The organism is Collimonas fungivorans Ter331 (assembly GCF_000221045.1).
GTDB lineage: Bacteria > Pseudomonadota > Gammaproteobacteria > Burkholderiales > Burkholderiaceae_D > Collimonas > Collimonas fungivorans_A.
In genome coordinates, this window is record NC_015856.1 from 1,199,926 (window position 1) to 1,430,611 (window position 230,686).

Below are 230,686 nucleotides of genomic sequence, written 5' to 3' on the forward strand. Positions count from 1 at the left end.
TTGCGCATCTTGTCGAACTGGGTCGAAATGGTCTCGAACTTGCCGAGCGCATCGCGCTTCAGCTGTTCCAGCTGTTCCGCCGAGAAGCCGGCCGCGCCCGAAGTCGAGCTGGCGTCGTCTTCTTCCGCGTCTTCTTCTTCCTCTTCTTCCTCGTCGTCGCTGTCTTCGTCGGCGGCAGTAGCTGCTGCGCTGGCGGTGGCCGCTTCGTCAGTCTGGTTAGGGTCAACCAGGCCATCGACGATTTCATCGATCTTGATTTCGTCCTTGCCGATCTTGTCCGCCGCCAGCAGGATTTCTGCGATGGTGGTCGGGCAGGCGGAAATCGCCTGGATCATGTCTTTCAAGCCGTCTTCGATACGCTTGGCGATCTCGATTTCGCCTTCGCGCGTCAGCAGCTCGACCGAGCCCATTTCACGCATGTACATGCGGACCGGGTCGGTGGTGCGGCCGAAATCCGAATCGACGGTAGACAGCGCGGCTTCCGCCGCAGCTTCGGCGTCGTCGTCGCTGGCGACGGTGGCGACGTTATCCGACAGCAGCAGCGTTTCCGCGTCTGGCGCCTGTTCGTAGACGGCGATCCCCATGTCGCTGAAAGTACCGATGATGCCTTCGATGGCTTCCGGATCGATAATGTTTTCAGGCAGGTGATCGTTGATTTCGGAGAAAGTCAGGAAGCCGCGCTCCTTGCCCATCTTGATCAGGGTCTTGAGCTTCTGGCGGCGCGCTTCGAGTTCTTCTTCGCTGGCTTCGGTATCGGACGAGAAGGCGTCTTTCAGCAATGCCTTTTCCTTGGCTTTGCGATCTTTCGCCTTGGCCTTGTCGACCGCTTTCAGTTCGGCGCGTTCGACAGCATTGAGCGCCGCGACCTCGTCGTTTTCCGGCTGGAATTCTTTTGGCTTGCGGCCACGACGTCCGGGCACCTTGACCGACGGCAGGATGTAGCCGGAAGTATCAATCGCCGCCAGTGTTGCGGCATCCGTGGTTTGACTTACGCCTGATCCGATCATCACGCTGACATCGGCTTTAACTGGGGCCGGCGCTGCATTTTTGGATGATTTGACGACTTTGAGTTGTGGTTTCTTGATTGTCACAGGGGCTTTCGATTTCACAGATACTGGTTTTGCAACAGTTCTTGATGCTTTCGTGGTCGTTGCAGTTGCTTTAGAAACTACTTTCTTGCTAACGGGCTTCGCCGGCGCTTTGGATGAAGCTGCCGTCTTTTTAACGGGGGACTTCGAACTTGAGGATGAGGTGCTTACATTGGCCTTGGCCGCAGCCGGCTTTTTTACGGAAAGTGTCAGGGATTTTGCTGGTCTCTTCATTGCATTCGCCATGGAATCAAATACCAATTGGTTACACTGATTTGCGCGCTGCAGCTGCCTGTACTCTGTCCGTTTGAATGTTGATAAGCTTAAATCGCTGACAGAATCACTTGAGCGCCTGCTTTTATTGCTACCTTTACTGCATCCTTGCTGTTTTCCTCACCACGTTCTTGCCCGTCTAAATCAATCTGGTGCTACTATCAATTCAAGCCCAATTCGCAAGGCCTAATTCGGCTGAGCCTAAGGCGTTGAATCTAAAGCCTTTAATTATAGCATATGGAGGGCCTTTCCTCCAATGAGGACGGCTCTGCAACGTCGTCCGATTTGCCTGTTTTGCGCCGATTTATCTATATTTCAAGTAATTTCTTAGCGCGAATTCATTTCGGCCTCAGCCTCGCGCCGCAACTGTTCTTGTTTTTGCATCAATTCCCGATAGCGGTTGCGCGCATCGTCATTGCCAAGTCCGGTCGCCGCCAGCTGGTCGAGCTCCTCTTTCAATGTCTTCATTTTAGTCTGACGAATTGCGCCCGCCAGTTCTAATCGCGCCGCTTCCGTTTCGGATTCCGATTCTGCTGCAATTTCTGCAATCAATGATTCAAAATCCTCGCCGCCTTCCCGCAGATGCTCGGCCAATGTTGCAAAATTGGCTTGTTCGCCCATTGCATGGCTGGCAGTGATCAGGCGCGCCAGCATTTCCGCCCGGTCCGGTGCGAAATGCGCCACGGCGTCCAGCGCGGCGTCGTCCAGTTCCGAGGCGAACGCCGGGTGGGCGACCAGCAGGCGGATGATCTGCCGTTCCAGCCCGACCGGCGGCGGCCGGTTGCTGCGCGGCGGTGCGCGGCGCGCGCTGGCGATCGGCTTGGCCAGTTCAAACAAGGACTCGATCTCGTTAGGCGTCGATTGCGTCAGCTGCGCCAAGCCGCGCACGATCTGCAGCCGCAGCGACGATGGCGGCATCAGTTGCATTAAGGGCTTGGCATCGTATTGCGCCCGCGCACGTCCTTCGGAGGTGCTCAAATCGGCTTCGGCCGTGACCTCGTTCAGCAAGAATTGCGATAACGGCATGGCGTCATGGATCTGGCGCTCGAATGCCTCTGCTCCCATTTCCCGCACAAAGCTGTCCGGATCGTGTTCCTGCGGCAGGAACAGGAATTTGATGACCTTATTGTCGGTAGCGTGGGGCAGGCAGGCGTCCAGCGCGCGCCGTGCAGCTTTGCGGCCGGCGCGATCGCCGTCGAAACTGAAGACGACATGATCGGTCTGGCGCAGCAATTTGTGCACATGGGTCGGCGTGCAGGCAGTTCCCAGCGTGGCCACTGCCTGCGGGAATCCCAGTTGCGCCAATGCCACCACGTCCATATAACCTTCGGTCACCAGCACGTAACCAGCATCGCGGATCGCCTGGCGCGCTTCGAACAGCCCATACAGCTCGCTACCCTTCTGAAATAGGGGTGTTTCCGGCGAATTCAAGTACTTGGGCTCGCCGCTGTCCAGTACGCGGCCGCCAAAACCGATGACCTGGCCTTTGGTATTGCGTATCGGAAACATGATGCGGTCGCGGAAACGATCGTAGCGTTTGCGATTGTTGCCTTCCTCATCCGTGCGGTCGATCACCAGGCCGGATTCGACCAGGGCGGTGGCTTCATAGTCGGGAAATACCTGGCGCAGGCTGTCCCAGTTGTCGGGCGAATAGCCTAATCCGAATTTGGCGGCGACTTCGCCTGTCAGGCCGCGGCGTTTCAGGTAGTCGACTGCGTTTGGAGCGCTGCGCAGATGCTGGCGGTAAAAGTCGCAGGCGGCGCTCATGGCATCCGACAAGGCCATGCTCTTGGCCTGGTATTCGGCCCGTTGCGCCGGCGGGATCTTGTCGTCGTTGTCCGGCACCGTCATGCCGACGCCTTGCGCCAGGTCTTTCACCGCCTCGACAAAACCGAGGCCGGAGTATTCGATCAGGAAGCCGATCGCAGTGCCGTGCGCGCCGCAGCCAAAGCAGTGGTAAAACTGCTTGGTCGGGCTGACCGTGAAGCTGGGCGATTTTTCGTTATGGAAAGGGCATAAGCCCATCAGATTGGCGCCGCCTTTTTTCAGCTGCACGTACTTGCCCACCACGTCGACGATGTCGACGCGGTTGAGCAGGTCCTGGATAAAGGATTGTGGAATCACGTGGATTCGACGGCAGGCGGCGCTTTATTGGACAATCGGGCAATCAGGCTTTGCTCAGCGCAGCTTTCACCAGCCCTGAAACCGCCGTCATGTCGGCACGGCCGGCGAGCTTAGGTTTCAGTATGGCCATGACCTTGCCCATGTCTTGCGGGCCGCTGGCGCCGCTGGCGGCAACGGCGGCCGCCAGTTCAGCCTGGATTTCCGCATCCGTCAGACCGGCCGGCATGTAGGCGGAGAGAATAAGCAGCTCCGCTTTTTCTATGTCGGCCAGATCCTGGCGGCCGCCGGCTTCAAACTGGCTGATGGAATCTTTGCGCTGCTTGATCATCTTTTCGATGATGGCCAGCACGTGGGCATCGCCCAGTTCAATGCGTTCGTCCACTTCTTTTTGCTTGATTGCCGCGGTGATCAGGCGGATGGCGCCGAGTTTCGCAGTTTCTTTGGCGCGCATCGCCGCCTTCATGTCTTCGGTGATCTGTTCTTTCAAGCCCATGCGGTTCTCCATTCGGTGGTGTTTTTCATCTGAAATCGGAAAAACAAAAATGATGGTGCGACCGTGCGACGCTACCGGTGCGAAAAACGGCAAAACCCGCTGCGGAGCAACACCGGAGCGGGTTTGTAACGCAATTCAGTCAGCCGCACTAAGTGCGATGAAGAATTAGTGCAAATATTAGTACAGTTTTTTCGGCAATTGCTGGCTGCGAATGCGTTTGTAATGACGTTTCACAGCAGCTGCCAGCTTGCGCTTGCGCTCAGCAGTTGGCTTTTCGTAAAATTCACGTGCACGCAACTCAGTCAGCAGACCTGTTTTTTCAATAGTGCGCTTGAAGCGACGCATCGCAACTTCGAAGGGCTCATTTTCTTTAAGACGAATTGTGGTCATGTAAATTCAAACCAAGTTTGTATAGGGAAGAACGAGAGTATAGCTGGGAAAATGGATAAATGGAAGTGTTATCCCAGACTGCCGTCTAAACATTGCCGTTTATTTGCAACATTCCTGCATGTATCTAAGCTTTTGAAAGATTGCGATCCCGGAACATTGCCAGCGCGACACCGGCGATAGCGCCAATGATGAGGCCGCTCAGCAGGAGTATCGTAAGTTTTGGAAAAAACGGCCGTTCCGGTACAAAAATAGCGTCAACTATTTTTGTAGGGAAAGTATCAGTCTTGGTGCGCAAGTCTACTAACGTCGAGTGTTCGGTGGTCAGCCCCCGTATTAACTCCTCTTGCTTGGCCAACAAGTTAATGGCTACTACGCTTGGTTCAAATTTAGCGCCGGCCGATGTCATTGCCGCACTTTTGAGACTTGTCTCCAGTCGCGTTTTTTCGGCTATGGCTTGAGTCATTTGAAGGGCATTAACTTCAAGCCGGTTATCCAGATTTTTTATCATTGGCGCCAAAAGCAGCTCATGTGCATGAATCAGGGCCTGTAGTGCTGCAGTTAAGGAGGTTTTTGCCTCTTCTTGGGAAAAACCATCAACATTCACATCGACGAAATCGGTGGTTTTCCCCGGGGTCGCTTTAAGGGTCGCACGGAAAAGACGCGCGCGCCGATCACTGTTTTCATTCAAAGGAAGACCGGCGGCCTTTAATGCCTCGTCTTGCAGTTGGCGCTGCTTAAAGCGTTCAGCCGCTTGTGCCGTAGGTTCGATCAAAGTCGTTGGGCTCATTGGCAACTGACCAACCTGCAAGGTCGCTGATGCCTGCCATTTTGCCGGCAATGTCATCCAAAGGGCAGTCGCCACCAGCATGCCCACAACTATGCATACCGCCAGCATGATCCAATGGCGTTTTGCACTGTTCCAGATTGCTGAAAAATCAATTAATTCAACGTCTTCAGCCTGGGTAGAACTTGTGGTATTTGAGAAATTATTGGACATAAAAAAGTTTATTTAATTTATACGTTATTTATTTGGTGCATATTACCGCGACTGGACAATTGTTGTTCAATTTTCTTGCTAAATAGCAAATCCTGTCGCGGTTGCCGACGCCCAGGCCCATTGGAAATTGTAGCCGCCAAGCCAACCGGTGACATCAACTGCCTCACCGATAAAATACAGGCCGGTTGTCCGGTTGGACATCATGCTCTGCTGTGATAGTTCCCTGGTATCAATGCCGCCAAGCGTCACTTCGGCTTTGCGATAGCCTTCCGACCCATTTGGCTGGATCGCCCAGCGGTTGACGGCGTTGCCGAGTTCTCGCAGCACCCGGTCCGGGGTGTCTGCCAGGCGGGCGGCCGGGTCAAGCCGGTTGGCTTCGATGATGCCGTGCGCCAGCCGGGCCGGCAGCCATTGTGCGAATAGGTTGCCCAGGTTTTTCTTGATGGACGTTTTGCCGTCAAGCAGTGTCTGGGTGACATCAATATCAGGCAAAAGATTCAACTGCAGGGACGCACCGCTCTTCCAGAAGCTGGAAATCTGCAGGATTGCCGGCCCCGATAGGCCGCGGTGGGTGAACAGCAGGTCTTCCTTGAATTCGCCGCGGTTCTTCTTGTCGCCGGTTTCCACTTCCACCGGCAAGGCAATCCCGGCCAGCGGCAGGAACGGCTGCCAGGCGGCGGCGTCGAAGGTCAGCGGCACCAGGCCCGGCTGCGGTTCGATCATGCGCATGCCGAACTGGCGGGCGATGCGGTAGGCAAAGTCGGTGGCGCCGATTTTCGGGATCGACAGGCCGCCGGTGGCGATGACGACATTGCTTGCCAATATTTCCCCGGCGCTGCTGTCGATCCGGAACAGGTCGCCGCTCTTGCCTATGTCAGCTACGCTGCAAGGCATGCGCCAGCTGACGTTGCCGAGCTCGCACTCGGCTTTCAGCATGGCGATGATCTGCTCCGAGGAGTCGTCGCAAAACAGCTGTCCCTTGTGTTTTTCGTGATAAGCGATACGGTAGCGTTTCACCAGGCTGAGGAAATCCTGCGGGGTGTAGCGCGACAGGGCGCTTTTGCAGAAATGCGGATTCTGCGACAGGAAATTCTGCGGGCCGGCGTTGATATTGGTGAAGTTGCAGCGGCCGCCGCCTGAAATGCGGATTTTTTCCGCCAGCTTGGTCGCGTGATCGATCAGGACAACCTTTTTCCCGCGTTGACCAGCCACCGCGGCGCACATCATGCCCGCAGCGCCGGCGCCGATGACGGCGACATCAAATTGTTTTTGCATCGATCTTTAGTAATTGGAAATTGAAAACTATTGGAAGTACGGTGGCGGCTCCTGCCCCATCCACAGTTCCGAAGACAGCCGCATCATGTCATTGAGCGAACCGCGCTCGGTAAACGTCTGCCGCAGCCAGGCGGCATCGCTAAGGCGATCTTCGGCCAGATGCCGCAAGCGCTTGATGGTCAGTTGCTCGGCTTCGTTCTGAGTATACCGCTGTAAATCCTGCAGGTGGTCCAGCAGATGCTGGTAGATAGGCAGTTTCGACGAGGTGGCCGGGGTGCTGCCGTGCAACGCCATGGAGCCGTTCAGGCCGTAGCGGCTGGCTTCGAAGCGGTTGTACTGGTACAGCAGGTAAAAGTCGTTGGTGATGACAAACGGTCTTTCGGTCAGGATCCAGCGCGCCAGCAATTGCGCGTAGCACCCCAGGTGCGCAGCATGTTCGATCGTCAGGGGCGTGTCGCAGACGCGGATTTCCACGGTGCCGTATTCCGGCTTGGGCCGGATGTCCCAGTAAAAATCCTTCATGCTGGCGACGATTCCCATGCGCAGCAGTTCATCGTAATACGATTCGAAATCGCTCCAGCGAGTCAGCGTGGGTGCGGTTCCCGACAATGGAAACGCGCGCACCACGTTGCTGCGCGAGGATTCGAACCTGGTGTCCGCGCCTTGATAAAACGGCGAGGCGGCCGACAGTGCAATGAAATGCGGCACAAAACGCGAGAACGCGTGGGTCAGGTAGAGGGCGTCGTCGCCGTTCGGCACGCCGATATGGATATGCTGGCCGAAAACGGTGAAGGTCTTGGCCAGGTAGCCGTATTTTTCATGCAGGTGAAAGAAGCGTTCGCTAGGCGTGATCCGTTGTTCGTTCCAGTGCTGGAAAGGATGGGCGCCGCCGCCGGAGACGTCGATGTTCAGGTATTGCGCTCCGCGGTTCAGCGCGGCGCGCAAGCCTTTCAGCTCCTCGATCAGGTGATCGACCCGGGTGTGCACGTCGGAATTCAATTCGATCATGCCCTGCGTCATTTCCAGCTTGATCTGTTTTTGCAGGTCGCGCGGTTCGATCCAGGTCAGCAGGTCAACCGCATCGCTGGCCAGGTTGTAGTTGCGGCGGTTCACCAGCTGCAGTTCCAGTTCGATGCCCATCGTAAACGGGGTGGAACTGGTAAACGGCAGGATCTCCGCCGCCGCAGCGCCCGCACCGGCTTGTGCACTGTTGTCTTGGGTATTTTCGCTCATAGCATCATCCTTGTTCGCGTCCGCTCTCACCTGATTTGATCAGGGCAAACTGGGTTGCTATCGGCCCCAGCAGTTCAAGGACGATCAGGCAGCCGGCCAGCAATGGCAGGACTTCAGCGGTGGTGTTGGGGTAGAGATAGGCGGTGGTTTGCATCAATCCCAGTCCGGCCTCGGTCATGGGCAAGGTTCCCAGGGTGATCAGCGCCGCCTGTTTCCATTTCATCTTGGCAAAGTGCGCAAACGAAAAGACGCCGCAGGCCATGGCCAGAAAACGCGCCGCGATGAGTACCGCGACCGAGGCGCCGACCATCGACAGGTCGGACAAGCGGATCGAAGCGCCTATCGTGACAAACAGCATCACGATGAACAGCTCGTTGGCGACGCCGAACTCCAGTTCCATCAGATCGTACTGGTGGTCAAGATTCTTCGACATGATGGCGAAGATCAGCATGGTGAGCAGTATCGGCAGCTGCAGTGCATGCGCGGCGCCGATCGCCAGGGTGATGACGGCGATCACCAGCACAAACTGGCGGCTCGGCTGGCGGCCGAGCAGGCGCGCCAACGGGATCATCAGGCGATAGGTAAGATACGCCAGCACCAGCGAACCGCACAGCGAATACAGGGTATGTGCCAGCAGCGTGCTGAAGGGCGTGGCGCTTTCATGGGCGACGACGGGCAGCAGAGCATACGCCGCCAACAGGGCGACAAAATTGTTCAGCGCCGTCATGGCAGCCAGGCGGCGCGTCACCTGGCCTTCCGCCTGCAGTTCGCGCACCACCACCATGACCACGGCCGGCGCGGTAGCGATGGCCAGCACGCCGCCCAGCAATGCCGGCACGCGCGCAGTGCCAAACCAGATCAAGGCGCCGCTGACGAAGGTGAAACATAATACGGCGCTGAGGACAACCGTCGCCAGCAGCCATTTTTCGCGGCGCAGCCAGCCGATGTCGACGTAGCGGCCTAGCTGGTATACCACCAGCGCCATCGCCATATCGGCAAAGATATTCGCCAGCTTGAGCACGTCGCCTGACAACAGGTCGAGTCCGCCCACGCCAAGCAGGAAACCGACTATCAGATAACCGGTGATGCGTGGAAACCAGGGGTTTTTCGTTACTATATGGCCGCCCACTAGCCCGAACAGCAGCAAGCTGCCGAACAGTAACAGCGCATTCCATTGGATGGGCTGTGCTAGCGCAAAGGGCGGAAGAGTCCAATCCATGGATCCTCCAGAAAGTTAGTCTTGCAGCAAAAAACAAGCTGGACAAGATGCCGTACAGGCAGATGAATGGGTAATGCTGAAATACGTGACTTGCTGCGCACTCTCCTTGATTATATTTGTGTTGCGCTATCGGATCTGCTTAAGGTCTTGCCTAAGGATAGGGTGCAATTCCCTATGGCAATGTTTTGACGACTGCCACATAGTACATGCATCCGGCTTTTAACTTGAATCAGTCTGGTTTGTTCACTGCCGCAAAAATTAGTTCCATTAGGAAATTACGGTTGCTTATCGACAGCGGCAGGATTGTATTGCAGATGCAGGGCTCGGCAAACCGCCAGGCACTGTTCGACTTGTTCGGCTATCGGCTTTGGAACCAGCTCTTTTTGCGCCAGCGCCTGCCGTATCCAGCTTGCGGTGGTGGCGGCGTCGCGTTGCTCGGGCAGGGTAGGCGGGGTAGACATATTGTCGGCGATACTTTGTTTCTCCACCAGCGTGGTTTGCTCGCCACCGTGCAGCCAGTCGATTTTTTGCGCCTTCCTGGCGTTGGCCACCGTTTCGCCTTCCGTGCCGCGCATCAAAAACACGTCGCCGCGTTCAGCCGCGGCGGCGGTCGTGAAATAGGCCGTCAGCATGGTCAGATACTCGGGATGCGTGTATGAGCTCAGGCGCAAGGCCGGCGCCACAAACGGCTGCATGATCTTGACCAGGGTGTGGGTGGAGTTGCGCACCCCGAGAATCCGCCGCATGGCGAGCAGTCTTGCCATTTTGGGAGCAAGGGCATCGATCGGCATGAAGGCCGGCAAGCGCTGCGTGAAACATTGCTGCGCCTGTTCGATGCTGTTGCAGGCCGGCTGGCCCAGCGCCTGGAAAATTTCGGCGCTGGTGATGCGGCCCGGGTCTGTCGACACCCCGTGCAGCAATACCGGTACGCCTTCGCGCGCCAGCAGCATGGCCAGCAACGGCGTCAGGTTGGCCATGTGGCGCGCGCCGTTGTAGCTGGGGATGACAACCGGTGCGTAGGCCCAGGAACTGTTGCCGGCATTGTCGGGCAGCGGTATTTGTGTAAACGACGCTTCCGCCGCCTGCAGGAAACCGTCGATTTCTTCTACCGATTCACCCTTGATGCGCATCGCCAGCAGGATGCCCCCCATTTCCAGGTCGGAAACGCGGCCGTCCAGCATGGCGGCATATAAGTCGTGGGCATCGTTGCGTGACAGGCTGCGTGCGCCGTCCTTCCCGCGCCCGATCTCCTTGATGAAGCGGGCAGCTGGGAACGGTTCGCTAGGCGGAAAATTATTCATTTGTGGATATTATCGATCTGAGTTTGCAAGCAAGGGATGAGGTGGGCTTATCCGCAGCGATTTTACTTTACCAGCCTTAGTCCTTGGTCATCGGGTAAAATCGTCGCCAATCGACCAGCTCGTCCACCGGATTGGCTGAGCCTGTCCTTGTTTTTTCTTATCTGGGTTTATATGGCATTTGATCCTGGCCAGCTCGAAACACTGCGGCCGCAGCTGATACGGTTCGCTGCGCTGCAGTTGCGCAATGACGCCCTGGCCGAAGATGCTGTCTCGGAAACTATACTTGCGGTGCTGGAGCATCCTGACCGTTTCCAGGAACAGTCCTCGTTCAAGACCTATGTCATCGGCATCCTCAAGCACAAATTGCTGGACCAGCTGCGGCGCGGCAAGCGCGAAGTGCAGCTGAATATCGACGAAGATGCGGACCGCAGCGACGCCGACATGATCGACGCCTTGTTCACGTCGAAAGGACATGCGGTAGAAGCCGCGCCCAGCTGGGGCAATCCCGACCAGGCGCTGGAGCGCAAGGAGTTTTTCGATATCCTGCAATTATGCATCGACAAGCTGCCTGCCAAAACTGGGCGCATTTTCATGATGCGGGAATGGCTGGAACTGGATACGGAGGCGATTTGCAAGGAACTGGAAATTACCGCCGCCAATGCCTGGGTGCTGCTGTACCGGGCGCGCGCCCGGTTGCGCGAATGTTTGCAGCTAAACTGGTTCGGCACGCAGGCTTGAATCAGCGGCTTTCATACACAATGTAAGATAATTCCAGTTTTATTGTAAGTATTGCATCCGTGATGCGACTAACCATGAATACCGAAATATCCGCCCAGCCAGTTACTTTATTTTATGCCATATAAGCGCCTGATCCCACATTGCCGCGATACCCAGCAACTCCTGTCGCAGGCGCAGGACAGCAATCTGCCGCCGCTGACCCGGGCGCGGGTGCGTGTGCACCTGTGGACCTGCACGGCTTGCACCCGGTTTTCGCAGCAGCTGGCTTTCATGCGGCAGGCGATGCAGCAGCTGGGCAAGGATTAACCTCTGGCTGCAAAAAAAGGAGGGCTTTCCTTTACAATGCGCCATTCCTTACCTATTGCCCTACCCATGATTGTTCTCGGCGTTGAATCTTCCTGTGACGAAACCGGCCTCGCGCTCTACGATACCGAGCGCGGCTTGCTGGCGCACGCCCTCTATTCGCAAGTGGCGATGCATGAACAATACGGCGGCGTGGTGCCGGAGCTGGCTTCGCGCGACCATATCCGGCGCGCCATTCCTTTACTGCAACAGGTATTGGCTGAAAGCGGCATCGCGCGGCAAGACATCGACGCCATCGCCTATACCCAGGGACCGGGGCTGGCGGGAGCGCTGCTGGTAGGCGCGTCGGTTGCCTGCGGCCTCGGTCTGGCGCTGGACAAGCCGATGCTGGGTGTGCATCACCTGGAAGGACATTTGTTGTCGCCGCTGCTGGCCAGCGATCCCCCCAGCTTTCCGTTTGTCGCCTTGCTGGTGTCGGGTGGCCATACCCAGCTGATGCGGGTCGACGGCGTCGGCCAATACAGTTTGCTGGGCGAAACGCTGGACGACGCCGCCGGCGAAGCGTTCGACAAATCGGCCAAGCTGCTTGGACTCGGTTATCCCGGCGGACCGGCGATTTCGCGCCTGGCCGAATTCGGCGACCCTTCGGTATACCAGTTGCCGCGGCCCATGCTGCATTCGAAAAACCTGGATTTCAGCTTCTCTGGCCTGAAAACGGCAGTGTTGACCCTTGTCAAAAAGCATACGACCAATATCTGCGAACAAGACAAGGCCAATATCGCCCGCGCCTTCGTCGATGCGCTGGTTGAGGTGCTGCTGGCTAAATGCCTGGCTGCGCTGAAACAGACCGGCCTCAAGCGCCTGGTGATCGCCGGCGGAGTAGGCGCCAACCAGCAATTGCGTAGCGCCCTCAATGCGGCGGCGGAGAAGCGGCGCTTCAGGGTGTATTACCCGGAACTGGAGTTTTGCACCGATAATGGCGCCATGATTGCCTTTGCCGGCGCGATGCGCTTGCAAATCAATCCGCAGGCGGCGCAGCGTAGCTATGCGTTCAATGTACGGCCGCGCTGGCCGCTGAATGAAGTAGAGCTCATTTCATAAATATTCGTGAGTGCGAACGCGGCTATTTGGGAGGTAGTGCAAGGCGCGTCGCGCAGCCAAGGGTGGGTTCCCTTGGCAAGCGGCGCAACGCAGCAATACGCCCAAATAGCCCGTTCCCGAAGGGTTCTTGCCAGAAGAGGCGCTGGCCGCGTTGCACTCCTTGCCGATAGCACCGCTATCGGACGCGTCGCGCGCCTTGCCAGCGCCTCTTCTGGCAAGAACGCATCTCACGAATATTTATGAAATGAGCTCTGGGTATCTGAGCAAATTCCCGGCTAGGCGTATAATGCGCGACTGTGGTACAAAACATGTCGGCAATGATGTCAAAGTGGTAACCCGGCTTGCAGTGCCTGTTATGGCACTTCCACAATCATTTGGTTCGCATGGTGGCGCTGTGGCTTGCCTTGGCAAGCACTGGTCGTCAGCAATGGGCCGACACGAAATTCACGATTCAATTGAGAGCAAATAGTGCCTTTGTTTGAGTGCATCCTGCACCAAAGGCCGCCAACTACCATGTCCGATATTCAACCTGAGATTCAGTCCGAGATTCAGTCTGAGATGCAAGCTGATCCAGCAGTGCCAACCACACCCACCGTCCGTTTCGCAGATTTCGGGCTGTCCCCGGATATCCTGCGGGCATTGAACGATCAGGGTTATGTCCATCCCACGCCGATCCAGGCGGAAGCCATCCCGGTGGTGCTGCAGGGACGCGACGTGATGGGGGCGGCGCAAACGGGAACCGGCAAGACAGCCGGTTTTTCCTTGCCTATCATCCAGCTGCTGCTGGCGCATGCCAATACCAGCGCCTCGCCGGCGCGGCATCCGGTGCGCGCCCTGATCCTGACGCCGACGCGTGAACTGGCCGACCAGGTCGCGGAAAACGTCAAAGCCTATTGTCGGCATACCCCCCTGCGTTCGACCGTGGTGTTCGGCGGCGTCGATATCGCGCCGCAAACCGCAGCCTTGCGTTCCGGCATCGAGATCGTGATTGCGACGCCGGGCCGCCTGCTGGACCACGTGCAGCAAAAGACCCTGAACCTGTCGCAGACGCAAATCCTGGTGATGGACGAAGCCGACCGCATGCTGGACATGGGTTTCCTGCCAGACCTGCAGCGCATCATCAACCTGTTGCCGAAAGAGCGGCAGAACCTGATGTTCTCCGCCACGTTCTCGGGCGAGATCAAGAAGCTGGCGGCGACTTTCCTCAAGAACCCGGTGACGATCGAAGTGGCGCGCAGCAACGCCACCGCCGACAACGTGACGCAGACCATGTACCACGTCAATGAGCAGACCAAGGCTGAGGCGGTGTCGTACATCATCCGCGAACGCAACCTGAAGCAGGTCATCGTTTTCTCGAATACCAAGATCGGCGCATCGAAACTGGCCCGTCACCTGGAAAACGAAGGCGTCAACGCCTCGGCGATCCATGGCGACAAGACGCAAAATGAGCGCATGGCGGCGCTGGAAGCATTCAAGCGGGGCGAAATCGAAGTGCTGGTGGCAACTGACGTCGCCGCGCGCGGCCTGGATATCGCCGAACTGCCGTGCGTGATCAATTTTGATTTGCCGTACAACGCAGAAGACTATGTGCACCGTATCGGCCGCACCGGCCGCGCCGGCGCTTCCGGCGATGCGATTTCCCTATATGCCGACAAGGACGAACGCTTGCTGGTCGACATCGAAAAGATGATCAAGTACAAGTTCGTGCGCGCCGAGCTGACCGGATTTGTCGCCAAGCCCGCAAGCGCCGAACGCGAGCGTTCTTCCGGACGCGGCGCCGATGCGCGCAACGGCCGTGGCGAACGTGGCGAGGGGCGCGCCCCTGCGTCCGACCGCAGCACGCAGCATACACGCAGCGCCTACACTTCGACGCCGACTTCGCGCAAGGAAAAGGTCGATCCGTGGTTCCTCAAGCCTTACGAACCGACGCTGGCAGCCGAGGTGGACACCTCCAGCGTAGCGCCGGCAGGCGGCTCGATCAAGCCGTCGAAGGTGAAGCTGGCCGCCTTGCTGGGCGGACTGCCAAAGAACTGATCAACCGCGGCGGTTCGTTTCCAGATTCGCCCAGGCAGTGGTAGCCAGCGGCCAGAATGCCGCTACGCTGTCGACCTGTCCGATATCCAGGCCCAGGAACCATGCCGCCTTGCTGAGCGCGTGCAGCGGTTGCTTGAGGTCGATAGCTTGCGCGCCGTTCTGCTTGGACAGTTTTTCACCGTCAGCGTTGGTGATCACCGGAACATGCAGGTATTGCGGCGTCGCCAGTTTCAACTGGCGCTGCAGGTAAATCTGGCGCGCGGTCGAGTCCAGCAAGTCCGCGCCTCGCACCACGTGGGTAACACCCTGGTCGGCATCGTCGACCACCACGGCCAGCTGGTAAGCCCAGAAACCATCCGCCCGCTTCAGCACAAAATCCCCGACTTCTATCGCCAGGTGCTGCTGTACGCGGCCCAGCCAGCGATCGTCAAAAATAATCAGTTCATCGACATGCCCTGGATCCGGTACGCGCAGGCGGTAAGCGCGGGCCGGCTTGCCGACCGGCAGGCCGGTGCGGCAGGTGCCGGGATAAACCGCGGCGCCGTCGGCAGCCACGCAGATGCGGGAATCGACGATTTCGCGGCGGGTGCAGCCGCAAGGGTAGGCCAGCCGCCCGAGGCAATCGAAGGCAGCTTCATAGAGCGCGGTGCGGCGGCTTTGAAACACCACCTCGCCATCCCAGTGCATGCCGAGCAGGTCCAGGTCGGCCAGGATGGATTCTGCCGCACCCGCTGCGGTACGCGCTTCGTCCACGTCTTCCATGCGCAGCAGCCAGCGTCCACGGTTGGCCTTGGCGTCGAGATAACTGGCCATCGCCGCCACCAGCGATCCGGCATGCAGAGGTCCGGTGGGCGAGGGGGCGAAGCGGCCGATGTAGCTTGCTTGATTAGACATTGCTGATCGATTCATGATGATGCGGCGCCGGCGAGCCGAGCAGGGTGTGCTGGACCACGGGTTCGCTGAGTTGCGTGATGAACCATTTAAGGGATTTTCCCACGACTGGCGTGCGCCAGGCGATTTGCGTCTTGTCGATGGGTTTGGCCTCGATGGTTTGCTTTTCGATCAATGCGCCTGAGGCAAAATAAGGGGCGGCCAGCCAGCGCGGCAAATGGCCGCAGCCGAGGCCGCGGAGCTGGGCCTGCAGCTTGGCAGCGATGGAAGGCACGGTCAGAATGTCCTGTCCGCTCAACAAGCCTGAAGTAATGCCGGGCAAGCTGCGGCCGGTGTCGCCGACGGCCACCGCCCGGTATTGCTGTATCAGGCTGGCGGTGAGCGGTTCCGGCGCATTCGCCAGCGGGTGGCCGGGAGCGACTGCGAAAGCCCATTCAATCATGCCCAGCTGGCGGGTCTGGAAGCCGCCGCTCATGCGGATGCTGTCCGGGCCGCCGTGCGGCGCGCCGATCGCCAGGTCGGCGCGATCCGACAACAAGGCTTCCCACACGCCCGACAATGTCTCATGCGAAATGCGCAGCCGGGTGCCGGCATTTTCACGATCGAAAGCCTCGATCAGCGGCAGCAGGCTGTCGAACGGGATGATGCTGTCGAGGACGATGCGCAGTTCCACTTCCCAGCCGGTCGCCGCGCGCTTGACGCGCCGTTCCAGTTCTTGCGCCGCCAGCAGCAGGTGCCGGCCCTCGGTCAGCAGCTCCTGGCCGGCGCTGGTCAGCTTGGCGCGATGGCCGCGGCGGTCGAACAGCAGCACGTCCAGGTCCTCTTCCAGCTTGCGCACGCTGTAGGTGAGCGCCGACGGCACCCGATCCAGTTCGACCGCCGCCGCAGCAAAGCTGCCTTTGCGAGCAATCGCATCGAGAACTTGCAAAGCTTCCAGGGTCAGGTTCATTGCTGCGTGACGAGTAGATGTATGTTGTTAAAATTTCATTCAGATAATTTGAATGATATATCGGAATTTAGCATCTGTCTTCTGCCCTTTCCCAAGGCTATAGTGCCAAGTAATCCAGTGGATTCATATAGCGCATTCCTATAGTGAAATAAATTTTCGAATATATCAGGTCGCACTCCACCTCAATGCAGGCTAGCTATGATGGCTTGACTGTGGATTCTGTTTTTCGTTCGTCGCTGTTCGTCGCTTATTGTGAGCCACGACAAGGCAGCGGACCTGATTATTGCTGTCTTATTATTGCTGTTTATGCTGTCTGACATTGTGTTGCTTGTTATTTATTTTCAATCGGATTCTTACGCCAAAAGGGCATTGCCATGACTAAAGTTGCTATTGTTTATCACTCCGGCTACGGCCATACCAAAAAACAGGCAGAAGCCGTGCATGCCGGGGTGCTGCGGGCGGAGGGCGCTACGCCTGAACTGATCGCCATTGACGCCGAAGGCAATCTCGGCGACGCAGCCTGGGCATCGCTGGAAGCGGCCGACGCCATCATCTTCGGCACGCCGACATACATGGGCACCGTTTCCTGGCAGTTCAAGAAGTTTGCCGATACTTCGTCGAAGCAATGGTTTGGCCAGAAATGGAAGGACAAGGTGGCTGCCGGTTTTACCAATTCGGCGACGATGAATGGCGACAAGGGCACCACCATGAGCTATCTGATCACATTTGCGATGCAGCACAGCATGGTCTGGGTCGGCACGGGTTTGATGCCGGCGAACAGCAAGGCTGCACAGCGTAACGATGTAAACTTCGTCGGCGGCTTCTCCGGCGCCCTGGCGCAGAGCCCGTCGGATTCTTCGCCGGAAGAAGGTCCTGCGGCAGGCGATCTTGAAACCGCCAAGCAGTTTGGCAAGCGTGTTGCCGAGACCGCGCAGAAATTCAAGAAGTAAGTGTCTTGCAGGAGGGCGAACCAAGTTCGCCCCAGAAAGTAAAAAAGCCCGCTTGCAATCCAAGCGGGCTTTTTTGCTGGTCCAGGCCGTTGCGTTTAGTACGCGCCGCTGGCTTCTGTTGGCGCCGCTACGGCTTCCGGCTGGCAATGCGGGCAGGATTTGCCGGCCACGTATTGCGGCGACAGCTGCTGGCGCGGCGTTACCACGGCGCGGCAAGCGTAGCATTGCACGGTGGCGGTTTCCTGCAGTTGCGGATTGAGCGCGGTGCGATAGTCGAACACGAAACAGTCACCGTCGTAATGAGCGCCGCCGCATTCTTCGAAATACTTGAGGATTCCGCCTTCCAGCTGGTAGACGCTGTCGTAGCCGATATTCTGCATGTGGATTGCAGCCTTCTCGCAGCGGATGCCGCCGGTACAGAAAGTGACAACGGTCTTGTCGGCCAGTTCGTCCTTGTGCGCAGCGATCACCGCCGGGAATTCGCTGAATTTCTCGATGCGGTAATCAATCGTGTTTTCAAAGGTGCCGACGTCGACTTCAAATGCGTTGCGTGTATCCAGCATGACCACCGGCCGGCCGTTGTCGTCGTAACCCTGGTCCAGCCAGCGCTTTAGCGTCTGCGCCTGCACCGCCGGGGCGCGGCCCAGTTCCGGCTTGATCAAAGGGTGTTTCATCGTGATGATTTCCGCCTTCAGCTTGACCAGCATGCGGGTGAAAGGCTGTTTTTCGGAATAACTTTCCTTCACTTCCAGGTCCGCGAAGCGCTCGTCTGCGCGCAGCCAGGCCAGGAACTGGTCGATTTGCTCGCGCATGCCGGCCAGGAACAGGTTGATTCCCTCCGGAGTAAGCAAAATCGTGCCTTTTAGTTGCAATTGTTTGCAAATTGCAAGAAATTCCGGACGCTTTTGCTCTGCGTCTATGAAAGTGATGAATTTATAGGCCGCGATATTGACGTAAGGATGGCTGGACTGCATGATGTATTTCTCGGTAAGTCGTTGATTTATCAGTATTATAAACGCCGGCCGCAGGAATGCCCAATTTTGCCCTTGGAGGCAGGGCCTCAGGGTAAAATACCGGCCATGACGACACCGCAATTTATCCATCTCCGCCTCCATTCCGAGTATTCCATTGTCGACGGCCTGGTACGCATCGACGATGTCGTGAAAGCCGCTGCCGGCGACAAGCAGGCAGCACTTGGCATCTCCGACCTCGCCAACCTGTTCGGCATGGTCAAATTCTATAAGGCTGCGCGCGGCAAGGGCATCAAGCCGATCATCGGCTGCGATGTCTGGATCACCAATGACGACGACCGCGACAAGCCGTCGCGCTTGCTGCTGCTGGTCAAGAACCGCCGCGGTTATTTGCAGCTGTGTGAACTGTTGTCCCGGGCCTGGCTGGAAAACCTGCATCGCGGCCGCGCGGAAATCCGCGCCGAATGGCTGGCCGAACTGACGCAACAGAATGGCGGCAACGGGCTGATTGCCTTGTCTGGCGCCCATTTCGGCGACATCGGCATTGCCATTGACAATGGCAATACAGGATTGGCGGAGCGTTGCATCGAGCGGTGGGCGGCGATTTTCCCGGACAATTTCTATGTCGAGATCCAGCGCGCCGACCAGCCCAACATGGAAGCACATGTGCGCCAGGCGGTGGCGCTGGCTGCCAAATTCGGCGTGCCAGTGGTGGCTACCCATCCGATCCAGTTCCTGGATAAAGAAGAATTCATTGCGCATGAAGCGCGCACCTGTATCGCCGAAGGCGAAATGCTGGCCAATGCGCGCCGCGTGCGCCGTTTCAACGACCAGCAATCGTTCAAGACCCAGGCCGAAATGGCCGAGCTGTTCGCCGACATGCCGGCCGCGCTGCAAAACTCCATTGAAATCGCCAAGCGCTGCAACCTGACGCTGCAATTGGGCAAGCCGCAATTGCCGGATTTCCCGACGCCGGACGGCATGACCATTGGCGATTTCCTGATACAGCAATCGCAGGAAGGCCTGGAGCTGCGCCTGCTGCATTTGTTCCCGGATCAAGCGAAGCGCGAACAGCAGCGCCAGCGCTACCAGGACCGGCTGAAATTCGAAACCGACACCATCATCAAGATGGGTTTCCCCGGCTACTTCCTGATCGTTGCCGAGTTTATCCGCTGGGCCAAGCAGAATGGCGTTCCGGTCGGACCGGGACGGGGTTCGGGGGCCGGTTCGCTGGTCGCATATTCACTGCAGATCACTGACCTCGATCCGCTCAAATACAATCTGCTGTTCGAACGTTTCCTGAATCCTGAGCGCGTATCGATGCCCGACTTCGATATCGACTTTTGCCAGGAAGGGCGCGACCGCGTCATCCAGCACGTCAAGGATTTGTACGGCAAGGATGCGGTATCGCAGATTGCCACCTTCGGCACCATGGCGGCGAAGGGCGCGATCCGCGACGTCGGCCGGGTGCTTGATTTTGGCTACAATTTTTGCGACGGCATCTCCAAGCTGATTCCGTTCAAGCCGGGCAAGCACGTCACGATTGCCGACGCCATCCAGGAAGAGCCGATGCTGGCCGAACGCCTGGAGAACGAGGAAGAGGTCAAGCAGCTGCTCAACCTGGCGCAGCAAGTCGAAGGCATCGCGCGCAACATCGGCATGCATGCCGGCGGCGTGCTGATCGCACCCGGCAAGCTGACCGATTTCTGCCCGCTGTATACACAGGGCGGCGATGCCGGCGTGGTGTCGCAGTACGATAAAGACGACGTCGAAGCCGTCGGCCTGGTCAAGTTCGACTTTTTGGGTTTGACCACGCTGACGATCCTTGATCGCGCGGTGCGCTACATCAAGCAGCTCGATCCGGCCATGGCCGACTTCAGCCTGGAAAAACTGCCGCTCAACGACCGGCCATCGTATGAATTGCTGACCGCCGCTAAAACAGTGGCCGTGTTCCAGCTTGAAAGCCGCGGCATGCAAGGCATGCTGAAAGATGCGCGGCCCGACCGCTTCGAAGACATTATCGCGCTGGTGGCGTTGTACCGGCCGGGTCCGATGGACCTGATCCCCGATTTCTGCAAACGCAAGCACGGCGAACGCTTCGACTATCCCGACCCGCGTACTGAAGGCATCTTGTCGGAAACCTATGGCATCATGGTGTATCAGGAGCAGGTGATGCAGATGGCGCAGGTGGTCGGCGGTTACTCGCTCGGCGGCGCGGATTTGCTGCGGCGGGCGATGGGTAAGAAAAAAGCGGAAGAGATGGCGGAGCATCGCCAGATTTTCCGCGACGGCGCCGCCAAGGACGGTTTGACCGAAGCCAAGGCCGATGAGATTTTCGACTTGATGGAAAAGTTCGCGGGCTACGGCTTCAACAAGTCGCATGCCGCCGCTTACGCGTTGCTGTCTTATCACACCGCTTACCTGAAAGCACATCACCCCGCCGCGTTCATGGCAGCCAACTTGTCGCTGGCGATGGACGACACGGAAAAGATCAAGATCCTGGTGGAAGATTCGCTGGTGGTGTGCAAGCTGACCTTGCTGCCGCCGGACATCAATCTGTCGGATTACCGTTTCACGCCGGAAGGCGAGCCGGGCAAGAAGGCGACGTTCATCCGTTACGGCCTCGGTGCGGTAAAAGGTTCGGGACAGAACGCGATTGAAGCCATCATCGCCGCCCGCCAGGAAAAACCTTTCGTCGACCTGTTCGATTTCTGCCTGCGGGTGGACAAGCGCCAGATCAACCGCCGCACCATCGAGTCGCTGATACGCGCCGGTGCATTCGATTGTTTCAAGGTCGACCGCGGGATCCTGCTGGCTTCGGTGCCGCGCGCGATGGAAGCTGCTGACCAGAAACTGGCATCTGCCAACCAGGTGAGCCTGTTTGGCGGCGACGACAGCGATCTTGAAGCGCCGATCGAATACGTGCAGGCGGCGCCATGGACCGACAAGCAAAAACTGACGGAAGAAAAAAGCGCGCTTGGCTTCTATCTGTCAGGCCATCTGTTCCATGCCTATGCCGCCGAAGCGCGCCGCTTCGCGCGCACTCCGCTCGGCAGCCTGGAACCGTCGCGCGAACCGCGCGTCCTGGCGGGCATCATCTCCGGCTTGCGGGCGCAAATGACGCAGCGTGGAAAAATGATGATCGTGACGCTGGACGACGGCAGCGCGACTGTCGACGTCACTGTCTATAACGAACAGTTTGAACCGAACAAGGCGTTTTTCAAGGAAGACGAATTCCTGGTGGTGCATGGCAAGGTTTCGGAAGATCGTTTCAACGGCGGTTTGCGGGTGTCGGCGGAGAAGGTGATGGATATTGCCACTGCACGGATTCAGTACGGCCGTCAGATCGTGTTGTCCCTGTCCTCGCCGGCGCAGAAAATCGATGCGACGCAGCTGAAGGACATGCTGTCCTCGCATCGTTCCGGCAACGGTTTGCCGATGACGCTGCGCTACACCGGCGACGGCGTAGCTTGCGAAATACTGCTGGGCGATGAATGGAGAGTGTCTCCCAGTGATGGCTTGCAGTTGGCCCTCGTAGAAAAAGTCGGGAAAGAAGCGGTCGCAGTGGAGTACTAAGGCGCCGCTTGCCGCGTTTTGCCGATTGGCTCCGCATCCTCATATTACTTAACTCTACTTTCGGAGAAAAAATTCTCTCATGATAGTAAAGTGCAAAAAGAACTTAAAGCAGACTGACTTATGAGCGCATTCTCCTATACAACCATTTTCAAGCGCCTTGCGCTATTGCATCGGCCATACAAAAAGAGATTGACCCTGGGTCTGCTTGGAATGGTTGTGACTGCGGCAACCGAGCCGCTGGTGGCTTACATCTTCAAAATCCTGCTGGATAACGGTTTTGTGCAAAAACCTACCTTTCCGCTGTGGCTGGTGCCGATAGCCGTGATTGGCGCATTCGTCGCCCGCGGCGCCTCGACATTTTTGACAACCTACATGACCAACTGGGTGTCTACCCGCGTACTGACGACATTGCGGCAGCAAATGTTCAATCGCATCTTGAACGTGTCGATTGATTTCCACGCCACCCATACCGTGGGGCGCGTAATCAATTCGATCATGTTCGAGGTACAGCAAATCATAGAAATGATCAGCAAGCTGTTTACGTCGATCGTGCGTTGCGTGCTGACAGTTGCCGGTTTGTTGGGCTACATGCTGTTCATCAGCTGGAAATTGACGATTGTGGCCCTGGTGCTGATGCCGTTGATGATGCTGGTGGTGCGCACTACCGCCAAGCGCCTGAAAAAGCTGAATAAGGATTCGCTCGACGTCAACGCCCAGTTGACCCAGGTAATCGAAGAAACCGCGCGCGCCCAGCAGGTCATCAAAGTGTTTGGCGGTGAGACTTACGAGAGGCAGCGCTTCGCGGAATCGGCCGAACATATACGTCATTACAGCATGCGCATGACCAGCACCTTTGCCGCCACCGTGCCGGTCACGCAAATCATGATGGCTTGTGCGATGTCGGCAATGATCACGATGGGGCTGGTGCAGGCAAGTCACGGCCAGCTGACCGCAGGCGATTTCGTGTCATTCCTGGCGGCGATGATCGCCCTGCAAGTCCCTCTCAAACAGCTGGCCGAAGTGAACGGCCCGCTGCAGCGCGGCATGGCCGCGGCAGAAGCGGTGTTTAAGCTGATCGATAGTCCGATCGAACGCACCGGCGGCATACAGCTGGACAAACGCGCAAACGGGAAAATCGAATTTTCCAACGTCGGTTTTTCATATCCGGGCCAGGAAAAGCCAGCGTTAAAAGGCATCAACCTGAGCGTCAAGCCTGGTGAAACCATCGCCTTCGTGGGCATGTCGGGCGGCGGAAAATCGACCCTGGTGAACTTGATTCCCGGATTTTATTCGACGACTGAGGGCCGCATCCTGCTGGATGACTTGCCTATCGAGGACATATCCTTGAATAGCCTGCGGGCCCAGATAGCCATGGTCAGCCAGAATGTTGTGCTGTTCAACGATACTATCGCTGCCAATATCGCCTATGGCGACAGCGCGCCAGACCGGGTACGGATTGAAGCCGCCGCCAAGGCCGCTTATCTGGCCGAGATGATCGCTGCTTTGCCTGACGGTTACGAAACGCAGATCGGCGACAACGGTTCACGCCTGTCCGGCGGCCAGCGCCAGCGGCTGGCAATGGCGCGCGCTATCTACAAGGACGCTCCTATCCTGATCCTGGATGAAGCGACTTCGGCGCTGGACACCGAGTCGGAACGGGCAGTGCAGGCAGCGCTCGATCAGCTGATGCAGGGCCGCACCACCTTCGTGATTGCGCACAGGCTCTCGACTATCGAGCGCGCCAGCCGCATTGTGGTGCTCTCGAACGGCAGCATTGTTGAAATCGGTAGCCACGATGAATTGCTGAGCAAGCGGGGCGCATACGCAAATTTATATCATCTCCAGTTTTCCAAGGACGCGGTGAATGTAGAGATGTAATGTGTGCGGTCTCAGGCTGATTGCCTGAGACCGCCGGTCTGCTCCCGCTGAAAATATCGTCTGAGAAAAAATCACAAGAAAATCCCATGACAGCACAACTCGTTCCGGCCGAAATATTAAAGAAAACAGATAAAATCCTGTTCATCGCCCATCTTGCCCTCGGCGATTTCACTTATCTGCAAAATTGTTTCCAAGCCTTTGCGCAAGCCTACCCGCATATCAAGATCCATATATGGGTGGATGAAGTGCGCCGCACCAAGAACACCGCAGCATGGCCCTTCCTGAAGAAATATGCCTTGTATGATTGGCTGGCGGAATGTCCTTTTGTCGCCAAGATCTACCGGCAGACCTATAGTCCCGCGCTGTTTGAAGAATCAATCGTAGAGGCGCAAAAACAGCAATACCCGCTGGTGGTGTCGCTGTCGACCTTGAGGCCGCCGATGTATGCGACGCTGGCGCGCCAGATCAGTCCGCAAGGTTTTGTAGCCGGAATGAAAAAACCGGCCGGCATCCTCGCGCTGCATAAACGCCTGGCTTACCGCAAACTGGATGCCGCTTTTGATCCTGACCGCGTGGCGCAGCGGGGAGTGCATATCAGCGAGGTATATGCGGCCTGGTTCCATCGTTTGTTCGGCATGGACAGCGCAGCAACGTCACGCCAGCCTTTCGTACGCATCCCGGATCAATGGAGCCGGTATGCGCAGGAACAGCTGAAGCTGTGGGGTTTTGAGCGCGACCGCCGACAATCCGCCAATCCGGCCAAGCTGGTTTTCATCAATCCCTACGCCAAGACCCGCAAGCGTTGCTGGCCGCTGGAACGGGTGGTCGAACTGGTGGCGGCGATAAGAGCGCAAGACAGCTGGAAAGACACCCGTTTTATCGTCAACGTGGTGCCGGAAGAAATGGCGCAAGCCAGGACATTCTTCGACGGCCACGCGGTTGAGCGCTTGCAGCTGTTCAGCGCGCAGGAGAATTTTTTCCAGCTGCCGGCAATGCTGCGCGAGTGCGACCTGATCATCTCGGTTGAAACCGCGGTAATGCACTTGGCGAACGCAGTGCAAGTGCCGGTGATTGCGTTGATGCGCCAGAAAAATCCGGAGTGGGCGCCGATCGATAAGGAGAATAGCATCGTGATCACCACTGCAAACCGCCGAGACTGGGTGAAAGCGATTACGGTGGCTCAGGTGATCGCGGTTCTTAATCAGAAATAGCGGAAATAGCCAGGCTGGAGAATTTTTCCGCCAACGCTTCTTGCCGCCATCGCAAAACGATCTCGGCGACACTTTCAGGGGTGATGTTTTCCATGCAGGCGCAAGTCGCGGCCTTGCTATCCTTGCAACCGGCGCAGCTGATCGGCAGGGACAGGGCTTGCGCCCGTTTTCCCAGCGGCGCCCAGCGCCCCGGATGCATCGGGCGCGTCGGCGGAAACAAGCCGAGCGTGCGCTGGCCCAGGGCGGCAGAGATATGGAGCGGACCGGTGCCGCTTGCAATCAAGCCGTCGGCGGCGTTAATCAGCGAGCTGAGCTGGTCTAAGGTGTACTTGCCGCACAGGTTGCCTACATTCTGCAATTCCAGCAATTCCTCGGCGTGCTCGGCTAGCCACTGTCCTTCGGCGGCACTGCCGGTCAGCCACAGATGGGTATCCGGGTATTGGCTCAACTGCCGGGCAAGCGTCGCGTAGTGCTTGATGGGCCACTCGCGCCCATGGCCGTTCGATTTTGTATGAAGGATCAGATTGAAGCGATATGGCTGGAGCAGCTGGTTTATTTCAGGATTCTGCGGGACGTCGAAATCGTACAGGGCTGAAATGACAGGCAGTTCGGGGATCGTGTCAAAGCCGAACGGGCGCAGGAATTCAAAATTGAATTGCGCTTCATGATGCTCGGAATTCCCTTTCTTGAATCGTACCCGGCGGTTGCAATACAGCATCTGGTACAGCTTATGGCGCGCGTTGCCGATACGGTTGCGGATGCGGGCTTTGAACGCTATGACCGCAAGGCGTTTGTTCGGCTGCGCCAATATGATGGTATCGACGTTAGCGTGAGCGAAATACGCGGAAGGATCCAGCAGGAAACTTTCCAGTTCCACTACCTCATCTATGCTCCGGCATTGCTTGACGACCGGTGCGGCATAAGCCCGGCACAGAAAACTGATTTTCAGGGCCGGATATTGCTGCTTCAGAAAAGCGGCGATGGGTAATGTCAGGATGACGTCGCCGATATTATCGGTGCGGCATATCAAGAGATGAGAGCTGGTTATTGCCATTGTTGGATCGGTTAAGGCTATGTAAACGATGAGTTGCAGAAATTATAACCGGCCGCCTGGATGGCCGGTGAGGTTCTCACTTTTTGTTACTTTTCGCACATATTTACCTGGCGGAAAGGTATTTCATGTACCACCTGAAACTGTCCAGCACTTGGCCGCGTTTCATCAGGAAACGGGAATACATCCTCATTTCTTTATAGTTCCTTGGCGCCGGGTCAAGCGCCAGGTCGGCCCAGGGGGAGAGCGCCTGGTATTTCACGAACAAGGCCGTGGAAGCATGCAAACACCAGTCGTTCCAGGGTTTCACCGCGCCGGCGAAATGGATGAAGACTACTGCGCCGATATCGCGCATCTGGCGTTTGTCCTTTTCCAGGTCATGGATCAGGTCGTAGAGGAAATTCCATTTCCTGTCGATGTAGCGGATCTTTCCTTCCAGGACCACGTTGAGCGCATCCTGGTCGGGGAATCTGTATTCCTTGCCGTTTTCCAGGATGGCGAGAATGGTCTTCTCGGTGATTTCCTGCGTCATCCAGTTCTCGACATGCATGTACATCACACCGGAATTGAAATATTTTTGCGACGATAACTGCAAGGCCGCGCAGCGCCTGCGGGTGGTCTCATCGGCATCGGGCACGACAATCGCCGCGCTGTCGCCGAAATCCATGTCTCGCAGCTCGGCCATGCTGCCGACGCACAGGATATCCGCATCCAGGTAAAGCACCTTGTCGCACATGCCGCGTAAGGTCGATGGAATCAGCAGGCGTGTGAAGATGGTGGGCGAATAGTAGGAGAACTGCGAGATGTGCGCGAACGGTTTGAATACCTCCGGATCGATGATGTGCACGTGCGTCTTGAGCTGGTACATCTGCTCCAGCTGCTTGAAGCGCTTGCGGTTGTCTTCGGACAGCGCAAAGGCAAACACATGGAAGGTGAACGTCACGCCGGGGCTGTTGGCGATGATGGAGGCGATCGTCGCTCCCATGCTGCGGCAATAATGGTCGTCGACGCAGAAGGCGATGTGGAAAGAATCGTCGGCGGTAGCAGGAGAAGTCGGTGAAGGGTTATTCATGTAAACCTTACATAAGGATGATGTCGTACTGCTCCTGCGGATAAACCGTTTCCACCTGCAGGGAAATCGGTTTACGGATGAAGTCGCCCAGCATCGCCAGATGCTGGGATTCTTCTTCGAGGAACATGTCGACCACCACCTGCGACGCCAGGATGCGGAATTCGCGCGGGTTGAACTGCTTGGCTTCGCGCAAGACTTCGCGCAGGATTTCGTAACAGATGGTGCGCGCGGTCTTGACCTGGCCCTTGCCGTTGCAGGCGGGGCAGGGTTCGCACAAGATGTGCGCCAGCGATTCGCGGGTGCGCTTGCGGGTCATTTCCACCAGGCCCAGCGCGGAAAACTCCGATACCGATTTTTTTGTGCGGTCGCGCAGCAGGGCTTTGTGCAGTTCGGCCAGCACGGCGCTCTTGTGCTCGCCATTCTCCATGTCGATGAAATCGAGGATGATGATGCCGCCCAGGTTGCGCAGCCTGAGCTGGCGCGCGATAGCGTGTGCCGCTTCCAGGTTGGTCTTGAAAATCGTGTCGTCGAAATTGCGGCCGTTGACGAAGCTTCCAGTGTTGACGTCGATGGTGGTCATGGCTTCGGTCTGGTCGACGATCAGGTAGCCGCCGGACTTGAGCGGCACGCGCCGGCTCAGAGCTTCCTGGATTTCTTCTTCTACGCCGTACAGGTCGAACAAGGGCCGTTCGCCGGTGTAATGCGTCAGCCGCGCGGTGACGGACGGCGTATAGGTGGCGGCGAACTCCTGCAGTTTCTGGAAATTCTCGCGCGAGTCGACCTGGATGGTGGTGGTTTCGTCGTTGACGAAATCGCGCAGCACGCGCTGCGCCAGGCTCAGGTCCTGGTGCAGCAAGGTCGGCGCCGGTTTGCTTTTCGCCAGCTGGGTAATGGATGACCAGGTCTTGCGCAGATATTCGATGTCCATCTGCAGGTCGGCCTCGGAAGCATCTTCGGCCATGGTGCGGATGATGAAACCGCCTTTTTCCTCGGGCGGCAGCAGCTTTTGCACCTTGTCTTTCAGCAGTTCGCGCTCGGCTTCGTTTTCAATCCGCTGCGAAATGCCGATATGGCGGTCTTGCGGCAGGTACACCAGCATGCGGCCGGCGATCGAAATCTGGGTTGAGAGCCTAGCCCCCTTGGTGCCGATCGGATCTTTCACCACTTGCACGGTCAGCGACTGGCCGTCGAACAGCATTTTTTCAATCGGCGTCTGCTGGGCGGCCTGGCCGTCGTGGGCACGGGTTTCCCAGATGTCGGCGACGTGCAGGAAGGCCGCGCGCTCCAGTCCGATATCGATGAATGCCGATTGCATGCCGGGCAGCACCCGGACCACTTTGCCCAGATAGATATTGCCGGCCAGGCCGCGCGACAAGGTGCGCTCGATGTGCAGTTCCTGCACCGCGCCCTGGAAAATCAGGGCGACACGGGTTTCCTGGGGGGTGATGTTGACGAGGATGTCTTCGCTCATAAAATGCGGATGCCTGCCTGTTGTAATAGTTGCGCGGTTTCAAAAAGAGGCAAGCCCATGATGCCTGAATGGCTGCCGCGTATGCTTTCGATGAAAATCGCCGCCGGTCCCTGGATGCCGTAAGCGCCGGCCTTGTCGTAAGGCTCGCTGGTGTCGCAGTAGGCTTCGATCATGGCCTCGGTCAGCTCCTGGAATAAGACATCCGAAACCTGCGTGAGTTGCCAGGATTGTTCGCCATGGATGACGGCGATGCTGGTAAGGACCTGGTGGCTGCGTCCCGACAAGCGCCGCAGCATGGCGCCGGCTTCGGCTTTATCGGCCGGCTTGCCAAGAATCTGGCCGTCGATCGTGACCGTGGTGTCGGCGGCCAGGATAGGCCGCACCGGCAGGCTGCGCCAAACCATCATCTGCTGCGCGGCGCGGGCTTTTTCCATGGTCACCCGGGCGACATAGGCCTGCGGCGCTTCATGCGGCAAGACTTCCTCGCTGACGTCGGGGCCGCGCGGCGTCTGGTCGCGCAGCAAGAGCAATTCGAATGCGACGCCGATCTGCCGCAGCAGCTCCCGCCGGCGCGGGCTTTTTGAGGCAAGGTAGATTTTCTGGTAAGGATTTTTCATTGCTGGCGGCTGCGGCGGATGCGTCGTCTGATAATTCCAGCGATTATTGCAGAGTTAGCTGCGGATTGGGGGCATATCGAGGACTTATTGGGGTGCAATTATCGAGGGGAAAATTCGGGGGCAAATTCGGGAACAATCAAACCCGGTGATACGGATGATTCTGGGTAATCGACCAGGCCCGGTAGAGCTGTTCCGCCAGCAGCACCCTGACCATGCCGTGCGGCAGCGTCAGGCTGGAAATGCGCAGCAGGCTGTCGGCGCCGGCCTTGAATTCGGGATCGAGGCCGTCGGCGCCGCCGATGATGAAGGCGACATCGCGCCCGTCGCGCTGCCATTGGGTCAGCTGCTGCGATAACTGGACGCTGGTGAGGTCTTTGCCGCGCTCGTCGAGGGCGACGATGCGCACGCCTTTCGGCAGCACCGCTTCGATCCGGCTGCGTTCCAGCGCCATGGCGGTTTCCGCGGTCTTGCTGCCGGAACGTTCGACCGGCTTGATTTCCTTGAGGACGATGCGGCAGTCCGGCGGCATGCGTTTCGCATACTCGCCGAATCCGCTTTCTATCCATGCCGGCATTTTATGGCCGACCGCAGCGATGATGAGCTGCATGGGGGGAGGCTAGGGATGCAGCAGCTTATTCAGCTGCTTTTTTGGCCGGAGCACGCTTGACGGCAGGCTTCTTGGCCGGGGCCTTTTTTGGCGCTGCTGTCTTTTTCGGCGGGATCGAGCTCTTCGACGGCGCTACCTTGATGGTTTTGCCGACTGCCTTCTTGGCGCCGTCAGTCTTGACCGGTTTCTTGCGCGCAGGAGCCTTCTTCGGTGTTTCGTCTTCCGCCTTCAATGCTTGCGAAGTAGTCAGGTGGCGCGAAACCTTCTTCGGCGCTGCTTCTTCAGCTGCCGTCTGGGTGGAAAGCCGTTTGGCAGCGCCGAACTTGACTTCCTTATCGCCCCAGATTTCTTCCAGGCGGTAATAAGCGCGGATCGCCGGCTGCATGATGTGGACCACCATATCGCCCATGTCGACCAGCACCCATTCGCCGGTGTCTTCACCTTCGACGCTGAGGATGGTGCCGCCGTTTTCCTTGACCTTGTCGCGCACCGAGGCGGCCAGCGCCTTGGTCTGGCGGTTGGAGGTGCCGGAAGCAATCGCGATTCGGTCGAACAGGCCGGTCAGGTGGACCGTGTCGTAGACGCGGATGTCTTGGGCTTTGACGTCTTCGAGTGCATCGATGACGAGACTTTGTAGTTTTTTGATATCCATTTAATTCTTATAGAGATGATGTTGTTCAATATAGTCCAGTACTGCTGCCGGGACCAGCGTGTCGGGTCGTTTTGCATTGTGCAGCGCGGCACGAATTTCCGTTGCCGAAATGTCTACAGCCAGGTTTTTCGCCAGGTAAGTCAAACCGTGCGCGCTCTGGCGAATCTGTTCCGGGGTAGCAGCGCGGCGTGTGAATTCGCGCGTGACCTCGGCTGGAACCTGCGATTCGTCCATGGCAAACCCGGGCCGCGAAGCAACGCCCAGATGGGCATAGTCAAACAGGCGGTCCCAGCCTTGCCAGGTGTTCAAGTGCTGCAGCTGGTCGGCCCCCATCAGGAACACGATGGACGCCTGCGGCCCCAGTTCCGCCCGCAAGGCTTGCAGCGTATCTATCGTATACGTCGCGGTTTGCCGCCGGATTTCCTGTTGGTCGATGACCAGGGGCACGCTTTGCTGGCTGAATGCGCGCTCCACCATCGCCACCCGCTGTTCCGGCGTGGCTTCCAGTCCATGTTTCTGCCACGGGTTGCCGGCAGGAATCACCCGCAATTCGTCCGGCGCCAACAAGGTCACAAAGTACTTCGCCAGCGCGACATGGCCATTATGGACCGGATCGAAACTGCCGCCGAGCACTGCAATGCATGGCCTGGGACGAGAAATCTGGCTAGATGTCATAGGAGAGCTGCCCATCACACCCACTCGCGATGGATCAGAAAATCGGTGTACAGCCTGGCTTCAGGGCTTCCTGCCGCCGGTTGCCAGTTATAACGCCACTTGACCACGGGCGGCATCGACATCAGGATGGACTCGGTGCGCCCTCCGGATTGCAGACCGAACAAAGTGCCGCGATCATACACTAAATTGAACTCGACATAACGGCCGCGGCGATATGCCTGGAAATCGCGCTCGGTTTCGCCGTAGGGAATATCCTTGCGCCGTGCCAGGATCGGGGCATATGCCGGGATGAAGGCATTGCCGACGCTTTGCATCATGGCGAAGCTCTGTTCGAAGCCAAGCTGGTTGAAATCGTCGAAAAAAATGCCGCCGACCCCGCGCGGTTCCTTGCGGTGCTTCAGGTAGAAGTAGTCGTCGCACCATTGCTTGAAGCGCGGGTACAGTTTCGGCTCGGCGCCGTCGTCGAAAGGGGCCAGGGCATCACGGCAGCCTCGGTGGAAATGCTCGACGTCTTCCGTAAAACCGTAATACGGCGTCAGGTCGATGCCGCCGCCGAACCACCAGACCGGTTCCTGGCCTTCTGCGCTGGCGATGAAGAAGCGCACGTTCATGTGGACGGTAGGGGCAAACGGGTTGCGCGGATGCATCACCAGCGACACGCCCATCGCTTCCCACTGGCGGCCGGCCAGCTCGGGACGGTTGGCGGCCGCCGACGGCGGCAGGCTCTTGCCCATTACGTGCGAGAAACCGACGCCGCCGCGCTCCAGCACATTGCCTTCTTCGATGATGCGCGAGTTGCCGCCGCCGCCCTCGGCGCGCTGCCACTGGTCGCTGCCGAACGGCTTGCCGTCGATCTGCTCCAGCGCTGCGACGATGCGCGCCTGCAGGTCGAGCAGATAGGATTTGACGGCGCTGGCCGGATTGCCGGCTGTGATGTTTGAGCTCATCGTGGGGTGATGTAGTGGATCTTGTTTAGTCAATTGGGGCCAGGGTTGTCCGTCCTTGCCTGACGAAAACCGCTGGCCCCAACTGGATATTCCAAAAAATGCTAGCCGGCCGCCCGATCAGGCATGCTTCTTCAATGCCCGCCAGCCGATGTCGCGGCGGAACTGCGCGCCGTCGAAATGAATCGCGTCAATCACGTTGTAGGCTTGCTTCTGCGCCATCTTGACGCTGTCGCCCAGACCCACCACGCACAGCACGCGGCCGCCGGCAGTGGTCAGGCGCTCGCCGTTCAGGGTGGTGCCGGCGTGGAAGGTCACGGTGTCGACTGTCTCGGCGGGAATCCCGGTAATCAGGTCGTCCTTGCGCGGAGCGTCGGGATAACCGGCCGCGGCCATCACCACGCCGAGCGCAGTGCGGCGGTCCCACTCGAGCTCGATCGTGTCCAGCGTGCCGTTGACGGCGTGTTCCATCACTGTCAGCAGGTCGGTCTTGAGACGCGCCATGATAGGCTGGGTTTCCGGATCGCCCATGCGGCAGTTGAACTCCAGTGTCTTTGGATTGCCCTTGTCGTCGATCATCAGGCCGGCATACAGGAAGCCGCTGAACGGAATGCCGTCCTTGGCCATGCCTTGCACGGTGGGTGTGATGATTTCGCGCATGACGCGGGCGTGCAGCGCCGGCGTCACGATAGGCGCCGGCGAATAAGCACCCATGCCGCCGGTGTTCGGGCCCTGGTCGTCATCCTTGAGGCGTTTGTGGTCCTGGCTGGTGGCCAGCGGCAAGATGTTCTTGCCGTCGACCATGACGATGAAGCTGGCTTCCTCGCCGGCCAGGAATTCTTCGATCACCACGCGCGCGCCGGCGTCGCCGAGGCGATTATCGGACAGCATCATGTCGACCGCGCCGTGCGCTTCTTCGACGGTCATGGCGACTACCACGCCCTTGCCGGCAGCCAGGCCGTCGGCCTTGATGACGATAGGAGCGCCTTTCTGGTCGATGTACTGGTGGGCGGCGCCGACGTCCGAGAAGGTCTGGTATTCAGCGGTCGGGATGTGGTGCCGCTGCATGAACGACTTGGCGAAATCCTTGGAGCTTTCCAGCTGCGCCGCTTCCCGCGTCGGTCCGAAAATCTTCAGGCCGCGATTGCGGAAAATATTCACGATGCCGGCCGCCAGCGGGGTTTCCGGGCCGACCACGGTGAGCGCGACATGTTCGCGCTCGACAAAATCGGCCAGCGCGGCCGGATCGGTGATGTTGATGTTTTCCAGGCGCTGGTCGAGCGCCGTGCCGCCGTTGCCGGGCGCCACGAAGACGGTCTGGATACGCGGTGATTGGGCGATTTTCCACGCCAGGGCATGCTCACGGCCGCCAGAGCCCACTACGAGAATTTTCATAAGGTTATAACGTCCGCGTCAGTCTTCGATTACTGCGTTGCTGTAGATTTCTTGCACGTCGTCCAGGTTTTCCAGGGCGTCGAGCAGCTTTTGCATCTTGATCGCATCGTCGCCGGCGAACACGGTTTCGGTCGCCGGCTTCATGATGATTTCCGCCATCTCGGCCTTGAAGCCGGATTTTTCCAGCGCTCCCTTGAGCGCGGCAAAATCATGCGGTGCGGAAATAACTTCAATGCCGCCTTCGTCGTCGGTGATGACGTCCTCGGCGCCGGCTTCCAGCGCGGCTTCCATCAGGGCGTCCTCATTGGTGCCCGGTGCGAACAGCAGCTGGCCGCAATGCTTGAACATGAAAGCCACGGAACCTTCGGTGCCCATGTTGCCGCCGAACTTGGAAAACGCGTGACGCACTTCGGCCACGGTGCGGATTCTGTTGTCAGTCATGCAATCGACAATGATGGCGGCGCCGTTGATGCCGTAGCCTTCATAGCGCACTTCTTCATAGTTGACGCCTTCCAGGCCGCCGCTGCCGCGCTGGATGGCGCGGGTTACGTTATCCTTCGGCATATTGGCGTCGGATGCCTTGTCAACCGCCAGCCGCAGGCGCGGGTTGGCGTCGATGTCGCCGCCGCCCATGCGGGCCGCAACCGTGATTTCCTTGATCAGGCGAGTCCAGATTTTTCCGCGCTTGGCATCGGTGGCGGCCTTCTTGTGCTTAATATTGGCCCATTTGCTGTGTCCAGCCATGATGGTTCTTTCTTGCTTGAGTTAGCTATAATCAAAGCGCAATTTTACCATATTGCACTTTCTTGAAATCCATTGAAATCCACTTAAAACGTCTGCCAAACCATGTCAAATCCCCTCCTGATTGCCAAAAACGCCCAGCACGACCTGGCGCTCCTGCCTGCGCTGGTGAATCGCCATGGCTGCATCACCGGCGCCACCGGCACCGGCAAGACCGTGACCCTGCAGGTGATTGCGCAAGCGCTGTCGGACAGCGGCGTGCCGGTTTTCATGGCGGACGTCAAGGGCGACCTGTCCGGCATGGCCAAGGCCGGCGCGGCGTCGGACAAGCTCAAGCAACGGCTGCAGACACTCGGCATGGCCGAACCGAAATGGGCCGCTACGCCTGTGACTTTCTGGGATGTGTACGGCGTGCAGGGGCATCCGGTGCGGGCCACCATCTCCGACATGGGGCCGTTGCTGCTGGCGCGCATGCTCAACCTCAACGATACGCAGCAGGGCGTGTTGCAGCTGGTGTTCAAGATTGCCGACGACAATGGCTTGCTGCTGCTGGACCTGAAGGATTTGCGGGCGATGCTGCAGCATGTCGGCGATAACGCCGCCAGCTTCCAGACCGAATACGGCAATATTTCCGCCGCCAGCATCGGCGCCATCCAGCGCGGCTTGATCGGCATCGGCGAGCAGGGCGGGGAGCAATTCTTCGGCGAGCCGATGCTCAACATCGACGACCTGATCCAGACCGACGGCAACGGCAAGGGTGTGGTGAACATCCTGGCGGCCGACAAGCTGATGAACGCGCCGCGCCTGTATTCGACCTTCCTGCTGTGGATGCTGTCGGAACTGTTCGAGCGCCTGCCGGAAGTCGGCGACCTGGAGAAACCGAAGCTGGTGTTTTTCTTCGACGAAGCCCATTTACTGTTCAGCGAAGCGCCCAAGCCCTTGCTGCAAAAGATCGAGCAGGTGGTGCGCCTGATCCGCTCCAAGGGAGTCGGCGTGTTCTTCGTCACGCAAAATCCGCTGGATATCCCTGACACCGTGCTTGGCCAGCTGGGCAACCGTGTACAGCATGCGCTGCGGGCGTACACACCGCGCGACCAGAAGGCAGTGCAGGCCGCCGCCGATACCTTCCGCGCCAATCCTGAATTGAATACCGCGCAGATCATCAGTGAACTCGGCGTCGGCGAGGCGCTGGTGTCTTTCCTCGACGAGAAGGGGCGGCCGAACATCGTCGAGCGCGCCTTCATCCTGCCGCCGGCCTCGCAGATCGGGCCGGTCAGCGACGACGAACGCAAGCAGCTGATTGCAGCGTCGATCGTCGCCGGCGTCTATGAAACCGCGGTCGATCGCGAATCCGCGTATGAAAAGCTGAAAGGGCGCGTTGCCGCCGCTCCGGCTGGCAAGGACGGCGCCGATGCCGCTGCGGACGCTGCAGGCAGCGCCGGCGGCAGCTCGTGGGGCAGCGTGCTGGGCGGGCTACTCGGCGGCGGCTCAGGGCGCAAGGACAGCGTGGTGCAGGCGGTGGTCAAATCCGCTGCGCGCACCATCGGATCGCAGGTCGGGCGCGAACTGATACGCGGCGTGCTGGGATCTTTGCTGAAAAAGAAGTAAAAAAATAAGCGAGATTCGCCATCACCAACGATCGCGTTTTCAGGCAACGGCAGGAGACCGCATTTTTCCTATCCATTGCCTTAGCAACGCGATCTTCACATACCCATTACAATTCAATCACGGGCAAGCAATGAGCGGTAAGTTACAGCCTGGCAGTCGCCAGATTTTTCTTGGCGGCTTGGCAATTGCAGTTGCCGGTGCCATCCTGTTTTCTGCCAAGGCCATCGTCGCCAAGCTGATCTATCGCTATCCGGTCGATGCCGTATTGCTGATTACGTTTCGCATGCTGTTCGCCTTACCCCTGTTTGCCGCAGTGGCTTTGTGGAAGGCGCGCAGCGAAGCGCCGCTGTCGAACCAGGACCGGATGCGGATCGTGGTGCTGGGATTGATTGGGTATTACCTGTCGAGTTTTCTTGATTTCCTCGGCTTGCAGTATATTTCCGCCGGACTGGAGCGCCTGATTCTGTTCTTGACGCCCTCGTTCGTGCTGTTGATGTCGTTCCTGTTTTATCGGCGCCGGGTTACCTGGCTGGAGTGGGCGGCCCTGCTGATTTCTTACCTGGGCACGGTGCTGGTGTTCCTGCACGATGTGCGCCTGGGCGGATCGAATGTCGGCCTGGGCAGTGCGCTGGTGCTGGGAGCGGCAATCAGCTATGCGCTGTACCTGATGCTCTCCGGAGAACTGGTGAGCCGGGTCGGGGCGATGCGGCTGGTGGCGTATGCAATGTGCGTATCGTGCGCGGCATGCATCGTGCAGTTCCTGCTGTTGCGGCCGTGGCCGATCCTGTTGCAGCAGCCGGCGGCCGTGTATGGTTTGTCGGTCATCAATGCCGTGTTCTGCACTGTGCTGCCGGTATTCTTGACCATGGTCGCAGTGGCGCGCATCGGTCCTGCGACTGCGGCGCAGGCCGGCATGGTAGGGCCGGTCTCCACCCTGTTTCTGGGGGCATTGATTTTGGCGGAACCGGTGACGGCGATTCAGCTGACCGGTACCGGACTGGTGTTGGCGGGTATTTATCTGATTTCGAAAAAGAAATCATAGGGATTGAAAACAGTAATAACAATTAAAAAAGCGGCAGTTTGGCGCAATATTTGGAGGTGAAAGCAATCATGGTAAAAGCAATCAGGATGTCGCGGACCGGTGGCCCGGAAGTGATGGAATATGTCGACGTCGAAGTCGGTGACCCGGGACCGGGCGAAGTGCGGATACGGCATGTCGCCTGCGGTCTGAATTTTATCGACGTCTATTTTCGCAGCGGCCTGTATCCTCAGCCCTTGCCGGGCGGACTGGGACAGGAAGCCGCCGGCGTGATCGAAGCGGTCGGCGCCGGCGTGCAGTATGTCAAGGTGGGCGACCGGGTGTCGTACGCCACCCGTCCCAATGGCGCTTATTCCGAGGCACGCGTGATGCCTGCCGCGTTCCTGGTCAAATTGCCTGATTCCATCAGTTTCGATACCGCCGCCGCGATGACTCTGCAGGGCTTGACGGTGCAGTACCTGTTCCGCCGCACCTTTCCTTTACGCGGCGGCGAAACCATCTTGTTCCATGCCGCTGCCGGCGGCGTCGGCCTGATCGCCAGCCAGTGGGCCAGGGCGCTGGGCGTGACCATGATAGGCACAGTCAGTTCGGACGAAAAAGCGGCGCTGGCGAAAGCGGCGGGCTGCGCCCATGTGATCAATTACAAGACCGAGAATTTCGTCGAGCGGGTACGTGAAATCACCGGCGGCAAGGGCGTGCCGGTGGTCTACGATTCGATCGGCAAGGACACTTTCATCGGTTCGCTGGACAGCCTGGCGCCGCTTGGCACCATGGTCAGTTTCGGCAATGCTTCCGGCGCGGTGCCGCCGTTCAGCCTGAACGAACTGGCGTCGCGCGGCTCGCTGACCATTACCCGGCCTTCGCTGCCGAGCTATATCGCCAGCCGCGCCGACCTCGATGCCGCGGCGGCCGACCTGTTCCAGATGGTCGACAGCAAAAAGGTCACGATTGAAATCAACCAGCGTTATGCCCTGAAAGACGTGGCGCAGGCGCATATCGACCTGGAGTCGCGCAAGACCACCGGCTCCACCATCCTGATCCCCTGAGGCATGCATGAATGATCCTTTGGAACAGCGGCCGGATGTGCAGAATCCGATGAATCATCCGGAAGAGCAGCCCAGCGGCAGCGAGGGTTCACCCAAGTTCGGCCGCCTGCTGATCGTGCTGGTGCTGGCGGTCATCCTGATCGGTTTCATCACGTTTGCCAGCGAATGGTTTTATAGCTGACCCGGCATCCGATAAAAAACGGCCTGTGGTCCCTGGGGAGCACAGGCCGTTTTGCCGTTTTTCCGTAAACCTGCAGGCTTTTATTTCTGGTCTTCGACTTTCAGTTCAACCTGGTGCGGCACGCCGCTCTTTCCCGGGAAATCGGTGAATGCGCTGCGCACCAGGTAGGGCATCACGGCCGGCAAGGAATTCATCTTGCCTTCGCTGGTGACCGTGACGTCATACAGTTTCTGGCCGCCGGCGGCGCGCGTGATAGCAATGTTCAGGCGGCGCTGGAACAGCTGGAAGTTGTATTCGCGCTGGCCCACCACTTGCGGTGCGTACCAGAACGGATCGTAGAACGGGCTGTAGAAGCCTGGGCGGCCCCAGCCGTAAGGTCCGTAAGGGCCGTACCACATGGGGTCCGCCACCACCGGCTCGACCACATGGACGTCGCGCGCGGCAATGCCGTAATTGAGCGCGACCTTCAGTTGCGGCGAGCCGCCGTCGGCCTGCACAAATCCCAGGCGTTGCAGTTCGGTCCGCACCAGGTTCTCGTAATTGCGGTATTCCAGGTCGTTCTCATGTGCCGCCGTATGTTCGAACACATAGGATTTGTTCGGCAAATCGGCCGGCCATTCGTTGAAAGCGGTGACGTCGCTGCGGATGACCGTGGCACAACCGCCCAGCAGCAATGTGAATGCGGCCAAACAGAGAGTGATGATGCGTTTCATTGTGATTCCTCTTGGTGGGGGATTGCAGGCCGCTCCAGTAGCTTGCCTGTTTGGCAGTACCTGGCGCCGGCAGCTGGACTGTCACCATTCTAGCCAAGTCTTCATAGTGCTGCTCTATCGCTTGTCGCTGCCCGTCAGCGGAAGAGCAGGGTTTGCAGGCTGGCGCATCAAAATGGTGCATTTATGCTAATTTTAAACGAATTCCACCAATGGGGGCTTATTTGCAATTTGCTATCGGTAACTTGCTCATGGACTGGCAATCCGCTGCAAATTGCATGATGCTTTGCGCTTTGATTGGTAGAATCACAGTCTGCCCCAATTATTGAGACTGACCAGCCACGTTATTAAGCAGGCCGCCAAGCGATCCTTGGCAGACCGGCTTAGTTGCCGACTGTAGTTACCAACCATAGTTATCAACCGTCGTTATCAACCGTCACTCCACACCATCCTATGCGCACAGACACCTCCGCCACGCCAACTACCGTTCTTCGTAAGGATTACACCGTTCCCGCCTTCCTGGTCGACACCGTCGACATGGGCTTCGACCTTGATCCGGCAGCCACTCGTATCGCCACCCGCATCACGATGCGGCGCAATCCGGCCAGCGGCAGCAAGGAAATCGTCCTGTTCGGCGAAGAGCTGGAACTGGTGCAACTGCGCCTCAACGGCAAACAATTGAAACCTGGCCAGTACCAGCTGGAGGCCGGCAAGCTGCGCATTGCCTCGGCGCCGGCCAAGGTGGTGTTGGAAATCGAAACGCTGACCAGCCCGGAAAAAAATACTTCGCTGATGGGTTTGTACGTATCCAACGGCAATTTCTTCACCCAGTGCGAAGCGGAAGGTTTCCGCAAGATCACCTATTTCCCCGACCGTCCCGACGTGATGGCCAAATACACCGTCATGCTGCGCGCCGACAAGAAGAAATATCCGGTGCTGCTGTCGAACGGCAACCTGATCGAAGAAGGCGACCTGGCGGATGGCCGCCACTACGCCAAGTGGGAAGACCCGTTCAAGAAACCGTCCTACCTGTTCGCGCTGGTGGCCGGCAATCTGGTTTGCCAGGAACAAAAATACACGCTGAAATCCGGCCGCGAAGTCTTGCTGCAGGTATGGGTCGAAGACGGCAACCTGGACAAGACCCAGCACGCCATGGATTCGCTGATCAACAGCATCCGCTGGGATGAGGAGCGCTTCGGCCTGGAGCTCGACCTGGACCGCTTCATGATCGTCGCCGTCGGCGATTTCAACATGGGCGCGATGGAAAACAAGGGCCTGAACATATTCAACACCAAGTACGTCCTGGCCAATCCGCGCATCGCTACCGATGTCGACTACGCCAATATCGAAGCAGTGGTCGGCCACGAATATTTCCATAACTGGACCGGCAACCGCGTCACCTGCCGCGACTGGTTCCAGCTGTCGCTGAAAGAAGGGCTGACCGTATTCCGCGACCAGGAGTTTTCGGCGGACATGGTCGGCACCGACAGCGGCCGCGCCGTCAAGCGCATCGACGACGTGCGCGTCTTGCGCCAGGCCCAGTTTCCCGAAGATGCGGGTCCGATGGCGCACTCGGTGCGGCCCGACTCCTATGTTGAAATCAACAATTTCTACACCGTCACGATTTATGAAAAAGGCGCCGAAGTGGTGCGCATGTATCAGACCCTGTTCGGCCGCGACGGTTTCCGCAAAGGCATGGACCTGTACTTCGAACGGCATGACGGACAAGCGGTCGAGTGCGACGATTTCCGCGCCGCGATGGTGGACGCCAACGGCCGCGACCTGAGCCAGTTCGAGCGCTGGTATAGCCAGGCCGGCACGCCGCGGGTGCGAGTGCAGAGCAAGTACGACTCCGCCAAGAAAACCTACGAACTGACGCTGACGCAGACTTGCGCGCCGACACCGGGCCAGGCCAAGAAACTGCCGTTCCACATTCCGGTTGCAGTCGGCCTGCTCGACAGCAAGGGCAAGGACATGCCGCTGCGTTTGCAGGCGGACGGCAAAGGCAAAGCCAATACTGAGACAACCCGCGTGCTGGAGCTGACCAAAGCCGAGCAGACCTTCCGTTTCGTCGAAGTCGCCGAACAGCCGGTGCCGTCCATCCTGCGCAATTTTTCAGCGCCGGTGGTGCTGGACGTCGAATACAGCGATGCCGAGCTGGCTTTCCTGCTGGCGCATGACAGCGACCCGTTCAATCGCTGGGAAGCCGGCCAGCGCCTCGCTACGCGCAGCTTGCTGGTGCTGACCGCGGCAGTCCAGGATGCATCGCAAGCGGGCCATGTGGTGGCGCTGCAAGACGTCCTGAACAACGCCGCCTCCAACAGCGGCGCCCTGGGCGAGGCATTCGGCCTGATACTCAACGATGCAGCGCTCGACGCCGCTTTCCGCGAGCTGGCCCTGACGCTGCCGTCGGAAACACTGCTGGCCGAGCAGACCGAGGTGATCGACCCGCAGGCAATCCACACATCGCGCCAGTACCTGCGCGGCAAACTGGGGCAGGCGCTCAAGGACGATCTGCTGGCGGCCTACCACGCCAACCAGACTCCGGGTGCATACAGCCCGGATGCGGAAGCGTCCGGCAAACGCGCGTTGAAGAACGTCGCCTTGTCGTACCTGATCCAGGCCGACGACGAAGCTGCGCACGCACTGGCGCAGCAACAATACGACAACGCCAATAACATGACCGACCGCCTGGCCGCGCTGGTCGCTCTGACCAACAGCAGCGCGCCGGGCAAGGCCGCCGCCCTGGAAAAATTCTACGAGGATTTCGCGCAGGAGGCGCTGGTCATCGACAAATGGTTCGCCTTGCAAGCCACGGCCTACACTGCCGATGTCGCGGCGATCCGCGCCTTGTCGGAACATCCGGCGTTCACGCTGAAAAACCCGAATCGCGCACGCAGCCTGATTTTCAGTTTCTGCAGCGGCAATCCGGTGAACTTCCACGCGGTCGACGGCAGCGGCTACGAATTCTGGGCAGATCAGGTGATCGCCCTCAACGGCGTCAACCCGCAAGTGGCGGCACGCCTGGCGCGCAGCCTGGACCGCTGGCGCAAATATGCGCCGGCGCTGCAGGAAAAAATGCGCGCGGCCTTGCAGCGTGTCGCGGCGGCGCCTGACCTATCGAAGGACGTACTGGAAGTCATCGGCAAGGCACTCGCCAATTGATTTTTGCAATTTCACTGCCGACGGCGGGTTTGCTCCCGCCATCGACGGTGAAAGCCACAACCAAGAAAGAGCAATATGAAACGTATTAGTCTTACCCAGCATCTGATCGAACAACAACGTTTGCACAACAGCATTCCGGCCGAGCTGCGCCTGCTGATCGAAGTGGTTGGACGCGCCTGCAAAACCATCAGCCACGCGGTCGGCAAGGGTGCGCTGGGCGAAGTGCTGGGCAGCGCCGACAGCGAAAACGTGCAAGGCGAAGTGCAGAAAAAACTGGACATCATCTCCAATGAAATCCTGCTGGAAGCCAATGAATGGGGCGGCCACCTGGCGGCCATGGCTTCGGAAGAAATGGAATCGATACACCCGATTCCGAACCGCTATCCGCAAGGCGAATACATGCTGCTGTTCGATCCGCTCGACGGCTCCAGCAACATTGACGTGAATGTTTCGATCGGCACCATTTTCTCGGTGCTGAAAGCGCCGGACGGCATGAAATCGCCGACCGAACAGGATTTCATGCAGTCAGGCCGCAAGCAGGTCGCTGCCGGCTATGCCGTCTACGGCCCGCAAACCATGCTGGTGCTGACCACCGGCAACGGCGTGCACTGCTTTACGCTGGACCGTGAAATGGGTTCGTGGGTGCTGACCCAGCGCGACATGCAGATCCCGGCCGAGACCAAGGAATTTGCGATCAATGCATCCAACGCCCGCCACTGGCACCCTCCGGTCACGCGTTATGTCAACGAGATGCTGGCAGGCAGCGCCGGCCCGCGTCAAAAAGATTTCAACATGCGCTGGATCGCATCGATGGTGGCCGACGTCCACCGCATCCTGAACCGCGGCGGCATCTTCATGTACCCGGCCGATGCGCGTGAACCGGACAAGCCAGGCAAGCTGCGCCTGATGTACGAAGCCAACCCGATGGCCTTCATCGTCGAGCAGGCCGGCGGCGCCGCTACTGACGGCAAGCAGGCGATCATGGATATCCAGCCGGAGAAACTGCACCAGCGGGTGCCGGTGTTCCTCGGTTCGAAAAGCGAAGTCGAGCTGGTGACCCGTTACCATCAGGAGTAAACTGGAAGCCGCTCCGTGAAGCCCGCCCCGATGCAACGCGAGGCGCTTCACGGGACGCATGACGGCAAAGCGCCAGACCTAGTAAAATCGCACACTTGCGGCAAAATTTATCCATAAAGACAAGAGGAACAGATTGAAAACAGCACTAATCGGAGATAAAGACATCCCCGAGTTCGATCACGACATCATGACCAATCTGCTGATCACGTCGACAGAACTGAACGTCGTCAGGCAAGAACAGATATTGCTCGGCATCCGCAATGCAAAACAGGAAATTTACCGTGTCATCGGCGCCTCCAGCAGCAAGCAATTCACCAATGCGGCGGAAGAGCTGGAAGACCTGGGTTTGAGCAATGAACTGGAAGAAGCCGATCGCGCCAAGAATGGCTACGATGCGATTTTCGGTTTGAGCGAGTAATTCCGGCCTGTAAATACGGTCGATTACAATCAGCTACTGTCAGCTCGGCGAGCTGGCAGGGCTGGATGGACAACATGTCTGTCGCCGTGGTTTTGCTCTTTCTTTGCCGCCTGTCTCTCGGCATGGCGGTATCTCCACCCCGGCCAGTTTTTCCTTCAATTTCCGCCTTTTGCCGATTGCGCCGGCGCTGCGCTTTCGCTTAGGATCGCGATAAGCCACGCATACGCGCTGCATTTTTGGCTTCATTATATTTCCATATAGAAATATAATGGCCGCTGCACTCAACTAGAGGAACTGAATAATGAAAGCAATCATTGCACTTACGGTGCTAACGCTCATTATCATGGCTGTGATTGCTGTGGTTACCCGGGAGAAGCAGGCGAAGCTGCAGAAGCGTCGCGAATACATCAAGAAGAAACCGATGTCGAACAACGAGCAGATCATGTACTGGCGGCTGGTCGGTGCATTGCCGGACCACATGGTGCTGGCGCAAGTCGGGCTCAGCCGTTGCCTGGGCACCAAGGACAGCGCCGGTCTCGACAGCCTGACAGCAAAGAACCTGGATTTCGTGATTTGTGATAAAGCCAGCGATGTGGTCGCGGTGATCGAGATAGACAACAGAAATCACAACAGCAAGAGCGTCAGCAAAGACGACGAAAGAAAATACAAGGCGTTGAAAAAAGCCGGCATCGATATCATCCGGTGGCGCGCCAATTCACTGCCGAGCGAAGCAGACATCAGGGAGCGGTTTACGCTACTGGATCCTAGCAAAAAGCTGCGGATAGTCAAAAACAAGAGCCATCAAACCAGCATATTCGGTATCGGCATAGGCAGATACCGCAACACCGGCGCCGGCTGAGTTGGGCAGACAGGTTAGGGCGCTGCTGCCTTATGTCGTAATCACGCAGTTGCGGCCCTGGTCCTTGGCGCGGTAGAGGCGCTCATCCGCAGCGCGGAAAATCGTGTCGATGGTGTTGCCGTCGCGGCCGAACTGCGATACGCCGATGCTGACCGTGAGTATCACTTTGGGCATGACGATGCTGTCGAACACGGCATTTTCCGTGGCTGACCTGATGCGCTCGCCGATTGCCACCGCTACCTCCAGCGTGGCTTGCGGCAGCAAGACCATGAATTCCTCGCCGCCCATGCGCGCCACGCTGTCATAGGGGCGGATCTCTTCCAGGCACTTCTGCACAAAACCCTGCAACACCTCATCGCCAACCTGGTGGCCGTAGTGGTCGTTGATGGCCTTGAAATTATCCAGGTCGAGGGCGAGCAGGGAAAACGACAGGTTGTCGCGCCTGGACCTGGCGATTTCCGCATCCACCCGTTCGATAAAATGGCGGCGGTTGGAGGCGCCGGTCAAGGGGTCGGTCGAAGCCAGGTGCTCCAGCATCCGGTTGCTGTGCTGCAGTTCTTGCAGCGCGCTTTCGGTCCGCACCATCGCCATCGCCAGCCGGTTCACCATTTCTTCCTGGTTGTAGATGCTGGAAAATGAACGGGTGGTGTGGAACGCCTGGATGATGCCGTAGCTGAGGAAGAAAAATCCGCCGGCGAAGATGGCGTGGGCCAGCCACCACATATGGTTCCACGGCTTGCCGAGAATGAACGCCAGCGACGACAAGCCGAACAGGACGATCGAAATGCCGAAGATCGTCATCAGCGGCGAGCGGATGCGCCCGGCCAGCATGAGGATGATATTGACTGCCGAGAAGAACAGCGCGCCGCCTTCCATTGTCAGCCGCACCGCGGGACTGCCGGCAATCGCCGAATAGGCGATGAACGCCACCGCGATATCGGTCAGCAGAAACGCCGCGATCCATATCCGCCATGGACGCGGATTGATACGCTGCTCGGGGGCGTCGGGTTCCTGGTTGAAGGATAACAAGCCGATCAGCAGCAGGATCGCCATCGCCAGGCGCGATGCCGGCCCGTATAGCAGGAACAGCCAGATATTGTGGTGCGCCATGCCGGTGAAGACGCCGTGCAAGGCATAGATCAGTGTGAATCCTAAAAAACCGAGGGTCAGCCAGCGCAGCAGCGGTTCTCCCGACGACAGGTAGCAACGCCAGCTGACATAGGTGACAAAAATGCCCTCCAGAGTCGCGGCGGCAATCGCGATTTCGTGGAACAGGTGGTCTTCGAATTTGAGTCCAGGATCCTGGAAGAGATACAGGTAGGCGATCAGGAAGGCCGGCGACAGCGCAAAGCCGGCGATTAACAGGCGCGCATAGATTTTTGTCACCCGGCGGATTACCTCCGGCTGCCCGCCGATTTTTACGCTCATATCCATATGCATCCTTACCGAGATGATGGGTCCATCATTAAACGGCGGCACGTCTGTTCACAAAACACCAATCGAGAGCAGCTTGCAGAAAGCAGGGTAACAACTAACCTTATATCACGTAGGGCCTGGTGACGAAAGTGCTTGTCGGATTGATATTCACAACGCCAATCAAAGCAGCTGCCTGCCGCTGCGCCTACCTATATGATGGTGGAAATTCAAAACGGAGCGCTGCCATGGTCGAACAGTCTGATAACGGTGAATTTGCCAGCTTGCGCGAAGAAGTTCGCCAGTTCGTCGCCGAGCGCGACTGGGATCAATTTCATACCCCGAAAAACTTGTCGGCTGCGCTGTGCGTCGAAGCAGCGGAGCTGCTTGAGCATTTCCAGTGGCTGCCGACCGGCGGCGGCGACGAACTCGCCCCGGGCAAATTGCAGCAGGTGCGGCATGAAATGGCCGATGTGCTGGTCTACCTGGTCCGGCTTGCCGATAAGCTCAATGTCGATCTGCGTGCAGCCGTGTCAGAAAAAATGGTCCTCAACCGGCTTAAATATCCTGCCGATAAAGTGCGCGGGGATGCGCGCAAGTATTCGGAATACAAGGATGCCTAGTACTGCTCGGCCAGCTTGCCGTTAACCAGGCTGGTGGTGTTCAGGCATTCTCCTTCTGCCCAGGATTCTTGCAGCGTGCTGCGCAGGCTGCCGAGATGCTGGTGCTGCTCACGCAAGGTGTCCATAAGCTTCTCGATCTCCTTGAGCCGGCCATCCAGCTTGCTTAGCAGGTCGTCCTTCGACAGTTCTTCATTGCTGGCGAATACGCTGCGGATAGCGTCCAGCGAGAATCCCAGGCTTTGCGCCATCTGGATCCGGCGCAGACGTTCGATGGCGGCGTCGGCATAGTCGCGGTAGCCGTTGGCGCCGCGTTCAGGTTTGGGCAGCAGGCCGCTTTGCTCGTAATAGCGGATGGCCGAGGCCGCCATGCCGGTTTTGTCCGCCAGTTCACCAATCTTCATATCGCTTGACCTTCAAGTTGACTTCAAGCTTAGCATACAGTATTTCCTCCTTTTCCCGCGTGCCCGTCATGACTTCAACCATGTTTTCATCTTTGCAACTTCCGAACGGCAGCGTCCTGCCTAACCGCCTGGCGAAAGCCGCCATGGAAGAAAACATGGCCGACAGCGGCCAACTGCCCGGCGCCGCCATCCACCGGCTTTACCGCGCCTGGGCCGACGGCGGCGCGGGCCTGATCATTACCGGCAACGTCATGATCGACGGCCGTGCGCTGACCGGGCCAGGCGGCATCGTGCTGGAAGCGGACACGCCGCTGGAACCCTTTGCACGGTGGGCGCAGGCGGCAAAGCACAAGGGTGCGCAGGTCTGGATGCAGCTCAATCATCCGGGGCGCCAGGTGATGGCCGCCATGGGCGGCATGGCGTGGGCGCCGTCGGCGCTGGCGCTGGACATGGGCAAGCACAGCAAGCTGTTCGTGCAGCCGAAAGCCATGAGCGACGGCGAGATACAGGAAGTCATCAAGCGCTTTGCCGCCAGCGCCGCCGCCGCCGAGCGGGCAGGGTTCAGCGGAGTGGAAATCCATGCCGCGCACGGCTACCTGATCTCTCAATTCCTGTCGCCTCTGAGCAATCAGCGCCAGGACCAATGGGGCGGCAGCCTGGCAAACCGGGCGCGCTTGCTGCTCGATGTGGTGCGCGCTGTGCGGGCGGCGGCCCCGGCTGGATTTTGCGTGGCAGTAAAGCTCAATTCCGCCGATTTCCAGCGCGGCGGTTTTAGCGAGGACGACGCCCGGCAAGTCCTCCTCTGGCTTAACGACTTGCAGGTAGATCTGGTCGAGCTGTCCGGCGGCAGCTACGAAAGCCCGGCGATGCAAGGACGCACTGCGGACGGCCGTACCTTGGCGCGCGAAGCTTATTTCTTGGAGTTTGCCAAAGAACTGGCTGCCGTCGCCCACATGCCTGTGATGACCACCGGCGGCATCAGCCGCAAGGCAGTTGCTGAAAGGGTGCTGGCCAGCGGCGTGGCGGTGGCAGGCATGGCGACGGCGCTGGCGATCGCGCCCGATTTGCCGGCGCAATGGCTGGCAGGCGGCGACCAGGCTGCCAGCAGCCCGCAAGTCGACTGGAAGGACCAAGTCATGGCGGCGGTGGCGCGCATGGCCTTGGTCAAGCGCCGCTTGCGCCTGTTAGGCGCCAGTCGCTCCGCGGCGAGCAACCATTCTGCGCTATTCAGTTTGATCATCGACCAGTTCCGCACGCGCCGGCTGACGCGGCGCTACCGGCGCTGGTCGCAGGCGCGGGCCTGAACTTAAAACTGCGCGCTACAAGCTGATCCTGCCACGGCCGATTTCAATCACCTTGCCGCCGACCTGGATGGCACGGTCAGCGCTTACTTTCAGCCGCAGCAGGCAGGGGCGCTGCACAGCTTCGCCTTGCTCGATTTCATATTGCGCCGGCAGCGCATGACCGTTGGCGACCAGCCAGCCGCCAAGATTGGCGCAAGCCGATCCGGTGCCGGGATCTTCGGCCACACCGCCGCCTTGCTTGGAAAAGAAGTAGCGAGACAACACCCGGCCAGGCCGGTCCGGATCGAAGGCAAACACATATACGGTCTTGCGTTCCAGGCTGCTCTCGGGCCAGGCATCGAGATGCGCGGTGTCAGGACTGGTGCGGCGCACGGCGTCCGTGCTGCGCAACGCTACCAGCAACTGATCGGCGCCGGTGTCTATCCATACCGGTGCGGCCAGTAGATCGTTTTCATTCAAGCCGAGCAGCGCCGCCATCTCGGCCTGCGTCAAATTTGCCGGCGCCGTCTTCAGTCCGCCGTTCTGAGGCGCGGTAAGGGTCCAGACATCGCCTTCGGCAGACACCGGAACTAGACCGGCCGTGAACTCCAGCGAGAGTGTGTCGCCGGTATTGAAAAGGTCACGCACCACATGCGCGGTGCCCAAGGTAGGATGGCCGGCAAAGCGCATTTCATAACCGGGCGTGAACACCCGCACGCGAGCAGTGGCGTGCTCCGACGGCAGGATAAACGTGGTTTCCGAAAGATTGAACTGCAGCGCCAGCGCCTGCATGGTGGCGTCGTCCATGCCGCGCGCATCTTCAAATACGCACAGCTGGTTGCCGCCGAAAGTGGATTCTGCAAAAACATTGAGAAGACGGAAGGCGTAGGAGGCCATAAGAATCCTGCTGAGCTGACAAGCGTCTTATTCTAGCAGCTAGCCTGCTTTATCGATCCAGCTCATGGTGTTTCAAATATTCCATGTCTTGCAGCGGCGATGCCCCAAACAACCGGCGATACTCCCGGCCGAATTGCGACGGACTTTCATAGCCCACCTTGAACGCCAGGCGCAGGAACGCTTCCTGCAGCTCGACATCCGACTCCTTCACATAAGCGCGCCGGCGCGAGTGGGAATTTTTGGGAATCGAAAGCTTGCTCTCAATAATCTGCGCGGCTATTTCCCTGGCGTCCAGGTCAATCCTCACCCCAAGATAGGGCTGCGCAACAGATGCTTCTACCACCAGGCCTGAAATCGGCATATCTATCGCTGACAGCACATAACTGCCGCTGCCGTAGTGCGTGATCTCGGTTCCTATCAATACTTTGTTGGTCCCCTGCAGCACCAGGCACATCGACAGCCTTCGCCGCGGCGATCGCGGCTTGTGCATCCTGTTCATCCGCGAGCGTGACTTTGCCGATCGCTGCGCTGGTCGAGGGATTGACGAGTTCCAGCATTTCAGTGCCGTGGGGTTTGATGAATTTGCCGTTGATATAAATGTGCTCTACCGTTTTCATGGGATCTCCGTGGATAGGTGAAACGTTGATCCCATCTTAGGCGGGCAGGCGAGCTGCAATGCCAGCGGCCGCGAAGCGCGGACAAATGGCACTTTGACTGATCCCGGCGCGGGATCCATATCGAATGCTGTCTCCGAATTCCAACAATAGTGTTAATTCTTGCAAAGTCCTCGGTTTACCAATATTTCCTGTTGGTAATTAATGAAGCTGGCCGTTATGATTTGATAAGATTTGCCATCAGGTAAAATATAGTGTCACATATTGTTAAAATAACATTTGTCGGTAACGGTTCAATTTCGAGGAACCCCGCATGAGCAGTTTGCCTCAATCCATCCTGGCCCTTGTGCAGGGCCGCCAGCATAACCGGATATTGCGCTTGTCCTTCCCTCACGGCGACGGGCCGCGCACCACATTGGTGGCGAATCGTCTCGAAGCCGAAGAAGGCTTATCGCGCGATTTCGAATATACGGTTGAGGTGCTGGCAGATGATGCCAGCATCCCGCTCAAGGATATCCAGGGCAAGATGGTGACCGTTGAACTGGTGTGCGGCGACGGCAGCCTGCGCTATTTCAACGGCTATGTCTTTGAATTCCGTTTGGCCAAGACCGATGGCAGCGTGGCGTTTTATTCGATGATCCTGAAGCCGTGGCTGGCCTATCTCCGGCTCCGGAAAAATAATCTCCTGTTCCACGGCAAGACCTTGCGTGAGCAAACCCAAGACATCTTCAACGAGTACGGCAAGCATGCCGACTGGGATGCGCAGATCAAAGGCAACGACCTGCCGTTCACCATGGCTTGCCAGTTTGACGAATCCGATCACAACTATCTGCACCGCCGCTGGGAAGCCGCCGGCTGGCATTACTGGTATGAACATTCCGAGAACGGGCATCAGCTGGTTCTGTCGGACGATTCCACGCAAGCCGAACCGATTGCCGGCAACAGCTCGGAGATCCGCTTCCAGCGCCATGCAGGCGCGCAGGAAGAAGACGCCATCGGCGAATGGACTCCGGTGCGGCAGATCGTGCAGTCGCGGGTTGCCCTGTCGGGATTTAATTTCAAGGCGCCGATTCCGGCCAACCTTGATATCCCCACCATCAACCAGCAAGGCGACGTGCTCGATGTCGAGTCATATGAATATGCGGGTGCATACGGTTTCAAGGACCGCCAGGACGGCGACGCCATGGCCAAGCGGCAGATGGAACAGATCGAAGCCAGCGGCAAGCACGTGGCGGCGGCAGGCAACAGCCGGTTCGCTGCGCCTGGGCGTTCGTTTCTGCTGACCGGTCACTTCAATCTTGGCTCATCCGATCAGGCCGCGGGATCGGGCAAGAACGAGTTCCTGATCGTCAGCGTGGTCCATAGCGCCAGCAACAATTACCTGCAGCAGGCCGATGCGGTGGCTGCCTATGACAACCGCCTGATCTGCATACGCAAGAACATCCCCTGGCGTCCGGCGCGCGGTTTCAATAGCGTCGACACCAGGATCCAGGCGCCGCAAACGGCGACTGTAGTGGGACCGGCCGGGCAGGATGTCTATGTCGACGAATACGCCAGGGTCAGGCTGCAATTCCATTGGGACCGCATCGGCGTCAATGACGAAAAGAGTTCGGCCTGGGTGCGTGTCGCCAGTTCGTGGGCCGGCAGTGACCTCGGATCCATCTCCACGCCGCGCATCGGTTCCGAATGCATCGTCCAGTGGCTGGACGGCAATCCGGACCATCCGATCATTACCGGCGCTGTCTACAACCAGCAGAACATGCCGCCATGGCAGCTGGCCGACCAGCAGGTATTGACCGGCTTGCGCAGCCGCGAGTTCGGCACCGGCGGCAGCGGACGCAGCAATCACCTGATCCTGGACGACAGCAACGGCAAGATCCAGGCGCAGTTGAAAAGCGACCATCAGCATAGCCAGCTTTCTCTCGGCAATATCACGCGCATCGAAGACAATGCCGGCCGCAAGGATTTCCGCGGCGAGGGATGGGAGCTGCGCACCGACGGCCACGGCGTCGCCCGCTCAGCCAAAGGCATGCTGATTACTACCGAGGCCCGCGCCAACGCGGCTTCGCATATCAAGGACATGGGCGAAACGGTGCAACGTTTGTCGCAGGCTACAGATGGTCATCAGGCGCTGGCCGAATTGGCCGAGCAGAGCGGCGCCCAGGAAGCGCCGGCACAGCAAACCAATGTTGCGCTGGCGCTCAAAGGCCAGAACCAGGCAATCCAGGGCGGCGCCGCCGAAGGCCAAGACAGTTTTCCTGAGCTGGCGGCGCCGCACCTTGTATTGACCAGCCCGGCCGGGATTGAAACGACGACGGCGCAATCGATGCATATCGCCAGCACCCAGCATACCGCGATCAGCTCCGGCAAGAGCCTGTCGATCGCCAGCGGCGACAGCCTGTTTGCCAGCGTCGCCCAGACGTTCCGCCTGTTTGTCCACAAGGCCGGCATGAAAATGATCGCAGCGGCAGGCGATATCGACGTCAAGGCGCTGTCGAACAACATCAACCTGCTGGCCAAGCTGAACATCAGCGTGACTGCCGAGCGCATCACCATCACCGCCAAGGAAGAAGTCCTGATCAACGGCGGCGGCAGCTACGTCAAGCATAATGCCGGCGGCATCGAATACGGCACCAACGGCCCGCATGTGGTGCATGCCGCAAGCCGCAGCTTGCCCGGCCCGAAAAGCCTGCCGGTCAAGACCCAGCCGGACATCTGCGTCAGCTGCATGCAGGAGGCGAATCAACAGGCTTCCACGTTGACCAAGCGTCTCTGAATGGATATCGCATGAGCGCTCCGTTACACGCAATTCCTGATCCGGCAGAATCGACGCCGCTGCATGATCCGCGGCAATTCCTGGACGAAGTCGCGCAGGCGCTGAGCCACGATTTGCGCATTCTGCTGCGGCCGCTGCGCAGCGCTCAGTGCTACGCGCTGGTCAACGCCGGACAATGCGCGCCAGGCAGCATCGCCAAACTTATCGCCGACCACGAACTCGATGCCGAGCCTTTGTTCGCGCATACGGCGGAGGATGCCCATGTCGAGCAGGGACCATGGCTGTTGCGCCTGCCGTCGCAGCCTTCGGACGCTTTGCTGCTGCGCCTGGCTGCCGATGCCGGCAGTAAGCAGGCGCTCAGCGTGATCGCCAGCCCGCTGCGCAATCATGTACTGTGCGCCCACCTGCGCAGCTGGTTCAACGGGCTGCTGGAAGACAAGTCGCAAGTGCTGATGCGTTATTTCGATCCACGCATCGGCCTGGATATGGTGCAATGCTGGCCGCAGCCAGTGCGCCAGCAATTCCTCAGCGCGCTGCAGTGGTGGGCAAGCTGGGACCATTTGTTCACGCCGCGGGCGATTCGCGGTGCGGCTCAACCGCAGCCGGCAGCGTTAGACCAGCCGCTCGAAATCGGCGCCGAACTGCAGCTGGCGCTGGACCGCCTGAACCACGCCGAGCGGTTGCAGGCTCTGATCCTGAAAGAAGATACCGATCCCGGCGAGCTCGACCACATTGCCCCACCCCTGCTGCGTGTGATTGCCCATCTCCAGCTGCAGCGGGCCGAACAGCTGGATTTGAACGAATGGGGCGACCAGCGGCTGCTGATCGCTCTCGGCTTGCGGATGCACCCGCAAGCTTGCGAAGAGCCCCGGTTGAACGCTTTGCTGCGCACCAGCGCCGCTGCGAAGGAATCGATCGCTGCCGTCATCGGGCGCATGCCCACGGCATATTGGGAAGAGCAGCAGGCCGATGCACCGCGCAGCCTGGCTCTCCTCTCTGAAGAAATACTGACCCCGTTACGCCTGCGCCGCGCTGGAAACGCATCCAGCCACCCGCTAGCGTCATTGGCCTAATACTTTTATCCGGACTCTTACATGGCTGATATCTCTTCAAGTGTAGCAAATGCTTCCAGCGGCAAGAACCAAGCTCCCGGCGTTACCGAGTGCGAAAAAGATCCTCCTATCAGTGCCGTTATTCTTTATCCCAGCCTTGGCACGCCGTTGATCCTGGCGCCTGGACAGACCAAGTGCAGCATTTTCCTGGGAGCGGCTGCCGAGGCGCGTACGCATTTCACCATCGACGAGAAGACCAAGCAGGCGCATACGATCCATTGCGCAGTTGATCGCCATCTGCGGCTGTATGACATCGCGAAGAAAGACACAAAGACCGATACTACCCAGGGCACGCTATTTGGCGACGGCAAGACTTTTACCAAGGCCAAAGCCGCCATCAACGGCTGGCTGGTGGGCGACTTCGCTGCCGGGGCCTTGATCAAGAATCGCCACGGCCAGCCGTTCGCCACGATTTCAACCCAGGCCGCCGCGGTGTATAGCGGCCTGGCCCATGTCTACGAAATCGAGATCGACCTTACGCAAAGTCCGTTCAACGATATAAAAGACAATGCTTTCAAGACGTTTGCCTGGATGGTGGAAATCGATGCAGAGCATGCCCGTCATCGCGAGTATCAAGGCGTCACCCACGTGGAAGGGCAGGATATGTATATTCACGATTTCCTGCATAACGCCAAGAACGTCGCTGCCAATCATTTCGCTGCTCCCTATGAATTCAATCTCGATAACTTTCAGGCAACGGGCCTGCCGGCGCAGAGAACTGATCGGCTGATGAGCTGGCACCCGGTAATTAAGGCGAAGAAAGAGATACTCAAGATAGGGCATCTGTCGGATGTACATGTGAACGTGCGCCATAACGCGCTCGCCAGATCCCCGGCTCGGGTGATTGAAGACGACGCAGCAGAAAAAGAAATAGGCATAGTAGGTCATAAAATCTGCAATAGCTTCATGGCGCTCAAGGATTTGTTTGAGAAGTTCGGCAAGGGCGATGACCGGGCTGACGCAATCTTTCTGACTGGTGACCTGATTGACTTTAACCGTAATATTGATCCTGATAAGGTGGGCGGGACCATTGGGGAGCAATGGAAAAATTTCAACGTGTTAAGTAAGTTGCCTGATAAAAATCTATACAAACGCGGCATGGATGACATGTTGATGTATAGCCTGGTGCGACATTCCTATCGTGAACTGGTGCTGCCTGTCTTCATGACCACCGGCAATCATGAAGCATATGCCGAGCCGTACGGAATCAGCCCGCGCAAAGACGGATGGGCTTTCGATCTTGGCGTGCTGGATGGCGGCGTGCGTACGCCGTTCAAGTGGGATAGCAAGGAAGAAGCCATAGCAGCGCATCGGCGCAAGCTTGAAGAGGCAAGCAAGTGGGTTGAGGGGAAAGCGAATGAAGGAATTGCCGCCGACCACAACATGACGATTTATGAGGCCACTCTTGCCTATGGCCCCACTTATGCGCATGTGTGGACGACAAACAATTTCGACAATGGTAATTTTGACTGGTTTGGCGCCTTGTTTACGCCGCTGTCCGATTTCGTCATTAAATTCGGTTCACAGGACGGAGTGCAGCCGAAGCAGATTTTATGTGGACTGGAGTGGGGACAAGGGGAAGAATATAAAAACCTTATGGGGGCAATCGGAATTGGCCTGCCGGATGCGCAAAGCTACGGGATATTGCCACGTGCAACCGAGTCGTTTAATGAAAACCAGAAAGCGCTGTTAGATCAGGCGCGCGCGGCAAAAATGGCCGCAGGGGCAATCCCAATAGTGGTTGGGACACACTTTACAATTATCAATTACAACAAATCACCGCTGTCCAAAAATCTTAGTTTTACTCCCTATGACACTGGAACTGGAGCGATACGGGTTAACGGCGACGGGGCATTCAATGACGCCAATTTTGGCACCTGTGAGAAAAACCTGGGCTGGTATTTCAAAAGCTGCGTGTTCTCACCTGCGTCCCAGCGCGTCGACTATCATCTGTCGGGACATAGCCATCGCTCCGCTGTTTACACCGCTGTTGAAAAAAAAGGTCACGGAATTCTAATGGATACTGCTCAGATCAGTCCTTTGGGCGATCCGGGATTTCTGGATTCCAAGGCGCCACTGCTGAATGCATCTGCAAGCAATACCAATTTTATTGTCAGCAGCTGTGGCGGTCCGATCGGCGTGCAAAATCAGAATGGGGAGCTTGACGGCTGGACTCTGCGTCCCCCTAGTGGAACGCTCTTGAACGTCAGCGGCCGTACTATCAAGCAAATCAAGACTTGTGACCCGGGAAAAAACACTCAGCCTCGCTTATGTGTAGCGCTAGACTATCTGGCGGTCATGAGTCGTGTTGATAAAGAGATCAAGGTTCCCATTCTCTTCGAATTTGCCGCCATCAATTCCGGGCAGGCGCTTTTTGCAGGAGAACTCGATCTCATATTGAGTGAGCAACTGATGGGGCTGAATTGCATCGAGGCCGTTAAAATTTGGGTATTTGAAAAGCAAGGAAGAATGCCGAACGTAAAAAAAATATGGCACTCACTTACGCCAAAACTAAGCGATGCACCGACAGGATTTTTTCGTGCTAGCAAAAATAGGAAGCGGTTGAGTTTTGAGGCTAACGATTTGAATAAGCTCAATAGCGCGGTTAAGGCCAATGGCGGAGTGTCGGTGGCGCAAGCCTTTTGTGAAATCATATTGAAAAAACCGACGATCGCGAAAGGTCAGCTCGACTGGAGCGCGGATATGAATATCCGTGATCCATGGGTATTCCCGGTGGATATGAGATTCAGATTGACAGGCATGGGGCCGATGCCGGATATGGTACGGCCTCCTGGCGAGAGAGGGGAAGTGCCGGACTGGGCATTCTTGGAAAACAATTATTCGGACAGGGGCTATATTGGTGCAAAAATGGCGATCAGACCAAATAATAGTTAATCGGATATTGCCATGACTACACGCCGCCGTTTTATATACGCAGCTCTAGCAGTTGCGGTACTCCCCATTTTGACTGGATGTAAAAATATGAGCAAACAGAACATACGCACATTTGGCAAAACCTTTGATTACCTCAAGGACCCTGCGCTTCGTCAGAAAGAAACCGGCGATGCGCAGCTGACGGTGCAGAACGCAGAGTTCAGTGGAGAAAAGTTTGAAGGCATGGAGTGGCGCAATATTCGTTTTATTAATTGTGATTTTGCTGGCGCATATGAAATTGCCCCGCGCAAATTGATCGATTCCAAATTTGAAGATTGCCGTTTCGCCGGGATATTGAGTTATGGCGTGACAGAAAACGTTCAGTTTTTGCGTTGCAGCTGGAACGGGCAATCCGTAATGTATGGGGAAAAAGGTAGTAAGAACACCTTGTTTCAGGAGTGTCAGTTCGCGGGGCCGGATGAAGACCGGAATCATTGGGGTGGAGTTGGTACCGATGGCGAAGCGGAATTTGTCAAATGCAAGGCTAAATGGTTCGGTCTTAGCGGGCAGGTCAAGCTTTCTATTAGGGATTGCGAGTTCGAGGATGCGGAGATTGACACCGACAGTTTTGGCAATAGTGGGGAAAATTTTCTATCTTCCGCTGTGCTTATCGAAAATTGCAAGCTTCGAGGAAAATTTGAAATAGTAAGCAGAAAACTGCAATCCCTTACCATCAGGAATACTGTTATCAATCATCTTGATTTATCTGGTACCGCGGTAAAAGACGATGTGTTGATGGAAGGCTTGGATGCCGGGTATATCAATGCTGCGCTCAGCGCGCGCAATTTTACGATTAGAAAAAGTACGATCAAAGGCATAGACAATAAAGTATTTAGCATTGGTGCGGCTGGGACGGCGCAGTTTTTGGCCGATGATATGGTATTCGGTCGTGGTGCCGTCGAGATTGGTGCCGGCCGCGCACTAGAGGAACACGAATGGAGTATTGCGCCATCTAACGGGATCACCGCATTTCGCAATTGCAAATTGCCGATGCTGGATGCTTCCTGGCTTGAGACAATGTGCCTGCAATTCGATAAATGTGAAATACAGTTGGCCGACATTAGCAACTGTCGCATTGGCAAGCTCCAAATAATGACTAGCAGGATCAGCGAGAAAATTGATTTGACCAATACACGGGTTCAAGAACAAGATCTGGCGACAATGTTTATTGATAAAGGGCGGAAAGAAAAACTCGATGGCACAAATGTAAAGTTGCCGAAATAATTAACATACAGACGTTTGCCATTTGATGATTTCACGACGAATTTTTCTTAACCGGACCAGTGCTTTGGCTTTCAGTTTTACTTTCATGGCGGGATGTGGTCTGGTGGATAGAAAAAAAACCATTCGTCAGTCTGGGGAAATTTTTAATTATCTTAGCGATCCCGCACTTCGCCAGAAAGAAATTGGTGATGCGTTGCTGACCATACAAAACGTGGCGTTTGGCGAGGAAAAATTTGAAGGAATGGAGTGGCGCAACATCCGTTTTGTCGACTGCGATTTTGCAAGCTCATATGCCCTCAAATTGAAAGGCAGCGAAGATCTGCAATTCGACAGTTGCCGCTTTGGCGGAATTTTGGGGTTTGGCAAAATGAATCGGGTCCAGTTTTCCAAATGCGCCGGTGTCGGCAAGCTGAATCTGATAGGGGATCCGGGCAGCACGAAAGTCCGTTTCGAAGACTGTAAATTTCAGGGAGACAGTGCCGATCAGAACCATTTTGGCGCATTAGGAACAGAAGGTGAAACCGAATTCACGCGTTGCCAGTTCAAGTACATGAGTATCTATGGCGACACCAAGCTGACTATCCGGGACTGTCAATTCGAAAATGTCGACTGCCCGATAGATGTGGCGACAGGCGGTTCTGAAGTTCTTATAGAGAATTCCAAGTTGCGTGGAAACTTTGATATGCGTCCTGCCGCCTTTTTATCCCTCACCATTCGCAATACCGTCATTGATAACATCGACCTGTCCGAGGCCACAGTCAAGGGCGACGTGCTGATGGAATCCCTGGATGCAGGTTATGTCAATGCCTTGTTTGGATCAGCGGCAAGCCTGACCATACGGAACAGCCAGATCAAGGGGAACGGGCGCGACGTATTCCAGACTTCGCCTGCCAAGATTGTGCGTATCGATATCGATAATGTCACGTTTGGCAAAGCCGGCGAAGCGGTGTTTATTGGCGGAGGTTTTTCCAGCAAGAAGGAAATAGCACGCGTCAACCAGTCCTTGCGTCTTCACAATTGCAAGATCCCTGTGCTGGCATCGAATCATATAAATACCGCAAACCTGATTCTCGATAATTGCGCCATCCAGGAAGCCAGTTTCAAGGAAAGCCGCATCAGTAGGCTGGACATCAAGAATACCAAGATCCTCGAAAGGCTTGACTTCACGAATACGCAAGTCGAAACGCAAGATTTAACGACACTGGCTCCGTATAAAGGACGCGTTGATAAATTGGAAGGCTCAAATGTAAAGCTGCCGGGTTAAGGCGAACGAACGGCCGATTCTGTAATTTTTAGATCGGAAAAACACGGTGATGGAAACGAGTGAGGCCATGCAAGCTGGCTGAGTTTATTGCCGGTTCTGCTGGTGCTGTTGGTGCTGGCATTGCTTGTGTGGATCGTCAAAATCGCCAGGTCAGCGAAAAAACAAGAATCAAGCGCGCAGGATACAAAGACCGGCGCCCGCGCGTGGGATTGGATATTGCGCGGAATTGGCCTCTCGCTATTGGTTGGTGTCGGCTTTATTATATTAACCGTCATCTTGGGCCGTTCCATTAATTCGGCGGCCGTAGCTCCTTTCATTCCGCCGTTATTTACCCTTTTATTCATAGGATGGCGGCGCATGATGAGGATGGCGGCAGAGAGCGCGGATTCTGCCGCCCCAGCCTCGCGCCCGAATACATGGATCTGGTTACTGGTGGCAATCGGATTGTTTCTGTTGTTCTGGCTGGCGTAGGTGAATATCCTCTATATTTTTTATCTGACCCTGCCTGCGCTGATAATCGCCGCATGGTATTGCGCTAGGCGGCAATGGCGGAAAGAAGCTTATCTGGCAGTAGGCAGCGCCATTGCCTTCCCGTTTGTAGGCCTCGGCCTTATGGTGGCGATGAACGTGCTGTCCATGTATTTTGGTTCTTATAGACGAATCTGGAATCGTATGAGGTAGTGAAATTATTGGCGCTGCCTGCTAGGCTTAATGTAATTGGATTATTTTTTCGGGATAAATCATGGCTCTAAAAATCATCGTCGTGGGCGACTCAACCAGTCATGGCGGTCATGTGATCAGCGGTTCTCCCACGCATAACATACTGGATAAGCCGATTGCGCGGCTGGGCGACCTGGTTGAATGTCCGCTGGTCTACCCGGGCGGCAAACCGCATGGCGTCAACAAGATCATCGAAGGGCATTCGACGTTTATCCTTGATGGCATTCCTGTTGCGCTGGAAGGTCACAAGACCGAATGTGGCTGTTCGCTGATCGGTAGCATCGGCGCCACTGTGGGGTAAATCAAACCGTCCATTTCAAGAACGTTTTTGAATAAAAAATGCCACAAAATCTTCTGTTAAACAGATTTTGTGGCATCTAATATTACTTGTCAGAATGTCTCATGCTGCCGGAGGTTGCTGTCGCGATGATCGGGCATGTTGCGCTGGCTGCATAGCCATATACGGCCCTCCTCAGGCCACCGCGGTGCGCGCCATCAGGAAAGAGCGCGCGGCTTCGATTACTTCAGGCGCCTGCAGGATGCGGCGATGGCCCAGGCCGTCAAGGCGGAGCAGTTGGGCACCTTGCCAGGCATTGGCGATTTCGACCCCGAGCGATACCGGCACCACGCGGTCGTCGTTCGAATGCAGGATCAGCACCGGCTGCTTGAGATTGGCAGCCGCCTTCGGTGTGTCGATATCGGCGACATCGACGCCTTGCTCTTGCAGCAAGGCGATCATGGCCGCTACCTGGTGGCGGTCGAGGCCGGCCTGGACGCCGAAGCCGACGGCATAATCGAAACAGCGCGCCGGCGGTGCGATCAGCACCAAGCGCTCGACCTGCAGGCCGTGCCGCACTGCTTCCACAGTAAGAGCACAGCCGACCGAGTGGGCGATTGCGGCATACACCGGACCGATCAGGTCCTGGAGTTTCAGCAGCGCGGCGGCGCAGGCCGGGATTGACGAAGTCGTTCCTTCCGACTCGCCATGCGCCGGCAGGTCGACTAGCACCACGCGGTAGCCGGCTGCCAGCAGCGGTGGTGTGAACGACGCCATGTCGCTGGAGCGGCCTTCCCAGCCGTGAACCAGCAATACTATCGGGCCACGGCCGGCTTGCCAGGACACCAGCTTGCCGGTGGGGCCGTTGGTTTCCACCCGGCTCGCGCCTTGGAAACCGGCAGTGTCCGGGGCACGCTCATAAGTTCGCGGCGTGAGGAACGCCTTGGCAACGGATTCGGGGGTAGGCGCTAACTGTTCGGCGGGGGTGCTCACGATGATGGTCTCCTTTTGATATTGTGGTTTGCGGTCTGGTCCTGCTGCGTGCAACCGGCGCCGTTACGCCGATTTCACAAGGATGGGCCATATGCCTGCGTTTCCTTTTTTTGCAGCAGCACATCGAGGATCTGGCGCCCGGCAATCGAGGCCTGGCCCACTGCCAGGTGGATGAACCCGGCGTCGTTATCCAAGTTTTCCTAGGCCTGCGGCAGATATAGATGTCTTCCGCGATATTGATGCGCAGGTCCTTGGCGATGGCGTCCGAAAGCTGCTGGTTGTCGATGCCAAGGCGGTAGTCGGTATTTGACATGGGCGTAGAACATTTCGCCGGCGTAGCGCGTGCTTGTTCAGGACGGTTCTTGGGAACAGTTCGGCCTTGATGTCGGACCGGCCTGGGCCGCCAGGAAATCTTACTGCCGCCGCCGGTTTTCAACACCCTGTCAAAATTGATAGGTTTGCGTGCGACTGTGGCAACTCTGCTGCTGCAACTGCCTAGAATTCCACCATGGTGAAATCCTCTTTCTTGACGCCGCACTCGGGGCAGGTCCAGGTGTCCGGGATATCGTCCCAGCGGGTGCCGGCCGCCAGGCCTTCGCTGGGCGCGCCGTCCTTTTCCGAGTAGATCCAGCCGCACACCAGACACATCAGTGTCTTGAATTCAGTTTCTGTTTCAGTCATTGCTAGGTTCCAGGCTAGTTGGGGTCAGATGGGATGGGCCGATGAAGCGGGTGATCAGTTCCTTGACCGGTGTGGCAGACAGTATCCGGCTGTGGCCGAGGCCGGAGGTCTGCTCCAGGCGTACGTTTTTCAGGCTGCGCATCAGCCTTTGGGCTTCGCTGAGCGGCACCACCGGATCGTGCTCGTCGTGCACCACCAGCACCGGCACCTCCATGGCCGCGCCCAGCACGCTGATATCCCAGTGGCTGACGGGAACGCCGTTCTGCACCTGCAGGCGCTCGTAGATCTTGCCGATCACGGCCGGCGGCAGCTGCTGATGCTGGTTGGTCGACCAGCGCTCCAGCACGGTGGACAGGGATACCGGAGCGGCTATCAGCACCAGGCGTTTGACGGCTTCCGCGTGCCGCGCGTCGGCATGGGCGATGGCCGCTACGGAGGCAATCGAACCGAGCGAATGGCCGACGATCACCTGCACGTTGTCCAGCGACTTGATGGCGGCACCGACCGCTTTGACAAAGCGCGTCATGGTGGTCTTGTTGCCGGCCGATTCGCCATGCGCGGGCGCATCGAACGAAGCCACCTGGAAACCGAGCGCCAGCAGCGGCTTGACGAAACCGATCATGCTGCTGCTGTCCGAGCCCCAGCCGTGCACCAGCAGCACGGTAGGACCGTGGTTTTTCCAGAGATAACCGTGGCGCACGTCGTCGTTGCCGGCGATCTCGAAAGTCTGCGCGCCGAGCGGCATGCGGAACAAGGTACGGCCGCCTTTCGAACGCGAGCGGCCGAAGGCGTCCGCCGCAATCCGTCCGGCCAGGGCTGGCGCCAGCATGCCGCCCAGCTGGTAACCCGCCTTGGCCAGGCTGGCGCCGATGCCGAGGGCCGGCGCCGCCGCCGGCTGTTGCGGCTGTTGTGACAGCGGCGGCGAGGGTGAAGTGATGTCAGTCATGTCGTCAGGTCCTGCGGTTGGCCCGGTACGGGTTGTTGGAGGATCAGGTATTGGCGACGGAATTGGCGCCGCCGTTAACCTCGGCGCGCTGTTCCGCCGAATCCTTGTAATAACCGGAATCGAGATCGTAGAAATGGCAGTTCCTGATGACCCATAGCAGGTCGCCGAAGCTGAAATCCTTTTCCCTGATCATGCCCGGATAAGCCTGTTTCAGCGCGACCTGCGCTTTCTGCAGGTTATAGAATGGCACCACCGGCGCCACGTGATGGGCGGTATGGATGGAGATGTTGTGGGTCAGGAACAGCAGCCATTTCGGATAGCGGTAATCGGTGGTCACCAGCATGCGGCTGGCGTTCGGCGTCCAGTGTTCGGACGTCAGGAACGGGATATCGGCCGAGGTGTGGTGCATCAGCGTGGTGACGCTGAACCAGGTATGGGTCGCAATCCACGGCGCAAAGAACAGCAGGAAGAAACCTGTGATGCCGGTAAAGTAGATCAGCGCTGAAAAATACACGATCGAAGCCAGCACCACGAAGGCGATCGAACGCTTGACGTCAGTGCGCATATCCTTCTTGGGAAAGAATCCCGGCCGGAAGCCCGACACGATCCAGTAGTTGATGGTGCCGGCCCAGAACAGCCAGGTCCTGGTGCCCATGTAGACGAAACGCTGGCCGAACGACATGCGCTTGTACATGTCGCGCGGGATCGGCCGCCAGTCGGTATCGAGTTCAAGGTTGTTGGTGTGGAAGTGATGCAGATTGTGCACGTGCTTCCATGAATAGAACGGATACAGCAGCGGCAGCAGCGACAGGTGGCCGATGACGATGTTGAGCTTCTTGTTGCGCGAGAACGAATTGTGCCCGCAATCGTGCGCGATGCAATGCAAGCCCCAACCGCCCAGGCCGGCGATGATGTACAGGGGAATATAGAATCCCCAGTGCGGCGCATAGGCGATGCCGACGATGGCGCCGATATACAGCGCGTAGCTGATGAAAAAGCCGGCCAGGCCGCGCCAGGCCTGCGGTTCGAAATACGATTTGGGAATCGCTTCGGCCAGGCGGGCGCCTTCCAGCGTCTTGCTCTTGTCCAGGAACGCCTCGAACTCGGGCCCCGGCGATGAAGGATAACTATTTACGGACGGCATTGATTTCTCCCAGATTATGCGATGGCGTTGAGCCCGAGTTCCGTGGCCAGGTGAGCACTCAGTTCGTCGATGCTCGGGTGTTCGAACAGCAGCGCCGGCGACAGGCGCTGCTCGACCAGTTTTTCCAGGTCGCCGGAAACCCGCACCGCGACGATCGAATCGAGGCCGTACAGTTCGAACTTCTTGGCAGTGTCGATGGCGCTCGGGTCGACCTTGACTTGCTTGGCCAGGCGCTTGACCAGCCACTGGCGGATCACTTCCTCGCTTAACGGAACATTGCTTTCAACTTCCTCTCCGCCTTTGCGGAAGAAGCCGAACAGGCCGCCCGATTTGTTTTCTTGAGACATGGTTTCTCCTGGGATGAATGTGAACTAAGAAATCTTGCTGGATTTAGCGGGCGCGCATCTTGGCGACGGCTTTTTCGTCAGGCGAGCGCAGGTTCCAGACCACGCCGATCTTGCCGAAACCGGCCAGCAGCCAGCCGCTCAGGTCGGGCTCCCACCATTTGACGCCGTGGCGGTACGAGCCTGGGAACGCATGGTGGTTATTCTGCAAGCCTTCGCCGAAAGTGAGGATGGCGACAGTCCAGTTGTTGGCGCTGTTATCGTCGGTCTTGAACGGTTTGCCGCCAATCATGTGGCACACCGAACCGACGCACCAGGCAGCCTGGTTGGCCAGGAAAATCCGCGCCAGCCCGCCGAACAGAAAACCGCTGAAAGCCGCGTCCCAGCTGCCGCCGACCGCGCCGCCGATGGCAGCTGGCAGGGCCAGACCGAGCACGATCCACAGACCGTAGGTGCGGTGGTAAAAGAACAGCTTGCGGTTGGCGAGGATGTCCGGCGCAAAGAAATTCCAGCCGGAGACGTCCTTGGCCAGCATCCACGGCATGTGCGCATACCAGATGCCGCGCAGGCGGCCCAGCAGGCCCGGTCCGTGCAGGTTGGGCGAATGCGGATCGCCGTGCTGGTCGCTGTAGGTGTGGTGGCGGCGATGGGTGGTGACCCAGAACATGATCGGCCCTTGCGCCGCCATCGAACCGCAGATCAGCAGCAAGCCCTCGAAGAACGGCGAGGTGTTGAAGGTCTTGTGCGCCAGGTAGCGATGGAAACCCATCGTGATGCCGCCCATGTGGAGGAAATAGAAAACGCCGAACAGCACCAGGTCGGTGGTCGACATGCGTCCTTCCAGCGCACGCTGCAGCGCCAGCGCGAATCCCGCCAGCGGCACCAGCATGACCACCAGCGCGGTAATCTGCTTGATGGTGGCGCCGGCGCCGGTCAGCGGTGCGACGCCCGGCCTCAGTGCAGGACCGGCGGCGCTCGCCGGTTTGGGAGGTAAGACATTGGTTTGCGTAGTCATGGCGTTTCCCCGACGTTAATCGTTATTGAAAAGTTTCTGGTCCAGCGGATCGGCGCTCTGGCGTTGGCGGATATCCCAGGCCAGGCCGAGCAGTCCTAACAGCCGGATCACCCAGGCGGTGGTGTCGATCTGCCAGAAATGGAAATCGTTGTGCGCCAGCGCCGGGTTGGCGTGATGGTTGTTGTGCCAGCCGCCGCCGGCCGACACCAGCGCCAGCCAGCCGATGTTGCCGCTGGTGTCGCGCGTCTGGTTGGGCCGCTTGCCGAAGGTATGGCCGATCGAATTGACCGCCCAGGTCACCTGGTCGAGCAGGAAGATCCGGGCCAGGCCGCCCCACAGCAGCCCGCCGACTGCGCCTTCGACGCCGCTCAGTGCGGCGCCGGCTGCGGCCGGCAACGCCAGGCCGAGAAACACCCAGATCAGGTAATGCTGGTTGACGAACAGCACCAGCTTGCTGCCGAACAGGTCCGGCACATAGGTGCTCCAGTTGCTGCGCTTGACGGTAAACAGCCAGCCGACATGGCCGTGCCACAAGGCTTTGATGCGGCCGCGCAGGCCAGGCGACAGCACCCGCGGCGAATGCGGATCGCCGTCCTGGTCGGTGAAGACGTGGTGCATGCGGTGCGTCGCCGCCCAGAACAGGATGGGCCCTTGCGCCGCCATGCAGCCGAGGATGCCGATAACCGCGGTCACGACCGGCCCGGCCTTGAACGCGCGGTGCGAAAAGAAGCGGTGCAAACCGCCCTCGACGCCGAACGACGTCAGGAAGTACATGACGCCGAACAGGATCATGTCTTGCTGCTTGAAGCCGAACTGGATCGAATACCACAGCGCGGCGACGAAACCGACGGCAGGCGTCAGCACGGTCAGGTAAGCCAGCCGGCGAGCCTTGCTATCGCCATCCCTGAGCGCTTGCACTTTCTCGCCAGGCGCTGCGGCAGCGGGATTTTTGGTATCGATCACTGCTTACCCCTGTTGGAAAAGTGTGGTGCTGTCGGTTTCCGTCGTCGTTGCGGATGGCGTCGGACGGGCCTTGGCGTACGCCAGCGAGCCGGCGTTGAAGGCATCGCGACAGGCGCTGCGGCGCACCTTGCCGCTGGTTGTCAGCGGAATGGTCGACACCGGCGCCAGGTGCACGGTGTGCGGCGCCACGCCATGGCTGCGGGTAATCGCGGCGGCGATCGCGTCTTCGACGTTTTCCAGGTCTTCGCCGCTCAGCTTGGCTGAGCGCAGGATCTCGGCCACCACCACCAGCTGTTCCGTGTCGTCTCGTGTCACCGAAAAGGCTGCGACGCCGTTGGTGCGGATCGCCGGGTGGCTGGCCTGGGCTGCGGCTTCGATATCTTGCGGATAGAGGTTGCGGCCGGCGAAAATGATGACGTCCTTGATGCGGCCGGTGATATACAGTTCGTCGTCGAGCATGAAACCGAGGTCGCCGGTGCGCAAGTAGGGGCCGTCCTGCCGATCGTCGGCAATGAAGGCATGGAATGTTTCGGTGCTGGCTTCGGGCTGGTTGAGATAGGCTTGCGCCACGCTGGCGCCCTTGAACCACAGTTCGCCGACCGCGCCGGCCGGCAGCGGCTGCCGGGTGTCGGGATCAACGATGGCCATCACATGTCCGCTGGCTACCGTGCCGCAGCTGATGACCGCCGTGGCAGGCGCATCTGCGGTAGCCGGCTTGGCCTGGCCGCAGGCCAGCGCTTCATGGTCCAGCAGCAGCGTCTTGGGTGTGGCGTCGCGGTTTGCTTTGCCGGAAATGAACAGGGTGGCTTCGGCCAGGCCGTAGCACGGGACAAACGCCGCGCTGGAGAATCCGGCCGCTTTGAATTTTTCCGAAAAACGGTCAAGCGTGGCTTGACGCACCGGTTCGGCGCCGCAAAACAGCATCTTCAGCCGGCTCAGGTCGAGTTCGGCAATTTCTTCATCGGTAATGGTGTCGACGCACAGGTCGAGCGCGAAGTTGGGCGCTACCGAGGTGGTGACCTGGTGCGTCGACAAGCCTTTCAGCCAGCGTAGCGGACGCTGCACGAAATGGGCGGGCGTCATGACCACCAGCGTGAATCCGCTGTATACGGACAGCAGCAGTGCTCCCATCAGGCCCATGTCGTGGTAGGGCGGCAGCCAGGTGAAGCCGATATGTTTTTCTGCCGATCCCAGCCGGATGTCGAGCACGCGGCTGTTGCTGATCAGGTTGGCGGCGGAGAGCACCACGCCCTTGGGATTGCCGGTGGAGCCGGAGGTGTATTGCAGCAGCGCCGGGAACTGTTCACTGCTGCCCGCTTCATCGTTCTCATCAGTGGGCAGCGGTTGGGTGTCCTGCGCTTCGAAAAAATCGCTGCCGACAAACAGCCATTCAGGAACATTGCCCTCGGCGGAGAGCGAGGCATTGAGGCGGTCCACGGCTGCCTGTAGATTTCCTTCGGCGATCACCAGCTGCGCATTGCAGTCATTGCAGATGCTGGCGAAGCGCGCCACCGCGCGGCTGCCGACCGGCGGGAACGACGGCACGGCGGTCGCGCCGGCCTTGAAAATGGCGAACAGCGCGGTGACGTAGTGCAGGCCTGGTTCCAGCACCAGCAGCACGCGCGCTCCCGGTGTCAGTTGCTGTTTGAGCTGGCGCGCCAGGCCGGCGGCGCGCAAGTCGAGCTGGCGATAGGTCAATTCGGCGATGTCGTCTTCGCCGTTTTTCAGGAAGCGCAGAGCAACCTCGTCCGGCGTCGCCGCGGCGCGCCGGCGCAGGATCGCATCCATGTCGATATCCTGCGCGGCCTGTTCCGGGACCAATACTGTCGCTTCGCTCATGCTCAAGCTGGATGTCATTCGATACTCCGTTATTTGATTGCCGGGAAAACATCACGCCGCCGAGTAAAGTCCGGGGTTGCGCTTGTTTGGCTAATTTTTTATCACTATAGAAATATCAATACTTCCCAAAACACTATTTACAGACATGCGCTAAGCGACGGCGCGCCAGATTAATGCGCCGTCGCAGGCGCAGGTGCCCGGGATCGCGTGTCGACTGGTACGCACAGGATTGCGGTGGCAAAACCAAGCGCGATCTGCAGGTAACAGAGGGTGTGAAATGCGGCGAGGTTCAGCGTCGCATGGCCAGTTATGGCGACCGTGAGCGCCACCCCGAGCACCGATCCCATCTGGCGTACCGCCTGGTTGACGGCAGAGCCAACGCCGAACCGGGCAGGCGGTAAATGCGCGACGGCGGCCGCCGACAGTGAAGGCATGACCATGCCTACGCCTAGTCCGGTGAGTAGCGCCCCCGGCAGCCAGGTGTGCAGATAGTCGGGATTGATCCCGGGTACCAGTGCGAACCAAATGCTCGCCGCCGTGGATATCAGGCTTCCGGTCACCAGCAGTAACTTGTGCCCCGCACGCGCCGCGAACCGTCCGCACACGATCGCCGTGGGGACGACGAGCAACGGCCCAAGGCTGCCAGCCAGCCCCGCGCGCGTCAGCGAATACGACCAGACACCTGTGGTGAATAGGAACGTCTGGAAGAACATCATGGCGAAACCGATCGCGAAGAACAGCGATGCAAGATTGATATAGCAGTACGTCCGGTCCTGGAACAGCGAGAGATCGATGGCAGGGGCACGCACGGTGCGCGCCCAGACGACGAACGCTCCCAGCGTCGCCAGCCCGCCCGCGATTGCCAGGATCACCATCGGGGACATCCAGCCGACCGCCTCGGACTGTACCAGGCCGAAAGTGATCGCACCAACGCCGAGGATCAGCAGGACGACACCGATGACGTCGATCGGCGCGCCGCGCTCAGGATCGCGCGACTCGTCGAGAATGCGCCACCCAAGCCATAGCGTGATCGCGCCAAGCGGCAGGTTGAGAAAGAAGGCCCACGGCCAGCCGAAGCGATCGACCAGGAAAGAGCCGAGGCTCGGCCCCAGCGCACCTGCGACCCCGCTGACTGCGCCCCACAAGCCCACGGCGACCGCGCGTTTGCTGGCGGGAAATGCTGCCAGCAAGATCGACAGCGATGCCGGGAACAATAGCGCCGCGCCGGCTCCCTGTGCTACGCGCATTGCGATCAGAGTCGCGACGTCCCTAGCCAAACCGCAGCCGAGGGATCCCCCCAGGAACATGGCAAGTCCTAGCAAGAACGTGCGCTTGCGTCCGCGCAGGTCGGCGAAGCGGCCCGCCGGCACAAGCAATGCGGCAAAGACCAACGTGTACCCGGTCAGGACCCACGACAGGTGCGCCGAGCCGGCCTCGGGAAACGCCCGTTGCAAAGCGGGAAATGCCGCGTAGAGCAGGGTGACGTCGATCGAGACGAGGAAGACCGCCACACTCGCGATCCAAAAAACCGGCCACGGCGAAATCGAGCTCGACTGCGCCTGCAGCGCCGGGGCTAGGGGAACGTTCATTACTTGTACCTCATCATGCTGGAGGGGAGGTAGCGCCGTCGCCCGACTCGAAGTACGAGGCATCGAGAAACGAGAGCGTTCGCGCTTGCATGCGCGCTTGAAACAGTGCGACGACGGGCCAAGGGCGCATCGCCATTGCCATGACCTTCACATGCTGCGCATCCTCCCAGTGGATCACGTTCGCCACTTCCAGCGGCAGTCCGGCGACCGACCCCGTCCACAGGCTCAGCGTCGTGGCGCCTGCCGTCAGGCGCGGCCCGTTTGCGCGTCCTCCATAGACGACGATTGAGTGACCGCACAGTCGTTCGACGTAGGCGGCACCACGAATCGGCTTGCAGGCTACGGGACTGGTCAGGAACGCGTTGGCAGCTAGACCGAACGGCAACTTGGCGTCCAGCACTTCGTCGGTGGGGATCGGCGGCAACGCGGCATCGGTTCCAGGGGGAAGCAACCATGCGTCGGCGTCGATGAGATCCCGGCACGCGTCGTGCAGCGCCTGCCGAACCGGCGCGGGGAACGAGGCGAGGAAGATGTCGACCTGTACGCGCTGGCCGAACCGCCGTGCCACCGTCACCCCACGAATGCGGTAGTCCTGGAACTGTCCATGCCACTCGCGCCCGCCAATATCATCGCCGCTCCATGTGTGATCCGGCTCGACCTCGGAAAATATGCTCTCGACGGCAGCCGCGAGCTGTTCCACCCGGCCGTGGCCGACGACTTCTCCGAACGTCATGGGATGCCGCAAACTGACCTCGTCCTGCGCCGACGTCTCGAGCTCGCGCAACAACTCATCAACATAGAGACCAGCGTGTCTTTGGCGACTCATCGGCGTTTCTTTCTCTGTGAGGGTAGCGTTCATCTATTTATACCTCTTCAAACTGGGGCAGGGGCGTCCCGTGGCCCGTTCGTATGGAGGCGTTTGCGCCCATTCGCTCCAGTATCCGCCGCGCCGCGAACGCTGGCCGATCAAGGTGGATATCGATCATCGGTGCAGTGGGACTCCAGTTCGCCTGAAGGCTTTCGGCGACGTCTTTGTCCTCCATGACGGTTGAGAACACTTCTTTCGCTGTGAACTCCGTAAACCCGTGGTTGTCGATATCGAAATCGCGATGCATGCCCACGAAGACGTGGCTCGTGGTGTCGGTGGCGGGAGTGAAGATCGTCGTCGTATAGACGTGAAAGACCTTACCGTCGGCGTCGTCGCACGCGTGGGCTCTCGTTTCGACCCGCGTGTTGCCGACAGGCCAGTAGAGGACCTCCTGGAAGCGGTCGATGTAGTCGAGTTGCAGGATCCGGCTGTACAGCGGAGGCGTTTTCTCGCGGCGCATGTAGCGGCGCACGCGGACTTCGTCGTCGTTAATCACGATTTCAGGCGGAGTCTCGACGATGTCAAGTGAGCCTAGTGTTTTCGCGTGAACGAAGGCGGCGTGCGAGATGTCGAGGATGTTGTCGATTCCGAACACGTAGTTGCAGGCGATGGTACAGTAGCTCATCGTCCCCGCGAGCTCGGGCGCCGAACAGACCCAATGGTTCGGGATCGCGCTCTCGTCTGCCTGGTCCGGGTCGCCGGGCCACAGCCAGACGAAGCCATGCTTCTCGACGGCGGGGAACGAACGGACGCGCGCGCCCTTCGGGATCGTGCTCTGGCTGGGAATATTGACGCACTCCCCCGAACAGTCGTAGCGGAGCCCATGGTACCAGCACTGAAGTTCGTCTCCGATCAGGCGTCCCCGCGACAACGGAACTTGTCGATGGGCGCAGCGGTCCTCAAGCGCGACGACTTGGTTCGCTGAGGTGCGGTACATGACAATCTTCTCATTCAGGATGGTTCGCGCAAAAGGCTCGCTCTTGATTTCTCCAGAAAGGGCTGCCGCGTACCACGCATTTTGGATAAACATGATTTTTCCTTACTTCGCCGCGTACACGGCACTCTGGTTCCGGGATAGCCGACCCGAGGTCGGGATGATATGGGCGTTCAAGATGGTCCTCTGCTTCTACTCGCGCACGACTGCGACCATCGCTTCGCCGGCTCGCGTACCCGCCGAGTCTGCTTCGCGATCGAAGCGACCGTCGGCAATCCGTTCGAGGAAATCGTCCGCCTTAGACGGTAATTCGACGTGCGGGTAAGGGAAGCGCCCTGTCGTATAGCGCAGCGCGCCAAAAAACGACCGCTCAACCTGAGCGCCCGTCGCTTTGATCAGTCCTTGCGACGCTAGGTGCCCGTGCAATGCGGGCAGCCGGTAACACGGGACGGCCGGATACAGGTGGTGCTCGAGATGGAAGTTGCTTCCGAAGAAAAGCGCTGTGTAGATGGGTGATGTGTAGCTGCGGGCATCGTGGTATCGACCCGGCGCGGTGCCGGTGTGTTCCAGGTACGCGCGCATGGCGCTCATCACGTACAACCCGAAATACGGGACCAGCATTACCGTGAAACCAAGCCACAGCGAGCGATGCCAGATGAGCGCGTACACCGTCACGCCGCATAGGCCGAGGGCGATGTTGATGCGGGTGATCCAGCGCATTTCGCGCTCGGAGAACGGAAGCTTTGTGTTCTCCGGCCAAGGCAGGCCCAGTGCCATGCGTAAGGCATTCTTCGTGTAAACCCGGACGGTCCCGGACCGCGCGAGAAAGAAGCGTGACACGAAGTTGTTGTACTGCGAGTAAATCTGTGCATCGGGGTCGATGTCCTGGTCGGTGAAGCGGTGGTGCTTCCAGTGGGTCATGCTGAAGCCCACGATGAAGAAGAACGGCACCAGCGACGAAAAGAGTACCGCCAGCGCCGCACTGATGTACTTGTTTCGGTGCAGGTTCGTGTGCATTCCCTCGTGTCCAACAAAGGTCAAGAGGTGCATTCCATGGCCACCGATGATTCCCAGGACGAGTGCCAAACCTATCCGCACCGGCGTCGAGGCTGGAATATCGACGATGGCGAAGGCCACCATGGCCGGAACCAGGAAGAATGCGAGGGCGTGCGCTAGATAGAGTGCGGTGGCGAAGTGACTGGTTCGATGAAATTTTTCTGGAAGCTTGAGCCGCGCAAACGCGGTGTCGGCCTCCAACGATGCTTCGATGGTCATAGCCTATCTCCTCGGGTGACTTAACGTAGGTCCTGTGAATGCTGGCTGGGCATCACCAGGATTGGAAATTGCGTGGCCTCCAGGCCAATCGGCGCGGCATGCCGAGACCGATCTCTGCCGCAGCCTCGACCGGAACGTCGTCGGTCATCATTGAGAAATTGCATGCCGGATCTCGGGCGTGCAATTTCCGCCAAGCCTGCTGCGATGACTTCCGCGATTGTCCGGTACGAGTCGGCGCCGACGTTATTTGTGGTCATACCGGCTCGCTTACGCCGAGGGCGTGGTCGGCGCTGGATGCGAGCAGGTTCGATTGGTCGAACTCGGGCGCCCGGACTGGGGTGGCGTTAGCCTGCTCGGCCAGGCGCTGGCGTAACGCCATTTCGCTGCGGATCTCCTCGCCTCTCCGGGACATCTCGATCAAAGGCTGGATCACGCCCACCTCGCCACGCTCAACGGCCTCATCTGCCCACTTCTTAATGTCGCTGGGGTTGAATACGGCAAACGGCGAGCACTGGCGATTCTGGGCGGAGAGCAAGCGCGCCTGCAGCGTCGGGTCCGCCGCCAGCTTGCCGAACAGCATCCGGCTGAGCGGGTTGTTGTTGGTGAGCGCGCCGCGGCTGCGGGAGTATTCGAAGAGGTCGATTGAAGTCGCGTCTCGCTGGCGCCAATAGCGTACCAGCGCCTGGTCCCCGCCCTCGATGATCGCCCGCCCCAGTGACCGGGCGTCGCGAAGCGCGTCGGTGATCCCGAAGCCGGGGGACGGATCCATGAAGAGGCCTGCGTCGCCAACCAGGGCCCAGCCCGGCCCCGCCGCCTGGCGGAAGAAAAAGCGCAGGTTCAATGCGCCGAGCACCTTGCTCTTAGGCTCTCCAGCGGTCAGCGGCGCCGTGTAAGGGTTGCGCTGGAGCGTCTCCTGCAGCTTCTGTAGTGCTCGCCCCTTCCACTCCGGTAGCTGCGTTCTCGGGAACGCCACCCCGATGAGCAAGAGATCGCGGTTGGTTGGAAAGATGAAGACGACGTCGTCGCCGAAGCTGCAGTTCATCGCCCCCCCCAGGTGGCGCGGATCGTCGTCGAACCAGGTCGGTCTCGGCCAGTACGCCCAGTACATCGCGCGTGGGCAGTCGTACCCGTGATACTCCTCGGCGCTGACGAGTTGCGCTGTGGTCGAGTGCTGGCCATCCGCGCCGACCACGATCCGTGCCCGGATCTCTTCGCGCGTCCCGGCGTGTTCGACCACGGCTCCGGTGACCCGTTCGCCGTCGCGGAGCAGCTCGACCAGCTTGGTACGAGGACGGATCTCTGCCCCGGCGGCCCGCGCTTCGTCTGCCAGGAGCGCATCAAGATCCATACGACGCGGGCAGGAGCAGCGCCCGCCGGCCGGATACACAACGCGGCCGATCTCCTCATCGGCGCCGTACATCATGCTCGGCACCGGCGGTGCGAAGCGACGCACCTTATCGCCGAGGCCTAACTCGTCCAGCAGAGCCATGCCGTGGGGCGAAATCCAGTGGGTGGACAGCGGTTGGTCGCTCGGCAGATTGTTCGCATCGATAGCGAGGACGCTCTTGCCGGCGCGCGCCAGGTGAATCGCGAGTGTGGAGCCTGCGCAGCGGGCGCCAACGATTAGGGTATCTAACACGGAGAGATTCCTTTTATAGAATGACTAGAACTCGGATTGCGCGCGACGCGGCCTCGCCATCCCGCGCAAGCAATGTAGATGGGCGCATCGACCGCCGGCCGCAGACTGGTTGTCGGCAGCCGGGCATTTTCGTTTTCGGCATGAACGGCGTAATCAACGCACATTCTCCTTCCGTTCAGCGGAGAACCGTTGAAAGAGCACCGAGGCGTTGACTCCGCCGAACCCGAACCCGTTGGACAGCGCTATCTCAATTGGGGCGCGACGCGCCGACGGCCCTATCAGATCGAGGCCAATCGCGGAATCGTCGAGATGCTCCAGATTGAGGGTTCCGGGAAGCACCCCATCCCTGAGAGCAAGAACTGAAAACGCTGCCTCGATGGCGCCCGCCGCCCCCAGCAAATGTCCCGTCGCAGACTTGGTAGAGGAAATAGCCGGCCCCGTGCTGGTTCCGAAGATAGTCTTCAAGGCCGCAATTTCTCCCGCATCGCCAACCGGCGTCGATGTAGCATGGGCGTTGACGTAGTCGACACGCTCGGGGGCTATTCCCGCCATCGCCAGGGCCAGCCTCATCGCCCGCATGGCGCCATTCCCATCGTCGGGGCCGGCCGTCATGTGATAGGCATCTGCGGTGGTTCCATAGCCAATGATTTCGGCGATCGGGATGGCGCCGCGTGCTATGGCATGGTCCAGCGCCTCTACCACTAACATTGCCGCGCCTTCACCCATCACAAACCCGTCACGGTCGCGGTCGAATGGGCGCGAGGCGCGAACAGGCTGTTCGTTGAAGCCCGTGGACAAAGCCCGCGCCGCCGAGAATCCGCCAAGGCTGACTTTGTCGAAAGCTGCTTCGGCGCCGCCTGCCAGCACAATATCCGCTTCTCCCGCACGAATTAGGCGCATCGCATCACCGATCGCCTGTACGCTAGCCGCGCAGGCGGTCACAGGGCAACCGAGCGGCCCCCGAAACCGATGCTTAATCGATACTTGGCCGGCCGCCAGATTCGCCAGGAAGGACGGAATGGTGAAAGGCGACAGCCGCCGCACGCCAGGCGATTCACCTATCCTTACCGCATTGGCCAGTCCGAGAAAACCGCCGATGCCCGACGCAATGATGGTCGCAGTGCGCTCGCATTGATGGTCGGTTTGCGGAGCCCATCCGGCATCTGCTAGCGCCTCCTCAGCGGCGACCATTGCCATCTGGATGAAGCGGTCCATCTTTTTCAACTCTTTGCTCGGAATGGAGATTTCGGGTGCGAAACCGCCCTCGGGATCGGCTGTCCTGTCTTGCACGGTACCGCCGACCTTAACAGGAAGATCGCCGACAATTTCGTCTCCCAGCACGCGAAGTCCGGAACGTCCGTCAATTAGGCGCTGCCATACCAGTTCCGTGCCACAACCCAGTGGAGAAACAATGCCCAGCCCCGTCACAACCACACGGCGCATCATTCTATCTCCCTCTCTCGCAGCAGGGCCCGCCGAGAGGCATCGGTCAAGCTTTTCATCTTGCGACGCAGCTCTTTAGCTTCCGCTTTCCCCAGCTTCAGAAGAAATTGAACATCGTTATAGTTAAATTCCGCAGTCATTTCACCATCCATATACATCTGGGTAATCATTCGCAACTGTGACGCCGCGACCAGGAACCACATCCAGCAAGACATCCGAAAACTCTGTCGCATTAAGGTTTTTATAAAAAATTCATCATTTAAATTCACTGATCTGTGAAGCCAAAAAATCCTTAATGTGACAAAACCTAAATTCGCCGCACAAAATAGATAGGCAATTCTGTAAATTTTATGTAGCGTGTTGCCACTCTTCTGAACTGCTTTAGTTGGGTGAAAAAACGTTCAATCAAATTACGATTGCGATACTGGCGCCGGTCAAATTCTCGCTGTTCTTTCCGATTCTTTCTCTGCGGGATAATGGCCGCGGCATTTTTTATTGCAATACAAGCAAGCTATTTGCAACATCAAAAATTTGCCTTGCAAAATCGGGATGGCTATGAATTTTTTGGCAGCGCCAGCAATAAGCTGGTGAGCTCGCAGAATCGAACTATCGAGAGACACTTCCTCAAAACAACATCTTCGGGTGCCCCGCAAAAGCGTTCTGCCATACCTTCATGTCCGGCCACCAACACCATTCCGTGGGAAAATTCACTGGACAAATCGCGCCGCGGACTGTCCGTGCTATCTGCGGCACCATCTCAACAAATGACCTGCCCGACATATCGCATACTGTCCGAGCCGAAAATTTGAAAACAACAGAACCCTCTTGGAACGCTTGAATTCTCGCCTGAATTCCTATAAGTTTCCAATAATCAATTATTATCAGGTATATAATTCCAGCTAATGATGAACATGGCCGACCCAATAAAACCAAGAGTCAAATCGAGCTTGCTTAACGATCGCCTCGACTGGAATCTGCTACGGACATTCATGGTGATTGCCAAAGAGCGCAGCATCAGTCGGGCGGCAGGTAAGCTGCACCTCACACAACCCGCAGTAAGCCAGGCGCTTAAGCGACTTGAAGATCAGTTAGGAAAAGTCCTAGTCAAGCGGAGCGGATCGCACTTTGAGATTACGCAAGCGGGAATGCTCATCCAACGGCTTGCGGAGGAAATTTACGGCAATATTTCACAACTGGCAGCTGCCGATGGCGATATCGATGATCGGGACATTTCCGGTGTCGCCCGCTTGTTGGTTGTCAGCGGAATAAGTTCGACCAGCTACGATGATTTTTTGGCGAAATTTCATCGCGCCTCACCACGTATTGACCTGCAAATTCAAGTGATGAGAAGCGCCGACATTGTCAATGCTTTGCTTCAAAAGACGGCAACGGCAGGTATCAGCCCGGACTATTTGCTGCCAAAAAAAATCCAGCAACAGCTATTTATTCCACAGAAATTTTCTTTTTTTTGCGGAAGACATCATCATCTGTTCGGGCGGTCGAACCTCACTGTTGCTGACCTGCGCGACGAAAATATAGTGTCGGTGTCAGGCGACCAGATCGGTGACAATTTTTCGAAACTTACTCTATTTCGCGAGCAAAATGGATTTTCCGGCCGTGTAGTCGCTTCCTCAGCAAGTATGACCGAAATGCGTCGACTCATTTTTTCAGGATTTGGAATTGGCTGTTTGCCTGAGGAAATCGCGCGTAGCGACGTCATGCAGCAAAGACTCTTTCGACTTCCTCCGGACGACGGCGTTGTTAATGTCGATTTGCATTTATTATGGAATATCGAACGTAACTATTCTCCTGCGGAGTCGGTTTTTCTGGACAGCTTGAGGTCCTATATTCCGCAACATGCCGACAAAGCAGACGTCGGGTAAGAATAAACCTTGACCCAGATCTGGAACCAACACGAATATGTCATCAATCTGCTCAGAACGATAGCTCTCACTGTGGATCAAGTCCCATGTCTTCTGCAATTCACATCTCTCACTCTCGTCGGGCTGCAATTGCCAGTTTTGTAGGCACAACAGTTGAGTTTTACGATTTCTATATCTATGCTACAGCCGCAGCCCTTGTGTTAGGCGAAGTCTTCTTTCCAAATCTCAATCAATTTCAAGGCACGATGGCGTCGTTTGCCACGTTTGCAGTCGGCTTCATTGCTCGACCATTGAGTGGCATGGTATTCGGTCATTTTGGTGACAGGTTAGGACGCAAGAAAATGCTGGTTATTACGATGTTCCTCATGGGCATTGCAACGACTGCCATTGGCCTGCTTCCATCGTATGGACAAGTTGGCATCTGGGCTCCGGCTTTGCTGATTTTTTTTCGTATTTTGCAGGGAGTTGCGGTCGGCGGGGAATGGGGGGGGGCCGTGCTCATGGCATGTGAACACGCGCCGGCCGGGCGCAAAACATTCTTTGCGTCGCTTCCTCAAATGGGTAGTCCTGCGGGACTGATCCTGGCGCTTCTATCGTTCCGGGCAGTGGCATCAATGTTTCACGAAAATCTCATTTCTTGGGGATGGCGCATACCTTTCCTGGCGAGCTTCGTGTTATTGATCATTGGGGTGTTCATCCGCATAGGAGTAAGTGAGTCTCCGGAGTTTGAATCGGTTGTGAAGGCAGAGGGACTTGCCAAATTTCCGGTAGCTGAAGTGTTACGCACTGCATGGGTGCCAATCTTGCTTGGCGCCGGCGCGATAACCATCAGTACCGCCGGCTTCTTTTTCACCAATACCTTTATGATTTCCTACGTGACAAGCTATCTCGGCATGCAAAAGTCGACGATTCTTGATGTCCTCCTGGTGGTGACGATCATTCAATTATGCTCACAACCCATTTCGGCATTGCTTGCGGAACGTTACGGCAATGCTCGGTTCCTGATGGCCGCAGCGTTGCTGTCAATGTTGGCACCCTACCCAATGTTCTTGCTGGTCAATACGCAAGACCCGGTCGTCATGATCGTCGGCATTTCATTGGCTGTGATCCCTTTGTCTGCTGTCTATGCTGTCATTGCCGGCTTTATGATCGCAGTGTTCCCAACGCATCTGCGTTACTCGGGGATTTCGATCGCATATCAGTTCTGCTGCGCTGTGGCAGGAGGGACGACCCCTTTAATTGGTGCGCTAATCGCCGGCAACTATAAGGGGGAGTGGTTACCTCTCGCGCTGTATTTCAGCTTGCTAGCCAGCGTATCATTTGTTTGTATATGGAGCCTTGCACGTTATCAACGTCAACAACTATTCACGCTAAACGTGGCAGTAGGAAAATCGTATGGGATGAGTTAGTGCATCGCCGATTTTGAAGAAAACGCATGAGTGTTCGCTGGCGAAGTATCGTGAAAAATTTTCGCAACAGATTACTGATAGCAAGCCATTGTTACGAGGATGACGGTCTGGCATAAAATCCGACACTGTCCATACTGGTTCGTCAAAATGCGTGACAGTGTCGATAGTCTAACGCCAAGCAACCCAAGCCCATGCGCGACAGGCACGAAGGCCTCCACTGCGATGTCCTGCGAGGCAGTAGTCATCCAGTCTGCGATTCCAAGTTCTTGGTTCCGTCTTTAGTAATATGCGGGCCATCTTCCTGCCGTGCATCAGACCCAAGCTGGAGACGTACAATTGGGCCAGTTGGAATTGGGATTGTCATTTGGCTCAGGCGTTTGAAACGAGTCAGCCCGATCACAACAAGTACAGCAGCGGATGAAATCAACCCGGATAGGAGTGACAGCAATTCGACACGACCGGCAAAGAATCCTATCCATCCCGCAAAGTATAAACCGAGGGAAGTGACAAAACCGGCGCCCATGATAAATTGTGCGGCTTGCGGTAGCATTACGATGCCTCTCTGCAAGGCGATAAAAAGAACGGCAATGCTGGCGATGTACACGATATTGACTGCCACCATGGTGTCAATAATGGCCTGCCCGCGAGCGGCAACAATAGCGCCGGCAAGCGTGATGATAAGCATCAAAAGGGAATGTGGCACTTGCCGTTTTGTCGAAATGGTTGACGCAAGGGCTGCAGTCATTGCACGGATGATCGCAGCGCCGGATCCAAGCGCAGCAGACAGAAGAACCAATAACAAACCGATTGATACGCCTGTTCCGGCACGCCCTGTGAATTGCATGAGCAAAAATGGTATGACCTGCTTGGCATCAGCGAGTCCATTCAGCATGCCAGCCTGGCGTGCGGCTAACACTGCTGCTGCGGGAAGAAAACCTGTTAGGAACAGAAATCCTGCCGCAAGCAGGCAACCGAGGATCGCATCAATCGGGCGCCGTGCCGCAATAACGAATTGCTGGTAATCCGCACCTGTAATAACCAGAAAGACGATGGCGACCATCGTTACGAACAGTTCATATGGCCGGGCCAAATGGACGTCTTGCATAAAAAGCGGTACCGCTTCCACGTAAAGATGTAGGCCATCAACGTTACTCAGCGCATACAACAGCGCGAGGTTACTGGCAACCAAGCAGAGAGAAAACAATTTCGAAGCAAGACGTAAATTAAGCGAACAAGCAGCAAGAAGCAACGTGAGAGAAAGCGCATAACTCAGCCCTGCCGGCAAACCGGCCAGCTTAAGAATCGCAACGCTGCCATGTATCTGGGCTGCCAATACACCAGCCATCCAGATGAGCGACAGAAGCGCAACACTATTTTTCATTTTTGCGCCATAAGCCCGTCCGAACACATCCCATATCTGCATGCCAGAAGACCAAAGTCGTCGAGAAAATAGCGCGAGAAAAACCATGCCGGTGGCGGTCGCCATTGCGTAGATGCTGCCAGCCATGCCGAGTCTGAGCGCCAGTTCCCCTGATCCGAACAAAAAGCCGATGCCATAGCTTGCGGAAACGAGCAGTGCGGCGATATGGAGGAAGTTCAAATTGCGCGACATCATATATTTCTTCCTTATCCGTTACTCTGGATAACAGCGGCTTTTCCGTAAAAATATGCACTGCAGCGCACACTTCGCTCCATATAGTGAGGGAGTTTGATCAACATTTCATGTGTTTGATGAAGCCGGTAATAGGGAACGGCTGGCATCAGGTGGTGCGTGAGGTGGTACCCATTATTTCGAGGATGCACGATCCAACGCCACGGACTCAACGTTGAGACATCTCGTGTGAATGAGAAAATTCCTCCTGGCTCAAGGCCAAAATGGTCACACATCTCTCGGAATGTCGTTACCAGATGGAACATACTCGCTTTCGCGATCATCCAAAGGGCAAAGAAGGTTAGTGCAAATTGAATATTCATCACGATAACAGCCATCGCGAGAATCGAGAGCCACCAGAAATAAATATAGGCGGATCGCTTGAGATTCAGGTCTGGTATACCGAGATGTCCCATGACAGAGCCGCGCCAGCATCCGAACGAGAAAATATATTTTCGATAAGTCAACCACCACGACGATTGCTCTCCCGTGATTGAAGTAATGTAATCAGGATCGCGCAATGGATCGCCAAGAAAGGCGTGATGTCGTGAGTGCAATTTGCGGTAAATCGCCAGGCTATTGAAAAGCGCTGGGGCCAAGAGAAATGTTGCAATCAGATCATTTGCCTTGTCCGAATTGAACAGATTACGATGGCCAGCGTCGTGTAGGAGGTTGCCCATCGCGCGCTGTCTATTTGCTACGACAATTATCGCTACTGGTACTGCATAGCTTCCCGCGCGCCAGACAAAATAGGTCATCGCTAGAATCGTCAGCCAATCAAGTGCGATGTCCAGCAATACGCGCATTTCGTTTTTTCGCTGTAACTCACCATAGGCTAAATCGCTATCTTTCAGTGCCCTGTGCAAGTCAATTTGGTCCGCGCCAATACCACATCCGTGATTCATCATTAAATAGCTTCTCGGACTTCTGTTTCAGTTAAGGGAGTGAACTCTTGCAATAGATTTGGATTGGCCCCTTGAATCACAGGATACGTGAACACCTCTAAAATAAGAGACAGCCTTGTGACTAGTTTTAAGCCTATGCAAACATTGAACAATTCGAAGTATTGACGGAATCTGAAAGGCATCAGCGCATCCACCGCAGGAGAAACTGGTAAACGTCCAGGAAACATTCGAAGCCGGGAAATCCATCTCTCCGGTGGCCCGCCAATGTGGCGTGGATGCAAACCAGGTTTTTTGCTGGCGCAAGCAGTACCAGGAAGGTAGTCTGATTGCAGCCTTTCCCAAGCCTTGAAAGAAATCAAGGAGCTGCAGCGTATTCTGGGCAAGAAGACTAGGGAGAACGAAATTCTGCGTGAAGTGCGGTCGCTCAAAAAACTGGATTGGGCACTCGCCATTAGTGCCGCGAGACGCCGATGAAAAAGGTCTGTGACGTTCTCCGTGTAGAGCGCTCTGCGGCAGTAGTACGGCTGCACCTGTCCGGGCAAAGTAACGGCATGGCTGAATCGTTCGTGAAGCCTATGAGGCATGATTACATCGCCTTTTTGAATAAACCGGATCTGCCTACGGCGCTCAAGCATCTGGCCGCAGGATTTGAGCATTACAATGAGCGCCACCTGCACAGTGCCTTGAAAATACCGTTCTTGTATGGAGTTCAGGCACCGGACGACATCGCTAACTTAAAGGTGTCATGGTGTTCTGAGTGACAGGGGCAAATCCAAGATTCACTTATTAATCTAGAGCGAGGACAAGAGATGATACGTCGACGCTCAGCACACATCTTTAGCTATGTAGAAAGGAAAACTCAGGATCTGCCTTGCGCGCACACAACTGCCGCATGACGGAGGCAAACGCGTCAATGTGAATGTAACAAGGAATTGCAGGAAATGTGTAATGGCCTCGACCTTCGCTGGACCACACGATCCTGGCAACAAGATGGAAGTAGCCATACGGGGTTCCAAATACCCTCCAGCCCATTGATATACTTGGAAACCGCTACATCGCAAACCTATTGTTCCCTGTGCTTCCCGCCATAAGAACGCATCGATTATCAAGGCATTTCGAGGCATGATCAAATAATTGATTGTTATACGGCGTATAATTTTCCCTAATAGTGTTCTACCCCGTTTTATTGTGATTACGCCGAAATTATGCCAAAGTGGCTGCGGTACTGCATGAAATAAGGAATGTCTGGTGCCGGAGAGAGGAGTCGAACCCCCGACCTCTTCATTACGAATGAATTGCTCTACCAACTGAGCTACACCGGCACTACTTTTGCAAAACACATGCAAGAGTACAAATATATTCTAGCAGTAATCAATCACTAAATTAAAGCAATTCAATGCCCCGGCAGGGCGGCATCTGCATTACGTTCCGGGCGGCAGCGATAAATTTCGCGGTAAGCTGCCAGCCGCGGCTGCAGTGCCGCGTGGCGTTGCGCATTCGGGGTGAATGCTTCACGCAACGGCGGCTTGGCGCAGATGACGGCTTCCTTTCCAGGCTGGTCGTTGGCAGCAAGCCAGGCCAGGCGGGCAGCGCCTAGTGCGCCGCCGGTTTCGCTGCCGACATGGGTCACCATGCGCACGTTCAGCGCATCGGCGATCAGTTGCGCCCAGTACGGACTGCGCGAACCGCCGCCCACCAGAGACAATTCCGTAACTTCTGTGCCGGCTGTATGCAACGCAGCAAGGCCATCAGCCATGCCGAAGGTGACGCCTTCGATCACGGCGTAACCGAGCGCGGCGCGGCCGTGGGCGTGCGACAGGCCGTGGAATACGCCTTGCGCGTAGGGATCGTTGTGCGGGGTGCGTTCGCCCGACAGGTAGGGCAGGAACAGCGGCGCGTTTTCCAGTGCGGCCGAATCGAGCTCGGCGATTTCGTTCAGCAATGTGGCTTCGTCAACGCTCACCAGCCGGCAGAACCAGCGCAGGCAGCTGGCGGCCGACAGCATCACGCTCATCTGGTGCCAGCGGCCGGGCAGGGCGTGGCAGAAGGCGTGCACGGCCTGGGCCGGATTGGGACGGAAGCGGTCGTTGACGACGAACAGCACGCCTGAGGTGCCGAGCGAGACAAAACCGTCGCCGGGGTTCACCGCGCCTATGCCTACCGCACTGGCGGCGCCGTCGCCGCCGCCGCCGGCAACGATGACTTCTGGCGACAAGCCCCAGGCGCTAGCCACTTCAGGCAGTAGCGTGCCGGACGATTCTCCGCCTTCGACCAGGCGCGGCATGTGCGAGCGGCGCATGCCGGTGGCTGTCAGCAATTCATCCGACCAGTCGCGCTTGGCCACATCCAGCCAGAGCGTGCCGGCCGCATCGGACGGTTCGGATACCTTGTTGCCGGTCAGTTTCAGGCGCAGCCAGTCCTTCGGCAGCAGCACCATCTGCATGGCGGCAAATACATCCGGTTCGTGGTGCGCCAGCCATAGCAGCTTGGGAGCGGTAAAACCGGGCATGGCCAGGTTGCCGGCGATCTGGTGCAGTTGCGGCGCGCGTTCGGTCAGCTCGACGCATTCGCTGATGCTGCGCAAGTCGTTCCATAGAATCGCCGGGCGCAAGACGCGGTCTTGCGCGCCGAGCACTACCGCGCCATGCATCTGGCCGGACAGGCCGATGGCGCGCACGGCGCGGAACTCCGCCGGCGCTTTTGCGCGCAGCTTGGCGATGGCTTCGCCGGTAGCCTGCCACCATTGTTCCGGATCCTGTTCCGACCAGCGCGGCTGCGGACGCGATACGGTGAGTGCGCTGCCGGCGTCGGCTAGTAGCTTGCCGGCCTGGTCCATCAGGACGATCTTGACTTCCGAAGTGCCCAAATCGATGCCGAGATACATATCCCCATCCTATTGTATTTTTATCAGTGACTGTTAACACATGCGCGGCCACAGATGCTGCCAGCGCAGCATCCTGTCAGGTCTGCTGGGCAAGCCAGTTTTGTACATGCACCAGTGCTTCCCGCAGCGGCAACTCAAGCTGCGGGCTGCCAGCTAGTGTGCCCCATAAGGCGGGATCGGCGCAATAGGCGCGCACCGGGTCGGCGCTGGCGAGCATGGTCCGGGTGGCGGATTCGTCGAAGATGCCGTCCTGATAAGCATAAGGCAGCTCGTTTTTTGCCCAGCGTTGCAGGAACAGGAAGAAAAGCGCCGGCAGGACCAGGGTGGCGTGCGGCACCGCGCCACGCGCGATGCATTCCTGCAGGGTCGGCACGATGAAGCCGGGAATTTTGGAGAAACCGTCGGCGGCCACGCGCTGGTTGCTGTCTTGGATATTCGGATTGCCGAAGCGTTCCAGCACCACGTCGCGATAATTCGCCAGATCGAGCGGGCTCGGCGTCAGGCAGGGAATGACGTCCTGCGTGACATAGTCATAAGCCATTTTACGGATATCCGGCCGGGCGCAACTTTCATGGATATAGTTCAGGCCGACCAGCGTGCCGGCCCAGGCGATGCAGCTGTGGGTCGCATTGAGTATGCGGATCTTGGCTTCTTCATAAGGCAGCACTGACTGCACCATTTCGACGCCGACTTTTTCCAGGGCAGGGCGGCCAGCGGCGAACTGGTCTTCGATTACCCATTGGATGAACGACTCCGCCATCAGCGCGCAGGGATCGGCCTGGCCGGTTGCCTGCGCTACGCGCGTCCTGACTTCTTCAGTAGGACGCGGCGTGATGCGGTCGACCATCGAGTTGGGGCTGCTGGTGTGGTCGCTCACCCATTGCTGCAGAGCGGTTTCGCCGCGCAACGCCAGGAACTGCAGCAAGCCATCATGAAACCGCTCGCCGTTGTGGCGCAGGTTGTCGCAATTGAGCAGGGTGACCGGGCCGCCGTTGGCTGCGGCGCGCGCGCGCAGGATGGCGGTCAAGGCACCGTAGATGGTATTCAGTTCACCTTGCAGGTCGGCCGCCAGGTCCGGATTGCGGGTGTCCAGGCGATGGTGGTGGTCCAGGTAATAACCGGCTTCGGTGACCGTGAATGAAATGATTTTGGTGGTGCTCCGGGCGCCGAACGCCGTCAGTTCCAGCAGCGCCGCATCCCACGGCACGATGGTCTTGATCGAGCGGATCGTTTCGTAGTTGCGCACGCCGCCCGGCGTCACGGTTTCCAGCGTATAGGCGCCGCCCTGGCGCTCCAGCGCATCGAGCAGCGGCGTCATGTCGTCGCGGATGTTGGCCAGCGCCAGCGACCAGCCGGTGTTGCTGGCATCGCCGGTTTCCATCAGATGATGCAGGTATACCGCCTGGTGCGCGCGATGGAAGGAGCCTGCGCCGATGTGCAGCCAGGTATTGCCGGCGGCGTCGGTGGTGGAGGAAGTGGCTTGCATGGTGAGTCCTGAATAAATAATGGCGAACGCCGCTTTGATAAATAATGGTTATGCCGTCTGTGCCGAGGCTGGATGCGCTTGCCCTGTTGCCGAGACAGTCGCATCCAGCCGGCGCAAGGCACGGCCGCTCTGGTCGAACAGATGGCAACGCTGTGGATCGGCCGACACGCCGATTTCGCTGCCGCGCTGCATGTCCACGGTATCGGCCACGCGCAGCACCAGCGGTTCTTCGGATGCGGTGGAATCGGCGTACAGATAGGAAAAATCGCCCAGCGCTTCCAGTACCGTGAACTTTGCCTTCAGCATCGGATTATGCGGATCGAGCATCAGGTGTTCGGCGCGTACGCCGATGCTGACCGGGTCGCCGATCTGCAGGCTGCTGCCGTCTACCGCAACCGACTGGCGGCCGCCGCTGGCCAATTCGACCAGCACGCCATGGGTGGCGATGGCCGCTACCTTGCCGTCGATGAAATTCATCTTGGGAGAACCGATGAAACCGGCGACAAAACGATTCGCCGGATGATGGTAGAGCTGCTGCGGCGAGCCGACCTGCTCAACCCGGCCGGCCGACAGCACCACGATCTTGTCGGCCAGCGTCATGGCTTCGATCTGGTCGTGGGTGACGTAGATCATGGTGGTCTTGAGCTGGTCGTGCAGCCGCGAAAATTCCAGGCGCATCTTCACCCGCAAGGCCGAATCCAGGTTCGACAAAGGCTCGTCGAACAGGAATACGCTAGGCTCGCGCGTGATGGCGCGGCCGATGGCGACTCGCTGGCGCTGGCCGCCCGACAGGGCTTTCGGCTTACGATCCAGCAGATGATCGATGTGCAAAGTCTTGGCGGCGCGCTGCACCGCGGTGTCGATCTCGGCTTTCGATTTGCCGGCGATCTTGAGGCCGAACGCCATGTTGTCGTACAGCGTCATGTGCGGATACAGCGCGTAGGACTGGAACACCATGGCGATGCCGCGCTTGGCCGGCGGCACATCGTTCATGCGTGTATCGCCGATGAACAGGTCGCCGCTGCTGATGTCTTCCAGGCCGGCGATCATGCGCAGCAGCGTGGATTTTCCGCAGCCGCTGGGGCCGACGAAGACGACAAATTCGCCATCCTCGATGTCGAGGTTGATGTCGCGCATGACTTCATTGTCGTCGTAGCTCTTGATGAGGTTTCTGATAGTTACGCCTGCCATGATGGTCTCCTTCTGTTTTGTTCTTGGATCGTCGCCACGGATGGCGGCGACTCAATATAAAAATGCGTAAAAATGCGTGGCATCACGCCGTCTGTCTGCCGAGCAGCTCTGTCAGTTGCTGCATGTCGTCGAATATCCGTTCGGCGCCGGCTGCCAGCAGCCGGGCGCCGGCTTGCTTGCGGTCGTGCGCCACGCCGGTGAAGCCGATGACCCGGATGCCGGCGGCGACTGCCGAACGGACGCCGGTGATGCTGTCGTCGATCGCAATGCATTGCTGCGGCGCCACGCCAAAGCCGGCAGCGGCAGCCAGGTAGACGTCCGGCGCCGGTTTCGGACTGCCCAGTTCGTGGCCGCTATGGATGTGGCCGTCAAACAGGGGCAGCAAATCGCAGCGCCGCAGGCCGGCGTGGATGCGCTCCAGGCTGCTGTTGCTGGCGACTGCTTTCGGTAGGGCGATTGCAGCCAGTGCTTCCCTGACTCCGGGCACCGCATTGACTTCCTCGCTGCAGGCGCGGCCGACCACGAGGTTGATGGCGTCGTAGTCCGCCGCGCCCAGTCCCAATTTGAACGCGATATCGACTTCATCCAGCAGCAGGTTGGTCATCATGCCCAGCCGTTCGGCAATTGCGCTGTGCAGCGCTGCTCCGGCCTGCAGCATGGACGGTGGCAAATACGGCGTCAACTCGCGATGCAGGACAGTGAGAGCGATGCTCTCGCTGTCGAGCAAAACGCCGTCGCAGTCGCAGATAAGGTGAGTGATATGCGAGGTCATCGTTAGTCTCACTTCACCGCGCCGAAAGTAAGGCCGCGCACCAGCTGCTTTTGCGCCAGCCAGCCGAGCACCATGATCGGAGCGATCGCCAGCAGCGAGGCGGCCGACAGCTTGGCCCAGAACAGTCCTTCCGGATTCGAGTAGGACGCGATGAAGACGGTCAGCGGCGCGCCGCTGACGCTGGTCAGGTTGATGCTCCAGAACGCCTCATTCCACGACAGGATGATCAGCAGCAGGGCGGTCGAGACCAGCCCCGGCATGGAGGTCGGCAGCAGCAGGTACACCATTTCCTGCCAGGCGTTGGCGCCGTCGATGCGCGCCGCTTCCAGAATTTCCTTGGGTACGTCGTTGAAATAGGTGAACGCCATCCAGACCGCGATCGGCAGGTTGATCAGGGTGTAGATGATGGTCAGGCCGGTCACTGTATCGAGCAGGCCGGTATTCTTGGCCAGCAGGTAGATCGGGATCAGTACGCCGACCGCCGGCATCATCTTGGTCGACAACATCCACAGCAGCAGCTTCTGGGTCCGCGCGGTAGGGAAGAACGCCATCGCATACGCTGCCGGCACCGCGATCAGCAACGACAGGATGGTCGAGCCGAGCGAGACGATCAGCGAATTGCCGACGAAGTTCATGTAATTGCTGCGCGCCATCACTTCATGGAAGCTTTCCAGCGTCGGCCAGAAGATCAAGGTCGGCACGTAAGCCTGGTGCTCGGTCTTGAAGGCGGTGATGGCAACCCAGAAGATAGGGAAGAACAGAATGATGGCGCAGGCCCACGCCAGCAATCCCAGCCACAGGCGGTTTTTGTTTTTAGCGCTCATTTTTCGTTCGCTCCTTTCAGGTTCTTCGCCATCATCCGTACCAGGAAGAACGACACAATATTGGCCAGGACCACGGCGATGATGCCGCCGGCCGAGGCGATGCCGATATCGAACTGCTGCAAGCCGATCGAATACACCAGGTAAGCCAGGTTAGTGGTAGCAGTGCCGGGACCGCCGGCGGTGGTGGTGAAGATTTCGGCGAAAATCGACAGCAGGAAAATGGTTTCGATCATGATCACCACCGTGATCGCACGCTTGAGGTGGGGCAGCACCACATACCAGAACACCCGGATCGGTCCGGCGCCGTCCAGCTGCGCCGCTTCTTTCTGTTCCAGGTCGAGCGACTGCAATGCTGTCAGCAGGATCAGGAAGGCGAATGGAATCCATTGCCAGGCGACTATCATGATCACCGACAGCATCGGATATTCGGCCAGCCAGTCGATCGGCTCCAGTCCGATCAGCCGCATGACCCATGCCAGCAGGCCGTAGACCGGGTGCAGGATCATGTTTTTCCAGATCAGGGCAGCGACGGTGGGCATCACGAAGAACGGCCCGATCACCAGCAGGCGGGCGATGCCGCGACCGAAGAACGGCTGGTCGAACAGCACCGCCAGCAGCGTGCCGGAGACCACGCTGATGACCAGCACCGAGCCGATCAGCAGTAGCGTATTGAGGATCGACGGCCAGAAGGCCGGATCGTTGAACAGGAAAGCGTAATTGTCCAGCCCGACAAAACCGGTTGCTTCCGGCATCATCAGGTTGTAGCGGATGACCGAGAAGTACAGCGTCATCGCCAGCGGCACGATCATCCATAACAGCAGCAGGAATACCGAGGGCGTTTGCAGCAGCCGCACCGGCTTGAATTTGCTGGCGTTTGGCCGTACCGGCGCGGCCGCGTTGGCGACCTGGGCGGAAGGAGTCGACATGATTTACCTCTTACATTATTGCGCGCCGATTGGCGGGGGTAGGGTGGGCACATCGTGCCCACGCGTGAATGTGCTCCGCGTATTTAACTGCATTGGCTACCGCGTGAGTCGGTACTCCGTTTATCACGGTCACGCGTGGGCACGGGGTGCCCACCCTACGGATTACTTGCGCATTTACTTGATATAGCGTCCTTGGCGCATCACCCGGTCCGCCTGCGCCTGCGATGTCTGCAAGGCAGCATCGACAGTCGACTTGCCGGCCAGTGCGCCGGCAATCGCCTGACCGACTACCGTGCCCAGCGACTGGAACTCGGGGATCGTCACGAACTGGATGCCGGTGTAAGGCACTTTCTGCAAGGTGGCGTCCTTGGTGTCAGCCGATTGGATCGCGTTCAGCACGAAGTCGGAGTAGGGCGCGGCCTTCTTATATTCAGGCGAAGCGTAAGTCGACATGCGGGTGCCCGGCGGCACCAGGCCCCAGCCTTTTTCCTTGGCGACCAGCTGCACGTATTCCTTGGAAGTTGCCCAGGCTGCGAATTTCTTGGCGGCGTCCTGCGATTTCGACGATTTCGGAATCGCCAGCGACCAGATCCACAACCAATGCGAACCCTTAGGCGTGACCGCTACCGGCGACGGCGCAAACGCTACCTTGCCGACCACTTTCGATTCCTTGCTGCTGTAGATCATGCCGGCTGCTACCGTGGCGTCGATCCCCATGCCGCATTTGCCGCTGGAGAACAGCACCAGGTTTTCGTTGAAGCCGTTTGAGGTGGCGCCTTGCGGGCCGTACTTGTGCAGCAGGTCGACATAGGTAGTGACCGCGTTTTTCCACTCGGGCGAGTTGAGCTGCGGCTGCCATTTTTCATCGAACCAGCGGGCGCCGAAAGTATTGACCATGGTGCCGACCAGCGCCATGTTCTCACCCCAGCCAGCGCGGCCGCGCAGGCAGATGCCGGCGATGCCGTTCTGCTTGTCGGTCAGCTTTTCGGCGAAGCCGGCGATGTCCTGGAAGGTCGGGTGTTCAGGCATTTTCAAGCCCTTTTCCGCAAACAGGTCCTTGCGGTAGTAGGTCATCGAGCTCTCGGCGTAGAACGGCAGCGCATACAGCTTGCCGCCTTCGGTCAGGCCTTCGCGCACGGTCTTGATCAGGTCGGCCTCGTCGTAGTTGGCAGGCAAGCCTTCCATCGGCGCCAGCCAGCCTTTCTTGGCCCAGATCGGCGCTTCATATGCACCGATCGTCATCAGGTCGAACTGGCCGCTGCCGGTGGCGATGTCGGTGGTGACGCGCTGGCGCAGCACGTTTTCTTCCAGCACTACCCAGCGCAGCTTGATGTCGGGATTGGCTGTTTCGAAATTTGTGGAGAGTTTTTGCAGTTCGATCATGTCCGGATTGTTGATCGTTGCGATGTTCACGGTAACTGGTGCGGCCCAGGCGCTGCCACAGAATATAGCCAGCAGGCTGAGTGGGGCCAGGGCGGCTGAAAACGAGCTTGCGCGGATGCTGCGACGTTTCATGTTTGTCTCCATTGTAGGAATGATTAATACGCCATGCCGACTTGCGCGGCTTCGCGTTATCACTTTCTCAGGCGGCATTGATTGCGGGTCGCCTGGAAAATTCTTTAACGTTGTCTTTTGCTTGTGTCTTGCTCGTGCTTTGCTGTTTCAAATATTGAGCAAAAGACTTTTCGTTGAGCAAATAATCATGCATGATTCAAAGCGTGTCAAGATTTAGTTCTGCTGCATTGCACTATCTGGGACAATTCCTGGGTTGAATGCCAAAAACAAGGCAGTAGCGGCCCGGGCGGTGCATGTTGCGCAGACGCATGCCGGGCGCATCATGCCAAAAAAGGAAATCAGATGGCAAATGAAAAACTGGATCTCGCCGCGCGCGCGGCGTGGATGTATTACGTGGCCGGCAATACCCAGAACGAAATCGCCGACCACCTGGGAATCTCGCGCCAGATGGCGCAGCGGCTGGTGGCTTATGCGCGCGAATCGGGGCTGGTCAAGGTCAGGGTGGAACATCCGGTGTCGACTTGCCTGGAGTTGGCGGCCGCCTTGCAGCTGCGCTACGGCCTTGAGCAATGCCATGTGGTGCCGAGCATGGGGGCGGGCGACAAGGTGGTCGACGACGCCGGCGTGCAGCAGATGCTGGCGGTGGTCGGCGCCGAGGTGATGGAGCGTTATCTGCAGCAGGAGACGCCGCTGGTGGTGAACGTCGGTTCGGGGCGGACCTTGAAGGCCGTATTGGAGGCGGTCACCGAAATGGAACGGCCGCAGCACCGGATCGTGTCGATGGTGGGGGCGATTGCGGCCGACGGTTCATCGAATCGCTATGACGTCGCGCTTACCGCCGCCGACAAGATCCAGGCCCGTTTCTTTTTCCTGCCGGCGCCGCTGGTGGCCGACAATGCCGAAGACATGCGCCAGTGGTGCAGCCACCGGGTATATCGCATCGTGGCCGACCTGGCGCAGCATGCCGATGTCACCTTTGTCGGGGTCGGCACCATTGCGCCGGGCTGTCCGATGCACGAAGACGGCTTCATCACGGCAGAAGAAGTGGCGCAATTGCAGGGATACGGGGCGGTGGGAGAAATGATCGGCCACGCCATCGCCGGCGACGGCCGCCTGATCGCATCGCCGCTGGAAGACCGCGTCACCAGCCTGCCGCTGACCTCGCCGCCGACACGCCCGGTGATCGGCATGGCAGGTGGCGTCAAGAAGGCAGAAGCAATCCGCGCGGTGCTGCGCGGCGGCTGGTGGTCGGGCCTGATCACCGACGAATACTGCGCACGCTACGCACTGCGGGACGAGTAATTAATTAGGGTCAGAGTCGAATTGTTTAGGGCCAAACAATTCGACTCTGACCCTAATTAACGGCCTGCGGAGTACATGCGTCTTCGGATTGATTATTCGCGCGAACGTTCATGGAACTGCAGCGGCTGTTCGTCCGCCGCCGAGGTCGGACTGCAGCCGGTGGCGCACGTGCCGCATCCGCTATCGCATCCTCCCGCCGCGGCTTGCGGCTGCAAACGCTTGCCGATCGCGCGCAATGTTGCGGGGCGTGAGGAGGCGCTCAGGGAACTGGCCAACGCTCCCTGCCAGCGCTGGCTGGTAGCCGGCATCAGCCGCCGGCAGGCATAGACCAGGCTGGCGGCTACGGCGACGCCGATCACGATGGCCTGGATCACGAGAAACGGCGTCATGTCAGCAACCTCGTGATCTGATAGGTGAGGAAAGCCGCCAGGTAAGCCAGGCCGAACAGGTAGGCGGTGGCGACCGCAACGATCTTCCAGGAATTGGTTTCACGCCGCATCACCGCCAGCGTCGACATGCATTGCGGCGCAAACACATACCAGGCCAGCAGCGACAATGCAGTCGCCAACGACCACTGATGCGCAATCACCTGCCCGAGCTGCGACGCGATCGCGTCTTCGCTGCCGGACATGGCATACACGGTTCCCAGCGCCGATACGGCCACTTCGCGCGCCGCCATGCCGGGCACCAGCGCAATGCAGATCTGCCAGTTAAAGCCGATAGGGGCAAACACGTATTCCAGCAAATGGCCGATGCGGCCGGCCAGGCTGTAGTCGATGGCAGGCAAGGTTGCGCCCGGCGGCGGGCCGGGGAAGGTCGACAGGAACCACAGCAGAACCGTGAGCGAGAGGATGATGGTGGTGACCCGGCGCAAGAAAATCAGCGCCCGTTCCCACAGGCCGATGGCGATATTGCGGGCGCCGGGCAAACGGTAGGACGGCAGTTCCATCAGCAAGGCATGTTCGCTCTTGTCCTTGCGCACGCGCTTGATGATCCAGGAGACGGCCAGCGCGCTGACGATGCCGGCCACGTACAGCACGAACAGCACGATGCCCTGCATGTTGAACAGGCCCCACACGCCGCGGTTCGGAATGAAGGCGGCGATCAGCAAGGTGTACACGGGAAGCCGTGCCGAGCACGTCATCAGCGGCGCCACTAGGATGGTGGTCAGGCGGTCGCGCGGGTCCTGGATGCTGCGGGTGGCCATGATGCCGGGAATCGCGCAGGCGAAACTCGACAGCAGCGGGATGAAGGAACGGCCGGTGAGTCCGGCCTTGAACATCATGCGGTCGAGCAGGAAGGCGGCGCGCGGCAGGTAGCCGGATTCTTCCAGCACCAGGATAAAGAAAAACAGGATCAGGATCTGCGGCAGGAACACCAGCACCGTGCCCAGACCGCCGAAGATGCCGTCGCTGATCAGGCTGCGCAGCAGGCTCTCAGGCAGGGCCGCAGCAACCCAGGCGCCGACGGCGCCGACGCCGGCCTGGATGCCTTCCATCAGCGGCTGCGCCCAGGAAAAAACCGCCTGGAAAATGAAAAACATGATGGCCGCCAGCAGCGCCAGCCCGAACACCGGATGCAGCACCCAGCGGTCGATGGCGTCGTCGATCATCGATGTATTGCGTGGCATGGTGACGGCTGCCGCCAGCATGGCGCGCACCTGGGCATGCAAATCGTCGTCGACGCCGCCGGTTGCCGGCGCCGGTGCGCCCGCCTGGTCCAAATGCTGGATCAGTTCGCGTGCGCCGCCGCTGCGCACCGCCACGGTTTCAATCACAGGAATGCCAAGGCGGCGCTGCAGCTCTTCGCGGTCGATGGTGATGCCGCGTTTGCGGGCGGCGTCCATCATGTTCAATGCCAGCACCATGGGCCGGCCCAGCCGCTTGACTTCGAGCACGAAGCGCAGGTGCAGGCGCAGGTTGGTTGCGTCGGCGACGCAGACTACCAGGTCCGGCAGGGCTTCGCCCGGCATCTGGCCGAGGCAGACCTTGCGGGTGATCATCTCGTCCGGGCTGGTTGCTTCCAGGCTGTACGCGCCCGGCAGGTCGAGCAGCTGGAACGCGCGCCCGGAAGGTGCGGTGAAGCGGCCTTCCTTGCGTTCCACCGTGACGCCGGCGTAGTTCGCCACTTTCTGGCGGCTGCCGGTCAGCTGGTTGAACAGGGCGGTCTTGCCGCAGTTGGGGTTGCCGACCAAGGCAATGCGGAGGGAGGATGCGCTAGACATGATGCCGGGATTCAGGAGGCTGGATTAGCAGGGTTGACGTGGACTCGGTGCGCTTCGGCGCGACGCAGGGCAAAACGGGTGAAACCGATCTGTATCATCAGCGGATCGGCGCCGACCGGGCCGCGCGCCACCAGGCTCACGGCTTCGCCATGGACGAAACCAAGCTCGCGCAAGCGTTTGGCGATCGGGTCCAGCTCCAGCACGTCCTCTACATATTCAATCACTGCGGGCGTAAACGGCGTCAAATCACAAAGTCTCATACAAAAGCCATGATCAATAATGATTCTCATTATATACATTCATGGCTGCGGCTTGGCGAACAAAACAAGGGCAGACCTGCTGGTTAGGCCTCATTCTTGCTAGGTTTTTTGCTTATCTTGCCTGGATGCCACTTTATTGCCTTGCTGATTGGAAAAATAATATAGCTTGCTTGACAGTATTGCTCTCTTTGCGTTTTACTTGGCGCAATTTTCTGCACCGCAACAAATTCTCCGATGATTTTCGGTAGCGCTAACATCGGATGTGTCGAATTTTGCAATGAAATAATTTATCTAAACGAACAATCGGATTCCGCATGCGACTTCATAAAATTCTTGTCCTGTCATCCTTGCTGCTGGCAAGCGCATTCTGCCGCGCAGAGAGCGGCGTCACCGCCACTACCATCACTCTGGGCCAATCGGCTGCGTTCAGCGGTCCTGCCAAGGAACTCGGCAAAGGCATGCATGACGGCGCGCAAGCGTATTTCGACCAGGTCAACGCCAGCGGCGGCGTGTTCGGCAGGAAAATCATCCTCAAGACCCTGGACGACGGTTATGAGCCGGACCGGGCGGCGGCGAATACCCGGCAGTTCATCGAACAGGACGACGTGCTGGCCTTGTTCGGTTATGTCGGCACGCCGACTTCGAACGCCTCGATTCCAATCTTGACCAAGGCCAAGGTGCCGTTCTTCGCGCCGTTTACCGGCGCCCAGTCGCTGCGCGAACCGTTCAACCGAAACATCTTCAATATCCGCGCCAGCTATTTCGCCGAGACTGAAAAAATCGTGCAGCAGATCACCACCTTGTCGTTGAAGAAGATTGCGGTCTTTTATCAGAACGATGCCTATGGCAAGGCCGGCCTGGAAGGCGTGACGCGGGCGCTGAAGAAGCGCGGCATCGAGGTTGCCGGGCTGGGCACGGTCGAGCGCAACAGCGTGGATGTCAGCGCCGCTGTCGCCAAGATCCGCCAAAGCCAGCCGCAGACGGTGATCATGGTCTCGGCCTACAACTCCAGCGCAGCCTTCATCAAAGCCATGATTGCGGCCGGCAGCCCGCCGTCGTTCTGGAATATTTCCTTCGTCGGCAGCCAGCAGCTGGTGAATGCGCTGGGCAAGGACGCCAGCGGGGTGCAGATTGCGCAAGTGATGCCGGCCCCTTGGGATGAAGTCAACGGCATCGTCAAGGAATACCGCAAGTACTACCTGCAAGACGGCAAGAGAGAATGGGATTACGTCAGCATGGAAGGCTTCATCGCGGCCAAGGTGCTGGTGGAAGGCCTCAAGCGCGCCGGCAGCAGCCTGTCGCGCGAGAGCCTGGTCAAGGCCTTGGAAACCATCAATCACTATGACGCCGGCGGTTATTTTGTCACCTTCAGCCCGAGCAGCCACAACGGCTCGGAATTCGTCGACCTGACCATGGTCGCCAAGAGCGGCAGGTTCCTGCACTGATTTATCCAGCGTCCGCCATGACCACGTGTTTTATTTCCTGAAACGCGTGCGGGCCCCAGGGGCCGAGTGCGCGGCCCAGGCTGCTTTTTTTCATGCCGCCCCATGACGCCTGCGGAAAAATCACCTGCGGGCTGTTGACCCAGACCAGGCCTACCTCCAGCGCCGCCGACACGCGGCTGGCGCGCGCGCTATCCGACGTCAGTACGGTCGCCACCAGGCCGTACTCGCTTTGATTGGCGACTGCAATCGCTTCCTGTTCGTTGTCGAAGCTGTTGATGCACAGTACCGGACCAAAGATTTCCTCACGCCAGAGCGGGCTGTCGCAGGGCACATCGACGAAGATCGTCGGTGCCACAAAATATCCCTTGGGCATGTCTGGCGGTTGCGTGCCGCCGGTAAGCAGCTTGAGTCCGGCGGCCACTCCCTGCTGGATGTATTGCTGCACTTTCTGATGCTGCCGGCGGCTGCTCAAGGGACCCATTTGGGTTGCGGGATCCATCGGATCGCCAACCTTGATCGATTCGACGCGCTGTTTGAGGCGCGCCGTGAAATCCTGGGCAATGCTGCGTTCAACCAGCAGCCGCGAGGTGGCCGAGCACATTTGTCCGGCGTTGAAAAATATCCCGCCGCAGACAATCTCCAGCGCCAGTTCGATAACGGCGTCGGCAAACACCAGCGCCGCCGATTTTCCGCCCAGCTCCAGGCTGATCCGCTTGAGGTCGTCAGCCGCTGTTTTCATCACCGTCTGGCCGACTGCGGTGCTGCCGGTGAAGGAAACCTTGCGTACCGCCGGATGGGAAACCAGCGGCGTGCCGGCCTCGGCGTCGCTGGTGACCAGGTTGAAGACGCCAGCCGGCAATCCGGCCTGATCGATGATCGCCGCCAGCGCCAGCTCCGGCAATGGCGTTATCTCCGATGGCTTGAGCACGACCGTGCAGCCGGCCGCGAGTGCCGGCGCCACTTTCCGTGTGGTGGTCACCATCGGAAAATTTCAAGGCCCGATCAGGGCCGCGACGCCGCACGGTTCATGTCGCAGCGTTGCGCTAAAGGCGGCGCCGGGCAGGGCCACGGGCTGGTCCTGATGGTCATCAAGTTGTATCGCACGCCGGCACGGCGATGGCAGCGCCTGCAAAACCTCTGCAATATTTCCCGGTTTCAAGGATATGGATTGGACGCCCATTGTTAACCTGATGGGCTTAGGCACCTGAGGTTGCCGGTGGCTCTGCATGAAACCGGCAGGCAATAAAAATTAACCAAGAGAAATAGTTAAATCAGCTTTGTTTTCTTCAGGAAAGAGTAGGTGTGCATTTAACGTCATTGGACGGTTAAATATTGTTAATTTGTGTCAACGATAGTTAAAGATTGAGTTTTTTAGTGGTTTCATAAGCCTCTTGCTTTTACTCTTTGCTTGCGTGCTGCCGCCGGATTTAACAAACCGGTGAATGTATAGCGCAGGGTTAACCGACTGGACCTGGACAAGCGATTTCCAAAAGAAAAAAGATTTGCCAAGAGGCAATTCGATGCGCCTGCTCCATGTTCAACAATCAAAGAGTAAACAGATGCAGAAAATTGATGGCGTTCTTCGAGATGATCAGTGGGAGAAACTGGAACCTCTGCTGGTCGGGCGGCCAGGGGATTCCGGGATGTGCGGCCGCGACAATCGTCTGTTCATGGAAGCGGTGTTATGGGTTGCGCTGAAATCCGGCTCATGGAGCAATCTGTCGCCCGAATTCGGCCGCTGGAGGACCAGCTACATGCGGTTCCGGCGCTGGACCAAGGCCGACGTCTGGCGGCGCCTGGCTGAAAACCTGGTCGACGACCAGGAGCTGCAAGTCATGCTGGGAGCGATTGTCGACCTTGGCGACGAACATACCCGCCTGAATACGGAAAGATCGATCCGGCGCACCAATGTGAAAATTTATGGACGGGCCCTGGCTTCCGCCGCGGGCGCCAACGTAAAACCGGTGCGCGCCGACGAATTGTCTTCGTCGTGGGTGTGGCTGGTCACCAATGACAGCCCGACCGGCTGATCTTCAATAGAAAAACTGCCGGTTGCTGGCGCTCCCCGCGCTACGTTCTCATGCAACCGGTATCATCCGGCGCCCGCAGCCTATGCTGGAGTGTGTTGGTATTTTGCAATCTTCCCCTCCTCTAAGTTACATAGAGACACAATAGGGTTCCTGCTCTAAAGCCGCGCCTCATCGCACTACCGCCGTGCGGTATCAGGTATTATCGGCAACCATAGGGGCAGTGTTTGATAGGAAACTTTCTGAGCGATACGCCACACGGCTGCCGCTGCGCCTCCTCTATACATAACAAAGAATGGCCCTTGCTAAGGGGCTGAGACAAGTCTGGACAGTAATATGCCAAAGCCGCTGGCGGCTGGGGCATTGGTTTGGGCGATTAACATTCGATTAAAAGTACGATTTTGATGAATTTCATTCTGTATTCGGATATTGGCGAAAGCACGATCGATAAAAGCCTTGGTTTGCCAGAGTACAGCTATTACTTTGTCTTAAAAGCTTTTCGCACCGTTTTGGCCGAGCTCGGCACGGTTACATTGGTGCGGCACCCGGAAACCGAAGTCGACCCGCTGTTTGAAGAATGCCGGCAGCGCGGCGAAGAATGCGTGTTCCTTTCCTTTTCCCCGCCGAACAAGACCCAGATCGACCTCGAGTGCCCGACGGTGTCGGTGTTCGCCTGGGAGTACAGCAATATTCCCGATGAGATGTGGGACGACGATATCCGCAACGACTGGCGCGTGGTGTTTGCCCGCCATGGCCGAGCGATCACCTTGTCCAGCTATACCGCGCGGGTTGTCAAAGAGGCGATGGGCGCGGCATTTCCGGTGCTGGCGGCGCCAGCGCCGTTGTGGGAACAGTTTGCCGGCGCCCGCTCGCGGTTTGGTGCTAAATTGCCGCCCGGAGAAAGCGTGCTGCAGCTGCGCGGCACCGTGATCGACAGCCATCTGCTGGGTTTGTCGGCAGACGGCCTGATCGCCCACATCACCTTCCCCGAGGCGGAGGATGAGGAAGAGCTGCTATCACCGCCGCGCGCACCTGCGCCGGAACCGGCATCCGAACTGCCGCCGCAGTTGGCGCCCGAACCCCAAGTCCAGCCTGAGTCCGTGGCGCCAGCCAAAAACCTGCGTTACCGGCTGGCGGTCACCAAACGCCATCTGCTGACGTGGTATCGCGAAGCATTGCGCGACCTGCTGCCTTTATGGCTAGCCAGGGCAGTGGCGGTCAGCGGACGCAGCGGCAACGCCATGGCGCGCGCCATTATGGGTTATGAACGCCGCACGGCTCCGCAGCTGGAGTTGCCGGTCGAGCCGCCGCAATCCCCAGCACTGCCACCTGCACAGCCGGAACCGCCGCCGGTGCCGGTAATTGAGCCTGGCCAGGTGCTCGAGCCTGAAGCAGTGGTCAATCTGGACGGGGTGGTCTACACCTCTATCCTCAGCCCCAAGGATGGCCGCAAGAACTGGTTCGACATGGTGACTGCATTCTGCTGGACTTTTCGCGATGTCGAAGACGCGACGCTGGTGCTGAAGATGAACGAGCGCGACCTGTCGCGCTATCACAATACCTTGCTGACCTTGCTGTCGCAGCTGGCGCCGTTCAAGTGCCGGGTCCTTACCTTGCATGCCTACCTGGACGACCCGACTTACGAAGAACTGATCGGAGCCACCAGTTATTACGTCAACACCTCCTTGTGTGAAGGCTTGTGCTTGCCGCTGATGGAGTTCATGTGCTGCGGCAAACCGGTGATTGCGCCGCAGCATACGGCGATGGAAGACTATATCGACGATCGCGCTGCCTTCGTCATCAAGTCCGGCCTCGAACACAATGTCTGGCCGAACGATCCGCGCGACCTGTTCCGCACCTTGCGCTACCGTCTCGACTGGGAGTCGATCTGTACGGCATACAAAGATAGCTATCGGATAGCAAAACAGCAGCCCGAGACATACCTGGAAATGAGCAGGCACGCCATGGCGCGCCTGGAGTCCTTCAGCTCGGGCGCAGTCGTGAAAGAACAGTTGCGCAGTTTCTTTCAGCAGGCAGGGGCCGCCAGATGATTATCATTATTTATTCAGAGACCAACGCCGGCTCGATTGCTTCCAATCTCGGCTTGCCCGAATACAGTTACTACTTCGTCCTGAAGGAATTCAGGCCGGTGCTGGAACAGCTTGGCATCGTGGTGGCCGTCAGCGACCCTGCACGCGAAGTGGATGAAATCTACCGGAATGCCCTGGCGCATGGCGAGTCCTGCGTCTTCCTGTCGTTTTCGCCGCCGCACAAAACCGTGGTCGACCTGGCCTGTCCGACCATCCCGGTATTTGCCTGGGAATTCAGCACGCTGCCCAATGAAACCTGGTTTGGTGAGCCGCGGCACGACTGGCGTTATGTGTTCGACAAAGTCGGCGCTGCGATTACACACTCTGCATTTACCGCCGATACGGTGCGGCAGGCGATGACGCCGGAATTCCCGGTGGCGTCTATCCCGGCGCCGGTCTGGGACCGGTTTGCCGCGATACGTAAAAGACTGTCGATTGCCAATCATCCCGACGGTGTCGACCTGCATGTCGCCGGCACCGTGATCGACAGCCGTACCGTCGATCTTTCCCCTTACAGCGTACCGCGCCGGCGCGATCCCAAGCCGAACCTGGTGCGGCCACCGGTGCTGGCCCGGCGCGAGCCGGTCAAGGTCCATATCGATGGCGTGGTGTATACCTCGGTCTTCAATCCGTATGACGGACGCAAGAACTGGTACGACATGGTCAGCGCTTTCTGCTGGGCGTTCCGGGATGCCGAAGACGCCACGCTGGTGCTGAAACTGACTCACCACGATGTGCGCATCGGCATCGACAACCTGTTAGAGAACGTCTATAAGCTGACGCCGTTCAAGTGCCGGATCCTGCTGATCCACGGCTATCTGAGCGATGCCGATTACGAGAGCCTGGTGTCTGCGACGACTTACGTCCTGAATACCTCGCATGGCGAAGGCCAGTGCCTGCCATTGATGGAGTTCATGTCCTGCGGCAAGCCGGCTATTGCGCCGCGCAACACCGCGATGGCCGACTATATCGATAACGAAAATGCTTTTGTGCTGGACTCCAGCACCGAACCCAGCCATTGGCCGCATGACCCGCGCCAGGCATACCGCACCCTGCGTTACCGCATAGACTGGGGCACGCTGCTGGCCGCCTATCAGGACAGTTATCGCGTCGCCAAGCAGGACCCGGACAGATATTGGCAGATGGCGGAACACGCAGTACGGCGCTTGCAGCGGCATTGCTCGCACGCCGTGACCAGAGAGCGCTTGCTTGCTTTCTTTGCGAACCATCCGCGGATGAATGGCAACGGCGTTGCCAAGATGGTGGAAAAGGCCGGCGCATGAAGAAAATTCTTGCCGACCGGCTGTGCCCGGCTGACCGCTGGCAGCAAGATCATGCGCCTGGCGATCATCGCCCGCAAACTGGACGGTAGTCATCGGGAGCCGATCGCACATGAACCATCGGATTAAAGACATCGAATTATTGCGCGGGATCGCCGTGCTTTTTGTGTTGTTCGAGCATACGCGGTTCAATTTGATCGGACAGCCAAGCGAAGTTCTTGACTATGTCTATCGTCATTTTGGATTCTGGACCGGGGTCGATTTGTTTTTTGCGATTTCCGGTTTCGTTATCGCCAGGGACTTGATTCCGCGGCTCAACCGGAGCGCAAGCCGGCAGGAATTTTTTGCGGTGGCGGCTAAATTTTGGATCAGGCGCGCTTGGCGTCTGTGGCCTTCCGCATGGCTCTGGCTGGCGCTATTGTTGCTGGCGGCGGTGGCTTTCAGGAAATCGGGCATATTCGGCTCGCTGCAGGCAAACCTGGACGGCAGCCTTGCAGGGATTTTGAACTATGCAAATTTCCGCCTCGCCTTCAAGTTCGGCCGCGAAGAACTCGGTCCGGCTTTTCCGTATTGGAGCCTGTCTCTGGAAGAGCAGTTTTACCTGTTGTTGCCAGTTGTGGCTTTCATCTGTCGCCGCTGGATTTCCGGTGTATTGATTGTCCTGGTAGCGTTGCAGTTTTTTGCATCTCGCCATCAGTCGTTGTTGCTGATGAATACGCGATCCGATGCGCTGCTGCTGGGCGTGCTGCTGGCAATATGGAGCAAGCACGGCAGTTATCGCTGGCTGGAGCCGGTTTTTCTCAAACAGCACAACTGGATGCGTTCTGTTTTCCTGGTGATTTTGGCAGCCGGCCTGGCTGTAACCGGAGCGGAGCAGCATCAGGATTTTCGCTACTGGGTGGGTTTCGTCGCCTTGCTCTCGATCGTACTGGTTTGGATTGCCTCCTACGATGCAGATTACCTGATGGCTGACAATCCAGCGAAGCGCGTGCTGCTATGGATAGGCAGTCGTTCCTATGCCTTGTATCTGACACATATGCCGGCCTATCTCATGAGCCGCCAGATCTGGTACTGGATCGCCCCTATGGATACCGTTTTTGACCAAACCTACAACGCCAGGCTGGTATTGACGGCCCTGGTGCTGCTGCTGGCATTCAGCGAACTTAATTACCGTTTTATTGAAGTCCCCCTGCGTGCACGCGGCAAACGAATTGTCGACCAGATGGGCAAGCCCCAGTTCCAGTTCCAGACGTAGTTCACTTGCATCAGGAAGCATCCATCGATAACAGTGAAAGCAAAATAGTATGCGAGACATGTTCAAAAAGTTTTTTGGCGTTCGAAAAACGGAAACGGTGGTTCCTGTGACGCCGGCCCCTGCACCGGCACCAACGGTATCGGTTCCGGCGCCGGCCGCCGCGATCGATTCCTTCCATATAGGCTTGCGTGATGCCTTGGCCAGCGGATGGTACCTGCATAAAAGCAGCGAACTGTATCGCGGCTTTTTTATCAGCGCCGAAGATGTGGTGCTCGATATCGGCTGCGGCGATGGCGGTAATTCGCTGTTCTGCGCCAACCACGGCGCGCACGTGATCGTCGCCGACATCGATGCGGACAAGGTGGAATCCACCATACAGCGTCTGGCGCAAACGCCAGCGCGGCTGGTGCAAGGGTTGGTGGGCGACGCTAATCCCTTGTTGCTGGATGATGGCATAGCGACCACGGTGATCTGCATGGAAGTACTGGAGCACGTCGACGATACCGCGCAGTTTTTGAGTGAACTGGCCAGGGTTGGCAAATCGGGCGCGCAATACCTGCTGTCGGTGCCGGATCCGGTGCAAGAGACTTTGCAGAAGGGCGTGGCGCCGGCTTCGTATTTCGAGAAGCCGAACCATATCCGCATCATCCAGCGCGATGAATTTGAAAAGATGGTGACAGACGCCGGCCTGGTGATCGAAAGGCACGAATACTATGGCTTCTACTGGTCAGTCTGGTGGCTGTTTTTCTGGATATGCAAAGTCGACCTGAACAATGCCAGCCATCCCTTGCTGGATAACTGGGCAAAAACCTGGGAAGCGCTGATGGACACGCCGAATGGCGAACAGGTGAGGCAGGCATTGAACGATTTCATGCCGAAAAGCCAGGTCATCATTGCGCGCAAGCCGTGACCGAAAGCAGGGCATCGGGCGTACAGCAAAGGAGCGGTTGCATATGAAACGACTATTTGTTACCGGGCAATCAGGGTTTGTCGGCCTTGCTTTTGAACGCATGCGCGGGCATATCGCCGCTGCGCATGGCTGGGAACTGGTATCGGCCGATAATCCGTATGACTTGCTGGAGCCGGCAGCTTTGGACCTGGCAATCCGGCAGGCGCGTCCGGATGCCGTGATCCATCTTGCCGGACAAACCTTTATCCCGGAAGCTTTCCGCGATCCGGCGCATACCCTGGACGTCAATCTGAAAGGAACGCTGCACCTGCTGCAAGCGCTGCAGCGCAACGCTTTCAACGGTACTTTCCTTTACGTCAGTTCGGGCGATGTGTATGGCAAGGTAAATCCCGAGTTATTGCCGATCGGCGAGCAGCTGCCGGTGCGTCCGCAAAATCCTTATGCGGTCAGCAAAGCGGCGGCTGAACTGCTGTGCTATCAATGGAGCTGCAACCAGCCGTGGCGGATCCTGGTGGCGCGACCGTTCAACCATATCGGCCCGGGACAGCGCGAAGACTTCGTGATTTCCAGCGTTGCACGGCAGCTGGCGCGTATCCGCCAGGGGCTGCAAGAGCCGCGCATACAAGTGGGCGACGTCGACGTCAGCCGCGATTTCCTGGATGTCGAGGACGTCATTTCCGCCTACCTGGCATTGCTGGAAAATGGCTTGAACGGAGAAACCTACAACGTCTGCTCAGGCAAGGAATATCTGATCCGCGACATGATCGCCAGCATGCTCTACCTGACCGAGATCGATGCGCAAATCGAACAGGATCCAGCACGGCTGCGGCCTTCCGATTTGCGCAGGGTCAAGGGCAGCAATCAAAAAATCACGCAGGCAACGGCATGGCAGCCTGGCATTCCCATGCAGCAGACTTTGCTGAATGTCCTGTCGGACTGGGAGAGCAGGGTGGCAGCGGAGACTGCAACTCAAGGTCATCCGCGCCCGTGACAGAAAAATAAGCGGAAAAAATCAGAACAGACACATGGAGATAGAGGCAATGACAAAAACAGCATTGATTACCGGCGTGACCGGGCAAGACGGCGCCTATCTTGCCAAGCTGCTGCTTGACAAGGGCTACAAAGTATACGGCCTGCTGGCGCGGCGCAGCAGCGATACCCTGTGGCGCCTGCGCGAACTGGGCATCCTGGAAAAATTGCAGTTTGTCGAGGGCGACCTGGTCGACGCAACTTCCGTCATCCGCGCGGTGTGCCAGTCGCGGCCGGACGAAATCTATAATCTGGGGGCGCAGAGTTTTGTCGGCACTTCCTGGAACCAGCCGGTGGTGACCGGTATGGTGGATGGCCTGGGCGTCACGCACATGCTGGAAGCGATTCGTCAGTTCAGTCCCGAAGCGCGGTTCTACCAGGCATCCACCAGCGAAATGTTCGGCCTGATCCAGGCCGAACACCAGGACGAAAACACCCCGTTCTATCCACGCAGCCCGTATGGCGTGGCGAAGCTCTACGGTCATTGGATTACCGTCAATTATCGCGAGAGTTTCGGCTTGCATGCTTCCAGCGGCATCCTGTTCAACCATGAATCGCCTTTGCGCGGAATCGAGTTCGTTACGCGCAAGGTGACCGACGCAGCGGCGCGGATCAAGCTCGGCAAGCAGCAGGAACTGCGGCTGGGCAATATCGACGCCAAGCGCGACTGGGGATTTGCCGGCGACTACGTCGAAGCGATGTGGCTGATGCTGCAGCAAGAGCGGGCCGACGACTACGTGATCGCCACTGGCGTGACCACCAGCGTGCGCGAAATGTGCCGCATCGCCTTTTCTCACCTCGACCTGAATTATGAAGACTACCTGGTGATCGATCCGCAGCTGTTCCGGCCGGCCGAAGTGGATGTATTGCTCGGCAATCCGGCGAAAGCGCATGATAAGCTGGGCTGGAAGCCAAGAACCAACCTGGTGCAGCTGATGCAGCAAATGGTCGATGCGGACATGCGCCGCTTAACCTTGGCTAAAGAATAAGGGGAGATGAAGATGCGTACGCCAGAACCCGGCATTCCATTGACAGCAACCGCAGTCATCGTTCCGGTGGTGCTTTCGGGCGGCGCCGGCACGCGCTTGTGGCCGGTGTCGCGGGAAGGGCATCCGAAACCCTTCATCAAACTACCGGATGGCAAGAGCCTGCTGCAAAAGACTTACCAGCGGGTAGCCCAGCTTGGCATCCGTGGCGATATCCTGAGCGTGACAAACCGGGACTATTATTTCCAGAGCAAGGACGAATTCGTTTCTGCCGACCTGGGTACGCATTATCGCCCGCATTTCATCCTTGAGCCGTCCGGCCGCAATACCGCGCCGGCAATCGCGGTTGCGGCGCTGTCATTGCGTGCCCTGCATGGCGACAACACCATCATGGTAGTGATGCCGGCCGACCATCTGATCAAGGATGTGGAGTGTTTTACCGAAACTGTGCACCATGCGGTGGAAGTTGCCAAGCAAGGTTACCTGGTGACATTCGGGGTCCGTCCATTGACGCCGGAAACCGGTTTCGGCTACATCGAATGCGGCGCTCAAATCGATAGCGCCGGAGCGGCGCAGGTAAGCCGTTTCATAGAAAAACCGGATGCGGAACGCGCCGCCGGTTTTGTCGAAAGCGGCCGGCACCTGTGGAACGCCGGCATATTCTGTTTCTCGGTGTCGACCTTTTTAAGCGAACTGGAGAGGCATTCGCCTGAAATCATGGCGCTGGCCGCCGCATGCATCGAGGCCAGCCCGGCCGCGGCGTCCGCCGGCGTCTTGTTGCAGGAACTGGACAGCGACAGCTTCATGGCGATGCAAGACATTTCGATCGACTATGCGGTGCTGGAGCGTTCCGACCGGGTGGCGGTGATACCGGCCGGTTTCGACTGGAACGATATCGGTTCCTGGGGCGCCCTGCGGCAGCTGGTGGAACCTGACGAACAGGAAAATCGCGTACTGGGCGAAGCCGTGCTGATCGACAGCCGGAACAACTACATCTATTCCGAGCAGCGGCTGGTGGCGACAGTCGGCGTCAATAACCTGATCGTGGTGGATACGCCTGACGCGTTGCTGATCGCCCATCCGGACCATGTGCAGAACGTGAAGAAAGTCGTGCACCAGCTCAAGAGCACCGAGCACGCCACTTATAAGCTGCATCGCACCGTGTTCCGGCCATGGGGCAGTTATACCCTGCTGGAGCAAGGACCGAATTTCAAGATCAAGCGTATCGTCGTCAAGCAGGGCGCATCGCTCTCGCTGCAGATGCATCATCATCGCAGCGAACACTGGGTGGTGGTGCAGGGCATGGCCAAAGTGGTCAATGGCGAGCAGGAAATGTACGTCAACACCAACGAATCGACTTACATCCCTGCCGGCACCAAACATCGCCTGGAAAATCCGGGTTTGCTGGAGCTGGTGATGATCGAGGTGCAGAGCGGCGCCTATCTGGGCGAAGACGATATCGTGCGCTTTGACGACAAGTATGGCAGGTGCAAGTCATGTTGAAAGTGCGGTTGAAAATGCGGTTGAAAATGCAGATGCAGGCAAAAAACCAGACCATGCTGCGCTCGCTGTGGCACTACCGCGGCTTCATGCTCGGCAGCGTCAAGCGCGAATTCCAGTCGCGCTACCGCAATTCGATGCTGGGCGCGGTATGGATGGTGCTCAATCCGCTGGCGATGATCGTGGTCTATACAGTGATTTTCTCGCAGCTGATGCATGCGCGCCTGCCTAACGCCAGCAGCCAGTTTGCCTACGGGATTTATCTGTGCGCCGGTTTGCTGACCTGGGGATTCTTTACCGAAACCGTATCGCGTATGCAGAACGTGTTCCTGGAAAACGGCAACATGATCAAGAAGCTGAACTTTCCGCGCATCTGCCTGCCGATCATCACGGTGATGAATGCGGGCGTGAATTTTTCCATCATTTTCGGTTTGTTCCTGGGGTTCCTGCTCGTCTCCGGCAATTTTCCCGGCTGGGCTTTCCTTGGCGTGCTGCCGCTGCTGCTGATACAGATACTGTTTTCTATCGGCCTCGGCATTGTGCTTGGGGTGCTCAACGTTTTTTTTCGCGACGTCGGCCAGCTGTTCGGCATCGTGCTGCAGTTCTGGTTCTGGTTTACCCCGATTGTCTATACGGTCTCGACCCTGCCAGAGGGAGTGCAGGGCATGCTCAGATTTAATCCGATGACGGCGCTGATGGTTGCTTACCAGGGGATTTTCGTCAGCGGCGCGTGGCCGCTCTGGAGCGACCTGTGGGCAGTGGCGCTGCTGAGCGTGGCGCTGTGTGTTATCGGATTGCAGCTGTTTCGCCGGCATGCGGGCGAAATGGTGGATGAACTATGATGGGCAAGATTACAGTTAAGGGCCTGGGCAAGGCCTACAAGACATACAACGGGCGCTGGGCGCGCCTGGCGGAATGGGTGCTGCCTTTTTCCCGGCAGCGGCACCAGTTGCATTGGGTCTTGCAGGACATCGACTTCCAGCTGGCTGCTGGCGAGGCTGTCGGCATTGTCGGCGTCAATGGCGCCGGCAAAAGCACCCTGCTGAAAATGATCGCGGGGACTACCCAGAGCACCACCGGCAGCATCGATATCCAGGGAAGGGTGGCGGCGCTGCTGGAACTCGGCATGGGTTTTCATCCGGATTTTACCGGCAGGCAGAACGCCATCATGGCTGGCCAGCTGCAGGGCCTGAAAGCCGAAGAAATCGAAGCACTGATGCCGGCTATCGAGGCGTTCGCCGAAATCGGCGAATACATAGACCAGCCGGTGCGGACCTATTCCAGCGGGATGCAGATGCGGCTGGCGTTCAGCGTTGCCACCGCCAGCCGGCCGGATGTGCTGATTGTCGACGAAGCCCTGTCCGTCGGCGATGCCTATTTCCAGCACAAGAGTTTTGAACGGATCAGGGAGTTTCGCCGCGCCGGCACCACCTTGCTGATTGTCTCGCACGATCGCTACGCCATCCAGACCATTTGCGACCGCGCCATATTGCTCAATCGCGGGCGGCTGGAAATGCAAGGCAATCCGGTGGAGGTGATGGATTTCTACAATGCCATGATGGCTGAGCGCGACCGCAGCACTGTCAGGCAAGAGCGCCTGGCCGACGGCAAATTGCGGACCATCTCCGGAACCGGCCAGGCCAGCGTTGCCGAAGTCAGGCTGCTGGACGACGAAGGCAAGGAAGTCGACGTAGTGGAAGTCGGCGCGCAGGTAACGCTGGAAGTCAGGGTTGCAATCAACTCCGAAGTGCCGCGGCTGGTGATGGGCTACCTGATCACGGACAAGCTGGGGCACGCCGTATTCGGCATCAATACCCATCGCCTCAACAAACCGCAGACCGATCTGCGGGCGGGAGAAGACCTGGTTTATCGCTGGCGCTTTGCGATGGACCTCGGCAAGGGGAATTATGCAATTTCGATTTCCCTGTCGCGGGTCGATTCCCATCTCGACACCAATTATGAATGGCGCGACTACAGCGTCATTTTCCACGTGGTCAATACGCATCGCCCCGATTTTGTCGGCTGCGCATTCCTGGAGCCTGAAGTAGCCATAGTGCGGTCGCTTGGCAGCGCCAGCAAGGATGGCATAGCAGCATGACCAGACTCCTGATCGAATGTACTTATGTCTTCCATCATCCCGAAATGAATTCCGGGATACAGCGCGTCGTGCGCAATATCATCAATCATTTGCCGCGGGTGCAGGAAGAGGCGGTGTGCATTCCCGTCATATTCAAGGATGGGAAGATACTTGAAGTCATGCAGCTGGCGCCGAAACATACCGATGAGTGGCGCAGCCGGCTGCAGCAGAAACTGGAAAAGCTGGCGCAGAAACTGGTGCAGGTGCGTAACCGTTACTGGCTGCTCCATTCGCGCTTGCTGCGGTTTTGGCCATGGAGCGCTTCGCATAATGTCAAGCGCGTTACCTACGTGTTATGCCGCCTGGCCAGTTTTTCGTTCACCTTGCCCTTGTACCTGACCGAACGGGTCCTGGAAAAAATCGAAGTGCAGCCGCGCGCCTTTGAAATGGCGTGTCGCCCCGACGATATCCTGGTGTTGCTGGATTCCTCCTGGCACGCCGATTTTTTTCCTGCAGCGGAGAAGCTGCAGCGGCAGGGAGTATCCATCGTGTCGGTGATCTACGATCTGATCCCGTTGACCCATCCGCAGTTTTGCGACGGCCCGCTGGTGCAGGTGTTCGACCGCTGGTTCGAATGGATTGCAAATACGGCGGACGGTTTCATTGCCATATCCGGCACCATTCGTGATGAAGTCAACAGCGAGGTAAGGCGCCGGCTTGGCAGCGAACGCACCGACCGCCGCTGGTTTGATTTCTTCCATCTGGGATCGGAACTTGACCAGGTCCATACCGATAAATCGGTGCGCTCTTCCGTGGAAAAATTGTTCGGTTCCGGCCTTTCGATTTACCTGATGGTCAGCACTATCGAGCCGCGCAAGAACCACGCTTATTTGCTGGATGCCTTTGAGCAGCTGTGGCGGGACGGCAGCGATGTCGTATTGTGTTTTATTGGCCGCATGGGCTGGAAGAATGAACGCCTGATTGAACGCGTAAAAAAACACCCGCAATTGAAGCGGCGCCTGTTCATGTTCAACGACCTCTGCGACGTCGAGCTGGAATATTGTTATAGCCATGCTAAATCGCTGGTTTTTCCATCATTTGTAGAAGGTTTCGGTTTGCCGCTGGTGGAAGCCATGCAGCGCGGTTTGCCGGTGATGGCGAGCGATATCCCGGTGTTCCACGAGATCGGCGGTGAATTTGTCAGCTATTTTGACCTGGACCGGCCAGAGTCGCTGGCCCAGAAGATCCTGCAATTTGAAGACAGCGGCGTTTTCCCGGCGGCGCGGCACATGACACACTGGTCCTGGCTCAATTGGGAAGATTCGGCGCGCCAGCTGGTAGAGCGGGTCGTGCGCCAGGTACAAACGCAAAAGCATACGCAAAGTGAATTTCATGAAATTGAACATTGCCCTGAATAGCAAGATCCTGCTGGCGCCCCGTACAGGCATCGGCAACTATGTTGCCGAGCTGGCGCAGGCCCTGCAGCAAACGCCTGACATTGGCATGCAATATTTCAACGGCTTGCGCTGGCAGGACGAGTTGGTGAGCGAGCCGATGCCGGACTATTCGCGCTGGGCCGGCATGGCCAAGCGTTTGCCTGGCGCCTATGTTTTTCGTCGGATGCTTGAGCAGCGGCATTTTAACCAGGGCGCGCGTACGCTGCGTCCGGATGTGTACCACGAACCCAGCTTGTGGCCGCTCAATTTCAACGGACCGACGGTGATGACCGTGCACGATCTGACGCATGTGCATTTTCCGCAGACACAGCCTAAAGACCGCCTGAGGGAAATCGAGCGCAGGCTGCCGTCAGCCCTGGCGCGCGTCAGCCGGATCCTGGTCGATTCCGCATTCATCGGGCAGGAAATCAAGAAGCATTTCGGCGTGCCGGAGCAAAAAGTGGTGGTGGCGCCGCTTGCCAGCTCTGCCGTCTTCCAGCCCAGGGTAGAGCAGCAGCTTTCGGTTCGTCTCAACAATCTGGGTCTGGCTTATCGCGGTTTTATCCTGTCGGTCGGTACCCTGGAGCCGCGTAAAAACCTGTTGCTGACGCTCAAGGCGCATGCGCGTTTGCCCGCGCCTTTGCGCGAGCGCTTTCCTCTGCTGGTGGTGGGCATGCCAGGCTGGCAGGCGCAAGAATTGGACGGCGCCCTGGCGCAGGCGGTCAGCGTCGGCCATGTACGCCTGGCAGGTTACCTGGACCAGGCCGACCTTGCATGCGTCACGGCAGCGGCCAAGATCATGGTATTCCCGTCTTTGTATGAAGGTTTCGGTTTGCCGGTGCTGGAAGCAATGGCCAGCGGCACGCCGGTGATTGCGTCAGATTGCGCCAGCCTGCCGGAGGTGGCCGGTGCCGCCGCTGCATATGTCGATCCGCAGGACGAGGATGGGCTGACAGAGCAGATGCGCCGCTTGCTGGAAGACGACAAAGCCTGGATGGGGCAGCGCATAGCGGGCTTGGAGCGGTCTGTGCAATTTTCCTGGCGAAAGTGCGCAGCCATTACTGCCGACGTTTACCGGCAGGCGGCGAATGGTTAAGTGATGTCGGCTGTCGTTGGCGTAGACAGTCCGTATGGATAGAAGATGGCCTTTCACTTCTGGCTGCACAGGAAGATGGGGCAGATTACGAGGGGAGTAGACAATGCGGGTTCTTCATTTTTACAAGACCTATCAGTCGGAATCGTACGGCGGGATCGAGCAAACCATTTACCAGTTGTGCAAATGTTCGCCGGCCAGCGGGATCGAAAGCGAAGTGCTGACGCTGAGCGACGATCCCGATCCGGCGGAATTGATGTACGAAGGCCACAAGGTGCACAGGGTCAAGCTTGACCTGCAGATCGCTTCGACCGGCTTTTCGTTGTCCGCGCTGAAGCGTTTCTCGCAACTTGCTGCCGAAGTCGATATCGTGCACTACCATTTTCCGTGGCCGTTCATGGATCTGGCCCATTTTGTCACGCGCATGAACAAGCCTAGCGTAGTGACCTATCATTCAGACATCGTGCGCTACAAGACGCTGTTGCAGTTGTACCGGCCGCTGATGCACCGCTTCCTGAACAGCGTCGACGCCATCGTCGCCACTTCTCCGAATTACCTGCAGACCAGTTCGGTGCTGGCCGGGTACAAGGACAAGACGCAGGTCATCCCGATCGGCCTCGACAAGAGCAACTATCCGACGCCGTCGGCGGCCGTGACGGAGAAATGGCAAAAGCAGATCGGCGGGCGTTTCTTCCTGTTCGTGGGCGCCATCCGCTATTACAAAGGTTTGCACATCCTGCTCGATGCCGCGCGCGGCACCGATTATCCGATCGTGATCGTAGGCGCCGGGCCGATCGAACAGGAGCTGAAGCAGCGGGTCCAGGAGCAGGGCTTGCGCAACGTGATCTTCCTCGGCATCGTCAGCGATGAAGACAAGGTTGCGTTGCTGCAGCTGTGCTACGCCATCGTGTTCCCGTCGCACCTGCGTTCGGAAGCGTTCGGCATCTCCCTGCTGGAGGGAGCGATGTACGGCAAGCCCATGATTTCCAGCGAGATCGGCACCGGCACCAGTTATATCAACAACCATCGCGAAACCGGCCTGGTGGTTCCCCCCAGCGACCCGGATGCCTTCCGGCTGGCGATGCAGCAATTATGGGACGACCCTGAACTGGCGCGGACCATGGGTGCGCGGGCGCAAGCGCGTTATCAGAAACTGTTTACAGCCAGGGTGATGGGAGAGAGTTATGCCGGTCTCTACCGCGACGTACTGCAGATGCATGGACAGGCCGAAACGCAGGTAAGCCTGGAGGCTTGAACAGCCCGGCAAGTTGCGGTTTTTGCGAGGTGTGATACGATCATTTAATGAATAATCTATTTATATTTCGTTTTAAATAGATTGTAACTATTAAAAACAATGTATTACATTCCCGTCGGGGCGTATGTTATTTCGTATGTCGCTCAATCGCTTGTTCTGGCTGATTTCGATCTTGCTGATGCTGCTTTTCCTGGTCCTGATCGGCCGGATCGTTAGCAGCGAATGGGCCGTATACGAACGCAGCACAAAAAGCATGCCCGCCATCAGGAACCTGCAGCTGGCATTGCTGGCGGAAGAAAAGCTGGCGGCCGAGCGCGGCCCTGGCAACTCGCTATTGCTGCAAGAACCGGACGCTGCCGCCAAGGAATTTGCAGGACTGGACCAGGCGCGTTTTGCGAGCGATCGGGCGCTGGCAAGCTTGCGCCGCGCCTTGCAAATGCAGGCGGTTCCCCAACTGGCGCCGGTGATCGCGCATGTTGCGTCGACCGAGCAGGCGCTGGCGACGATGCGCAAAGAGATGGATCTGCTGCTGGCGCTGCCGGTACGGCAGCGCGACGTGGCCGCGGTCGATGCCGTGCTGCAGATGATGGCCCGTGCGGACAGCGGTTTTGCCCCGGCAATCGTTGCTCTGGCCGATGTCGCCGTCCGCTCCGACCCGCAGCTTAGCGACGGCCTGGAAGGCGCACTGCTGGCTTCCAGCCTGCGTAATATCGCTGGCCGGATTGGCGCCGTGTTTACCGCGCCGGTGATCGCTCACCGGCCTTTGACCTCCCAGGAAATCTACGCATTTTCCAGGCTGTCGGGTGAGATCAGTCAGCTGTATTCCGGGATTGAACTGCAATTGCGTCCTTACCAGGATAATCCGGTTTTGAAAGCTGCCCTGGATGCGGTGCGCGATCGTTATCTCGGCGCCGGCCTGGGTTTCCTGAACGAGCTGTTTGCAATCGGACGCAGCTCCGGAGACTATGGTCTGAGCGCCCGCGAAATGGTGGTTCGCTACGTACCGAGAATGGCCGCGATTCCGCATCTGCGCGACCTGGTCCTGGCGGAAATGCTGCAGCAGGCCAGGCGCCAGAACAGGCAGGCCGCCTTTTTCCTGGTGGCGGCAACCGTCCTGGGCGCGGTTGCTCTCGCTATTTTCGTGCTGCTCATGCAGGTGATACGGTTGCGTGTCTTGCGTCCTATCCTTGACGCCACCGATCTGTTCGTATCGCTGGCCGACGAGCGGTTCAACACGGTAATCCCGATGCCGCGCCATGACGACGAAATCGGCGTCATGATGCGCGTAATCCATGTGCTGAAGGCGCATAGCCTGGCCAAGGTCCGCCTGGAAAAACAGCGCGAAGAAATGATCGCGCAATTGCAGACTTTGTCCGATACGGATTTCCTGACCGGCCTGCTGAATCGCCGCGCTTTTTTCGCGCAAGGCGAGCAGCAATTCGGCATTGCCCAGCGCTACCGGCGGCAATTGACGCTGATCTTGATGGACGTCGACCATTTCAAGACTGTCAATGACCGTTACGGACACCAGGCCGGCGACCAGGTATTGCGCGTGGTAGCGGACCTGTGCCGGCGGCATCATCGCAAGGTCGACCTGCTGGCGCGATACGGCGGCGAGGAATTCCTCCTGATGCTGCCCGAAATCGACTTGTCCCAGGGATTTGCCGCGGCCGAGAAATTGCGCTGTGCCATCGACTCCTGCGATTGCCAGCTGGATGGCGGCGAGATAGTCAATGTCACCGCCAGTTTTGGCGTGGTGGCTTTTGAATGCGACAACGACCTTGAAAGCCTGATAGGCCGCGCCGACCAGGCCTTGTACCAAGCCAAGCACAGCGGCCGCAACATGGTGGTGGCGGCGCCACGCGGTAAATCCGACGAGACGATTATCTTTGCCTGATCCCGTTTTTCAGGCTGAAACGGAACAGCGGGCAGGAGATTTCCATCAAGAATGTTTCCCTGTTTAGTTTGCTAGAATGGCGAGCTAATCTTCGGAGACATGGATGAACAAATTCCTTTTTCTTTTTGGCCTGCTACTGGCGCCGCTCGGCCAGGCGGCGACACCGCAGCAGCAACTCAATACGCTGTTCGACAGCGACTGGCAATGGAGCATGCGCAACGCGCCCGAATTCGCTACCGCGGTCGGCGACAATCGTTATAACGACCGCCTGTCGGATGCATCGCTGGCCGCCAGCCTGGCCGGCAATACTCACCAGCAGCAGATGCTGCTGCAAGCCGAGCGCATCGACCGCAGCAAGCTGAGCGGCCAGGACCTGCTTTCGTATGACCTGTTTATCTATGAAAAACAGAAAAACATCCAGGCTGCGAAGTTTTATCCGTATAACCCGGAGCCGATCTCGCAATTGAGCGGGGTCCAGTTCGAATTTCCTCAGCTGGTAGCGCAGACGCCGTTCAGCACTGCCAAGGATTACCGCAACTACCTGGGACGCTTGCGCGCTTTGCCCAAGTATGTCGACGGCGTGATCGCGCAATTGCAGCAAGGCGTCAAATCCGGTTGGGTCGCGCCCAAAGTCACGATGAGCGTGGTTCCCGGACAACTGCAGGAATTTGTCGCCAAGCTCGACCGCAGTCCCCTGGCTGTCCCGTTCAAGGACATGCCGGCCTCGATCCCGGCGGCGCAGCGCGCAAGCCTGGCGCGTGAAGGCCAACGCTTGCTGCACCAAGGCGTGGCGCCGGCTTTCCGCAAGCTGGAGGCGTATATCAGCAACAGCTACCTGCCAGCCTGCCGCGACAGCATAGCAGCCTCCAGTTTGCCTGGCGGCGCGGCGTATTACGCCTACAAGGTGAAGGAAAACACAACCACCGGCATGACGCCGCAAGAGATCCATGACGTTGGCTTGCAGGAAGTGGCGCGGATCCAGGGAGAAATGAAGCTGGTGATGCAGCAGACCGGTTTCAAGGGAACGTTTGCGGAATTCATCACTTTCCTGAATACCGATCCGCGCTTCTATTACACCAAACCGGAAGATTTGCTGGCCGGTTACAAGGACATCATCAAGAAATCTTCGGCACAGCTGCCGCGCTTTTTTGCCGATATTCCGCGTGCTCCGGTCGATGTCAAAGCGGTGCCGGAAGTAGGCGCCGAGAACCAGGCCGGCGCTTACTACGAACCGGGAACGCCGGACGGCTCGCGGCCGGGCTATTTCGTTGCCAACCTGTCGAAGCTGGATTCGCGCCCCAAGTGGGAAATGGAAACTCTGACCTTGCATGAATCGGTCCCGGGCCACCATCTGCAAACCGCGCGCGCCCAGGAAATCAAGGGCTTGCCGGAATTCCGGCGGTTCGGCTGGTACGTCGCGTTTGGCGAAGGCTGGGCGCTGTATGCTGAAAGCCTGGGCGGTGAAATGGGCTTCTATACCGATCCCTACTCGAAATTCGGCCATCTCAACGATGAGCTGTTCCGCGCCGCCCGGCTGGTGGTGGATACCGGCATGCATGCACTGGGCTGGAGCCGGCAGCAGGCGATCGACTACATGAATGTGAACACCGCCAATCCGCCGCACGACAACCAGGTCGAAATCGATCGCTATATCGTCGATCCGGGCCAGGCGTTGGGCTATAAGATCGGCCAGCTGAAAATCAAGGCCTTGCGGGAAAAAGCGCAGCAGGAGCTGGGCAGCAAGTTCGACCTGCGGCGCTTCAACAACGCCGTCATCGACAATGGCGCCTTGCCGCTGGAGATGCTGGAAACGCAGATAGATCTGTGGATTGCGCAGCAGGCTTCGGCGGCTTGAAATCCGAGGGTTAGAGTTTTAGCTGCAGGAAATCGAGGAAGCAGCTGATGCGCCGCGCCAGCTGTGTGTTCCTGTAGTACACCGCGTGGATCTGCTGGCGATAACCGTTGTTATGGCTTGCCAGGATGTCGGTCAGGGTTCCTCGCGCGATATCTTCGCGCACCATGAACGCCGACAGGCAGGTAATGCCCAGGCCCTGCAGCGCCAGTTGGCGTATGGTTTCGCCGCCCGAAGCCAGCAGCGTCGGACTGATCGCCAGGTTTTCTTCCTGCTGCTGCCGCAGCGGCCAGGTGTTGAGCGATTCCGGCTGGGTGAAGCCGATCAGCTGGTGCTGCTCCAGTTCTTCCGCGCTGGCCGGCGTGCCGTGTTTGCGCAGGTATTCGGGGCTGGCGACGATGTGCTGCAGGCTCGATCCGAGGCGGCGCGCATGCAGCATCGAGTCTTGCAGTGCGCCGTGGCGGATGGCGATGTCGGTGCGCTGCTGCAGCAGGTCGATGTTCTGGTCGTTGCTGGTCAGCTCCAGCGTGATGTCCGGGTAGTTGCTGCGGAATTCGGCGATGTGCGGCACTATGCAATGCAGCATGAAGGGAGGCGAAGCGTCCACCCGCAAGCGTCCTGACGGTCTTTGGTGACGCACCTGGATCGCCTCTTCGGCTTCTTCCATCGCCGCGATGATCGTGCGCGCCTTTTCCAGGAAAAGATGGCCTTCTTCCGTCAGCTCCATGCGGCGCGTGGTGCGCGTCAGGAGCGAGGTGGCCAGTTTCTGTTCCAGCCGCGACAAGGCGCGGCTCAGGCCGGACGTGGTCTGTCCCAGCTGTTCGGCTGCAGCGCTGAGCGTGCCGCTGTCAACCACGGCGATAAAAATCCGCAGGTCATCGGAGTGGATATTCATCGTGTCGGTTTAATGGACGCCGCCGCCGTGGCTGCCAAGGTTGGCCGGCGCTTCGTCTTCCATGTCGGCCAGGCCTTGCAGGATGCCGCAATCCTTGGCGGCTTGCGTTTTCTGGCATTGCTTGCGCAACTGTTTGAGCTGGGTCTGCAATGCTTTCAATTCGCTGATGCGGTCGGCGACGTGCTCGATATGGTGGTCCAGCAAGCTGTTGACCTCGGCGCAATTGTCTTCCGGCAGGTCTCGAAACTGCAATAACCTGCGCACTTCGTCCAGCGTCATGTCCAGCGAACGGCAATGGCGGATGAACTGCAGGCGCTCGATATGCGCCTGTCCGTACAGGCGGTAATTGTTTTGCGAGCGCGCCGCCAGCGGCAGCAGGCCTTCGCGTTCGTAGTAGCGGATGGTTTCCACCGGGCAGCCGGCATGGCTGGCCAGCTCTCCGATTTTGAGTGAAATTGCGCTCATGGCAGCTCTTTCCGGGTTATTTCAAGATAAATCCTTGACCTTATAGTAGCTACAGGGTTTTAAATATGCAAGGAGTAATCAATTGCATCTTCAAAACCCGAATCAAGGAGCACATCATGGGCCGTTGCGAACACGACCATAACGATCACCAGCATGGTCACGAGCATAAGCACGATCACAAACATGAGCACCAGCATGCGCACGCAGATGCGGGCGCATCCGCCGCCGGCCGTGCGCCGCTGATTGCAGGGGCGGAACAGGCGGTGTTCCTGATCCAGAAGATGGATTGCCCGACCGAAGAAAAACTGATACGCGACAGATTCAGGAACATGGCCGGCATCGAAGCCATGCAGTTCAACCTGATCCAGCGCGAGCTGACGGTCCAGCATCGCCTGCCTTCGGTGGATGCCATCGTTGCCGCCTTGAAGGCGCTGGACCTGGAGCCGGTGCTCAAATCGGACACGCTGACCGGCGCCGCCGATCTGACCGCCAGCGACGGCGCTTTCAAGATATCCCGCAGGAAGTGGCTGCTGATGGCGCTTTCCGGCATGACCGCTGTTGGCGCCGAGGTAGTGGTCTGGAGCGGCGGCCAGGATAGTTCATGGCTGGTGATCGGCCTGGCCCTGGTAGCGATTCTGAGCGGCGGCCTGGATACCTTGAAAAAGGGCTGGATTGCATTGCGTAATTTTTCCCTCAACATGAATTTCCTGATGTCGCTGGCGGTGATAGGCGCGGCCATCATCGGCCAATGGCCGGAAGCGGCGGTAGTGATTTTCCTGTTCGCGCTGGCGGAAATGATCGAGGCCTTGTCGCTGGACCGCGCCCGCAATGCGATCAAAGGGCTGATGGCGATGGCGCCGGACCTGGCCACGGTGCAAGGCGCCGAGGGCGAGTGGCGCGAGGTCGCCACCGGCGAGGTGGAACTGGCGGCGCTGATCCGCGTCAAGCCGGGTGCGCGCGTGCCGCTCGATGGCCTGGTGACCGACGGCCAGACCACCATCAACCAGGCCGCGATCACCGGTGAAAGCATGCCGGTGGAAAAACAGGCCGGCGACCAGGTGTTTGCCGGCACCATCAACGAGCGCGGCTCCTTTGTCTACCGGGTGACCGCGCTGCAAGCCAATTCGACCCTGGCGCGCATCATCAAGAGCGTGCAGCAGGCGCAGGGCGAGCGCGCGCCGACCCAGCGTTTCGTTGATCAGTTTGCGCGCTATTACATTCCGGTAGTGGTGCTGGCTGCGTTGCTGGTCGCCACCTTGCCGCCGCTGCTGATGGGCGCGGAGTTCTATCCGTGGCTGTACAAGGCCCTGGTGCTGTTGGTGATCGCCTGTCCTTGCGCGCTGGTGATTTCGACGCCGGTGACGGTGGTGAGCGGGCTGGCGGCGGCGGCCAGGAGCGGCGTGCTGGTCAAGGGCGGGGTGTACCTGGAGATGGGGCGCAAGATCAAGGCGCTGGCGCTGGACAAGACCGGCACGCTGACCTTGGGCAAGCCAGGCGTCACCGATGTGCAGCTGGTGCAGCCGGCGGCTGATGACGACCTGCTGCACCAGCTGCAGCGCCAGGCCGCGAGCCTGGCCAGCCGTTCCGACCATCCGGTGTCGGGCGCGGTAGCGGTGCACTGGCAAACCTTGGCCAATGCCGGAAACCTGTTTGAAGTCGGCGCGTTTGAAGCGTTGACCGGCCGCGGCGTGCAAGGCAGTATCGACGGCCAGCAATTCTATCTTGGCAATCATCGCCTGGTGCACGAGATGGATATCTGCAATCCAGCGCTGGAAGCGCGCCTGTCGGCGCTGGAGAGCGAAGGCAAGACCACCGTGGTGCTGTGTTCGGCTACCCAACCCTTGCTTATCCTGGCAGTGGCCGATACGGTGCGCGACATTGCAGTCGAAGCAGTCGCCAGGCTGCAGGCAATCGGAGTCGAAGCTGTCATGCTGACCGGCGACAATGCGCATACCGCGCAGGCCATCGCAACCCAGGTCGGCATCAGCGACGCCCGCGGCGACCAGCTGCCGCAAGACAAGCGCGACGCCATCAACGACTTGCGCGCGCGTTACGGCTACGTCGGCATGGTGGGCGACGGCATCAACGATGCGCCGGCGCTGGCGCAAGCCGATATCGGATTTGCGATGGGGGCGGCAGGCAGCGACACGGCGCTGGAAACCGCCGACGTGGCGCTGATGGATGACGACTTGCGCAAGATCGCGGACTTCATCCGCTTGAGCAAAAAGACACACACGGTGCTGATGCAAAACATTACGTTGGCGCTAGGCATCAAAGCCATCTTTCTGGTGCTGGCGCTGACCGGCGAAGCCACCCTGTGGATGGCGGTGTTCGCCGACATGGGAGCGAGCTTGCTGGTAGTGTTTAACGGCCTGAGGTTGCTGCGGGCATTGCGCTGATCATGGATGCTCGGCGGATTCCGAGGACTTCGCCAGCCACTCTTTGCCTCTCAGCATCAGCTTCCAGTAAACCCAGGGCAGCACGGTAGTCTTCAGGAACCAGGCGCTGCGGCGGGCGACGGTCGGGTCGAGCCGGAAGGTCGGCAGCAGCTTGCCGCCATAACCGAACTCGGCCAGTATCACCTTGCCTTTTTCGACTGTGAGCGGGCAGGCGCCGTAACCGTCGTAACGCGCGTCCAGCGGTTTGCCGGCGCAGGAGGCGAGCAGGTTGCTTGCCACCACCACGGCTTGTTTGCGGATCGCCGCCACGGTCTTTGCGTTGGCGGTCGAGCACACGTCTCCCAATGCGAACACATTCCTGTATCGGACATGCCGCAGCGAAGCCGGGTCGACTTCGCACCAGCCGTCGACATTGGCCAGCGGGCTGTTGCGCACCGCATCCGGGGCAACCTGCGGCGGCACCGCGTGCAGCATGTCGAACGATTTTTGCTGGCGGCTGCTAACGCCGGCATTATCCTTGACGTCGAACCACGCCAGTTTGTTTGGGCCGTCGACCTTGACCAGATTCGATTCAAGCACCAGGCGCGCCTGGTATTTTTTGACATAGCGCATCAGCGGCGGCACAAATGCCGCGACGCCGAACAGTGCAGTGCCGGCGTTGTTGAATTCGACCTCTATCTGTTTCAGCAAGCCTTTGCGCAGCCAGTGGTCGCACGAGAGGTACATGGCTTTTTGCGGCGCGCCGGCGCATTTGATCGGCATGGCCGGCTGCGAAAACAGCGCCTTGCCCTGTTTTAATTGCGACACCAGTTGCCAGGTGTATGGCGCCAGGTCGTGGCGGTAATTCGAGGTCACGCCGTTTTTTCCCAACGTTTGTTCCAGGCCCTCTATCCTCTCCCAGGCCAGCCGCAAGCCGGGGCAGACGATCAGCTGCTGGTAGGCGATCAGGCAGCCGTTGTCGAGCCGGATGCGGTTATGGTCGGGCAAGAATTCAGACACCGCTTGCGGGATCCACTGCGCACCCGCAGGTATCAGCGACGCCATCGGCCGCACGGTTTTTCTGCTGTCGAAAATGCCGCGCCCGACCAGCGTCCAGGCCGGCTGGTAATAATGCTGGCTGCTGGGATCGACGATTGCGATCTGGGCATTGGGAGCGCGCTTGAGCAAGCTGCTCGCAACCGCGATGCCGGCGGAACCGCCGCCGACGATCACGATTTCATACTGCTTGAGCTTATCGTTGCCGGCGCCGGCTGCCTGGACCGGCGCGTCGATCAGGTTCGCCAGCCGGAAGATGTTGGTCGAGCGGTTGCCGGTGCGGCAAAAGGCCAGGACCGGGGCCGGCATGTCGGCCAGCAGCAGGCGCAGCGCCGCGCCGTGTTCTTTGCTGAGATGGGTAGCGTCGGCGGGCAGGTAGCTGAAAGCCAGGCCAAGCGCTTCGCAAGCCGCGGCCAGCTCCTTGCTGCCCACGTGGTGGCCGCCGTCTTCAGCGTCAGGGCGATTGCAGATCACCGACTTGTAGCCGGCGGCCAGGATGATGGGCAAGTCTTCCAGTCCGATTTGACTGGCGGTTGAAAAAAAGTCGTTATGCTTGAAGAGATTAAAGTTCATAGGTGCTGATTCCATCGTGATGAGCGGGTGGCACTACTTACTTGGGTTTGTGTGAACCTGCTTGAATCTGCTTGTTTCCGGCCGAAACCTGGCGAGCGGATACGGTTTGCCGGGCGGCGATGGCGGCCTGTTAAAGATGGCAAGGCGGGAAGGCGCGGATAATGATGCTTGGCCGGCGCCTGGGTGGACTGACAGAAGTCAGGGATTGACCTTGGTTTACCAATTCTGTTAACAATGTGCGGTCAGGCTCGCGGCCGCGCTCTATCTTGTTTTGCTCCAGTGAAAATATCTGTTCAATCCAGGCATTGCCGCTTGCCCGCTACTTGTTTGATTGTTAATAATATAAGATGGCTTAGGCATTTGTCAATGTTGTATATGTTTATATATAGTTACGTATTGTTAAGTTGAGGATGCAGATAGATGGCAAGTCCACAAATAGAAGTCATTTTTGACGAGAACACCGCGACATTCACTTATGTGGTTTATGCCGCGGCGGGCAGCGAGTGCGCGATTATCGATTCGGTGCTGGATTACGATCCGGTCGCCGGCCGCACCTCAACCGCCGCGGCTGACCGCGTGATCGAATTCGTGCACCGCAGGAGCTTGAAGGTGCAATGGCTGTTGGAAACCCATGCCCATGCCGACCACATTTCGGCGGCGCCTTACCTGCGCCGGCGGCTGGGCGGTGCAATCGCCATCGGCGACCAGATCCAGGTGGTGCAGGGAGTATTCAAGAAAATCTTCAACCTGCAATCGGAGTTTTTGCTGGACGGGACCCAGTTCGACCATTTGTTCGCACCGGACGAGGTTTTCCATATCGGCGACCTGCGTGCGCAAGCGCTGCATGTCCCGGGCCATACGCCGGCCGACATGGCTTACCTAGTAGGGCAGGACGTCGCGTTTGTCGGCGACACGCTGTTCATGCCGGACCTCGGCACCGCGCGCTGCGATTTTCCCGGCGGCAGCGCCAGCGCCTTGTATCGGTCGGCAGGCAGGCTGCTCAGCTTGCCGCCGTCGACCCGGCTGTTCGTATGCCACGACTATCCACCTGATGGCCGGCACCCAGCCTGCGAGTCGACAGTCGCCGAGCAGCATGCAAAAAACATCCATGTGCGCGACGGCATCAGCGAAAGCGAATTCATCGCCATGCGCAACCAGCGCGACGCCACGCTGGCCTTGCCGACCCTGATGCTGCCTTCGATCCAGCTCAACATCTGCGCCGGCGTATTGCCGGCGGCGGAAGAGAACGGCGTGAGTTACTTGAAGATTCCCTTGAACGTCGCTTTGTAAAGCTGACAGGGTTTTAGAAAGACGATCCGGGCTGCTGCAGGAATTCCAGTTCTGCAGGCGTCGACTGCCGTTGCAGGATCTGGTTGCGGTGCGGGAAACGGCCAAAGCGCGCAATGATGTCGCGATGGCGGATGGCGAACGACAGGTAGCCGGCAAAACATTCCTTCTCGCCGGCCGCAACCTGCTCTACCAGCGCTGTGCCAAGCGCCACCGCCTGTTCCTGGTCTGGCAGCAGCTCCGAATGCGTCAGCGGCAAGTGCAGGAAGAGGCGTTCGATCGGCCGCAGCGCCATATAAAAATCCGTTTGCAAGCCCTTGCGGCAGAAGGCGCGCGCCAGCGTATCGAAGGCGAACGAGCGTGGCGTATTGCGGTACATATTGCGCGGGAACTGATCGGTCAGCAGGACCAGGGCAACTACGCCCTGCGGTGTGTTTTCCCAGTCCGCCAGCTGGTTTTTCTCGGCGGCCTGCACGGTCGTTTCAAAGCGCTGCCTGATCTGTAGATCGATGTCGGGGTTTTTGCCCCACCACAGGCCGGCTTGCTGGTTGGCCGTGGTGACATCGTCGGGACTGTCGCCAAACCAGAACTCCCTGATCGCCAGGATATTTTCCATCCGAAGGTCAGCCGCCGCTGCGCCGAGGCAGCACGTAGATGAGCAGATCGCCGATGGTGACTTTTTGGCCGGCCTGGATCTTGCAGGTCTTGCGCAGTTCGATCTTGCCGTCGACCGCAACTACGCCGCTGGCCACCAGCGCCTTGCCGGCGCCGCCGCTGTCGCACACGCCGGTCAGCTTGAGCAGTTGGTTGAGTTCGACGTAGTCGCTGTTGAGGCGTAGTTCCAGTTGTTGCATAGTATTCCGATGAAAATAAATAAATGTCAGGCGCTGGCCGTGCGGCTGAGCGCCAGCTGCGCCTGGTCCAGCCAGGCATGCAGGTGGTCCAGCAAATCCTGCTGGCTGAACGAGCAGCTTTCTTCAGTGAACAGGTTGCTGGCTTCCAGCCGCCCGAGAAAATTTTCCGCGACTTCCGCAAAACGCGGCGGCAGCGCCGACAGCAGCGCGGTTTGCGCGCGCCAGGCCTGGCACAGGGTTGCCACGGTGCTGCTCTTGTCCTGCAATGCGCTCAAAGCTTCGTGCAGCTGTTGGATAGTGTCTTGGTGCTGCATGATGTCACTTTTAATGCGTCAGTCCGGCCAGCACGAACAAGCCGATAGCGGACAGGAACGCAATGGACCACGCGGCCGAACGCAGGCTGGGACGGTCAGTCAGGTACAAGATAGTGTAGACGACGCGGGCGACGATGAATAATGCCGCCAGCAGATTGAGCATGTTTTGCGGCGCATGCACTTGCTGCGCAATGATCACGCCGGCGGCGAAAAACGGGAAGGCCTCGAAATGATTGCGGTGGGCGTAATCGGCACGGCGCCGCAGTCCCGACTGTTTCTCCAGCCAGGCGCGCGGTTCAGAGTTGTCAAAGTCAGGGCGGCCACGCTTGGCGAAGACGACCGTAAACAGCGGCATCAATCCGGCAATCAGTACGCACCAGTAGGCAATCGTCATGGAATTTTCTTGGTCCGGTTATAAGGTGGCACGCTGCAGCTAAAGCGTTTTGACTTCAAACGTATTGCAGGATTTGACTTCGCCGCTGCTGACGCCTTGCTTGAACCAGCGTACCCGCTGCGCCGAAGTGCCGTGGGTGAACGAATCAGGCACCACATATCCCTGCTCCTGTTTTTGCAGGGCATCGTCGCCGATCGCGGTGGCTGCGTTCAGGGCGCCTTCGACATCGCCCTGCTCCAGAATGCTGCGCGCCTGGTTGGCGTGGAAGGCCCAGACGCCGGCCAGGCAGTCGGCTTGCAATTCCAGCCGCACCGACATGGCGTTTGCCTGTGCTTTCGACATCTGGCGTTCGGCGCTGTTGACCTTGTCCATGATGCCCATCAGGTTTTGCACATGATGTCCGACTTCATGCGCGATCACGTAAGCCTGGGCAAATTCGCCGGAGACATGGAAGCGCTGCTGCATCAATTGATAAAAGCTGAGGTCGATGTATACCTTGCGGTCGCCGGGGCAATAAAAGGGGCCAGAAGCGGTCTGGCCGGTGCCGCAGGCAGTTTGCGTGGCGCCGGAAAACAGCACCAGGGTCGGCGCCGGATAGGTCTTGCCATTGGCGCGGAAAATCTGGGTCCAGACGTCTTCAGTATCGGCCAGCACGGTGCGCACGAACTTGGTCTGGCGGTCTTCCGCTGCCGGCGCGGTGCGGTTGGGAGCTTGCTGCGATTGCGGCTGGCTGACCGGCCCGCCGCTGAGCAGGCTCAGCACAGTGCTTGGGCTGACGCCGAAGAAATACGAAGCCACCAGGGCAATCGCGATAGTGCCGAGGCCAATGGAGCGTCCGCCGCCGAAACCACCGCCGCCGCCACCGTCGCTGCGGCGGTCTTCGACGTTGTCACTTTCCCGATTGCCTTCCCATTTCATGGCTGCTTCCCCTGTTGACTTTAGTAAGCAATTCTAACGGAATGGCCACGGATATAAACGCAAAACTACTGTGAGATATTGTAAAAAATCTACTTGAAGTCCCACTTCATCTGCTCTGCAATCGGGATGTGTTTTGCCGACTCGACGCAGAGCGCAAGGTAATCGGTGAACAGCGGGGCAGGGCGGATACCTTCGGCCAGCAGGTTTTCATTGTCAAATACATAATTCAGGCCGGCGAAAGCGCCATACAGCTTGAGCGCGCGCAGCAGCAGGCGGTCATTGCATTCGGGCACGCATTCACGCATGCGCGGCAACAGTGTGGCGATGGCGTCCGGCTTGATTTGCTTGTAAGTGGCGCCTATCGGTTCGATGCCGCGCGCCGCCGCCAGCGCCAGGTCGATTTCGCGGAACGATACGCTGGAGCCGAGGCCGGCCGAGATATGGAAAACGTTATGCGTCAGCGTTTCTTTCTGGGCCAGGTCGATGATGGCCTGGGCGCACCAGTCGACCGGCACTACGTCGACTTTTTCGTCGAGGGAGGTCGTCAGCGCGCCCAGCAGTTGCCAGACCATGAAGACCCAGAAGATGCTTTGCGAAGGGGCGCAGCCCAGCACGGTATGGCCGACAATGATCGACGGCCGGACATACACCACCGGCAGGTCCGGATAAGTGTCGCGCAATTTCTTTTCGCCCATGGCCTTGGAGCGGGTATAGGCCACCAGGTGTTCGTCGCCGAGCGGCAGATCGATCTGTTCTTTCACTACGGCGTTGATGCCGGCGCCTTCGCCGCAAGCCATGGCGGTGCCGATATACATGAAGCGTTTCAGGGCCGGCCGCCGGTGCATCAGCTTGCCGAGCGCCAAGGTGCCGTCGACATTGATTGTTTCGAGCAAAGGATGGTTCGAGAAAGTCGCCAGGGCGGCTGAATGGATCACCACCGACACCTGGTCCAGGCGCGGGTCGTTGCTGACCTTGTCGAGTTCCGACAAATCGCAGCAGAGGATTTGCTCGACGCCGATTTGCGCAACGTCGGCCGCGCTCGCGCCCAGCAGTTGCAGGTTTTCGATAACTCTGGCGTGCGCCGCGGCCGGGGTTTCCGCCCTTGCCAGCAGCAGCAGGTTCTTGCCCAGGCCGCGATGAATTGCCTCCACTGCATTGGCGCCACCTAAAAAGCCGGTCGCACCGGTCATCAACATTAAATTATTCATGAAAGGCGTGTGCTCTTGTAACTTTATCTGATATGGGTTGATGGCTGCTTGCTGGCTTGGGCTGGCGACGAGGTGTCCATGACGGCGAGGAGTTATTGGTTGTTATGTTCGGCGGCCTGTTTTTTTTGGACTTTTATGGCGCGCAGGTTCACAAGCAACGTAACGCGCGATTGTATAGTAAGGTTGACAAACGGATACAAAGATTTACAAAGGCTTTCATATTGCGAATATGACAGTGCTTATTTATTGTTAAATATTTACGTTAAATAATTTTTATATAACATTTAAATTTGCTTTTCGTGAACTTTCCTTAGCCAAAAAGTGACCAAAGGTTAAAGAATTACCGGGTTGCCGGGCCGCCGAGCCATTTGTCAGGCAAAGCTTTTGCCTGCGCTGCCCGTTCCACATCAAGTCCTGCCCCTGTCTTCATGATTGCGAGCGCATCCTGCCTCGATTGTGGCCAAGACGCGTTGCACGATGAATCGCCAAATTGGGAGTCAACATGTTCTATTGGATCGCAGCGCTGCTGGTCGGCGCTATGGCATTAATGCAGTTGCGCGCGAACGCGTGGATCTGGCTGCTGGCCATTCTGCTCTGGATCGGGGGCGGTTTCCGGTTTGCCGGGATCGGCGCACTGGCGGCAATACTGCTGTTGCTGCTGCTGGTGATCCCGACCTTGATCGTCGCGGTCAAGCCGCTGCGCTACGCCTTGCTGAGCCGCCCGATACTGAAAATATTCCAGCGCATCCTGCCGCGCATGTCGCAGACCGAGCGCGACGCCATCGAAGCAGGCACCACCTGGTGGGACGCCGAGCTGTTTTCCGGCAAACCGGCCTGGGACAAGCTGCTGCAGCTGCCGGCGCCGCAGCTGACGATTGAAGAGCAGGATTTTTTCGACAACGAAGTAGAACAGCTGTGCGGCCTGATCAGCGACTGGGAAAGCACCGAGGTGTGGCAGGACCTGTCGCCGCAAGCCTGGCAGTTCGTCAAGGAAAAAGGGTTTCTCGGCATGATCATTCCCAAGCAGTATGGCGGCAAGGAATTCTCCGCCTACATGCATTCGCAGGTGATCATGAAGTTGTCTTCGCACTGTTCGGCCGCGGCGATTTCGGTGATGGTGCCGAACTCGCTAGGCCCGGCCGAGCTGTTGCTGCAATACGGCACCGAAGTGCAAAAGGATTATTTCCTGCCGCGGCTGGCCGCCGGCGAGGAGATTCCCTGTTTTGCCTTGACCAGTCCTTACGCCGGTTCCGATGCGGCGGCGATCCCGGATATCGGCGTGGTGTGCACGGGCAGCTACGACGGCCAGGAAATGCTGGGCTTCCGGATTACCTGGGACAAGCGCTATATCACGCTGGGGCCGGTGGCGACGGTGCTGGGCCTGGCGTTCCGGGTGCACGATCCGGACCATTTGCTGGCGGCCGAGGGGTCAACTGATCGACCGACCGACCTCGGCATCACCTGCGCGCTGATCCCTACCAACCATCCCGGCGTGGTGACCGGCCGCCGCCATTGGCCCTTGAATGCGGTGTTCCAGAACGGACCGACTTCCGGCAAGGATGTGTTCATTCCGCTGGACTGGGTGATCGGCGGCCGCGACATGATCGGCAAGGGCTGGCGCATGCTGATGGAATGCCTGGCTGCCGGCCGCGCGATTTCCCTGCCGTCGTCCACGGTCGGCTTTTCCAAGCTGGCGGTGCGCGGCACCAGTGCCTACGTAGCGATGCGCCACCAGTTCAAGATCCCGATCGGCAAGTTCGAAGGCATCCACGAGATGCTGGCGCGCATGGGCGGCAACCTGTACCTGATGGATGCGGTGCGGCGGCTGTCGGCGCTGGCGGTGGATGCCGGCGAAAAACCTTCGGTGATTTCCGCCATCTCGAAATACCATGTGACCGAGCGCGGCCGGGTGCTGGTCAATGCCGGCATGGATGTATTGGGCGGCAAGGGCATTTGCATGGGGCCGAATAATTTCCTGGCGCGCAGCTACCAGCAGATGCCGATCGCGATTACGGTCGAAGGCGCAAATATCCTGACGCGCTGCCTGATCATTTTCGGCCAGGGCGCGATCCGTTGCCATCCTTATGTGCTGAAGGAAATGGCGGCTGCCGGCGAGGCTGACCAGGACCAGGCCCTGGCCGATTTCGACCAGGCATTCTTCGCCCATGTCAGCTTTGTGTTCGCCAATTTTTCACGGACCTTGCTGGCCGGACTGTCCAGCGGCAGCCTGCCAGCCGCGCCGAGCGCGGCGCCGCAGGAGCTGCGGCATTTCTACCGTGCGGTCAACCGCATGTCGGCTGCCTTCGCGCTGCTGAGCGACATGTCGATGTTTGTCATCGGCGGTTCGCTGAAATTCCGCGAGCGGATTTCCGGCCGCCTGGGCGACATCCTGTCGCAGCTGTACCTGGTGTCCAGCGTCCTCAAACGCTACGAGGACGACGGCCGGCCGCAGGAAGATTTGCCCTATGTGCATTGGGCGATCCAGGATTCCCTGCACCAGGCGCAGGAAGCTTACCTGGGCGTGCTGGAGAATTTCCCGAACCGTGTGTTGGCAGTGCTGCTGCGTTTCGTCGCCTTTCCTTTCGGACGGCCTTACCAGCTGCCGTCGGATGCGCTGGACAGCACGGTAGCCCGGATCATGCAAACCGACGGCGACAGCCGCGACCGCCTGACCGCCGGCATGCACATGCCGAATGTGGAACAGTCGCCGCATGCCTTCGGCGAGCTGGCGTTCCAGCTGATCCCGCAGGTGAATACGATTGAAGCGCGGCTCAAGCCGGCGATCCAGGCCGGTACGCTGCCGCCTTTGCCGCAAAGCCTGATCGAGATGCAGTACTGGGTAGCGGCAGCAGCGGCCAGCGGTGACATCACGGAAGCCGAGCAGCAGGTCTTGCACGATTTTGCGCGCTTTGGCGATATCAGCGTGCAGGTGGATGATTTTCCGCAGGATTTCAACCTGCTGGAAGCGGCGCAAAAACGCGCGCAGTCTTGAGCGGTAACCATGGAATTTGCAACAAATAAGAAAGAAAACAATGACTACCCTAGTGCAACCGGGCCTGAAACTGCGGCCACTGGAGCGTAACGACCTGCACTTTGTGCATCAGCTCGACAATAACAGCCACATCATGCGTTATTGGTTCGAAGAGCCCTACGAAGCTTATGTCGAACTGGTGCAATTGTATGACCAGCACGTCCACGACCAAAGCGAACGGCGCTTCATCCTGGAAAGCGACAACGGCGAGATGGTGGGGCTGGTGGAGCTGGTCGAGATTACCCATATCCACCGGCGCGCGGAATTCCAGATCATCGTCGCGCCTGGCGCCCAGGGCAAGGGTTATGCCGAGCGCGCCACCCGGCTGGCGATCGAATATGCCTTCTGCGTGCTCAACTTGTACAAGCTCTATCTGTATGTCGACAAGGAAAACCACAAAGCCATCCATATTTACCAAAAATGCGGGTTCGAACTGGAAAGCGAGCTGAAAAGCGAGTTTTTCATCAATGGCGTGTATCGGGACGCCATCCGCATGTGCATGTTCCAGCCCGAATATCTGGCCAAACGCGGGCGCTGAAGGTTTTCAAGCTGCGCCCGGGTATTGAAATTTCCTTGACTTAGCAATTTCTAAGATATATCTTAGTGTCTCATTCAATGAGATAAGGAAGAAACATGTTTGGACATAGAAGAGGCTGCGACCACAGCCGTATGCACCAAGGTCATGAAAGGCAACATCGCGGCGGCGGCCTGTTTGAACGGGGCGGGCGGCGCGAAGGCGGGCGCGGCGGACGGATGTTTGAACAGGGCAGCTTGCGCCTGGTCATCCTCAAGCTGCTGCAAGAAAAGCCACGCCATGGCTACGAAGTCATCAAGGCGATCGAAGAACTGGTCGGCGGCGATTACAGCCCCAGCCCGGGCGTGATCTATCCGACTTTGACATTGCTGGAAGAACTGGGTTACACGGCGATCGAAGCGGAAACCGGCGGCAAGAAACTGTATCGCATCACAGCGGAAGGCAGCGCGTTCCTGGCTGAAAACAGCGAAGCCCTGGCCCTGGCGCTGCAACGCCTGGAAACCGCACAGCGCGCGTCCGGCAGTTCAGCGCCGGAGCTGCGGCGAGCGATCCAGAATTTTCGGATGGCATTGCATACAAGGCTGGAAAAGGGCGAACTCAGCCAGGATCAGATCCACGCCATCGTCGATGCCATCGACCTGGCAGCCGTGAAAATCGAACGTATCTGAAACAAGCCGTCATCGCCGCAACAGGCAATAGCAAGTCGTTTGAAAGAAGGAGTAGCCATGCGTGAATACCGTTACCGCATCACCCTGGAACATCTGGCGACGCCAAAACAAGGCGAGCCGACCCATGCCGCCATCAGTTTTGACACCGGCAACCACGACGACCTGTTCACGATCGTCGACAAGGTGCGCAGCAAAGGCCAGTTTGACGCTGACACTGCCGCCTCGCTGGCGCTGGGTTTGAAGCTGTTCACCGAAGTGATGCTGAAAAATCGCGGCCACCCGTTGTTCGCGGACATCAGCCAGCCCATGCGCGATTTTATCCAGAAGCTGAAAGCGCAGCCGCAGGTGACAGAAGCAGAGAATTGACAAGAGACCCGAGCGGGACGCCGCCCGGGAGATGAAGATACGCGGGGCCAGGATAATTTTCGTGCAAGAGAAAATTATCCTGGCCCCGCTTTATATGGGCAGCCCTGGCGCAACAAGCCAGCGGCAAATGGCTATTCGCGCGCCGGCGCGATCATCTCTGCATAGTCATACAGCGCGCCGAGGATTTCTTCGCCGCGCTCGTCGGCCGTTTCCGACAGCTGGTCTATCTCCTCAAACAGCATGTCGACCGTGCGCGCCTTGCCTTCGCCGTCGAACAGGCGGGCGGCGCGGTGTTCGTCCCAACGTTCCTGTTCTTCTGGTGTCAGGGTGTCGGGGAAATTGCGGGCGCGGTAGCGGAAGGCCAGTTCTTCCAGGCGCTGGTCGTCAAAACTGACGCGGGCCGCCGCCAGTTTTTGCGGCGGCATGGCGCGCAAGTCATTTAGCTTGCGCCTGTCGTTGTTGCCGACAAAACCGCCGTACAAGTCTTCATCGACATCGCTTGCCGCTTCCTCCGGACGCTGGAATACCTGGCGCCACAGGCCGCTGAGGTCAGGGGCTTGCGCTGCAATTTCCGCATGGCGCAACGCCAGCGGGATATCTATACCCCAGCGCGTGGTCATGTCGGCCGAGAGGGTTTGCAGCTTGTTGATCACCATCGGCGATTTGTTCAGGTGCACCGATTTCAAGGGCAGGCGCGTTACGCCTTCCGGCAGGTCGGCGGACTTGCTGAACAGCCGGGTGCGCACGGTATCGGCATCCAGGGAAAACAGCTCGCTGGGATCGAACGCCAGGTCCCAGGCCAGTATTTCGTTCTTGTTGGTGGGATGCACGCCGAGCGGCCACATAACGGCCAGGCAGCCCTGCTCGGCCGGGAACATGCCGGAAATATGCAGGAACGGCCGCGGCGTCGGCAAGCCGATTTCAGCGCCGGCGCGGTCTTTCTTGTGCAGCGCCAGGCAAAAATCGAACAGTTTCGGCTGGTGTTGCCGGATCAGGCGCGCCAGCGCAATGGTCGCCCGCACGTCGGACAGCGCGTCATGCGCCGCTTCGTGGCTGAGGCCGTTGGCCTTGGTCAGCAGTTCAAGGCGGAAACTGGGCCGTCCTTCGTCGTTGACCGGCCATTGGATGCCCTCCGGCCGCAAGGCATAGGCGGTGCGCACCACGTCCAGGATATCCCAGCGGCCGCACTGGTTCTGCCATTCGCGCGCATAGGGATCGATCAGGTTGCGCCAGAACAGGAAACGGGTGACCTCGTCGTCGAAGCGGATCGTGTTGTAGCCGACGCCGATTGTGCCGGCTTCGGAAAACGCTTTTTCGATCTGGGCCGCGAACTGGTATTCGGGAATACCTCGCTCCAGGCATTGCTGCGGCGTGATGCCGGTGATCAGGCAGGATTGCGGATCCGGCAGAAAGTCATTTGCTGGTTGGCAATACAACATGATCGGCTCGCCGATCTCATTCAGTTCGGCATCCGTGCGGATCGCCGCAAATTGGGCCGGGCGGTCGCGTCGCGGCTGGACGCCGAAAGTTTCGTAGTCGTGCCAGAGGAAGGTATGCGTGGACATTGGGGATCGGTTGCTTGCTTAGGTGCGTGGTTAAGTGCTGAATAAGGACAGGAAGTGCAGCAGTTTACAGTCATCCTTCCAAGCCTGTATAGCAGTTTTACAACGCTTTAGGCCAAATCGTAAGTTGGCTCCAAATAGGGCTTTTAGCCCCTTAAATTCACAAAACTGATAACAGCTATTGGCAATCGAAATTGGATAATTAATGGGGAAAGACTATTCTGATTGTGCGACGCAACAATTGGCTTGCGGTGAACGCAAAACGAAAGAGGAATACATCATGTCTACAATGACCATCAGCAACAGTCCTAGCATTTCCCGTCCAGCAGCTTCGGTACAAACTGCCGGCGTCTTGACCAGCATCGCCGCTTTTTTCAAGCGTGTCGGCACTGCCTACGAGCGTTCGGAAGCAGCACGCAAGGAAGCTTACCTGGCAGAAGCCGTCGACCTGTACGACCTGGAATACCGCATGCAACGCCTGGACCGTGAAAGCGCCCAGACTGCAGCGTGGATCAAGGGTTTCTAAGCATCGCGTCGAGTATTACGGCAGTTCAGCGCCGGCAGCAGGCTACAAGTGTGTTTGCAGCCAGAAGTAGTTTCAGTATCCAGCAGTAATTTGCTGCAGTAGTTCGTCTATATCGCTGCGTAGCAGTCGGGCATCCCGCCGGCATTGGCCGTCAGAACGGGTTGCCCTGCTGCTCACACAGTGCATGTCTTGTCACACCTATCTCAGTTATAAGTTCAGTGCTTCAGTGAGATTGCGTCAACAGCGTGAAATGCTCGACGGTCGGCGCCACGGCAAAAAACGGCCCGACCAGCGCACGCCATTCGGCAAATGCCGGCGATTCGCGAAAATCCACCGTATGGTTTTCCAGCGTTTCCCAGGAAATCGTCAGCACGTAACGTTCCGGCGACTCAATTCCCTTATGTATCTTGAAACCGGCAAATCCTTTGGCCTTGCTGATGACTTGTTCGATGCCGCGCTGGATGGCGGCGTCGAATTCCTGTTGTTTGCCTGGCTGGATGCGGATATCGGCTAATTCGAGAATCATGGTGGTTCCATCGTTGTTGGTTGGCGGAACGGGAATTGTCGCATTTTTAGCCAAATCAGGCGCCAATCAACCTTTGTGGATTCTGCACTCATTGACTATGCTGAATGTATACACAGTCACAGGAGGCCATCATGTTGGGTAGACAACGACTTTATTTCATGTTGCCGGACGTTTCCAGTGCACGCAGCACGCTCGACGAGTTGCTGCTGGCCAGGGTAGGGATTCGGAACATTCACTTCTGGGCTGCGGATGGCAAACTGCCGGCGGATATGCCTGAGGCCAATGTGCTCCATAAGACCGACCTTGCCAACGGCGCTGAGATCGGTCTGCTGGCAGGCGGCTTGATCGGTTTGTTGCTGGGCATGTGGCTGGTGTATTTTCCGCCCGAGTGGGTGCACCTGAACTGGCTGGCGCTGGTAGCGCTGACGCTGGCCGGCGCGGTGCTGGGCAGCTGGATGTCGGGCATGGCGGCGGCAGCGTTGCCCAATTCCCGCCTGAAAGCTTTCCATGCCGGGATCGACGAGGGCAAGATACTGCTGCTGGTCGACGTGCCTTTCAAACGGGTGCCGGCGATAGAGCAGTTGATTGAAAAGCGTCACCCGGAAGCGGCTTTCTCTGGCGTCGAAAAGCATCTTCCCGTCTTCCCGTAATTGCATCGGACTAGCGACAAAAAAACACCGGCTACCGCGCCGGTGTTTTTTTATGCGGCGTTTTGCGTGAATCTTTATGTAAACCGCAATACATTTCTTCCTCGCCGCGATTGTTATTTTGCGGCGGGCTTCGTACACTAGTGTCGTGTCTCGCCTCCCCTGCCGGTATCTCACTTGTCCTTGACCCGTATCGCGTCGTTGCGCCTCGTCGCCATAGCCCCGCTATGTCTCCTCGGCGCGCCTAGCGCTACGGGCCAAAGCCGGCGCGATATACCGGCAGGGGAGGNGAGACACGACACTAGCTTCCGGTAAAAAAACAAAACTACAATCAGAGAGGAAATTCATGGCGGCTTCTTATTTTCCCAAATGGCGCCTGCGCGCCAGCACTGCGGACGGGCAGGGCCAGGTCATCGCAGCCGACGAGCGTTTGCCGTGGCCGCAGACTTTCGCCATGGGGGTGCAGCACGTGGTGGCGATGTTCGGTTCGACCGTGCTGGCGCCGCTGCTCATGGGTTTCGATCCGAACCTGGCGATTTTCATGTCGGGCATCGGCACCTTGCTGTTCTTCGTGCTGGTCGGCGGTCGGGTGCCGAGCTACCTCGGCTCCAGCTTTTCGTTCATCGGCCTGGTCATCGCGGTCAGCGCTTACGGCGGCCACGGCCTTAATCCCAACCTCGGGGTGGCGCTGGGCGGCATCATTGCCTGCGGCGTGCTGTACGCGCTGATCGGCCTGCTGGTGATGGCGATCGGCACGCGCTGGATCGAAACCCTGATGCCGCCGGTAGTTACCGGCGCGGTGGTGGCAGTGATCGGCTTGAACCTGGCGCCGATTGCGATCAAGGGCGTCAGCGGCAACAACTTCGATGCCTGGATGGCGCTGGGGACGGTGTTGTGCGTAGGCGGCGTCGCCGTGTTTGCGCGCGGCATGCTGCAGCGCCTGCTGATCCTGGTCGGCCTGATGCTGGCCTATGTGATTTATGCGGTGCTGACCAATGGCGCCGGCCTTGGCAAGCCGATCGATTTCGGCATGGTTGCGCAAGCCGCCTGGTTCGGCATCCCGCATTTCTCGGCGCCGGTATTCAAGGCCGATGCGATGGCTTTGCTGGCGCCGGTTGCGATCATCCTGGTGGCGGAAAATCTTGGCCATATCAAGGCGGTAGCCGCCATGACCGGGCAGAACCTCGACAAGTACATGGGCCGCGCTTTTGTCGGCGACGGCCTGGCGACCATCGTATCGGGCAGCGTCGGCGGCACCGGCGTCACCACTTACGCCGAGAATATCGGCGTGATGGCGGTCACCAAGATTTATTCGACGCTGGTGTTTGTGGTGGCAGCTTGCCTGGCGATCATCCTTGGTTTCTCGCCGAAGTTCGGCGCCGTGATCCAGACCATTCCTGGCGCGGTGCTGGGCGGCGTATCGATCGTGGTGTTCGGCCTGATCGCGGTATCGGGCGCACGCATCTGGGTTGAAAACAAGGTCGACTTTTCCAACAACCGCAACCTGATCGTTGCCGCCGTGACGCTGGTGCTGGGCGCCGGCGACTTTACCTTGAAGCTTGGCCAGTTCTCGCTAGGCGGCATCGGCACCGCGACTTTCGGCGCGATCATCCTGCATGCTTTGCTGAGAGAGAGGAAAGCATAGCGAAGGACTGCGTCCTCATGCCATAAGAATTTTGTCATGCGCCAGCCTCCCGGTTATCGACCGGATGGCTGGCGCAGATCTGAATCAGGTCTCAGAGAATTCCAGTGCCGTGAAATTCTTGATCGTTACTGCTCCACTAGGAAATCTGGCAATGATTTCCAGCTCTCCGTGCATTGCCTCAATGTGGGCGCGCAACGAGGAAATATACATGTCGGCGCGCCATTCAAGCTTCGCAATCGCCGGCTGTTCGATATGCAGTAGTGCGGCCAGGGCCTTTTGCGACAGGCCGCGAGCGCGCCGCAGTTCATGCAAAGGCATTTCCCGGATCAGGGCCTCGAATTTCGCGTCCGAACGCGCACGCGAGGCGGGCGACATTTTTTCCGCCAGTTCGACGAATTTTCTAACCATCTGACAGTCCTTTCTTTCGTAATGCTGAATGTTTAGGAATTTTTCGGACAAAAAAACGACCCGGCACAGACGTGGACGGGTCGTTAAGTCTAAATCAACACTGCATGCAGGGAATTCTTAAAATCCCGTCTATGGGGGATTGCAGCAATACGCCCAGCTAGGTTCGTCTGGCCACTCGCGCCACGGCTTTTGCCGTTGTCGCGGGGTTGAATTCCAAACGCAGGCTCTTCATCAGGCACACCATGTACAGCACCAGCACCACCGAAAACGGCAGCGACGCCAGCACGATCGTGGTTTGAATCGCGCTGATGTTATCTGCAAACATCAGGCCGACCGTCACCGCCATGATCAGCGCCGACCAGAAAATCCGCAGCCAGTGCGGCGCATCGGCATCGCTGTCACTGCGGCTGCCGCGCACCGACAAGTTGGCCAGCATCACGGCGCCGGAGTCGGCTGGCGTCAGGAACAGCACGAAGCCGACGAAAATCGCTACGCCTGACATGGCCGTGCCAAACGGGTAGTGCGCCAGCAGCTTGTACATGGTCATGGCCGGCTGCTCCAGCGCGGTACGGCTCAGTTCGGTAGCGCCGTGGTTGATCAGCAGGTCGAGGGCGCTGTTGCCGAATACCGACAGCCATACCAGGGTGAACGCCAGCGGCAGCAGCAATACGCCGGTCACCACTTCGCGGATGGTGCGGCCGCGCGAGATGCGGGCAATGAAGAGGCCGACGAATGGCGCCCAGGAAATCCACCAGGCCCAGTAGAACAGGGTCCATTTGCCGAGCCAGTCGCTAGGCCGGTCATAGGCATACAGGTCAAAAGTCTTGCCGACGAAATTGCCGATGTAGTCGCCCAGGTTCTGGATCATGGCGTTCAGCAGGTGCAGCGTCGGCCCCATCGACAGCGCAAAAATCAGCAGGCCGGCAAACAGCACGACATTCAGGTTCGACAGGCGGCGGATGCCGACTTCGACGCCGGAGATCGCCGCCAGCGTCGCCACTATCGTCATCACGATGATCACCGCCAGCAGCGTGCTGTGGCTGTTTTGCAAGCCGAACAGGTGTTCCAGGCCGGCGCTGATCTGCAGCGACCCTATGCCGAGGTTGCTGACCAGGCCCAGCACGGTCACCACGATGCCGAAGCAATCGACGGCGTGGCCGGCGGCGCCGTGGACGCGCTCGCCGAGCAGCGGGTAGAGAGCGGTGCGCAAAGCCAGCGGCTGCTTGTGGCGATAGGCGAAGTAGCCCAGCGCGACGGCGATCAAGGCATAGATGGCCCAGCCGTGCAGGCCCCAGTGTAGGAAGGTCAGCGTCATCGCCTGGCTGGCCGCCGCCGGCGTTGCCGCCGCGCCTTGCGGCGGATACAGGTAATGCGTCAAGGGTTCCGAGGCGCCGAAGTACAGCAGGGAGATGCCGATGCCGGACGAGAACAGCATGCCGGCCCAGGCGCCGTAGCTGAAGGCGGGCTGTTCGTCGTCCGCCCCCAGTTTTATCTTGCCGTAAGGCGATACCGCCAGCCAGATGATGAAGCCGAGGTAAGCGGCCACTACCAGCATGTAGTACCAGCCGAAGCTGTTGGCCAGGGTCACCTGCGCGCTCGACAGCCAGGCGGTCGATGCCTGCGGGAAGGCGATGATGACGATGGTGAAGGCGATGATCAGCAGCGCTGACGAGAAAAAGACCGGGCGGTTGAGCCTGGTAGTGTTCGCCGGCTGGGCGGCGACGACGGCGGCAGCGGCGCTCATTTGGTCTGCCCGCAGTGCATAGCTGAATGACCTGATCGTCTCATTGTTTGTATTTGATGTTGCATTTAAATAAACCTCATTCCGATTCTATTGCCGGCTTCTGACTTGATGTTGTTTTTAAAAAGAAAACACTTATTGCTGTTGAGAGCCTAAACTTAAATTGATTGAACGTCCAATCAATTTAAATTATACTGAATTCAGGCAGCGGATGGGCAGGCCGCTTTCCGCGAATGTTTTGGGAGAGTGCGTTGAGGAAAAGAAACGAGATGCTGCCGCTGCGCCGCAAGCAGCTGATCCAGGCTACGCTGGAAGTAATAGACCGGGTTGGGCTGGCGGACGCAACCATTGCGCTGATCGCCAAACAAGCCGGTTTGTCGACCGGCATCATCAGCCATTATTTCGGCGACAAGAGCGGTTTGCTGGAAGCCACCATGCGCCAGATCCTGCGCGATTTGCGGGAGGACACCATGCGCCGCCGCGGCGAACTGGCGCAAGACAGCGCAGCGGCGCATTTGCGCGCCATCGTCGACGCCAACTTCAACGACAGCCAGGTCAGCGGCCCTGTCATGAAAACCTGGCTGGCATTCTGGTCGTCCAGCATGCACCAGGAATCGCTGCGCAGGCTGCAGCACGTGAATGACCAGCGCCTGCGCTCCAACCTGTGCTGCCAGTTCCTGCGCGAACTGCCGCTGCCACAGGCGCGCCAGGCCGCACGCGGCCTGGCCGCGATGATCGACGGCTTGTGGCTGCGCGGTTCGTTGTCCGGCACGGCCTTCGACGCCGACGCCGCCCGGCAGCTGGCCTATGAATACCTGGATTACCAACTGGCGAAGAAAAGCGATGCCGCTGCAAACGCCGCAACGACCTGATCTAGCGGCCTGATCTTTGACCTATCTGACAGCAACCCATTGAGGAGAATCACCATGCCTGTTTTCAAGCAACAGCAACTGTATATCGGCGGCCGCCGGGTCGATGCCGGCGGCAGCGATACTTTCCAGACCATCAATCCTGCCAATGGCGAAGTGCTGGCGGAAGTCCAGCGCGCCACCAAGGCCGACGTCGACCGCGCCGTCGCCAGCGCGCAAGAAGGGCAGCGCGTATGGGCCGCGCAAACCGCCATGCAGCGTTCGCGCGTATTGCGCCGTGCGGTAGCCATCCTGCGTGAACGCAATGATGAACTGGCCGAACTGGAAACCCTGGATACCGGCAAGGCGCTGTCGGAAACGCGCGCAGTCGACATCGTCACCGGCGCCGACGTGCTGGAATACTATGCCGGCCTGGTGCCGTCGATCGAAGGCACGCAGATTCCCTTGCGCGAAAGCTCGTTTGTCTACACCCGCCGCGAGCCGCTGGGGGTAGTGGCCGGCATCGGCGCCTGGAACTATCCGATCCAGATCGCCTTGTGGAAATCGGCGCCGGCGCTGGCGGCCGGCAACGCGATGATTTTCAAGCCGAGCGAAGTGACGCCGCTGAGCACGCTCAAGCTGGCCGAGATATACACCGAGGCAGGTTTGCCGGACGGCGTCTTCAATGTGCTGACCGGCAGCGGCCGCGAAGTCGGCACCTGGCTGACCGAACATGCCGGCATCGAGAAGATTTCGTTCACGGGCGGCACCGCCACCGGCAAGAAAGTCATGGCCAGCGCCTCCAGCTCGACCTTGAAGGACGTGACCATGGAACTGGGCGGCAAGTCGCCGCTGATCGTGTTCGCCGATGCCGACCTGGAGCGTGCCGCCGATGTCGCCGTGATGGCCAATTTCTACAGCTCAGGCCAAGTGTGCACCAACGGCACTCGGGTATTCGTACACAGCTCGATCAAACAGGCATTCGAAGCCAAGGTGCTGGAACGGGTCGCGCGCATCCGTCTCGGCAATCCGCTCGAGATGAACACCAATTTCGGCCCGCTGGTCAGTTTCCCGCATATGGACAGTGTGCTGTCTTACATCGAATCCGGCTTGGCCGAGGGCGCGCGCCTGCTGATCGGCGGCAAGCGCGAAGTCAGCGGCGCCTATGCCAGCGGCGCTTATGTGCAGCCGACCGTGTTCACCGACTGCCGCGACGACATGAAGATCGTGCGCGAAGAAATCTTCGGACCGGTGATGAGCATTCTTTCCTTCGATGAAGAAGACGAAGTCATCCGCCGCGCAAACGACACCGAGTACGGCCTGGCGGCAGGCCTGATGACGGAAAACCTGAGCCGGGCGCATCGCGTCATCCATCAGCTGGAAGCCGGCATCTGCTGGATCAACACCTGGGGCGAATCGGCGGCAGAGATGCCGGTCGGCGGCTACAAGCAATCCGGCGTCGGCCGCGAAAACGGCTTGACCACGCTGGAACACTACACCCGCATCAAATCGATCCAGGTCGAGCTGGGCGCATATACCTCGGTGTTCTGAGCGCCGCTTTAACGCCAGCACCTGTGTCTCACAACGATGCCGCCGAGCCGGCATCGGCAAGGAAGGATCACCATGCAGCAAGCAAAAGAATACGACTACATCATCATCGGCGCCGGTTCGGCCGGCAACGTCCTGGCTACGCGCCTGACTGAAGACGCGGATACCAGCGTGCTGTTGCTGGAAGCCGGCGGCCCCGACTACCGCTTCGATTTCCGCACCCAGATGCCGGCGGCGCTGGCGTTTCCGCTGCAAGGGCGGCGTTATAACTGGGCTTATGAAACCGATCCTGAACCGCACATGAACAACCGCCGCATGGAATGCGGCCGCGGCAAGGGCCTGGGCGGTTCGTCGCTGATCAACGGCATGTGCTACATCCGCGGCAATGCGCTGGATTACGATCACTGGGCCAAGCGGGAAGGGCTGGAAAACTGGTCTTACCTGGATTGCCTGCCGTACTTCAAGAAAGCCGAAACGCGCGACATCGGCGGCAACGATTACCACGGCGGCGACGGCCCGCTCAGCGTGACCACGCCGAAGAGCGGCAACAATGTGCTCTACCATGCGATGGTGGAGGCCGGCGTCCAAGCCGGTTATCCGCGCACCGACGACCTCAACGGCTACCAGCAGGAAGGTTTTGGTCCGATGGACCGCACCACCACGCCGCGAGGGCGGCGCGCCAGCACTGCGCGCGGTTACCTGGACCAGGCGCGGGCGCGGCCCAACCTGACCATCGTCACCCACGCTTTGACGGACCGCATACTGTTTTCCGGCAAGCGCGCCGTCGGCGTCGCCTACCTGCATAACGACCAGCCGCAGACTGCGCAAGCGCGGCGCGAAGTGCTGCTCTGTTCCGGCGCGATCGCTTCGCCGCAAATCCTGCAGCGCTCCGGCGTCGGCCCGGCTGCGCTGCTGCGCCAGCACGATATTCCGGTGGTGCTGGACTTGCCTGGCGTCGGCGCCAACCTGCAGGACCACCTGGAAATTTACCAGCAGTACGAATGCAAGCAGCCGGTCTCGCTGGCGCCGGCGTTGAAACCTTGGAACCAGCCGCAAATCGGCGCCGAGTGGCTGCTGATGGGAACCGGCATCGGCGCCAGCAATCAGTTCGAAGCCGGCGGTTTCATCCGCAGCGACGACAGTTTCGAATGGCCGAACATCCAGTATCACTTCCTGCCGGTAGCGATCAACTACAACGGCAGCAATCCGATCAGGGTGCACAGCTTCCAGGCGCACATGGGATCGATGCGTTCGCCCAGCCGCGGCCGTATCCACCTGCGCTCGAAAGATCCGCGCCAGCATCCGAGCATTCTGTTCAACTACATGTCGACCGAACAGGATTGGCAGGAATTCCGCAACGGCATCCGCATCACGCGCGACATCATCGCGCAGCAGGCATTGTCGGCCTATGCCGGACGCGAGATTTCACCTGGCGTCCAGGTGCAGACAGATGCCGAACTGGATGCTTTCGTGCGCCAGCACGCGGAAACCGCTTTCCACCCGTCCTGCTCCAACGCCATGGGCTACGACGAGATGGCGGTAGTGGATAACCAGGGGCGGGTGCACGGCATGGAAGGCCTGCGGGTGGTGGATGCATCGATCATGCCGCTGATTACCACCGGCAACCTGAATGCGCCGACCATCATGATCGCGGAAAAAATCGCCGACTGCATCCGCGGCCGGCAACCGCTGGCGCGGCTGGAAGTGCCTTATTACGTCGCTGGCGGCAAGCCGGCGCGACAGGGCTGACCCGAGTTTCGATTGCGGCGGCGACTCGGCAGATGCCGCCGTCACCTGCCGTCTGCAGACCAGGTTAGCCGTCGGGCCGACCTGGATCTTGTCGTTGCGTTGCGCCAGTTGTTATAGGCGCTTTGCACATGCCTGCTTCCTACATTCCTTAGATCTGCTACTCAATAGCCGCGTTACAGTTGGCCTTCCCACATCGATGGGCAACCGTGATCTCTGCGATATCGGTCGTGCCTATCCATTTTCCAGGAGGGCAGACCATGTTTATTTCATTTTCTTTTTTCACCGGCATTCGCGACGCTGTGCCGTGGCGCACCAGGTCGTGGCTGGTCAAGTTGATGCTGTTGATGACCTTGATGATTGCCGTGTCCGGCGCGACAGCGGCTGCAACGCCGGCATCTCCGGACAAAACCCGGCAGGTTCAGCTTGAAGCCGAGCTGACGGGCGAGCTGCAACGTGTTGTCAACGCGCAGCGGCGCATCGAAGGGCAAGGGCGGGATGTTGTTGTAAGCGTCAGATTCGTTCGTGACGACAGGCAGCAGTTGGGGCTTGTGATCGATTTGAGCGAGGCGTATGTGCCGCAGGGCGCACTCTACTTTGGCGCCGAGATGGAGGATTTGACGAGCGAATTGGCAAATATTGCCAGTGAGTTTCTGCGGAATATCATTGTTATTTCAGGTGTGGATATTCGTTTCGGTGGAAAGGATATCTATGATTATTTTCCGGCCGAAAGTCGTTTTGCGCTGTTTTCCGGCAGAGGTGCTTCTGCACCGGTAACTGCCGCGACGATTGTATCTGCTGCCGGTCACGGTATCTATTATCACTATGGATTCAAAGACTGGCGTGCCCAGCGCGATCCTAGTAACGGTATTACGGAGGATTTCATCACTCCGGATTATGCGACTGAACTATCGCTGTGGCTGGAAAAACGTAGCGACATTGCAGCAAAATTCCCGCGCTCAAATACTACCGCCGAACACGGGCCAAGCGGTCAGCCTTGGGATGAGATTGGGGCCCGCTATAATTTGCAGTTGATTTATCCAGAAAATCCGAATCTCTGGCATTCGTTACCCGATACCACCGGCAATTTGCGTGAGCGGAACGAGGATATCCGCAGTCGACCATTGTTCGCCAATCACATTGGTGCTGATGCGATTTTCCATCTGCACACGAATGCGGCTGACCAGGCCGCCAGCGGAGTACGGGCGATATACCATACCGGACGCTCTGCTGATCAGCGGCTAGCGAATAATGTTCTATGTTATATGAAGGAGCTAATCCAAGCGAAGGAGATGTATAAGAATTATCCGGTGCCGAGTCAATCTGAAAAGCGGAACAATTTGGGCGAAAATAGGCTGGCCACCATGCCCTCGGTCATCATTGAAGCAGGTTTCCATACCAATCCCAGCGATGCGGCAGCGCTCAAGGACCCGGTATTTCGGACAGCGGCGATGAAAGGCGTAGAAAAAGGTTACCGGCTCACTGCCGAAGACAAGGGCTGTGAACCATTCAAGATTGACCGCATTCCGGATACGAGCGGCATGCAGAATACCTACATTCCGGTCGAGGTGCATTACCAGGGGTATCCGCAGTTTGCGGTGACAGCGAAAGTGGAAGTCGTGAGCTGCCCGGGCGGCTGGACTTGCAGCGGTGGCGAACTGGAGTATCCGGACCATGAGGATACGCCGTTGGTCTATGAAGTCATGTGTAACGGCATATGGTGGTCACCGGCGACTTTCCGCTTCAAGACTAGCTTGAGCGATCTGGATGGCGTCAGCCCCGCCGCGGTTGAACATACTATGACTTGCCTGCCGCCAGGGATTCGGGGCAACAGCGGGACCGGTGGGAGGCCAAGCATCAGCCTCCGTCCGCAAAAGGCACGTTAATAAGCGCCCATGAAGTCGCGCTTGCCGACTTCCACGCCGTTATGGCGCAGGATGTCATAAGCGGTGGTCACGTGGAAGAAAAACTGCGGCAGGCCGTAACCCAGCAGGTAAGTCTGGCCGGTCAGCTTCTTTTCTTTCGGCGTGCCGGGACGCAGGACGATTTCCAGCGTTTCGCTGCCGTCGATCTGCGCTGCGCTCAGGCCGTCGATGAATGCCAGCGTCTTCTGGATGCGGGCATGCAGGTCGGCGAAAGTCAGTTCGCTGTCTTCATAAGAAGGTACTTCGGCGCCGGCCAGGCGGGCCGGCACGCTCTTGGCGAAATCGGCAGCGATCTGCACCTGGCGCAGCAGCGGGAACATGTCCGGGAACAGGCGTGCCTGCAGGAAAGCATTGGGATCGATTTTCTTTTCGGTCGCGTGTGCTTCGGCCTTTGCCAATACGTCGTTGAGCGCGCTCAGCATCTGCTTGAAGACGGGAATCGAGGCGCTGTACATGGAGATGGTCATAGGTGTTCCTTGGTTGGTTATAGCTTGGTGTCTGGGAAAGGTGGCGTGATTATAGTGCTTGCATGCGGAGTTCGCTGCAACTGCCCCATATCCTTAAAGTCCTAGCAATTTTTTCTTGGTGCTGATCCATTCCGAACGCGAAATCAGCCCCTGCTTGTACTGCTCCGCCAGCCGGTCCAGCTGCTCGAAATCCACTGGCGCGCGGGTAAGCACCTGGGAAGCCGCGATTTTTTTCTCGATCGCGGTTTTCAGGTTGGCGAATTTAGTGAATTGCCTGGGGTTGAACAGCACCGTATTTTCGTCGCTGGCCGCGCGGACCAGGGTATCGTCGCTTTGTTTGCCGTGGCTCAGGTAAAAGCGGATATAGCCGTTGGTCAGCAGGCCCGGCAACTGGATGCGGACCGCGCTCAGGGCCGCGACCGGGATGTCTTTTTCACTGTTGCGGGATTGCGTCAGGCGCGCCATGGCGCCGGCGCGTTTTATCTGGACGCGGTCGCTGAGCAAGATTACCTGGCCGTTGATGCCGCGCACCTGCATCTCTACCTGTATGACGGCTTGGTTTGCGTCTGCTGCTTTCTGGTTCACGATTGTTTCAAGTTCGTCTCAAACGATGACTATTGTTGTCTATGCATCACATAATGTAACACCACGGCCAGAATGGAGAAAGACGCCGGACCGGATTTACGGTGCGACGTCTTTGTCTTCAGCTGCCGGCTCTGTTACCCGGATCTATTACTTGAGCCAGCTGTCCTTCAAGGTAACAGTCCGGTTGAACACCAGCTTGCCCGGCTGCGAATCAACCCGGTCGGCGATGAAGTAGCCGTGCCGTTCGAACTGGTAGCGCTGCTCTGGCTGGGCGTCTTTCAGGCCCGGCTCGAGGTAGGCGCTGATCACTTTCTTGGCGTCCGGGTTCAACGCCGCCTTGAAGTCCTTGCCGCCGGCATCCGGATGCGGATCGGTGAACAGGCGGTCGTACAGCCGTACTTCGGCCTCGATCGCGTGCGCCACGCTGATCCAGTGAATGTTACCCTTGACCTTGTAGTTGGCGCTGCCTTCGGTGCCGCTCTTGCTGTCGGGGAAATAGGTGCAATGGACCGCGGTCACCTTGCCGTCCGCATCCTTGTCAAAGCCGGTGCATTCGACCACGTAACCATGGCGCAGGCGCACCCGGCTGCCCGGCTTGTCGGCGCTCGGCGGGAACAGGCGGAAATACCCTTTGACCGGGGTTTCCATGAAATCTTCCTGTTCTATCCACAGCGTCTTGCTGATCGGGAAGTGGCGCAACGCCGTGGCGTGCTCCGGATGCGCAGGCGGATAGACCGGCGCGTGGCAGGCCACGGTTTCGCCTTCCGGAAAATTGTCGATGATCAGCTTCAGCGGCTGCAGCACGGCGCTGGCGCGCGGCGCCTTGGGATCGAGATCCTCGCGCAGGGCTCCTTCCAGCGAACTCATGTCGATCCAGCCGTCGGACTTGGTGACGCCGGTGCGGTCGCAGAACAACTGCAGCGATTCCGGCGTAAAGCCGCGGCGCCGGATGCCGACCAGGGTCGGCATGCGCGGATCGTCCCAGCCGTCGACGATGCCTTCGTCCACCAGCTGGCGCAGCTTGCGTTTACTGGTGATCACATAGGTCACGTTGAGGCGCGAGAATTCATACTGGTGCGGCACCGGTTTTTGCAGGAAACCGGCGCTGCTCAGGTGTTCCAGCAACCAGTCGTAGAACGGGCGGTGGTCCTGGAATTCCAGGGTGCAGATCGAATGCGAAATGTTTTCCAGCGCATCGGAAATCGGATGCGTGTAGTCGTACATCGGATAGATGCACCATTTGTCGCCGGTACGGTGATGATGGGCATGGCGGATCCGGTAGATGGCCGGGTCGCGCAGGTTCATGTTGGGCGACGCCATGTCGATCCTGGCGCGCACGATATGCTCGCCATCCTTGAATTCGCCGGCTTTCATGCGGCGGAACAGGTCCAGCGATTCTTCGGCCGAACGGTTGCGGAACGGCGAATCCTTGCCTGGCTCGCCGAAATTGCCGCGGTTGGCGGTCATCTGTTCGGCGCTTTGGCTGTCGACGTAAGCCAGGCCGGCGGTGATCAGGTATTCCGCCATTTCATACAGCTTGTCGAAGTAGTTGCTGGCGAAGTACAGGTGTTCGCCGGTATTGTCTGTCCAGTCGAAACCCAGCCAGCGCACGCTGTCGATGATGGTGTCGACGTATTCCTGTTCTTCTTTTTCAGGATTGGTGTCGTCGAAACGCAGGTGGCAGCGGCCGGCATAGTCGCGCGCTAGTCCGAAGTTGACGCAGATCGACTTAGCGTGGCCGATGTGCAGGTAGCCGTTGGGCTCCGGCGGGAAACGGGTGACCACCTGCGGCAACGGCTGACCCTGGCTGTCCTTGCGCTCGGCGTAGGCGCCGGCGGTCAGGTCGGTTTCGATGATACCGCGCAGGAAATTGGACGAGGCTGGTGCAGGTGGGGTGTGGCCGTTGGTGTGGTCGTTGCTCATGGAGGATCTATATGTACGCTTTGCGCTTTGCTGAATAAGGATATGAATCATTTTACCGTAGCGTGGCGCTTTGCAGGAGCGGCCGGCGGGATTTTGTTGCACTGCGGTCCCGCGGCTGGCAAAGGGGGGCGGACAAACGGCATTTGTTGCCATAAATGCCATTTAAATCTGCCGCTACATCTGCCTGAACAGGTGGGCGAACACGCGGCTGACCGCCAGGCTTTCGTTGCGGCCGCGCAGCTTCAGCGACAGTTTTCCGCTTTCGTCGCGGGTCGCCAGCTGAATGTATTGGTGATTGACAATGGTGCCGCGGTGTACCTGCCAGAATTGCCGGCTGTCGAGCTGCGGCAGCAAGTCCTTGAGGCTGGTGCGTATCAGCGATTCGTGCTCGGCGGTGACGACATTGATGTATTTGTCGGTGGCTTCGAAATAGATGACGTCGCCAATCGGGATCATGCGGATCTGATTGCCGACCGCGGCGCGGATCACGGTCAGCGGCTCGGAGCTGGGCTTGGGCTGCATGCTGCGCAACTGGCCGATCAAATTGTCTAGCGCGCCATTGCCGTCGCCATTCTGCTGCAGGCGCTGTTGCAGGCGGGCGATGGTCTTGCCTAGGCGGGCGTCGCTGATCGGCTTCAGCACGTAATCGGCGGCGGCATGTTCGAAGGCGCTGACCGCATATTCGTCGTAGGCGGTGACAAACACGATCAGCGGAAAGGCTTCGTTCTCCGGCCATTCCTCGGCCAGTTCCTGGGCTGCTTCGAGCCCGGTCTTGCCAGGCATCTTGATATCCAGGAACAGGATGTCGGGACGCTGCCTCAGGGTCTGTTCGACTACCGCCTGGCCATTGTCGACGCTGGCGATGATCTGCAGCTCCGGCCACAGGCGCTGCAGGGCTTGTTGCAGCGCGGCCGCCAGGATCGGTTCGTCTTCGGCTATCAGGGCACGCAAATTGGATGAGTTGGTCATGGCAGGATGGGTAACTGGAGTTGAGCGATAACGCCGTGCGGCAGCTTGGGTTTCAGGGTCAGGCTGGCCTGGGTGCCGTACAGCGCCTGCAGGCGTTCATGGATATTGCTGAGGCCGATGTGGCTGGCATGGCTGGCCGGCTGCTGCAGCGGCGGCCAGGCCGTCAGTCCGAGGCCGGTGTCGCTGACGTCGAGCAGCAGCAACTGGCCCTGGCGGCTGGCGACAACCTCGACCCGGCCGCCTTCGATCTTGGGTTCCAGGCCATGCTTGATGGCGTTTTCCACCAGCGGCTGCAGCAGCATCGGCGCTATCACGGTGTCGCGCAGGGCTGCCGGCAACTGCAGGTCAAAACTGAGACGGTTGCCCATGCGCAGCGACATCAGTTCGAGGTAGGCCTCCATCAGGGCGAATTCCTGCGCCAGCGTGGTCTGTTCGATGCGCGACGAGGATAGTGAAGCGCGCAGGAAATGGATCAGCTGGTCCAGCATCTGCTGCGCCCGCGGCGGGTCCAGCGCGATCAGGCTTTGCAGGGTGGCCAGCGTATTGAACAGCATGTGCGGCTCGATCTGCGCCTGCAGCATCTGCAGCTGTGCCTGCAATGCCTGTTTCTCGATGCCGACCGATCGCGCTTTTTCGGTGGCCGCCTGGTTGCGCAGTTCAGCCAGCGTGCTGAGGTTCCAGAAAAACAGCGTGGCGCCGATGCAGACCGACATCGTCAGGATCACCAGACCGAGGCCGCCAATATTCATGTACATGGAGAAATCATCCACGGGCAGGCCAAGCAACCAGCTGGCCAGCCGGATGCCGAGGAACAGGGCGAGACCGGAAGCCACCATTGTGAATGCGAGAAAATGCACTTTGTGCAGCGTTGCTTTGCGCTGGAACAGATAGCGGCCGGTCTGGATGAACAGCAGCGCCAGCATGCCGATGCATAGCGAAAACACCAGGTTGGTCCAGAAGAGATCGTTGATGCGCATTACATAGGTGACTATCACGGCGCAGATGACGTCGATGCCGATGTTAACGAGCAGGCTGCGCAGCAGGCGCCGGGCCAGCGGCAGGTCGTTTTGCGGTAATGCGGTGGTCGGCTTCATGCGTGAGGGTTGTGGTTATGTTTGTCTAGTTCGCGTTCTATCATGCGCCGCTTCCATTGTGCGCCCGGCGCGTGCAGGAACACCGCCAAGGCGTGTGATAGTAACCCGATTCCCCAGCCCAGGGCCGGCCAGAATACCCATGCATGGCCGGGATTGTGCAGGTAGTTCAGCAGCGCTAGGCCGCTGTTGACGATCAGGTATATCGCCAGGTGCCTGAAAAAGCCGATTTTGCGTTCAACCCGTTCTTGCGCATCCTGGTAACTGAAGGTATGGTCGTTCATCGTTGTTCTCCCGTGTAGGTATGCCTGAATTCTGAACGCCAAGACCGGCGGCTGACAGCAAAATGCGACGAAACCTGCCCAGGATGTCGCGAATGGCGTTCGCGGCGCGACGGATGAAACCCGGAGCAGGATCGGCAGGGTGGGGTGTGCCAAATAAATCGAATCATTTAAGATGGCAGTTCAGGATCGGCAATACAGCTTCCAGTACCTTTTATGGTTGCCTGATCGTTATTCGAACGTATTTGCTTGAAAGAGAAGAGTTATGTGGCCTTACCCAAAAGTTGTCGCGCACCGCGGCGGCGGCACGCTGGCGCCTGAAAACACCCTGGCAGCCATGCGCTGCGGTCTGCAGCATGGTTTCCATGCAGTGGAATTCGATGTCATGCTGGCGCGCGACGGCGTGCCGGTGCTGATGCACGACGCCGTGTTCGGCCGCACTGTGCGCGGCGTCGGCAAGGTTGCCGATTTCAGCGCGCAGGAACTGACCGCCATGGACGCCGGCAGCTGGCTGGGGCCGCAATTCGCCGGCGAGCCGGTATGCACCTACCAGCAGGTGCTCGAATTCTGCCGCCGGAACGGCATCTGGATGAATGTCGAAATCAAGCCGGCCGAAGGCTTTGAGATAGAGACCGGGCGCGTGGTGGCCCAGGTAACAGAGGAATTTTTCGGCGCCGAGGTGGCGGCTCACGCGGCTGGCAGGCGCGGCGCCTGGGCCGATCCGGCCTTGCCCTTGCTCTCGTCTTTCTCGTTTGCCGCCTTGCGCGCCGCGCAAGTGGCCGCGCCCGACATACCGCGCGGCTTCCTGACCGACGTCATTGAGGACGACTGGCAAGAACGGTTGCAGGAACTGGATGCGGTGGCGCTGCACACCAACCACAAATATCTCTCGCCGATGCAGGCGCAGGCAGTTAGCCAGGCCGGCTACGGTCTGTTCTGCTACACGGTGAATACGCCGACCCGGGCCAGGGAAATCCTGGGCTGGGGCGTGGATGGGTTTTGCACAGACCGGATCGACCTGATCGGCGCGGATTTCCCTGGTGCGCCAGGCTGAAAACCGCTTCGCAGCCGCCGCCCAAAACTGTTGGTAACTTCATGTCAACCAAATCCAGAAGCTGGCGTTAATAGAGTGCAGAACCGAGTTTCAAGCCATGTGCTCCGTGACCGGGCGAATGGTTGATCGTAGATTTCACTCGTAAAGCACCAAATTTGCTTGTTTTTAAAATAACTGAAAGGAAGTCAAAATGAAGATCAATAAATTGCTGGCTGCCATCGTTGTCGCTGCTTTCGCCCTGCCAGCCATGGCGCAAACCGCAGCGGCTCCTGCTGCCCCGGCAGCAGCTCCGGCCGCTGACGCTGCTGCTCCTGCAGCACCTGCAAAAAAAGCAGGCAAGAAACATCACCACAAGAAAAGCCACAAGATCACAGCTACACCGGTAAACAAAGGCGCTTAAATAGCGTGCAATACAACTGATATAGGCGCAAATACCGCCTTCCTATCATTAAAAGCCCGCCGGAAGCGATTCTGGCGGGCTTTTTTCATGTGGCTGCGGCAGAATAGCCCGGCAGGTATCACGTATAATCAAAGGTTTGCAAAAGGACATACTTAGAGGACTTACGCAAAACTGCCCCCAGCGGCGTTACTCCTCCTAGCCGTACGCCGTACTGTCTTCGTCGTCGTGCCTTGCTGGGACAGTTTTGCGTAAGTCCTTATATTGTGTCCCTTGCCTTTTTCCGTTTCATTTTTTGCCCAAGAACATGAACTCAGCCGAAATCCGCGAAAAGTTTCTCAAATTCTTTGAATCCAAAGGCCACACCATCGTGCGCTCGTCGAGCCTGGTGCCAGGCAACGATCCGACATTGCTGTTTACCAATTCCGGCATGGTGCAGTTCAAGGACGTGTTCCTGGGCACCGAAAAGCGCAACTATGTGCGCGCCACCTCGGTGCAGCGCTGCCTGCGCGCCGGCGGCAAGCACAACGATCTGGAAAACGTCGGGTATACCGCACGCCACCATACTTTTTTCGAAATGCTGGGCAACTGGTCGTTCGGCGACTATTTCAAGCACGATTCGCTGGTCTGGGCCTGGGAGCTGCTGACCAAGGTATATGGCTTGCCGGCTGACAAGCTGTGGGCCACGGTATATGAAACCGATGACGAAGCCTTCGATATCTGGCACAAGGTGATCGGCCTGCCGAAGGAGCGCATCGTGCGCATCGGCGACAACAAGGGCGCGCCGTATGCGTCGGACAATTTCTGGCAGATGGCCGACACTGGCCCTTGCGGTCCTTGTTCGGAAATTTTCTACGACCACGGCCCCGACGTCTGGGGCGGTCCTCCGGGCAGCCCGGAGCAGGACGGCGACCGCTACATCGAAATCTGGAACAACGTGTTCATGCAGTTCGACCGCCAGATCGACCCGAAGACCGGCGAAGCCACTTTGACCCCGCTGCCGAAGCAGTGCGTCGATACCGGCATGGGCCTGGAGCGCCTGGCCGCGGTATTGCAGCACGTGCATAGCAACTATGAAATCGACCTGTTCCAGCGCCTGATCAAGGCCGCTGCGCGCGAAACCAATATCACCGACCTGGAAAACAATTCGCTGAAAGTGATCGCCGATCACATCCGCGCCTGTTCTTTCCTGGTGGTCGACGGCGTGATTCCCGGCAATGAAGGCCGCGGTTACGTATTGCGCCGGATTATCCGCCGCGCCTTGCGCCACGGCCACAAGCTGGGCCAGACCAAGCCGTTCTTCTACCGCCTGGTCAAGGACCTGGTGCTGGAAATGGGCGCTGCCTACCCGGAACTGCCGGAAGCCGCGGAGCGCGTTGAACAGGTGCTGAAGCAGGAAGAAGAACGTTTCGGCGAAACGCTGGAACACGGCATGAAGATCCTGGAAGCGGCGCTGGCCAAGACACCGAAAAAACTGGATGGCGAAACCGCCTTTACGCTGTACGACACTTTCGGCTTTCCGCTGGACCTGACCGCGGACATTTGCCGCGAACGCGAAGTCGAACTGGACGAAGTCGGCTTTACCACGGCGATGGAGCGCCAGAAATCGACTGCGCGCGCAGCCGGCAAGTTCAAGATGGCGGCGGCAGTGGAATACAGTGGCGATAAGACCAGCTTTGTCGGTTACGACAACCTGGTCCATGACGCCAAAGTGCTGGCCCTGTATGTGGACGGCAGCGCAGTACAAAAAATCGCAGCCGGCCAGGATGCGATCGTGGTGCTGGACACCACGCCGTTCTATGCTGAATCGGGCGGCCAGGTCGGCGATTCCGGCGTGCTGGAAGCGGCAGGCGGCTTGTTCGAAGTTGCCGATACCCAGAAAATCCAGGCTGATGTTTTCGGCCATCACGGCAGCCTGCGCAGCGGTTCGCTGGCGGTCGGCGACCAGCTCAACGCCAAGGTCGACACCGCGGTGCGCGCGCGCACCGTGCGCAATCACTCGGCCACCCACCTGATGCACAAGGCGTTGCGTGAAGTATTGGGCGGCCATGTCGCGCAAAAAGGTTCTTTGGTCGATGCCGACAAGACCCGTTTCGACTTTAGCCACAATGCTCCGGTCAGCGCCGATGAAATCCGCCGCATCGAAGAAATCGTCAACCGCGAAATCCTGGCCAACGTCGCGACGGAAGCTAGGTTGATGTCGTTCGACGACGCGGTCGGCGCCGGCGCCATGGCCTTGTTCGGTGAAAAATACGGTGACGAAGTGCGGGTGCTGTCGATCGGCACGTCGCGCGAATTGTGCGGCGGCACCCACGTCAGCCGCACCGGCGACATCGGCCTGTTCAAGATCGTGGCCGAAGGCGGCGTTGCCGCCGGCATCCGCCGCATCGAAGCGGTGACCGGCGAAGCCGGGCTGGCGCTGGTGCAGAACCTGAGCAACCGCGTCAATGAAGCGGCGGCGGCATTAAAAGCGCAGCCGGAAGAACTGACCCAGCGCATCGCGCAGGTGCAGGACCACGTCAAGGCGCTGGAGAAAGAGCTGAGCAGCCTGAAATCGAAGCTGGCGGCGAACCAGGGCGACGAGCTGGTGTCCCAGGCCGTCGACGTTAAGGGCATCAAGGTGCTGGCGGCGACGCTGGAAGGCGCCGATAGCGCGACCTTGCGCGAAACCATGGACAAGCTGAAGGATAAGCTGAAGACTGCCGCCATCGTCCTGGCTGCGGTGAAGGACGGCAAGGTGAGCCTGATCGCCGGCGTCACCGCCGATGCTACCGCCAAGGTCAAGGCCGGCGAGCTGGTCAATTTTGTCGCCCTGCAGGTCGGCGGCAAAGGCGGCGGCCGGCCCGACATGGCGCAAGCCGGCGGCACCGACGCCAGCGGCCTGGCGGCTGCGCTGCAAGGCGTTGCAGCCTGGGTCGGCGAACGCGCATAAAGAACCTGGCCGAGATCGTGGCTAGCCAAAGCGGGGAGCATCAAATCGCAGTAGTATCGCGGATTGATGCTCCCCGCTTTTTTTGTCCTTAACTAAACATTCTTGCCATGAGCGATTTCAAATTCTGCCCGGTTTGTGCCACTTCCCTGATCCAGCGCAGCGATGAAGGCGAGGGCGGGAAGTCGCGCCTGGCTTGTCCCGAAGGACACTGGACGCACTGGGACAATCCGTTGCCGGTGCTGGCGGCGATCGTCGAGATCGACGGCAAGGTCCTGCTGGCGCGCAATGCGGCATGGGAAGAGGGCATGTTTGCGCTGATCACCGGCTTCATGGAGCGCGATGAAACCCCGGAGCAGGGCATCGCCCGCGAAATCAAGGAAGAAACCAATCTCGACGCCGAGCAGGTCAAGCTGGTCGGCGTGTATGAATTCATGCGCAAGAACGAGCTGATCATTGCCTACCACGTCAAGGCCTCCGGCCAGATACGGCTGTCGCCGGAACTGCTGGAATACCGCCTGCTGGAACCGGCCGCATTGCGCCCCTGGCGCGCCGGCACCGGCCACGCTGTTGCCGACTGGATGCGGGCGCAGGGACTGGCGGTCGAATATGTCGACCGGCCCTTGTTGCAGAAGGCGCAGCCCGAACCTGCCTTGAAAGCGTAAGGGCGCCCGGGCAGCAAAAATAACGCTGCCATGCGGCAATGACTGGGTAAAATTGCATGATTAAAATCCCCACCTGCTCTTGACCCGCTATGCTGATTATCCCGGTAGACCGTAAGCCAGACTGGAAGCGCCCGCCGCTGGTCACTATCCTGCTGGTGCTGGTCAACCTGCTGATTTATTTCGGCATCCAGTGGCACGAGCGCAGCCAGATGGAGCCTGCGGCGCACTATTACCTGGTCGAGTCGCGCCTGCCGGAATTCGAATTTCCCGCTTATGCACGTTACCTGGAAAGCGATAACAAGCCCGAGGCCGCTGCCGCCATGCGCAAGGGGCTGGAGCGTTGGCGGCGGCTGCGGGCTCGGGCTGACCTGGCTGCGGCGCGCGACGGCAAGACCGCGTCGCTGGAAAACTACGAGGCGCTGATCGAGAGCTGGTATGTGCTGGACGCCGACCTGCGTTTTTCGGCCTTGATGCAGCAAGCGAAACCGGCTGTGCTGGGCACCGTCGGCGCCGACGACCTGGCCGAATGGAAGGAGCAGCGAGAGCATTACGTGCTGACCCGCAAGCGCAGTTTCACCGAACGCTATGCATTGATCCCGGCGCAGGCCTTCGAGCGCCCGGTGACCTTGCTGACGCATATGTTCCTGCACGCCAGCGTCGAGCACGTGCTGGGCAACATGGTGTTCCTGGCGATGGTCGGTTACGCGGTCGAGATATTGCTGGGCGGCGGCTGGTACCTGCTGTTTTACCTGTTGTCGGGTTTGCTGTCGGCCGCGTTTTATCTTGTGTTCCGCGGCGACAGCATGATCCTGTCGCTGGGCGCTTCTGGCGCCATTTCCGGCGTCATGGGGATGTACACCGTGCTGTACGGTTTGCGCAAGATACGATTCTTTTACTGGTTCCTGTTTTACTTCGATTTCTTCAAGGCACCGGCATTGATCATGCTGCCGATCTGGGTCGGCAAGGAAGTCTTCGACCTCTGGTTCGGCGCGCCGTCGAACACCAATTACTACGCCCATATCGGCGGCTTGCTGGGCGGCGCCTTGCTGGCGCTGGCCTATCGCTTGCTGGCGCGGCGCAAGCTGGAGCAGGCGCACGCCACCTATGTTGCTCCCGCCGACGATGACAAGCAGCTGCGCAGCCTGCAGCAGAGCGCCTATTCGGCCTTGAGCCGGCTCGACTTCGAACGCGCCCGCCGTGATTTCAGCAGCCTGGTGAACCGGACCCTGGCGCAGCAACAGGCGCCGCAACCGGACTGGCTGCTGCAATTGTTCAATCTGTCGAAACAGGCGCCGGCCGCGCCGATTTTCCACAAGACCGCCGAGATGCTGCTGCGTTTGCCGAAGGGCAGCCTGGCCGAGGACAAGATCCACCAGGTCTACCTGGATTATGTGGCGAGAGCCGAACCGCGCCCGCAACTGAGCAGCGAGCAATCGCTGGCGGCTGCCAAGCGCTTTGCCTTGAACGGCCAGCCGCAGACCGCGGCGGCTATCCTGCAGATATTGATGGTGACCGCGCGCCAGCACCAGCAGCTGCCGCAGCTGGTGCAGTTCGTGGCGCGGGGATTCATGGCGGCCGGCATGCACGACAAGGCGCAGCATTACCAGAAACTGCTGCAGCAGCAGTTTCCGCTGAGCGAGGAAAGCCGGCTGGCGACCAGCCCGGGCAATCGATACTGATCAGGTTTGCGGCGCGCCCTGGGCCAGACGTTCAATCACGTTCTTGTAGCGCTGCGCTTCGTCCGCCGCCGGGTTGCTCGGCCATTGCGCGATCACGTGGTTGAACAGCGACAGGGCGCGGGCATCCTGGCGCAAGTGGTCGGACAGCAGCTTGCCGGCCAGCACCAGCACTGCCGGCACATCTTTATGGCGTGCCGCGCGCTTGTGGAAGCCGGACACGATTTCCAGCGCAATCTGGTATTCGCGCACTGAAGCGGCTGCCGCGGCAATTTCCAATACATGGTCGGGATTGTCGATCTTGAATTCAGGATCGAGCTGGCGCGCCTGGCGCCAGGCGTCGCCGATGCGGCCCGGCTTGCCCGAGCGGGCCAGTGTAAACAGATGGCGCGGCGCATATTCCAGCTGCTTGCCCTTGTCGCCCTTGAGCATCAGCAGTTTGGCGTAATGGCTCGACAATTGCGCGTTGAACTGGTCGTAGCGCAGTTCTTCCCACACCATTTCGATGGCCAGGTTGATGTCGCCGTCGCGAATCAGCGCGCCGATCTGCTGCGCCAGGATTTCGTCGTCGCTCAGGGGGCGGTTCTGGCGGCTGCTGGCCAGCGCGTTGAATTCAAAATTGCGATCAGGCGCATAACCTATCTCCTGATGGTACTGGTACATCGTATAACCCATCAGGTTGAAGCCGACCAGCGTGAAATAGGCGCAAACGAAGATGGCCAGGCCGATCAGCATGGTGATCGGCAATTTCCCGAGGAACAGCTCAATGGTGATCGGCGCGCACTGGCTGAGGATGAAGCCGAATACCCACAGCGCCAGGTAGGGCCAGCCGCAGGCTTTGATCATCTTGAACACGTTGAAGGGATTGATGGCGTCGGTAAAGCTGTGGGTATGTCCCAGCACCATGATGCTGGCCGGCAGCATCAGGTTGGCCAGGGCGCTTCCCAGCAGCCCGAGGAAGGAATGGAGGTCGGCCATGATGGCGACAAAGATGCCTTGCACCAGCATCACGAAGTACAGCTTGTAGGGCGACATCTTGTGCATGTCGTCGGGCTCGTCGAAATCGGCGTAGCGCAAATTGCCGAGCGAGGTCTGCTCCAGGATCCGGAATGCCTGGCGCATCAGGTCGATCGACAGGCCCAGGCCGACCAGCACCGCGACAATCAGGATGACCGGCGAAAAGCCGTCGTCGCCGCTCCTGCCCAGCAGCCACAGGCCGCAGCCGAGCAGGGCGTATAAGGCAGGGCGCCAGACCAGCTGTTGCTGCAGCGGATACAGGAAAAAAAGGGGCAAGCGCTGCCAGAACGGCGTAATGTTGTTGTAAGGATTGTGGCTAAGACTGTCTTGCATGCGAGTTCCCCGGAATGGCGCGTAGAGCTGCCTTAGAGCGGCATTGGCTGTTTTCTAGTTACATTTTGTTACGCCAGAAAATGAATGTTAGCATGTGAATCGAAACTTAAATTGCATTAAAGACATATTTATTTATGGCGCTGCTGTTGTAAAAATGACTGATGGATTGTTGCGATGCGTCAGAGGGTCCTGCGTTTGGAGTAGAATCATCAAATAGCAGCAAATGTTAAAAATTTTTACATTAGAAGTGGTTATGGAATTTAATAAAGAACTCGATGCACGCGGTCTGCACTGCCCACTGCCGATTTTGAAAACCAAGAAGGCGTTGGCGGACATGCTGAGCGGCGAAGTGCTGCGTGTATTGGCGACTGACTCTGGTTCGGTGCGCGATTTCCAGGCGTTTGCGAAGCAGACCGGCAATGATTTGCTGGAGCAGAGCGAAGAAAACAGAGAGTTCATTTTCTTCATGAAGCGCAAGTAAGAAACCAGCCGCCGTCTTGCTGTAAATCTTTATCCCCCATGCGCAACCAGCGTCCTGCCGGTTACGCCATCCCTCGGTTTTCCTTGATTTTTGCCAGCCTTGTCCAAGGCTGGCCCGTCATATTTTCAACGCTTTAGCCACGCTTGGCCTGCCTTGCTCCACAAGGGGCTGGCGCAATTAGTCGGTTTGCTCTAAGATTTAATAGAACGATCGTGCTAAATTTCAGCGTCGGATCGAATTCTCTCTTATAATTCCCAGTTAAGATTTACGTTAACGTCAATTCAGATTTTTTATTTTCAATAAAAGGCATAACGATGAAAGTATTAGTACCAGTCAAGCGTGTCGTCGACTACAACGTCAAGGTGCGGGTCAAGTCGGACGGCAGCGGTGTAGATATTGCCAACGTCAAGATGTCGATGAATCCGTTTGACGAAATCGCGGTGGAAGAAGCCACGCGCCTGAAAGAAGGCGGCAAGGTCACTGAAGTGATCGCCATCTCCTGCGGCGTGACGCAATGCCAGGAAACCCTGCGCACGGCAATGGCGATCGGCGCCGACCGCGGCATCCTGGTCGATACTGCCGATACCGACCTGCAGCCGCTGGCGGTGGCGAAATTGCTGAAGGCGGTGGCTGACAAAGAACAGCCGCAGCTGATCATCCTCGGCAAACAGGCGATCGACGACGACTGCAACCAGACTGGCCAGATGCTGGCTGCGCTGCTGGGCTGGCCGCAAGCAACTTTTGCTTCCAAGGTCGTGCTGGAAGACGGCAAGGTCACGGTCACGCGCGAAGTCGACGGCGGCCTGGAAACCATTGCCCTGACGCTGCCGGCCATCATCACTACCGATTTGCGCCTGAACGAGCCGCGTTACGTAACGCTGCCGAACATCATGAAAGCCAAGAAGAAAACGCTGGACGTGTTCAAGCCGGCCGACCTGGGCGTGGACGTCGCACCGCGCCTGAAGACATTGAAGGTAGTGGAGCCAGCCAAGCGCAGCGCCGGCATCAAGGTGCCTGACGTGGCGACCCTGGTCGCCAAGCTGAAGAATGAAGCCAAGGTCCTGTAAACGGTTGCAGAACCGGATCGCAGAACCGGCGCATTTCCAAACCACTATTCAAGAACCAAGCGTAACGCCGCAGCATCGCCAACACGGTGCAGGCGAGCGCACATAAATCAGGAGCCCACATGACAGCCCTAGTCATCGCTGAACACGATAATGCCTCATTAAAAGGCAGTACTCTCAATACCGTCACCGCCGCCAGCCAATGCGGCGGCGAAGTCCATGTGCTGGTCGCAGGCAGCAGCTGCGGCGCGGCCGCGCAAGCCGCAGCCCAGCTGGCTGGCGTCAGCAAGGTACTGGTGGCGGACGCCGCCTATTTCGCCGATGGTCTGGCCGAGAACGTCGCCGAGCAGGTGCTGGCACTGGCTGCTGCCTACAGTCATATCCTGGCGCCGGCTACTGCCTACGGTAAAAACATCCTGCCGCGTGTCGCCGCCAAGCTGGACGTCGGCCAGATTTCCGAAATCACCAAGGTCGACAGCCCGGACACTTTCGAGCGCCCGATCTACGCCGGCAACGCCATTGCCACCGTGCAGTCGAGCGACGCCACCAAGGTCATCACTGTCCGTACCACCGGCTTTGATGCTGCCGCCGGCGGCGGTTCTGCTGCTGTCGAAAACATCGCGGCCGCTGCCGATTTCGGCAAATCCGCATTCGTCTCGCGCGAACTGGCGAAATCGGATCGCCCTGAACTGACGGCAGCCAAGATCATCGTCTCCGGCGGCCGCGGCATGGGTTCCGCTGAAAACTTCAAGATCCTGGAGCCGCTGGCCGACAAGCTCAACGCTGCCATGGGCGCTTCGCGCGCCGCGGTCGATGCCGGTTTTGTGCCTAACGACTGGCAGGTCGGACAAACCGGCAAGATCGTGGCGCCGCAGCTGTATATCGCGGTCGGCATTTCCGGCGCGATCCAGCATCTGGCCGGGATGAAAGACTCCAAGGTGATCGTCGCCATCAACAAGGACGAAGAAGCGCCGATTTTCTCGGTGGCGGACTACGGCATTGTCGGCGACCTGTTCGAGATCGTGCCGCAACTGGTGGCTGAACTGGGCTAAGTCAGCTACGGCCGACGGGCGTTTTGCATGACGTCGAAAAACAGGATTTTTCGACGTTCTGCTAAAAATCGAAAGTATACGGGTGGTATTGCAGGCGCCGGTTTTGCCAGGCCCGGTGGTGCCGCCCAATTTTTTGGAGTCACTCATGAGTTATGTCGCCCCCTTGAAAGACATGCTGTTCGTTCTTAACGAACTGGCTGGTCTGGAGCAGGTCAGCACGCTGCCTGGTTGCGAAGACGCGACGCCGGAAACCGTGGAAGCGGTGTTGCAGGAAAACGCCAAGTTCTGCAGCGAAGTCGTGGCGCCCTTGAACCGTAGCGGCGACCAGGAGCCCAGCTATTGGCATGATGGCGAAGTCACTACCAGCAAAGGTTTCAAAGAAGCGTTCAAGGCGTTTGCCGAAGCCGGCTGGCAAGGCGTGCAGCATCCGGTGGAATTCGGCGGCCAGGGTTTGCCCAAGCTGGTGGCGACGCCGTGCATCGAAATGCTGAATGCGGCCAACCTGTCTTTCGCCCTGTGCCCTTTGCTGAGCGACGGCGCGATCGAAGCCTTGCTGACTGCGGGCAGCGACGAGCAGAAACGCATCTACCTGGAAAACCTGGTGTCCGGCAAATGGACCGGCACCATGAACCTGACCGAGCCACAGGCCGGTTCCGACCTGGCGCTGGTGCGCACCCGCGCGGTGCCGCAGGGCGACGGCACTTACAAGATTTCCGGCACCAAGATTTTCATCACCTACGGCGAACACGATATGGCTGAGAATATCGTGCACCTGGTGCTGGCGCGCACGCCGAGCGCGCCGGAAGGGGTGAAGGGCATTTCGCTGTTCATTGTGCCGAAATTCATGGTCAATGCGGACGGCACGCCGGGCGCCCGCAACGATGTCCATTGCGTTTCGCTGGAACACAAGCTGGGCATCAAGGCTAGCCCGACCGCGGTGTTGCAGTTCGGCGACCACGGCGGCGCTGTCGGCACCCTGGTGGGCGAAGAGAACCGCGGCCTCGAATACATGTTCATCATGATGAACGCGGCACGCTTCGCGGTTGGCTTGCAAGGCATCAGCGTGGCCGAGCGCGCTTACCAGAAGGCGCTGGCCTACGCCAAGGACCGCGTGCAATCGCGCGACCTGGCCGGTTCTGCCGGCGCCGTGACCATCATCCACCAGCCGGACGTGCGCCGCATGCTGATGAGCATGCGCTCGCAGACCGAGGCGGCGCGTGCGCTGGCTTATGTCACGGCGGCTGCCCACGACGCCGCCCATCATCACGCCGACGACGCGACCCGCAAGGCCAACCAGGCGTTCTATGAATTCATGGTGCCTGTCGTCAAGGGCTGGTCGACCGAGATCTCAATCGACGTCGCCTCGACCGGGGTGCAGATCCACGGCGGCATGGGTTTCATCGAAGAAACTGGGGCCGCCCAGTTCTACCGCGATGCGCGCATCCTGACGATTTACGAAGGCACCACGGCGATCCAGGCCAACGACCTGGTCGGCCGCAAGACCGCGCGCGACGGCGGCGCGGTGGCCAAGGCCATCATCGCCCAGGTGCGCGCCACGCAGGCTGAGCTGGCGAACAGCGGTGCGCCTGACCTGGTCGCCATCGGCAAGCAGCTGGCCAGCGGCGCCGACGCGCTGGAGCAGGTAGTCGCTTATGTGGTCGGCAACCTGAAAAGCGACATCAAGGGCGTGTTTGCCGGCAGCGTGCCGTACCTGAAGCTGGCCGGCATCGTGCTGGGCGGCTGGCAGCTGGGACGGGCGGCGCTGGTGGCGACGCAAAAACTGCAGTCGGCAGCGGGCGACAGCAATTTCTACCAGGCCAAGATCGGCACGGCGCGTTTCTTTGCCGAACATATCCTGTCCCAGGCTGACGCTTATCGCATTTCGATCGTCGAAGGCAGCAGCGGCGTGATGGCGCTGACGGAAGACCAGTTCTGATTTTTCCTGGCGTAACGTAAAAAAAGCAGCCAAGCGGCTGCTTTTTTTATTGATGCAAGGGCGCCGGCTCAGCCGTAGGCGCCGCCGGTGAACAACAGGTCGAAAGTGCGGGCAATCGCGCCGATCAGGGCAATTGCGCCACATCCCAGGGTCAGCACCACCAGCAGCACCACAAACCAGCTGGAGTCCGATTTGCGGCCGGAATCGGGGTTGTATTGCGCATCCCATTTTTCGTCCGGCGTCAGTCCTATGACCAGCGATTCGATGCAGGCAACCAGGCCCGAGACGATCAGCGGTCCGAACAGGAAGGCTGTCTGCTGGGTTTGCCCCAAAAACAGATACGCCAGCAGGGAAATTGGCAAAGTGGCAAGATGCAACCAACCCCAGATGTCTTTGATTCCCTTCAGGTAGAAGCGATGCAAGCCGATGCTGCCGAATACGGTAGCCACGAAAGTGGCGAGAGTCTTGTTCTTGTGGGGTTGGGTCATGTGCGGGATGGATGGGGCTGGAGCAAAAAAAGAAGGCAATCCTTGCATCAAGTGGGAATATTGCTAATATACTGGCTTGGCTATCGCCACTGATGTTTCCGAAGCGCACCATGCGTGCCGGAAAGCAGATTGAGGGCGTAGTGTACAGCCTGCTTCAATAGAATGTCACTTTGATAGTCAGGCCCGCTCGCGGCATAGAGCCGCAGAGCGTTTTAGAGCCCTGCAAATACCTGTTTGACGTAGTGAAACCACACCCATGGCCTGCTTTGGTTGCGGGAGCGGCTCACTTTGCGTTATAATTTGCGGCTTTTTCCGTGTTCGAACACTTTTTGGAAACATTATGGTCGTTATTCGTTTATCCCGTGGTGGCGCAAAGAAGCGTCCTTTTTACAACATCGTAGCTACTGATTCGCGCAATCGCCGTGACGGTCGCTTCATCGAGCGCATCGGCTTTTACAATCCGGTAGCTTCCGGTGCAGAAGAGACTTTCCGCATTGCTCAGGACCGCCTGACGCATTGGCAAGGTGTTGGCGCGCAATTGTCGCCGACCGTTGCACGTCTGGTTGCCGACGCTGCCAAAAAAGCTGCTTAATTAAGTAGCTTGAACCGTTGAGCGCGTCAGTAAACTTGTCGGCCACAGCACCAGCTGGAACTGCAATACCTTCAGATTTGGTGGTGGTCGGTTACATTACTGGCGCCTACGGTATTAATGGCTGGGTCCGGATCAAACCGTATTCAGCGGATGCTGATGCGCTGTTGCACGCCAAGACATGGTGGCTGAACCGGCAGAATGCGCCGGAATTGCACGATGTCGAAATGATGCAGGCGAAAAACCACAGTGGCGACATTGTGGCGCGCCTGATGGGTGTGGCAGGGCGTGACGCAGCCGAAGCCATGAAGGGCAGTGTGGTGCATATTCCACGCAGCCATTTCCCGGCGCTTGCCGACGATGAATTCTATTGGGTCGATCTGATCGGCATGATGGTTGAGAATCTGCAAGGCGAGCAACTGGGCGTGGTGGCTGATCTGATGGACAACGGCGCGCATCCGATTCTTCGAATCACGGTGCCGGCAGCCGCGGATCAGGACAAGGCCGCACCAGAATTATTGGTCCCGTTTGTCGAGCAGTTCGTCAAGACGGTGGATCAGGCAGCAAAGAAAATCACGGTTGACTGGGGACTGGATTATTAAGTCCACCCAGCCGGCCAAGGCGGCAAACAAGATCGCAAGCGAAACAAGAAGGTGAGCGGTATGCAATTTGATGTCGTCACGCTGTTTCCCGAAATGTTTGCGGCATTGACGCAGTCGGGCATCACCCGCCGTGCGTTTGAACAAAAAAAATGCGAGCTGGCGCTGTGGAATCCGCGTGATTTCACCAGCGACAATCATCGCACCGTGGACGACCGGCCTTATGGCGGCGGCCCCGGCATGGTGATGATGGCGAAACCGCTGGAAGCCGCGATTGAAGCGGCCAAGGCGCGCCAGCTGCAGCAATATTCGCCGGAAGATCGGCCTGCGCCAAGAGTCATCTATCTGTCGCCGCAGGGCCAGCCGCTGACGCATCGGCGTGTCATGGAATTGCGTACCGAACCGGGTTTGGTGCTGCTCTGTGGACGTTATGAAGCGGTAGACCAGCGTTTGCTGGATCGTTGCGTGGATGAAGAAATCAGCCTGGGCGATTTTGTCTTGTCCGGCGGCGAATTGCCGGCGATGGCGTTGATGGATGCGGTGATCCGGCAGTTGCCGGGTGTATTGAACGATGGCGCATCGGCGGTTGAGGACAGTTTTGTCAACGGCTTGCTGGATTGCCCGCACTACACCAGGCCGGAACAGTATGAAGGCGTGGCGGTGCCGCCGGTCCTGATGGGCGGCCATCATGCCGAAATCGAGAAATGGCGGCGCCAGCAGATGTTGTCTGCGACGGCAAAAAAGCGGCCGGACCTGATTCAGAAGATACGCGACGCTGGCTTGCTGAGCGCCGCCGATGAAAAGTTTTTACGGAATATGGGTTGAGCGCTTGGCCAGTAACTGAGCAATAACTGAGCACACGACCCGTTGTAGTTAGTAGTAAATGGCAATAAGCAGTAACCAAGGGAGGCCAGCCGGCCGCCTGTGTATTAACCCCATCCTCTACTGAGCAGTGCCTGGCAAAAAAGCCTTGCACAAAACGGCGTCAGCAAGATGGTATATGGAGCTAAAAATGGATCTGATCCAACAACTTGAGCAAGAAGAAATTGCCCGCCTCGGCAAGAATATCCCTGATTTCGCACCAGGCGACACAGTCGTGGTCAGCGTCAACGTAGTCGAAGGTACGCGCAAGCGCGCCCAGGCTTACGAAGGCGTCGTGATTTCGCGTCGTAACCGTGGTTTGAACTCCAACTTCATCGTCCGCAAGATTTCTTCCGGCGAAGGCGTTGAGCGTACATTCCAGCTGTACTCGCCACTGATCGCTTCGATCGAAGTCAAGCGTCGCGGCGATGTCCGTCGCGCCAAGCTGTACTACCTGCGTGAGCGTTCCGGTAAATCGGCGCGTATCAAGGAAAAACTGCCACAACGTCGCAACACTGCAAAGGCTGCGCCAGCAGCAGAGTAACTCGTTGTTATGCAGGCATAGGTATTGCATGGAAAAAGGGCGCCGTCAGGCGCCCTTTTTTACGTCTGCAGTTTGTTTATTGCGGCTCGTCTTCGGCGCACATGCTTTTAGTTGCTGTAAAGTAAAATGGTCATAATTGTTATTAACTGTGACGACAATAGGTCATTTACGGCCATCGCGGTAAAGTATCAAAAGATTGCTAGATTGTTAGAGGAATTTTCTTGGTTAAATTGACTTTCGATCCCCTGATGCTGCCGGTTGACGCGGTTGCCGGCGAATCTGCGCTGGCAACCGAAAGGATGAGCGCGGCATGGCTGCGGCAACGGTTCGCGCAGCAGCCGGACTGGCATCCCGAACATATCGACAGCCAGACCTTGCAGCGCATGACACAGTTGCAGAGCAAGCCGGTGACGCCGGCATCGGTGCTGATTCCTATCGTCATGCACGAACAGCAGCCGACCTTGCTGTTTACGCAGCGGGCAGCCCATCTGACCGACCATGCCGGACAAGTCAGTTTTCCCGGCGGCCGGATGGAAGAAAGCGATGCTTCGCCGGTTGAAACGGCGTTGCGCGAAGCCGAAGAAGAGATTGGCCTGGCGCGCAGCCAGGTCGAGGTGATCGGCAGCCTGCCGGAATATTTTACCGGCACCGGCTATCGCGTCACGCCGGTGGTGTGCCTGGTCAATCCGCCGGTCAGCTTGCGCGCCGATCCGGACGAGGTGGCTGAAATTTTTGAGGTGCCGCTGGCGTTCCTGATGGACGGCCTGAACCATCAGTTGCGGAGCTTTGACCTGCCGGATGGTTATCGCCGGACGTTTTATGCAATGCCCTACGAGCGTTTCTTCATTTGGGGTGCGACGGCCGCCATGCTAAGAAATTTGTTTCACTTTCTTCGCGCTTAGATTTATCGTATGGGATACTGTGATTTTGGACGTTATGGCAAGACCGGTGCGCTGTAATTAAGTTGTGATGCTTAAGCGATGGTGCAGCAGCGGCGGGACCGATCTTGCGGGGCTATCGCTTTACTAATAAGGCTGGTTAATGACATTTCTTTCTATTCTGTTTGCATTGCTGATCGAGCAACTGAAGCCGCTGCGCGCGGACAATCCCGTGTATGCCTGGGTCAAGCAGTTTGCGGGCAAGATAGAAGCTTCGTTCAATGCCGGCCAAGCGCGCCAGGGCCGCCTCGGCTGGTTCTGCGTGATCCTGGCGCTGACCGTGCCGACTGCGCTGGTGTACTGGCTGTGCGTGCATATCGGCGCCTGGGCTGCGCTGTTGTGGAATGTCCTGATCGTGTATCTGACCCTCGGCTTCCGCCACTACAGCCATTACTTCAGTTCGATCCAGCTGGCGCTCAACACCGGCGACGACGCCACTGCGCGCACCCTACTGGCCGAGTGGACCAAGCTCGACACCACGGACATGGATGTCAGCGAAATCTCCCGCATCGCAGTGGAAAAAGCGCTGATCACTACCCACCGCCATGTATTCGGCGTGTTTTTCTGGTTCCTGATGCCGGTCGGCCCGGCCTGCGCCGTCATGTATCGCATCGCCGAATACCTGGCGCGCGGCTGGAACGAACCCGACCACATGCGCAATGAAGCTTTCGGCCGATTCGCGGCCCAGGCGTTTTACTGGATCGACTGGATTCCGGCGCGCATGACGGCGGCGGCGTTTGCGGTAGTCGGCAATTTCGAAGATGCGATCTATGCCTGGCGCAATTTTGCCGACCGCTGGAAAAACGAAACCGACGGCATCATCCTGTCCACCGGCGGCGGCGCCATGGGCGTATTGCTCGGCACGCCGCTGGAAACCGCGATTGCAATCCTGCCGGCCGACGCATCGACGATCGATTCGACCGCGATGGAAAGCGAAAGTCCACCGGGCGACGTGCCGACGCCGCGCGCCCTGCAAAGCACGGTAGGCCTGGTCTGGCGTGCGCTGCTGCTGTGGATGTTCCTGCTGCTGCTGCTGTCGGCTGCCATCTGGTTCGGGTAAACCGGGCTGGCGTGCAACTGCGCTGGATGGTATGTTGGTCTTCTATAAGATATAATACGTAAGAATCACTTACGTAAATGAGTAACGTGAAAATTGTAGCTTGCTTCTACCAGAGGTTAGGGCCTGTTGCCATATAATTTGGGGGTGCGAACGCGCGGCAGGCGTTGCTGGCCTAGGCGCGACGACGCGACGTAGCGGTGCTACGGCAAGGAGGAGTAACAACGGTATGCGACGCCTGCAGCCGTTCCCGAAGGGTTCGAACCAAAACGTGCGCTGGCCGCGTTGCATGGCTTGCTGGGGCACCAGCCCCAGCTACGCCACGCGCCTTGCCAGCACACGTTTTGGTTCGAACGCATCCCCCAAATTATATGGCAACAGGCCCTAAGCAAATGTCTGTAGCAAGCGTTATAGAAGAAACGAGCTGTACGCATGGCTGATACCATCCAACCTCCTGACGCCCCCGCCCGCGAATTTTTCATTCAAGGTATTACCAGCGACGGCAGGCAGTTCCGCCCCAGCGACTGGGCTGAGCGCCTGTGCGGGGTGATGGCCTGTTTTCGCCCGGAAGGGTCGGGCGGCCGCAATGCCCATCTGCAATATTCGCCATATGTGCGGCCGGTGCTGCTGCATGGCGTGCGCTCGGTGGTCGTCAATGAAGACCTGCGCCAGATCGAACCGCTGGCTTATCATTTTGTGGTCAATTTTGCGAAAGACAACGATCTGCAGATCCTGCATGCCTGCTTGTTGCCCGACGCCGAAGCCCCGAAACCTACCTGAATCCCTGCCTATTCCAGTAACGGTTCTTGCTCCACGGCTTTTTAGTTGATTCACGGCACTAAAAAGAAATCTGCGCGCGACGTTCTCGAGTAAAAAGACCGTGTAATATTTCGCCTATTGTTCGCAATGGAGTAGAAATGTTTCGTCGTGGTTCGTCAATCTTCATACCCATTGCCTCTTTATCCAGTTTGATATTGGGTCTGGCCATCACGCTCGGCTTGTTTGTCTCGGTACGCCATCTCGAATACGAAAAAATGGACGCCGAATTCCGGCGCCTGGCCAGCGGCCACCTGAAGGCGGTGGTGGACGGTCTTGACGCCCTGGTGCACGAGCTGGAAACCGTGAATCGGCTGTTCCTGACGGTGGAAGAGGTCAGCCGCGAACAGTTCCATACCTTTACGGCGCCGATGCTGCGCCGCTCCCCTTTTATCAAGTCCCTGACTTTCCAGCGTGTGCTGACGGCTGCCCAGCGGCCCGCCTATGAAGCGGAAATGCGTAAACATTTCCCCAATTTTTCGATTCGCCAGTTGAGCGACGGCATGCCGGAACCAAGCACAGGCCGCGACCAGTACCGGGTAGTCGACTATGTGGAGCCGATGGCCGGCAATGAAAATGCATTCGGCGTCGATGTTGCGCCTAGCGTGATCCAGGCAGAGCCCGGGCAGCGCGCGCGCGATTCAGGCTTGCCTGCATCCACCGATTTATTTACATTGCGCACCGCCAGCAACGGCGGCAAGCTGGGGCTGGTGATCCTGATGCCGGTGTATCGGCGCGGCGCATCGCTGGACAGCGTCGACCAGCGCCGCCTGGCGTTGACCGGCTATACCAGCGCGGCGTTGCGAGCGGATGCCTTCGTCAACAATGTGCTGTCGCGCGACGGCGTGCAGGCGCGCGAGGATTTTTACCTGCGGGTATATGCCAGCGCCAAGCCGGAAGAGGGCACGCTGGTATATCGCCAGGGCAATCCGATCACCCTGTCCAACGCCAGCGACTGGCTGCCTTCCTGGCTGCTGTACGATGCCCCGCAAGACATGTCGCAGACTTTCGAACTGGCCGGCAAGTCCTGGTACATAGAAGCGTCGGCGCCGCCGCGCGTATTCACCAAGAAGAATGCCGGATCGATCCTGGTCCTGATACTGGGCAGCCTGCTGAGCTGGATGGGCGCTACCTATCTGTATTTCCTGTCGACCCGCTCCAAGCGGATCGAGCAGCTGGTGGACGCCCGCACCCAGCAGGTCAGGCTGGCGACGCAGATGATGAAAGAGGACATCGTTGCCCGCAAGCGCGCCGAAGACGCCTTGCAGCTGCGCGAGCGCGCCATCGAGTCGAGCGCCAACGCCATCATCATCTCCAGCGCCAAATTGCCGGACTACCTGGTGGAGTACGTCAATCCGGCGTTCGAACGGATCACCGGCTATACCGCCAGCGAAATGATCGGCCGCAACCTGGAGATGCTGCACGGCGACGACCACGACCAGATCGGCCTGGAGGAAATCCGCTCTGCCTTGCGCGAAAAGCGCAGTGCGAACGCGGTGTTCCGCAGCTACCGCAAGGACGGCACCCTGTTCTGGAACGAGCTGTACGTGGCGCCGGTAAAAGATAGCTCCGGCCGCGTCAGCCATTTCGTCACGGCGCTGTACGACATCACGGAAATGAAAAGCTACGAAGCCGAGCTGGAGCACCAGGCCCGGCACGATACCTTGACCGGGCTGGCCAACCGCAACGTGCTGAGCGATCGTCTGAGCCAGGCGATCGTCTACGGCGAGTTGTACGGCCACCGGGTGTGGGTGCTGTTCGTCGATCTCGACCGCTTTAAATTCGTCAACGATACGCTGGGTCACAGCGCCGGCGATTTGTTGCTGAAGGAAGTGGCCGGCCGCCTGAAGGCTTTCACCCGCGAAGCGGATACCATCGCGCGCCTGGGCAGCGATGAGTTTGTACTGATCCTGCCGGAGCGTCTCGATGAAGAGCTGAGCGTAGGCCTGATCCAAGGCATGATGGATGCGATCGCACGGCCCTTGCAAATCGAAGGTTACGACTTTTTCTTGAGCTGCAGCATCGGCGTTGCGGTCTATCCGAACGATGGCGAAGATCCGGAAAGCCTGCTCAAGCATGCCGACATCGCCATGTATCGCGCCAAGGAAATGGGAAACAATAACTACCAGTTCTACACTGCGGCGATGAATGAGCGGGCGCTGGAACGCCTGCGCATCGAGGGCGACCTGCGCAATGCAATGGAACGCAAGGAACTGCTGCTTTACTACCAGCCGCAAGTCGATCTGCGCACCGGCCGCATGGTCGGCATGGAAGCGCTGATCCGCTGGAAACACCCGCAGCTGGGCATGATTTCGCCGACGCGTTTCATCAACCTGGCCGAAGAAACCGGCCTGATCGTGCAGATGGGGGCCTGGGTGATGCATACCGCCTGCGAGCAGAACAAGGCTTGGCAACGCATGGGTCTGGGTTACCTGCGGATGTCGGTGAACCTGTCGACACGCCAGTTCTTCCAGCAGAACCTGGTGCAGCAGGTGGCCAAGGTGCTGGAAGAAACCGGGATGGCGCCGCACTACCTTGAAATCGAATTGACCGAAAGCCTGGTGATGACGGATGTCGAGCTGGCCGTCGGCATTCTGAATGACTTGAAATCGATCGGCGTGCAATTGTCGATCGACGATTTCGGCACCGGCTATTCAAGCCTGGCCTATCTCAAGAGTTTCCCGATCGACGCATTGAAGATCGACCAGTCTTTTGTGCGCGACATCACGGTTGACCAGGACGACGCGGCGATCGTTGCTTCCATCATTTCCCTGGCCCATAACCTGCGCCTGCAGGTGATCGCCGAAGGCGTGGAAACTCGGGAGCAGCTGTCCTATCTGCAACGCCATCGCTGCGATGAAATGCAAGGCTTTTATTTCAGCGAACCGGTGTCCGCGGATGACATCGAAGTCATTCTGCGTGAAGGAAAAGTATTACCATAAGACTTTGTTGACGCACTTGCTGAATTTCCAGTGCAGGACGCCGCCACTTTTATGGAGCTGAAATGACTACCAGCAGAATCGAACGCGATACCTTTGGCAAGATTGAAGTCCCGGACGAGCGCCTGTGGGGCGCGCAGACGCAGCGCAGCCTGCACCATTTCCATATTTCCAGCGAACGCATGCCGCCTGAACTGATCGTGGCGCTGGCGACGGTCAAGCAAGCTTGCGCGCAGGTCAACCAGGATCTCGGCAAGCTGCCGAAGACCCAGGCCGAGGCCATCATCCAGGCGGCGCAGGAAGTGATAGCGGGACAGCATCCCGATGAATTCCCGCTGTCGGTCTGGCAGACCGGCTCCGGCACCCAGAGCAACATGAACATGAACGAGGTGCTGGCCAACCGCGCTTCGGAAATCCTGGGCGGCGTGCGCGGCGAATCGCGCCTGGTGCATCCTAACGATGCGGTCAACCAGAGCCAGTCCTCGAACGATATCTTTCCGACGGCGATGCATGTCGCCGCCGCCATCGCCGTCGCCAGCAAGCTGCTGCCGGCGCTGCGGAAACTGCGCGCGACCTTGCACAAGAAAGCAACGGATTTTGACGACATCGTCAAGATCGGCCGCACCCATTTGCAGGACGCGACGCCGCTGACGCTGGGCCAGGAATTCTCCGGCTACGTGGCGCAGCTGGATTACGCGGAAAAAATCATCAAGGCCGCGCTGGAGCCCTTGTGCGACCTGGCCGCCGGCGGCACCGCGGTCGGCACCGGGCTCAATGCGCCCAAGGATTTCGGCGAGCGTGTCGCCGCACAGCTGGCGAAGACCGAGAACCTGCCTTTCCGTACTGCCGACAACAAGTTTGCCGCACTGGCCGCGCACGACGCCCTGGTCGCCGCCCACGGCGCCTTGAAGACCCTGGCCGCAGCCCTGATGAAAATCGCCAACGATGTGCGCTGGCTGGCGTCCGGACCACGTTCCGGCCTGGGCGAGATCAGCATCCCGGAGAACGAGCCGGGCAGCTCTATCATGCCGGGCAAGGTCAACCCGACCCAGTGCGAAGCGTTGACCATGCTGTGCTGCCAGGTATTCGGCAACGACGTCGCGATCAATTTCGGCGGCGCTTCCGGCAATTTCGAACTGAACGTGTTCAAGCCGCTGATCGCCCATAATTTCCTGCAGAGCGTGCGGCTGCTGGCCGATGGCATGGCCAGTTTTGAAGAGCATTGCGCCGACGGCATCGCCGCCAACCGCGACCGCATCGCCGAACTGATGGAGCGTTCCCTGATGCTGGTGACGGCGCTGGCGCCGCACATCGGCTACGACCGCGCGGCGCAGATCGCCAAGCATGCGCACCATGACGGCAGCACGCTGAAACAGGCGGCGCTGGCGCTCGGTTATGTGACGGAACAGGAATTTGCCGAGTGGGTGCAGCCGGCAAAAATGACCTATCCGGAGTAATTGTTTTCCAGGGCGGCGATTGCTCCTGATTTGCCGCCTTGGGCCACATGGGGTTAAATCATGTTCATAGCCCCATGCACGCAGAGCATCCAATACAATGACGCCTTAGGGATAATGTCGTTTTTGCAATACAAAAACAATATTTGTTAGAATGACCCTCCGCTACTGTTGCCCTTGCTTATGCTCTTACTGGTTTTCCTGATAAAAACTGACATGCCGCTGTCGTTGCCATTGCCGGTCATGGGCCGCCGCGCATGATGAAATGTTTGCGCACGTCCGTCGCCTGCTTCAAGCCCTATCTGTATGGCATGGTTTTTGGCTTGCTGTCCCTGAGCGCGGCCGGCGCCAGCGCCAGCTATCGGGTCGAGATCGACGCTCCCGGCGATCTGAAGGCTTTGCTCGAGCAGCACCTGGACCTGTCGCGCTACAAGGACCGGCAGGACCTGAGCGAGGACCAGCTGAAGTTCCTGGTCGATACGGTCAATGAGCAGGTCACGCAGCTGACGTCGACCGAAGGCTATTTTTCACCCAAGACCAGCGTCACGGTGGAGCCGGGCGAGGTCAAGACTATCCATTTGAAAGTCGATCCGCAGCAGCGCACCATTGTGTCCGCCGCTACCGTCGATGTCAGCGGCAGCGCCGCCGCAGAGGTGCCTGAACGGGTGCGCCAGATACAGCAGAACTGGGGCTTGCCGGCCGGCCAGCCTTTCCGCCAGGCTGACTGGGCCAAGGCCAAGGATGATGGTTTGCAGGTATTGCTCAAGAAACGTTATCCGGCGGCCAAGGTCGCGCATTCGGAAGCGCGCGTCACGCCGGAAGACAACGATGCCGAGCTGTCCGTGCAATACGACAGCGGCCCGCCATTTACCCTGGGTGCGCTGCACATCACTGGCACCAAGCGCTATCCGGCCAGCATCATCGAAAACGTCAACCCGCTGCAGGTAGGGGAAGAGTACAGCGTCGACCGCTTGCTGCTGCTGCAGCGCCAGATCCAGAACACGCCATACTTCGGCAATGTGATCGTCAGCATCAACGACGATCCGGCGCATGCGCTGGAATCGCCGGTGAATGTGCAGGTCACCGAATTCCAGACACAGCGGCTGCGCACCGGCCTCGGTTACGCCTCCGACACCGGAGCCCAGGTGCAGGGTCGTTACACCAACTATAATGTGTTCGGCAAAGCCTGGGTGTTCGACGCCCAGACCAAGATCGAACAGCGGCGCCAGTACGGCGCGCTGGATTTGTCGATGCCGCCCGACAAGCGCAGCTTCGTCAACGGCATCAACGGCTCGTATGACCGCACGACCTTGCAGGGCGTCGACCTGCGCAGCATGAAAATCGGGCTGAAGCGCGCCCGCTCGCTGGAAAACTACGATACCGCGCTGACCCTGGATTATTACCGCGACCGCCTGGAACAGACCGATGGCGCCACCTTGCCGCCGGACACCGTGGTGCAGCCGGGCCAGCACCAGGCCCTGGTGCCAGGATTCGCCTGGGTCAGGCGCGCCGTCGACAATCCTATTTTCCCGCGCAGCGGCCATATCTTTTCGGTGCAGACCGGGTTTGCCGTAAAGGGTTTCCTGACCGACCAGACCTTTTTCCGGGCCGACGGCCGCTACAAGCACTATTTCCCGGTAGCGAAACGCGACGTGGTGATTTTGCGCACCGAGCTGGGCGGCGTGTTCACCGCCGGCTCCAGCGCCGCGGTGCCGGCTTCCTTGCTGTTCCGCGCCGGCGGCAACGAATCGGTGCGCGGCTACAGTTACGACAGCATCGGCAATTCGCAGAACGGCACCGTCTATCCGACCAAATACATGGTGACCGGCAGCGCCGAATACCAGCACTGGCTTACCCAGCAATGGGGTGGCGCAGTGTTTTACGATGTCGGCACCGCTACCGACAGCTGGGCCGACCGCGCGACCAAGGTCGGCACCGGCGTCGGCGTGCGTTATCGCAGCCCGGTCGGGACGGTGAATGTCGACCTTGCCTACGGCGTCCAGGCCAAGCAGTTCCGGCCGCATATTTCGCTGGGCATCGCATTCTGATTTTTTGATTTGAAGATTGAACACATAGCAGATGATAAGCAGATGAAGCCCGAAGCAGCCATTTCTCCGGAACCAGGCCCGCTGCCGAACCAGGACGGCGGCCGCAGCCGCTTGCGCTGGCTGTGGCGATCGCTGGCAGCCATGGTGCTGTTGCTGGCAGTGTTGGCGGCCGCGCTGTTTTTCGGCGTCCGTTCCGAGTCCGGCGCACAGACCCTGTGGCGATTGGGTACATGGGCGATGCATGGCAACCTGTCCGGCCAACTGGTCGGCGGCACCGTGGCGGACGGTTTGCAGCTGCGCAATCTGGTCTATCGCGACGCCACCCAGCAATACAAGATCGATCGTGTCGACGCCAAGTGGCGCCTCGGCCTGTCGCCGCTCAAGCTGGATGTCGCTTACCTGCATGTAGGCAATGTTGACGCCCGCCTGGAGCCGACGCCGCCGGAGCCGACGGTGATGCCGGCCAGCCTGGCATTGCCGCTGCAGCTGGTCCTCAACGATATTTCACTGGGCAAGCTGTCCTTGCACCAGGGGTTGAGCACGACCGAACTGAGCCACTTGCAGCTGCATGGAGAGTCGGACGGCAAGCAGCACAACCTGGTGCTGGAACGGCTCGACACGCCCTATGGCAAGGCCAGCGCCAAACTCAGCCTGAACGGCGTACAGCCGTTTGCATTGAGCGGCGGCGCCGAGCTGAGCGGCGAATACCAGAAAGAAAAATACCAGGTGGATGCCGCTCTGTCAGGCAGCCTGGCGCTTCTGGACATAGACTTGAATGCGCGCGGCGACAAGCTGAGCGGCACCGCCAAGATCGCGGCGACGCCGTTTGCACCCATCCCGTTCCGCCAGCTTGAATTGAGCGCCGCCCACATCAATCCCAAATTGTTCAGCAGCGGCGCGCCGCAGGCCGACCTCAGCCCTGCAGGCGTCGCTGAAGCCGGAGACGCCGCCTGCAACGGCGGCCGGCAGCGCAGCAGCCGTGGTCGACCTGGCGACACTGACAGTGAGCGGGCCTATACGCATCGTCAATGCCATGGCCGGTTCCCTGGACCAGGATCGCTTGCCGCTGGTCAGCGCCGGCGCCGAACTGCGGCTGGATACCCAGGCCCAGCAATTGTCGCGGCTGCAGCTGAAGCTGCAGAAAGACGCCAGCATCAGCGGCCAGGGCGAATACCACAGCGACGGCAAAAACAAGCACAACGGCGAATTCAGTTTCGATGTCGCCGGCCTCGATCTGCAAGCACTGCACGGCAAGCTGAAACCGACGCAGCTGCGCGGGCCGGTCAAGGTCAGGTTGACGCCGGACAACCAGCAGATCAGCATGGACCTGGCCGACGCGACTTACAAAGCGAAACTGGAAACCGTCATCGACGCCAAGCAGGTCGCAGTGAAAACGGCGCAGCTGGCAGCTGGGCCGGCGCGCCTCGACATCAGCGGCAGCCTGGCGCGCAATGCCGGCATGGCGTATGCGGTGAAGGGCAGTTTGCGCGATTTCAATCCTTTCCTCTGGATCAACAGCGCCGCTCCGGTTAAAAGAGCGGCCAAAGGCGCTGCCAAAGCTCCCGTCGCCCCCAAGGCCAAAGCGGTGACCGCAAACATCAACATGGATATCGACGCCAGCGGCAACCTGACGCCGGAGCTGAAGATGAAACTCAAGTTCGCCATCCGCGACAGCCGCTACGATCAGCTGCCGATGACCGGCAACGGCTTGCTCAACCTGGCCGGCAGCCGTTTGCTGCCGAGCGATGTCGCTTTGTCTGTAGCGGGCAACGAGCTGCAGGCCAAGGGCAGTTTCGGCGCCGCCGGCGATCGCCTGAACCTGAAGCTCGATGCGCCGCAGCTGCAAGGTTTGGGTTTCGGCATTTCCGGCGCCCTGCATCTGGATGGGCAGCTTAGCGGCAGCCTGCAAAAACCGAATGTGCAAGCCACCTATCGCGCCGAAAAACTGGCTTACGGCGAACATCGGGTGGATAGCCTGTCAGGGCAGGCCGATGTGCAGGCCGACTTGAACGCCAAGCTGAATTCAGGCAGCAACAGGCTGGCAGTCAGCCTTGACGGCCGCGGCTTGCACAGTTCCGACATGGCGCTCGACAAGCTGAGCCTGAATCTGTCCGGCACCTATGCCGCCCACACCTTGAAATTGGATAGCAGCGGCACGCTGCGCGGCAAGCCGCTGCACCTGACCATGGCAGCGCAAGGCCAGCTGAGCGAGAGCAAAACCGGCTACGGCTGGCAGGGGCAGGTCAGCGAACTGCAAAACCAGGGCACGCCGCGCATCAGCCTGGCGGCGCCGCTGGCGATCAGCGCCGACGCCGGCCGCCTGGTGCTGGGCGCAACCCGCCTGAGCGTGGCGGACGCACAGATCGATTTGAAGAATTTCAGCTACGACAACGGCAAAATCCGTTCAGCCGGCGCCATCAATGCGCTCAACGTGGCGACGATACTTGGCCTGGCGCACGAATTCGGCGCGCCGGAAATTCCCTTGAAGACCGACCTGGTGCTCGACAGCAGCTGGGATTTTTCCTTGGCGGAGACGGCTGCCGGTTATCTGCAGATCGCGCGCCGCAGCGGCGACCTGCGCGTCAATCCCGGCCGCGGCGACGTCAGCCTGGGTTTGTCCGAACTGAAATTGCGGGCCGACCTGCAGGCCGGCCAGGTCAAGCTGGACAGCCAGCTGGCGGCATCCCGGATCGGCACCCTGAGCGCGCAGCTGCAGCTGGCCTTGCAGCACAGCGGCAGCAGCTGGACCGTCAGCGACAGTTCGGCTTTGTCCGGGCAGGCCAAACTGCAAGTGCCGCAATTGAAATCGATGGGCGCCTTGATCGGGCCGCAGGTGGCGCTGGACGGCAGCCTGGCGCTGGACCTGAACCTGGCCGGCCAGCTGGGCAAGCCGATGCTGTCGGGTAAAGTCGCCGGCGACCAGCTGGCCGTCACTTTATTCGACCAGGGCATCAAGCTGAAAGACGGCACCGCGCGCCTGAACCTGGCCGACAATGTGGTCGACCTGCAGCAGCTGGAGTTCCATGGCGGCGACGGCACCATACGCGCCACCGGCCGGCTGCAGCTGGGCCATGACAATCCCGACCTGACCGCCAGCGTCGTCGCCGACCACCTGCAGCTGTTCGCCAGCCCGGACCGCCAGCTGATGCTGTCGGGCCAGGCCAAGATCGCCAACCTCAAGGAGCAGCTGCATGTCGACGGCAAGTTCACGGTCGACAAAGCCTTGTTCGATTTGCCGAAGAGCAGTGCGCCGGTGCTGGGCGACGATGTGGTCATCGTGCGCAAGGAAACGAAAGCGCGGGCGACGCCGTTGACGGAACAGGAAAAGCTGGCCAAGGCGGCGCAGAAACCGGCCGGCGGCGCCACCCCGGTGATGAACGTAGAAGTCGATTTCGGCAGCGATTTCCGCTTCCGCGGCAGCGGCGCCGATCTTCTGCTGCGCGGCGCCATGCAGGTGCGCAGCGAGCCTTACCAGCCGTTGCGCGCCACCGGCACGATCCGGGTCGCCAGCGGCAGCTATGAAGTGTTTGGCCGCAAGCTGGCGATTGAACGCGGGCTGATCAACTTCCAGGGACCGATCGACAATCCGAATATCAACATCCTCGCCATGAAACGCAACCAGGAAGTCGAAGCGGGCGCCGAGATCACCGGCAATCCGAGCAACCTGCGGGTCAAGCTGGTGTCGGAACCGAACGTGTCGGATGAGGAAAAACTTTCCTGGCTGATGTTCGGCCACGGCAGCGACAGTTCCGCGCTGGGCCAGCGCCAGGCTGCCGGCCAGGCGCTGGCGCTGCTGGGAAATTACGGCGGCAAGAAGATCGCGCAGGGCATCGGTTTCGATGAATTCTCGATCGGCTCCAGCGATTCCGGCATCGAAAACGAGCAGGTGGTGAGCCTGGGCAAGGTCATCACCGAGAAAATCAACCTGGGTTACGAACAGAGCCTGACCAGCGCCGCCAGCATCCTCAAGCTGACCTGGCAATTTTCGCGGCGCTGGTCGATGGTGATGCGCGGCGGCACCATCAACGGCCTTGAGGTCTTATACAACCTGCGCTTCGATTAGGATTGACCGGATTTTGGCTTAGCCGGCGCGGCGGCCCGACAATTCGGCGCCGGCGTCCGGCTGCAGTTTCAAGGCAAACGGCAGGGAAGCCAGAGCAACCAGGGCGATCAGCAAGAACGCCGGCCAGAAATCGGCGCTGACGATAGTCGCATGGCCCTGCACCTGGTTCGATACCTGCAACGCAAAACCGCCGACCGTCACGCCGAGGCCGATCGCCAGCTGCTGGGCGACGCTGGTCAGGCTGGTGGCTTGGCTCATCTGGCGCTGGTCGATCTCGGCGTAGGCGATTGCGTTCAGGCTGGTGAACTGCATGGAGCGCACGCAGCCGCCCAGCAGCAGCATGAGGATGATGAAGACATGCGGCGAATCCGCTTTCAGCACGCCAAATGCCGCCATCGACAACGCGCCAAGCAAGGTGTTATAGATCAGCACGCTGCGGAAGCCGAATTTTTTCAGCACCGTGGTCGTCATGGTCTTGACGAAAATCGCGCCGGCTGCCGAAGCGCAGGTCAGCAGGCCGGACTGGAACGGCGTCAGGCCGAAACCCAGCTGGAACAGCAGCGGCAGCAGGAACGGCAGGGCGCCCACGCCGATGCGGAACAGCGAGCCGCCGAAGACATTCATGCGCAGCGTCGGGATCTGCAGCAGCCGCAGGTTGATCAGCGGATGCGGCGTGCGGAAGGCATGCCATACATACGCCAGCAAGCTGACCGTGCCGACCGCCACGCAGATCAGCGAGACATCGCCGGCCACCAGGTGCCGGCCGGCGCTGGCCAGGCCGAACATCAGCGTCGAACAGCCGATTGCCGACAGCAGGAAGCCGATCCAGTCGAGCGGCACGGTATCGTCGCTGCGCAGGTTTTCGATATAGCGCGTCGCCAGGTAGATGCCGAGGATGCTGATCGGAACATTGATGAAGAAGATCCAGCGCCAGTGGAAATAGGTAGTGATGAAACCGCCCAGCGGCGGCCCGATCACCGGCCCCAGCAAGGCCGGGATGGTCAGGTAGCTGAGCGCGCGCACCAGTTCCGCCTTGGTGGTGGTGCGCAAGATCACCAGCCGTCCGACCGGCACCATCATGGCGCCGCCCACGCCTTGCAGGAAGCGGGCCGCGACAAATTGCGCCAGCGTATCCGACATGCCGCACAGGATCGAGCCGAGCATGAACACGCCGATCGCGCTGCGGAACACGGTGCGCGCGCCGAAGCGATCCGCCATCCAGCCGCTGACCGGGATGAACACCGCCAGGCTGACCAGGTAGGAAGTCATCGCCAGCTTCAGTGCGATCGGGCTTTCTCCCATGTCGCGCGCCATCATTGGCAACGAGGTGGCGATCACGGTGGAGTCCATGTTTTCCATGAACAGGGCGCATGCCACGATCAGCGGGGTAAGGAAGACGCGGGAGATGGCCATGAGGGGAGACGGATGGGCTGGGTCGGCACAAAAGCCGGTCCAGCCTGCTTAAAAGAGCATAATTATAGCGTTTTAGACTATCCCTTACCGTTCAGGTAGCATGCAGGCTGTTCCCCTGGCCGCCTGCCGCTTTTTTACAAGAACCATGATCAACACGTTTCCCTCGCCAACCGAGTGTTTTGCCTTGCTGGATGACCGCAGCGCTGCTTCCGCGCAGTCGCAGTCTTCGCGTTTGTACACCGGCCACGTACGCAGCCTGTCTTGTTTTGACGCGGACCGGCTGCCGCAGCTGATCGAGCAGATGCAGCAAGCCTTGCGCGAGGGTTTGCACGCGGTGACCTGGTTTACCTACGAACTGGGGATGGGACTGCAGCATGTGGGGTTGCCAGAGCGGTTGCCAGAGCCGTTGCCAGCGGCATCCCGGCCTTTGGCGCAGATCCTGCTGTTTGCGCGTTGCGCGCATTTGAGCGATGCCGAGGTGGACGCCTGGCTGGCGCAGCGCCAGGCGGCGGAAAGCGGCCCGACGGAAGCCGACGCCGGCATCGCCAACCTCCGTCCGAATGTCAGCGCTGGACAGTTCGCTGCCGCCATCGCCAAGATCCACGCCTACATCGAGGCCGGCGACACCTACCAGGTCAACTACACCTACCGCTTGCGTTTCGATGTCTACGGCAGCCCCGTCGCCCTGTATCGCCAGCTCCGGCAACGGCAGCCGGTGCCTTACGGCAGCCTGATCCTGCTGGAGGACGGCGCGGCGGTCTTGTCGCTGTCGCCGGAACTGTTCGTGCGTCATGCGGCGGGCGTGCTGACGGCGCGGCCGATGAAAGGAACCGCTGCCGCCAGCGGCGACGCGGAACAGGATGCACTGGCCGCCAAGGCGCTTGCTGCGGATCCCAAGAACCTGGCGGAAAACCTGATGATCGTCGATTTGCTGCGCAACGACCTGGGACGCATCGCCGTCCCGGGTTCGGTGCGCGTGCCGCAATTGTTCGAGGTGACGCGTTTCAGCTCCGTGCTGCAGATGACTTCCACCGTGCAGGCGCAGGTGCGCGACGACGTCAGCCTCAGCGCCGTGATCCAGGCGCTGTATCCCTGCGGCTCGATCACCGGCGCACCCAAGCATCGCACCATGCAGATCATCAACGAGCTGGAGCCCGAGCCGCGCGGCCTGTATACCGGCGCGATTGGCTGGTTCGAGGCGGAGCAGCCAGGCCGCCGCTTCGGCGATTTCTGTTTGTCCGTGCCAATCCGAACGTTGTGGCTGCAGCCGGCCACGGCCGACGGCTTGCACGGCGCCAGCGTACGCCATGGCGAAATGGGCGTCGGCGCCGGCATTGTGCACGATAGCGTAGCGGCGGAAGAATATGCCGAATGCGCATTGAAAGCAAAATTCCTGACCGGCATGGGCGGCGATTTTTCCTTGTTTGAAACCATCTATGCGACCGGCGCGGACGGCTGCCGCCACCTGGACCTGCATCTACAGCGTTTGCAGGCATCGGCTGCCTACTTCGGTTTTCCCTACGACGAAAACGTCCTGCGCGCAGCGTTGCGGGCGCATTGTGCGGACCTGCCTGCCGGCGAACCTCAGCGTTTGCGCCTGACCTTGTCGGCGGATGGCGGCTGCAACCTGCAAAGCGCTGAATTGGGGACGCTTGAGCTACCGGTGCGCTTATTGATCGCGCCGGCGCCGACGCAGTCCAGCGACCTGTTCCTGCGCCATAAAACCACGATACGGCAACGTTACGACCAAGCCTGGCAGCAGGCGCAGCAGCTGGGCGCCTTCGACATGCTGTTCTTCAACAGCGAAGGCGAATTGGCCGAAGGCGGGCGCAGCAGTGTCTTTGTCAAGCTGGACGGGCGCTGGTATACGCCGCCGCTGCGGGCGGGAGTGCTGCCGGGAGTGATGCGCAGCGTGGTACTGAACGATGCGGCGTGGAATGCCAGCGAGCGCAGCCTGAGCATGGAAGATTTGCTGGCGGCCGAGCAGATCATGGTGTGCAATGCCTTGCGCGGAGCGATGCCGGCAACGCTGTTGCAGCTAGCTTAAAACGCGATAATCACGACCGAGCCGGCGACGATCAGGGAGCCGCCGATGGCCACCGGCCAGGTCAGCTGTTCACCGGCAAACAGCAAGCCCAGCACGATGGCGAAGGCCACGCTCAGCTTGTCGATCGGCGCCACCTTCGACACCGGGCCGATTTGCAGCGCATGGTAGTAGCACAGCCAGGACAGGCCGGTAGCGATTGCCGACAGCACCAGGAACAGCCAGTTGGACGAGCTGACCAGCGTCGGTTTCTGCCATTCGCCGCGCAAGGTGACGATGCCGGCGATCACGAATACGATGATGACGGTGCGGATGAAGGTGGCGAAGTTGGAATTCATGCCGGCGACGCCGAACTTGCCGAAGATCGCCGTCAGGCCGGCGAAAAATGCAGAACCGAGGGCAAATACCTGCCAGCTGGAGCCGAAATTCATTTTGTTCTCCCGAGATCGATCATGACTTGAGCAAAATGATTCAAGTCAGCGTCATTTTGCCCTGAATCCTAGTTCGCCGCAGGTTTGCCCGTGGCCGTGACGCCGCGGTCGTTCAGCATGGCGTTGTCCGGCAGTTCAGCCTGGTTCCAGCCGCCGCCCAGCGCCTTGATCAGCAGCACGCTGGCGGCAAAGCGCCGGTTCTGGATATTCAGCGCCGACAGGTCGGCGTTGAACGCGATCGCCTGCGCCGTCACCACGCTGGTGTAGTTGACGGTGCCGGCCTTGTACTGGTTCATGATCAGTTCCAGCGCATGATGCGCGAACTGGACTGTCTCGGCCTGGACCGCGGCTTCCTGTTCCAGGATGCGCAAGGCCGCCAGGTTGTCTTCGACTTCTTGGAAGCTGGTCAGCACTGCCTGCTTGTACACTGCGACGCTGGCGTCGTAGGCGGCGATCGCCTGGCCGCTTTGCGCGCGCCGCGCGCCGCCGTCGAACAGGGTCGCCGCCAGCGCCGGTCCGAGCGACCAGATGCGGTTGGGGACGGTCAGCCAGTTGCTGAAGCTGTTGCTTTGGAAGCCGCCGGAAGCCGACAAGGTCAGGTTCGGGAAATAAGCTGCCTTGGCCACGCCGATCTGGGCATTGGCCGCCGCCGCCAGCCGTTCCGCGGCGCTGACGTCAGGGCGGCGCTCCAGCAGCGTGGACGGCACGCCGACCGGGATCGTCGGCAATACGGCCACCAGCGGCGCCGGTGCCAGCGAGAATGTGGATGCGGCCTGTCCGGTGAGCAGGGCGATCGCGTGTTCCAGCTGGGAACGCGATACGCCATTGTCCAGCGCCTGCGCTTGCGCGCCCTTGAGCTGGGTCTGGGCCTGGATCACGTCGGAACGGGCGACCACGCCGACGGCATACTGGTTCTGCGTCAGCTGCAGCGATTTCTGATAGGCCGCTACGGTGTCGTTTAGCAAGCCCTGCTGCAGGTCGAGCACGCGCAGCTGCAGGTAATTCTGCGCCAGCGTCGATTGGGCGCTGAGCCTGGCCACCTGCAGATCGGCGGCGCTGGCCTGGGCCGAAGCCTGGTTGGCTTCCACCGTGCGGCCGATGCGGCCCCACAGGTCGGGTTCCCAGCTGGCGCTCAGGCCGAGCGCATCGGTGGTGTTTACCGAGCCGCCGGTACTCAGGCTACTACTGCTGCGACCGCCTGAGCGGGTGGCCGAGACATTGGCCGATACTGTCGGGAAGTAGGACGACCGGGCGGAATCGACTAGGGCTTTCGCCTGCCGGAACTGGGCCTCGGCTTGCGCCAGGTTCTGGTTGGAGATATTGACTTGCTCGACCAGCGCATTCAATTGCGGATCCTGGTAGATCTCCCACCACTTGCCGTGCAGTTCCTGGTCTTGCGGCGTAGCCGTCTTCCAGTCCTTCATTTCCTTGAAGGCCGCCGGCGCCACCGTGGCCGGCCGTACGTAATCCGGTCCGACGGCGCAGGCGCTCAACAGCAGTGCAGCGGCGGCTGCCGCCAACAGGGTTTTAGAGGTATGTGTTTGTTTCATATTCGATCCGTTGATTATCTTCATGCACCGGCCATGCTCTTATGCTTCGCTTGTATCCGGCAATGGCCTGCCGCCGCGCCGTTCCCACTTATCTTTGCTCCACAGGCGGAAGCGATCCATGTACAGGTAGACCACCGGCGTCGTGTACAAAGTCAGCAGCTGGCTCATGATCAGGCCGCCGACAATCGCGATACCCAGCGGCCGCCGCAGCTCGGCGCCGTCGCCCTGGCCCAGCGCCAGCGGCACCGCGCCCAGCATGGCCGCCATGGTAGTCATCATGATCGGCCGGAAACGCAGCTTGCAGGCCTCGAAAATCGAATCGCGCGGCGACAGTCCGCGCGTGCGTTCAACATCGAGCGCGAAGTCGATCATCATGATCGCGTTCTTCTTGACGATGCCGATCAGCAGGATCACCCCGATCAGCGCGATCAGGCTGAACTCGGTGCCGGTCGCCAGCAATGCCAGCAGGGCGCCGACGCCGGCCGACGGCAGGGTCGAGAGGATGGTGATCGGATGGACGTAGCTTTCATACAAGACGCCCAGCACGATGTACACCGCCAGCAGCGCCGTCAGGATCAGCATCGGCTGGCTGCTCAGGGATGACTGGAACAGGTTGGCGCTGCCCTGAAAGCTGCCGTGCACCGAAGTCGGCACGCCGATCCGGGCCATGGCGTCGTTGATCGCCAGGGTGGCGTCGGACAGGGAGCCGCCGACCGGCAGGTTGAAGGAAATGGTGGATGCGATGAACTGACTCTGATGGTTGACGCCAAGCGAGGTATTGGTCGGCTGGAAGCTGGAGAACGCCGCCAGCGGCATCTGCTGTTCCGCCGTGGTAGACAAGGTCAGCGCCAGCGATGAATTGGATGCCAGCTTGCCGCCCGCCGTCAGCGCCGGCGGCGTACCGAGGGCGGAAGTGGTGGGCGACAGGTTGGCCGTGCTGGAAGGAATGCTGACGTAAGTGTCATGCAAGACCTGAGGACTCTGCCAATACTGCGGCGCCGCTTCCATCACTACATGGTACTGGTTCATGCCGCTGTAGATGGTCGACACCTGGCGCTGGCCGAACAGGTCGTTCAGGGTCGAATCGATCAGTTGCGGCGTGACGCCGCTGCGGATCGCGGTTTCGCGGTCGATGGTAAGCGTGGTTTGCAGGCCCTTGTCCTGCTGGTCGGTGCTGACGTCGGCCAGCTGCGGCAAGGCGCTGAACGCCTCGCGGATCTTGGGCTCCCAGGTGCGCAGCTCATTGAGGTCGTCGGACTGCAAGGTGTACTGGTACTGGCCGTCGCTGGAACGGCCGCCGACCCGGATATCCTGCACCGACTGCATGAACAGGTTGGCGCCGGCGATATGGCTGAGCTTGCCGCGCAGCCGCGCGATCACCTGGTCCGCGGTCAGCTTGCGCTGCGTCAGGGGCTGCAGCGTAATGAACATCTGGCCGCGGTTGCTCTGGCCGCCGCCGGTGAACGCGATCACGCTTTTCACATCAGGATCCTTGCGCACGATGTCGACAAACTGGTCCAGCTTGACGCGCATCGACTGGAACGAAATCGACTGGTCACCCTGGATGCCGCCGATCACCAGGCCGGTATCCTGCTGCGGGAAAAGGCCCTTGGGAATCGCGGTGTACAGGTATACATTGAGCACGATGGTGCCGAGCAGGATCAGCATCATCAGCGGCGCAAAACGCAGGGCCCATGCCAGCGAGCGCTCGTAGCCGCGCAGCATGGCGTCGAAGGCGCGTTCGGTGGCGTTGAAGAAGCGCCCCTGCTTGCGCTCCGGGTCGTGTTTCAGCAGACGCGCGCACATCATCGGCGTGGTGGTCAGCGACACCACCAGCGACACCAGGATCGCAACCGACAAAGTGACGGCGAATTCGCGGAACAGGCGGCCGACGATGCCGCCCATCAGCAGGATCGGGATGAAGACGGCGATCAGGGAAATGCTCATCGACAACACGGTAAAGCCGACTTCCTTTGTCCCCTTGAGCGCCGCAGCAAACGGTTTCATGCCTTCTTCGATATGGCGCGAGACATTTTCCAGCACCACGATGGCGTCGTCGACCACAAAACCGGTGGCGATCGTCAGCGCCATCAGGGACAGGTTGTCGAGGCTGTAGCCGAGCAGGTACATGACGCCGAAAGTGCCGATCAGCGAGATCGGCACCGCGACCGCCGGGATCAGCGTGGCGCGGCCGTTGCGCAGGAACAGGAATACCACCATGATCACCAGCGCGATCGACATCAGCAGGGTGCTCTCGGTTTCGTGCAGGGAAGCGCGGATGGTCGGCGTCCGGTCCAGCGCCACATCGAGGTTGATGGCGGCCGGGATCGAGGCGCGCAGTTGCGGCAGCAGGGCCCGTACTTCATCCACGGTTTCGATGATGTTGGCGCCGGGCTGGCGGTTCAGGATCACCAGCACCGACGGCTTGCCGTTGGCGGAACCGGCGTTACGCAGGTTGCTGACCGAATCGACCACCGTGGCGACATCGCTGACGCGCACCGGCGCGCCGTTGCGGTAGGAAACGATCAGCGGCATGTATTCGGCGGCGGTCTTGGCCTGGTCGTTGGCGTAGATCTGCCAGTTCTTGTCGCCGTCTTCCAGCATGCCCTTGGGGCGGTTGGCGTTGGTGGCGGCGATCGCGGTGCGCACATCGGCCGTGCCTATGCCGTATTTGTTGAGCGCGGTCGGATTCAGTTCGACCCGCACCGCCGGCTGCGAACTGCCGCCGACGCTGACCTGGCCGATACCTTTCACCTGCGACAGTTTTTGCGCCAGGATGGTGTCGGCGGCATCGTACATCTGGCCTTGCGTCATGCTGTCCGAAGTCAGCGCCAGGATCATGACGGGCGCATCGGCCGGATTCACCTTGCGATAGCTGGGATTGCTGGGCAAGCCGGTCGGCAGCAGGTTGCGCGCCGCGTTCAGGGCCGCCTGGACGTCGCGCGCCGCGCCGTCGATGTCGCGGCTGAGGTCGAATTGCAGGGTGATGCGGGTCGAGCTGAGCGAGCTTGACGACGTCATTTCGGTGATGCCGGCGATCGACCCCAGCGCCCGCTCCAGCGGCGTGGCGACGGTGGCGGCCATGGTTTCGGGACTGGCGCCGGGTAACGAAGCCGAGATCGAGATGGTCGGGAAATCTACTTGCGGCAACGGCGAGACCGGCAGCAGCCGGAACGCCACCATGCCGGCCAGGGCGATGCCGATGGTCAGCAGGGTGGTGGCGATCGGCCGCTGGATAAAGGGACGCGAGATATTCATGCTGTCTTTGCCTTCCCCTACGGCTTGGCTGGTTCAGGGATCGCGCCGTCGCTGTCGTCATCACCCCCGCCATTGCCCTTGTGTTCGTCTTCCTGGATGCCGAAACGTGCTTTCACGCGGCGCGCCAGGTTGTCGAACGCCAGGTAGATGACCGGCGTGGTGAACAGGGTCAGCACCTGCGACACCAGCAGGCCGCCGACCATGGTGATCCCCAGCGGCTGGCGCAGCTCGGAACCGACGCCCGAACCCAGCATCAGCGGCAGGGCACCCAGCAAGGCCGCCATGGTGGTCATCAGGATCGGACGGAAACGCAGCAGGCAAGCCTGGTAGATCGCTTCGCGCGGTTCCTTGCCTTCGTTGCGTTCGGCGTCCAGCGCGAAGTCGATCATCATGATCGCGTTCTTCTTGACGATACCGATCAGCAGGATGATGCCGATGATGCCGATGATGCCCAGGTCGGTGCCGGCGATCATCAGCGACAGCAGGGCGCCGACCCCGGCCGACGGCAGCGTCGACAGGATCGTGATCGGGTGGATATAGCTTTCATACAGGACGCCGAGCACGATGTACATCGTGATGATGGCCGCCAGGATCAGCATCAGGGTGTTGCTGAGGGAAGCCTGGAACGCCAGCGCCGCACCCTGGAAACTGGTCTGGATGCTGTCCGGCATGCCGATCTCCTTTTCGGCGGCCTGGATCGCTTTGACCGCATTGCCGAGCGAGGCGCCGGGCGCCAGGTTGAAGGAAATCGTGGTGGCCGGGAACTGGCCGATATGGTTCACCACCAGCGGCGAAGTACGTTCCTCGACGGTGGCGATGCTCGACAACGGAATCTGGCTGCCGTTGCCTGCCACCAGGAAAATGCTGTTCAGCGCCGCCGGACCCTTCTGGAATTCCGGCTTCACTTCCATCACTACCCGGTACTGGTTCGACTGGGTGTAGATGGTGGAGATCAGACGCTGGCCGAAGGCGTTGTACAGGGCGTTGTCGATGGCGGCGGTAGTGATGCCTAGCCGGGAAGCGGCGTCGCGGTCGATCGCGATGTAGGCCTGCAGGCCGAGATCCTGCTGGTTGCTGGCGATGTCCGCCAGTTCCGGAATCTTGCGCAGGCGCTCGATCAGCTTCGGCACCCAGGTGCTCAGTTCGGCGGCGTTGGCGTCTTCGACGCTGAACTGGTACTGGGTGCGGCTGACGCTGTCTTCAATCGTCAGGTCCTGCACCGGCTGCATGTACAGCGTGATGTCGCCGACCTCGCGGTCCAGTTCCGGCTGCAGGCGGCGGATGACGTCGCTGGCGCTGATGTTGCGCTGTTCGCGCGGTTTCAGGTTGATCAGCATGCGGCCGCTGTTCAGGGTGGCGTTGCTGCCGTCGACGCCGATGAACGACGACAGGCTTTCGACCGCCGGGTCTTTCAACACCGTCGCGGCCAGCGCCTGCTGCCGCTCCGACATGGCGGCAAACGAAATCGACTGGCTGGCTTCCGAAATGCCCTGGATCACGCCGGTATCCTGCACCGGGAAAAAGCCCTTCGGTATGAATATATACAGCACCGCGGTCAGCACCAGGGTGCCGATCGCCACCACCAGCGTTGCGAACTGGTGGCGCAGTACCCATTCCAGCATTACACCGTAGCGAGCGATGATCTTGTCGAAGAATTCGCCGCTCTTGCGGTAGAACCAGCTCTGCTTTTCTTCCGGGATATGGTGCAGCAGCTTGGCGCACATCATCGGTGTCAAGGTCAGCGAAATGACGGCGGATATCAGGATCGCCACCGCCAGCGTGATGGCGAATTCGCGGAACAGGCGTCCCACCACGTCGCCCATGAACAGCAGCGGGATCAGCACCGCAATCAGCGAAAACGTCAGGGAAATGATGGTGAAGCCGATCTGCTCGGCACCCTTCAGCGCCGCCTGCAAAGGCTTCATGCCTTCTTCGATGTAGCGCGAAATGTTTTCGATCATCACGATCGCATCGTCCACCACGAAACCGGTAGCGATGGTGAGCGCCATCAGGGTCAGGTTGTTGACCGAAAATCCAGCCAGGTACATGACGCCGAACGTGCCGATCAGCGACAGCGGCACCGCCACGCTGGGGATGATGGTGGCGGGCACGCTGCGCAGGAAAATGAAGATCACCATCACCACCAGCGCGATCGACAGCAGCAGCTCGAACTGGACGTCGGCCACAGAAGCGCGGATGGTAGTGGTGCGGTCGGTCAGGATCTGGACATCGATTGCGCCAGGCAAGGTTTCCTGCAGCTTGGGCAGGATCTTCTTGATGTTGTCGACCACGCCGATCACGTTGGCGCCCGGTTGCCGCTGGATGTTCAGGATCACCGCCGGCGAGGTGTTGGACCAGGCTGCCAGGCGGATGTTTTCCGCGTCGTCGACCACGTCGGCGACATCCGAGATCCGGATCGGCGCGCCGTTCTTGTAGGCGATGATCAGGTTGCGGTATTCGTCGGCCGAACGCAGCTGGTCGTTGGCGTCGATGGTCGAGGCGCGCGCCGGGCCGTCGAAACTGCCCTTGGCCTGGTTGACGTTGGCATTGCCGATGGCGGTGCGGATGTCATCCAGGTTCAGGCCCAGCGCTGCTATCGCGCGCGGATTCAGCTGCAGCCGCACGGCTGGCCGCTGGCCGCCGGACAGGCTGACCAGGCCGACTCCCGGCACTTGCGAAATCTTTTGCGCCAGGCGGGTATCGATCAGGTCCTGCACCTTGGGCAGCGGCAACGTTTTCGAGGTAATCGCCAGCGACATGATGGGCGTGTCGGCCGGATTCACCTTGTTGTAGATCGGCGGCGTCGGCAGGTCGGACGGCAGCAGGTTGCCGCCGGCGTTGATGGCGGCCTGGACTTCCTGTTCTGCGATGTCGAGGCTGAGGTCGAGGCTGAACTGCAGCGTGATGACCGAAGCGCCGCCGGAACTGGTGGACGACATCTGGTTGAGGCCGGGCATCTGGCCGAACTGGCGCTCCAGCGGGGCGGTGACCGACGAAGTCATGACGTCCGGGCTGGCGCCGGGATACAGCGTCACCACCTGGATGGTTGGATAATCGACTTCCGGCAAGGCCGAAAGCGGCAGCTGCTTGTAGGCGACGATGCCGGCCAGGAAAATGGCCAGCATCAACAGGGATGTGGCGACCGGCCGGAGAATGAACTGACGTGAGGGATTCATGCGTTCTTGACAGCCGGTTATTGACTGCTGCGGTTATTGGGCGCGGCAGGTGCAGGTGCAGGTGCAGGTGCAGGTGCAGGTGCAGGTGCAGAGGCCGCAGGCGCGGCAGCATCGCCGCTGGCGTCCGCGCGGTGGCGGCGGCCGCCCTTATGATCGCCGGCGCCGGCAGCTGCAGGGTCGGCGCTGGCGCCGGCCGCAGCCGGGCCGCCGCGGGTCACGGGCTCCACCTTGGCGCCTTCTTTCAGTTTGTCGATGCCATCGATCACCACTGTTTCGCCGACTGCGATGCCCTTATCGATTGCAGTCGATTCGCCTTCTACCGGACCGGCTGTGACGAGGCGGATGGTGACGGTGTGATCCGGTTTTACGACATACACAAAATTGCCGCTGGAGCCACGCTGGATCGCCGCGTTTGGAATGACGGTCGCATCGCGGCGGGTGTCGAGCAGCATGCGGACATTGACGAACTGGCTCGGAAACAGGGCGTAGCCGGCGTTCGGAAATTCAGCCTTGAGCTTGACGGTGCCGGTAGTGCTGTCGACCTGGTTGTCGATGGTGAGCAGGGTGCCGCTGTCGAGCTTGTTCTTCTGGTCGCGGTCCCAGACATCGGTGGCCAGCTTCTTGCCGGCCTGGATCTGCTTCATGACGCTGGGAATATTATCTTCTGGAATGCTGAATACGCTGGTGATCGGCTGCAGCTGGGTGATGATGGCGATGCCGTTGGTGTCGCTGCTCTGCACGATATTGCCAAGGTCGACCTGGCGCAGGCCGATGCGGCCGCCGATCGGCGCGGTGACGCGCGAGTAGGTCAGTTGCAGGCGGGCGCTGTCGAGCGCGCCCTGGTCCGATCTGACCGTGCCTTCATATTGCTTGACCAGGGCGGCCTGGGTGTCGACCTGCTGGCTGGCAATGGAATCCTGCGCCAGCAGCGTGCGATAGCGCTGCAAATCGATCTGAGCCGCCTTCAGCAGGGCAGTGTCGCGGATGAGCTGGCCTTCGGCCTGCGTCACCGCTACCTGGTAAGGACGCGGATCCAGTTCCGCCAGCAAGTCGCCGGCCTTGACCACCTGGCCTTCCTTGAAATGCAGTTTCATCAGCTGGCCGTTGACCCGGCTTTTTACCGTTGCGGTGGCTTCCGGCGTGACGCTGCCGAGGCCGGAGAGATAGATCCGGATATCGCCCGTCTTGGCGACTGCGACGCCTACCGGCAACGGACCGCCGGCGCCGGCAAATGCGCCGCGCCGACCGCCTTTTCCACCTTTGCCGCCACCGTTGGCGGCCTGTCCCGGCATTGCTCCCGGTTGCCCGCCGGCGGCATCGCCGGACTGGTGGCTGCGGCCCCAGATCAGGTAAGCCGCCAGCGCCAGCACGACGACTGCGGCCAGCCACCACCAGCCGCGCTGGAATCCGCCCTGGCGCTGGTTGGGAAGGGCAGGCCGGGACTGGCTGGATTGGTCGATTTGAGGAGTCGGTGTAGTAGTCATCGCAGGCAGGAGGTCAGTCAGAATGTGGACGGGTGCAATGCAACAATTTGCCGCGGGCAGGCGTCCGGCAGATTGTTGAAAAATAATTACATGAGTTTAGCGAGTAAATTTTACTGCCGTGTGTATTTATTAGAAATTGTTTCAAATTAATGAAAGACGCCAGCGAGGCAGTGTAGTTGCTGGCTTGGCGGTCGGCAATCGGGCTGATCCGGACAGGGTGCGGCGGCAAACGGCGAAGCCGCAGAAACATGCCTGGCGCGAGATCAAGCCAAGCTGGCTGCGGGACCTCGCCGCCTGCAACAAGCAGGTTTGGCCCGGCCGGAAACCGGGCCGTCTGCAGTTACTTGGCTGCGTCCGGAGCGTCGCGGTGACCACCGCGATGGCCGCCGAAGCGATGCTGCTCCATTTGCTTGAAATGGTCGTCAAATACCTTCTGCTGGACTGGCGTCAGCACGGCGTAGAACTCTTTGACCGCAGCGGTGCGTTCGGCCAGGCGTGTTTCAGCGTGTTTCAGGAATTCCATCCGGTGATCGAGGCGCTCAGGGGCGGTTTGCTTGGCCCATTCTTCCTTGTTCGGACGCTGCGGCATATCGGTCGGCCGCACCGGCTTGATCTTGCCGATGAAGGTTTGCCATGCAGTTTCCTGGGCCGAAGTGATTTTCAGGTCGTCATGCAGCTTGGCCTGGCGTTTTGCCATCTTTTCGGCAAATTTGGCCTGTTGCTCTGGCGTAGGAACGTGGCGGCCTGGGCCGCCGGCATCGGTCTGGGCGTGGGCGGCCATGCCCATGGCAGCAAAACTCAGTGCGGTCATGCCGATCAGCAGTTGTTTGCGAAGCTTGAACATAATGAAATCCTTCCATGAATTTAAGTGCAATCCGCACAGTTCGCATTGGAACGCGCTGGTGTATCGCCGGTTTTTCATGGGAGCCCGGCTTTGTATCGCCATGTATGGCATCAAGATTGCTTTGTATCTTAATGTGTCCACGCACGTGGCAGATATGCCAATATACAAATTACTATCGTCTTTCTTGTGCCGAGTTGCCATAATCCTAGAAACACCAGCCGTCCGCGGCTGCCACCCACCAGGGATTGATTGCATTGAATACTTCGCTACCCATCAAGCTTTTCTTTTTTCGATTGGCCGCACTTCCGGTCCTAGGATAATCACGCATATGGAAACTGCTGCTCACATACTGGTGGTCGACGACGACCACGAAATCCGCACCCTGCTGGCCGAGTACCTGGACGCCAACGGTTTCCGCACCCTGATGGCGACCAACGGCAACGACATGCGCAAGATCCTGTCGGAAGCGCGGGTCGACCTGGTGGTGCTGGATCTCACCTTGCCTGGCGAAGACGGCCTGACGCTGTGCCGCAACCTGCGCGCCGATTCGAATATCCCGGTGATCATGCTGACCGCACGCGGCGAGCCGCTGGACCGCATCCTCGGCCTGGAAATGGGGGCCGACGATTATTTGTCGAAACCGTTCGAACCGCGCGAGCTGTTCGCCCGCATCCGCAGCGTCTTGCGCCGCACCCAGGCGCTGCCGCCGAACATGGCCTCGCCGGAAGCCCAGCAGATCCAGTTCGGACGCTGGACGCTGGACCTGATCGCGCGCCACCTGGTCAACAACGAGGGGCTGGTGGTGGCCTTGTCCGGTGCCGAATACCGCATTCTCAAGGTGTTCCTGGACCATCCGAACCGGGTCCTCAACCGCGACCAGCTGCTGGAGCTGACCCAGGGACGCGAATCCGATCCTTTCGACCGTTCGGTCGATATCCAGATCAGCCGCCTGCGCCAGAAACTGGGCGACGACGCCCGTACCCCGGTGATCATCAAGACCGTGCGCAACGAAGGATATGTACTGGCCACTGCGGTGACGGTTGAGTCGTGACGGTAGCATTGCGATGCACGCCAGCTGCACGCCTGGATAAGTAGAAGAGGGATGCCGTCCGTGAGAAATTTCTTTGGCTCGGTTGCCAACCGGGTATTCCTGATCCTGCTGACCGGGATCCTGGTCGCCGCCGCCACCACCAGCTGGCTGGCCGAAAACGAGCGGCGCAAGGCTTTCAAGGATTTTTATGAGTTCCGCATCGCCGAACGGGTCGAGCAGATAGTTTTTTCGCTCGATAATGTCGGCCCCGACATGCGCTCCGTGGTGCTGCAGACCAGCGAGAATTTCGGCCTGGAAGCCAGCATGGTCAAGGACACCGAAAACGCCGTCGACGACAATCCATCCCTGACCTTGCTGCTCAAGAAGCGCCTGGGCGACGATCGCAGCATCCTGGTGGACAAGCAAAGCGACTGCAAGCTGCACACGCGCAGGAATTTCGATTTCCGCCGGCCCGAAGAATGCCAAGTGGTCTACGTCAGCCTGAAAGACGGCACGCTGCTCAAGCTGAAGCTGCGCATGACGCGCGGCCCAGGCGCGCCGCCGCCGGCACGGCCGCCGGGCATGCCTTACACGTCGCCTTATTTCGCCTTGTTTCTGCTGCTGATCGGCGGCCTGGCTTATTTTGTCGCCAAGATGACGGCGCGGCCTATCAAGCACCTGGCGGTTGCCGCCGGCGAACTGGGGCGCGATATCGACCGTCCGCCGCTGGATGAAACCGGACCGACCGAAGTGCGCCAGGCCGCGACCGCTTTCAATGCCATGCAAGCGCGCATCAAGCGCCAGATCCAGCACCGCACCCATATGCTGGCGGCGATCACCCACGACTTGCAGACGCCCCTGACCAGGTTGCGCCTGCGCCTGGAAAAAGTCGGCGAGGCCGATTTGCGCCGCAAGCTGCTGGAAGACCTGGCGGTGATGCAGAGCATGGTGCGCGAGGGCCTGGATCTGGCGCGCAGCATGGATTCGGCGGAAGCGATGCAGAAGCTGGATATCGACTCCTTGCTCGACAGCGTTTGCGCCGACGCCGTCGACGCCAGGCAGGACGTCACGCTGGAAGGACGCACCCGCGCTTCGATCATGGCGCAGCCGAACACGCTGCGGCGCTGCCTGACCAACCTGGTCGACAATGCGACCAAATACGGCCGTTATGCGCGCCTGCTGGTGGCGCGTGAAGGCAGCGACATCGTGATCCGCATCCGCGACGGCGGCACCGGCATTCCGGCCGAGCTGCTGGAGACGGTATTCGATCCGTTCTTCCGCCTGGAGACTTCCCGCTCGCGCGATACCGGCGGCACCGGCCTGGGGCTGACCATCGCGCGCAACATCGCTGAAAACCACCGGGCCACGCTGCAACTGCGCAACCACCCCGAGGGCGGCCTGGAGGCGACCTTGCGCTTGCCCGCCTTGAACGGCATCTGAACACAGCCTTAAAAACTACTCCCGGCAGTTAAATGGGGTCAGAGTTTTTTTTCGCGCTCTTTGCGAAAATTACTCTGTCCCCATTTAACGAACCACGGAGTACATCAAGTCGCGTCCAAGGGGCGATTTTCCCCTTAAAGATAGCGAACCAATCCTTAGACAATCCCCGTCAGGTAATAAGCCGCAATCACCACAAACACAGCCGCCGTCTTGATCATCGTCACCACAAAAATATCCTTGTAAGACTGCCGGTGCGAAAGTCCTGTCACCGCCAGCAGGGTAATCACCGCACCGTTATGCGGCAGCGTATCCATGCCGCCGCTGGCCATGGCGGCAACCCGGTGCAGCACTTCCATCGGGATGCCGGCGGCCTGCGCGTTTTCAATGAAAGTGTGCGACATCGCCGCCAGGGCGATGCTCAGGCCGCCGGAAGCGGAGCCGGTGACGCCGGCCAGTGTGGTGACTGTCACCGCTTCATTGACCAGCGGATTAGGAATGCTCTTGAGAGCGTCGGCGATCACCAGGAATCCCGGCAGGCCGGCGATGACGGCGCCGAAGCCGTATTCGGACGCGGTGTTCATCGACGCCAGCAAGGCGCCGCCGACAGCCGCTTTGCTGCCTTCGGCAAATTTTTCCTTGACGGCGCCGAAGGCAAACAGCAGCACCGAACAGATCCCGACCAGCAGCGCTGCTTCAACCGCCCAGATCGCCACCACGCCCGAGACCTGGGTAGTGATCGGTTTGCTGGAGCCGGCCAGCGTCATTTCATGGCTGCTCCCGTATAGCATGGGAATCCAGGCCGTGAACAGCTTGTTCATCACCCCCACCAGCACCAGCGGCAACAGGGCTACCAGCGGATGCGCCAGCTTGCCGTCGGCCACCGGTTCCGGTTCGTTCAGCAAGTTGCTGCCGTAGCCTTCGCCGTTGGCGGCCGCCCGGCGGCGGCACCAGTCCAGGTAGAGCAGGCCGGTGACCAGGATGAATACGGTACCGATCAGACCCAGCCAGGGCGCGGCCCAGGTAGTGGTATTGAAAAAGGTGGTGGGAATGATGTTCTGGATCTGCGGCGTGCCCGGCAGCGAATCCATGGTGAAGGTGAACGCGCCCAGCGCAATCGTGCCGGGGATCAGGCGTTTCGGGATGCCGCCCTGGCGGAACATTTCGGCGGCAAACGGATAGACCGCGAACACCACCACAAACAGCGAGACGCCGCCATACGTCAGCAAGCCGCATACCAGGACGATGGAAAGCATGGCGCGCTGCCGTCCGACTACATTGATGACGCTCGACACGATGGACTTGGAGAATCCCGAGAGTTCAATCACCTTGCCGAATACCGCACCCAGCAGGAAAACGGGAAAGTAGAGCTTGACGAAACCGACCATCTTTTCCATGAACACGCTGGTGAACATGGGAGCGACCAGGCTGGGGTCGGTGAGCAGCACGGCGCCGAGCGCGGCGACCGGGGCAAACAGGATAACGCTGTAGCCGCGGTAGGCGACAAACATCAGGAACAGCAAAGCCAGAATAACTACGATGAAACTCATCCTCTATCTCCTACGGATCAGGTTTGCTCTAGCGGATTCGAGCGAGCCATCGGAAAATGGCCATCGAATATTGCATTTATTTTAACGTGCCTTGCGGAGGAGGCAAAGATGAGAGAGAGGCGGAATGCGGCTTGAGTTCCCTCGCCAACGGCAGGAAATGCACCCTGAATGCAAAAAGACATGCATGAAGCATGTCTTTTTTGGCAGCGATCAAAGGCGATCAGTAGGGAACGTAGTCTGGCGGCGGGCCATAGTTACCCCGTTGCGGCGGGTAGTAGTCAGGCGGCGTCGAGTACTGCGGAGCCGGAGCATACTGCTGGCGACGGCTGTTTGCGTAGCCGCCGGCGACCGGGACCTGGTTACCCTTGGCGTACATGCATTGGGTGTAGACATTGTTGTACTCGCGCTGCATGCCGTAGCTGCTGCGTGCTGCCGAGTCGCCGGCAACCGAGCTGCCCGCCAGCAGGCCGACGCCGCCGCCGATCGCCGCACCGGCGCCGGCACGGCCGGTTGCGGCGCCGATCAGGGCGCCAGCCGCGGCGCCGATGACGGTGCCGGCTGCCGCCGTTCCTACCGCATTGTCAGCGGCGGCCTGCGGCGCATACGGGCCTATTCTTTCCTGGGCAGCGCGCTGGCAGACCGCTTCATCGTTGCGGAACTGCTCGTAGCTTTTGCCTGAACCAGGCAACGCCATTACATTCGGGCCTGACGGCGCGGTAACGCAGCCGGTCAGGAGCACGGCCAGCGAGGCTGCGATTATCTTGGTAGTTCCACTTATCATCACACACCGCCTTATCTAGGTTGAGCTTGGTCCGGCATTACCTTCATCCAGCCTTTCGGGCAGCGAGGAATCTGGGGATAATAGCCAGCCGGACTAGGGCAGTAATAGGCATAGTTCGGGGCTTTTTCTATATAAGTCTGGGGTTCCGGTTCAATGTAGACCGGCGGCGGCGCGTAATACACCGGCGGCGGCGCATAGTACACCGGCGGCGGGCCCCAATACAGCGGTCCGCCGATGGTTACACCGATGCGTGGGCCATAGAAGCCGCCGTGTCCGTAATAACCATAAGCAAAACTGGCCGAACTGGTGACCATCAGGCCCGCAGCTGCAAGTACCAATAGAGCAATTTTTTTCATGATATTTTCCACGCATTTATCAACAATTGAATAATAATCCTGGACCGCCAAAAGTGGCAAAAGGAGTTACTTCTGGTTGCAAATGTTGGCGTCAAGATCAACCATTTTAACTCTTTGATACAAAGCGACTTATGCGGGGAGCGAATGGCGGGAATTGTTGCAGGACAGCAGGACTTTTTACTTGCCGCCACACGCTAGCCGGCAAGGCAGGCGACTCGCAGACTATTCTATAATCTGCCGATCCGCAGCATGAACAGATGACAGAAAACAGGTGAAAACAAATGCAGCAGCCAGGCGCAGAACAGCAGTCCTCCCTCCAGGGCGTCAAGGTGATCGAACTCGGCACCTTGATCGCCGGCCCGTATGCCGCCAGCCTGCTGGGGCAGTTTGGCGCCGAGGTGATCAAGATCGAAGCGCCGGGCGACGGCGACCCGCTGCGCAAGTGGCGCAAGCTGCATAACGGTACTTCGCTGTGGTGGTATTCGCAGAGCCGCAACAAGAAGTCGGTGACGCTCAACCTGAAATCGGAGCAGGGCCAGCAGATTGTGCGCGACCTGGTCAAGGATGCCGATATCGTGATCGAGAATTTCCGTCCCGGCACACTGGAAGGCTGGGGGCTGGGCTGGGAGGATCTGTCGAAGATCAATCCGAAACTGATCATGGTCCGCGTATCCGGATATGGCCAGGACGGCCCTTACCACGCGCGTCCGGGGTTTGCGGCGATTGCCGAATCGATGGGCGGTTTGCGCAACCTGGCCGGTTATCCGGACCGGCCGCCGGTGCGGGTCGGCGTCAGCATCGGCGACACGCTGGCGTCGCTGTATGGCGTGATCGGCGCGCTGCTGGCCATGCACCATCTGAAAGCGAATAACGGTACAGGGCAGTTCATCGACATCGCCCTGTATGAAGCCGTGTTCGGCGTAATGGAAAGCCTGATCCCGGAATACGCCGAGTTCGGTTTCGTGCGCGAGCGCACCGGCGCCAGTTTTCCCGGCATTTCACCATCCAGCACTTATCCCTGCCTGAGCGACGCCCGCGGCGAACACTACGTGATCATCGCTGGCAACGGCGACAGCATCTTCAAGCGCCTGATGCACGCCATCGGCCGCAGCGACCTGGCGCAGGATCCGCGCCTGGCGCGCAACGACGGCCGGGCGCAGCATAACGACATGCTTGACGCCGCCATCAGCGCTTGGACTTCGCAACATAATCTAGAGCACGTATTGCAGGTGCTGGAACAAGCGGAAGTCCCGAGCAGCAAGGTGTATACCGCCGCCGATATCCATCAGGACCCGCATTTCCGCGCGCGCGACATGATCCAGCAGCATGTGCTGCCGGACGGCCAGCCGATAGATTTGCCGGGCATCGTGCCGAAACTGTCGGCGACGCCGGGCCAGACCAACTGGGTGGGGCCGGAACTGGGCCAGCACACGGCCGAGGTGCTGGCTGCTATCGGCAGGAGCGCGGAGCAGATTGAGCAGCTGCGCCGGCAAGGCGTGATCTGAACATTGCCGGAGTCAGACCGGGATCTCGACAATGACCTTTAATCCGTGTGGTGCGGCGTCGCGCGCATGTTGCAGTTCAATCTTGCCGTGCAGCCGGACCACGATCGACTTGACGATCGACAGCCCCAGGCCCGAGCCGTCCTGGTCGCTGCCCAGCACCCGGTAAAAAGGATCGAATACCCGCTCGCGCTCGGTTGGTGCGATTCCTGGGCCGCTGTCTTCCACCTCGATCGACACCAGGCCGGACAACGCGCGGGCGCGCAGCTCCACATTGCCGCCCTGCGGGGTATAGCGGATGGCGTTATCGATCAGGTTGCGCACCAGGGCGACGATATCGACTTCGTGCGCCGCCAGCATGATCTCGGTATCCGCTTCGATGCCGATATCGATCTGCCTGGCTTGCGCCAGCGGCAGGCTGTCCTCCATCACCCGCCGCAGCACGGCTTGCAAGGAAACCTGGGCAAGCTGGGGGGCGCCGGTATTTTGCGAGCGGGCCAGCGTCAACAGCTGTTCCAGCAAGGCTTTGCTGCGATTCAAGCCTTGCCGCAACGGCAGCAAGCGCGCTTTCGACGCCGGCGAAAGGTCGGTGGCGGCGAGATTTTCCGCCTGCAGCGACAATGCCGTCAGCGGCGAGCGCAACTCATGCGCGGCGTCGGCCAGGAAGCGGCGCTGGGCATCCATATTGTCGGCGACCCGCCGCAGCAGGCGGTTGATGGAGCCGATCAGCGGCCGGATTTCATCGGCCACCTGCTGCTCGGCGAGCGGACGCATGTCCTGGTCGTCGCGCCGGTCGACTTCCTGCGACAGCCTGGCGATCGGCAGCAGCATGCGGCGCACCAGGAAGCTGACCAGCGCGATCAATACCGGGATCAGCACCATGAACGGCATCATGGTGCGCAGGCCGCTGTCGCGCGCGATTTCATCGCGCACCGCGGTCTGCTGGCCTACCGCCAGGCGCTGGCCGGAAGGAGTCGTCTGTACGAACAGGCGCCAATGCACATGGCTGGCCTTGAATGTCTGTATGCCGTCGGGCAGATCGGCGGGTAGCTGCAGCGCGTCGTCATCGCCCTTGGCTGGCGCGGCCGCAGCCAGGACCTGGACAATCACCTTCGATTCCTCATCCTTCATTTTTCCGATCGCATGACGGTCCGGCGTGGCCGGCGGCAGATCGCGGCTAAGCACCAGCGCCGCTACCTGGCGCAGCTGGTCATCCTGAAGGTCGTTGGCTTCATGGAAAGCCGAATAAAAGGAAAATACGCCGGCCGGCACCGCCATCGCCAAGATCACCAGCGACAGCCACAGCGACAGCCGGAACTGCAGCGAACGGCTCAGTCTTGCTTGGAAACCATCCATCCCAGTCCCCTGACATTTTTGATTGACGCTGCACCCAGCTTTTTACGGATCGAATGAATCAGGAACTCCACCGCATTGCTTTCGACTTCTTCGTTCCAGCCATAGATGCGGTCTTCCAGTTCCTGGCGCGACAGGATTGCCCCGGGCCTTAACAGCAGGGCGTGGAGCAGGGAAAATTCACGGGCCGACAAGCGGGTTGCGATGCCGTCCGCGGTCACTTCGCGCGTGCTGGGATCGAGGAACAGGGCGCCGTTGCTCATCACCGGATTGGCGTTGCCGGCCTTGCGCCTGACCACGGCGCGCATGCGCGCCAGCAGCTCGCCCATCTCGAACGGTTTGACCAGGTAATCGTCGGCGCCGAGGTCGAGGCCGCCGATGCGGTCTTCGACCGCATCGCGCGCCGTCACGATCAGCAAGGGCAGGGCGCTGCCTTGCTGCCGCAACTGGCGCAGCACGGCGAAGCCGTCCTGGCGCGGCAGGCCGAGATCCAGCAGCATCACGTCGTAGCTTTGGCTGGCCGCTGCGCTCAGGGCCGCAGCGCCGTCATGCACCCAGTCGACGGCATGGCTGGCGTCGCGCAATGCCGTCTGGACAGCGTCGCCGATCATGCGGTCGTCTTCCACCAGCAGTACCCTCATTGCGTTCCTTTCCATGCGCCGGATTGCTTCTCTCGCTGATTCTACCTTGCACACAGCTTATTTCAATATCCAGCCGCGCCGGATCCACGGTGCGAACAGGCGCTTGTGGATGAACGAGAGCGCCGGGAACAGCGGTCCGATGAGCCATTTTGCGCAGCCAAAGCAGAGCCCTGCGCTGAGTGCGGCGACCAAGGCCGCGCCCAGCATGTCCAGCGGGAAGTGGACGCCGAGGTAAATCCGCGCCCACGCCATCGGCAGGCCGAGCAGGCTGAAGGCCAGGCCAAACTTGCGCAGCCGGCGATGCAGCAGGAAACTGAAAGCTGTCGACCATTGCAAGGTCAGATGGTCGCTGGGGAACGAGGAATCGGCGGCATGTTCAAGGAAATTCGTGCCAAGGCCGATCATGAACGGGCGCGGATGCGGCCACAGCGCGCCGATCAGCATGCTGGCCGACAAGGCGACGATGCCGCAGACGGCTGCCTCCAGCATCAGCTTGCGGGTCTGTTCGCTGCCGCGCAGCCAGCCTGCCAGCAGGCCGGCCGGGATCAGGAAAATCAGCCATTCGGCGCATAGCATGGCGGCATTCAGCAAGAATGGCGAGGGATGGGCGCCGGCATTGATCAGCAGAAATAGCGAGTGATTCAGTTTTTCCATGGACGCCTTTGGCAAAGTGCGGCTAAACGCCGTATCGGACAGAGGGAAGCAGGATAGCTGCGGAGACTTAGCTATTACTGAGGAGAAGCGGGGGCGGGCGCCGCGGCTGGCTGTGGGTCATGAAAAAAAAGCCGGCGCTGACGTTAGTCATGGCCGGCTTTGCTTTCGTTGCAGTATTAAAAGAATCAGAATCAGAATCAGAATCAGAATCAGAAGCGGGTGCGCATGCCGACTGCAAATTCGGTCTGGTTCTTGAAGCCATTGGCCGATCCGACCAGATAGCCGCCGTCAAGTTTCATGTAGTCCGCAGCAAGATACAGCTCGGTCCGCTTCGACAGATGATAAAAGGTCGATGCGTACAGCGTTTTTTTCTTGCCGCTGCCGGTCGCAGTCGAGCCGCTTGCATCTGCATAGGCATTCAAGGTGCTGGTGCCGGCCGCGTTGTAAGCTGCATTTTCAGCTTTCATTACCTGGTAGCCGAGTTCATAGTCAAAGGAACCCTGCGGCGTGAATTTGGCCGATACGGTATACGCGTCGTCCTTGCGCTGGCCGAGCGCGCCTTGCTCTGCCGTGTAGTGGAAGTAACCCGCATTCAGGCGCACCAGGTCGAACATGTAGCTGCCGCCCACCGAATAGGATTTGTGCTTTTCCAGGCTGCTGCTGACGCCGTTGCCGACGTCGGCCTGGTTGATGAAGGCGGAGACGATGAAATTGGAGCCGTTGTAGCCGATCGCCGCCGATTTGGTGGTATTGCGCGCAAACTGGCCGGCGGTTTCGCCGAACTGATAGCCGAGGCCTGCCACCACACCGTTGCCGAACACTTTCTTCCAGACCAGGCCGTTGTCATAACGTGTGCCGGTGGCGCTGCCCGAGTAGAAAATCAGTTGCTTGAAATTGTTGTTGTTGGTGTAGCCGCCTTCTTCCAGACCGAGCTTGGAGCCGTAGGCGTCGCCATAGACTTGGGAGAAATCGCGCGCCAGGGTATTCTGGCGGCCCAGGGTGACCTGGCCGAACGTGGTGTCTTGCAACCCGACCCAGGCGTCGCGGTTGAACAGTACGCCCGGTGTGTCCATTTCACCGGTGCCGACCACGAATTCGGCTTCCAGCTTGAAAATGGCCTTGAGTCCGCTGCCCAGATCTTCAGCGCCGCGGAAGCCGATGCGGTTGCCGCTGAACCAGGCGACCGGGATGCCGGTCAGGCGGTCGCCGTTCTTGTCGGCATGGTTGACGGTGCTGATGGTGGCGTCGATCAGCCCATAGACCGTGACATTGGTCTGTGCATAGGCGGCGTGGGCACATGTCCCCAGGACGGCTAGCGCTAGCAGCGATTTTTTCATTTTGTCTCCAGATATTTTTTAGTTGGGCTTGCCGATCGCGTGGATCAGCGGTCCTACTATAAAATTCGCAAGCTTACTAACTGCTTTCAGGAGGCCAAATGTCTGGCTTTCGGCTGTCGGTTTTGCGCCACAGCGGGGAAAAATAAATTCCGATTTTGAAAGCTGTCAGTAAGCTTTGCCGAAGAACGCGGCCGGCTGCTATGCGGATGTTCCTGCGCCCGGCACCGACGGAAAGCTGACCGTGACGATCAGCCCGCTGCCTGTCGCCGGGCTGGACAAGGCGACCGTGGCCTTGCTGGCGAGCGCGATCTCGCGCACGATGGCCAGGCCGAGGCCGCTGCCGTCCGAGCGTTCTTCGTGCAGGCGGTAGAAACGCTCGAATACCCGTTCCCGTTCTTCTTCAGGGATGCCGGGGCCGTTGTCTTCGACGCGCAGCAGGGTGGCCTGTCCGGCCGTCGTGACCGCGACGGTGACGCAGCCGCCGGCAGGCGTATAGCGCAATGCATTGTCGACCAGGTTGGCGACCAGCTCTTCCAGCATCGACGGCGTGGCATGGACCGTCACCGGCGCGCCGGCAAACTCGAAACCGAGATCGATCTTCTTGGCCTGCGCCAGCGTTGCCAGTTCTTCCAGCACGCGCTGCACTACTTCGACCAGGTTGACGTCGCCCTGGCGCAAGGGGTGGCCGACGCCGGTTTCCGCATTGGACAGCGTCAGCAGCTGGTTGACCAGCCGGATTCCGTGCTGCACGCCGCTATTGATCGCGCGCAGTGCGGCATCCTTGGCGCCGATGTCGTTGCTGCGCAAGCCATAGTCGACCTGTGTGTTGAGCAGCGTCAGCGGCGTGCGCAACTGATGCGAAGCATTGGCGATGAAGCGGCCGTGCGCCGACATATGGTCGTCCAGCCGCTGCACGTAGTCGTTGATGGCATGCACCAGCGGCGCCAGCTCGGTCGGCACCGGCGCCGTGTCGAGCGCTTCCAGGGTTCCCGGCTTGCGGCGCCGGACCCGGTCCCGCAAGCGCATCATCGGCGCCAGGCCGTGGCGCAATCCCAGCAACAGCAGCAGCACCACCAGCACCAGTATCGCCAGCTGCTGCTGCACCGTGTGTTCCCACATGCGGTCGGACAGCGTCTTGTAGGAATGCTGGGTTTGCGCCACTTCGATCAGCACCGGCCCCTGCGCGGGAATGCCAAACACCGGCTGCGAAAAGGCGACGATGCGCACCGGATCGTCGCGGAAGCTGGCGTTGAAATAAACCGATTCCTCATTGCGCGGCATGCGCGGCGGACCTGGCAAATCGGGCTGCCCGGCCAGCAGCTTGCCGTTGGCGGCGACCACGCGGTAATACACCCGGTCGTGCGAATCGGACTGGAACAGCTCCAGCGCGGCGGGCGGGATCACCACCTGCAAAGTGTCGTCCTCGTAATGTATCTGTTCGCCGATGATGCGTGCCGAGCCGAGCAGCATGCGGTCGTGCACTACGGTCGCCATCTCGATCGCATTATGGTAGGTGACCCAGATGTTGACGCCGACGAACAGCATCAGCGGCACCAGCAGCCACAGCAGCAGCTGGGTGCGCAGGCTGCTAGACCTCATGCTGATGCTTGAGCAGGTAGCCCAGTCCGCGCAAGGTGATGATGGCGGCGTCGCCGTGTTCCAGTTTCTTGCGGATGCGGTGGATGTAGACTTCGATGGCGTCCTGCGACACGTCTTCCGCCATCGCGTACAGGCTCTCGGCCAGGGCCTGCTTGCTGACGGTTTTTCCCATTTTCATGATCAGGGTTTCCAGCACGGCATGTTCGCGCCGGGTCAGGGTGAGGGCGACGCCGTCGATGGAAAAGATCAGGCTGTTGCTGTCGTAGCTCAGCGATCCGCATTGCAGGATCGGGTTTTTCTGCTGGTTGGCGCGGCGCAGCAGGGCGCGGATGCGCGCCTCCAGCTCATTGACGTCGAACGGTTTCGCCATGTAGTCGTCGGCGCCGGTATTGAGGCCGACGATACGGCCTTCGACCGAATTGTTGGCGGTCAGGATCAGCACCGGCACGTTGTTGTGGCGGGCGCGCAGGCGCTTGAGCACTTCGCTGCCGTCCAGTTTCGGCAGGGACATGTCAAGGATGACCAGCTCGTATTGCTGCGTGAGCAACAAATGATCGGCGTCGGCGCCGTTGTAGACACAATCGACCGTGTATTTATTGCGGTGCAGGGTCAGCGCCAGCCATTCGGACAGTGGCCTGTTGTCTTCTACCAGCAAGATTCGCATAGTTTGTTTCCGTCTCGGGGACGCCGTTATGACTGCATTCGGCGATGAGGCGGATTATGAGAGGCATGTCCGGAATTGGCTATCGATAAATCGCGGCGCGGGAAATTTTCAATTGCCTTGCGAAAATTGCACATGATAGTATTGGTCCATCCAATGGACCTTTCGCCGCAACTGCCGGCCGTGCCAAAGATACCGATCCGAGACCAACCATATGCCTGACGACCTGCCTGACGATATGCTGGATACGGCACCGGCCCCCGTGCGCATCGACGCCCATCAACATTTCTGGCTGCTGGCGAACCGGACAGGGCAATGGCCGCCGCCGGAACTGGCGGCAATCCATCGCGACTTCCTGCCGGACCAGCTGGAGCCTTTGCTGCAGCAGCACGGCATCAGCGGCAGCGTGCTGGTGCAATCCTTGCCCAGCATGAGCGATACCTTGTTCATGCTGGGGCTGACTGAGCGCAGCGCATTTATCCGGGCGGTGGTGGGCTGGGCCGATCTGAAGGCAGCCAACGCCGAACCGCAAATACAGCTGCTGGCCAGCCATCCGAAGATGCGCGGCTTGCGCCCCATGTTGCAGGGGCTGGCCGACGACTGGATCTGCGATCCGCAGCTGGCGCCGGCGATCGCCGCCATGCAGCGCCACCGGCTGAGCCTGGATGCGCTGGTCGTGCCGCGCCAGCTGCCTTTTTTGCTGGAGTTCGCCGAGCGCTATCCGGACCTGCCTATCGTCATCGACCATGCCGCCAAACCGCTGATCGCCAGCGCCGCAATCGAACCCTGGCGGACATCGATGAGCCGCCTGGCGGCCTTGCCGCAGGTGTATTGCAAACTGTCGGGGCTGGTGACCGAAGCGGCAGCCGGCTGGCAAGTGGCACAGCTGCAGCCATATGCGTCCCACGTGCTGGAGGTATTCGGCGCCGAGCGGGTGCTCTGGGGCAGCGACTGGCCGGTAGTCAACCTGGCGGCGGATTACGGGCGCTGGCTGGCGGCTACCGATGTTTTGCTGGCTGGTCTCGATGCTCTCCAGCGGCAGCAGGTCATGGGCCTGAATGCGCAGCGCTTCTACCGTTTATAGCGCGACCGCGCTGAGCGCAAAATTAACGCAAAAACACCTTGTTCATGATCTGCGTCACCGGGTAGGCCACCATCGACTGCACCGCAGGCGGCAGGTCCAGCGGCCGCATGATCATCTTGATCGTCATGTCGGGCGACAGGTGGCTGCGTATGGTGGTGTTCATCTTGCTGTGGATCTGCTGCAGCATGGCCTGGTTGTCGGCATGCTGCGGCGCCCTGGTGCCGAGCACGTGGCGCAGGGCGCAGGCGGCGTCCTCGTTTTTCATTTCCAGCGTGCGGCGGCGCAGGGCGCCGAAGATGCGGTGGCGGCGCAGCCCCTCGTGCTGCCGGAAGCGGCGGAAATAACGGAAGAAATGCTTGTAATGGTTCACCTCGTCCCGGGCGATGCGCGAGGCCAGGTCCTTCAGCACCGGCTCATCGGTGCTACGCGATAATGCGCTATAAAAGGTGGCGGTGCCGGCTTCCACCACGCAGCGCGCCACCATTTCCAGGCCTTTGCTGGGTTCCAGCAGCTCGACCTTGCAATAGGTCGAATATTCTTCGAGGAAGTTGCGATAGGCGGTGGGCCAGTCGAATTCCGGCCATATGTGCTCGACATAGGCGCGCAGCGCCTGGCCATGCTGCAGCTCTTCGACTTCCCACTGTTCACGCAGCCAAGTGGAGATTTCAGGCTCGTCGCCGTAGTAGTCCACCAGGTTCTGCGTATACAGGTCGGAGCCGCTTTCAACAAACGAAGCGCAGGCGACCAGGTAAAAAAGGTTTTCGTCGGGCCGGACTTTAGGGATGTTGATTGTTGAAAAATCCAGGTCGGCGATTTTCCAGTGCGTATTCTGTTCGCTACCTTTGTGCATAATCAATCTCTCCATGTGGTTGTGACTGATATAGAACTACTTACAGGTATGACGCATGCTATGGCAATAGGTTCAAGGTACACGATTTTGCCGCGATGTGTGCATTTCAGGCTCATGCTAGGATTAAGCCTTATTTGCAGCGAGGCCAATATGAGCGACCAAACCAATGAAAATGTCGAATATCGCGGTTACGTCATCGTGCCGAAACCGGTGCAGGGCCATGACGACCTGTGGCATGACGGCTACCAGATACTAAAGGCCGGCGCCAGCGTTTCCAGCCGCACCAATACCGAGAGCGCGCACAGCAGCTTGCGTACGGCCTATGACAGCAGTGTCGAATTCGCAAAAATCGAGGTGGATAACCTGGTTGCGCTGACCGAATAAATTGCTCTGCGGCGGCAGTCGCCCGCCTTGTAAATAAAATACAAAAGAGACAAATGCTCATGCAACGATCTATCTGCGCTGCGGCGGCGCTGCTGGTGTCATTCGCCGCAACCGCGAGCCAGGCCAAGGATACGCCAGCGGCGCCTGTCACCACCTACAAGATTGCCGGTTTGAAAAAACCGGCGGAAATTTTGGTAGACCAATGGGGCGTACCGCACATATACGCGGCGAACCAGGACGACGCGTTTTTTGTCCAGGGCTTCAATGCGGCGCGCGACCGCCTGTTCCAGATCGATCTGTGGCGCCGCCGCGGCCTCGGGCTGCTGGCGCAGGTATTCGGCCCGGCCTACGTGCAGCAGGACCGCGCGGCGCGGCTGTTCCTGTACCGCGGCGACATGCAGCGCGAGTGGCAGTCCTACGGCCCGCACGCGCAGCAGGTGGCGAACACCTTCGTGGCCGGCATCAATGCCTATGTCGACTACGTCAACGCCCATCCGGAAAAATTGCCGTTCGAATTCAGGCGGCTGGGTTATGCGCCGGCCAGATGGCAGGCGGCAGATGTGGTGCGCATCCGCAGCCACGGCCTTACCCGCAACCTGGACAGCGAAGTGGCGCGCGCCAACGTCGCTTGCAAGGCAGACTTGAAATCCGATGAAATCCGTTTCGGCCTGACGCCGAAATGGGAGACGACGATGCCGGAAGGGCTGGATCCCTGCCTGCCGAAGGACTTGCTGAAAGTGTTCCAGCTCGCTACCCAAGGCGTGAAGATCAGCAAGGACAGCTTGCAGAAAGGGCAGAGCGACGCCGTGGTGATCGCCGCTGCCGAGAATCCTGAAGAAGTCGCCGAGGGCAGCAACAACTGGGTAGTCGCGCCGGCTAAATCGGCGACCGGCCGCGCCATCATGGCGAACGATCCGCACCGCGCATATTCGGCGCCGTCGCTGCGCTACATCGCCCATATCAATGCGCCGGGCCTGAATGTGATCGGCGCCGGCGAACCGGCGCTGCCGGGCATTTCGATCGGGCATAACGGCAGCGTCGCCTTCGGTTTGACGATTTTTAATATCGACCAGGAAGATCTGTACGTCTACCAGCTCAATCCCGAGCATTCCGACCAGTATCAATACCGGGGCAATTGGGAGTCGTTCAATATCATCACGGAACAGATTCCGGTCAAGGGCGGCAAGCCGGTTTCTGCCGAACTGGTGTTCAGCCGCCACGGGCCGGTGATTTTTTCCGAGCCGGGGAAAAGCCGCGCTTTTGCCGTCCGTTCCGGCTGGCTGGAGCCCGGCATGTCGCCGTATTTCGGCAGCATCGACTATATGCGCGCCAGAAATTTTGCCGAGTTCAAGCATTCCCTGCTGCATTGGGGCGCGCCGACCGAGAACCAGGTATATGCGGACACCAAGGGCAACATCGGCTGGGTGCCGGGCGGGCTGGCGCCGATCCGCCCCAACTGGGACGGCTTGCTGCCGGTGCCTGGCGACGGCCGCTACGAATGGGCCGGCTTCTGGTCGGGCGACCAGCTGCCTTCCAGCTACAACCCGAAACAGGGCTGGTTCGCCTCCGCCAACCAGATGAACCTGCCGGACGGCTATCCGCACCGCGAACGCAAGCTCGGGTTTGAGTGGACCAACAATTCACGTTTCACGCGCATCAGCGAAGTGCTATCGTCGCTGAACAAGGTGTCGCTGGAAGATTCCATGCGCCTGCAGAACGATGATCTGTCGATCCCGGCACGGCGCCTGGCGGCGCTGCTGAAACCGCTGTCCTCCGGCGATGCCCGGACCCAGGCGGCGCTGAACCTGTTTGCCGGCTGGGATTTTGTCGAGCGCGCCGATTCGGCGCCAGCCGCCTTGTTTGAAGTGTGGCTCTCGCGACACTTGGGCAAGGCGTTCAAGGCTGCGGTGCTGAGCCCGGCCGCGGCGGAGGCGATGGGTGCGCCGGACACCGCCGTGCTGCTGGATACCCTTGAACAGCCGCAAGCGCGTTTTGGGCCGGACGCCGTACAGAAGCGCGACCAGATGCTATTGAGCAGCTTGAGCGAAGCTTATGCCGAACTGCAGAAGCTGCAGGGCAGCGACGCCGGCCAGTGGAAATGGGGCAAGCTGCACCATAACCTGATGGAGCATCCGCTGGCGGCTGCGGTGGATGAAGCTACCCGTGCAAAATTGAATGTCGGCCCGATGCCGACCCATGGCGGCGCCTACTCGCCCAACCAGTCGACCTATCGCAGCAGCGATTTCCTGCAAACCAACGGTCCTTCGTTCCGGGTAGTGGTCGACGTCGGCAACTGGGACAACTCGCGCGCGGTCAACTCGCCGGGACAATCAGGCGATCCGGACAGCCCGCATTACCGCGACCTGGCGGACAAATGGCTCAAGGGCGAATATTTCCCGCTGCTGTATTCGCGGGCGGCGGTGGAGAAGGCCACGGTGCAGCGGATTCGCCTGCAGCCGCAAAACTGAACTGCGGGCGGAAAGTAAAAAGGGCGCCGGGGGTGTTGAAGAATGCCCTTTTTTTATGCCAGCTCGATACGTTGAGTCGTCTGCGGATCAAACCAGTGCAGCGCCGCGGGATCAAAACCGGCAGTGATTTGCTGGCCTGTCACGACCGCGGTCGCGGCCGGTACTCGCATCACCAGCAGCTGGTCTCCTATCGAAGCATGCACCAGCAAGTCGGCGCCCAAGGCTTCCACCAGTTCCGCGCGCAGGTTCAAGCCGGGCTGACCGAAGATCAGCTGCTCCGGCCGCAGGCCCATGATGCAATCGTGGCCGGCGATTGCGCCGTGGATGAATGGCAATGCAACGGCGTCGGCGTTGGCCGGCGTGAAGCTGCTGCCGTCCTCCGCCAGCCGTCCCTGCAGCAGGTTCATCGGCGGCGAGCCGATAAAGCTGGCGACAAAGGTGGTGGCGGGCCTGGCGTAGACCTCGGCCGGCGTGCCTATCTGTTCGGCGCGGCCGCCGTTCATGACGATCATGCGCTGGCCCAGGGTCATGGCTTCGACCTGGTCATGCGTTACGTACAGGCTGGTGGTGCCCAGCGTGCGGTGCAGTTTCTGGATTTCCAGGCGCATCTGCACCCGCAGCTTGGCGTCCAGGTTGGACAGCGGTTCATCGAACAGGAATACCGCCGGCTCGCGCACGATGGCGCGTCCCATCGCCACCCGCTGGCGCTGGCCGCCGGACAGCTGGCGCGGCGTGCGTTGCAGCAGCGCGCCCAGCTCCAGGATCTTGGCCGCCTTCTGCACCCGCACTTCGATATCGTCCTTGCCGAGGCCGCGGATCTTCAAGCCGTAAGCCATGTTCTCGTACACGCTCATGTGCGGGTACAGCGCATAGTTCTGGAACACCATGGCGATGTCGCGGTCTTTCGGCTCCAGCTGGTTGACCACGCGGTCGCCGATGACGATGTCGCCGGAAGTGACTTCTTCCAGGCCTGCCACCATGCGCAGCAAGGTCGACTTGCCGCAGCCGGAAGGACCCACCATGACGATGAACTCGCCATCGGCGATATCGATCGAAATGCCGTGGATGACATCGACCGCCTTGGGCGCCTTGCCGTAGGTTTTCTTGACGTTTTCTAGGTGTACTTTTGCCATATCACTTCTCGGAATCAACCAGACCTTTAACAAACCATTTTTGCATCACCACCACCACCAGTCCCGGCGGCAGCATCGCCAGCACCAGGGTCGCCATCACCATATTCCATTCCACCGCCGAATCGCCGCCGGCGATCAGGGTCTTGATGCCTATGCCGATCGGATACATGTCCTGGTTGGTGGCGATCATCAGCGGCCACAGGTACTGGTTCCAGCCGTAGATGAACATGATCACGAACAGCGCGATGATATTGGTGCGCGACAGCGGCCAGATCACGTCCTTGAAGAAACGCAAGGGACCGGCGCCGTCGATGCGCGCGGCCTCCGCCAGTTCATCCGGGACGGTCAGGAAGAACTGGCGGAACAGGAAAGTGGCGGTGGCCGACGCGATCAGCGGTATGGTCAGGCCGGCGTAGCTGTTGAGCATGTGGAAGTCGGACACCACTTGGTAGGTAGGCGTGATGCGCACCTCCACCGGCAGCATCAGTGTCATGAAAATCATCCAGAAGAATAGCGAGCGTCCGGGAAACCGGAAGTACACCATGGCGAATGCCGACAGCATGGAAATCGAGATCTTGCCGATCGCGATCGTCAGCGCCGATATCAGGCTCACCAGCAGCATGCGCGCCACCGGCGGCGCCGAGACGTTGCCGGATGCGCCCTTGGTCAGCAGGGCGCCATAGTTCTCGACAAGATGGCTGCCGGGCAGCAGCGACAAGGGCGCCGCCGCGGCTTCCTGCGCGGTTTGCGTGCTGGCGACAAAAGCCACATACAGCGGGAAGGCGATAATGATGACGCCCAGGATCAGCACCAGGTGGCTGACCATGTCGAGGATGGGACGGCGCTCAATCATGGGCGGCTTTCGTGGTGGTTTTCATGCGTACTGGACTTTCTTTTCAACATACTTGAACTGCGCCACGGTGAGCACGATGACGATGGTCATCAGGACTACCGACTGCGCTGCGGCGCCGCCCAGGTCGCCGCCCTTGAAGCCGTCGATGAAGACCTTGTAGACCAGGATCTCGGTATCCTTGCCGGGGCCGCCCTGGGTGGTGGCTTCGATGATGGCAAAGGTGTCGAAGAAGGCGTAGACGATATTCACCACCAGCAGGAAAAAGGTGGTGGGCGACAGCAGCGGGAAAATGATGGTGGCGAAGCGCTTGACCGGGCCGGCGCCGTCGATCGCAGCGGCTTCGATCAGCGACTTCGGTATCGCTTGCAGGCCTGCCAGGAAAAACAGGAAGTTGTAGCTGACCTGTTTCCAGACGGCGGCGATCACGATCAGTATCATCGCGTGGCGGCCGTTCAGCACATGGTTCCAGTCGATGCCGATGTAATGCAGCCAGTTGGAGACGATCCCGAGCGTGGGGCTGAGCATGAACATCCACAGCACGCCGACCACCACCGGCGATACGGCGTAGGGCCAGATCAGGAAGGTCTTGTAGATGGCCGAGCCTTTCACCACGCGGTCGGCAAAGGCGGCCAGCATCAGCGACAGCGACAGGCCGAGCACGGCGACCAGGATGGAAAACACCGCGGTGGTCTTGAACGAGGCGAGGTAATTGCTGTCGGCGAACAGGGTGCGGAAATTGTCGAACCAGACGAATTCGGAATAACCGCCGAAGGCGTCCTGCAGCAGCATCGACTGGTACAGGGCTTGCACCGCCGGCCAGACGAAAAACAATAGGGTAACGATGATCTGCGGCGCGACCAGCGCATAGGGCAGCCAGGCAGACTTGAAGCGAGCGCGTTTTTCCAAGATGAGGCTTTCCGACCAGATTATTTGCGGTAGGGTGGGCACCCGTGCCCACGCGTGAACCAAAAACTATCCACACGCGTATTTCGGCAACGCGTGGGCACGGGTGCCCACCCTACCTGCCTGTGTTACTTGTTGGTTTTTTCGAAACGTTCCAGCAGCAGGTTGCCGCGCTCCACCGCGGTGTCCAGCGCCTGTTTCGGCGTGATCTTGCCGGTCCAGACGTTTTCCAGTTCTTCATCGATGATGGTGCGGATCTGCGGCATGTTGCCGAGGCGGATGCCGCGCGACTTGTCGGTAGTCTTGGTGATCATCTGCTTGACTGGAACATCGGTGCCGGGATTGCGCTCATAGAAACCGGACTTCCGGGTGATTTCGTAAGCCGCGGTGGTAGTCGGCAGGTAGCCGGTTTCCTGATGCCATTTGGCCTGCACTTCCGGTTTCGACAGGAACTTGAAGAACTTGGCGACGCCCTTGTAGTCTTCGGTTTTCTTGCCGCCCATGACCCACAGCGAAGCGCCGCCTATCATGGTGTTTTGCGGCGCGCCCGGCACGTCGTTGTAATACGGCAGGGTGGCGATGCCGAACTTGAACTTGGAATTCTTGGCGATGTCGGCATAGCTGGACGACGAACCGGTCAGGATGCCGCATTCGCCGGCATAGAATTTCGAGGTGGCTTCATCCTTGCGCCCGGCGTAGGTGAAGTAGCCTTGCTTGGCCCAGTTGGCCAGGTTTTCGATATGCTTGACGTGCAGCGGGCTGTTGAATTTCAGGCGCGTGTCGAGGCCGTCGAAACCATTGTTCTTGGAGGCGAACTCAACGTTGTGCCAGGTCGAGAACGATTCCAGCTCGACCCACGATTGCCAGGTGGTGGTGTAGGCGCACTTGGCGCCGCTGGCTTTCAGCTTGGCGGCGTCGACCGCGAGTTCCTGCCAGGTCACCGGCGGTTTGTTGGGATCGAGCCCGGCCTTGGTGAACATGTCCTTGTTATAGAACATCACAGTGGTCGAACTGTTGAACGGCAGCGACAGCAGGCCGCCGCCCTTAGGCGCAGCGTAATAGCCGCCGATGGCCGGCACGTAGGCGGAAGGATCGAACGGTTCGCCGGCCAGCTTCATGACTTCCGACACCGGCTTGATGGCGCCCTTGGAATACATCATGGTGGCGGTGCCGACTTCGAACACCTGCAGGATGTCGGGCGCGTTGCCGGCGCGGTAGGCGGCGGTTGCAGCTGCCATGGCTTCGTCGTAGGCGCCTTTGTAAACCGGGGTGACCTTGTATTCCGACTGGCTCTTGTTGAATTCGTCGGCCAGGCCGTTGACGCGGTCGCCGAGTGCGCCGGCCATCGAGTGCCACCACGATATCTCGGTGGCGGCGTGCGCCGCAATGCTCATGGTCGCTAGTGTGCAAGCGATAGCCAGTGCTTTCAATTTCATCAGGGCCTCCGTAAAATTTTTTATGGTAGCGAAGTCATATGACGACTGCGTGACAGCAGCGGCCTCGCTGTAAAGCCGGATTCTATAGGTGAGTTTGTCAGCCGCGCAATGTTTGTTTTTCTTATGCGCAATGAAAGACGATGTGCAGCCTGATTTACAAGCTTGATTCAGAGACTTGGTTTGCGGCTAGCTGTTGCTGCGCAGGCGCAGTTACGGGAAACGAGTCTAGTGTAATAATAATTACCGATAGTCCGAGACCTGTCTCTAGCTTTCATATTGAAAATCGGTGTATTCTCAAATACCATCAATCCGGGTGATTTTTACCCTGCGATCGATACAAGTGTAAATAAAATTACACAATAAAAACATCAGGAGACACCATGCCTCATGCACTTACCTGCCATACCGCCGGCTCCGCCGGTCTTGCCGTTTGCCGGAGCCGCGCATGATCCCGCGCCTGCTGTTCAATTCCGACCACGAGGAGTTTCGCCAGAGTTTGCGTCGTTTCCTGCAGGCTGAGGTCTTGCCGCGCCATGCCGCCTGGGAGGAGCAGGGTTTTGTCGACCGCGATGTCTGGCAGCGCGCCGGCGAGCTGGGTTTCCTGTGCACCAACATGCCGGAAAACTACGGCGGCTCCGGCGTCGACCGCAAGTTCAGCACCATCGTGCTGGAAGAGCTGGCCAGCAGCAACGCCTCGGGCATAGGCTGGCCGCTGCATTCCGACATCGTGGCGCCTTACCTGCTGCGGTACGGCAGCGAAGAGCTGAAGCAGGCCTGGCTGCCGAAGATGGCCGCCGGCACCGCGATCACGGCGATCGCGATGACCGAACCGGGCACCGGCTCGGACCTGCAGGCGATACAGACCACGGCGATCGAGGACGGCGACGACTACATCGTCAATGGTTCCAAGATATTCATCACCAACGGCTATAACAGCGACATGGTGGTGGTGGCGGTCAAGGTTGGCGACAAGAGCCGCGGAGCGAAGAATGTGTCCTTGCTGGTGATCGAGGCCGGCCGGCCCGGTTTCAGCAAGGGCAAGCCGCTGAAGAAGATCGGCATGAAGGCGCAGGATACCTGCGAGCTGTTCTTTGACAATGTGCGGGTCCCGAAGAGCAACATCATCGGCCAGGTCGGCGCCGGTTTCACCATGCTGATGCAAGAGCTGGCCTGGGAGCGCCTGCTGATTGCGATCACCTCGGTCGCCAATGCGGAAGCCATGCTCACCGCAACCATCGAATACACGCGCGACAGGCAAGCCTTCGGCCGCGCCGTGTCGTCGTTCCAGAATACGCGCTTCAAGCTGGCCGAGATGAAAACCGAACTGCAGATCGCGCGCGTGTTTGTGGATCGCTGCGTCGAGCTGGAAGTGGCAGGCGAATTGCGGGTTGACGCAGCGGCGGCCGCCAAGTACTGGTGCTCCGATTTGCAAGGCAAGGTGCTGGACCAGTGCTTGCAATTGCATGGCGGTTACGGTTTCATGCAGGAGTACCCGGTTGCGCGTGCGTATATCGATGCGCGCGCCCAGCGTATCTACGGCGGCACCAACGAAATCATGAAAGAGATCATTTCCCGATCAATATGAGTACGGGTTTTCTATTTTGAATAAAGATGCAGACTATGGAAAATGAATTGCAAAATGCGTTGCGTTATGACGGCCGGGTGGCGATTGTCACCGGCGCCGGCAACGGCCTGGGACGGGTGCATGCCTTGCTGCTGGGCGCGCGCGGCGCCCATGTAGTGGTGAACGACCTGGGCGGCGACGTCCATGGCGGCGGCAAGTCCAGCGCCGCTGCCGACCAGGTGGTGGCGGAGATCAAGGCGGCCGGCGGCAGCGCGGTCGCCAACTACGACTCGGTGGAAGACGGCAGCCGGATCGTGCAGACCGCGCTCGACCATTTCGGCGGCGTCGACATCGTGATCAACAATGCCGGCATCCTGCGCGACAGCAGTTTCGCCAAAATGAGCGCCGACGACTGGGACCTGATCTACCGCGTCCACGTGCTGGGCGCTTTCCGCGTCACCCATGCCGCCTGGCCGCACTTGCGCAACAAGGGCTACGGGCGCATCGTCATGACTACTTCGGCTGCCGGCATCTATGGCAATTTTGGCCAGGCCAACTACAGCATGGCGAAGATGGGTTTGATCGGCATGGCGAATACCCTGGCGATCGAAGGCGCCGCCAAGAACGTGCTGGTCAACACCATCGCGCCGCTGGCCGGTTCGCGCATTTCGGAAACGGTGATGCCGCCGCAGATGATGGAAGCGCTCAAGCCGGAGTTCGTGGCGCCGCTGGCGGCATACCTGTGCCACGAGAGTTGCCGGGAGAACGGCAGCTTGTTCGAGGTCGGCGCCGGCTTCCACGCCAAGCTGCGCTGGCAGCGCACGCAAGGCCATCATTTCCACGGACAGGCTTTCGGCCCCGAACAGGTGGCCCGGCATTGGCAAGAGATCGTCGATTTCGACGACGCTACTTATCCTGCCAGCATAGGCGAATCGCTGATGTCCATCGTGCAGGACGTCGGTTCGCCGTTTGGCCAGAGTAAGGCATGACCCGCCATGATCCGTAATGGCTAATCCGCTGCTGTCCGGCATCCGGGTGCTCGACCTGACCCGTTTGCTGCCCGGTCCCTTTTGCAGCCTTTACCTGGCGCAGATGGGGGCCGAGGTGGTCAAGCTGGAAGAGCCGCAAGGCGGCGACTACGCACGCATGCTGTCGCCTGAATTGTTCACCCTGGTCAATCGCGGCAAGAAATCGGTGACCCTCGATTTGCGGCAGCCGGAAGCGGTCGCCGTGCTGAAGGTCATGGTGTCGCAAGCCGACGTCCTGATCGAATCGCTCCGGCCCGGCGTGATGGACAAGCTGGGCTGCGGCTACCAGGAACTGAAGATCATCAATCCGCGCCTGGTCTACGCCGCGCTGACTGGCTACGGCCAGACCGGCCCCTACAAGGACCGGGCCGGGCACGACATGAATTACTGCGCCTACGCCGGCCTGCTGGACCAGAGCGGCGCCGCCGGCGGTCCGCCGGCGCTGTCGAACTTCCAGAGCGCCGACCTGGCCGGCGGCGCGCTGACCTGCGCCCTGGGCATCCTGGCGGCGGTGATAGGCGCCCGCGCCTCGGGCCAGGGCACCATGGTCGACGTCGGCATGCTGGACGGCACGCTGGCGCTGCAGGCGCTGTCGCTGGCAACCGTCCGCACCCTGGGCGCGAGCGCGGCGCGCGGCGGCGATATCTTGAGCGGCGGCCTGGCCAACTACAGCATTTACGCCTGCGCCGACGGCAAGCACGTGGCGATGGCGGCGCTGGAGCCCAAATTCTTCCTCAATTTCTGCAAGACCGTCGAGCGGCCCGACCTAGCGGCCATGCCGCTGGCGCCGGGGCCGGATGGCGCAGCTTTGCGGAGCGCCCTGGAGGCGTTGTTCAAGACCCGCTCGCGCGATGAATGGGAGTTGCTGCTGGCTGACCGCGACTGCTGCGTATCGGGCATCTACACCCCGCAGGAAGCGCTGGACAACCCGCAGGTCAAGGCACGCGGCCTGGTGCGGATGGAAGACGGCAAGCCGTTGCCGGAGCTGCCGATCAAGTTCAGCGATGCGGCCGGCGCGGCTGGCGATTGTCCGGCATTGGGCGCTGATACCTCCAGCGTACTGGCGGGATTGGGATTTGGCGCGGCGGCGCTGGCGGCACTGCGCGCAAGCGGCGCGATTTGAAGCAAGGCTGTCCTGCAGAATAAAAATATCGGCAAGCGGTTATCCAGATCGATGGGCGAGGAGGCAATATGGACGTGCAAAAGAATCCGGTGCAAATGCTGTTGCAGTGGGCGTCGCAGAAGCCCGACATGCCTTGGCTGTTCCAGCCGGTCGATGGCCAGTGGCGAGCCATCACAAGAGGCCAGGGCTGCGACCAGGTCAGCCGCATGGCGGCGGCGCTGAAGGCGATGGACTGGGAACCCGGCAGCCGCATCTGCATCTCCGGCCGCAACACCGCGCACTGGATCATGGCCGACCTGGCGATCGCCATGGTTGGGCATGTCAGCGTCGGCCTGTACCCGAAACAGGCGGCGGCCACCACACGTTATATCTTCGAACATAGCGAGGCCAAGGCGGTGTTCCTCGGCCCCATGCCGGACGCCGACGATTTCATGGGGGCGATTCCGGAATCGGTCTGCACCATCTCGTTTCCCTACCAGGAAACGCCGGCGGGCCGGTTCAAGTGGGACGAACTGGTTGCGGCCAACCAACCGATGACGGACTACCAGGCGCCGCCGCAGGAGGCGCTGATGACCCTGATCTACACTTCCGGCACCACCGGCAATCCGAAGGGGGTGATGCTCAGTTACGGCAACGTATTGTTCGCGGTGTACAGCATCATGGACCTGGCGCCGTCGCCTACCCAGGAACGCTATTTTTCATACATGCCGCTGGCGCACGCATTCGAGCGCTTTGCGATCGCCATCCCCAGCTGCTACAACGGCGGCGAAGTGCATTTCCTGGAAAACGTCGACAAGATGGGCGAGCAGCTGGCGCAGGTGGCGCCGACCCGTTTTTTTGGCGTGCCGCTGGTTTACAGCCGGATACAGAACGCCATCCTGCACAAGATGCCGCAGCGGAAACTGGACCGGCTGATGGCGATTCCCCTGTTGCGGAACATCATCCGGCGCAAGATCCGCACCGCCGTCGGCTTGCAGAATACCCGCATTTGCCTGTCCGGCGCGGCGCCGATACCGGTGGCGTTGCTGGACTGGTACCGCCGCAACCTGGGGCTGGAAGTGCTGCAAGGTTATGCGCCGACCGAAGCCTCGGTCTATTCCAGCGCTTGCCTGCCGGGCAATAACCGCAGCGGTTCGGTCGGCAAGCCGCCGCCGAATGCAGGATTCAGATTGTCGGATGAAGGCGAAATCCTGTTCAAGCACCCAGGGCTCATGATGGGATACTACAAAGACCCCGAGAGCACCAGTGCCGCCTTCACTGCGGATGGCTACCTGCGCACCGGCGATAAAGGCAGGGTGGACCAGGACGGATACCTGTATATTACCGGCCGCGTCAAAGACATCTTTAAAACCGCCAAGGGGAAATATGTGGCGCCCGCGCCTATCGAATGTTCGCTGGCGCGCAATACCGACCTGGAGAACCTGTTGTTCATCGGCAGCGGCATGAACCAGCCGGTGATGGCGGTGACCCTGACCGCAGCCGCGCGCAGCAAGCCGCGGGCAGAAGTAGAGCAGCAGCTGATCGCCGACATGGCGCTGGTCAATGCGACGCTGGAGCCGCATGAAAAGATCGCCAAATGCGTGGTGCTGAAAGACGCCTGGAGCATAGACAACGGACTGATGACGCCGACCATGAAAGTCAAGCGCGGCGAAGTGGAAAAACGTTATGCTGCGTTGATGGAGAAGGAACTGCAGATACGCAACGCGGTCGGATGGGAATGACAAGCGATAGCACGGATTTTAAACAACCAGAGGAACAGCAATGACAGTCAACGACATCATCAAGCTCATGCCGTCGGGCCTGAACAGCGTAGCCGCGGCGGACATGAAAAGCAGCATCCAGTTCGATATTGCGAAACCGATGTACCTGCTGATCGATCATGGCACATGCACTGCGCACGAAGGCGTGGTCGATGCGCCGGATGTGGCGCTGACCATGGCCGACGAGGATTTGAAGGCGATGCTGAAAGGCGAACTCAACGGCGCCATGGCGTTCATGAGCGGCAAGCTGAAACTGAAAGGCGACCTGATGCTGGCCCAGCGCATTCCTTCCCTGTTCGACGCCAGCAAGATCGGCTGAACCGCCTGCGGCTCTTCGTCGTTGCCGAGGAAGAGCCGCGGCCTGTCGTGAGCTCGCTATTCGAAGTGTTTGCCTTGTTCCGCCATTTTCACCAGTATCGCGGCCGGTGCGAAATAACTGCCGAACTGCTCTGATAGCTGGTTCGCGCGCCGGACAAAATTAGCGACGCCGTAGGCGTTGATGTATTGCAGGGCGCCGCCCTGGAACGGTGCGAATCCCCAGCCGAAAATGCTGCCGATATTGGCGTCGGCGACGGTCAGCACTACCTGTTCCTCATAACACTTTGCGGCTTCGTTGGCCTGCACAAACATCAAACGTTCGATCAAGTCCTTTTGCGGCAGCTGCGTGGCTGCGAGCGGGAAGGCCTGCTGCAGGCCGGGCCACAGGTGCTTGCTTTCGTTTTCTGGATAATCATAAAATCCCTTGCCGGCTTTTTTGCCTTTGCGGTCGAGCTGGGTCACCATTTTTTCCAGCCCGGCATCGGCCGGATGGCCGGCGAAAGGTTTGCCGGCTTCGGCGAAATCCTTGCGCGTCTGTTGCAGGATATGCAGCGACAAGGACAGGCTGACTTCATCGTGCACTGCCAGCGGCCCCACCGGCATGCCGGCCTGCAAGCCCGCCATCTCGATGGCGCGCGGATGCTGGCCTTCCATCAGCAATTTCAAGCCTTCCATCACATAGGTGCCGAATACGCGCGAGGTGTAGAAGCCGCGTGAATCGTGGACTACGATCGGTGTTTTCTTGATCTGCTGCACGTAGTCGAAACCGCGCGCCAGGGTTTGCTGGCTGGTCTGCCGGCCGACGATGATTTCGACCAGCGGCATCTTGTCCACCGGCGAGAAGAAATGCAGGCCGATGAAATTTTCCGGCCGTACGCTGGCCTGCGCCAGGCCGGTGATCGGCAGGGTAGAGGTGTTCGAGGCAAACACTGCGTCGGCGCTGATCAGCGCTTCGGTTTTGCGGGTCACTGTTGCCTTGACCTCGCGGTCTTCAAACACCGCCTCGATAATCAGGTCGCAGCTTGCCAGGTCGCCGAAATCCACGGTCGGCCTGATGCGATCCAGCAGGGCTTGCTTGCCTTCCGCGGTTTGCTGCTTGCGCTTGATCGCCTTGTCGAGCAGCTTGCTGGAATAGTCCTTGCCGTTTTCGGCGGTTTCCAGGCTGTTGTCCAGCAACACCACTTGTATGCCGGCCTTGGCCGAGGCATAGGCGATGCCGGCGCCCATCATGCCGGCGCCGAGTATGCCTACCTTGCTGACCTTGGATGGCGCGATGCCTTCCGGGCGCGACTTGCCCTTGTTGATGGCGTTCAGCTGGAACCACAAGGTGCCGATCATGTTCTTGGCGACCGGCGACAAGGCGCAGTTGACGAAGTAGCGCGATTCGATTTCGCAGCCGGTATCGAAATCGACGATGCCGCCTTCGAATACGCAGCTCATGATGTTGGTCGCCGCAGGATAATTGCCATGGGTCTTGGCGCTTGCCATGGACGGCGCAATCGCCCACAGCTGGCCGTTGCCCGGGCTGCGCGAGTCGCCGCCGGGCCAGCGGAATTTCTTGTCGTCCCACGGCTGCTTGGCCTTGGGATTGGCCAGGCACCAGGCTTTGGCCTTGGCCAGCAAGTCTTCCCTGTCGCTCGCCAGTTCCTGGATGATGCCTTGCTGCAGCGCTTCTTCGGCGCGCAGCTCCTTGCCTTCCAACATCAGCTGCAGCGCGCCCTGGATGCCGATCATGCGCGGCAGGCGTTGTGTGCCGCCGCCGCCCGGCAGCAGGCCGAGCTTGACTTCCGGCAGGCCGAACTTGGCTTTCGGATTGTTGATGGCGATGCGGTGATGGCAGGCCAGCGCCAGCTCCAGGCCGCCGCCCAGCGCGGTGCCGTTCAGCGCGGCCACCACCGGCCGGCCGCATAGTTCGAGGCGGCGCAGGAAACCTTTGAATTGCTGCACCAGGTCGAAGGCTGTTTGCGCCTCAGTAATCTGGAACAGTTTTTCGATATCGGCGCCGGCCACGAAATCCGCCTTGCCTGAGGTAATGATGACGCCGGCGATAGCCGGGTCGGCTTCGATGGCGGCGATCGCCTCCATGAACGGCGCGGTCAGCGCTTCGTTCAATACATTCATCGACCGTCCTGGCATGTCCAGGGTCAGGGTCACGATATTGTCGCCGTCTTTTTGAAAATTTACGCTCATGATCTGGATCCAGTCTGTTAGACACGTTCAATGATGGTGGCGATGCCCATGCCGCCGCCCACGCACAGCGAGATCAGGGCAGTCTTCTTGCCGCTGCGCTCCAGCTCGTCGAGCGCGGTGCCGAGGATCATGGCGCCAGTTGCGCCCAGCGGATGGCCCATGGCGATCGAGCCGCCGTTGACGTTGACCCGCGCCGGATCGATCTCCAGGTCGCGGATGGCGCGCATCACGACTGCGGCAAACGCTTCATTGATTTCAAACAGGTCGATGTCCTTGGCCGACATCTTGGCCTTGGCCAGCGCTTTGCGCGCAGCCGGAGCGATGCCGGTCAGCATGATGGTTGGCTCCGAGCCGGTGACGGCAGTGGCGACAATCCGAGCGCGCGGCTTCAGTCCCAGCTTCTGCCCCATCTCCTTGCTGCCGACCAGCACCAGCGCGGCGCCGTCGACGATGCCGGAAGAATTGCCGGCGTGGTGCACATGGTTGATTTTTTCGACGGTGGTGTACTTGCGCAGCGCGGTGGCGTCGAAACCCATCTGGCCGATCTGCTCGAAAGCGGGATTCAAGGCCGCCAGGTTTTCGATGGTGGTCTGGGCGCGGATGTATTCATCGTGGTCCAGCACTACCAGGCCGTTGAGGTCGGTCACCGGCACCAGCGATTTTTTGAAATAACCTTCGGCGCGCGCATGGGCCGCCTTTTTCTGTGACTGCAGGGCAAAGTTGTCGACATCGCTGCGCGAGAAATTTTCCAGCGTCGCGATCAGGTCGGCCCCTATGCCTTGCGGCGCAAAGCCGGTGACCTGGTTGACCCGCGGGTCCATGAACCAGGCCCCGCCGTCCGAACCCATGGCCCAGCGCGACATGCTTTCGACGCCGCCGGCCACCACCAGCTGCTCTTGGCCGGACATGACTTTCATCGCCGCCAGGTTGACCGATTCCAGGCCGGAAGCGCAAAAGCGCGATTGCGTCACGCCCGCCACCGACTGGTCCCAGCCGGCATACAGCACCGCGGTGCGGGCGATATCGGCGCCTTGCTCGCCGACCGGCGTCACGCAGCCGAGCACGACGTCGTCGACCTGCGAAGTATCGAGGCGGTTGCGCTGCTCCAGCGCCTGCAGCAGCTGGGCCAGCAGGTTGACCGGCGTGACCTGGTGCAGGCTGCCGTCTTTCTTGCCCTTGCCGCGCGGGGTCCGTACGGAATCGAAAATATAGGCTTCAGTCATAGCGTCTCCGGCTTGTATGTTCTAGTAATTAAAATTACACTTAGCTTGATGCTGATTCATCCTGAATGCCACTGTAGTTAAAGCAGCAGCCAGCGTCAATTGGTAATCCACTCTAAACCTGGGCGGAAATAGGCTGCCGATTCAATAGTAATATTAATTACACATATGGCAAAACCATAACAAAATCTATGGCTTCGGAAAAACAGAAAATCATATTGGATCGCGCCTTGCTCAAGCCCTTGATCAGGCAGCGGATAGAAAACACCGTGCTGGACTTGTTTTCGGAACGCGAATTCCATAGCGTCGCCTACGGTGAGATCGCCAGCGCCGCCAGCGTCTCCCTGCAAACCATCTATAAATACTACGGCAGCAAGGAAGCATTGTTGTTTGCCTGCCTGGAAACCTGGCTGGGTACGCTGGCTTCGCGCATGCTCGATCACCTGCAAGGCATCGAGAGCTGCCAGGACAAGCTGCGCAAGGTGTTCTGGGTGGTGCTGGATTTTTTCGACCGCAATCCCAAGGTCAGCCAGCTCATCATGAGTTCGCTGCAGATCAGCGCCTGGGGACGCGACCGTACTTTCCGCCAGCCGGAAATGATGGAAGTGCTGATGAAGACCCTGACCGATGGCAGGGCGCAAGGCGTGCTGACCGATGAAGTGGATGAAAAAATCCTGCTGGACTATTTCATCGGCATCCTGGAAAGGCTGGTGCACATGCACACCATGCGCGGCGAAAAAGAAGCGCTGGCGTTGCAGGCGAATGCGCTGTTCAGGATGTTGTGGCGGGCGATCGCGAAGCCTGAGCAACTTTAGCCGATTTGGCTTGCAGATAAAAAAATAGCGCCGGCGGTAAGCGGCGCTATTTTTGCGAGGTCGATAAAGTGTTTATCGATATTTACGAATTTGCTTATGCGAAATTCTTCGAAGCAAATTCCCAGTTCGCCAATGCCCAGAATGCTTCCAGGTATTTTGGACGGGCGTTGCGGTAGTCGATGTAGTAAGCATGTTCCCAGACGTCGACAGTAATCAGCGGTTTGGCGTCGGTGGTCAGCGGAGTGGCTGCATTGGAAGTCGACACCAGGCCGAGCGAACCGTCAGCATTCTTCACCAGCCATGCCCAGCCGGAGCCGAAAGTGCCGACCGCGGTCTTGGTCAGTTCTTCCTTGAACTTGTCGAACGAACCCCATTTTGCATTGATCGCATCTGCCAATGCGCCGGTTGGTGCGCCGCCGCCGCCTTTGCTTTGCGGCGAAAGGCTGTTCCAGTAGAAAGTATGGTTCCAGACTTGCGCTGCATTGTTGAAAATGCCGCCGGAAGATTTCTTGACGATCTCTTCCAGAGTAGCGTTTTCGAATTCTGTGCCCGGAACCAGGTTGTTCAGGTTGGTCACATAGGTCTGGTGATGTTTACCATAGTGGAATTCCAGGGTTTCCTTGGAGATGTGCGGAGCCAGTGCGTCCAGATCGTACGGGAGAGGCGGGAGTGTGTGTGCCATGGTGCGTCCTTTCTATAGTTTTATTGGAATTACAAAGAAGCTGTTGCCTATACATCTAGTCATCTAGTGCCGTGAACAGATTCTGGAGAGAGCTATTGTAAAGCGCTTAGCTATTCCATGCAGCATGCTTGCGCTTTTATTCCATTCGCTATGTGACTTGCATCACAAAAAACATCCGTTCAATCCAGCGTCGCCTGCACGCTGTCTATGCCGACCTGGGCGCTGCCTTCGGCCAGCTGCACGGTGATTACATGGCGCGGCTGCAGCGCCTGCGGCGTCCGGATCACATGGCCCTTGGCGTCCGAGACAATGGCGTAGCCGCGTTCCAGCGTGCGTTGCGGATTCAGCAGTTCCAGCTGCGCGTTCAGCGCCGCCAATGCCTGGCGGCGATCGCGGTTTTGCGCCGCCAGCGCAGCGTTGAGGCGCCGGCTCTGTTCCAGCAGCGCGATGCGCGGCGCAATCGTGCTGGGTATTTGCGCGGCCCAGCGGGTGCGCAGGTTCAACAGTGCATGGCGCGATTGCGTCAATGGAATGCGGGTAGCGTGCAGCAGCCTGGCTTGCAGGCTTTGCAGCTTGACGCGTTCGTGGGCGATGGTGGTGGCCGGACTGCTCAGGCGCCGGCTTAGCCAGTCCAGGGTCTGGCCGGTTTCGGCCAGCCGCCGGCGCAAGGCGCGGGTCAGGTCGTCGGCATGCGTCTCCAGCGTCGCCAGCCATTCGGCGCGCGGCACTGTCGCCAGTTCGGCGGCGGCGGTCGGGGTGGCGGCGCGCAGGTCGGCGGCGAAATCGGCAATCGTGAAATCGGTTTCGTGGCCGACGCCGGAAATCACCGGCATCGGCGCGGCGACGATGGCGCGCGCTACCGCTTCGTCATTGAACGACCACAAATCTTCGATGCTGCCGCCGCCGCGGCACACCAGCAGCAGCTCGCATTCGGCGCGCGCGGCAGCGGTATTGATGGCGCGCGCGATTTTCTCCGCTGCGCCGTCGCCCTGGACCGGAGTCGGATAAAGGATCACGCGCACATGCGGCGCGCGGCGCGCCAGGGCGCTCAGGATATCGCGCAGCGCCGCCGCCTGCAGGCTGGTGACGATGCCGATGGTGCGGGCGAATGGCGGCAGCGGCCGTTTGCGGGCCGGATCGAACAAGCCTTCCGCATTGAGTTTTTCTTTCAGGCGCAAGAACGCTTCGTACAGATTGCCGACGCCGGCGCGCCGGATCGCTTCGACGTTGAGCTGGTAGTCGCCGCGTGCGGCGTACAGCGTCACCAGCGCCCGCACTTCCACCTTGTCGCCGTCACGCGGAGTGAAGCCGGCATGCTGGGCGCGGCCCTTGAACATCACGCCGCGCACTTGCGCCGCGTCGTCTTTCAAGGTGAAGTACCAGTGGCCGGAGGCGTAGCTTTTGAAATTCGATATCTCGCCCGCCACCCAGGCCAGCGGGAAACTGCGTTCCAGCAAACGCGCCACGGCTTGATTCAAGGCGGAAACCGTCAGTACTGGCGGTCCGCTGGAACGGAGGTCGGTGTCGCTGGAGAAATTCATACGGGCTTTCCGGGGTTCTTTATTGGCGCGTGATTTGCTGGAGCTTGCCATTGTAAAGCACGGTCGCTGATCATCAATGGAAAAGCGAAACAAATCAAAGGCTTGCCCGGATTGCAGTGCGCTTGCGCACAAGCTTATCCACAAATTCTGTGGGTAACTGCGGGTCAACAGGAACTTGTGGATATCCGCAGGCCTGGCTATGGCAAAACGGCTAGGAAAGATCCGCGAAAATCGTCATCGCTATCCGTAAACTGCTGTTTGAGGCGCATTTGCACCTGCCGCCAACAGTAGTGAAAAGATGTTTCCAATCAAGGACTTCTCGTGAATCCAGTGCGCTTGTGCACAAAGTTATCCCCAAAATCTGTGGAGAACTTTGCCGGCGCGGGGAAGGGGGCGTTGCATGTTTTTGATGCAGCGCTAAAAAAACCTTTCAAATCATCGGCTTAAGCTTAGAGTTAGGCACTTGTCCACAATCTTGTTCACATAATATGTGTGGAACTTCGGACTGATGGTGCCGGATACGTATCAGGCTGTTTTTGTCCAGCCGTTATGCGTCGTCCAGGCTTCGAACAAGCCCGGCCAGGCATGCGGCTGGCTGCCCGGTTTTCCCAGTCCCCAGCCATGTCCGCCATCCTGGAACACATGCATTTCCGCCGGGATCTGCGCGGCCTTGAGCGCGTTGAACATCAGCAGGCTGTTCTGGATCGGCGCAATCGGATCGTCCGCGGCTTGCGCCAGGAAGGTTGGCGGCATGCGGCTGGCGACATGCCGTTCCACCGAGAATTCTTCGCTGGCCGCAAGGTCCGGGTGCTTGCCGATAATTTCACGGCGCGAGCGCGTGTTGTCGTAAGGCGGCATGAAAGTAAGCACGGGATAGATCAATCCGGCGAAATCGGGGCGCGCGGAAAACTGGTCGGCGGCGTCGATGGCCTGGTAGCGCCGGGCATCCGGTTCCGCCGCCGTGGTTCCCGCCAGATGGCCGCCGGCGGAAAAGCCGAGGATGCCGATGCGGTTGGCCGCCAGTTCATGCTTCGGCGCCAATGCCCGGATCAGGCGCATGGCGCGCTGGCCATCCTGGAACGGTGCGATGTTCGACCAGCCTTCGCCGGGCAAACGATAGACCAGTTCGAATACGGTGACGCCAAGCGATTGCAGCCACTGGGCTGCCGGGATGCTTTCGCTGCCTCGCTCGATATGCCCGTAACCGCCGCCGGCAATCACCAACACGGCGCTGCCGTCGGGCCGCTCGGGACGATAGACCACCAGGCGCGGACGGGAGATGTTGGTGACCGAGCCTTTGGCATTGGCCTGTTCCGGTCCTGCGGGGCCATTACCTCCCGGCGGTTTGGGCCAAAGAGGAATTTCCTGTGGTTCCGCGGAGGAGGTTGCCGCGTAAAGCGCACGCGGAGCGATCAGCGCCGATGCTCCCAGGAAGCCCATTCCTAACAGGGTCCGCCGTTTTATGTTGTCCATGTCAAAGTCCCATTGAAATTGCTGATGTGGTTACGCCACTGATAATAAGAGGGCGATAGGCCAACGTAAAATATAACAAGCCGTTAACTTTGGCGTGCCGGCAGGCGGACACACTGCCGGCTGTGCAACATTTTCTTGCCGAGGCCGGCCGTTTTGCCAAAGCTGACGGATAAAATCTGCACGTTTTTGATGCAGCACAAAAAAGTCCTTTGAAATCATGGACTTCGCGGCTGAGTCCGGGACTTGTCCACAATCTTGTTCACATAAAATGTGTGGAACTTGCAGTCTCGCTTAAGCGCTATCAAATTAACCGTAAAAATTTCCGTCCCGCAACGCTTGTCGCCCTTGCTCACAAGCCTTCAACAAGTTACATTCTGCATCCATGCTGATGAACCCCTCATCCGCATTTGCCGATATTGAATGCGATTTCACCAAGGAGTTTCTTTTGTTTGCCATTATTCAAGCTGCGGGCTGGCCGATCTGGCTGTTGCTGATTGCCTCCATCATTGCCACCGCATTGATTATCGAACGTCTGGTTTACCTGCGCCGGCCGCGCATCCTGCCGCCGCAGCTGCTGCAGGAAGTGATACGGGTTTATCACAACGGCAAGGTCAATAAGGAAGTCCTGACCAACCTGGAAACCAACTCGCCGCTGGGCCGGGTGCTGGCTGCCGGCCTGCGTAATGTCGATGCGCCGCGCGAGCTGATGAAAGAATCGATCGAGGAAGCCGGTCAGGCCACCGCGCATGAACTGGAGCGTTTCCTGACCACGCTTGGCACGATTGCCTCGCTGGCGCCGCTGATGGGCTTGTTTGGCACCGTGGTCGGCATGATTGAAATCTTTGGCGCGACCAATGGCGCCGGCGCCGATCCGGCGCAGCTGGGCCACGGCATTTCGGTGGCCTTGTACAACACCGGTTTCGGCCTGGCGATCGCCATGCCGGCGCTGATTTTCTACCGCCATTTCCGCGCCCTGGTGGATGGCTTCGTGGTTGACATGGAGCAGCAGGCTGTGAAATTTGTCGATACCGTTCACGGCGCACGCAAATGAACTTCCGCAAAGGCAAGGGTCGCGACGACCCGGAAATCAACCTGATTCCGTTTATCGACGTCTTGCTGGTAATCGTCATTTTCCTGATGGTGACTACCAGCTACAGCAAATTCACCGCGCTGCAAATCACCTTGCCGACGGCCGACGCCGACAAGGCAATGGTGCAGCCGCAGGAAATCAACGTCGCTGTCAGTCCGCAAGGGCAGTACGCGGTCAACAATGTCCAGGTCTCGTCCAAGGATGCGGCATCGCTGGCGCTCGACCTCAAGAATGCGGTGCAAGCTGACGGCGCCAAGGGCGACCCGGTGGTGATCATCAACGCCGACGCCATGGCTACCCACCAGACCGTGATCAACGTGCTGGAAGCGGCGCGCCTGGCCGGTTTCGACAAGATCACGTTTGCTGCCCAGACTAGTGGCCACAAATAAGCC

195 protein-coding genes, 1 tRNA gene and 5 pseudogenes (2 of these 201 running past the window's edge) are annotated in these 230,686 nt (G+C 59.3%); 97 read left to right on the forward strand and 104 right to left on the reverse strand.

The genetic code is table 11. The features are described 5' to 3' along the window. Nucleotides 1–1,091, reverse strand: the beginning of a protein-coding gene (gene rpoD, locus CFU_RS05320; RefSeq protein ID WP_085959135.1) for an RNA polymerase sigma factor RpoD. Its footprint begins 1,147 nt before the window's first position; only the first 1,091 of its 2,238 coding nucleotides appear in the window; it begins with the start codon at nucleotides 1,089–1,091; the stop codon falls past the left edge of the window. Between rpoD and CFU_RS24165 the strand changes: the two genes are divergently transcribed. Next, complete coding sequence (locus CFU_RS24165; RefSeq protein ID WP_190275274.1) at nucleotides 1,048–1,362, forward strand: hypothetical protein; 315 nt, start codon at nucleotides 1,048–1,050, stop codon at nucleotides 1,360–1,362. The two genes, rpoD and CFU_RS24165, sit on opposite strands and share 44 nt — an antisense overlap. A 326-nt stretch (nucleotides 1,363–1,688) precedes the next feature. On the opposite strand, the gene dnaG is transcribed toward CFU_RS24165, so the two are convergent. From dnaG to ybiB, 8 genes are all read right to left on the reverse strand, one after another. Beyond that, nucleotides 1,689–3,485, reverse strand: a complete 1,797-nt coding sequence (gene dnaG / locus CFU_RS05325; RefSeq protein ID WP_014005013.1) for a DNA primase — start codon at nucleotides 3,483–3,485, stop codon at nucleotides 1,689–1,691. 43 nt (nucleotides 3,486–3,528) lie between these two features. Further along, complete coding sequence (locus tag CFU_RS05330; protein WP_041741349.1) at nucleotides 3,529–3,978, reverse strand: GatB/YqeY domain-containing protein; 450 nt, start codon at nucleotides 3,976–3,978, stop codon at nucleotides 3,529–3,531. A 177-nt stretch (nucleotides 3,979–4,155) separates the two neighbouring features. Then, a complete protein-coding gene (gene rpsU / locus CFU_RS05335) occupies nucleotides 4,156–4,368 on the reverse strand; it encodes a 30S ribosomal protein S21 (protein WP_005665410.1) in 213 nt (70 codons plus the stop codon). Between the two features lie 124 nt (nucleotides 4,369–4,492). Then, nucleotides 4,493–5,365 (reverse strand): Wzz/FepE/Etk N-terminal domain-containing protein, encoded by an 873-nt coding sequence (locus CFU_RS05340; RefSeq protein WP_081466414.1) that lies wholly within the window; start codon nucleotides 5,363–5,365, stop codon nucleotides 4,493–4,495. A 78-nt stretch (nucleotides 5,366–5,443) separates the two neighbouring features. Continuing rightward, a complete protein-coding gene (locus CFU_RS05345) occupies nucleotides 5,444–6,640 on the reverse strand; it encodes an NAD(P)/FAD-dependent oxidoreductase (RefSeq protein WP_014005015.1) in 1,197 nt (398 codons plus the stop codon). A 27-nt stretch (nucleotides 6,641–6,667) separates the two neighbouring features. Next, nucleotides 6,668–7,873, reverse strand: a complete 1,206-nt coding sequence (locus tag CFU_RS05350) for a YbdK family carboxylate-amine ligase (RefSeq protein ID WP_050808479.1) — start codon at nucleotides 7,871–7,873, stop codon at nucleotides 6,668–6,670. A gap of 4 nt (nucleotides 7,874–7,877) precedes the next feature. Next, nucleotides 7,878–9,092: a cation:proton antiporter gene (locus CFU_RS05355; protein ID WP_014005017.1), complete on the reverse strand. Its 1,215-nt coding sequence runs from the start codon at nucleotides 9,090–9,092 to the stop codon at nucleotides 7,878–7,880. 275 nt (nucleotides 9,093–9,367) lie between these two features. Continuing rightward, nucleotides 9,368–10,393: a DNA-binding protein YbiB gene (ybiB, locus tag CFU_RS05360; protein WP_014005018.1), complete on the reverse strand. Its 1,026-nt coding sequence runs from the start codon at nucleotides 10,391–10,393 to the stop codon at nucleotides 9,368–9,370. A gap of 171 nt (nucleotides 10,394–10,564) precedes the next feature. On the opposite strand from ybiB, the gene CFU_RS05365 reads away from it, so the two are divergent. From CFU_RS05365 to CFU_RS05380, 4 genes are all read left to right on the forward strand, one after another. Beyond that, entirely contained in the window at nucleotides 10,565–11,131 is a 567-nt protein-coding gene (locus CFU_RS05365; protein ID WP_041741351.1) for a sigma-70 family RNA polymerase sigma factor, read from the forward strand. 114 nt (nucleotides 11,132–11,245) lie between these two features. Further along, nucleotides 11,246–11,437, forward strand: a complete 192-nt coding sequence (locus tag CFU_RS05370) for a zf-HC2 domain-containing protein (RefSeq protein WP_014005020.1) — start codon at nucleotides 11,246–11,248, stop codon at nucleotides 11,435–11,437. 66 nt (nucleotides 11,438–11,503) lie between these two features. Continuing rightward, a complete protein-coding gene (gene tsaD / locus CFU_RS05375; protein WP_041741352.1) occupies nucleotides 11,504–12,535 on the forward strand; it encodes a tRNA (adenosine(37)-N6)-threonylcarbamoyltransferase complex transferase subunit TsaD in 1,032 nt (343 codons plus the stop codon). Between the two features lie 558 nt (nucleotides 12,536–13,093). Continuing rightward, nucleotides 13,094–14,569 carry a DEAD/DEAH box helicase gene (locus CFU_RS05380; protein ID WP_041741353.1) on the forward strand — a complete coding sequence of 492 codons (1,476 nt, stop codon included), beginning with the start codon at nucleotides 13,094–13,096 and terminating at the stop codon, nucleotides 14,567–14,569. On the opposite strand, the gene gluQRS is transcribed toward CFU_RS05380, so the two are convergent. Both gluQRS and CFU_RS05390 read right to left on the reverse strand, forming a co-directional pair. Then, nucleotides 14,570–15,463 carry a tRNA glutamyl-Q(34) synthetase GluQRS gene (gluQRS, locus tag CFU_RS05385; protein ID WP_041741354.1) on the reverse strand — a complete coding sequence of 298 codons (894 nt, stop codon included), beginning with the start codon at nucleotides 15,461–15,463 and terminating at the stop codon, nucleotides 14,570–14,572. Continuing rightward, a complete protein-coding gene (locus tag CFU_RS05390) occupies nucleotides 15,456–16,409 on the reverse strand; it encodes a LysR family transcriptional regulator (RefSeq protein ID WP_014005024.1) in 954 nt (317 codons plus the stop codon). The genes gluQRS and CFU_RS05390 overlap by 8 nt, the downstream gene beginning before the upstream one ends. Nucleotides 16,410–16,783: 374 nt before the next feature. Here CFU_RS05390 and CFU_RS05395 point away from each other — a divergent pair, with 374 nt between their 5' ends. Next, nucleotides 16,784–17,359 (forward strand): flavodoxin family protein, encoded by a 576-nt coding sequence (locus tag CFU_RS05395; RefSeq protein ID WP_014005025.1) that lies wholly within the window; start codon nucleotides 16,784–16,786, stop codon nucleotides 17,357–17,359. 95 nt (nucleotides 17,360–17,454) lie between these two features. Here the strand turns inward: CFU_RS05395 and CFU_RS05400 are convergent, their stop codons facing one another. Continuing rightward, nucleotides 17,455–18,333, reverse strand: coding sequence for a sulfurtransferase (locus tag CFU_RS05400; protein ID WP_014005026.1), 879 nt, complete (start codon nucleotides 18,331–18,333; stop codon nucleotides 17,455–17,457). 105 nt (nucleotides 18,334–18,438) lie between these two features. Here CFU_RS05400 and dnaE point away from each other — a divergent pair, with 105 nt between their 5' ends. The 3 genes from dnaE (at nucleotide 18,439) to CFU_RS05415 (ending at nucleotide 24,995) form a co-directional block, all read left to right on the forward strand. Next, nucleotides 18,439–21,906 carry a DNA polymerase III subunit alpha gene (dnaE, locus tag CFU_RS05405; protein WP_041741355.1) on the forward strand — a complete coding sequence of 1,156 codons (3,468 nt, stop codon included), beginning with the start codon at nucleotides 18,439–18,441 and terminating at the stop codon, nucleotides 21,904–21,906. A gap of 120 nt (nucleotides 21,907–22,026) precedes the next feature. Further along, entirely contained in the window at nucleotides 22,027–23,784 is a 1,758-nt protein-coding gene (msbA, locus tag CFU_RS05410; RefSeq protein WP_014005028.1) for a lipid A export permease/ATP-binding protein MsbA, read from the forward strand. A gap of 86 nt (nucleotides 23,785–23,870) precedes the next feature. Further along, a complete protein-coding gene (locus CFU_RS05415) occupies nucleotides 23,871–24,995 on the forward strand; it encodes a glycosyltransferase family 9 protein (protein WP_041741356.1) in 1,125 nt (374 codons plus the stop codon). On the opposite strand, the gene CFU_RS05420 is transcribed toward CFU_RS05415, so the two are convergent. From CFU_RS05420 to CFU_RS05465, 10 genes are all read right to left on the reverse strand, one after another. Continuing rightward, nucleotides 24,982–25,803, reverse strand: a complete 822-nt coding sequence (locus CFU_RS05420) for a glycosyltransferase family 9 protein (protein ID WP_238531406.1) — start codon at nucleotides 25,801–25,803, stop codon at nucleotides 24,982–24,984. The genes CFU_RS05415 and CFU_RS05420 overlap by 14 nt on opposite strands. A gap of 349 nt (nucleotides 25,804–26,152) precedes the next feature. Continuing rightward, nucleotides 26,153–27,118: a glycosyltransferase family 8 protein gene (locus CFU_RS05425; RefSeq protein ID WP_014005031.1), complete on the reverse strand. Its 966-nt coding sequence runs from the start codon at nucleotides 27,116–27,118 to the stop codon at nucleotides 26,153–26,155. Nucleotides 27,119–27,125: 7 nt separating this feature from the next. Further along, entirely contained in the window at nucleotides 27,126–28,589 is a 1,464-nt protein-coding gene (rng, locus tag CFU_RS05430; protein ID WP_014005032.1) for a ribonuclease G, read from the reverse strand. Continuing rightward, a complete protein-coding gene (locus CFU_RS05435) occupies nucleotides 28,586–29,206 on the reverse strand; it encodes a Maf family protein (RefSeq protein ID WP_014005033.1) in 621 nt (206 codons plus the stop codon). Before CFU_RS05435 ends, rng begins: the two co-directional genes overlap by 4 nt. A gap of 136 nt (nucleotides 29,207–29,342) precedes the next feature. Then, nucleotides 29,343–29,813 carry a 23S rRNA (pseudouridine(1915)-N(3))-methyltransferase RlmH gene (gene rlmH, locus CFU_RS05440; RefSeq protein ID WP_014005034.1) on the reverse strand — a complete coding sequence of 157 codons (471 nt, stop codon included), beginning with the start codon at nucleotides 29,811–29,813 and terminating at the stop codon, nucleotides 29,343–29,345. 25 nt (nucleotides 29,814–29,838) lie between these two features. Further along, the gene (gene rsfS / locus CFU_RS05445) at nucleotides 29,839–30,465 is read right to left on the reverse strand and encodes a ribosome silencing factor (RefSeq protein ID WP_014005035.1); all 627 of its coding nucleotides are present in this window, start codon (nucleotides 30,463–30,465) and stop codon (nucleotides 29,839–29,841) included. Further along, on the reverse strand, nucleotides 30,466–31,140 hold the full coding sequence (locus CFU_RS05450) for a nicotinate-nucleotide adenylyltransferase (protein ID WP_190275225.1): 675 nt from the start codon (nucleotides 31,138–31,140) through the stop codon (nucleotides 30,466–30,468). Between the two features lie 14 nt (nucleotides 31,141–31,154). Then, nucleotides 31,155–32,087: an oxygen-dependent coproporphyrinogen oxidase gene (gene hemF / locus CFU_RS05455; protein WP_050808480.1), complete on the reverse strand. Its 933-nt coding sequence runs from the start codon at nucleotides 32,085–32,087 to the stop codon at nucleotides 31,155–31,157. 117 nt (nucleotides 32,088–32,204) lie between these two features. Further along, entirely contained in the window at nucleotides 32,205–33,479 is a 1,275-nt protein-coding gene (gene purD, locus CFU_RS05460; protein WP_014005038.1) for a phosphoribosylamine--glycine ligase, read from the reverse strand. An 18-nt stretch (nucleotides 33,480–33,497) separates the two neighbouring features. Beyond that, a complete protein-coding gene (locus CFU_RS05465) occupies nucleotides 33,498–34,223 on the reverse strand; it encodes a YebC/PmpR family DNA-binding transcriptional regulator (protein ID WP_014005039.1) in 726 nt (241 codons plus the stop codon). A gap of 102 nt (nucleotides 34,224–34,325) precedes the next feature. Between CFU_RS05465 and CFU_RS05470 the strand changes: the two genes are divergently transcribed. From CFU_RS05470 to CFU_RS24800, 4 genes are all read left to right on the forward strand, one after another. Beyond that, nucleotides 34,326–35,828 carry a helicase HerA-like domain-containing protein gene (locus tag CFU_RS05470; protein WP_014005040.1) on the forward strand — a complete coding sequence of 501 codons (1,503 nt, stop codon included), beginning with the start codon at nucleotides 34,326–34,328 and terminating at the stop codon, nucleotides 35,826–35,828. A gap of 130 nt (nucleotides 35,829–35,958) precedes the next feature. Next, nucleotides 35,959–36,870: a DMT family transporter gene (locus tag CFU_RS05475; RefSeq protein WP_014005041.1), complete on the forward strand. Its 912-nt coding sequence runs from the start codon at nucleotides 35,959–35,961 to the stop codon at nucleotides 36,868–36,870. Nucleotides 36,871–36,938: 68 nt separating this feature from the next. After that, a complete protein-coding gene (locus CFU_RS05480; RefSeq protein ID WP_041743030.1) occupies nucleotides 36,939–37,913 on the forward strand; it encodes a quinone oxidoreductase family protein in 975 nt (324 codons plus the stop codon). 7 nt (nucleotides 37,914–37,920) lie between these two features. Beyond that, a complete protein-coding gene (locus CFU_RS24800) occupies nucleotides 37,921–38,094 on the forward strand; it encodes a hypothetical protein (protein ID WP_014005043.1) in 174 nt (57 codons plus the stop codon). A gap of 80 nt (nucleotides 38,095–38,174) precedes the next feature. Here the strand turns inward: CFU_RS24800 and CFU_RS05485 are convergent, their stop codons facing one another. Further along, a complete protein-coding gene (locus tag CFU_RS05485) occupies nucleotides 38,175–38,807 on the reverse strand; it encodes a DUF4136 domain-containing protein (protein WP_014005044.1) in 633 nt (210 codons plus the stop codon). Between the two features lie 450 nt (nucleotides 38,808–39,257). Between CFU_RS05485 and pepN the strand changes: the two genes are divergently transcribed. The 4 genes from pepN (at nucleotide 39,258) to CFU_RS23205 (ending at nucleotide 44,323) form a co-directional block, all read left to right on the forward strand. Then, entirely contained in the window at nucleotides 39,258–41,969 is a 2,712-nt protein-coding gene (gene pepN / locus CFU_RS05490) for an aminopeptidase N (protein ID WP_014005045.1), read from the forward strand. A gap of 75 nt (nucleotides 41,970–42,044) precedes the next feature. After that, nucleotides 42,045–43,046, forward strand: a complete 1,002-nt coding sequence (locus tag CFU_RS05495) for a class 1 fructose-bisphosphatase (RefSeq protein ID WP_014005047.1) — start codon at nucleotides 42,045–42,047, stop codon at nucleotides 43,044–43,046. Between the two features lie 133 nt (nucleotides 43,047–43,179). Then, complete coding sequence (locus tag CFU_RS05500; RefSeq protein WP_014005048.1) at nucleotides 43,180–43,464, forward strand: hypothetical protein; 285 nt, start codon at nucleotides 43,180–43,182, stop codon at nucleotides 43,462–43,464. Between the two features lie 343 nt (nucleotides 43,465–43,807). After that, complete coding sequence (locus CFU_RS23205) at nucleotides 43,808–44,323, forward strand: DUF2726 domain-containing protein (protein ID WP_050808482.1); 516 nt, start codon at nucleotides 43,808–43,810, stop codon at nucleotides 44,321–44,323. Nucleotides 44,324–44,353: 30 nt separating this feature from the next. On the opposite strand, the gene CFU_RS05510 is transcribed toward CFU_RS23205, so the two are convergent. Then, nucleotides 44,354–45,757 carry a GGDEF domain-containing protein gene (locus CFU_RS05510; protein WP_041741357.1) on the reverse strand — a complete coding sequence of 468 codons (1,404 nt, stop codon included), beginning with the start codon at nucleotides 45,755–45,757 and terminating at the stop codon, nucleotides 44,354–44,356. Between the two features lie 227 nt (nucleotides 45,758–45,984). On the opposite strand from CFU_RS05510, the gene CFU_RS05515 reads away from it, so the two are divergent. Next, nucleotides 45,985–46,359: a nucleotide pyrophosphohydrolase gene (locus CFU_RS05515; protein ID WP_041741358.1), complete on the forward strand. Its 375-nt coding sequence runs from the start codon at nucleotides 45,985–45,987 to the stop codon at nucleotides 46,357–46,359. Here CFU_RS05515 and CFU_RS05520 read toward each other — a convergent pair. Further along, nucleotides 46,356–46,760 carry a MerR family transcriptional regulator gene (locus CFU_RS05520; RefSeq protein WP_014005052.1) on the reverse strand — a complete coding sequence of 135 codons (405 nt, stop codon included), beginning with the start codon at nucleotides 46,758–46,760 and terminating at the stop codon, nucleotides 46,356–46,358. The two genes, CFU_RS05515 and CFU_RS05520, sit on opposite strands and share 4 nt — an antisense overlap. A gap of 80 nt (nucleotides 46,761–46,840) precedes the next feature. Here CFU_RS05520 and CFU_RS05525 point away from each other — a divergent pair, with 80 nt between their 5' ends. Continuing rightward, nucleotides 46,841–48,064: an NADH:flavin oxidoreductase/NADH oxidase family protein gene (locus CFU_RS05525; protein ID WP_041741359.1), complete on the forward strand. Its 1,224-nt coding sequence runs from the start codon at nucleotides 46,841–46,843 to the stop codon at nucleotides 48,062–48,064. A 15-nt stretch (nucleotides 48,065–48,079) separates the two neighbouring features. Here CFU_RS05525 and CFU_RS05530 read toward each other — a convergent pair whose 3' ends face one another. The 3 genes and pseudogenes from CFU_RS05530 to CFU_RS25500 form a co-directional block, all read right to left on the reverse strand. Next, nucleotides 48,080–48,940 carry a PhzF family phenazine biosynthesis protein gene (locus CFU_RS05530; protein ID WP_014005054.1) on the reverse strand — a complete coding sequence of 287 codons (861 nt, stop codon included), beginning with the start codon at nucleotides 48,938–48,940 and terminating at the stop codon, nucleotides 48,080–48,082. Between the two features lie 49 nt (nucleotides 48,941–48,989). Continuing rightward, a pseudogene (locus tag CFU_RS25495) lies at nucleotides 48,990–49,103 on the reverse strand (AraC family transcriptional regulator); the annotation flags it as partial. Nucleotides 49,104–49,163: 60 nt separating this feature from the next. After that, a pseudogene (locus CFU_RS25500) lies at nucleotides 49,164–49,439 on the reverse strand (AraC family transcriptional regulator); the annotation flags it as partial. A 428-nt stretch (nucleotides 49,440–49,867) separates the two neighbouring features. Here CFU_RS25500 and CFU_RS05540 point away from each other — a divergent pair. The 7 genes from CFU_RS05540 (at nucleotide 49,868) to CFU_RS05575 (ending at nucleotide 59,885) form a co-directional block, all read left to right on the forward strand. Further along, a complete protein-coding gene (locus CFU_RS05540; protein ID WP_014005056.1) occupies nucleotides 49,868–52,330 on the forward strand; it encodes a type VI secretion system Vgr family protein in 2,463 nt (820 codons plus the stop codon). A gap of 11 nt (nucleotides 52,331–52,341) precedes the next feature. Beyond that, on the forward strand, nucleotides 52,342–53,403 hold the full coding sequence (locus tag CFU_RS05545; RefSeq protein WP_014005057.1) for a DUF4123 domain-containing protein: 1,062 nt from the start codon (nucleotides 52,342–52,344) through the stop codon (nucleotides 53,401–53,403). Between the two features lie 21 nt (nucleotides 53,404–53,424). Continuing rightward, on the forward strand, nucleotides 53,425–56,337 hold the full coding sequence (locus tag CFU_RS05550) for a metallophosphoesterase (protein WP_014005058.1): 2,913 nt from the start codon (nucleotides 53,425–53,427) through the stop codon (nucleotides 56,335–56,337). A gap of 12 nt (nucleotides 56,338–56,349) precedes the next feature. Continuing rightward, nucleotides 56,350–57,600, forward strand: coding sequence for a hypothetical protein (locus CFU_RS05555; protein ID WP_014005059.1), 1,251 nt, complete (start codon nucleotides 56,350–56,352; stop codon nucleotides 57,598–57,600). A 22-nt stretch (nucleotides 57,601–57,622) separates the two neighbouring features. Continuing rightward, nucleotides 57,623–58,864: a right-handed parallel beta-helix repeat-containing protein gene (locus CFU_RS05560; protein WP_014005060.1), complete on the forward strand. Its 1,242-nt coding sequence runs from the start codon at nucleotides 57,623–57,625 to the stop codon at nucleotides 58,862–58,864. 87 nt (nucleotides 58,865–58,951) lie between these two features. Continuing rightward, on the forward strand, nucleotides 58,952–59,335 hold the full coding sequence (locus tag CFU_RS05565; protein ID WP_041741364.1) for a hypothetical protein: 384 nt from the start codon (nucleotides 58,952–58,954) through the stop codon (nucleotides 59,333–59,335). A gap of 271 nt (nucleotides 59,336–59,606) precedes the next feature. Continuing rightward, the gene (locus tag CFU_RS05575; protein ID WP_014005061.1) at nucleotides 59,607–59,885 is read left to right on the forward strand and encodes a PAAR domain-containing protein; all 279 of its coding nucleotides are present in this window, start codon (nucleotides 59,607–59,609) and stop codon (nucleotides 59,883–59,885) included. A 171-nt stretch (nucleotides 59,886–60,056) separates the two neighbouring features. Here CFU_RS05575 and CFU_RS05580 read toward each other — a convergent pair whose 3' ends face one another. The 15 genes from CFU_RS05580 to CFU_RS24805 form a co-directional block, all read right to left on the reverse strand. Next, nucleotides 60,057–60,854, reverse strand: a complete 798-nt coding sequence (locus CFU_RS05580) for an alpha/beta fold hydrolase (RefSeq protein ID WP_014005062.1) — start codon at nucleotides 60,852–60,854, stop codon at nucleotides 60,057–60,059. A gap of 495 nt (nucleotides 60,855–61,349) precedes the next feature. After that, nucleotides 61,350–61,535 carry a rubredoxin gene (locus CFU_RS05585; RefSeq protein ID WP_014005064.1) on the reverse strand — a complete coding sequence of 62 codons (186 nt, stop codon included), beginning with the start codon at nucleotides 61,533–61,535 and terminating at the stop codon, nucleotides 61,350–61,352. After that, the gene (locus CFU_RS05590; RefSeq protein WP_014005065.1) at nucleotides 61,528–62,481 is read right to left on the reverse strand and encodes an alpha/beta fold hydrolase; all 954 of its coding nucleotides are present in this window, start codon (nucleotides 62,479–62,481) and stop codon (nucleotides 61,528–61,530) included. The genes CFU_RS05585 and CFU_RS05590 overlap by 8 nt, the downstream gene beginning before the upstream one ends. 43 nt (nucleotides 62,482–62,524) lie before the next feature. Then, a complete protein-coding gene (locus tag CFU_RS05595; protein ID WP_014005066.1) occupies nucleotides 62,525–63,625 on the reverse strand; it encodes a fatty acid desaturase in 1,101 nt (366 codons plus the stop codon). A gap of 14 nt (nucleotides 63,626–63,639) precedes the next feature. After that, a complete protein-coding gene (locus CFU_RS05600; RefSeq protein ID WP_014005067.1) occupies nucleotides 63,640–63,972 on the reverse strand; it encodes an acyl carrier protein in 333 nt (110 codons plus the stop codon). Nucleotides 63,973–64,015: 43 nt separating this feature from the next. Then, nucleotides 64,016–64,984 (reverse strand): acyl-CoA desaturase, encoded by a 969-nt coding sequence (locus tag CFU_RS05605; RefSeq protein ID WP_014005068.1) that lies wholly within the window; start codon nucleotides 64,982–64,984, stop codon nucleotides 64,016–64,018. Between the two features lie 15 nt (nucleotides 64,985–64,999). Continuing rightward, a complete protein-coding gene (locus CFU_RS05610; protein ID WP_014005069.1) occupies nucleotides 65,000–65,947 on the reverse strand; it encodes an acyl-CoA desaturase in 948 nt (315 codons plus the stop codon). 3 nt (nucleotides 65,948–65,950) lie between these two features. Continuing rightward, nucleotides 65,951–67,804: a fatty acyl-AMP ligase gene (locus CFU_RS05615; RefSeq protein WP_014005070.1), complete on the reverse strand. Its 1,854-nt coding sequence runs from the start codon at nucleotides 67,802–67,804 to the stop codon at nucleotides 65,951–65,953. Nucleotides 67,805–67,956: 152 nt separating this feature from the next. Continuing rightward, nucleotides 67,957–69,375, reverse strand: a complete 1,419-nt coding sequence (locus tag CFU_RS05620) for an MFS transporter (RefSeq protein ID WP_041741366.1) — start codon at nucleotides 69,373–69,375, stop codon at nucleotides 67,957–67,959. Between the two features lie 13 nt (nucleotides 69,376–69,388). Next, nucleotides 69,389–70,234, reverse strand: a complete 846-nt coding sequence (locus tag CFU_RS05625; RefSeq protein WP_050808484.1) for a hypothetical protein — start codon at nucleotides 70,232–70,234, stop codon at nucleotides 69,389–69,391. Nucleotides 70,235–70,238: 4 nt separating this feature from the next. Further along, nucleotides 70,239–71,273 carry an aromatic ring-hydroxylating dioxygenase subunit alpha gene (locus CFU_RS05630; protein WP_014005072.1) on the reverse strand — a complete coding sequence of 345 codons (1,035 nt, stop codon included), beginning with the start codon at nucleotides 71,271–71,273 and terminating at the stop codon, nucleotides 70,239–70,241. A 96-nt stretch (nucleotides 71,274–71,369) separates the two neighbouring features. Beyond that, nucleotides 71,370–72,452 carry a fatty acid desaturase family protein gene (locus CFU_RS05635; RefSeq protein WP_014005073.1) on the reverse strand — a complete coding sequence of 361 codons (1,083 nt, stop codon included), beginning with the start codon at nucleotides 72,450–72,452 and terminating at the stop codon, nucleotides 71,370–71,372. Between the two features lie 253 nt (nucleotides 72,453–72,705). Continuing rightward, nucleotides 72,706–74,091: an NAD(P)/FAD-dependent oxidoreductase gene (locus tag CFU_RS05640; protein ID WP_014005074.1), complete on the reverse strand. Its 1,386-nt coding sequence runs from the start codon at nucleotides 74,089–74,091 to the stop codon at nucleotides 72,706–72,708. Nucleotides 74,092–74,244: 153 nt separating this feature from the next. Then, entirely contained in the window at nucleotides 74,245–75,537 is a 1,293-nt protein-coding gene (gene fabF, locus CFU_RS05645; protein WP_014005075.1) for a beta-ketoacyl-ACP synthase II, read from the reverse strand. Continuing rightward, nucleotides 75,534–75,737, reverse strand: a complete 204-nt coding sequence (locus tag CFU_RS24805; RefSeq protein ID WP_041741367.1) for a hypothetical protein — start codon at nucleotides 75,735–75,737, stop codon at nucleotides 75,534–75,536. The genes fabF and CFU_RS24805 overlap by 4 nt, the downstream gene beginning before the upstream one ends. Before the next feature lie 273 nt (nucleotides 75,738–76,010). On the opposite strand from CFU_RS24805, the gene CFU_RS24375 reads away from it, so the two are divergent. From CFU_RS24375 to CFU_RS05660, 3 genes are all read left to right on the forward strand, one after another. After that, entirely contained in the window at nucleotides 76,011–76,343 is a 333-nt protein-coding gene (locus CFU_RS24375) for a hypothetical protein (RefSeq protein ID WP_148264768.1), read from the forward strand. Between the two features lie 102 nt (nucleotides 76,344–76,445). Beyond that, nucleotides 76,446–77,417, forward strand: coding sequence for a LysR family transcriptional regulator (locus tag CFU_RS05655; protein WP_041743039.1), 972 nt, complete (start codon nucleotides 76,446–76,448; stop codon nucleotides 77,415–77,417). A gap of 86 nt (nucleotides 77,418–77,503) precedes the next feature. Then, on the forward strand, nucleotides 77,504–78,826 hold the full coding sequence (locus CFU_RS05660; protein WP_014005077.1) for an MFS transporter: 1,323 nt from the start codon (nucleotides 77,504–77,506) through the stop codon (nucleotides 78,824–78,826). Between the two features lie 241 nt (nucleotides 78,827–79,067). Here the strand turns inward: CFU_RS05660 and CFU_RS05665 are convergent, their stop codons facing one another. Both CFU_RS05665 and CFU_RS05670 read right to left on the reverse strand, forming a co-directional pair. Continuing rightward, nucleotides 79,068–80,441, reverse strand: coding sequence for a hypothetical protein (locus tag CFU_RS05665; RefSeq protein ID WP_014005078.1), 1,374 nt, complete (start codon nucleotides 80,439–80,441; stop codon nucleotides 79,068–79,070). 11 nt (nucleotides 80,442–80,452) lie between these two features. Then, nucleotides 80,453–81,385 carry a fatty acid desaturase gene (locus CFU_RS05670; RefSeq protein ID WP_081466416.1) on the reverse strand — a complete coding sequence of 311 codons (933 nt, stop codon included), beginning with the start codon at nucleotides 81,383–81,385 and terminating at the stop codon, nucleotides 80,453–80,455. Between the two features lie 140 nt (nucleotides 81,386–81,525). Here CFU_RS05670 and CFU_RS25505 point away from each other — a divergent pair. Together CFU_RS25505 and CFU_RS25510 are read left to right on the forward strand one after the other, a co-directional pair. Beyond that, nucleotides 81,526–81,891: pseudogene (locus CFU_RS25505) on the forward strand (transposase); the annotation flags it as partial. Nucleotides 81,892–81,915: 24 nt separating this feature from the next. After that, nucleotides 81,916–82,120 (forward strand): annotated as a pseudogene (locus tag CFU_RS25510) (integrase core domain-containing protein); the annotation flags it as partial. A gap of 508 nt (nucleotides 82,121–82,628) precedes the next feature. On the opposite strand, the gene CFU_RS05685 reads toward CFU_RS25510, so the two are convergent. From CFU_RS05685 to CFU_RS05720, 8 genes and pseudogenes are all read right to left on the reverse strand, one after another. After that, nucleotides 82,629–82,704 (reverse strand) — tRNA-Thr (locus CFU_RS05685). A gap of 71 nt (nucleotides 82,705–82,775) precedes the next feature. Then, entirely contained in the window at nucleotides 82,776–84,266 is a 1,491-nt protein-coding gene (gene xylB / locus CFU_RS05690) for a xylulokinase (RefSeq protein ID WP_014005082.1), read from the reverse strand. Between the two features lie 76 nt (nucleotides 84,267–84,342). Next, nucleotides 84,343–85,752, reverse strand: coding sequence for a D-arabinitol 4-dehydrogenase (gene dalD / locus CFU_RS05695; protein WP_014005083.1), 1,410 nt, complete (start codon nucleotides 85,750–85,752; stop codon nucleotides 84,343–84,345). 48 nt (nucleotides 85,753–85,800) lie between these two features. Continuing rightward, nucleotides 85,801–86,943: a sn-glycerol-3-phosphate ABC transporter ATP-binding protein UgpC gene (ugpC, locus tag CFU_RS05700; RefSeq protein WP_014005084.1), complete on the reverse strand. Its 1,143-nt coding sequence runs from the start codon at nucleotides 86,941–86,943 to the stop codon at nucleotides 85,801–85,803. 82 nt (nucleotides 86,944–87,025) lie between these two features. Beyond that, nucleotides 87,026–87,715 carry an HAD-IA family hydrolase gene (locus CFU_RS05705; protein WP_041741368.1) on the reverse strand — a complete coding sequence of 230 codons (690 nt, stop codon included), beginning with the start codon at nucleotides 87,713–87,715 and terminating at the stop codon, nucleotides 87,026–87,028. Nucleotides 87,716–87,723: 8 nt separating this feature from the next. Then, nucleotides 87,724–88,506: pseudogene (locus CFU_RS05710) on the reverse strand (carbohydrate ABC transporter permease); the annotation flags it as partial. 29 nt (nucleotides 88,507–88,535) lie between these two features. Continuing rightward, nucleotides 88,536–89,465: a carbohydrate ABC transporter permease gene (locus CFU_RS05715; protein WP_014005087.1), complete on the reverse strand. Its 930-nt coding sequence runs from the start codon at nucleotides 89,463–89,465 to the stop codon at nucleotides 88,536–88,538. A 174-nt stretch (nucleotides 89,466–89,639) separates the two neighbouring features. After that, entirely contained in the window at nucleotides 89,640–90,980 is a 1,341-nt protein-coding gene (locus CFU_RS05720) for an ABC transporter substrate-binding protein (RefSeq protein ID WP_050808486.1), read from the reverse strand. 342 nt (nucleotides 90,981–91,322) lie between these two features. Here CFU_RS05720 and CFU_RS05725 point away from each other — a divergent pair, with 342 nt between their 5' ends. Next, a complete protein-coding gene (locus CFU_RS05725; protein ID WP_014005089.1) occupies nucleotides 91,323–92,282 on the forward strand; it encodes a sugar-binding transcriptional regulator in 960 nt (319 codons plus the stop codon). A gap of 92 nt (nucleotides 92,283–92,374) precedes the next feature. On the opposite strand, the gene CFU_RS05730 is transcribed toward CFU_RS05725, so the two are convergent. From CFU_RS05730 to CFU_RS05740, 3 genes are read right to left on the reverse strand one after another with little or no spacing between them, the layout of a single operon-like run. Then, nucleotides 92,375–92,671, reverse strand: coding sequence for a DUF6587 family protein (locus tag CFU_RS05730; protein WP_014005090.1), 297 nt, complete (start codon nucleotides 92,669–92,671; stop codon nucleotides 92,375–92,377). Continuing rightward, nucleotides 92,668–94,506 carry a ferrous iron transporter B gene (feoB, locus tag CFU_RS05735; protein WP_014005091.1) on the reverse strand — a complete coding sequence of 613 codons (1,839 nt, stop codon included), beginning with the start codon at nucleotides 94,504–94,506 and terminating at the stop codon, nucleotides 92,668–92,670. The genes CFU_RS05730 and feoB overlap by 4 nt, the downstream gene beginning before the upstream one ends. An 11-nt stretch (nucleotides 94,507–94,517) precedes the next feature. Further along, entirely contained in the window at nucleotides 94,518–94,766 is a 249-nt protein-coding gene (locus CFU_RS05740) for a FeoA family protein (protein ID WP_041741369.1), read from the reverse strand. A gap of 314 nt (nucleotides 94,767–95,080) precedes the next feature. Here CFU_RS05740 and CFU_RS05745 point away from each other — a divergent pair, with 314 nt between their 5' ends. Beyond that, entirely contained in the window at nucleotides 95,081–96,211 is a 1,131-nt protein-coding gene (locus CFU_RS05745; RefSeq protein ID WP_014005093.1) for an ABC transporter substrate-binding protein, read from the forward strand. A gap of 1 nt (nucleotide 96,212) precedes the next feature. Here CFU_RS05745 and CFU_RS05750 read toward each other — a convergent pair whose 3' ends face one another. Next, nucleotides 96,213–97,193 (reverse strand): aldehyde dehydrogenase family protein, encoded by a 981-nt coding sequence (locus CFU_RS05750; RefSeq protein ID WP_050808487.1) that lies wholly within the window; start codon nucleotides 97,191–97,193, stop codon nucleotides 96,213–96,215. Between the two features lie 577 nt (nucleotides 97,194–97,770). On the opposite strand from CFU_RS05750, the gene CFU_RS23215 reads away from it, so the two are divergent. The 15 genes from CFU_RS23215 to CFU_RS05825 all read left to right on the forward strand — a co-directional run bounded on the left by CFU_RS23215 (nucleotide 97,771) and on the right by CFU_RS05825 (nucleotide 116,901). Next, nucleotides 97,771–98,241, forward strand: a complete 471-nt coding sequence (locus tag CFU_RS23215) for a transposase (protein WP_081466417.1) — start codon at nucleotides 97,771–97,773, stop codon at nucleotides 98,239–98,241. 401 nt (nucleotides 98,242–98,642) lie between these two features. Next, nucleotides 98,643–100,289, forward strand: coding sequence for a glycosyltransferase (locus CFU_RS05760; RefSeq protein ID WP_050808489.1), 1,647 nt, complete (start codon nucleotides 98,643–98,645; stop codon nucleotides 100,287–100,289). After that, nucleotides 100,286–101,611 (forward strand): glycosyltransferase, encoded by a 1,326-nt coding sequence (locus CFU_RS05765; RefSeq protein WP_014005098.1) that lies wholly within the window; start codon nucleotides 100,286–100,288, stop codon nucleotides 101,609–101,611. The genes CFU_RS05760 and CFU_RS05765 overlap by 4 nt, the downstream gene beginning before the upstream one ends. A gap of 109 nt (nucleotides 101,612–101,720) precedes the next feature. Then, the gene (locus tag CFU_RS05770) at nucleotides 101,721–102,863 is read left to right on the forward strand and encodes an acyltransferase family protein (protein WP_014005100.1); all 1,143 of its coding nucleotides are present in this window, start codon (nucleotides 101,721–101,723) and stop codon (nucleotides 102,861–102,863) included. Nucleotides 102,864–102,969: 106 nt separating this feature from the next. Beyond that, nucleotides 102,970–103,773 (forward strand): class I SAM-dependent methyltransferase, encoded by an 804-nt coding sequence (locus CFU_RS05775; protein WP_202946136.1) that lies wholly within the window; start codon nucleotides 102,970–102,972, stop codon nucleotides 103,771–103,773. Between the two features lie 43 nt (nucleotides 103,774–103,816). Then, the gene (locus CFU_RS05780) at nucleotides 103,817–104,764 is read left to right on the forward strand and encodes a GDP-mannose 4,6-dehydratase (RefSeq protein ID WP_050808490.1); all 948 of its coding nucleotides are present in this window, start codon (nucleotides 103,817–103,819) and stop codon (nucleotides 104,762–104,764) included. Between the two features lie 49 nt (nucleotides 104,765–104,813). Then, nucleotides 104,814–105,791 (forward strand): GDP-mannose 4,6-dehydratase, encoded by a 978-nt coding sequence (locus tag CFU_RS05785; protein WP_014005103.1) that lies wholly within the window; start codon nucleotides 104,814–104,816, stop codon nucleotides 105,789–105,791. 6 nt (nucleotides 105,792–105,797) lie between these two features. Further along, the gene (locus tag CFU_RS05790) at nucleotides 105,798–107,291 is read left to right on the forward strand and encodes a mannose-1-phosphate guanylyltransferase/mannose-6-phosphate isomerase (RefSeq protein WP_014005104.1); all 1,494 of its coding nucleotides are present in this window, start codon (nucleotides 105,798–105,800) and stop codon (nucleotides 107,289–107,291) included. After that, a complete protein-coding gene (locus CFU_RS05795) occupies nucleotides 107,285–108,130 on the forward strand; it encodes an ABC transporter permease (RefSeq protein ID WP_274377025.1) in 846 nt (281 codons plus the stop codon). The genes CFU_RS05790 and CFU_RS05795 overlap by 7 nt, the downstream gene beginning before the upstream one ends. Continuing rightward, nucleotides 108,130–109,386 carry an ABC transporter ATP-binding protein gene (locus CFU_RS05800; protein ID WP_041741370.1) on the forward strand — a complete coding sequence of 419 codons (1,257 nt, stop codon included), beginning with the start codon at nucleotides 108,130–108,132 and terminating at the stop codon, nucleotides 109,384–109,386. Before CFU_RS05795 ends, CFU_RS05800 begins: the two co-directional genes overlap by 1 nt. Then, nucleotides 109,383–110,783: a glycosyltransferase family 4 protein gene (locus tag CFU_RS05805; protein ID WP_014005107.1), complete on the forward strand. Its 1,401-nt coding sequence runs from the start codon at nucleotides 109,383–109,385 to the stop codon at nucleotides 110,781–110,783. Before CFU_RS05800 ends, CFU_RS05805 begins: the two co-directional genes overlap by 4 nt. Continuing rightward, complete coding sequence (locus CFU_RS05810) at nucleotides 110,758–111,897, forward strand: glycosyltransferase family 4 protein (RefSeq protein ID WP_202946137.1); 1,140 nt, start codon at nucleotides 110,758–110,760, stop codon at nucleotides 111,895–111,897. The genes CFU_RS05805 and CFU_RS05810 overlap by 26 nt, the downstream gene beginning before the upstream one ends. A 103-nt stretch (nucleotides 111,898–112,000) precedes the next feature. Next, nucleotides 112,001–113,149, forward strand: a complete 1,149-nt coding sequence (locus tag CFU_RS05815; protein WP_014005109.1) for a glycosyltransferase family 4 protein — start codon at nucleotides 112,001–112,003, stop codon at nucleotides 113,147–113,149. A 136-nt stretch (nucleotides 113,150–113,285) separates the two neighbouring features. Beyond that, nucleotides 113,286–115,046 (forward strand): GGDEF domain-containing protein, encoded by a 1,761-nt coding sequence (locus CFU_RS05820; protein WP_041741371.1) that lies wholly within the window; start codon nucleotides 113,286–113,288, stop codon nucleotides 115,044–115,046. Nucleotides 115,047–115,149: 103 nt separating this feature from the next. Beyond that, entirely contained in the window at nucleotides 115,150–116,901 is a 1,752-nt protein-coding gene (locus CFU_RS05825) for a DUF885 domain-containing protein (protein ID WP_014005111.1), read from the forward strand. 10 nt (nucleotides 116,902–116,911) lie between these two features. Here CFU_RS05825 and CFU_RS05830 read toward each other — a convergent pair whose 3' ends face one another. Both CFU_RS05830 and cadR read right to left on the reverse strand, forming a co-directional pair. Beyond that, nucleotides 116,912–117,793: a LysR family transcriptional regulator gene (locus CFU_RS05830; protein WP_014005112.1), complete on the reverse strand. Its 882-nt coding sequence runs from the start codon at nucleotides 117,791–117,793 to the stop codon at nucleotides 116,912–116,914. A 9-nt stretch (nucleotides 117,794–117,802) separates the two neighbouring features. Continuing rightward, a complete protein-coding gene (cadR, locus tag CFU_RS05835; RefSeq protein ID WP_014005113.1) occupies nucleotides 117,803–118,258 on the reverse strand; it encodes a Cd(II)/Pb(II)-responsive transcriptional regulator in 456 nt (151 codons plus the stop codon). Nucleotides 118,259–118,374: 116 nt separating this feature from the next. Between cadR and CFU_RS05840 the strand changes: the two genes are divergently transcribed. After that, complete coding sequence (locus CFU_RS05840) at nucleotides 118,375–120,657, forward strand: heavy metal translocating P-type ATPase (protein WP_041741372.1); 2,283 nt, start codon at nucleotides 118,375–118,377, stop codon at nucleotides 120,655–120,657. Here the strand turns inward: CFU_RS05840 and CFU_RS05845 are convergent, their stop codons facing one another. Continuing rightward, on the reverse strand, nucleotides 120,658–122,265 hold the full coding sequence (locus CFU_RS05845) for a bifunctional protein tyrosine phosphatase family protein/NAD(P)/FAD-dependent oxidoreductase (protein WP_148264771.1): 1,608 nt from the start codon (nucleotides 122,263–122,265) through the stop codon (nucleotides 120,658–120,660). A 420-nt stretch (nucleotides 122,266–122,685) separates the two neighbouring features. On the opposite strand from CFU_RS05845, the gene CFU_RS05850 reads away from it, so the two are divergent. After that, nucleotides 122,686–123,555, forward strand: a complete 870-nt coding sequence (locus CFU_RS05850; RefSeq protein ID WP_014005116.1) for an MBL fold metallo-hydrolase — start codon at nucleotides 122,686–122,688, stop codon at nucleotides 123,553–123,555. Nucleotides 123,556–123,568: 13 nt separating this feature from the next. Here the strand turns inward: CFU_RS05850 and CFU_RS05855 are convergent, their stop codons facing one another. The 6 genes from CFU_RS05855 to CFU_RS05880 form a co-directional block, all read right to left on the reverse strand. Continuing rightward, a complete protein-coding gene (locus CFU_RS05855) occupies nucleotides 123,569–124,168 on the reverse strand; it encodes a DUF924 family protein (protein WP_014005117.1) in 600 nt (199 codons plus the stop codon). A 7-nt stretch (nucleotides 124,169–124,175) separates the two neighbouring features. Next, entirely contained in the window at nucleotides 124,176–124,406 is a 231-nt protein-coding gene (locus CFU_RS05860; RefSeq protein WP_014005118.1) for an RNA-binding S4 domain-containing protein, read from the reverse strand. Between the two features lie 26 nt (nucleotides 124,407–124,432). After that, nucleotides 124,433–124,720: a hypothetical protein gene (locus CFU_RS05865; RefSeq protein WP_014005119.1), complete on the reverse strand. Its 288-nt coding sequence runs from the start codon at nucleotides 124,718–124,720 to the stop codon at nucleotides 124,433–124,435. 10 nt (nucleotides 124,721–124,730) lie between these two features. Further along, nucleotides 124,731–125,114 carry an MAPEG family protein gene (locus CFU_RS05870; protein ID WP_014005120.1) on the reverse strand — a complete coding sequence of 128 codons (384 nt, stop codon included), beginning with the start codon at nucleotides 125,112–125,114 and terminating at the stop codon, nucleotides 124,731–124,733. 39 nt (nucleotides 125,115–125,153) lie between these two features. Continuing rightward, nucleotides 125,154–126,032 (reverse strand): KPN_02809 family neutral zinc metallopeptidase, encoded by an 879-nt coding sequence (gene ypfJ / locus CFU_RS05875; protein WP_014005121.1) that lies wholly within the window; start codon nucleotides 126,030–126,032, stop codon nucleotides 125,154–125,156. Between the two features lie 89 nt (nucleotides 126,033–126,121). Continuing rightward, complete coding sequence (locus tag CFU_RS05880) at nucleotides 126,122–127,240, reverse strand: SDR family oxidoreductase (RefSeq protein WP_014005122.1); 1,119 nt, start codon at nucleotides 127,238–127,240, stop codon at nucleotides 126,122–126,124. A gap of 502 nt (nucleotides 127,241–127,742) precedes the next feature. Between CFU_RS05880 and CFU_RS05885 the strand changes: the two genes are divergently transcribed. The 4 genes from CFU_RS05885 to CFU_RS05900 all read left to right on the forward strand — a co-directional run bounded on the left by CFU_RS05885 (nucleotide 127,743) and on the right by CFU_RS05900 (nucleotide 131,840). Then, entirely contained in the window at nucleotides 127,743–130,232 is a 2,490-nt protein-coding gene (locus CFU_RS05885) for an acyl-CoA dehydrogenase (RefSeq protein WP_041741373.1), read from the forward strand. Nucleotides 130,233–130,272: 40 nt separating this feature from the next. Then, entirely contained in the window at nucleotides 130,273–130,809 is a 537-nt protein-coding gene (gene speG / locus CFU_RS05890) for a spermidine N1-acetyltransferase (protein ID WP_014005124.1), read from the forward strand. Between the two features lie 95 nt (nucleotides 130,810–130,904). Next, a complete protein-coding gene (locus CFU_RS05895; protein ID WP_014005125.1) occupies nucleotides 130,905–131,474 on the forward strand; it encodes a PadR family transcriptional regulator in 570 nt (189 codons plus the stop codon). A gap of 57 nt (nucleotides 131,475–131,531) precedes the next feature. Beyond that, on the forward strand, nucleotides 131,532–131,840 hold the full coding sequence (locus tag CFU_RS05900) for a DUF3861 domain-containing protein (protein ID WP_041741374.1): 309 nt from the start codon (nucleotides 131,532–131,534) through the stop codon (nucleotides 131,838–131,840). A gap of 131 nt (nucleotides 131,841–131,971) precedes the next feature. On the opposite strand, the gene sbcB is transcribed toward CFU_RS05900, so the two are convergent. Further along, nucleotides 131,972–133,405: an exodeoxyribonuclease I gene (gene sbcB / locus CFU_RS05905; RefSeq protein WP_014005127.1), complete on the reverse strand. Its 1,434-nt coding sequence runs from the start codon at nucleotides 133,403–133,405 to the stop codon at nucleotides 131,972–131,974. A 349-nt stretch (nucleotides 133,406–133,754) separates the two neighbouring features. On the opposite strand from sbcB, the gene CFU_RS05910 reads away from it, so the two are divergent. Continuing rightward, nucleotides 133,755–133,928: a DUF3563 family protein gene (locus tag CFU_RS05910; protein ID WP_425304699.1), complete on the forward strand. Its 174-nt coding sequence runs from the start codon at nucleotides 133,755–133,757 to the stop codon at nucleotides 133,926–133,928. A 223-nt stretch (nucleotides 133,929–134,151) separates the two neighbouring features. Here the strand turns inward: CFU_RS05910 and CFU_RS05915 are convergent, their stop codons facing one another. Then, on the reverse strand, nucleotides 134,152–134,454 hold the full coding sequence (locus CFU_RS05915; RefSeq protein WP_041741376.1) for an antibiotic biosynthesis monooxygenase family protein: 303 nt from the start codon (nucleotides 134,452–134,454) through the stop codon (nucleotides 134,152–134,154). 131 nt (nucleotides 134,455–134,585) lie between these two features. Here CFU_RS05915 and CFU_RS05920 point away from each other — a divergent pair, with 131 nt between their 5' ends. Both CFU_RS05920 and CFU_RS05925 read left to right on the forward strand, forming a co-directional pair. Continuing rightward, the gene (locus tag CFU_RS05920) at nucleotides 134,586–135,104 is read left to right on the forward strand and encodes a hypothetical protein (protein ID WP_041741377.1); all 519 of its coding nucleotides are present in this window, start codon (nucleotides 134,586–134,588) and stop codon (nucleotides 135,102–135,104) included. Between the two features lie 343 nt (nucleotides 135,105–135,447). Beyond that, nucleotides 135,448–136,746, forward strand: coding sequence for a solute carrier family 23 protein (locus CFU_RS05925; RefSeq protein ID WP_014005131.1), 1,299 nt, complete (start codon nucleotides 135,448–135,450; stop codon nucleotides 136,744–136,746). An 84-nt stretch (nucleotides 136,747–136,830) separates the two neighbouring features. Here the strand turns inward: CFU_RS05925 and CFU_RS05930 are convergent, their stop codons facing one another. Both CFU_RS05930 and CFU_RS05935 read right to left on the reverse strand, forming a co-directional pair. Next, nucleotides 136,831–137,154 (reverse strand): XRE family transcriptional regulator, encoded by a 324-nt coding sequence (locus CFU_RS05930; protein WP_041741378.1) that lies wholly within the window; start codon nucleotides 137,152–137,154, stop codon nucleotides 136,831–136,833. A gap of 157 nt (nucleotides 137,155–137,311) precedes the next feature. Continuing rightward, on the reverse strand, nucleotides 137,312–138,898 hold the full coding sequence (locus CFU_RS05935) for a BCCT family transporter (protein ID WP_014005133.1): 1,587 nt from the start codon (nucleotides 138,896–138,898) through the stop codon (nucleotides 137,312–137,314). A 230-nt stretch (nucleotides 138,899–139,128) separates the two neighbouring features. Here CFU_RS05935 and betI point away from each other — a divergent pair, with 230 nt between their 5' ends. The 4 genes from betI (at nucleotide 139,129) to CFU_RS05955 (ending at nucleotide 144,923) form a co-directional block, all read left to right on the forward strand. Continuing rightward, nucleotides 139,129–139,767, forward strand: coding sequence for a transcriptional regulator BetI (gene betI, locus CFU_RS05940; RefSeq protein ID WP_014005134.1), 639 nt, complete (start codon nucleotides 139,129–139,131; stop codon nucleotides 139,765–139,767). 54 nt (nucleotides 139,768–139,821) lie between these two features. After that, nucleotides 139,822–141,294, forward strand: coding sequence for a betaine-aldehyde dehydrogenase (gene betB / locus CFU_RS05945; protein WP_041741380.1), 1,473 nt, complete (start codon nucleotides 139,822–139,824; stop codon nucleotides 141,292–141,294). A gap of 72 nt (nucleotides 141,295–141,366) precedes the next feature. Continuing rightward, nucleotides 141,367–143,040 carry a choline dehydrogenase gene (gene betA / locus CFU_RS05950; protein WP_041741381.1) on the forward strand — a complete coding sequence of 558 codons (1,674 nt, stop codon included), beginning with the start codon at nucleotides 141,367–141,369 and terminating at the stop codon, nucleotides 143,038–143,040. A 257-nt stretch (nucleotides 143,041–143,297) separates the two neighbouring features. After that, a complete protein-coding gene (locus CFU_RS05955; RefSeq protein ID WP_050808492.1) occupies nucleotides 143,298–144,923 on the forward strand; it encodes an N-acetylmuramoyl-L-alanine amidase in 1,626 nt (541 codons plus the stop codon). Here CFU_RS05955 and CFU_RS05960 read toward each other — a convergent pair. The 6 genes from CFU_RS05960 to CFU_RS05985 all read right to left on the reverse strand — a co-directional run bounded on the left by CFU_RS05960 (nucleotide 144,920) and on the right by CFU_RS05985 (nucleotide 150,281). Beyond that, nucleotides 144,920–145,429 (reverse strand): DUF1993 domain-containing protein, encoded by a 510-nt coding sequence (locus CFU_RS05960; protein WP_014005138.1) that lies wholly within the window; start codon nucleotides 145,427–145,429, stop codon nucleotides 144,920–144,922. The two genes, CFU_RS05955 and CFU_RS05960, sit on opposite strands and share 4 nt — an antisense overlap. 93 nt (nucleotides 145,430–145,522) lie before the next feature. Further along, nucleotides 145,523–146,014, reverse strand: coding sequence for a DUF4429 domain-containing protein (locus tag CFU_RS05965; RefSeq protein ID WP_014005139.1), 492 nt, complete (start codon nucleotides 146,012–146,014; stop codon nucleotides 145,523–145,525). 147 nt (nucleotides 146,015–146,161) lie between these two features. Further along, on the reverse strand, nucleotides 146,162–147,937 hold the full coding sequence (locus CFU_RS05970) for a glutamine--tRNA ligase/YqeY domain fusion protein (protein ID WP_014005140.1): 1,776 nt from the start codon (nucleotides 147,935–147,937) through the stop codon (nucleotides 146,162–146,164). A gap of 174 nt (nucleotides 147,938–148,111) precedes the next feature. Beyond that, nucleotides 148,112–148,906, reverse strand: a complete 795-nt coding sequence (locus tag CFU_RS05975; RefSeq protein WP_014005141.1) for a LytR/AlgR family response regulator transcription factor — start codon at nucleotides 148,904–148,906, stop codon at nucleotides 148,112–148,114. Then, on the reverse strand, nucleotides 148,903–150,000 hold the full coding sequence (locus tag CFU_RS05980) for a sensor histidine kinase (protein WP_014005142.1): 1,098 nt from the start codon (nucleotides 149,998–150,000) through the stop codon (nucleotides 148,903–148,905). Before CFU_RS05980 ends, CFU_RS05975 begins: the two co-directional genes overlap by 4 nt. Next, nucleotides 149,997–150,281, reverse strand: a complete 285-nt coding sequence (locus CFU_RS05985) for a 2TM domain-containing protein (protein ID WP_041741382.1) — start codon at nucleotides 150,279–150,281, stop codon at nucleotides 149,997–149,999. Before CFU_RS05985 ends, CFU_RS05980 begins: the two co-directional genes overlap by 4 nt. Nucleotides 150,282–150,543: 262 nt before the next feature. Between CFU_RS05985 and ugpQ the strand changes: the two genes are divergently transcribed. The 5 genes from ugpQ to CFU_RS06010 all read left to right on the forward strand — a co-directional run bounded on the left by ugpQ (nucleotide 150,544) and on the right by CFU_RS06010 (nucleotide 157,002). After that, nucleotides 150,544–151,332, forward strand: a complete 789-nt coding sequence (gene ugpQ, locus CFU_RS05990) for a glycerophosphodiester phosphodiesterase (protein WP_014005143.1) — start codon at nucleotides 150,544–150,546, stop codon at nucleotides 151,330–151,332. Nucleotides 151,333–151,522: 190 nt separating this feature from the next. After that, a complete protein-coding gene (locus CFU_RS05995) occupies nucleotides 151,523–151,732 on the forward strand; it encodes a hypothetical protein (RefSeq protein ID WP_081466418.1) in 210 nt (69 codons plus the stop codon). A gap of 304 nt (nucleotides 151,733–152,036) precedes the next feature. Next, nucleotides 152,037–154,661: an alanine--tRNA ligase gene (alaS, locus tag CFU_RS06000; protein WP_041741383.1), complete on the forward strand. Its 2,625-nt coding sequence runs from the start codon at nucleotides 152,037–152,039 to the stop codon at nucleotides 154,659–154,661. Nucleotides 154,662–154,768: 107 nt separating this feature from the next. Then, a complete protein-coding gene (locus tag CFU_RS06005; RefSeq protein WP_014005145.1) occupies nucleotides 154,769–155,323 on the forward strand; it encodes an NUDIX domain-containing protein in 555 nt (184 codons plus the stop codon). 89 nt (nucleotides 155,324–155,412) lie between these two features. After that, nucleotides 155,413–157,002 (forward strand): rhomboid family intramembrane serine protease, encoded by a 1,590-nt coding sequence (locus tag CFU_RS06010; protein WP_014005146.1) that lies wholly within the window; start codon nucleotides 155,413–155,415, stop codon nucleotides 157,000–157,002. On the opposite strand, the gene CFU_RS06015 is transcribed toward CFU_RS06010, so the two are convergent. Continuing rightward, nucleotides 157,003–158,349, reverse strand: a complete 1,347-nt coding sequence (locus CFU_RS06015) for a DUF4013 domain-containing protein (protein ID WP_014005147.1) — start codon at nucleotides 158,347–158,349, stop codon at nucleotides 157,003–157,005. Nucleotides 158,350–158,602: 253 nt separating this feature from the next. Between CFU_RS06015 and CFU_RS06020 the strand changes: the two genes are divergently transcribed. The 4 genes from CFU_RS06020 (at nucleotide 158,603) to CFU_RS06035 (ending at nucleotide 162,882) form a co-directional block, all read left to right on the forward strand. After that, a complete protein-coding gene (locus tag CFU_RS06020; protein ID WP_038491550.1) occupies nucleotides 158,603–158,830 on the forward strand; it encodes a sulfurtransferase TusA family protein in 228 nt (75 codons plus the stop codon). A gap of 314 nt (nucleotides 158,831–159,144) precedes the next feature. Beyond that, nucleotides 159,145–159,897: an electron transfer flavoprotein subunit beta/FixA family protein gene (locus CFU_RS06025; protein ID WP_014005149.1), complete on the forward strand. Its 753-nt coding sequence runs from the start codon at nucleotides 159,145–159,147 to the stop codon at nucleotides 159,895–159,897. Between the two features lie 119 nt (nucleotides 159,898–160,016). Further along, the gene (locus CFU_RS06030; protein WP_041741384.1) at nucleotides 160,017–160,946 is read left to right on the forward strand and encodes an electron transfer flavoprotein subunit alpha/FixB family protein; all 930 of its coding nucleotides are present in this window, start codon (nucleotides 160,017–160,019) and stop codon (nucleotides 160,944–160,946) included. A 145-nt stretch (nucleotides 160,947–161,091) separates the two neighbouring features. After that, nucleotides 161,092–162,882: an acyl-CoA dehydrogenase gene (locus tag CFU_RS06035; RefSeq protein WP_041741385.1), complete on the forward strand. Its 1,791-nt coding sequence runs from the start codon at nucleotides 161,092–161,094 to the stop codon at nucleotides 162,880–162,882. Nucleotides 162,883–162,950: 68 nt separating this feature from the next. Here the strand turns inward: CFU_RS06035 and CFU_RS06040 are convergent, their stop codons facing one another. Beyond that, the gene (locus tag CFU_RS06040; protein ID WP_041741386.1) at nucleotides 162,951–163,370 is read right to left on the reverse strand and encodes an NINE protein; all 420 of its coding nucleotides are present in this window, start codon (nucleotides 163,368–163,370) and stop codon (nucleotides 162,951–162,953) included. Between the two features lie 340 nt (nucleotides 163,371–163,710). Between CFU_RS06040 and rpsP the strand changes: the two genes are divergently transcribed. The 11 genes from rpsP (at nucleotide 163,711) to CFU_RS25515 (ending at nucleotide 179,278) form a co-directional block, all read left to right on the forward strand. Further along, entirely contained in the window at nucleotides 163,711–163,962 is a 252-nt protein-coding gene (gene rpsP, locus CFU_RS06045; protein ID WP_041741387.1) for a 30S ribosomal protein S16, read from the forward strand. Between the two features lie 17 nt (nucleotides 163,963–163,979). After that, nucleotides 163,980–164,561 carry a ribosome maturation factor RimM gene (gene rimM, locus CFU_RS06050; RefSeq protein ID WP_014005154.1) on the forward strand — a complete coding sequence of 194 codons (582 nt, stop codon included), beginning with the start codon at nucleotides 163,980–163,982 and terminating at the stop codon, nucleotides 164,559–164,561. A 60-nt stretch (nucleotides 164,562–164,621) separates the two neighbouring features. Beyond that, on the forward strand, nucleotides 164,622–165,383 hold the full coding sequence (gene trmD, locus CFU_RS06055; RefSeq protein WP_041741389.1) for a tRNA (guanosine(37)-N1)-methyltransferase TrmD: 762 nt from the start codon (nucleotides 164,622–164,624) through the stop codon (nucleotides 165,381–165,383). Between the two features lie 187 nt (nucleotides 165,384–165,570). After that, entirely contained in the window at nucleotides 165,571–165,963 is a 393-nt protein-coding gene (rplS, locus tag CFU_RS06060) for a 50S ribosomal protein L19 (RefSeq protein ID WP_014005156.1), read from the forward strand. A 221-nt stretch (nucleotides 165,964–166,184) separates the two neighbouring features. Beyond that, nucleotides 166,185–166,865 carry a CoA pyrophosphatase gene (locus tag CFU_RS06065; RefSeq protein WP_014005157.1) on the forward strand — a complete coding sequence of 227 codons (681 nt, stop codon included), beginning with the start codon at nucleotides 166,185–166,187 and terminating at the stop codon, nucleotides 166,863–166,865. Nucleotides 166,866–167,004: 139 nt separating this feature from the next. Next, on the forward strand, nucleotides 167,005–167,961 hold the full coding sequence (locus CFU_RS06070; protein WP_014005158.1) for a CobD/CbiB family protein: 957 nt from the start codon (nucleotides 167,005–167,007) through the stop codon (nucleotides 167,959–167,961). A gap of 429 nt (nucleotides 167,962–168,390) precedes the next feature. After that, nucleotides 168,391–168,738 carry a DUF3579 domain-containing protein gene (locus CFU_RS06075; protein WP_014005159.1) on the forward strand — a complete coding sequence of 116 codons (348 nt, stop codon included), beginning with the start codon at nucleotides 168,391–168,393 and terminating at the stop codon, nucleotides 168,736–168,738. A 194-nt stretch (nucleotides 168,739–168,932) separates the two neighbouring features. Beyond that, nucleotides 168,933–171,716, forward strand: a complete 2,784-nt coding sequence (locus CFU_RS06080; RefSeq protein WP_337999064.1) for a bifunctional diguanylate cyclase/phosphodiesterase — start codon at nucleotides 168,933–168,935, stop codon at nucleotides 171,714–171,716. Nucleotides 171,717–171,778: 62 nt separating this feature from the next. Continuing rightward, nucleotides 171,779–173,170, forward strand: coding sequence for a class II fumarate hydratase (fumC, locus tag CFU_RS06085; protein ID WP_014005161.1), 1,392 nt, complete (start codon nucleotides 171,779–171,781; stop codon nucleotides 173,168–173,170). A 257-nt stretch (nucleotides 173,171–173,427) separates the two neighbouring features. After that, nucleotides 173,428–175,215, forward strand: coding sequence for an autotransporter assembly complex protein TamA (locus CFU_RS06090; protein ID WP_425304700.1), 1,788 nt, complete (start codon nucleotides 173,428–173,430; stop codon nucleotides 175,213–175,215). 1,033 nt (nucleotides 175,216–176,248) lie between these two features. Further along, nucleotides 176,249–179,278, forward strand: a complete 3,030-nt coding sequence (locus CFU_RS25515) for a translocation/assembly module TamB domain-containing protein (protein WP_425304687.1) — start codon at nucleotides 176,249–176,251, stop codon at nucleotides 179,276–179,278. Nucleotides 179,279–179,296: 18 nt separating this feature from the next. Here the strand turns inward: CFU_RS25515 and CFU_RS06100 are convergent, their stop codons facing one another. Then, nucleotides 179,297–180,691, reverse strand: coding sequence for an MFS transporter (locus tag CFU_RS06100; protein WP_014005164.1), 1,395 nt, complete (start codon nucleotides 180,689–180,691; stop codon nucleotides 179,297–179,299). A 145-nt stretch (nucleotides 180,692–180,836) separates the two neighbouring features. Between CFU_RS06100 and pabB the strand changes: the two genes are divergently transcribed. Then, complete coding sequence (gene pabB, locus CFU_RS06105; RefSeq protein WP_041741390.1) at nucleotides 180,837–182,738, forward strand: aminodeoxychorismate synthase component I; 1,902 nt, start codon at nucleotides 180,837–180,839, stop codon at nucleotides 182,736–182,738. Here pabB and CFU_RS06110 read toward each other — a convergent pair. The 6 genes from CFU_RS06110 to CFU_RS06135 all read right to left on the reverse strand — a co-directional run bounded on the left by CFU_RS06110 (nucleotide 182,735) and on the right by CFU_RS06135 (nucleotide 193,478). After that, a complete protein-coding gene (locus CFU_RS06110; RefSeq protein WP_014005167.1) occupies nucleotides 182,735–183,166 on the reverse strand; it encodes an EamA family transporter in 432 nt (143 codons plus the stop codon). The two genes, pabB and CFU_RS06110, sit on opposite strands and share 4 nt — an antisense overlap. A 68-nt stretch (nucleotides 183,167–183,234) precedes the next feature. Continuing rightward, nucleotides 183,235–184,716 carry an efflux transporter outer membrane subunit gene (locus tag CFU_RS06115; protein ID WP_081466420.1) on the reverse strand — a complete coding sequence of 494 codons (1,482 nt, stop codon included), beginning with the start codon at nucleotides 184,714–184,716 and terminating at the stop codon, nucleotides 183,235–183,237. Between the two features lie 39 nt (nucleotides 184,717–184,755). Next, entirely contained in the window at nucleotides 184,756–187,974 is a 3,219-nt protein-coding gene (locus CFU_RS06120) for an efflux RND transporter permease subunit (RefSeq protein WP_014005169.1), read from the reverse strand. 17 nt (nucleotides 187,975–187,991) lie between these two features. Continuing rightward, nucleotides 187,992–191,150 carry an MdtB/MuxB family multidrug efflux RND transporter permease subunit gene (locus CFU_RS06125; protein WP_014005170.1) on the reverse strand — a complete coding sequence of 1,053 codons (3,159 nt, stop codon included), beginning with the start codon at nucleotides 191,148–191,150 and terminating at the stop codon, nucleotides 187,992–187,994. 17 nt (nucleotides 191,151–191,167) lie between these two features. Continuing rightward, the gene (locus tag CFU_RS06130; protein ID WP_014005171.1) at nucleotides 191,168–192,634 is read right to left on the reverse strand and encodes an MdtA/MuxA family multidrug efflux RND transporter periplasmic adaptor subunit; all 1,467 of its coding nucleotides are present in this window, start codon (nucleotides 192,632–192,634) and stop codon (nucleotides 191,168–191,170) included. A gap of 340 nt (nucleotides 192,635–192,974) precedes the next feature. Further along, on the reverse strand, nucleotides 192,975–193,478 hold the full coding sequence (locus tag CFU_RS06135) for a Spy/CpxP family protein refolding chaperone (RefSeq protein ID WP_041741391.1): 504 nt from the start codon (nucleotides 193,476–193,478) through the stop codon (nucleotides 192,975–192,977). 328 nt (nucleotides 193,479–193,806) lie between these two features. Between CFU_RS06135 and CFU_RS06140 the strand changes: the two genes are divergently transcribed. Together CFU_RS06140 and CFU_RS06145 are read left to right on the forward strand one after the other, a co-directional pair. Continuing rightward, nucleotides 193,807–194,529 (forward strand): response regulator, encoded by a 723-nt coding sequence (locus CFU_RS06140; RefSeq protein ID WP_041741392.1) that lies wholly within the window; start codon nucleotides 193,807–193,809, stop codon nucleotides 194,527–194,529. A gap of 51 nt (nucleotides 194,530–194,580) precedes the next feature. Continuing rightward, nucleotides 194,581–195,948 (forward strand): ATP-binding protein, encoded by a 1,368-nt coding sequence (locus CFU_RS06145; protein WP_014005174.1) that lies wholly within the window; start codon nucleotides 194,581–194,583, stop codon nucleotides 195,946–195,948. A gap of 155 nt (nucleotides 195,949–196,103) precedes the next feature. On the opposite strand, the gene CFU_RS06150 is transcribed toward CFU_RS06145, so the two are convergent. The 3 genes from CFU_RS06150 to CFU_RS06160 form a co-directional block, all read right to left on the reverse strand. Further along, a complete protein-coding gene (locus tag CFU_RS06150) occupies nucleotides 196,104–197,495 on the reverse strand; it encodes a GntP family permease (RefSeq protein ID WP_014005175.1) in 1,392 nt (463 codons plus the stop codon). Between the two features lie 220 nt (nucleotides 197,496–197,715). Beyond that, a complete protein-coding gene (locus CFU_RS06155) occupies nucleotides 197,716–198,276 on the reverse strand; it encodes a glycine zipper family protein (protein ID WP_041741393.1) in 561 nt (186 codons plus the stop codon). 11 nt (nucleotides 198,277–198,287) lie between these two features. Next, nucleotides 198,288–198,632 (reverse strand): hypothetical protein, encoded by a 345-nt coding sequence (locus tag CFU_RS06160; protein ID WP_041743061.1) that lies wholly within the window; start codon nucleotides 198,630–198,632, stop codon nucleotides 198,288–198,290. Between the two features lie 281 nt (nucleotides 198,633–198,913). On the opposite strand from CFU_RS06160, the gene CFU_RS06165 reads away from it, so the two are divergent. Beyond that, nucleotides 198,914–200,137 carry a CaiB/BaiF CoA transferase family protein gene (locus CFU_RS06165; RefSeq protein ID WP_014005178.1) on the forward strand — a complete coding sequence of 408 codons (1,224 nt, stop codon included), beginning with the start codon at nucleotides 198,914–198,916 and terminating at the stop codon, nucleotides 200,135–200,137. A gap of 12 nt (nucleotides 200,138–200,149) precedes the next feature. Here CFU_RS06165 and CFU_RS06170 read toward each other — a convergent pair whose 3' ends face one another. The 6 genes from CFU_RS06170 to CFU_RS06195 all read right to left on the reverse strand — a co-directional run bounded on the left by CFU_RS06170 (nucleotide 200,150) and on the right by CFU_RS06195 (nucleotide 206,382). Continuing rightward, nucleotides 200,150–201,490 carry an ATP-binding protein gene (locus CFU_RS06170; RefSeq protein WP_014005179.1) on the reverse strand — a complete coding sequence of 447 codons (1,341 nt, stop codon included), beginning with the start codon at nucleotides 201,488–201,490 and terminating at the stop codon, nucleotides 200,150–200,152. Then, nucleotides 201,466–202,128 carry a response regulator gene (locus CFU_RS06175; protein ID WP_041741394.1) on the reverse strand — a complete coding sequence of 221 codons (663 nt, stop codon included), beginning with the start codon at nucleotides 202,126–202,128 and terminating at the stop codon, nucleotides 201,466–201,468. The genes CFU_RS06170 and CFU_RS06175 overlap by 25 nt, the downstream gene beginning before the upstream one ends. A 57-nt stretch (nucleotides 202,129–202,185) precedes the next feature. After that, the gene (locus CFU_RS06180; RefSeq protein ID WP_041741395.1) at nucleotides 202,186–202,782 is read right to left on the reverse strand and encodes an undecaprenyl-diphosphatase; all 597 of its coding nucleotides are present in this window, start codon (nucleotides 202,780–202,782) and stop codon (nucleotides 202,186–202,188) included. A 209-nt stretch (nucleotides 202,783–202,991) separates the two neighbouring features. Further along, nucleotides 202,992–204,119 (reverse strand): porin, encoded by a 1,128-nt coding sequence (locus CFU_RS06185; protein ID WP_014005182.1) that lies wholly within the window; start codon nucleotides 204,117–204,119, stop codon nucleotides 202,992–202,994. Between the two features lie 198 nt (nucleotides 204,120–204,317). Continuing rightward, nucleotides 204,318–205,718 (reverse strand): sensor histidine kinase, encoded by a 1,401-nt coding sequence (locus tag CFU_RS06190; protein ID WP_014005183.1) that lies wholly within the window; start codon nucleotides 205,716–205,718, stop codon nucleotides 204,318–204,320. Then, entirely contained in the window at nucleotides 205,708–206,382 is a 675-nt protein-coding gene (locus CFU_RS06195; RefSeq protein WP_014005184.1) for a response regulator, read from the reverse strand. The genes CFU_RS06190 and CFU_RS06195 overlap by 11 nt, the downstream gene beginning before the upstream one ends. Nucleotides 206,383–206,593: 211 nt before the next feature. Between CFU_RS06195 and CFU_RS06200 the strand changes: the two genes are divergently transcribed. Beyond that, complete coding sequence (locus tag CFU_RS06200; protein ID WP_014005185.1) at nucleotides 206,594–207,463, forward strand: amidohydrolase family protein; 870 nt, start codon at nucleotides 206,594–206,596, stop codon at nucleotides 207,461–207,463. A 22-nt stretch (nucleotides 207,464–207,485) separates the two neighbouring features. Here the strand turns inward: CFU_RS06200 and CFU_RS06205 are convergent, their stop codons facing one another. After that, nucleotides 207,486–208,313 (reverse strand): ferritin-like domain-containing protein, encoded by an 828-nt coding sequence (locus CFU_RS06205; protein WP_041741396.1) that lies wholly within the window; start codon nucleotides 208,311–208,313, stop codon nucleotides 207,486–207,488. Between the two features lie 150 nt (nucleotides 208,314–208,463). Here CFU_RS06205 and CFU_RS06210 point away from each other — a divergent pair, with 150 nt between their 5' ends. Together CFU_RS06210 and CFU_RS06215 are read left to right on the forward strand one after the other, a co-directional pair. Continuing rightward, on the forward strand, nucleotides 208,464–208,697 hold the full coding sequence (locus tag CFU_RS06210; RefSeq protein WP_041741397.1) for a hypothetical protein: 234 nt from the start codon (nucleotides 208,464–208,466) through the stop codon (nucleotides 208,695–208,697). A 53-nt stretch (nucleotides 208,698–208,750) separates the two neighbouring features. Continuing rightward, nucleotides 208,751–211,165: a penicillin acylase family protein gene (locus CFU_RS06215; protein ID WP_014005187.1), complete on the forward strand. Its 2,415-nt coding sequence runs from the start codon at nucleotides 208,751–208,753 to the stop codon at nucleotides 211,163–211,165. Between the two features lie 53 nt (nucleotides 211,166–211,218). Here the strand turns inward: CFU_RS06215 and CFU_RS06220 are convergent, their stop codons facing one another. The 4 genes from CFU_RS06220 to ugpB all read right to left on the reverse strand — a co-directional run bounded on the left by CFU_RS06220 (nucleotide 211,219) and on the right by ugpB (nucleotide 215,490). Next, nucleotides 211,219–212,298 (reverse strand): sn-glycerol-3-phosphate import ATP-binding protein UgpC, encoded by a 1,080-nt coding sequence (locus tag CFU_RS06220; protein WP_041741398.1) that lies wholly within the window; start codon nucleotides 212,296–212,298, stop codon nucleotides 211,219–211,221. Nucleotide 212,299: 1 nt separating this feature from the next. Further along, nucleotides 212,300–213,151 carry a sn-glycerol-3-phosphate ABC transporter permease UgpE gene (gene ugpE, locus CFU_RS06225; RefSeq protein WP_014005189.1) on the reverse strand — a complete coding sequence of 284 codons (852 nt, stop codon included), beginning with the start codon at nucleotides 213,149–213,151 and terminating at the stop codon, nucleotides 212,300–212,302. 21 nt (nucleotides 213,152–213,172) lie between these two features. Then, nucleotides 213,173–214,057, reverse strand: a complete 885-nt coding sequence (gene ugpA / locus CFU_RS06230) for a sn-glycerol-3-phosphate ABC transporter permease UgpA (protein WP_041741399.1) — start codon at nucleotides 214,055–214,057, stop codon at nucleotides 213,173–213,175. A 125-nt stretch (nucleotides 214,058–214,182) separates the two neighbouring features. Then, complete coding sequence (gene ugpB / locus CFU_RS06235; RefSeq protein WP_014005191.1) at nucleotides 214,183–215,490, reverse strand: sn-glycerol-3-phosphate ABC transporter substrate-binding protein UgpB; 1,308 nt, start codon at nucleotides 215,488–215,490, stop codon at nucleotides 214,183–214,185. A 445-nt stretch (nucleotides 215,491–215,935) separates the two neighbouring features. Between ugpB and CFU_RS06240 the strand changes: the two genes are divergently transcribed. From CFU_RS06240 to CFU_RS06260, 5 genes are all read left to right on the forward strand, one after another. Continuing rightward, entirely contained in the window at nucleotides 215,936–217,075 is a 1,140-nt protein-coding gene (locus CFU_RS06240) for an acyl-CoA dehydrogenase family protein (RefSeq protein ID WP_041741400.1), read from the forward strand. Between the two features lie 35 nt (nucleotides 217,076–217,110). Beyond that, complete coding sequence (locus CFU_RS06245) at nucleotides 217,111–218,043, forward strand: SDR family oxidoreductase (RefSeq protein ID WP_148264955.1); 933 nt, start codon at nucleotides 217,111–217,113, stop codon at nucleotides 218,041–218,043. Nucleotides 218,044–218,059: 16 nt separating this feature from the next. Then, nucleotides 218,060–219,205 (forward strand): CaiB/BaiF CoA transferase family protein, encoded by a 1,146-nt coding sequence (locus CFU_RS06250; protein ID WP_014005194.1) that lies wholly within the window; start codon nucleotides 218,060–218,062, stop codon nucleotides 219,203–219,205. A 68-nt stretch (nucleotides 219,206–219,273) separates the two neighbouring features. Further along, entirely contained in the window at nucleotides 219,274–220,926 is a 1,653-nt protein-coding gene (locus CFU_RS06255) for an AMP-binding protein (protein WP_014005195.1), read from the forward strand. A gap of 40 nt (nucleotides 220,927–220,966) precedes the next feature. Continuing rightward, nucleotides 220,967–221,284 carry an SCP2 sterol-binding domain-containing protein gene (locus tag CFU_RS06260; protein ID WP_014005196.1) on the forward strand — a complete coding sequence of 106 codons (318 nt, stop codon included), beginning with the start codon at nucleotides 220,967–220,969 and terminating at the stop codon, nucleotides 221,282–221,284. Nucleotides 221,285–221,340: 56 nt separating this feature from the next. Here the strand turns inward: CFU_RS06260 and CFU_RS06265 are convergent, their stop codons facing one another. Further along, nucleotides 221,341–223,473 (reverse strand): 3-hydroxyacyl-CoA dehydrogenase NAD-binding domain-containing protein, encoded by a 2,133-nt coding sequence (locus tag CFU_RS06265; RefSeq protein ID WP_014005197.1) that lies wholly within the window; start codon nucleotides 223,471–223,473, stop codon nucleotides 221,341–221,343. Nucleotides 223,474–223,490: 17 nt separating this feature from the next. Next, nucleotides 223,491–224,696 (reverse strand): acetyl-CoA C-acetyltransferase, encoded by a 1,206-nt coding sequence (locus CFU_RS06270; RefSeq protein WP_014005198.1) that lies wholly within the window; start codon nucleotides 224,694–224,696, stop codon nucleotides 223,491–223,493. Between the two features lie 188 nt (nucleotides 224,697–224,884). Between CFU_RS06270 and CFU_RS06275 the strand changes: the two genes are divergently transcribed. After that, a complete protein-coding gene (locus CFU_RS06275) occupies nucleotides 224,885–225,508 on the forward strand; it encodes a TetR/AcrR family transcriptional regulator (protein ID WP_050808493.1) in 624 nt (207 codons plus the stop codon). 94 nt (nucleotides 225,509–225,602) lie between these two features. On the opposite strand, the gene sodB is transcribed toward CFU_RS06275, so the two are convergent. The 3 genes from sodB to CFU_RS06290 all read right to left on the reverse strand — a co-directional run bounded on the left by sodB (nucleotide 225,603) and on the right by CFU_RS06290 (nucleotide 229,204). Further along, nucleotides 225,603–226,190, reverse strand: coding sequence for a superoxide dismutase [Fe] (sodB, locus tag CFU_RS06280; protein ID WP_014005201.1), 588 nt, complete (start codon nucleotides 226,188–226,190; stop codon nucleotides 225,603–225,605). A gap of 179 nt (nucleotides 226,191–226,369) precedes the next feature. Continuing rightward, nucleotides 226,370–227,731, reverse strand: coding sequence for an exodeoxyribonuclease VII large subunit (xseA, locus tag CFU_RS06285; protein ID WP_041741401.1), 1,362 nt, complete (start codon nucleotides 227,729–227,731; stop codon nucleotides 226,370–226,372). Nucleotides 227,732–228,256: 525 nt separating this feature from the next. Then, nucleotides 228,257–229,204, reverse strand: coding sequence for an alpha/beta hydrolase (locus tag CFU_RS06290; protein ID WP_014005203.1), 948 nt, complete (start codon nucleotides 229,202–229,204; stop codon nucleotides 228,257–228,259). A gap of 445 nt (nucleotides 229,205–229,649) precedes the next feature. Here CFU_RS06290 and CFU_RS06295 point away from each other — a divergent pair, with 445 nt between their 5' ends. The 3 genes in view from CFU_RS06295 to lpxK are tightly spaced (each overlapping or abutting the next) and all read left to right on the forward strand, a layout consistent with a single transcriptional unit that may run on beyond the window. Beyond that, the gene (locus tag CFU_RS06295; protein ID WP_041743065.1) at nucleotides 229,650–230,255 is read left to right on the forward strand and encodes a MotA/TolQ/ExbB proton channel family protein; all 606 of its coding nucleotides are present in this window, start codon (nucleotides 229,650–229,652) and stop codon (nucleotides 230,253–230,255) included. Further along, complete coding sequence (locus CFU_RS06300) at nucleotides 230,252–230,683, forward strand: ExbD/TolR family protein (RefSeq protein ID WP_014005205.1); 432 nt, start codon at nucleotides 230,252–230,254, stop codon at nucleotides 230,681–230,683. Before CFU_RS06295 ends, CFU_RS06300 begins: the two co-directional genes overlap by 4 nt. Then, nucleotides 230,670–230,686, forward strand: the start of a protein-coding gene (gene lpxK / locus CFU_RS06305) for a tetraacyldisaccharide 4'-kinase (protein WP_041741402.1). It continues 1,027 nt past the right edge of the window; the window shows 17 of its 1,044 coding nt (coding positions 1–17); the start codon lies at nucleotides 230,670–230,672; its stop codon lies beyond the right edge, outside the window. The genes CFU_RS06300 and lpxK overlap by 14 nt, the downstream gene beginning before the upstream one ends.

Excerpts from the sequence above, each read along its gene's own strand:
- CFU_RS05330 (WP_041741349.1), bottom strand. The coding sequence starts at position 3,978 with ATGGGCTTGAAAGAACAGATCACCGAAGACATGAAGGCGGCGATGCGC.
- rpsU (WP_005665410.1), bottom strand. The coding sequence starts at position 4,368 with ATGACCACAATTCGTCTTAAAGAAAATGAGCCCTTCGAAGTTGCGATG.
- CFU_RS05340 (WP_081466414.1), bottom strand. The coding sequence starts at position 5,365 with ATGTCCAATAATTTCTCAAATACCACAAGTTCTACCCAGGCTGAAGAC.
- CFU_RS05345 (WP_014005015.1), bottom strand. The coding sequence starts at position 6,640 with ATGCAAAAACAATTTGATGTCGCCGTCATCGGCGCCGGCGCTGCGGGC.
- CFU_RS05350 (WP_050808479.1), bottom strand. The coding sequence starts at position 7,873 with ATGAGCGAAAATACCCAAGACAACAGTGCACAAGCCGGTGCGGGCGCT.
- CFU_RS05355 (WP_014005017.1), bottom strand. The coding sequence starts at position 9,092 with ATGGATTGGACTCTTCCGCCCTTTGCGCTAGCACAGCCCATCCAATGG.
- ybiB (WP_014005018.1), bottom strand. The coding sequence starts at position 10,393 with ATGAATAATTTTCCGCCTAGCGAACCGTTCCCAGCTGCCCGCTTCATC.
- CFU_RS05365 (WP_041741351.1), top strand. The coding sequence starts at position 10,565 with ATGGCATTTGATCCTGGCCAGCTCGAAACACTGCGGCCGCAGCTGATA.
- CFU_RS05370 (WP_014005020.1), top strand. The coding sequence starts at position 11,246 with ATGCCATATAAGCGCCTGATCCCACATTGCCGCGATACCCAGCAACTC.
- tsaD (WP_041741352.1), top strand. The coding sequence starts at position 11,504 with ATGATTGTTCTCGGCGTTGAATCTTCCTGTGACGAAACCGGCCTCGCG.
- CFU_RS05380 (WP_041741353.1), top strand. The coding sequence starts at position 13,094 with ATGCAAGCTGATCCAGCAGTGCCAACCACACCCACCGTCCGTTTCGCA.
- gluQRS (WP_041741354.1), bottom strand. The coding sequence starts at position 15,463 with ATGTCTAATCAAGCAAGCTACATCGGCCGCTTCGCCCCCTCGCCCACC.
- CFU_RS05390 (WP_014005024.1), bottom strand. The coding sequence starts at position 16,409 with ATGAACCTGACCCTGGAAGCTTTGCAAGTTCTCGATGCGATTGCTCGC.
- CFU_RS05395 (WP_014005025.1), top strand. The coding sequence starts at position 16,784 with ATGACTAAAGTTGCTATTGTTTATCACTCCGGCTACGGCCATACCAAA.
- CFU_RS05400 (WP_014005026.1), bottom strand. The coding sequence starts at position 18,333 with ATGCAGTCCAGCCATCCTTACGTCAATATCGCGGCCTATAAATTCATC.
- dnaE (WP_041741355.1), top strand. The coding sequence starts at position 18,439 with ATGACGACACCGCAATTTATCCATCTCCGCCTCCATTCCGAGTATTCC.
- msbA (WP_014005028.1), top strand. The coding sequence starts at position 22,027 with ATGAGCGCATTCTCCTATACAACCATTTTCAAGCGCCTTGCGCTATTG.
- CFU_RS05415 (WP_041741356.1), top strand. The coding sequence starts at position 23,871 with ATGACAGCACAACTCGTTCCGGCCGAAATATTAAAGAAAACAGATAAA.
- CFU_RS05425 (WP_014005031.1), bottom strand. The coding sequence starts at position 27,118 with ATGAATAACCCTTCACCGACTTCTCCTGCTACCGCCGACGATTCTTTC.
- rng (WP_014005032.1), bottom strand. The coding sequence starts at position 28,589 with ATGAGCGAAGACATCCTCGTCAACATCACCCCCCAGGAAACCCGTGTC.
- CFU_RS05435 (WP_014005033.1), bottom strand. The coding sequence starts at position 29,206 with ATGAAAAATCCTTACCAGAAAATCTACCTTGCCTCAAAAAGCCCGCGC.
- rlmH (WP_014005034.1), bottom strand. The coding sequence starts at position 29,813 with ATGCAGCTCATCATCGCTGCGGTCGGCCATAAAATGCCGGCATGGATA.
- rsfS (WP_014005035.1), bottom strand. The coding sequence starts at position 30,465 with ATGGATATCAAAAAACTACAAAGTCTCGTCATCGATGCACTCGAAGAC.
- CFU_RS05450 (WP_190275225.1), bottom strand. The coding sequence starts at position 31,140 with ATGACATCTAGCCAGATTTCTCGTCCCAGGCCATGCATTGCAGTGCTC.
- hemF (WP_050808480.1), bottom strand. The coding sequence starts at position 32,087 with ATGAGCTCAAACATCACAGCCGGCAATCCGGCCAGCGCCGTCAAATCC.
- purD (WP_014005038.1), bottom strand. The coding sequence starts at position 33,479 with ATGAAAATTCTCGTAGTGGGCTCTGGCGGCCGTGAGCATGCCCTGGCG.
- CFU_RS05465 (WP_014005039.1), bottom strand. The coding sequence starts at position 34,223 with ATGGCTGGACACAGCAAATGGGCCAATATTAAGCACAAGAAGGCCGCC.
- CFU_RS05470 (WP_014005040.1), top strand. The coding sequence starts at position 34,326 with ATGTCAAATCCCCTCCTGATTGCCAAAAACGCCCAGCACGACCTGGCG.
- CFU_RS05475 (WP_014005041.1), top strand. The coding sequence starts at position 35,959 with ATGAGCGGTAAGTTACAGCCTGGCAGTCGCCAGATTTTTCTTGGCGGC.
- CFU_RS05480 (WP_041743030.1), top strand. The coding sequence starts at position 36,939 with ATGGTAAAAGCAATCAGGATGTCGCGGACCGGTGGCCCGGAAGTGATG.
- CFU_RS24800 (WP_014005043.1), top strand. The coding sequence starts at position 37,921 with ATGAATGATCCTTTGGAACAGCGGCCGGATGTGCAGAATCCGATGAAT.
- CFU_RS05485 (WP_014005044.1), bottom strand. The coding sequence starts at position 38,807 with ATGAAACGCATCATCACTCTCTGTTTGGCCGCATTCACATTGCTGCTG.
- pepN (WP_014005045.1), top strand. The coding sequence starts at position 39,258 with ATGCGCACAGACACCTCCGCCACGCCAACTACCGTTCTTCGTAAGGAT.
- CFU_RS05495 (WP_014005047.1), top strand. The coding sequence starts at position 42,045 with ATGAAACGTATTAGTCTTACCCAGCATCTGATCGAACAACAACGTTTG.
- CFU_RS23205 (WP_050808482.1), top strand. The coding sequence starts at position 43,808 with ATGGCTGTGATTGCTGTGGTTACCCGGGAGAAGCAGGCGAAGCTGCAG.
- CFU_RS05510 (WP_041741357.1), bottom strand. The coding sequence starts at position 45,757 with ATGGATATGAGCGTAAAAATCGGCGGGCAGCCGGAGGTAATCCGCCGG.
- CFU_RS05515 (WP_041741358.1), top strand. The coding sequence starts at position 45,985 with ATGGTCGAACAGTCTGATAACGGTGAATTTGCCAGCTTGCGCGAAGAA.
- CFU_RS05520 (WP_014005052.1), bottom strand. The coding sequence starts at position 46,760 with ATGAAGATTGGTGAACTGGCGGACAAAACCGGCATGGCGGCCTCGGCC.
- CFU_RS05525 (WP_041741359.1), top strand. The coding sequence starts at position 46,841 with ATGTTTTCATCTTTGCAACTTCCGAACGGCAGCGTCCTGCCTAACCGC.
- CFU_RS05530 (WP_014005054.1), bottom strand. The coding sequence starts at position 48,940 with ATGGCCTCCTACGCCTTCCGTCTTCTCAATGTTTTTGCAGAATCCACT.
- CFU_RS05540 (WP_014005056.1), top strand. The coding sequence starts at position 49,868 with ATGAGCAGTTTGCCTCAATCCATCCTGGCCCTTGTGCAGGGCCGCCAG.
- CFU_RS05545 (WP_014005057.1), top strand. The coding sequence starts at position 52,342 with ATGAGCGCTCCGTTACACGCAATTCCTGATCCGGCAGAATCGACGCCG.
- CFU_RS05550 (WP_014005058.1), top strand. The coding sequence starts at position 53,425 with ATGGCTGATATCTCTTCAAGTGTAGCAAATGCTTCCAGCGGCAAGAAC.
- CFU_RS05555 (WP_014005059.1), top strand. The coding sequence starts at position 56,350 with ATGACTACACGCCGCCGTTTTATATACGCAGCTCTAGCAGTTGCGGTA.
- CFU_RS05575 (WP_014005061.1), top strand. The coding sequence starts at position 59,607 with ATGGCTCTAAAAATCATCGTCGTGGGCGACTCAACCAGTCATGGCGGT.
- CFU_RS05585 (WP_014005064.1), bottom strand. The coding sequence starts at position 61,535 with ATGACTGAAACAGAAACTGAATTCAAGACACTGATGTGTCTGGTGTGC.
- CFU_RS05590 (WP_014005065.1), bottom strand. The coding sequence starts at position 62,481 with ATGACTGACATCACTTCACCCTCGCCGCCGCTGTCACAACAGCCGCAA.
- CFU_RS05595 (WP_014005066.1), bottom strand. The coding sequence starts at position 63,625 with ATGCCGTCCGTAAATAGTTATCCTTCATCGCCGGGGCCCGAGTTCGAG.
- CFU_RS05600 (WP_014005067.1), bottom strand. The coding sequence starts at position 63,972 with ATGTCTCAAGAAAACAAATCGGGCGGCCTGTTCGGCTTCTTCCGCAAA.
- CFU_RS05605 (WP_014005068.1), bottom strand. The coding sequence starts at position 64,984 with ATGACTACGCAAACCAATGTCTTACCTCCCAAACCGGCGAGCGCCGCC.
- CFU_RS05615 (WP_014005070.1), bottom strand. The coding sequence starts at position 67,804 with ATGACATCCAGCTTGAGCATGAGCGAAGCGACAGTATTGGTCCCGGAA.
- CFU_RS05620 (WP_041741366.1), bottom strand. The coding sequence starts at position 69,375 with ATGAACGTTCCCCTAGCCCCGGCGCTGCAGGCGCAGTCGAGCTCGATT.
- CFU_RS05625 (WP_050808484.1), bottom strand. The coding sequence starts at position 70,234 with ATGAACGCTACCCTCACAGAGAAAGAAACGCCGATGAGTCGCCAAAGA.
- CFU_RS05630 (WP_014005072.1), bottom strand. The coding sequence starts at position 71,273 with ATGTTTATCCAAAATGCGTGGTACGCGGCAGCCCTTTCTGGAGAAATC.
- CFU_RS05635 (WP_014005073.1), bottom strand. The coding sequence starts at position 72,452 with ATGACCATCGAAGCATCGTTGGAGGCCGACACCGCGTTTGCGCGGCTC.
- fabF (WP_014005075.1), bottom strand. The coding sequence starts at position 75,537 with ATGATGCGCCGTGTGGTTGTGACGGGGCTGGGCATTGTTTCTCCACTG.
- CFU_RS24805 (WP_041741367.1), bottom strand. The coding sequence starts at position 75,737 with ATGTGGTTCCTGGTCGCGGCGTCACAGTTGCGAATGATTACCCAGATG.
- CFU_RS24375 (WP_148264768.1), top strand. The coding sequence starts at position 76,011 with ATGGCCGCGGCATTTTTTATTGCAATACAAGCAAGCTATTTGCAACAT.
- CFU_RS05655 (WP_041743039.1), top strand. The coding sequence starts at position 76,446 with ATGGCCGACCCAATAAAACCAAGAGTCAAATCGAGCTTGCTTAACGAT.
- CFU_RS05660 (WP_014005077.1), top strand. The coding sequence starts at position 77,504 with ATGTCTTCTGCAATTCACATCTCTCACTCTCGTCGGGCTGCAATTGCC.
- CFU_RS05665 (WP_014005078.1), bottom strand. The coding sequence starts at position 80,441 with ATGATGTCGCGCAATTTGAACTTCCTCCATATCGCCGCACTGCTCGTT.
- CFU_RS05670 (WP_081466416.1), bottom strand. The coding sequence starts at position 81,385 with ATGATGAATCACGGATGTGGTATTGGCGCGGACCAAATTGACTTGCAC.
- xylB (WP_014005082.1), bottom strand. The coding sequence starts at position 84,266 with ATGTATCTCGGCATCGATTTGGGCACTTCGGAAGTCAAGATCGTCCTG.
- dalD (WP_014005083.1), bottom strand. The coding sequence starts at position 85,752 with ATGCAAGCCACTTCCTCCACCACCGACGCCGCCGGCAATACCTGGCTG.
- ugpC (WP_014005084.1), bottom strand. The coding sequence starts at position 86,943 with ATGGCAGGCGTAACTATCAGAAACCTCATCAAGAGCTACGACGACAAT.
- CFU_RS05705 (WP_041741368.1), bottom strand. The coding sequence starts at position 87,715 with ATGACCTCGCATATCACTCACCTTATCTGCGACTGCGACGGCGTTTTG.
- CFU_RS05715 (WP_014005087.1), bottom strand. The coding sequence starts at position 89,465 with ATGTCGACTCCTTCCGCCCAGGTCGCCAACGCGGCCGCGCCGGTACGG.
- CFU_RS05720 (WP_050808486.1), bottom strand. The coding sequence starts at position 90,980 with ATGAAACGTCGCAGCATCCGCGCAAGCTCGTTTTCAGCCGCCCTGGCC.
- CFU_RS05725 (WP_014005089.1), top strand. The coding sequence starts at position 91,323 with ATGGCAAATGAAAAACTGGATCTCGCCGCGCGCGCGGCGTGGATGTAT.
- CFU_RS05730 (WP_014005090.1), bottom strand. The coding sequence starts at position 92,671 with ATGACGCCGTTTCTCGTGATCCAGGCCATCGTGATCGGCGTCGCCGTA.
- feoB (WP_014005091.1), bottom strand. The coding sequence starts at position 94,506 with ATGTCTAGCGCATCCTCCCTCCGCATTGCCTTGGTCGGCAACCCCAAC.
- CFU_RS05740 (WP_041741369.1), bottom strand. The coding sequence starts at position 94,766 with ATGAGACTTTGTGATTTGACGCCGTTTACGCCCGCAGTGATTGAATAT.
- CFU_RS05745 (WP_014005093.1), top strand. The coding sequence starts at position 95,081 with ATGCGACTTCATAAAATTCTTGTCCTGTCATCCTTGCTGCTGGCAAGC.
- CFU_RS05750 (WP_050808487.1), bottom strand. The coding sequence starts at position 97,193 with ATGGTGACCACCACACGGAAAGTGGCGCCGGCACTCGCGGCCGGCTGC.
- CFU_RS23215 (WP_081466417.1), top strand. The coding sequence starts at position 97,771 with ATGCAGAAAATTGATGGCGTTCTTCGAGATGATCAGTGGGAGAAACTG.
- CFU_RS05760 (WP_050808489.1), top strand. The coding sequence starts at position 98,643 with ATGAATTTCATTCTGTATTCGGATATTGGCGAAAGCACGATCGATAAA.
- CFU_RS05765 (WP_014005098.1), top strand. The coding sequence starts at position 100,286 with ATGATTATCATTATTTATTCAGAGACCAACGCCGGCTCGATTGCTTCC.
- CFU_RS05770 (WP_014005100.1), top strand. The coding sequence starts at position 101,721 with ATGAACCATCGGATTAAAGACATCGAATTATTGCGCGGGATCGCCGTG.
- CFU_RS05780 (WP_050808490.1), top strand. The coding sequence starts at position 103,817 with ATGAAACGACTATTTGTTACCGGGCAATCAGGGTTTGTCGGCCTTGCT.
- CFU_RS05785 (WP_014005103.1), top strand. The coding sequence starts at position 104,814 with ATGACAAAAACAGCATTGATTACCGGCGTGACCGGGCAAGACGGCGCC.
- CFU_RS05790 (WP_014005104.1), top strand. The coding sequence starts at position 105,798 with ATGAAGATGCGTACGCCAGAACCCGGCATTCCATTGACAGCAACCGCA.
- CFU_RS05795 (WP_274377025.1), top strand. The coding sequence starts at position 107,285 with ATGTTGAAAGTGCGGTTGAAAATGCGGTTGAAAATGCAGATGCAGGCA.
- CFU_RS05800 (WP_041741370.1), top strand. The coding sequence starts at position 108,130 with ATGGGCAAGATTACAGTTAAGGGCCTGGGCAAGGCCTACAAGACATAC.
- CFU_RS05805 (WP_014005107.1), top strand. The coding sequence starts at position 109,383 with ATGACCAGACTCCTGATCGAATGTACTTATGTCTTCCATCATCCCGAA.
- CFU_RS05810 (WP_202946137.1), top strand. The coding sequence starts at position 110,758 with ATGAAATTGAACATTGCCCTGAATAGCAAGATCCTGCTGGCGCCCCGT.
- CFU_RS05815 (WP_014005109.1), top strand. The coding sequence starts at position 112,001 with ATGCGGGTTCTTCATTTTTACAAGACCTATCAGTCGGAATCGTACGGC.
- CFU_RS05820 (WP_041741371.1), top strand. The coding sequence starts at position 113,286 with ATGTCGCTCAATCGCTTGTTCTGGCTGATTTCGATCTTGCTGATGCTG.
- CFU_RS05825 (WP_014005111.1), top strand. The coding sequence starts at position 115,150 with ATGAACAAATTCCTTTTTCTTTTTGGCCTGCTACTGGCGCCGCTCGGC.
- CFU_RS05830 (WP_014005112.1), bottom strand. The coding sequence starts at position 117,793 with ATGAATATCCACTCCGATGACCTGCGGATTTTTATCGCCGTGGTTGAC.
- cadR (WP_014005113.1), bottom strand. The coding sequence starts at position 118,258 with ATGAGCGCAATTTCACTCAAAATCGGAGAGCTGGCCAGCCATGCCGGC.
- CFU_RS05840 (WP_041741372.1), top strand. The coding sequence starts at position 118,375 with ATGGGCCGTTGCGAACACGACCATAACGATCACCAGCATGGTCACGAG.
- CFU_RS05845 (WP_148264771.1), bottom strand. The coding sequence starts at position 122,265 with ATGAACTTTAATCTCTTCAAGCATAACGACTTTTTTTCAACCGCCAGT.
- CFU_RS05850 (WP_014005116.1), top strand. The coding sequence starts at position 122,686 with ATGGCAAGTCCACAAATAGAAGTCATTTTTGACGAGAACACCGCGACA.
- CFU_RS05855 (WP_014005117.1), bottom strand. The coding sequence starts at position 124,168 with ATGGAAAATATCCTGGCGATCAGGGAGTTCTGGTTTGGCGACAGTCCC.
- CFU_RS05860 (WP_014005118.1), bottom strand. The coding sequence starts at position 124,406 with ATGCAACAACTGGAACTACGCCTCAACAGCGACTACGTCGAACTCAAC.
- CFU_RS05865 (WP_014005119.1), bottom strand. The coding sequence starts at position 124,720 with ATGCAGCACCAAGACACTATCCAACAGCTGCACGAAGCTTTGAGCGCA.
- CFU_RS05870 (WP_014005120.1), bottom strand. The coding sequence starts at position 125,114 with ATGACGATTGCCTACTGGTGCGTACTGATTGCCGGATTGATGCCGCTG.
- ypfJ (WP_014005121.1), bottom strand. The coding sequence starts at position 126,032 with ATGAAATGGGAAGGCAATCGGGAAAGTGACAACGTCGAAGACCGCCGC.
- CFU_RS05880 (WP_014005122.1), bottom strand. The coding sequence starts at position 127,240 with ATGAATAATTTAATGTTGATGACCGGTGCGACCGGCTTTTTAGGTGGC.
- CFU_RS05885 (WP_041741373.1), top strand. The coding sequence starts at position 127,743 with ATGTTCTATTGGATCGCAGCGCTGCTGGTCGGCGCTATGGCATTAATG.
- speG (WP_014005124.1), top strand. The coding sequence starts at position 130,273 with ATGACTACCCTAGTGCAACCGGGCCTGAAACTGCGGCCACTGGAGCGT.
- CFU_RS05895 (WP_014005125.1), top strand. The coding sequence starts at position 130,905 with ATGTTTGGACATAGAAGAGGCTGCGACCACAGCCGTATGCACCAAGGT.
- CFU_RS05900 (WP_041741374.1), top strand. The coding sequence starts at position 131,532 with ATGCGTGAATACCGTTACCGCATCACCCTGGAACATCTGGCGACGCCA.
- sbcB (WP_014005127.1), bottom strand. The coding sequence starts at position 133,405 with ATGTCCACGCATACCTTCCTCTGGCACGACTACGAAACTTTCGGCGTC.
- CFU_RS05915 (WP_041741376.1), bottom strand. The coding sequence starts at position 134,454 with ATGATTCTCGAATTAGCCGATATCCGCATCCAGCCAGGCAAACAACAG.
- CFU_RS05920 (WP_041741377.1), top strand. The coding sequence starts at position 134,586 with ATGTTGGGTAGACAACGACTTTATTTCATGTTGCCGGACGTTTCCAGT.
- CFU_RS05925 (WP_014005131.1), top strand. The coding sequence starts at position 135,448 with ATGGCGGCTTCTTATTTTCCCAAATGGCGCCTGCGCGCCAGCACTGCG.
- CFU_RS05930 (WP_041741378.1), bottom strand. The coding sequence starts at position 137,154 with ATGGTTAGAAAATTCGTCGAACTGGCGGAAAAAATGTCGCCCGCCTCG.
- CFU_RS05935 (WP_014005133.1), bottom strand. The coding sequence starts at position 138,898 with ATGAGCGCCGCTGCCGCCGTCGTCGCCGCCCAGCCGGCGAACACTACC.
- betI (WP_014005134.1), top strand. The coding sequence starts at position 139,129 with ATGTTTTGGGAGAGTGCGTTGAGGAAAAGAAACGAGATGCTGCCGCTG.
- betB (WP_041741380.1), top strand. The coding sequence starts at position 139,822 with ATGCCTGTTTTCAAGCAACAGCAACTGTATATCGGCGGCCGCCGGGTC.
- betA (WP_041741381.1), top strand. The coding sequence starts at position 141,367 with ATGCAGCAAGCAAAAGAATACGACTACATCATCATCGGCGCCGGTTCG.
- CFU_RS05955 (WP_050808492.1), top strand. The coding sequence starts at position 143,298 with ATGTTTATTTCATTTTCTTTTTTCACCGGCATTCGCGACGCTGTGCCG.
- CFU_RS05960 (WP_014005138.1), bottom strand. The coding sequence starts at position 145,429 with ATGACCATCTCCATGTACAGCGCCTCGATTCCCGTCTTCAAGCAGATG.
- CFU_RS05970 (WP_014005140.1), bottom strand. The coding sequence starts at position 147,937 with ATGAGCAACGACCACACCAACGGCCACACCCCACCTGCACCAGCCTCG.
- CFU_RS05975 (WP_014005141.1), bottom strand. The coding sequence starts at position 148,906 with ATGACCAACTCATCCAATTTGCGTGCCCTGATAGCCGAAGACGAACCG.
- CFU_RS05980 (WP_014005142.1), bottom strand. The coding sequence starts at position 150,000 with ATGAAGCCGACCACCGCATTACCGCAAAACGACCTGCCGCTGGCCCGG.
- CFU_RS05985 (WP_041741382.1), bottom strand. The coding sequence starts at position 150,281 with ATGAACGACCATACCTTCAGTTACCAGGATGCGCAAGAACGGGTTGAA.
- ugpQ (WP_014005143.1), top strand. The coding sequence starts at position 150,544 with ATGTGGCCTTACCCAAAAGTTGTCGCGCACCGCGGCGGCGGCACGCTG.
- CFU_RS05995 (WP_081466418.1), top strand. The coding sequence starts at position 151,523 with ATGAAGATCAATAAATTGCTGGCTGCCATCGTTGTCGCTGCTTTCGCC.
- alaS (WP_041741383.1), top strand. The coding sequence starts at position 152,037 with ATGAACTCAGCCGAAATCCGCGAAAAGTTTCTCAAATTCTTTGAATCC.
- CFU_RS06005 (WP_014005145.1), top strand. The coding sequence starts at position 154,769 with ATGAGCGATTTCAAATTCTGCCCGGTTTGTGCCACTTCCCTGATCCAG.
- CFU_RS06010 (WP_014005146.1), top strand. The coding sequence starts at position 155,413 with ATGCTGATTATCCCGGTAGACCGTAAGCCAGACTGGAAGCGCCCGCCG.
- CFU_RS06015 (WP_014005147.1), bottom strand. The coding sequence starts at position 158,349 with ATGCAAGACAGTCTTAGCCACAATCCTTACAACAACATTACGCCGTTC.
- CFU_RS06020 (WP_038491550.1), top strand. The coding sequence starts at position 158,603 with ATGGAATTTAATAAAGAACTCGATGCACGCGGTCTGCACTGCCCACTG.
- CFU_RS06025 (WP_014005149.1), top strand. The coding sequence starts at position 159,145 with ATGAAAGTATTAGTACCAGTCAAGCGTGTCGTCGACTACAACGTCAAG.
- CFU_RS06030 (WP_041741384.1), top strand. The coding sequence starts at position 160,017 with ATGACAGCCCTAGTCATCGCTGAACACGATAATGCCTCATTAAAAGGC.
- CFU_RS06035 (WP_041741385.1), top strand. The coding sequence starts at position 161,092 with ATGAGTTATGTCGCCCCCTTGAAAGACATGCTGTTCGTTCTTAACGAA.
- CFU_RS06040 (WP_041741386.1), bottom strand. The coding sequence starts at position 163,370 with ATGACCCAACCCCACAAGAACAAGACTCTCGCCACTTTCGTGGCTACC.
- rpsP (WP_041741387.1), top strand. The coding sequence starts at position 163,711 with ATGGTCGTTATTCGTTTATCCCGTGGTGGCGCAAAGAAGCGTCCTTTT.
- trmD (WP_041741389.1), top strand. The coding sequence starts at position 164,622 with ATGCAATTTGATGTCGTCACGCTGTTTCCCGAAATGTTTGCGGCATTG.
- rplS (WP_014005156.1), top strand. The coding sequence starts at position 165,571 with ATGGATCTGATCCAACAACTTGAGCAAGAAGAAATTGCCCGCCTCGGC.
- CFU_RS06070 (WP_014005158.1), top strand. The coding sequence starts at position 167,005 with ATGACATTTCTTTCTATTCTGTTTGCATTGCTGATCGAGCAACTGAAG.
- CFU_RS06075 (WP_014005159.1), top strand. The coding sequence starts at position 168,391 with ATGGCTGATACCATCCAACCTCCTGACGCCCCCGCCCGCGAATTTTTC.
- fumC (WP_014005161.1), top strand. The coding sequence starts at position 171,779 with ATGACTACCAGCAGAATCGAACGCGATACCTTTGGCAAGATTGAAGTC.
- CFU_RS06090 (WP_425304700.1), top strand. The coding sequence starts at position 173,428 with ATGAAATGTTTGCGCACGTCCGTCGCCTGCTTCAAGCCCTATCTGTAT.
- CFU_RS25515 (WP_425304687.1), top strand. The coding sequence starts at position 176,249 with ATGGCCGGTTCCCTGGACCAGGATCGCTTGCCGCTGGTCAGCGCCGGC.
- CFU_RS06100 (WP_014005164.1), bottom strand. The coding sequence starts at position 180,691 with ATGGCCATCTCCCGCGTCTTCCTTACCCCGCTGATCGTGGCATGCGCC.
- pabB (WP_041741390.1), top strand. The coding sequence starts at position 180,837 with ATGATCAACACGTTTCCCTCGCCAACCGAGTGTTTTGCCTTGCTGGAT.
- CFU_RS06110 (WP_014005167.1), bottom strand. The coding sequence starts at position 183,166 with ATGAATTTCGGCTCCAGCTGGCAGGTATTTGCCCTCGGTTCTGCATTT.
- CFU_RS06115 (WP_081466420.1), bottom strand. The coding sequence starts at position 184,716 with ATGAAACAAACACATACCTCTAAAACCCTGTTGGCGGCAGCCGCCGCT.
- CFU_RS06120 (WP_014005169.1), bottom strand. The coding sequence starts at position 187,974 with ATGAATATCTCGCGTCCCTTTATCCAGCGGCCGATCGCCACCACCCTG.
- CFU_RS06125 (WP_014005170.1), bottom strand. The coding sequence starts at position 191,150 with ATGAATCCCTCACGTCAGTTCATTCTCCGGCCGGTCGCCACATCCCTG.
- CFU_RS06130 (WP_014005171.1), bottom strand. The coding sequence starts at position 192,634 with ATGACTACTACACCGACTCCTCAAATCGACCAATCCAGCCAGTCCCGG.
- CFU_RS06135 (WP_041741391.1), bottom strand. The coding sequence starts at position 193,478 with ATGTTCAAGCTTCGCAAACAACTGCTGATCGGCATGACCGCACTGAGT.
- CFU_RS06140 (WP_041741392.1), top strand. The coding sequence starts at position 193,807 with ATGGAAACTGCTGCTCACATACTGGTGGTCGACGACGACCACGAAATC.
- CFU_RS06145 (WP_014005174.1), top strand. The coding sequence starts at position 194,581 with ATGCCGTCCGTGAGAAATTTCTTTGGCTCGGTTGCCAACCGGGTATTC.
- CFU_RS06150 (WP_014005175.1), bottom strand. The coding sequence starts at position 197,495 with ATGAGTTTCATCGTAGTTATTCTGGCTTTGCTGTTCCTGATGTTTGTC.
- CFU_RS06155 (WP_041741393.1), bottom strand. The coding sequence starts at position 198,276 with ATGATAAGTGGAACTACCAAGATAATCGCAGCCTCGCTGGCCGTGCTC.
- CFU_RS06160 (WP_041743061.1), bottom strand. The coding sequence starts at position 198,632 with ATGAAAAAAATTGCTCTATTGGTACTTGCAGCTGCGGGCCTGATGGTC.
- CFU_RS06165 (WP_014005178.1), top strand. The coding sequence starts at position 198,914 with ATGCAGCAGCCAGGCGCAGAACAGCAGTCCTCCCTCCAGGGCGTCAAG.
- CFU_RS06170 (WP_014005179.1), bottom strand. The coding sequence starts at position 201,490 with ATGGATGGTTTCCAAGCAAGACTGAGCCGTTCGCTGCAGTTCCGGCTG.
- CFU_RS06175 (WP_041741394.1), bottom strand. The coding sequence starts at position 202,128 with ATGAGGGTACTGCTGGTGGAAGACGACCGCATGATCGGCGACGCTGTC.
- CFU_RS06180 (WP_041741395.1), bottom strand. The coding sequence starts at position 202,782 with ATGGAAAAACTGAATCACTCGCTATTTCTGCTGATCAATGCCGGCGCC.
- CFU_RS06185 (WP_014005182.1), bottom strand. The coding sequence starts at position 204,119 with ATGAAAAAATCGCTGCTAGCGCTAGCCGTCCTGGGGACATGTGCCCAC.
- CFU_RS06190 (WP_014005183.1), bottom strand. The coding sequence starts at position 205,718 with ATGAGGTCTAGCAGCCTGCGCACCCAGCTGCTGCTGTGGCTGCTGGTG.
- CFU_RS06195 (WP_014005184.1), bottom strand. The coding sequence starts at position 206,382 with ATGCGAATCTTGCTGGTAGAAGACAACAGGCCACTGTCCGAATGGCTG.
- CFU_RS06200 (WP_014005185.1), top strand. The coding sequence starts at position 206,594 with ATGCCTGACGACCTGCCTGACGATATGCTGGATACGGCACCGGCCCCC.
- CFU_RS06205 (WP_041741396.1), bottom strand. The coding sequence starts at position 208,313 with ATGCACAAAGGTAGCGAACAGAATACGCACTGGAAAATCGCCGACCTG.
- CFU_RS06210 (WP_041741397.1), top strand. The coding sequence starts at position 208,464 with ATGAGCGACCAAACCAATGAAAATGTCGAATATCGCGGTTACGTCATC.
- CFU_RS06215 (WP_014005187.1), top strand. The coding sequence starts at position 208,751 with ATGCTCATGCAACGATCTATCTGCGCTGCGGCGGCGCTGCTGGTGTCA.
- CFU_RS06220 (WP_041741398.1), bottom strand. The coding sequence starts at position 212,298 with ATGGCAAAAGTACACCTAGAAAACGTCAAGAAAACCTACGGCAAGGCG.
- ugpE (WP_014005189.1), bottom strand. The coding sequence starts at position 213,151 with ATGATTGAGCGCCGTCCCATCCTCGACATGGTCAGCCACCTGGTGCTG.
- ugpB (WP_014005191.1), bottom strand. The coding sequence starts at position 215,490 with ATGAAATTGAAAGCACTGGCTATCGCTTGCACACTAGCGACCATGAGC.
- CFU_RS06240 (WP_041741400.1), top strand. The coding sequence starts at position 215,936 with ATGATCCCGCGCCTGCTGTTCAATTCCGACCACGAGGAGTTTCGCCAG.
- CFU_RS06245 (WP_148264955.1), top strand. The coding sequence starts at position 217,111 with ATGGAAAATGAATTGCAAAATGCGTTGCGTTATGACGGCCGGGTGGCG.
- CFU_RS06250 (WP_014005194.1), top strand. The coding sequence starts at position 218,060 with ATGGCTAATCCGCTGCTGTCCGGCATCCGGGTGCTCGACCTGACCCGT.
- CFU_RS06255 (WP_014005195.1), top strand. The coding sequence starts at position 219,274 with ATGGACGTGCAAAAGAATCCGGTGCAAATGCTGTTGCAGTGGGCGTCG.
- CFU_RS06260 (WP_014005196.1), top strand. The coding sequence starts at position 220,967 with ATGACAGTCAACGACATCATCAAGCTCATGCCGTCGGGCCTGAACAGC.
- CFU_RS06265 (WP_014005197.1), bottom strand. The coding sequence starts at position 223,473 with ATGAGCGTAAATTTTCAAAAAGACGGCGACAATATCGTGACCCTGACC.
- CFU_RS06270 (WP_014005198.1), bottom strand. The coding sequence starts at position 224,696 with ATGACTGAAGCCTATATTTTCGATTCCGTACGGACCCCGCGCGGCAAG.
- CFU_RS06275 (WP_050808493.1), top strand. The coding sequence starts at position 224,885 with ATGGCTTCGGAAAAACAGAAAATCATATTGGATCGCGCCTTGCTCAAG.
- sodB (WP_014005201.1), bottom strand. The coding sequence starts at position 226,190 with ATGGCACACACACTCCCGCCTCTCCCGTACGATCTGGACGCACTGGCT.
- xseA (WP_041741401.1), bottom strand. The coding sequence starts at position 227,731 with ATGAATTTCTCCAGCGACACCGACCTCCGTTCCAGCGGACCGCCAGTA.
- CFU_RS06290 (WP_014005203.1), bottom strand. The coding sequence starts at position 229,204 with ATGGACAACATAAAACGGCGGACCCTGTTAGGAATGGGCTTCCTGGGA.
- CFU_RS06300 (WP_014005205.1), top strand. The coding sequence starts at position 230,252 with ATGAACTTCCGCAAAGGCAAGGGTCGCGACGACCCGGAAATCAACCTG.